178 protein-coding genes (1 of these 178 running past the window's edge) are annotated in these 230,686 nt (G+C 41.1%); 129 read left to right on the forward strand and 49 right to left on the reverse strand.

The features are described 5' to 3' along the window. Positions 1–34 precede the first annotated feature (34 nt). From GR929_RS00250 to GR929_RS00300, 11 genes are all read left to right on the forward strand, one after another. On the forward strand, positions 35–403 hold the full coding sequence (locus tag GR929_RS00250) for a plasmid mobilization protein (RefSeq protein ID WP_159516911.1): 369 nt from the start codon (positions 35–37) through the stop codon (positions 401–403). 33 nt (positions 404–436) lie between these two features. Then, the gene (locus GR929_RS00255) at positions 437–1,351 is read left to right on the forward strand and encodes a relaxase/mobilization nuclease domain-containing protein (RefSeq protein ID WP_159516912.1); all 915 of its coding nucleotides are present in this window, start codon (positions 437–439) and stop codon (positions 1,349–1,351) included. Between the two features lie 775 nt (positions 1,352–2,126). Then, on the forward strand, positions 2,127–3,026 hold the full coding sequence (locus GR929_RS21830; protein WP_235933988.1) for a hypothetical protein: 900 nt from the start codon (positions 2,127–2,129) through the stop codon (positions 3,024–3,026). Positions 3,027–3,129: 103 nt separating this feature from the next. After that, a complete protein-coding gene (locus tag GR929_RS00265; protein ID WP_159516914.1) occupies positions 3,130–3,414 on the forward strand; it encodes a helix-turn-helix domain-containing protein in 285 nt (94 codons plus the stop codon). 8 nt (positions 3,415–3,422) lie between these two features. Then, positions 3,423–4,961 (forward strand): class I SAM-dependent DNA methyltransferase, encoded by a 1,539-nt coding sequence (locus GR929_RS00270; RefSeq protein WP_159516915.1) that lies wholly within the window; start codon positions 3,423–3,425, stop codon positions 4,959–4,961. Beyond that, the gene (locus GR929_RS00275; protein ID WP_159516916.1) at positions 4,958–6,379 is read left to right on the forward strand and encodes an RNA-binding domain-containing protein; all 1,422 of its coding nucleotides are present in this window, start codon (positions 4,958–4,960) and stop codon (positions 6,377–6,379) included. Before GR929_RS00270 ends, GR929_RS00275 begins: the two co-directional genes overlap by 4 nt. Further along, a complete protein-coding gene (locus GR929_RS00280) occupies positions 6,376–7,617 on the forward strand; it encodes a restriction endonuclease subunit S (protein ID WP_159516917.1) in 1,242 nt (413 codons plus the stop codon). The genes GR929_RS00275 and GR929_RS00280 overlap by 4 nt, the downstream gene beginning before the upstream one ends. A gap of 663 nt (positions 7,618–8,280) precedes the next feature. Further along, positions 8,281–9,636 carry an SIR2 family protein gene (locus GR929_RS00285; protein ID WP_201300858.1) on the forward strand — a complete coding sequence of 452 codons (1,356 nt, stop codon included), beginning with the start codon at positions 8,281–8,283 and terminating at the stop codon, positions 9,634–9,636. After that, on the forward strand, positions 9,620–11,740 hold the full coding sequence (locus GR929_RS00290) for an ATP-binding protein (RefSeq protein WP_159516918.1): 2,121 nt from the start codon (positions 9,620–9,622) through the stop codon (positions 11,738–11,740). The genes GR929_RS00285 and GR929_RS00290 overlap by 17 nt, the downstream gene beginning before the upstream one ends. Then, positions 11,724–14,945, forward strand: a complete 3,222-nt coding sequence (locus tag GR929_RS00295; RefSeq protein WP_159516919.1) for a type I restriction endonuclease subunit R — start codon at positions 11,724–11,726, stop codon at positions 14,943–14,945. Before GR929_RS00290 ends, GR929_RS00295 begins: the two co-directional genes overlap by 17 nt. An 11-nt stretch (positions 14,946–14,956) precedes the next feature. Beyond that, entirely contained in the window at positions 14,957–15,673 is a 717-nt protein-coding gene (locus tag GR929_RS00300) for a hypothetical protein (protein WP_159516920.1), read from the forward strand. 111 nt (positions 15,674–15,784) lie between these two features. On the opposite strand, the gene GR929_RS00305 is transcribed toward GR929_RS00300, so the two are convergent. Then, complete coding sequence (locus GR929_RS00305; protein WP_159516921.1) at positions 15,785–19,930, reverse strand: hypothetical protein; 4,146 nt, start codon at positions 19,928–19,930, stop codon at positions 15,785–15,787. 14 nt (positions 19,931–19,944) lie between these two features. Between GR929_RS00305 and GR929_RS00310 the strand changes: the two genes are divergently transcribed. The 7 genes from GR929_RS00310 (at position 19,945) to GR929_RS00340 (ending at position 26,187) form a co-directional block, all read left to right on the forward strand. Further along, positions 19,945–20,517, forward strand: a complete 573-nt coding sequence (locus GR929_RS00310) for an ArdC-like ssDNA-binding domain-containing protein (RefSeq protein ID WP_159516922.1) — start codon at positions 19,945–19,947, stop codon at positions 20,515–20,517. A 342-nt stretch (positions 20,518–20,859) separates the two neighbouring features. Further along, complete coding sequence (locus tag GR929_RS00315) at positions 20,860–21,882, forward strand: tyrosine-type recombinase/integrase (RefSeq protein WP_159516923.1); 1,023 nt, start codon at positions 20,860–20,862, stop codon at positions 21,880–21,882. Further along, positions 21,879–23,192, forward strand: a complete 1,314-nt coding sequence (locus tag GR929_RS00320) for a tyrosine-type recombinase/integrase (RefSeq protein WP_159516924.1) — start codon at positions 21,879–21,881, stop codon at positions 23,190–23,192. Before GR929_RS00315 ends, GR929_RS00320 begins: the two co-directional genes overlap by 4 nt. Continuing rightward, positions 23,176–24,219, forward strand: coding sequence for a tyrosine-type recombinase/integrase (locus GR929_RS00325; RefSeq protein ID WP_159516925.1), 1,044 nt, complete (start codon positions 23,176–23,178; stop codon positions 24,217–24,219). Before GR929_RS00320 ends, GR929_RS00325 begins: the two co-directional genes overlap by 17 nt. A gap of 107 nt (positions 24,220–24,326) precedes the next feature. Further along, positions 24,327–24,668 carry a zincin-like metallopeptidase domain-containing protein gene (locus tag GR929_RS00330; protein ID WP_201300859.1) on the forward strand — a complete coding sequence of 114 codons (342 nt, stop codon included), beginning with the start codon at positions 24,327–24,329 and terminating at the stop codon, positions 24,666–24,668. A gap of 55 nt (positions 24,669–24,723) precedes the next feature. After that, positions 24,724–25,410: an N-6 DNA methylase gene (locus GR929_RS00335; protein WP_159516926.1), complete on the forward strand. Its 687-nt coding sequence runs from the start codon at positions 24,724–24,726 to the stop codon at positions 25,408–25,410. 414 nt (positions 25,411–25,824) lie between these two features. Beyond that, positions 25,825–26,187 (forward strand): hypothetical protein, encoded by a 363-nt coding sequence (locus GR929_RS00340; protein WP_159516927.1) that lies wholly within the window; start codon positions 25,825–25,827, stop codon positions 26,185–26,187. Between the two features lie 341 nt (positions 26,188–26,528). Here GR929_RS00340 and GR929_RS00345 read toward each other — a convergent pair whose 3' ends face one another. Both GR929_RS00345 and GR929_RS00350 read right to left on the reverse strand, forming a co-directional pair. After that, a complete protein-coding gene (locus GR929_RS00345) occupies positions 26,529–27,041 on the reverse strand; it encodes a hypothetical protein (RefSeq protein WP_159516928.1) in 513 nt (170 codons plus the stop codon). A gap of 33 nt (positions 27,042–27,074) precedes the next feature. Then, positions 27,075–28,139: a helix-turn-helix domain-containing protein gene (locus tag GR929_RS00350; RefSeq protein WP_159516929.1), complete on the reverse strand. Its 1,065-nt coding sequence runs from the start codon at positions 28,137–28,139 to the stop codon at positions 27,075–27,077. A 248-nt stretch (positions 28,140–28,387) separates the two neighbouring features. Here GR929_RS00350 and GR929_RS00355 point away from each other — a divergent pair, with 248 nt between their 5' ends. From GR929_RS00355 to GR929_RS00370, 5 genes are all read left to right on the forward strand, one after another. Beyond that, entirely contained in the window at positions 28,388–28,618 is a 231-nt protein-coding gene (locus GR929_RS00355; RefSeq protein WP_159516930.1) for a DUF2188 domain-containing protein, read from the forward strand. Positions 28,619–28,641: 23 nt separating this feature from the next. Then, positions 28,642–28,914 carry a multiubiquitin domain-containing protein gene (locus tag GR929_RS00360; protein WP_159516931.1) on the forward strand — a complete coding sequence of 91 codons (273 nt, stop codon included), beginning with the start codon at positions 28,642–28,644 and terminating at the stop codon, positions 28,912–28,914. Continuing rightward, on the forward strand, positions 28,889–30,079 hold the full coding sequence (locus GR929_RS00365; protein ID WP_159516932.1) for a ThiF family adenylyltransferase: 1,191 nt from the start codon (positions 28,889–28,891) through the stop codon (positions 30,077–30,079). The genes GR929_RS00360 and GR929_RS00365 overlap by 26 nt, the downstream gene beginning before the upstream one ends. A gap of 52 nt (positions 30,080–30,131) precedes the next feature. After that, positions 30,132–30,458, forward strand: a complete 327-nt coding sequence (locus GR929_RS22105) for a DUF6527 family protein (protein WP_394366228.1) — start codon at positions 30,132–30,134, stop codon at positions 30,456–30,458. 692 nt (positions 30,459–31,150) lie between these two features. Beyond that, positions 31,151–31,729: a phage integrase SAM-like domain-containing protein gene (locus tag GR929_RS00370; protein WP_159516933.1), complete on the forward strand. Its 579-nt coding sequence runs from the start codon at positions 31,151–31,153 to the stop codon at positions 31,727–31,729. Between the two features lie 952 nt (positions 31,730–32,681). Here GR929_RS00370 and GR929_RS21835 read toward each other — a convergent pair. Beyond that, complete coding sequence (locus GR929_RS21835) at positions 32,682–32,831, reverse strand: hypothetical protein (RefSeq protein WP_235933991.1); 150 nt, start codon at positions 32,829–32,831, stop codon at positions 32,682–32,684. Positions 32,832–32,844: 13 nt separating this feature from the next. On the opposite strand from GR929_RS21835, the gene GR929_RS21735 reads away from it, so the two are divergent. Together GR929_RS21735 and GR929_RS00380 are read left to right on the forward strand one after the other, a co-directional pair. Then, on the forward strand, positions 32,845–33,387 hold the full coding sequence (locus GR929_RS21735) for an ATP-binding protein (protein ID WP_201300860.1): 543 nt from the start codon (positions 32,845–32,847) through the stop codon (positions 33,385–33,387). A gap of 3 nt (positions 33,388–33,390) precedes the next feature. Next, entirely contained in the window at positions 33,391–33,660 is a 270-nt protein-coding gene (locus GR929_RS00380) for a hypothetical protein (RefSeq protein ID WP_159516934.1), read from the forward strand. On the opposite strand, the gene GR929_RS00385 is transcribed toward GR929_RS00380, so the two are convergent. Next, positions 33,661–34,242 (reverse strand): RNA polymerase sigma-70 factor, encoded by a 582-nt coding sequence (locus GR929_RS00385; RefSeq protein ID WP_159516935.1) that lies wholly within the window; start codon positions 34,240–34,242, stop codon positions 33,661–33,663. It lies immediately after the preceding gene. A gap of 127 nt (positions 34,243–34,369) precedes the next feature. Here GR929_RS00385 and GR929_RS00390 point away from each other — a divergent pair, with 127 nt between their 5' ends. The 6 genes from GR929_RS00390 (at position 34,370) to GR929_RS00415 (ending at position 45,850) form a co-directional block, all read left to right on the forward strand. Further along, complete coding sequence (locus GR929_RS00390) at positions 34,370–35,515, forward strand: FecR family protein (protein ID WP_159516936.1); 1,146 nt, start codon at positions 34,370–34,372, stop codon at positions 35,513–35,515. A 119-nt stretch (positions 35,516–35,634) separates the two neighbouring features. Next, on the forward strand, positions 35,635–39,162 hold the full coding sequence (locus tag GR929_RS00395; protein ID WP_159516937.1) for a SusC/RagA family TonB-linked outer membrane protein: 3,528 nt from the start codon (positions 35,635–35,637) through the stop codon (positions 39,160–39,162). Between the two features lie 25 nt (positions 39,163–39,187). Further along, the gene (locus tag GR929_RS00400) at positions 39,188–40,540 is read left to right on the forward strand and encodes a RagB/SusD family nutrient uptake outer membrane protein (protein ID WP_159516938.1); all 1,353 of its coding nucleotides are present in this window, start codon (positions 39,188–39,190) and stop codon (positions 40,538–40,540) included. Between the two features lie 67 nt (positions 40,541–40,607). Beyond that, positions 40,608–42,626 carry a TlpA family protein disulfide reductase gene (locus GR929_RS00405; protein WP_159516939.1) on the forward strand — a complete coding sequence of 673 codons (2,019 nt, stop codon included), beginning with the start codon at positions 40,608–40,610 and terminating at the stop codon, positions 42,624–42,626. Positions 42,627–42,641: 15 nt separating this feature from the next. Continuing rightward, entirely contained in the window at positions 42,642–45,266 is a 2,625-nt protein-coding gene (locus tag GR929_RS00410) for an alpha/beta hydrolase family protein (protein WP_159516940.1), read from the forward strand. A gap of 326 nt (positions 45,267–45,592) precedes the next feature. After that, positions 45,593–45,850, forward strand: a complete 258-nt coding sequence (locus GR929_RS00415; RefSeq protein ID WP_159517489.1) for an insulinase family protein — start codon at positions 45,593–45,595, stop codon at positions 45,848–45,850. 66 nt (positions 45,851–45,916) lie between these two features. On the opposite strand, the gene GR929_RS00420 is transcribed toward GR929_RS00415, so the two are convergent. Next, positions 45,917–46,090 (reverse strand): hypothetical protein, encoded by a 174-nt coding sequence (locus tag GR929_RS00420; protein WP_159516941.1) that lies wholly within the window; start codon positions 46,088–46,090, stop codon positions 45,917–45,919. A 30-nt stretch (positions 46,091–46,120) separates the two neighbouring features. On the opposite strand from GR929_RS00420, the gene GR929_RS00425 reads away from it, so the two are divergent. Further along, positions 46,121–46,459, forward strand: a complete 339-nt coding sequence (locus GR929_RS00425; RefSeq protein ID WP_159516942.1) for a hypothetical protein — start codon at positions 46,121–46,123, stop codon at positions 46,457–46,459. A 77-nt stretch (positions 46,460–46,536) separates the two neighbouring features. On the opposite strand, the gene GR929_RS00430 is transcribed toward GR929_RS00425, so the two are convergent. Continuing rightward, positions 46,537–47,406 (reverse strand): AraC family transcriptional regulator, encoded by an 870-nt coding sequence (locus tag GR929_RS00430; protein WP_159516943.1) that lies wholly within the window; start codon positions 47,404–47,406, stop codon positions 46,537–46,539. 216 nt (positions 47,407–47,622) lie between these two features. Here GR929_RS00430 and GR929_RS00435 point away from each other — a divergent pair, with 216 nt between their 5' ends. The 5 genes from GR929_RS00435 to GR929_RS00455 all read left to right on the forward strand — a co-directional run bounded on the left by GR929_RS00435 (position 47,623) and on the right by GR929_RS00455 (position 55,253). Further along, positions 47,623–49,008, forward strand: a complete 1,386-nt coding sequence (locus tag GR929_RS00435; protein WP_159516944.1) for a sugar porter family MFS transporter — start codon at positions 47,623–47,625, stop codon at positions 49,006–49,008. 13 nt (positions 49,009–49,021) lie between these two features. Next, positions 49,022–49,390 (forward strand): hypothetical protein, encoded by a 369-nt coding sequence (locus GR929_RS00440; RefSeq protein WP_159516945.1) that lies wholly within the window; start codon positions 49,022–49,024, stop codon positions 49,388–49,390. Continuing rightward, positions 49,383–49,604 (forward strand): hypothetical protein, encoded by a 222-nt coding sequence (locus GR929_RS00445; RefSeq protein WP_159516946.1) that lies wholly within the window; start codon positions 49,383–49,385, stop codon positions 49,602–49,604. Before GR929_RS00440 ends, GR929_RS00445 begins: the two co-directional genes overlap by 8 nt. A gap of 65 nt (positions 49,605–49,669) precedes the next feature. Then, on the forward strand, positions 49,670–51,745 hold the full coding sequence (locus GR929_RS00450) for a glycoside hydrolase family 2 protein (RefSeq protein WP_159516947.1): 2,076 nt from the start codon (positions 49,670–49,672) through the stop codon (positions 51,743–51,745). A 166-nt stretch (positions 51,746–51,911) separates the two neighbouring features. After that, positions 51,912–55,253 carry a tetratricopeptide repeat protein gene (locus GR929_RS00455; protein ID WP_159516948.1) on the forward strand — a complete coding sequence of 1,114 codons (3,342 nt, stop codon included), beginning with the start codon at positions 51,912–51,914 and terminating at the stop codon, positions 55,251–55,253. Between the two features lie 404 nt (positions 55,254–55,657). On the opposite strand, the gene GR929_RS00460 is transcribed toward GR929_RS00455, so the two are convergent. Genes GR929_RS00460 through GR929_RS00470 form a run of 3 tightly spaced genes read right to left on the reverse strand, consistent with a single transcriptional unit; the run spans position 55,658 to position 57,142 of the window. Next, positions 55,658–56,599, reverse strand: coding sequence for a HipA domain-containing protein (locus GR929_RS00460; RefSeq protein ID WP_159516949.1), 942 nt, complete (start codon positions 56,597–56,599; stop codon positions 55,658–55,660). 4 nt (positions 56,600–56,603) lie between these two features. Then, positions 56,604–56,942 (reverse strand): HipA N-terminal domain-containing protein, encoded by a 339-nt coding sequence (locus GR929_RS00465; protein WP_235933997.1) that lies wholly within the window; start codon positions 56,940–56,942, stop codon positions 56,604–56,606. Then, a complete protein-coding gene (locus GR929_RS00470) occupies positions 56,939–57,142 on the reverse strand; it encodes a helix-turn-helix transcriptional regulator (RefSeq protein WP_159516950.1) in 204 nt (67 codons plus the stop codon). The genes GR929_RS00465 and GR929_RS00470 overlap by 4 nt, the downstream gene beginning before the upstream one ends. Positions 57,143–57,996: 854 nt before the next feature. On the opposite strand from GR929_RS00470, the gene GR929_RS00475 reads away from it, so the two are divergent. After that, entirely contained in the window at positions 57,997–58,659 is a 663-nt protein-coding gene (locus tag GR929_RS00475) for an IS6 family transposase (protein ID WP_159516951.1), read from the forward strand. Positions 58,660–58,713: 54 nt separating this feature from the next. On the opposite strand, the gene GR929_RS00480 is transcribed toward GR929_RS00475, so the two are convergent. From GR929_RS00480 to GR929_RS00490, 3 genes are read right to left on the reverse strand one after another with little or no spacing between them, the layout of a single operon-like run. Then, entirely contained in the window at positions 58,714–59,439 is a 726-nt protein-coding gene (locus tag GR929_RS00480; protein WP_159516952.1) for a tRNA threonylcarbamoyladenosine dehydratase, read from the reverse strand. After that, positions 59,420–60,088 (reverse strand): TatD family hydrolase, encoded by a 669-nt coding sequence (locus GR929_RS00485; RefSeq protein ID WP_159516953.1) that lies wholly within the window; start codon positions 60,086–60,088, stop codon positions 59,420–59,422. The genes GR929_RS00480 and GR929_RS00485 overlap by 20 nt, the downstream gene beginning before the upstream one ends. Position 60,089: 1 nt before the next feature. Next, positions 60,090–60,503, reverse strand: coding sequence for a threonyl-tRNA synthetase editing domain-containing protein (locus tag GR929_RS00490; protein ID WP_159516954.1), 414 nt, complete (start codon positions 60,501–60,503; stop codon positions 60,090–60,092). 146 nt (positions 60,504–60,649) lie between these two features. Between GR929_RS00490 and GR929_RS00495 the strand changes: the two genes are divergently transcribed. Beyond that, a complete protein-coding gene (locus GR929_RS00495) occupies positions 60,650–62,806 on the forward strand; it encodes a trypsin-like peptidase domain-containing protein (RefSeq protein ID WP_159516955.1) in 2,157 nt (718 codons plus the stop codon). On the opposite strand, the gene GR929_RS00500 is transcribed toward GR929_RS00495, so the two are convergent. The 5 genes from GR929_RS00500 to GR929_RS00520 form a co-directional block, all read right to left on the reverse strand. Continuing rightward, positions 62,803–64,218: a TlpA family protein disulfide reductase gene (locus tag GR929_RS00500; protein WP_159516956.1), complete on the reverse strand. Its 1,416-nt coding sequence runs from the start codon at positions 64,216–64,218 to the stop codon at positions 62,803–62,805. The genes GR929_RS00495 and GR929_RS00500 overlap by 4 nt on opposite strands. Continuing rightward, the gene (locus tag GR929_RS00505; protein WP_159516957.1) at positions 64,190–65,302 is read right to left on the reverse strand and encodes a glycosyltransferase; all 1,113 of its coding nucleotides are present in this window, start codon (positions 65,300–65,302) and stop codon (positions 64,190–64,192) included. The genes GR929_RS00500 and GR929_RS00505 overlap by 29 nt, the downstream gene beginning before the upstream one ends. A gap of 72 nt (positions 65,303–65,374) precedes the next feature. Next, positions 65,375–66,409, reverse strand: a complete 1,035-nt coding sequence (locus GR929_RS00510) for a hypothetical protein (RefSeq protein ID WP_159516958.1) — start codon at positions 66,407–66,409, stop codon at positions 65,375–65,377. Continuing rightward, positions 66,393–66,947 carry a hypothetical protein gene (locus tag GR929_RS00515; protein WP_159516959.1) on the reverse strand — a complete coding sequence of 185 codons (555 nt, stop codon included), beginning with the start codon at positions 66,945–66,947 and terminating at the stop codon, positions 66,393–66,395. Before GR929_RS00515 ends, GR929_RS00510 begins: the two co-directional genes overlap by 17 nt. An 11-nt stretch (positions 66,948–66,958) precedes the next feature. Continuing rightward, positions 66,959–67,519 (reverse strand): RNA polymerase sigma factor, encoded by a 561-nt coding sequence (locus tag GR929_RS00520; RefSeq protein WP_201300861.1) that lies wholly within the window; start codon positions 67,517–67,519, stop codon positions 66,959–66,961. Between the two features lie 158 nt (positions 67,520–67,677). On the opposite strand from GR929_RS00520, the gene GR929_RS00525 reads away from it, so the two are divergent. Both GR929_RS00525 and dinB read left to right on the forward strand, forming a co-directional pair. Further along, positions 67,678–68,538: a cation diffusion facilitator family transporter gene (locus GR929_RS00525; RefSeq protein WP_159516960.1), complete on the forward strand. Its 861-nt coding sequence runs from the start codon at positions 67,678–67,680 to the stop codon at positions 68,536–68,538. 494 nt (positions 68,539–69,032) lie between these two features. After that, positions 69,033–70,106: a DNA polymerase IV gene (gene dinB, locus GR929_RS00530; protein WP_159516961.1), complete on the forward strand. Its 1,074-nt coding sequence runs from the start codon at positions 69,033–69,035 to the stop codon at positions 70,104–70,106. A 92-nt stretch (positions 70,107–70,198) separates the two neighbouring features. Here dinB and GR929_RS00535 read toward each other — a convergent pair whose 3' ends face one another. From GR929_RS00535 to GR929_RS00565, 7 genes are all read right to left on the reverse strand, one after another. Beyond that, positions 70,199–73,489: a PAS domain S-box protein gene (locus tag GR929_RS00535; RefSeq protein ID WP_159516962.1), complete on the reverse strand. Its 3,291-nt coding sequence runs from the start codon at positions 73,487–73,489 to the stop codon at positions 70,199–70,201. A 140-nt stretch (positions 73,490–73,629) separates the two neighbouring features. Then, on the reverse strand, positions 73,630–74,802 hold the full coding sequence (locus tag GR929_RS00540; protein ID WP_159516963.1) for a TolC family protein: 1,173 nt from the start codon (positions 74,800–74,802) through the stop codon (positions 73,630–73,632). Positions 74,803–74,913: 111 nt separating this feature from the next. Then, entirely contained in the window at positions 74,914–78,003 is a 3,090-nt protein-coding gene (locus tag GR929_RS00545; protein ID WP_159516964.1) for an efflux RND transporter permease subunit, read from the reverse strand. Positions 78,004–78,020: 17 nt separating this feature from the next. Further along, positions 78,021–79,346: an efflux RND transporter periplasmic adaptor subunit gene (locus GR929_RS00550; protein WP_159516965.1), complete on the reverse strand. Its 1,326-nt coding sequence runs from the start codon at positions 79,344–79,346 to the stop codon at positions 78,021–78,023. 73 nt (positions 79,347–79,419) lie between these two features. Continuing rightward, the gene (locus tag GR929_RS00555; RefSeq protein WP_159516966.1) at positions 79,420–79,881 is read right to left on the reverse strand and encodes a DUF6769 family protein; all 462 of its coding nucleotides are present in this window, start codon (positions 79,879–79,881) and stop codon (positions 79,420–79,422) included. Between the two features lie 122 nt (positions 79,882–80,003). Then, positions 80,004–80,954, reverse strand: coding sequence for an aldolase catalytic domain-containing protein (locus GR929_RS00560; protein WP_159516967.1), 951 nt, complete (start codon positions 80,952–80,954; stop codon positions 80,004–80,006). A gap of 17 nt (positions 80,955–80,971) precedes the next feature. Next, a complete protein-coding gene (locus tag GR929_RS00565; protein ID WP_159516968.1) occupies positions 80,972–81,262 on the reverse strand; it encodes a chorismate mutase in 291 nt (96 codons plus the stop codon). Between the two features lie 394 nt (positions 81,263–81,656). Between GR929_RS00565 and GR929_RS00570 the strand changes: the two genes are divergently transcribed. The 9 genes from GR929_RS00570 to GR929_RS00610 all read left to right on the forward strand — a co-directional run bounded on the left by GR929_RS00570 (position 81,657) and on the right by GR929_RS00610 (position 91,937). Beyond that, positions 81,657–81,887, forward strand: coding sequence for a DUF2061 domain-containing protein (locus GR929_RS00570; RefSeq protein WP_159516969.1), 231 nt, complete (start codon positions 81,657–81,659; stop codon positions 81,885–81,887). Between the two features lie 5 nt (positions 81,888–81,892). Further along, positions 81,893–82,360: a precorrin-2 dehydrogenase/sirohydrochlorin ferrochelatase family protein gene (locus GR929_RS00575; protein WP_159516970.1), complete on the forward strand. Its 468-nt coding sequence runs from the start codon at positions 81,893–81,895 to the stop codon at positions 82,358–82,360. Then, a complete protein-coding gene (locus GR929_RS00580; RefSeq protein WP_159516971.1) occupies positions 82,357–84,150 on the forward strand; it encodes an assimilatory sulfite reductase (NADPH) flavoprotein subunit in 1,794 nt (597 codons plus the stop codon). The genes GR929_RS00575 and GR929_RS00580 overlap by 4 nt, the downstream gene beginning before the upstream one ends. Positions 84,151–84,234: 84 nt before the next feature. Next, positions 84,235–85,932, forward strand: a complete 1,698-nt coding sequence (gene cysI, locus GR929_RS00585) for an assimilatory sulfite reductase (NADPH) hemoprotein subunit (RefSeq protein WP_159516972.1) — start codon at positions 84,235–84,237, stop codon at positions 85,930–85,932. Between the two features lie 4 nt (positions 85,933–85,936). Then, on the forward strand, positions 85,937–86,677 hold the full coding sequence (locus GR929_RS00590) for a uroporphyrinogen-III synthase (protein WP_159516973.1): 741 nt from the start codon (positions 85,937–85,939) through the stop codon (positions 86,675–86,677). Positions 86,678–86,687: 10 nt separating this feature from the next. Continuing rightward, positions 86,688–87,518, forward strand: a complete 831-nt coding sequence (locus tag GR929_RS00595) for an NAD(P)H-binding protein (RefSeq protein ID WP_159516974.1) — start codon at positions 86,688–86,690, stop codon at positions 87,516–87,518. A gap of 60 nt (positions 87,519–87,578) precedes the next feature. Then, positions 87,579–88,376 carry a uroporphyrinogen-III C-methyltransferase gene (gene cobA / locus GR929_RS00600; RefSeq protein WP_159516975.1) on the forward strand — a complete coding sequence of 266 codons (798 nt, stop codon included), beginning with the start codon at positions 87,579–87,581 and terminating at the stop codon, positions 88,374–88,376. An 85-nt stretch (positions 88,377–88,461) separates the two neighbouring features. Continuing rightward, positions 88,462–91,233: a phosphoenolpyruvate carboxylase gene (locus GR929_RS00605; protein WP_159516976.1), complete on the forward strand. Its 2,772-nt coding sequence runs from the start codon at positions 88,462–88,464 to the stop codon at positions 91,231–91,233. An 11-nt stretch (positions 91,234–91,244) separates the two neighbouring features. Further along, on the forward strand, positions 91,245–91,937 hold the full coding sequence (locus GR929_RS00610; RefSeq protein WP_159516977.1) for a hypothetical protein: 693 nt from the start codon (positions 91,245–91,247) through the stop codon (positions 91,935–91,937). Positions 91,938–91,955: 18 nt separating this feature from the next. Here GR929_RS00610 and GR929_RS00615 read toward each other — a convergent pair whose 3' ends face one another. Beyond that, the gene (locus GR929_RS00615; RefSeq protein WP_159516978.1) at positions 91,956–93,059 is read right to left on the reverse strand and encodes a lipid II:glycine glycyltransferase FemX; all 1,104 of its coding nucleotides are present in this window, start codon (positions 93,057–93,059) and stop codon (positions 91,956–91,958) included. Between the two features lie 506 nt (positions 93,060–93,565). On the opposite strand from GR929_RS00615, the gene GR929_RS00620 reads away from it, so the two are divergent. The 34 genes from GR929_RS00620 to GR929_RS00785 all read left to right on the forward strand — a co-directional run bounded on the left by GR929_RS00620 (position 93,566) and on the right by GR929_RS00785 (position 145,568). Continuing rightward, complete coding sequence (locus GR929_RS00620) at positions 93,566–93,808, forward strand: FeoA family protein (protein WP_201300862.1); 243 nt, start codon at positions 93,566–93,568, stop codon at positions 93,806–93,808. Positions 93,809–93,814: 6 nt separating this feature from the next. Continuing rightward, complete coding sequence (gene feoB / locus GR929_RS00625) at positions 93,815–95,911, forward strand: ferrous iron transport protein B (RefSeq protein ID WP_159516979.1); 2,097 nt, start codon at positions 93,815–93,817, stop codon at positions 95,909–95,911. An 18-nt stretch (positions 95,912–95,929) separates the two neighbouring features. Then, on the forward strand, positions 95,930–96,058 hold the full coding sequence (locus tag GR929_RS22110; RefSeq protein ID WP_159516980.1) for a FeoB-associated Cys-rich membrane protein: 129 nt from the start codon (positions 95,930–95,932) through the stop codon (positions 96,056–96,058). A 183-nt stretch (positions 96,059–96,241) separates the two neighbouring features. Beyond that, positions 96,242–96,832: an RNA polymerase sigma-70 factor gene (locus GR929_RS00635; protein ID WP_159516981.1), complete on the forward strand. Its 591-nt coding sequence runs from the start codon at positions 96,242–96,244 to the stop codon at positions 96,830–96,832. Positions 96,833–96,925: 93 nt separating this feature from the next. Further along, the gene (locus GR929_RS00640; protein WP_159516982.1) at positions 96,926–97,918 is read left to right on the forward strand and encodes a FecR family protein; all 993 of its coding nucleotides are present in this window, start codon (positions 96,926–96,928) and stop codon (positions 97,916–97,918) included. A 195-nt stretch (positions 97,919–98,113) separates the two neighbouring features. Continuing rightward, a complete protein-coding gene (locus GR929_RS00645; RefSeq protein ID WP_159517493.1) occupies positions 98,114–101,683 on the forward strand; it encodes a TonB-dependent receptor in 3,570 nt (1,189 codons plus the stop codon). A gap of 36 nt (positions 101,684–101,719) precedes the next feature. After that, a complete protein-coding gene (locus GR929_RS00650; RefSeq protein WP_201300864.1) occupies positions 101,720–103,783 on the forward strand; it encodes a RagB/SusD family nutrient uptake outer membrane protein in 2,064 nt (687 codons plus the stop codon). A 175-nt stretch (positions 103,784–103,958) separates the two neighbouring features. Then, positions 103,959–104,594, forward strand: a complete 636-nt coding sequence (locus tag GR929_RS00655) for a LamG domain-containing protein (RefSeq protein WP_159516983.1) — start codon at positions 103,959–103,961, stop codon at positions 104,592–104,594. Positions 104,595–104,639: 45 nt separating this feature from the next. Continuing rightward, the gene (locus tag GR929_RS00660) at positions 104,640–106,229 is read left to right on the forward strand and encodes a pectate lyase (RefSeq protein ID WP_159516984.1); all 1,590 of its coding nucleotides are present in this window, start codon (positions 104,640–104,642) and stop codon (positions 106,227–106,229) included. Beyond that, entirely contained in the window at positions 106,229–108,793 is a 2,565-nt protein-coding gene (locus tag GR929_RS00665; protein WP_159516985.1) for a hypothetical protein, read from the forward strand. Before GR929_RS00660 ends, GR929_RS00665 begins: the two co-directional genes overlap by 1 nt. A 31-nt stretch (positions 108,794–108,824) precedes the next feature. Continuing rightward, a complete protein-coding gene (locus GR929_RS00670; RefSeq protein ID WP_201300865.1) occupies positions 108,825–111,971 on the forward strand; it encodes a DUF6298 domain-containing protein in 3,147 nt (1,048 codons plus the stop codon). Positions 111,972–111,990: 19 nt separating this feature from the next. Then, on the forward strand, positions 111,991–113,988 hold the full coding sequence (locus GR929_RS00675) for an alpha/beta hydrolase family protein (RefSeq protein WP_159516986.1): 1,998 nt from the start codon (positions 111,991–111,993) through the stop codon (positions 113,986–113,988). Positions 113,989–114,058: 70 nt separating this feature from the next. After that, the gene (locus GR929_RS00680) at positions 114,059–115,582 is read left to right on the forward strand and encodes a family 43 glycosylhydrolase (protein ID WP_201300866.1); all 1,524 of its coding nucleotides are present in this window, start codon (positions 114,059–114,061) and stop codon (positions 115,580–115,582) included. Between the two features lie 12 nt (positions 115,583–115,594). Then, positions 115,595–116,767: a pectate lyase gene (pelA, locus tag GR929_RS00685; protein ID WP_159516987.1), complete on the forward strand. Its 1,173-nt coding sequence runs from the start codon at positions 115,595–115,597 to the stop codon at positions 116,765–116,767. Positions 116,768–117,031: 264 nt separating this feature from the next. Next, positions 117,032–118,240, forward strand: a complete 1,209-nt coding sequence (locus GR929_RS00690; RefSeq protein WP_159516988.1) for an outer membrane protein assembly factor BamB family protein — start codon at positions 117,032–117,034, stop codon at positions 118,238–118,240. A 50-nt stretch (positions 118,241–118,290) separates the two neighbouring features. Next, the gene (locus tag GR929_RS00695; RefSeq protein ID WP_159516989.1) at positions 118,291–119,532 is read left to right on the forward strand and encodes a PQQ-binding-like beta-propeller repeat protein; all 1,242 of its coding nucleotides are present in this window, start codon (positions 118,291–118,293) and stop codon (positions 119,530–119,532) included. 2 nt (positions 119,533–119,534) lie between these two features. Next, a complete protein-coding gene (locus tag GR929_RS00700; protein ID WP_159516990.1) occupies positions 119,535–120,956 on the forward strand; it encodes an outer membrane protein assembly factor BamB family protein in 1,422 nt (473 codons plus the stop codon). A 68-nt stretch (positions 120,957–121,024) separates the two neighbouring features. Continuing rightward, complete coding sequence (locus GR929_RS00705; protein WP_159516991.1) at positions 121,025–121,960, forward strand: NHL repeat-containing protein; 936 nt, start codon at positions 121,025–121,027, stop codon at positions 121,958–121,960. Beyond that, the gene (locus tag GR929_RS00710) at positions 121,960–122,154 is read left to right on the forward strand and encodes a hypothetical protein (RefSeq protein WP_159516992.1); all 195 of its coding nucleotides are present in this window, start codon (positions 121,960–121,962) and stop codon (positions 122,152–122,154) included. The genes GR929_RS00705 and GR929_RS00710 overlap by 1 nt, the downstream gene beginning before the upstream one ends. Beyond that, positions 122,144–122,740, forward strand: coding sequence for a 4Fe-4S dicluster domain-containing protein (locus tag GR929_RS00715; protein WP_159516993.1), 597 nt, complete (start codon positions 122,144–122,146; stop codon positions 122,738–122,740). Before GR929_RS00710 ends, GR929_RS00715 begins: the two co-directional genes overlap by 11 nt. Positions 122,741–122,750: 10 nt before the next feature. Further along, positions 122,751–124,004 carry a 4Fe-4S binding protein gene (locus GR929_RS00720; protein ID WP_159516994.1) on the forward strand — a complete coding sequence of 418 codons (1,254 nt, stop codon included), beginning with the start codon at positions 122,751–122,753 and terminating at the stop codon, positions 124,002–124,004. 4 nt (positions 124,005–124,008) lie between these two features. Beyond that, on the forward strand, positions 124,009–125,913 hold the full coding sequence (locus GR929_RS00725) for an outer membrane protein assembly factor BamB family protein (RefSeq protein WP_159516995.1): 1,905 nt from the start codon (positions 124,009–124,011) through the stop codon (positions 125,911–125,913). 4 nt (positions 125,914–125,917) lie between these two features. Further along, positions 125,918–128,272, forward strand: coding sequence for an NAD(P)H-dependent oxidoreductase subunit E (locus tag GR929_RS00730; RefSeq protein ID WP_159516996.1), 2,355 nt, complete (start codon positions 125,918–125,920; stop codon positions 128,270–128,272). A 77-nt stretch (positions 128,273–128,349) separates the two neighbouring features. After that, positions 128,350–128,730 carry a four helix bundle protein gene (locus GR929_RS00735; RefSeq protein ID WP_159516997.1) on the forward strand — a complete coding sequence of 127 codons (381 nt, stop codon included), beginning with the start codon at positions 128,350–128,352 and terminating at the stop codon, positions 128,728–128,730. A gap of 37 nt (positions 128,731–128,767) precedes the next feature. After that, positions 128,768–130,342, forward strand: coding sequence for an FAD-dependent oxidoreductase (locus GR929_RS00740; protein ID WP_159516998.1), 1,575 nt, complete (start codon positions 128,768–128,770; stop codon positions 130,340–130,342). Beyond that, on the forward strand, positions 130,339–131,766 hold the full coding sequence (locus tag GR929_RS00745; RefSeq protein ID WP_159516999.1) for an outer membrane protein assembly factor BamB family protein: 1,428 nt from the start codon (positions 130,339–130,341) through the stop codon (positions 131,764–131,766). Before GR929_RS00740 ends, GR929_RS00745 begins: the two co-directional genes overlap by 4 nt. A gap of 22 nt (positions 131,767–131,788) precedes the next feature. Then, positions 131,789–133,075: a glycosyltransferase family 4 protein gene (locus GR929_RS00750; protein WP_159517000.1), complete on the forward strand. Its 1,287-nt coding sequence runs from the start codon at positions 131,789–131,791 to the stop codon at positions 133,073–133,075. A 151-nt stretch (positions 133,076–133,226) separates the two neighbouring features. Further along, the gene (locus GR929_RS00755) at positions 133,227–133,802 is read left to right on the forward strand and encodes an RNA polymerase sigma factor (RefSeq protein ID WP_159517001.1); all 576 of its coding nucleotides are present in this window, start codon (positions 133,227–133,229) and stop codon (positions 133,800–133,802) included. Between the two features lie 99 nt (positions 133,803–133,901). Next, positions 133,902–135,092 (forward strand): FecR family protein, encoded by a 1,191-nt coding sequence (locus tag GR929_RS00760; protein WP_159517002.1) that lies wholly within the window; start codon positions 133,902–133,904, stop codon positions 135,090–135,092. A gap of 121 nt (positions 135,093–135,213) precedes the next feature. Further along, entirely contained in the window at positions 135,214–138,513 is a 3,300-nt protein-coding gene (locus GR929_RS00765) for a TonB-dependent receptor (RefSeq protein ID WP_159517003.1), read from the forward strand. Between the two features lie 79 nt (positions 138,514–138,592). Beyond that, positions 138,593–140,305, forward strand: a complete 1,713-nt coding sequence (locus GR929_RS00770) for a RagB/SusD family nutrient uptake outer membrane protein (RefSeq protein ID WP_201300867.1) — start codon at positions 138,593–138,595, stop codon at positions 140,303–140,305. A 104-nt stretch (positions 140,306–140,409) separates the two neighbouring features. Further along, positions 140,410–141,486: an alkaline phosphatase gene (locus tag GR929_RS00775; protein WP_159517004.1), complete on the forward strand. Its 1,077-nt coding sequence runs from the start codon at positions 140,410–140,412 to the stop codon at positions 141,484–141,486. A 171-nt stretch (positions 141,487–141,657) separates the two neighbouring features. Continuing rightward, positions 141,658–142,338 (forward strand): ABC transporter ATP-binding protein, encoded by a 681-nt coding sequence (locus GR929_RS00780; protein ID WP_159517005.1) that lies wholly within the window; start codon positions 141,658–141,660, stop codon positions 142,336–142,338. Further along, positions 142,335–145,568: an ABC transporter permease gene (locus GR929_RS00785; protein WP_159517006.1), complete on the forward strand. Its 3,234-nt coding sequence runs from the start codon at positions 142,335–142,337 to the stop codon at positions 145,566–145,568. The genes GR929_RS00780 and GR929_RS00785 overlap by 4 nt, the downstream gene beginning before the upstream one ends. A 184-nt stretch (positions 145,569–145,752) precedes the next feature. Here GR929_RS00785 and GR929_RS00790 read toward each other — a convergent pair whose 3' ends face one another. Continuing rightward, positions 145,753–148,029, reverse strand: a complete 2,277-nt coding sequence (locus GR929_RS00790; RefSeq protein WP_201300868.1) for an FAD-dependent oxidoreductase — start codon at positions 148,027–148,029, stop codon at positions 145,753–145,755. A gap of 37 nt (positions 148,030–148,066) precedes the next feature. Then, entirely contained in the window at positions 148,067–148,489 is a 423-nt protein-coding gene (trxA, locus tag GR929_RS00795; RefSeq protein WP_201300869.1) for a thioredoxin, read from the reverse strand. A gap of 155 nt (positions 148,490–148,644) precedes the next feature. On the opposite strand from trxA, the gene GR929_RS00800 reads away from it, so the two are divergent. Further along, on the forward strand, positions 148,645–149,340 hold the full coding sequence (locus GR929_RS00800) for a Crp/Fnr family transcriptional regulator (protein ID WP_159517007.1): 696 nt from the start codon (positions 148,645–148,647) through the stop codon (positions 149,338–149,340). A gap of 1,049 nt (positions 149,341–150,389) precedes the next feature. On the opposite strand, the gene GR929_RS00805 is transcribed toward GR929_RS00800, so the two are convergent. The 3 genes from GR929_RS00805 to GR929_RS00815 form a co-directional block, all read right to left on the reverse strand. Then, positions 150,390–151,709 carry a citrate (Si)-synthase gene (locus GR929_RS00805; protein WP_159517008.1) on the reverse strand — a complete coding sequence of 440 codons (1,320 nt, stop codon included), beginning with the start codon at positions 151,707–151,709 and terminating at the stop codon, positions 150,390–150,392. A gap of 86 nt (positions 151,710–151,795) precedes the next feature. Further along, positions 151,796–153,028, reverse strand: a complete 1,233-nt coding sequence (locus GR929_RS00810) for an isocitrate dehydrogenase (NADP(+)) (protein ID WP_159517009.1) — start codon at positions 153,026–153,028, stop codon at positions 151,796–151,798. 23 nt (positions 153,029–153,051) lie between these two features. Beyond that, a complete protein-coding gene (locus tag GR929_RS00815; protein ID WP_159517010.1) occupies positions 153,052–155,313 on the reverse strand; it encodes an aconitate hydratase in 2,262 nt (753 codons plus the stop codon). Between the two features lie 697 nt (positions 155,314–156,010). Between GR929_RS00815 and GR929_RS00820 the strand changes: the two genes are divergently transcribed. The 7 genes from GR929_RS00820 to GR929_RS00850 all read left to right on the forward strand — a co-directional run bounded on the left by GR929_RS00820 (position 156,011) and on the right by GR929_RS00850 (position 164,312). Further along, positions 156,011–157,642 carry a substrate-binding domain-containing protein gene (locus tag GR929_RS00820; RefSeq protein WP_159517011.1) on the forward strand — a complete coding sequence of 544 codons (1,632 nt, stop codon included), beginning with the start codon at positions 156,011–156,013 and terminating at the stop codon, positions 157,640–157,642. A gap of 33 nt (positions 157,643–157,675) precedes the next feature. Continuing rightward, positions 157,676–158,536: a 4Fe-4S dicluster domain-containing protein gene (locus tag GR929_RS00825; RefSeq protein ID WP_159517012.1), complete on the forward strand. Its 861-nt coding sequence runs from the start codon at positions 157,676–157,678 to the stop codon at positions 158,534–158,536. Beyond that, entirely contained in the window at positions 158,520–159,755 is a 1,236-nt protein-coding gene (gene nrfD / locus GR929_RS00830; protein WP_159517013.1) for an NrfD/PsrC family molybdoenzyme membrane anchor subunit, read from the forward strand. Before GR929_RS00825 ends, nrfD begins: the two co-directional genes overlap by 17 nt. A 43-nt stretch (positions 159,756–159,798) precedes the next feature. After that, positions 159,799–160,509 (forward strand): glycine cleavage system protein H, encoded by a 711-nt coding sequence (locus tag GR929_RS00835; RefSeq protein WP_159517014.1) that lies wholly within the window; start codon positions 159,799–159,801, stop codon positions 160,507–160,509. 233 nt (positions 160,510–160,742) lie between these two features. After that, complete coding sequence (locus GR929_RS00840; protein ID WP_159517015.1) at positions 160,743–162,395, forward strand: sensor histidine kinase; 1,653 nt, start codon at positions 160,743–160,745, stop codon at positions 162,393–162,395. An 11-nt stretch (positions 162,396–162,406) separates the two neighbouring features. Next, positions 162,407–163,747, forward strand: coding sequence for a sigma-54-dependent transcriptional regulator (locus GR929_RS00845; protein WP_159517016.1), 1,341 nt, complete (start codon positions 162,407–162,409; stop codon positions 163,745–163,747). 13 nt (positions 163,748–163,760) lie between these two features. Further along, complete coding sequence (locus GR929_RS00850) at positions 163,761–164,312, forward strand: archaemetzincin family Zn-dependent metalloprotease (protein ID WP_159517017.1); 552 nt, start codon at positions 163,761–163,763, stop codon at positions 164,310–164,312. A gap of 98 nt (positions 164,313–164,410) precedes the next feature. Here GR929_RS00850 and GR929_RS00855 read toward each other — a convergent pair whose 3' ends face one another. The 3 genes from GR929_RS00855 to GR929_RS00865 are packed head-to-tail and all read right to left on the reverse strand — an operon-like array spanning position 164,411 to position 168,174. Beyond that, positions 164,411–165,169, reverse strand: a complete 759-nt coding sequence (locus tag GR929_RS00855; RefSeq protein ID WP_159517018.1) for a phosphosulfolactate synthase — start codon at positions 165,167–165,169, stop codon at positions 164,411–164,413. Positions 165,170–165,171: 2 nt separating this feature from the next. Continuing rightward, a complete protein-coding gene (locus tag GR929_RS00860; RefSeq protein ID WP_159517019.1) occupies positions 165,172–166,590 on the reverse strand; it encodes a tetratricopeptide repeat protein in 1,419 nt (472 codons plus the stop codon). A gap of 51 nt (positions 166,591–166,641) precedes the next feature. After that, positions 166,642–168,174 (reverse strand): DUF4301 family protein, encoded by a 1,533-nt coding sequence (locus GR929_RS00865; protein ID WP_159517020.1) that lies wholly within the window; start codon positions 168,172–168,174, stop codon positions 166,642–166,644. Positions 168,175–168,414: 240 nt separating this feature from the next. Here GR929_RS00865 and GR929_RS00870 point away from each other — a divergent pair, with 240 nt between their 5' ends. Further along, positions 168,415–169,359, forward strand: coding sequence for a TIGR01212 family radical SAM protein (locus GR929_RS00870; protein ID WP_159517021.1), 945 nt, complete (start codon positions 168,415–168,417; stop codon positions 169,357–169,359). A 50-nt stretch (positions 169,360–169,409) separates the two neighbouring features. On the opposite strand, the gene GR929_RS00875 is transcribed toward GR929_RS00870, so the two are convergent. Both GR929_RS00875 and GR929_RS00880 read right to left on the reverse strand, forming a co-directional pair. Next, entirely contained in the window at positions 169,410–170,159 is a 750-nt protein-coding gene (locus GR929_RS00875) for a DUF4197 domain-containing protein (protein WP_159517022.1), read from the reverse strand. Between the two features lie 57 nt (positions 170,160–170,216). Next, entirely contained in the window at positions 170,217–172,058 is a 1,842-nt protein-coding gene (locus GR929_RS00880) for a YgiQ family radical SAM protein (protein WP_235934000.1), read from the reverse strand. A gap of 274 nt (positions 172,059–172,332) precedes the next feature. Here GR929_RS00880 and GR929_RS00885 point away from each other — a divergent pair, with 274 nt between their 5' ends. Both GR929_RS00885 and GR929_RS00890 read left to right on the forward strand, forming a co-directional pair. Next, the gene (locus tag GR929_RS00885) at positions 172,333–173,049 is read left to right on the forward strand and encodes a GW dipeptide domain-containing protein (RefSeq protein WP_159517024.1); all 717 of its coding nucleotides are present in this window, start codon (positions 172,333–172,335) and stop codon (positions 173,047–173,049) included. A 182-nt stretch (positions 173,050–173,231) separates the two neighbouring features. Beyond that, complete coding sequence (locus tag GR929_RS00890; protein WP_159517025.1) at positions 173,232–174,476, forward strand: Nramp family divalent metal transporter; 1,245 nt, start codon at positions 173,232–173,234, stop codon at positions 174,474–174,476. Between the two features lie 82 nt (positions 174,477–174,558). On the opposite strand, the gene GR929_RS00895 is transcribed toward GR929_RS00890, so the two are convergent. After that, positions 174,559–175,854: a DUF6340 family protein gene (locus GR929_RS00895; protein WP_159517026.1), complete on the reverse strand. Its 1,296-nt coding sequence runs from the start codon at positions 175,852–175,854 to the stop codon at positions 174,559–174,561. Between the two features lie 224 nt (positions 175,855–176,078). On the opposite strand from GR929_RS00895, the gene GR929_RS00900 reads away from it, so the two are divergent. Next, positions 176,079–176,831 (forward strand): sulfite exporter TauE/SafE family protein, encoded by a 753-nt coding sequence (locus tag GR929_RS00900; RefSeq protein WP_159517027.1) that lies wholly within the window; start codon positions 176,079–176,081, stop codon positions 176,829–176,831. A 45-nt stretch (positions 176,832–176,876) separates the two neighbouring features. Here the strand turns inward: GR929_RS00900 and GR929_RS00905 are convergent, their stop codons facing one another. Then, positions 176,877–178,034: a serine hydrolase domain-containing protein gene (locus tag GR929_RS00905; RefSeq protein WP_159517028.1), complete on the reverse strand. Its 1,158-nt coding sequence runs from the start codon at positions 178,032–178,034 to the stop codon at positions 176,877–176,879. Positions 178,035–178,367: 333 nt separating this feature from the next. Continuing rightward, positions 178,368–179,618: a C1 family peptidase gene (locus GR929_RS00910; RefSeq protein WP_201300870.1), complete on the reverse strand. Its 1,251-nt coding sequence runs from the start codon at positions 179,616–179,618 to the stop codon at positions 178,368–178,370. Positions 179,619–180,059: 441 nt separating this feature from the next. On the opposite strand from GR929_RS00910, the gene hemN reads away from it, so the two are divergent. The 12 genes from hemN to GR929_RS00970 all read left to right on the forward strand — a co-directional run bounded on the left by hemN (position 180,060) and on the right by GR929_RS00970 (position 200,492). Next, positions 180,060–181,436 carry an oxygen-independent coproporphyrinogen III oxidase gene (gene hemN, locus GR929_RS00915; RefSeq protein WP_159517029.1) on the forward strand — a complete coding sequence of 459 codons (1,377 nt, stop codon included), beginning with the start codon at positions 180,060–180,062 and terminating at the stop codon, positions 181,434–181,436. Between the two features lie 3 nt (positions 181,437–181,439). Next, a complete protein-coding gene (gene hemG, locus GR929_RS00920) occupies positions 181,440–182,789 on the forward strand; it encodes a protoporphyrinogen oxidase (protein WP_159517030.1) in 1,350 nt (449 codons plus the stop codon). An 18-nt stretch (positions 182,790–182,807) separates the two neighbouring features. Beyond that, complete coding sequence (gene hemF, locus GR929_RS00925; protein WP_159517031.1) at positions 182,808–183,707, forward strand: oxygen-dependent coproporphyrinogen oxidase; 900 nt, start codon at positions 182,808–182,810, stop codon at positions 183,705–183,707. A 36-nt stretch (positions 183,708–183,743) separates the two neighbouring features. Continuing rightward, complete coding sequence (gene hemH, locus GR929_RS00930; RefSeq protein ID WP_159517032.1) at positions 183,744–184,757, forward strand: ferrochelatase; 1,014 nt, start codon at positions 183,744–183,746, stop codon at positions 184,755–184,757. A gap of 93 nt (positions 184,758–184,850) precedes the next feature. Beyond that, positions 184,851–185,531 (forward strand): L-rhamnose mutarotase, encoded by a 681-nt coding sequence (locus GR929_RS00935; protein WP_159517033.1) that lies wholly within the window; start codon positions 184,851–184,853, stop codon positions 185,529–185,531. Between the two features lie 99 nt (positions 185,532–185,630). Then, positions 185,631–186,185 carry an RNA polymerase sigma factor gene (locus GR929_RS00940; RefSeq protein WP_159517034.1) on the forward strand — a complete coding sequence of 185 codons (555 nt, stop codon included), beginning with the start codon at positions 185,631–185,633 and terminating at the stop codon, positions 186,183–186,185. A gap of 131 nt (positions 186,186–186,316) precedes the next feature. Beyond that, a complete protein-coding gene (locus tag GR929_RS00945) occupies positions 186,317–187,312 on the forward strand; it encodes a FecR family protein (RefSeq protein WP_159517035.1) in 996 nt (331 codons plus the stop codon). Positions 187,313–187,414: 102 nt separating this feature from the next. Then, positions 187,415–190,696 carry a TonB-dependent receptor gene (locus tag GR929_RS00950; protein WP_159517036.1) on the forward strand — a complete coding sequence of 1,094 codons (3,282 nt, stop codon included), beginning with the start codon at positions 187,415–187,417 and terminating at the stop codon, positions 190,694–190,696. A 20-nt stretch (positions 190,697–190,716) separates the two neighbouring features. Continuing rightward, on the forward strand, positions 190,717–192,207 hold the full coding sequence (locus GR929_RS00955) for a RagB/SusD family nutrient uptake outer membrane protein (protein ID WP_159517037.1): 1,491 nt from the start codon (positions 190,717–190,719) through the stop codon (positions 192,205–192,207). 376 nt (positions 192,208–192,583) lie between these two features. Beyond that, complete coding sequence (locus GR929_RS00960; protein WP_159517038.1) at positions 192,584–195,415, forward strand: glycoside hydrolase family 2 TIM barrel-domain containing protein; 2,832 nt, start codon at positions 192,584–192,586, stop codon at positions 195,413–195,415. 12 nt (positions 195,416–195,427) lie between these two features. Next, positions 195,428–198,160, forward strand: coding sequence for an alpha-d-galacturonidase (locus tag GR929_RS00965; RefSeq protein WP_159517039.1), 2,733 nt, complete (start codon positions 195,428–195,430; stop codon positions 198,158–198,160). A 124-nt stretch (positions 198,161–198,284) separates the two neighbouring features. Beyond that, entirely contained in the window at positions 198,285–200,492 is a 2,208-nt protein-coding gene (locus GR929_RS00970; protein WP_159517040.1) for a right-handed parallel beta-helix repeat-containing protein, read from the forward strand. Positions 200,493–200,616: 124 nt separating this feature from the next. On the opposite strand, the gene GR929_RS00975 is transcribed toward GR929_RS00970, so the two are convergent. Then, the gene (locus tag GR929_RS00975; RefSeq protein ID WP_159517041.1) at positions 200,617–201,567 is read right to left on the reverse strand and encodes an AraC family transcriptional regulator; all 951 of its coding nucleotides are present in this window, start codon (positions 201,565–201,567) and stop codon (positions 200,617–200,619) included. A gap of 305 nt (positions 201,568–201,872) precedes the next feature. Here GR929_RS00975 and GR929_RS00980 point away from each other — a divergent pair, with 305 nt between their 5' ends. From GR929_RS00980 to GR929_RS01065, 18 genes are all read left to right on the forward strand, one after another. Then, entirely contained in the window at positions 201,873–204,137 is a 2,265-nt protein-coding gene (locus tag GR929_RS00980; RefSeq protein ID WP_159517042.1) for a glycoside hydrolase family 31 protein, read from the forward strand. 107 nt (positions 204,138–204,244) lie between these two features. Next, the gene (locus tag GR929_RS00985; RefSeq protein ID WP_159517043.1) at positions 204,245–205,309 is read left to right on the forward strand and encodes a uroporphyrinogen decarboxylase/cobalamine-independent methonine synthase family protein; all 1,065 of its coding nucleotides are present in this window, start codon (positions 204,245–204,247) and stop codon (positions 205,307–205,309) included. 10 nt (positions 205,310–205,319) lie between these two features. After that, the gene (locus GR929_RS00990; protein ID WP_159517044.1) at positions 205,320–205,985 is read left to right on the forward strand and encodes a DUF1349 domain-containing protein; all 666 of its coding nucleotides are present in this window, start codon (positions 205,320–205,322) and stop codon (positions 205,983–205,985) included. Between the two features lie 31 nt (positions 205,986–206,016). Next, positions 206,017–207,096: a Gfo/Idh/MocA family protein gene (locus tag GR929_RS00995; protein WP_159517045.1), complete on the forward strand. Its 1,080-nt coding sequence runs from the start codon at positions 206,017–206,019 to the stop codon at positions 207,094–207,096. Between the two features lie 31 nt (positions 207,097–207,127). Beyond that, positions 207,128–207,871, forward strand: coding sequence for a phytanoyl-CoA dioxygenase family protein (locus tag GR929_RS01000; RefSeq protein WP_159517046.1), 744 nt, complete (start codon positions 207,128–207,130; stop codon positions 207,869–207,871). Positions 207,872–207,875: 4 nt separating this feature from the next. Further along, on the forward strand, positions 207,876–208,751 hold the full coding sequence (locus GR929_RS01005) for a hypothetical protein (protein WP_159517047.1): 876 nt from the start codon (positions 207,876–207,878) through the stop codon (positions 208,749–208,751). 51 nt (positions 208,752–208,802) lie between these two features. Next, the gene (locus GR929_RS01010) at positions 208,803–210,392 is read left to right on the forward strand and encodes a sodium:solute symporter (RefSeq protein WP_159517048.1); all 1,590 of its coding nucleotides are present in this window, start codon (positions 208,803–208,805) and stop codon (positions 210,390–210,392) included. Positions 210,393–210,406: 14 nt separating this feature from the next. After that, a complete protein-coding gene (locus GR929_RS01015; protein ID WP_201300871.1) occupies positions 210,407–211,315 on the forward strand; it encodes a sugar phosphate isomerase/epimerase family protein in 909 nt (302 codons plus the stop codon). A gap of 36 nt (positions 211,316–211,351) precedes the next feature. Beyond that, entirely contained in the window at positions 211,352–212,014 is a 663-nt protein-coding gene (locus GR929_RS01020) for a DUF3826 domain-containing protein (protein ID WP_159517049.1), read from the forward strand. A 55-nt stretch (positions 212,015–212,069) separates the two neighbouring features. After that, positions 212,070–212,738, forward strand: a complete 669-nt coding sequence (locus GR929_RS01025; RefSeq protein ID WP_159517050.1) for a corrinoid protein — start codon at positions 212,070–212,072, stop codon at positions 212,736–212,738. A gap of 2 nt (positions 212,739–212,740) precedes the next feature. Further along, entirely contained in the window at positions 212,741–214,087 is a 1,347-nt protein-coding gene (locus GR929_RS01030; RefSeq protein ID WP_159517051.1) for a uroporphyrinogen decarboxylase family protein, read from the forward strand. Continuing rightward, positions 214,087–214,992, forward strand: coding sequence for a CobW family GTP-binding protein (locus GR929_RS01035; protein WP_159517052.1), 906 nt, complete (start codon positions 214,087–214,089; stop codon positions 214,990–214,992). Before GR929_RS01030 ends, GR929_RS01035 begins: the two co-directional genes overlap by 1 nt. Then, positions 214,982–215,668 carry a vitamin B12 dependent-methionine synthase activation domain-containing protein gene (locus GR929_RS01040; protein WP_159517053.1) on the forward strand — a complete coding sequence of 229 codons (687 nt, stop codon included), beginning with the start codon at positions 214,982–214,984 and terminating at the stop codon, positions 215,666–215,668. The genes GR929_RS01035 and GR929_RS01040 overlap by 11 nt, the downstream gene beginning before the upstream one ends. A 51-nt stretch (positions 215,669–215,719) precedes the next feature. Further along, positions 215,720–216,655, forward strand: a complete 936-nt coding sequence (locus GR929_RS01045; RefSeq protein ID WP_159517054.1) for a glycoside hydrolase family 43 protein — start codon at positions 215,720–215,722, stop codon at positions 216,653–216,655. A gap of 12 nt (positions 216,656–216,667) precedes the next feature. Continuing rightward, entirely contained in the window at positions 216,668–217,069 is a 402-nt protein-coding gene (locus tag GR929_RS01050; RefSeq protein WP_159517055.1) for an L-rhamnose mutarotase, read from the forward strand. Then, positions 217,062–218,105 (forward strand): aldo/keto reductase, encoded by a 1,044-nt coding sequence (locus GR929_RS01055; protein WP_159517056.1) that lies wholly within the window; start codon positions 217,062–217,064, stop codon positions 218,103–218,105. Before GR929_RS01050 ends, GR929_RS01055 begins: the two co-directional genes overlap by 8 nt. An 11-nt stretch (positions 218,106–218,116) precedes the next feature. Next, positions 218,117–218,944, forward strand: coding sequence for an amidohydrolase family protein (locus GR929_RS01060; RefSeq protein ID WP_159517057.1), 828 nt, complete (start codon positions 218,117–218,119; stop codon positions 218,942–218,944). 90 nt (positions 218,945–219,034) lie between these two features. Continuing rightward, complete coding sequence (locus GR929_RS01065) at positions 219,035–220,051, forward strand: zinc-binding alcohol dehydrogenase family protein (protein ID WP_159517058.1); 1,017 nt, start codon at positions 219,035–219,037, stop codon at positions 220,049–220,051. A 32-nt stretch (positions 220,052–220,083) separates the two neighbouring features. Here the strand turns inward: GR929_RS01065 and GR929_RS01070 are convergent, their stop codons facing one another. The 4 genes from GR929_RS01070 to GR929_RS01085 all read right to left on the reverse strand — a co-directional run bounded on the left by GR929_RS01070 (position 220,084) and on the right by GR929_RS01085 (position 223,148). Next, on the reverse strand, positions 220,084–220,833 hold the full coding sequence (locus GR929_RS01070) for a shikimate dehydrogenase family protein (protein WP_159517059.1): 750 nt from the start codon (positions 220,831–220,833) through the stop codon (positions 220,084–220,086). Next, positions 220,830–221,765 carry a DUF368 domain-containing protein gene (locus tag GR929_RS01075; RefSeq protein ID WP_159517060.1) on the reverse strand — a complete coding sequence of 312 codons (936 nt, stop codon included), beginning with the start codon at positions 221,763–221,765 and terminating at the stop codon, positions 220,830–220,832. The genes GR929_RS01070 and GR929_RS01075 overlap by 4 nt, the downstream gene beginning before the upstream one ends. A 111-nt stretch (positions 221,766–221,876) precedes the next feature. Then, positions 221,877–222,578, reverse strand: a complete 702-nt coding sequence (locus GR929_RS01080; RefSeq protein WP_159517061.1) for a 16S rRNA (uracil(1498)-N(3))-methyltransferase — start codon at positions 222,576–222,578, stop codon at positions 221,877–221,879. 75 nt (positions 222,579–222,653) lie between these two features. Beyond that, a complete protein-coding gene (locus GR929_RS01085; protein ID WP_159517062.1) occupies positions 222,654–223,148 on the reverse strand; it encodes a SixA phosphatase family protein in 495 nt (164 codons plus the stop codon). A gap of 106 nt (positions 223,149–223,254) precedes the next feature. Here GR929_RS01085 and GR929_RS01090 point away from each other — a divergent pair, with 106 nt between their 5' ends. From GR929_RS01090 to GR929_RS01100, 3 genes are all read left to right on the forward strand, one after another. Then, positions 223,255–223,755 (forward strand): metallophosphoesterase family protein, encoded by a 501-nt coding sequence (locus tag GR929_RS01090; RefSeq protein WP_159517063.1) that lies wholly within the window; start codon positions 223,255–223,257, stop codon positions 223,753–223,755. An 87-nt stretch (positions 223,756–223,842) separates the two neighbouring features. Then, on the forward strand, positions 223,843–224,493 hold the full coding sequence (locus tag GR929_RS01095) for a hypothetical protein (RefSeq protein WP_159517064.1): 651 nt from the start codon (positions 223,843–223,845) through the stop codon (positions 224,491–224,493). 6 nt (positions 224,494–224,499) lie between these two features. After that, the gene (locus tag GR929_RS01100) at positions 224,500–225,222 is read left to right on the forward strand and encodes a DUF3307 domain-containing protein (protein WP_159517065.1); all 723 of its coding nucleotides are present in this window, start codon (positions 224,500–224,502) and stop codon (positions 225,220–225,222) included. A gap of 7 nt (positions 225,223–225,229) precedes the next feature. On the opposite strand, the gene prmA is transcribed toward GR929_RS01100, so the two are convergent. The 5 genes from prmA to GR929_RS01125 all read right to left on the reverse strand — a co-directional run. Beyond that, the gene (prmA, locus tag GR929_RS01105) at positions 225,230–226,060 is read right to left on the reverse strand and encodes a 50S ribosomal protein L11 methyltransferase (RefSeq protein ID WP_159517066.1); all 831 of its coding nucleotides are present in this window, start codon (positions 226,058–226,060) and stop codon (positions 225,230–225,232) included. A gap of 103 nt (positions 226,061–226,163) precedes the next feature. After that, positions 226,164–226,634, reverse strand: a complete 471-nt coding sequence (locus GR929_RS01110) for a hypothetical protein (RefSeq protein ID WP_159517067.1) — start codon at positions 226,632–226,634, stop codon at positions 226,164–226,166. 132 nt (positions 226,635–226,766) lie between these two features. Next, positions 226,767–227,525: a triose-phosphate isomerase gene (tpiA, locus tag GR929_RS01115; RefSeq protein ID WP_159517068.1), complete on the reverse strand. Its 759-nt coding sequence runs from the start codon at positions 227,523–227,525 to the stop codon at positions 226,767–226,769. Between the two features lie 128 nt (positions 227,526–227,653). Beyond that, complete coding sequence (locus GR929_RS01120) at positions 227,654–228,001, reverse strand: DsrE family protein (RefSeq protein ID WP_159517069.1); 348 nt, start codon at positions 227,999–228,001, stop codon at positions 227,654–227,656. Between the two features lie 297 nt (positions 228,002–228,298). Then, positions 228,299–230,686: the 3' portion of a glycoside hydrolase family 2 TIM barrel-domain containing protein gene (locus GR929_RS01125; RefSeq protein ID WP_159517070.1), read on the reverse strand. 369 nt of this gene lie beyond the right edge of the window; 2,388 of the gene's 2,757 nt are visible here — the last part of the coding sequence; the start codon falls outside the window, past its right edge; it ends in the stop codon at positions 228,299–228,301.

A 230,686-nucleotide genomic window follows, 5' to 3' on the forward strand; every position in this document is an offset into this window, starting at 1 on the left:
TTTGAACCATTGATATCAGTTACCAAAACAAGCCATGCGACCAAAATTGTCCGATACAGATAAACGAAGTGCAAAGCTTATCATCCGGGTTTCCCGCGAAGAGAAGATTCGTTTAAAAGCTTTGACTAAAAAAGGGAAATATGGCTGCATGAGTGACTTGATCCGAACAAAGGTTTTTGGTAAGTCAAAAAGGAAAGCCATTTCGTTGGATGAAGAAGCCACGAGCCAGTTAAAGGGCCTGGATTACGAGTTAAACAAGATTGGTGTAAACCTGAACCAGCTTTCCAAGCGAATGAATTCGTTTGCAGGTTACAGGGTTGATGACAATGACCGGCAGCTGTTGAAACAGGCTTTTGAGATGATGCGAAATTGTTTGACCCTGCTCCAGAAATATCTGCGCTAAACTGAATCTCGAACCCAGAGAGAAGCTGAGATCATGATCATCAAAATCCACCAGGCTTGCAGTACAAAAAACGCTTTATTTTACAACGAACGGAAAGTGGAAAGGCACAAAGCGAGTTTTTATCACAGCCAGAATATGCCCGTCTTAAACCCGTTTCTGGGGGACAAAAATGACCGGTACCGAGTTTTTCAGGAGATTGAGGATCGGAATACCCGGGTTAAAAAGCCGGGATTACACATATCCGTTAATCCAACAGTCAGCGATTTGGTCCGGTTGGGTGATGCCGGTATCAGAACTGATATTGGTAACCTGATGGAACACTTGGGTTATGGCAACCAACCTTATTTGGTTTATAAGCACGCCGATTTGGAACGGGTGCATTTTCATATCGTTTCCACCCGTATCGATTGTGATACTGGTAAAAAGATCAAAGACAGTTACGAAAAAGAAAAGACCCAGCGGTTCATCAAAGAGCTGGAACAGAAATACCAGTTGACAAAAGACGAACATACGGAAAAGTTAAACTATCGCTTTTCCGGCTCCAGCAAAAACCTGAAGCAAAATCTGGAAAGCCTGTTTGGACAACTCAACCGGATGGAGTTCATCACCTCCAAAGAAATGTATGATCAGGCTTTAAAGCTGTTCAATGTGGAGATTAGAAAGGCTGGACGAGGTTATTCGGTTTTTGTGACGGATGAGAATGGGAAGCCGATCCGGCACCCGATAAGGATGAGTGAGTTCGAAGAAAGGCCGAAACTATATTTAGAGAAAAGTGTAAGTCCTGTTGAAAAAGTGAAAATAAATTACAAAGTCGGATTCCCGGAGAATTTAAAAACTGAATTATTAAAAGCGTTACTTTATCAGTACAAAACAGATATAAACAGTCCAACCAGGAAAGTCAGAAAAGGAATTTCTACCGTTCGCAAAAAGAAAGGAAGAAAATATTAATAACATTCATAACTATCTTTTTTGATGATTATTATGCATCTTTAAGCTAATATCTGTGATACCATGATTCGTAAGTGTCTTTTGATCTTAACACATACTTTTACCAGCATTTTTGCTGTTGGTAACTTTGTATAAAGTTATGGAAACCATGTTCTTGAATTTATTGAACTTTCATAAATTGTGTACCGCTGAAAGCACAATCGATTGACAACCCTGAAAACTAGATTTTTTAATGCTTATAGCTGTTAATAATGAAAATATCAGAATCCTACCACAAAAAGGCAAAAGAGGCTTTTGCCCATATTGTGGAAACGAAGTCTTAGCTGTTTGCGGAGAGATCAATGTTTGGCACTGGAGGCATGACGTAACCTCAAATTGTGACCTTTGGAAGGAACATGAAACAGAATGGCATCGGAAATGGAAAGATAAATTTCCGGAAGCATGGAGAGAGTTTATCATTACAAAAAATGGAGAAAAACATATTGCAGATATAAGAACAGATTCAGGACTGATTGTAGAATTTCAAAACTCATCTATTTCAAGTGAAACGATCAGGGTCAGAGAATTCTTTTATGGAAAGATGATATGGATGATTAATGCCGATTATTTCAAAGACAATTTTTCAATAAGAAGCCTGGTTAAAACAAGACTCCGCGAGAATGAATTTCTATACAAAGGATATTTCTCTTACAACAAAACAGATGAGAAAAGCATAAAAGAATTTGAAGATAGGGAACGGGAAATCGAAAGGGATATCAAAGCCTTGGAGAAAAGGATGGATTGGTTTTCAAGCAAAAAAGAAAGTTTTGAAGGACATCTGGAAAATATAGAAAAATCAATTAATTACATTGTCAATCGAGATCGGATTTACAGCGATTTTAGGGAGTTTTATTCGGAGAATATTGACCTTGTACAGCAATGCCAGTTAGAAATGGATAAGCTGGATAAAGCGATCACTCAACTCTCCAGACAGATTGACCAGGTTAATGGGTTATCAAATTCAAAGACACCTGGTTATGAGGATTTAAAGATTGTAGATTTCAATCTGGTTTCTGCCAAAAGCTATGCAAAATGTAAATTGATAAAGAAAGATACTTTAAATACTTTTTTCCCTGAGGTAATCGATGTAAAATCAGAAAGTGAATTTCGTTGGTATTCAAATCAAGCAAACAAATATTTATTGTTAATTGATTTAGGTGAAAATATAAAGGAACTAACTCAAAGAACACAGGATATCTCTCAAGAGAAAAAAGATTTGGAGGTCAAAAACATTCATTCAATCAATGCATTGAGAAAAGATTTACAGAAGTGGCTGGAAAAACAAACAAAAGAGAATGAGGATGAAATCGAGTTGCTTGATTTAAAAATTGACAATCTTCAAAGTATAGCGATAAAGCTTCCAATCGCAAAAGAGAAACGATTAAGAGAGATGGAAGAGGAAAATTTACTATTGGAACAAGAGCTGAACGAAGATCAAAAGAAAAAGGAAATTGAAATAAAAAAAGGCTGTAAAGGAAAATATCTATACGATTGGAAACATCGCAGGAAATCATGGGATTATGCTGAACGCCCATTATTATTAGATTTTGGGCCACATATTTTTAAAGTTGAACCTGATGGTATTTTAATAAAAATGAGTATCGAAGATTTTATCGAATGGATTAAAAATCATTAAAGATATTGCCCCAGCCATTTCCTGAAAATTAATTGAGTTTGTAGGAAAGTAAACACCTTATATTTTGTTATATTTGACAATATTGTCTAAACATACATTTCTAATGAAAAATACTGCGTTTGGGGCATATCTGAAAGCGTTAAGGGAAGAAAAGAAAATTCCGCAACGAAAGGTGGCTCATGCAATTGACGTTGACACGAGTACACTCTCCAAAATGGAATTAGGCGAAAGACAAATTACGATTGGAATGATAAAACCCTGGGCTGAAGCTTTGTCTGTAGATTTCAAAGAGGTTCAAATCAAATATATCTCCGGAAAAATAATTCATGATTTTGACGGTCAACCTTTCCTGAAAGAGGCATTGCAATCAGTTATTAAAGAGCTTTAAAATATTATATGGCGAAAAAGAACGGAAACGGAGCTGAAGAAAAGCTCGAACAGAAGCTGTGGAAAACAGCCGACAAACTGCGAAAAAACATTGATGCCGCGGAATACAAGCATATCGTATTGGGTTTAATTTTTTTGAAATACATCTCGGATGCTTTTGAGGAACTTTACCTGAAGCTGAAAGCCGGCGAAGGAGAATATGCCGGTGCCGATCCTGAAGATCCGGATGAATATGGCGCCGAAAATGTTTTCTATGTTCCACCCTCCGCACGTTGGGGTACAATCCAGTCGCACGCCAAACAGCCCACCATCGGTAAAGAACTGGATGACGCGATGGACGCTATTGAAAGGGACAATAGCACCTTAAAAGGCATTTTGCCCAAAGTTTATGGACGACAGAATCTCGACATTCAGTCCCTGGGCGGATTGATTGACACTATTGGAACCATTGCACTTGGCGATAAAAAATCAAAAAGCCAGGATGTACTGGGACGTGTTTATGAATATTTCTTAGGACAATTTGCTTTGGCTGAAGGGCAAAAGGGCGGACAATTCTACACGCCAGAAAGTATTGTACGACTTTTGGTTGAAATGCTCCAACCATACAAAGGGCGGGTTTATGACCCCTGTTGTGGGTCCGGAGGAATGTTCGTTCAGTCTGAAAAATTTATTGAAAGCCACCAGGGACGGCTGGACGATATTTCTGTTTACGGACAGGAAAGCAACCAAACCACTTACCGCCTGTGCCGGATGAATCTTGCCATTCGCGGTATTGATGGCTCCAACATCAAATGGAATACCGAAGGTTCGTTTCTGAATAATGCCCACAAAGACCTGAAAGCTGATTACATCATCGCCAATCCTCCTTTTAATGTAAGCGATTGGAGTGGCGAGTTGTTGCGTGATGACGCTCGCTGGCAATATGGTGTACCGCCATCCGGAAATGCAAACTTTGCCTGGGTGCAGCATTTCCTGTACCATCTGAAACCCGGAGGTGGTCATGCAGGGTTTGTTTTGGCCAACGGCTCTTTGAGTTCCAATACTGGCGGTGAAGGCGAAATCCGGCAAAAACTGGTTGAAAACGATCTGGTGGAATGTATTGTCATGCTTCCGAAAGCCTTGTTTTTTAACACTGGCATTCCGGCTTGCTTGTGGTTTTTGCGACGGGGGAAGAAACAACGCCATGGAGAAGTGCTGTTTATCGATGCTTCGGAATTTGGCTATATGATTGACCGAAAAAACAGAGCTTTTACTGCGAATGATATCAGCCGGGTGGCGGATACCTATCACCATTGGCTTAACAAAGCAGAAGCCTATCTCGATGAAAAAGGTTTTTGCAAATCGGCCAACCTTGCCGATATACGGAAACACAAATTTGTATTGACTCCCGGCCGTTATGTAGGAATACCTGATGAAGAAGATGATGGTATTCCGTTTGAGGAAAAGGTTTCAGAATTAACGTCCAGGTTAAGAAAGCAAATGAATGAAGCACAAAATCTGGATGTGGAAATAAAAACGCAACTAGCGAAGATTGGCATAGAATTATGAAACTGATTGAACAAATACAAAAAGGCGAAAGCAAAACGCTCGAATTAAAAGAAACTTTACCTAAAAACGAGAATATTGCTAAAACAGTTATTGCCTTCTCAAATACCAGCGGAGGGAAACTGATTATCGGCGTAAATGACAATCGGGAAATCACAGGTATAAACGACAATGAGCTGTTTGATACGCAGGATAAAATTGCCTCTGTTATTGCAGACAACTGTTCTCCGGGAATCATGCCCGAAATTTACAACGTGAATGTCGAAGGCAAACTGGTATTGGTGATTGAAATCGTGCGGGGCAATTTGAAACCTTACTTTTTGAAAAACCAGGGTAAAGCCGACGGTACTTATATTCGTATTGGTGCAACCAATCGTCTTGCCGATTTGGATACGATTGCGGAACTGGAACGGCAGAAACGGCACATTAGCTTTGACGAAGAAATCTGCTATGATGTGACGTTTGACCAACTCGACATTTCTCCGATTCTGCAACGGTTTGAAAATATTGGGAAACCGATAAATGAGGACAAACTAAGAAATCTGAAGCTGATTAAATCAGAAAACGGCAAAGATTATCCCACCTATGCACTGATGATCCTACTTGGTAAATTTCCGCATTGTACGGTAAAGTGTGCCCGGTTTAAAGGTACTACCATGGATGTTTTTATCGACAAAAAAGAGTACGGAGGTGACATTTTTTCCATCCTTGAAAATACCCAAAGTTTTGTATTGAACCACATTAACCTGAAAGCAGAAATAAAAGGATTATATCGTGAGGAAACTTACGAAATCCCGGTGGTGGCCCTTCGCGAAACTTTGACCAATGCTCTAATTCACAGAAATTACGTGAATCAAGGACGGGATATCAAGGTGGGGGTTTACGATGATATTGTAAACATCGTGTCTCCGGGGAGTTTACCCAGCAACATTACTATTGAAGATATTTTTAACGGACGCAGTGAAGCACGAAACCGGGTAATTGCCCACATTTTTAAGGAACTGGGCCTGATTGAACAATGGGGAAGCGGAATAAACCGGATTATTAATGCCTGCAAGGAACAAGGTTTACCAGCTCCTAAAATTGAAGAGAAGAATGATTTTTTTGACGTAGAACTCATTCGTCCACGTCCGGTTACAGCCGATTACGACCGATTGGCGGACGATAAACCGTCGGACACCGTCGGAAAACCGTCGGAAAACCGTCGGATACCGTCGGATAGCAATGAGCAAGAACGGACAATACTGGAATACATCTTCGAAAATGGCTCAATAAAGTCGAAACAAGTTGAAGAAATCCTGAATATTAAAGAGAGCCGGACCAGGGAGTTGCTTAGGGAAATGGTTGAGAAAGGTTTCATCGAAAAATATGGTCAAGGCAGAAGTACATTCTACACTATCGCAAAGGAGGGCAAGGAATGAGTGAATGGAAAGAATTTCAATTAGGGGAACTGTACAACGTTTCTTCCGGGCTCTCAAAGGCCGCAGATCAATTTGGTTTTGGGAATACATTTATCAGTTTCAAAGATGTTTTCAATAGTTACTTTTTACCTGAAAATCCCGAAGGATTGGTTAACTCAAATGAAAAGGAACAGATAAGTTGTTCCGTTAAGGCTGGAGATATACTCTTAACACGAACAAGCGAAACAAACGATGAAGTTGGAATGTCTTCAGTAGCCTTGAAAGATTATGAGAAATCAACCTTCAATGGTTTCTGTAAACGACTTCGGATTAAAAAAGATGCTCCAATAAAAGTATCATCATTGTACATTGGTTATTTACTAAGAACCAGGTTCTTCAGAAAGACAGTGGCAAATTTTGCAACGATGACAACCAGGGCGAGTTTAAATTCCGAATCTATAAAAGGCATACCGTTATTATTTCCGTCTTTTTCACTCCAGAAAGAAATTGGCAAAACATTGCATTGTCTGGATAAAAAGATTAATCTTTTAAAGCAGCAAAACCAAACCATGGAAGAGTTGGCGCAAACCCTGTTTAAGCGCTGGTTTGTCGAATTTGAATTTCCCAATAAAAATGGCGAGCCCTACAAAAGCTCTGGCGGCAAAATGGTTGAAAGTGAATTGGGCGAAATTCCGGATGGGTGGAGAGTTGTCGCATATGAAAACATTGTAAATATTAACTCAGGTAAAGGATTGAAGAAAGATCAGTTTGTTGAGAATGGTCAGTTCGAAGTTATAGGTGCCAATGGACCACTTGGCTTTACCGATAAGTATTTAACAGAGGAAAGACTGATAATAACCGGGCGGGTTGGAACACTTGGAACTGTTTACATTATAACAAAACCTGTTTGGTTATCTGATAATGTATTGGTTTCAAAACCGATTACAGAAAGTCATTTCTACTTCTCTTACTTTACTCTGAAGAGATTCAATTTTAGTGCACTGAATAGTGGAAGTACTCAACCACTTATAACTCAGGGTGATTTGAAACGTGTAGCGGTTACTCTTCCAATATCCGAATTGTTGGAAAAATTTCATAAATCAGTAAAAGACCTATTTGAGAAATCGTTCATTAATAATATGGAGATCCAAACCCTTACTCAATTACGGGACACCTTATTGCCGAAGTTAATGAGAGGGGAGTTGAAGGTGATAATGAATAAAAAGCAAGAAGCCAGTGAACGAACTCGAGTATTTTAAAAGCCTGTTTGATCGGGAGCAAATTCGAAAGGTCGAATTGAATAACGAGGTCAATATCCCCATCGGGATCATTACGTTAATATCAGGAGGAGTGATTTTAGTTTTCAAAGAAACTGTGAGTTCTTTTTGTTCTTTCGACTTCATCTTAATTGTAGTTATCGGTCTGCTACTTATGGTAAGTGTTCTGTATATAGCCAAATCATACAACAATCTTTTCAAGGGTTTTAATTACAGTTATTTACCCGATTCAAAAGAACTATATAATCATAGGAAGGAACTCAAAGAATATAACCGGAAGATAAAAAAGGGAGAGCGGGAAAGCTTCAAGAAATACTTGATTGAAAATTACGCCGAACTAAATTCCGCAAACATGAAAATAAATCGAAGTCGTTTGGATGATTTGTATGTGGCCAAAACTTTGGTTTTAATAGCGTTAATTTTGACGATAATTTTGATTTTTTCATTTATGATTATAAACTTAAATCAATAAAAATGAGCAACGAACAAAGTAAAAAACCGGCATCAACGCCGCAACCAAAACCAGTAAAGCCACAGCGGCCAACGAACACAATCGAGAAAGGAATAAAAACCGGGGAAATTTCAGCTAAAAGGGATAAGTGAAATTTATATGATTAACATCGCAAGAGCTTATTGTCTAAGGCGATGAGTGTAGTTGCAGGTAAAATTTTTAAGGTTATGAGTGAGGGAAAAGACATTTATTTCTACAAGGGTACTGATAATGTATTGGAAAAGTCGGATAAATCTGATTTACCTCCAATTGAAAGGATTCAAAAATCCTTTGAGAAGGTATTGGATGGTAAAAACCTTTCATTTCTTCTTGGATCCGGGTGTTCTTCATACTATGAAGGTGAAATGGAGGTCGGAGTTTCCACCATGAAACCCTTAGCCAAGAAATTTTATGATGATATTTTAAGTGAAGAGGAAAGGGACAAACTCAAAACCACTTTAGGTATAGATGTCTCCTTATCCAAATTCAAGGAAAATCTTGAATATTTCCTTGGCTCGCTGCATAGCATACAGTTTTTTGAAGAAAGCATTCAAGCAGAACAAATTCAGGAAACAACACATGAAGCTGATGAACCTAAACAAGAAGAGCAAGAAGAATCTGACCCAAAAGATAGACTTTCATTGATTATAAAAACCGTAAAAAAGGTCAAAGAGTTTTTAATTGATGAAATGCTCAATGAGCCAAACAAAAAGGATGGAAAAGATGAACCTGTAAATAAGTTATATGAGAGATTCTACCGGAAACTACTTTATCGAAATTCAAATCTGCCTAAGCCAAATATTTTTACTACAAACTATGATCTTTATTCCGAAACCGCATTGGATAAGCTTGGAATCCACTATGTAAATGGATTTTCAGGTGGAATCAAAAAATATTTCAATCCTACTATTTTTAATTATGCGCTTGCAGAACGTATGGATCTTTCCCAAAACAAATGGGGAGTAATTGACAACTTCTTCTACCTCTACAAAATTCATGGCTCTATAAATTGGATACAAGATGTTGAAGGAGCAAAATTATTTAACGTCAGAGAAATTCAAGAAACTACTGCCGCAGTTTTAAAGAGTATGGAAACTGTAATGATACATCCAACTCCTCTAAAACACAATGCAAGTTTGGGCAGCCCTTATTCCGATCTATTTAGGGAATTTCAGAAAAAGCTCATGCAAAACAACAACGTCCTTGTCACCATTGGATACAGTTTTAGCGATGAACACATTAACAATCTTATTTATCAGGCATTTACCATCCCATCATTTAGATTGATTGTGTTGGGCAGTCCGGCAACCGGAACAGAAATAGAAAAATTGAGATCACTCAATGATCCAAGAATCTGGATAATTGGCGGTGAATTAGAAGACGAGAAGAAGCTTCACTATTTTGAAGGATTTGTTGATGCGATACTTCCGGATTTAACCAATGATGAGATCGATGATAAAATTGAAAATGCAATAAGAACATTATTCAAGAGAAATGAACAAGGAAGATAAGCAGAGAGTAATAGGCAAGGTTGTTGCCATCAATTCTGATAGGTTCACTATTGAATTGCTTACTGGCATTGATAATTTCAACATCAGTGGCTTTGATGATATTCACTACTTTGCTCAACTTAATAGCTACGTCATCCTTCCGTATCAAAACTATTATATCGTTGCAGAAGTAGCAGGTGTTAGAGAAAAAGATCTGAATGTTCCATTTAGTGACCCTAAAGAACAGTTCCTTAACAAGGTAAAATCTGGGAAATTTTTAGAAGTAATTCCTATTGGAGCCTTAAAACAAAAAACAGCTCCTTCCATATCATTTGATTTTGAATTTGGAGTGAGTGTCTATCCAGCACTTTACACCGATACCCTTTACATCAAAGAGTCTGAACTGGACGCTATATTCAATGTAAATGATCAGGAAGAAAAAATTTGTGATTCTGATCACTGGAAAACAACGGAGGATGAATGCCCACATGGAGAAAATAAGAGATTCAAAACCCTTTCCATAGGCAAGTCTACTATATTCCCAGATTATGATGTCAAAATTGATATTGATAAGTTCTTTGGCGGTCATTCTGCGGTTCTGGGTAATACCGGGAGCGGTAAGTCCTGTACGATCAGTTCAATGATTCAGGGATTGTATAACTTTAAGGATTATGCTGCAACCGGCAGTACATTCATTTTTTTTGATGTCAACGGAGAGTATAAGCAAGCATTCTCTGAATTAAGCATTAAAAATGATTCAATAGCTGTCAAATACTTAACAATTGATGACTCTTCAACACCCGTACAAGAAGAAATTTTTTCACTACCTAGCTGGTTTTTGAATATTGATGAATGGGCATTGTTGTTACAGGCAAGTGAAAAAACGCAAATTCCTATATTAAGAAATGCCCTTGGTTTAGCATCTTTATTTTCATTGGATGATTCTGCTAACACTATAAGAGAAACAAAGAATCATATTCTCGCAACATGCATAACGCAAATTTTAAGGGATGAAACAAGTAGTCCTTCTAAAAGTGACCGCATTCATTCCATTTTGAGAAAATTCAATACTCAAGACATCAATTTGGATATTTCTTTTACATATGCTGATTCACAAGGTAGAGACTCGAACAGGATACTTTTTGACAATAATAAACAGCAGAAGGCATGTACAATTGAAAATACTTTGTTTGTTCACTTTGGCGGTCTGATTGGTAAAGAACATCTTCACTTTTTCCTAGAACAAACAAATGAAGATGGAGACCATATTTTTTTCTCGTCCTCTTTTAAAATGCCCATTTACGAGAAAGAGAGGAAATTTAATTTTAAATACCTAGAAGAAGCCATTGATTTAGCCATACTTTATGAAGAAGCACATGGTAACAGACATATCCGTGATTATTGCTCTTCATTGATTACCCGTATCAAAAGCTTACAAGATCGACCTGATTATAGTTTTATGAGAGCTGGTAATGGATCAATTAATGAATACAAAAAGAAATTGTTAGGTGTCACCAATGTAGAGAGCAAACCGATCAAGCAAAGCCAGGTTATGATACTTGATCTAAGCAGTGTTGAAGATGAAGTGGTTGAAGTAATTTCATGTGTCCTTTCCAGAATCGTTTATGAAACCATTAAATCATTTGAACCACGAAACACATTTCCAGTCAATTTAGTCCTTGAAGAAGCTCACAGGTATATCAGTCACGATCCACAGCGCTCATTCTTAAAAGCAAATAGGATTTTTGAGACGATAGCTAAGGAAGGACGGAAATTTGGTATGTTTCTATTAATCTCTTCCCAACGGCCAAGCGAATTATCCAGAACTGTCCTTTCTCAATGCAGCAACTTCATTGTACATCGGATTCAGAATCCAGAAGATTTGTCTCATATTCGCCAAATAACCCCACACATTTCTGAGACAATTTTAAAAAGGATGCCTTCAATCCCAACACAACACGCTTTAATCTTTGGTCATGCGGTAAATTTGCCTACGACCTTTAAAGTGAACAATGCTGATCCACTACCACTGAGTGATAATAATAAGATAAGTGAAAACTGGTTTAAACCCAAAGACCATTCACCATCTGTAGACTTAAATTTTAAAAATGACCAAACTAACTGAAAATGACATCGAACATTGGGCTATCGAAGAACTCGAAAATCTGGGATGGAAATACCTGAATGGTGCAGTAATTGCCGCCGACGGTGAACATCCTGAGCGCAATTCTTTTAGTGATGTTGTATTAAAAGGACGTTTGCAGGAAGCCATTGTCCGGAATAATCCGAATATTCCGTTTGAAGCTCAGCAAGAAGCGGTAAAAATTGTTGAGCGCGTGACTTCGTCTGAGTTAATGGACAACAACCTCAGGTTCCATGAGTTGCTTACCGAGGGGGTTCCGGTCGAATATCGTAAAAATGGCATTCAGCGTGGCGACCGGGTACGGTTGGTCAATTTCGAAAATCCAGGTCAAAACGATTTCCTGGTAGTCAACCAGTTTACGATCATTGAAAACAACAATAACAAACGCCCCGATCTCATCCTGTTTGTCAACGGGTTGCCCTTAGTCATTTTTGAACTAAAAAATGCGGTGGACGAAAATGCCACCTTGAATTCAGCCTACAAACAAATTCAAACCTACAAGGATACCATTCCAACCTTGTTTACCTACAATAGCTTTTGTGTTTTGTCGGATGGCGCCGATGCCAAAGCCGGTTCCTTGTCCGCTGGATTTTCGCGGTACCTGGCCTGGAAAACCAGCGATGGCATGAAAGAAGCCTCACCGCTCTCCAGCCAATTGGAGGTGCTGATTAAAGGACTGCTCAATCCGGCGATCCTGCTGGATTATATTCGTCATTTTATAGTTTTTGAAGAATCCAAGCATGTTGATGCCAAAGGGATTGCAACTATTCAAACCGAAAAAAAAGTAGCCGCTTATCATCAATATTATGCAGTAAATAAAGCGATTGAATCGGTAAAAAGAGCCTCCGGAACAAAAGGAGACCGTAAAGGCGGCGTGGTTTGGCATACGCAAGGAAGCGGCAAGTCGCTGTCGATGGTATTTTTCAGTGGCAAACTGGTGCTTCAGCTCAATAATCCAACCGTCTTGGTCATTACCGACCGCAACGACTTGGACGACCAGTTATTCGAGACCTTTGCCTCTTCAAAACAACTACTCCGCCAGGTTCCGGTGCAAGCCAACAGTCGGGAACACCTAAAAGAACTACTGAGAGTAGCTTCCGGTGGAATAGTGTTTGCAACCATCCAGAAATTTCAGACGGAAAATGGAACAAACGTGTACGAGCAACTGTCCGACCGTACCAATATAGTGGTGTTGGCCGATGAAGCCCATCGTACCCAATACGGTTTCAAGCCCAAGAGTATCGAGGTAAAAGATGACCAGGGAGAAGTAATTGGCCAGCGTTTGGTGTATGGTTTTGCCAAATACATGCGCGATGCCTTGCCTAACGCGACCTACCTGGGTTTTACAGGCACTCCGGTAGAATCAACCGATGTCAACACTCCGGCAGTGTTTGGTCACTATGTCGATATTTACGACATCGCACAGGCCGTTGAAGACGGTGCCACAGTGCCTATTTATTACGAAAGCCGCTTGGTGAAGATCAACCTTTCGGAAGAAGGCAAGCAGTTGATTGAGGAACTGGATGAGGAACTGGAGAGCGATGAGCTGAGCGATACCCAGAAGGCCAAGGCCAAATGGACCAAAGTCCAGGCTATTGTTGGAAGCCCGGCAAGGTTAAAGAAAATTGCTGAAGATATTATCTTTCACTACGAAGAACGGACCAACAGCGGAATTGAAGGCAAAGCGATGATTGTGACCATGAGCCGCCAAATTGCAGTTGATCTCTACAACGAGATCACTGCGATTCGTCCGCATTGGCACGGCGACAATTTAGACCAGGGAGTGATTAAGGTGGTGATGACAGCAGCTTCATCTGATGGCCCGGAGATGATGAAGCACCACACCACAAAAGAACAACGTCGGACTTTGGCCGACCGCATGAAAGACAACTCTGATCCATTAAAACTGGTGATTGTAAGGGATATGTGGCTCACCGGCTTTGACGCGCCGAGCATGCACACCTTGTACATCGACAAGCCGATGAAAGGCCATAACCTAATGCAGGCCATTGCCCGGGTGAACCGCGTGTACAAAGATAAGCCTGGCGGTTTGGTAGTCGATTATTTGGGTATTGCTTCTGATTTAAAGAAAGCCCTTTCCTTTTATGCAGATAGCGGGGGTAACGGTGATCCGGCCAGGGCACAGGAAGAAGCAGTCCAATTGATGCTGGAGAAACTGGAAGTGGTGGCTCAAATGTTTTCAGAAAAAACAAGCCAACGTGAACCGGAATTTGCAATGGCTGCCGAACCCCAAATACTTTACGGCAAGGGTTTCGCCTATGAGGATTATTTTGATGCCACAGTCAAACAAAAGCTGGAAATCATACTTTCGGCTGTTGAGTATATCCTCAGCCTGAATGATGGCAAAAACCGATATGTGCGCGAAGTGACGGCGCTTTCGAAAGCCTTTGCGATTGCTTTGCCCCACGAGGAGGCGATGGACGTTAAGGATGAAATCGCATTCTTTCAGGCGGTTAAAGCGCGCTTGATGAAATTTGATTCCGGCAGTTCCCGGAATGGCGGCAAAAGCGATTACGAAATTGAAACTGCCATCAAGCAAGTGGTTGATCAGGCCATCGTTTCGGAACAGGTCGTTGATATTTTCGATGCCGCAGGCATCCGGAGACCCGAATTGTCGGTTCTCGATGATGAGTTTCTGGAAGAGATGCGTGACATGAAGCACAAGAACCTCGCCCTGGAAGTGCTTAAAAAATTACTTAATGATGAAATTAAGATCAGAGCAAAGTATAATATTGTGCAAAGCCGCAGCCTGATGGAAATGCTGGAATCGTCGATTAAACGCTATCAGAACAACCTGATTACGGCAGCCGAGATTATTCAGGAGATGATCGAACTGGCCAAAGAAATTAAGGAAGCCGATAAACGTGGTGAGAAAATGGGCTTAAGTAAGGATGAACTTGCATTTTACGATGCAGTCGCTCAAAATCAAAGCGCCAAAGACCTTTTAGGAGACGAGGTTCTCCTGAAATTAGCCCGGGTTTTAGTTGAACGGGTAAAAGCCAATGTTTCCATCGATTGGACCGTGAAAGAATCAGTGAGAAAGAAACTAAAGGTTATCGTTAAACGCACCCTGCGCCAATACGGCTACCCACCCGACATGCAAAAACTGGCAATGGATACGGTGTTACAGCAAGCTGAAGCTTTAGCTGAGTTTTGGAACATTTGAGAAATGATGGCATGGAACAGTATTTTAAAGGTGGCGTATTAATTATTGGTTCTTTATATTGGCAAGATCATCAAGAGAGAGAAGGAGACGAAATTCGAAAAAAATGGAGAGATACATTTTTGGAAATAAGTCATTCCGTGGATGTCACCATTCCTATAAGATATGGTCGGTTTTCAACCAAAGAACAGACTTACACAATGGTATTTGACTACAGACTTCCAAAAGAAAAATTTGGAAGAGGAAAAGCCGTGCCTCTTAAGAAGCAAATACAGTCAATTGAGGATGTTATCATTTGTGCTCGAGAATTATCACTCGCAGAAGGGAAATATGACAATATGCTAATAAAGGGAAGAAAGTCGCCTGCATGGGGAGTATGTGGGCTCAGCTTTAATCCGAAAATTTCAGTCATCTTAAAAAAGGAATTTTTAGCTAATTGGGAACTTACTCTTAAAGAAAACAAAATAGGATATGAAACATTTTTGAAAAAATCGAACGATTTTAGTTTATCACAAAATGGAGAATTTTTATTTGACTTCCCATCTGAAGCTATTGAATTCGATTTTTTAATTGCTGTCTCAACAGAACCAATATTGAGAAATGGAATTGCTGAATTAACTCCAGCTGAGATAGCTCAATATGTCGTAAACAGAGAGTATTTCTATCCAAATCAGGAACATGGCATCATAACTTACCAAGATGGAGAAATAAAAAGAGTCTTGATAAATTAAGTAAGATTATTAAACTACAGTAGCCAAATACTTTGCGATAAAGAAAATGTGATAACATGATCTGAGAAGTTTTAGAATTGAGGCTCTTGCTTTGAAATGTAAAATTGTTAGCTAGTACTCCAATTCTCTTTGTGTCTCATCAATATCCAGATGTCTTCCCCAACTCTCATAGTGACTTGCAACCTCGTTTAGTAACGATGAAACAATTGGAAATTGATGGCATATTCCTTGAGATAGATTTCTGTATTTTTGCGCGGTAACCCGCTCCGGAGAGCCATTACTTACAGGTCGGATGTGAGCCTCTGTACCCTTGCCATTTATTACTCCAAGTACAAAGCCTTTGTTAATTTCTTCCTGATCAAGTTTTTCAATAATTTCACACAACTCAGGATGAGGCCAATGCTTACAACAAACTGATAACCTTCCCAATAGTTTCCCTATTTCATAAAAACCTCGTTTCTCTCTATCACGTTTTTTACATTCGCCTATAGCAGAATAAATCCAGTTCAATAAATATTCGGAATTGATTTCTTCAGAATCGTTCATTCCGGGGAGAATACACCAACTTTCAATCAGTTCATGAGCATTCTTTGCCCTTGATGCAATATCTTCTTTTCCAATCTTGACCATTTCTTCTTTTGGATTCTTGTTTTCTGGGATATAAATCCAAGAAATAAGTTCTGCAAAAAATGAAGGATCATTTTCAATATATTTAAAAAGATACTTGATTGGGCGATCACTATGAGAACCATTTAATATTGGTAAATAGTACCATTCCAATAATTGCATTTTTTTTTCATCAATAGCTTCTTTATCCAAACGTTTAAATAGCTCTGAAATATGCCATGCTCCATTGTCTATTTTCAATTCTTCAGTGTGTATCCCAGTTGCAATTCCCTCAAGTATTTCAATAATTAATTCAGGAGGAATGTTCTTTCGCTCATATCGAATTAGCTTTAAACTTGTCAGGTACCGATTATACTTATTTAACGTTTTTATCCCTAATTGTAAATCATCTCCTCTCAGCCTGTAGCCATAGGGACTTTTGAATATGTTCTGCCAGTAATGATCTTGTACTTCAGGTAGTTGATCATTTAAAATATTCCATAGACTTGAGGAGGGATTAATGGAAAGGAAAAATTCGGATATCTTTTGTGTTGATCTGGAAATTAAAGAGAAAGCCAATTTTTCAAATATCCAATCAGATCCTTTTAGGTCAGATTTTCTGTTAATATATCCCATAGTCATGGAATAGGGTTTCCCCTCCTCACTTAGAAATAGATGGAAAATATCGTCGTCAATATTATCCATCACATCGGCCAAATGATATCCGATCTCCCAGGATTTTGTAGTTCTGGAAACTAATTCTAATATTCCGTTTATCCCATATTCATTAAAAACAGCATTGACGGCATCTTGCCTTTTCGATTCTAATAACTCAATTCTTTCATCATGCGAAAGGGAATGATGACTACTTTTTTCAATATAATCTACGTTGAAATACCAATAGTATTTATCTATTGTAGTAGTAACTAAGGACGGGAAAAAGTCTTTAAGTAGGGTTAACTCTTCACCTTTCAATGCCCATTTTTGATTTGAGTACATTTCGTGCCTTTGAATAAACTCTCGCAAAGCATCCCTCAATAGGTCAATCTCTCCTTCAAATTCCGCAATACCGGTCAGGGTATTTATCATTATAAGCCTACGTTCTCCATAGAAATTATTAATAAAATCAATAATCTCAGCCCATTTGCTTGCATCATTTTTTGCTAATTCAATTAGCTTTTTTTGAACAAACCCGGAATTCTCATATACCTCTTTCCTTGAAATAACGAGATTATTTAAGTCCCTCATTCGATAAATTGGCTTTTGATTATAATGACCTGTATCTTGCGTCTTTGGAACGAGTAATTTAAGCAATTCAAAGGCAACTTCAGGCTCTTTCATTATTAAAGTCTCAATTACTTCCTGGCGGCTTTTTAAATCAGCGTATGTTTGGGGTAGCCAGTTCAAAAAGATAGATCGTAATGAATTGATCGGTCTGTTTGATAGCGCACTGCCTTTGTCTAGCTTAAAAAGTTTAGCTAATATTATGACCACTCTAGACAGATAAGTGGGATTCCAGGCTAAAAGTTCCAAAGCCCAAAGAATGTGAGTATGATATGAGGGACTAAATAAACTATACTCTTTGTCGTCAAATAACTCAGTAAAAATCTCAGGTGATTTTTTGATTGAATTTTCAAAGGAAGTAAAAAATGATTCAGGTGATGCTTCTGCAAGTACTACCAATTTATTTTCGACTGATTGCCAAAAAGAGATTTCATTCCTTGATAACAATCTCCTGACAATCTTGTCAGTCCACGCTTGAATGTCAATATTAACATTAATACCCGAGGACTCACCATAGACTGCCAATAATAATAACGAATGGGAAATGCCATCTCGTAGTCGCGAAGAAAATTTTCTCTTTTTATCAAATAATGCGGCTGCGTATCTCATATTTGGCTCAAGATCAAGTGCAGGGTCTGTTTCTCCTAACATCTCAAAAACAACGTTTTCAAATTGCCGTAAATGTTCTTCAGTAATGTATTTTGCAAGTACATGCATCAAATCATAAGATGATACTATTCTCCAATGATTGGCGACCTGATAAATTGGGGCATCATTTATTACTGACCATCTTTTTAGCTTTTCTTTATAAATTCCATAATCGCATCGGGAGAACTTTTCGATGACATCCTTGTCACCTTGAACAGCGTCATCAAATTTTTGTATCAAAAATATTGGAATGAGCTCCATGCAATCATTCCCGGAATTCCAACCAACACGCCCCGGAGCATTTGAGAGGATTCTCTTTAATACAGAAAAGCTTCTGCCACATTGTCGCGAAAGTGCTTCTGCTTTGGTACGTTCAATTCCAATACTTTTTAACGATTCAGTGAAGCTTTCCCATTTGGGAATTGGAATATTGATCCCCCTACATTTCACTTCGAAAGTCACAGGCTTGATGAGAAGGTTTGATTTTGCATCGAAGTTGTTAAGTGCATCATTTTCATTAGAGTCGTAGATAATAATTAGCTCATTATGGATTGACAAGATTTCTTTTAAATCTTCCTTATTTGAGACGACTAAAGCTTTCGTGAAAAACTTTTCAGAAGTACTGTTATCAACACTAATCGCGGATGCAATGAAAAAGCAGATACTTTCAGATATAGAGGAAGATTGTATCTCCGTCGATTGGCCGAAATCAAAAATTATTTTTTGTATTTGGCTTTTTTCAAATTCTCTGCCTGAGATTAATAATTCTGGTGTAAAGACAAATGTTTCGTTACTAATAAATCGCTGCCAATATTCCAATGCAGATTCAACATGGTTCGTAAAAAGGTTTAGTTTTCTTGCTAGCCAATGCGCAACGACTGGCTGCTGCTCAAGCCAAAGTTCCAAATCATCAGCATCATATATCTTAAGATCTTTCCATTCATTTGTTTCTTTCTTCGCTTCAATCCATTTCGTTTTTAATGGTGTTATCCACCTTCTTGGAGTTATAAAAACAAAGGTGGAATTAAGACGGTCAATCTCGTTTGTCTGTTGGCTTCTTTTGTTATATTCCCGATCACATTTTCTTTTATAATCTTTATCCCGACCAAATTCCCATAAAGAAGTTCCTTTGGGGACAAACCCATATTTTGAATCTGTAAAACATTGTCCGTCCCATCCTGGTTTGTAAATACTACTCCCGATAGGAACAGTAAGCTCAGGACATGAAGGGCACGATGAGATGATTAGCTTTCTGATTAGTTCGGGTAAAATCCCCTCGCAATCTTTTTCATCAGCCAATTGAACGAGATTTGAAGATTGAATCCATCTCATTTTATTGTATTTGGTTAAATGAATTGTGAATATAAGAAGTTTTTGCCATTGTTTTTTTATCATCAAATATTGTTGTCCTTTTGCACTCAAATTTCCGACAAAGTTATTGATCGCTTCCCGGAACGGTAAAGGGGAACTCGCTTTTCGTGGCTCGTTTCCTTCGGATGCGTTCAGTTTTTTGCCTTCTTCACTAAATGTGAACAGGTTGAATTTGTGAAAATCCAGAAAGGCAAAAACTGACATGCACCCCATTGACCTGATCCGCAACAGCTCAATGGAGGTACGCCAAAAATTTAAGTTTAATGGCGTGCCAGAGATCCCCTTGGTTTCCACGAGGGTGCCAAAACAAGTCCGAAAGGCATCGGCAGTTTCCCATGAATAATTCATTTGACATTTATGAAATGGTTACCAACCTGATTATCGAGCGCCTTGAAAAAGGGGTTGTCCCGTGGCAGATGCCCTGGAAAGCTGAAACTGGTCTACCTCAAAACATGGTCTACAGGAAAACCTACCGTGGTTTTAACTTCTGGTTATTGCTTACCGTGATCGATCAATACGGTTCGCCGTTCTTCCTGACCTTCAAACAGGTCAAGGAGCTGGGTGGGCATGTCCAGAAAGGCGAAAAAGGCTTTCCCGTAGTTTTCTGGAAAATCCTTGAAAAGGAAGAAAAAGATGGTAGCCTTGAGCAGGTACCGTTCCTCAGGTACTATACCGTTTTCAACCTGAAACAGACCGAAGGGATTGATGAAAGCAAAATCCCGTCCACGGAAGCCCACGATCACGATTTTGACCCCATCGGCCAGGCCGAACAGTTGATCGAGTACTGGTCTGATTGTCCAGAGATCAAACTTGATCAATCCCACGCCTTCTATTCGCCTTCAAGGGATTTTATCGGGATGCCAAACCCAAGGACTTTTTTCAAGGACGAACAATTTTACTCCGTCTTGTACCATGAAAGCGTTTATCCCAACTAATTTATTATCCCAACTTTTCCTATAAAGCTCTTATATACACATATTTTCAGCGCGGAAAGTTCGGATAATAATTCAATTCATTCCTTATATTATTAGCAACTGTCACTAAAGTCAGTTGTTAGAAATATGAACATAGCACAATTAAGAAAATCCCACCCGATGTTGCTGAATTACCTGATTCAGCATGGTTACAGCACCCAGTACATTAGGGGCATCACAAAAACCCTTAATCTTCTCTTTGAGAACGAGAACCGTTTTCAGACCTACGCGGAATTTTACAGGAACTGCATATCGAAGGAAGGATTGTATTCAGGTAAAAGTTCTTTGAAATTTAGTCGGATTATGACACGTGCAATTCAAGGGTATGACGAATTTGGGCATTATCCGAATAAGATTCTATTTCGTCCTACTCTTTATCGTAAATGTGGGTACACGCAACTCAACGATAATTTCAAAACTGTTGTAGACAACTACAAATTAGCTGCGTCAAAAACAGAAAAGCGTCCGACGACAATTCATGCAGAGGCAGTTAATTGCTCTTCATTTCTGTTTGCCATGCAGAAACGGGGGGCCAATGAATTGTCCGAGATAACAGAAACTCATATACTATCATTCTTTTACGACGGAAAAGGCCTGATAAGATCAAGATCTTACAGAGACAATATAAAAGCCGTGCTTAAGGCGAACAAGGGCTTTGAGTCATGGGAAGAATGCAACCGTATTATTGGTTCATTGCCGGAAATTAAAGCGAGAAGAAAGAATTTTCAGTTTTTAGAAGACACTGAGATTGCAAAGATAAAGAGTTGCCTGACAGATGATGATAGCGAAAAGATCACCCTACGGGACAAAGCCATTATATCGGTAGCTATGTACACCGGTATGCGCGGTAGTGATATTGCCAGCATGTGCGTCTCTGATATCGATTGGCGTAGAGACCAAATAACACTAACCCAATCAAAAACAGGAGCTCCCCTGACCTTGCCTTTGCGTGCGGTTGTAGGCAATGCTATATTCGATTACATTAAACATGAACGGATTAACAACGGAACAATCAGCAATTTATTTGTAAACGCCCATTGCCCAGACAAAATGCTTGAAATCAGAAGCGTTGGATGTATTGCGACTCGTTTCTTAGCGAAGCTAGATATTAGGGCTAATGGTGGCGAGCGGGGAATTAGGCTCTTTCGTCATTACATCGCGTCTAAATTATTAGAGAATGGAGCACAGGTGCGGGTCATTAGTGATATACTTGGACACCTTTCTCCTGAATCAATCAACCCATATATTGATGCAGACCTGAAACATTTAAGAGAATGCAGTTTAAGTATTGAAATGTTTCCATTGGGGAGGGAGGTGTTACCATGAAAAAGTGTTCTTCTGTAGTATCCGGTTTGTTGGATAAGTATATATCATACAGAAAGGCAGATAGCGGTATTGGAATAGCGTCATCTGCATATTTGAGTTCATTCAATAGCTTCTGTCATAAATATTATCCGCATGCTAAAGAGTTAAGTAATGAAATGGTGACCAGGTGGTGTGCCAAACGGGAAACGGAAACGGCAACGTCACGTAACTCACGCATTGCAGTCATTCGTTCATTTCTGAAGTATACGAATAAACACAATTTGACAGCTCTCAAACCCCCGACATCCTTGTTAAGCAAAAGAGTTGTTCGTGTTTCTGTACTAGACAAAGAATTGCCTCCGTCAGTAGTGTCCGATCTATTAAACAGGTATATTATCTATAAGAAAGCATCTAATGCAATGGGGAACAGTACTCTAGAGTGCCTCTTTTTTTTCAATGATTACTGCGCAACATATCACCCGGAAGCAACGACCCTAACTGAAAAAATCATTAACCAGTGGTGTGATAAACGTATTACTGAATCGTCAGAATCCCACAATAAGCGGATATCACCGATACGAACCTTTTTAAGGTATGCAAATGGCCGTGGCTGGATAAACGTACGATTGCCGGAATTCTTGCCCTGGTCAAAGAAGCAATACACACCCTATCCTTTTAGTCCTCAGCAATTACAGGCATTCTTCAAAATAACGGACTCCTTTGTGGATGCTAAATATCTGAGTGATAAAGTGTCTGGGATCAGGAAGATAGAAATCCCTGTTTTCTTCCGGTTACTTTATAGTACGGGAATGCGTACTGTGGAAGTCAGATTGTTGAGATGTAGTGATGTTGACCTAAAGAATGGCGTTATCAATATCGATCAGTCAAAAGGTTTAGACCAACATCGTATAGCACTGCACCGAACGATGTGGGATCTATTGATCCGATATGATGAAGCGATGTCGGCACTGATGCCTGATCGTAATTACTTTTTCCCAAATGAATATGATGAGCCATACAACAGGATGTGGGAGTCATACAATTTTGTCCGTATGTGGCGTCTGGTCTCCAATGACCATGCAAGATGCTATGACTTCCGCAGTCACTATGCTGTCAGGAATATCAATAGCTGGAAGTACACCGGCCCCGAATGGTTTGACAAGCTGTTATACTTAAGCCGCAGTATGGGGCATCGTGAAATTAGAAGTACTTGCTACTATTATCAGCTGGTACCGTTGTTTGCAGAACAATTGGAAACGCTGACTGCCGAGGAATATCACAAGTTATTACCTGATTTAACAAACTATCTTTCTGATGAAAACACAATCTGAACCCTTAATAATAGCCGCAGCCATGCATGATTGGCTTAGCTCATACTTGCCTGAAGTAAGGGCGAATAGTACCAATACGCTAAAAGCCTACCGGGAAGCGTTGACTTTATACGTCCGGTTCCTGGAAGACGAGAAATCTGTCAAACCCAACAACCTGTCATCGGGTTGTTTTTCAAGCTCATACATACAATCCTGGATGATATGGCTAAAAGACAAGCGCCATAGCAGCAACTCAACCTGTAATCACCGATTGGTGTGCCTGAGAAATTTTCTTAAATACCTGAGCCGAAGAAATATAATGTTTGTACAAATCGAAGCTGAAGCATATGAAATAAAGGCAATGAGAAGCCCGAAGAAAGGCATGGATGAAATCACCAAAGATGCGATGAAGGCTTTGTTTGCGGCCCCTAACCTCAATACATCTATCGGGAAACGCGATTTTGCACTGTTTAACCTTATTTACAACACAGCAACCAGGATAGATGAAATACTTTCATTAACAATATCTTCCCTGCATCTTGATGGGAAAAGCAAAGATTGTATTACCGTTTGGGGCAAGGGTACAAAACGTAGGACCATATTTATCCTGCCCGAAGTAGCAAAAATTATAAAGGCTTATATAAAAGCCTTTCACGGCCCTACACCTAGCCCTACGGATTTTTTGTTTTTCTCTCATTATGGAGGAGGGAAAAAGAAACTTACGCAGGAGGCTATTGATAAAAGACTGAAACTATATGCATCAATAGCAAATAAAAAATGTGCAGATCTCCCAAAGAACCTGCATTCCCACAGCCTGAGACATGCACGCGCAACCCATTGGTTAGAAGATGGTTTGAATATCGTCATGATACAAAAATTGTTAGGCCATGAAGATATAAACACCACAATGGGATATGTTGGCGTATCTACAGAACAAAAAGCAAAGGCCCTGGAGGCCATAGAAGATGACCTTGCCAAAAAGATGGCCAAAAAGTGGAAAAGCGTCAAAAAGACGGACTCACTTGTAGATTTTTTAGGACTGAAGTAAGAATTTATTATCCCAACTTTTTTGCATATAAGTGTTTTGTATTCAATTATCTAAATCGCGATATTGGGATAATAATTTAGTTGGGATAAACACATTTATCCAAAATTTTGGATAAAAGTGTCCATGCTACCGGCCACATCAACAGGACAGGCAGGCATGAAAAACTCCCAGACCACAAGTTCGGCTCACAGGACTACAGCCAGGAGGAATTGGTAGCGGAATTAGGTGCTGCATACTTGTGCCATATCACCGGTATCCAGAATACCACAATTGATAACAGCGCCGCATACATCAAAAGCTGGATCGGGAAGTTTAAGGAAGATAAAAAGATGTTGCTGACAGCTTCTTCCCAGGCACAAAAAGCCGTGGACTATATCCTGGAGCACCAATCCAGCCCGAACCGGCCTGCAAACGCGAGCCAGGCCGGACAATTGGCGGAGGCAGTTTAGCCTTCGCCTTTTTTATTTCAGAAAAAACATAGTTGAACAATTAAAATCAAATATTATGAACCAGTTAAAGAGTTTTCCCCAATATATTCTACAAATCGGCCATAAGTACGGTGTGTATTCAGTGTTTGAAGATTTTCTTGAAATGGTGGTCTGTGCCTTGTCGTTAGGTGCAAAAGAAGACCGTTACCTTGAGATTGTACGGAACTACGAAAAGGAGGATGCTTACCTGTTGTCCGAAGCTTTTGGCGCTTTGGTGCTGGAAATGGATAACGACGGAAAAGGGTTGAAAGATTGCTTCGGTGACTTTTACATGGAGTACTTGAGTTTCGGGCACAACGGACAGTTCTTTACCCCAGAACCGGTATGCGATATAATGGCCAGGATTTCGAACCCGGCCGGGTTTGGCGAGCGTGTGGCAGATTGTTGCTGTGGCTCGGGAAGGATGTTGTTGGCAGCAGCAAAAATCAGTCGGGATTCACTGTTCTTTGGGGCAGATATTGACCTGACGTGTGCCATGATGTGCCTGATCAACCTATGTCTGAACGGGCTTCTGGGTGAAGTCTGCTGGATGGACACACTGATGAATAAATTCTATGCAGGTTGGAGAATCGAACTTCACCCAGAACATGGTGTCCCATACATCAGGGAAATATCAGAAACCGAAAGTTATATGATTTTGAAACTACCTGAGAAGAAGCAGGAAATCATTGATAAACAGGTGGCAAAAGCAGGAGTATCCTAGCAATTGTTGTTTGAATTCTAGGGGCAATGCCCCTTTTTTGTTCGTTTCGATATTGAAATATCTGTATTTTGATAAAAATTCGAAGTTAGTGGCTCTTTAAAAATATCCCGATATTAGTACTTGAAGTACAAAGAGCAGCATCTAAATAAAGAAATCCTGTTTTTTGATTAGGTAAAACCACTCCATTTAAAATTCCCGCAAAGTTATTGATCGCTTCACGGAAAAGTCAAGGGCGGCCCCGCCTATTGACCCCAACGCTTTGCCGCACTCCGTGTTCGGTCAGTTTTTTGTCCCGGCAAAAACCAGACGTTCACCCTTGACAAGAATCCGTGATAGCTCAATGACCGATTACGCCGAAATTTTAACCGGCGTGCCAGATGCCAAAATAAGACCGTAGGGCAACGGCAAATTACTATGAATAATACAGCTAAAAAAATCAATGCTGAAAGTAAGGAACAACAAAACAAAACTTCTTTGGAAGTTGTGAAAAAAGAAGAGAAGGCAACCACAGAAGTTCCTTCCTTGGAAAAACGCATCCAGAAAGTGGAAGATTTGAGTATGCTCATCGAAAAGTGGAGGAAGCTGACGGAAACCCGCAGGAACCTTCAGACCTTTTCGTTGGGTGCTGACGGTATGGGGGCAACAATTTTCCTACGCGACGCTTCCGGTAAAGAGTTCAAGACTTCCAATACCCCGGTTGTTTCAGCCGTGATGGAGGAAATCAAATCAACCTTGGATGAAAAAGTCAAAGAGGTTGAAGAACAGATCAAGTTCTGAAAATGGGGAGGCATTGCCTCCCCATTTTTTTGGTCGTTTGACTTATTTGAAATGATTCTGAATGGTTATGCTGAAAATTTGATAAATTATAGTTCAATTTATGTGAAAGGGTTCTTGGGGAAGAAACTCCATTCTATAGATTGAACTTGTTTGACAGACTTTGTAGCTATTGATTTTGAAACGGCAGAGGGGAAAAGTTACTTTGGCTGCGCTGTTGGAATTGTTGTTGTTAAGAATGATGAAATTGTAGACAGGTATCACAAATTATTTCAACCACAAGGGAATTTCTATCAATTAGGTGCTATTAGGGGCATCATGTTGCATTGGATAAGACTGTTAATTTATTCCCAAAGATTAAAACGCCTTTTAATTTCGTCCTTTAATGTTTGGTTGTTCTGGAAAACAAAATTCATGGTAACCAGCTGTTTTAGTTTTATGCTAGCTTCGTGACGAGACAGCGTTTTACTGTACACGAGGTTGTCAAAAATCCATATCATCCCGTGGATTTTTATTGCTTTGTTTATCGCACAATCTATAACCACCTTATTGCTGCTTAATACAGATGCATTAAGATTATTTGCAATATATATGACTGATTTATCTGTTTCTGACAATGAGTTGGGATATGGTTCTGAGTGAATTACAATGAAATCGTTCTCTGCAAGGTTATGAACGATTAGCTTTTTTACTGATTGATATGCATTAAGTACTTGTCGATGTTCCTCTTTTAAATCAAAATAAACTGATGAAGTTGTATGTATTTCTACATCAAGATTAAAAAACATTGATGCAAGACCTAAGTCATAAAGGTCAATAAAGATACAAGCATCGGTTACGGCAATCTTGGTTTTCATAAAGAGGTAAAAAGGATTAACAATTTTTGAAAATTATATCATGGTCCGATGCTCTTTTTTAAATTCTGCTAAAGGTTTATTGGAGAGGGAGGCTGCCTTGGACATTGAAATCTGGTCCTCAATTAACGCTCTAAATAAGAGTTGTTCAAAACGGTTACTCTCTTCTACACCCTTATATTCTACTGGCTCGTCTATTCTCCAATTCATCTGTCTCATAAAAAAGAAAAATTGTTTGGTATAATGCTCATTGATTATTCCACATACTTTAGCTCTCATAACTATGGCCTGCATTGAAATTCCATATTGTTTTTTGATGTTTCCTAATTCCAGGGTTGACAGTTTGTTCCGATGTTCACCTAATTCAGCTTTGATTGTTTCTTCTGGCAATAACATTGATCCTGCGAATTGGTGGCACAAAGTTTCTTTTTCTCTTTCTGTTATATTTCCAAACTTTAATAAGAGATGAGCTAACTCATGAAGTAATGTAAAACGTATTCTGTCTGGTTTATTTGCTTTTCTGATATTGAATGCAACGACAGGGATTGTATCATTTACAAAAGTTTGTAGTCCATCAAAGTCTTCATCAACGTCCAGTTTTACAACTTTGATATTTTTGTCTTCAAGCAATTCAACGATGTTAAATAGTGGTCCTCTGCCCAGAGACCATTTATCTCTTAACATGTCGGCTGCGTCATTTACTTGCTTGTAATCAACTATTGTATCCGAATTTTCAAATGGATTCTCAAATTTGTTCTGGACTCCAATGATTTCTTCTAATTCTAAATACCTCGATAGGTATTCTTTTGTCTTTTCATTGATTATAGCCGCTTCCTTTTTAGGCATTTTGTTTAGCTTCCGATATTCGACATCGGTTAATTCTATCTTGGTGGACCTAAAAAAATAATCTGAGCTAACGTTGAGGGCTTTACTTAGCCAGTGGATTTTCTCTGCATCAGGAATTACTTCCCCTTTTTCATAGCGATGAAGTGCTTGACGAGACAGCTTATTGTCCATGGCGTCTGCTAAATCCTGCAACGAAAATCCATTCATCAAACGTGCTGATTTGATGCGTTCAGCAAAGAGAGCTTTTGTTTCCATTGTTGATTTTATTTTATGGCGCAAAGTTACAAAAATTAGTTGACAATGTCAATATGTGAGCTTTGATATATGTGGATATCATTAGGGATATGACAATTTTTCATGACAATACTTGTTTGTTAAATATGACATTGTGTCTTATTTTATTTGAAATTGTAATGGTTGACAAAATGTGGTTGACAAAAATATATTTTGGTATGTTATTTGTAACTTTTGTGCGAAGAAATAACAGTTAAAAATTAATCATCATGAAAAAGAATCAGCACGTTGTTCCCCAAGGTAAAGACTGGGCGGTAAAGGGAGCCGGTAATGAAAAAGCAACAAGGTTGGTGTCAACGCAGAAAGAGGCTATTGGAATAGCGAGAGAGATTGCCAAAAACCAGCAATCAGAAGTTGTAATACATCGTAAAGATGGCCGCATTCGGGATAAGGACTCATATGGTAATGACCCATGTCCTCCGAGAGACACAAAGAATTAATTAACATTTAAACATATTAGAAAATGGAAAATTTAAACAAGAAAGACCATGAAAATCATGGCAAGGACACAAAAAAGATTCTGATTGAAGGAACTCTTTATGAATGGGGAGAAGAGAAAATTTCTTTTGCGCAAGTAATTACATTTCGTTATGGGAGTTATGACCCATCTAAAACTTATTCCGTCAGCTACGAGGATGGCCCAAAAGACAACAGGGAAGGAATACTTAAAGCAGGACAATCGGTTTACATTAAAAATAAAATGATATTCCATGCAACAGGCGGATATAAGTCTTAGTGCTGACTTGAAAAAGCTTGAAGATGAGGGCTTCTTTATAGAAGTAAGAGGCTCTTATCTTCTTGTTCATGAAATCCCATACGTTAATTCTGAAAAGCAAGTTAAGTATGGGACGATAGTGACAGTTTTGTCTTTTATACGGCCTGGCGTTATAGGTGGTAGGCCTAATAATCATACTGCGCATTTCATTGGGGATGCCCCATGTGATGAAAATGGAAATAAACTAACGTCAATTATAAACGACAGGGGAACTGCATTAGTTACTTCTGATTTTGAAGCACGATATTATTTTTCCTATAAACCAATAGGAGGGCATTATTTGGATTTTTACGAAAAAATATCTGCTTACGCACATTTGTTGTCGTCGTATGCGAAACTGATAAATCCTGATGTAACAGAGAAGGCTGGGGAACGGGAGGCGCTTTTAAGTGGGAGTGATGTTTTCAAATATCCAGATACAAATTCTGCAAGAGCAAACATCGATTATGAGAATTTGAAATTTCGCAATTTGAAGATTGGTATTATTGGGGTCGGTGGCACTGGGTCATATATTTTAGATTTAGTGTCTAAAACACGAGTAAAGGAAATTCATATTTATGACGATGATGAGCTACAGTTGCACAATACCTTTAGGTCTCCGGGAACTTTGACTGATGAACAAATCCTTTATCTTGATAGGTTAAAGAAAGTTGATTATTATGATTCTGTTTATTCGAGAATGCATCTTGGAATAAAAGTACATCCTTATCGAATAACAAAGGAGAATATCGGGGAGCTTAATGACCTTGATTATGTCTTTTTGTGTGTGGATGAAGCTGATGTTCGTTATATGATTGTTGATGAGCTGGTGAAGATGAATATGGCTTTCTCAGATGTCGGTTTATGTGTAATAAGAAGAAGTGGAGGATTGTTGGGGACAATTAGAGTTACGTCTGGGGACGTTGAAAATAATGAACATCTAAGCGAAATAATTGGGAAGGAGGAGGTGGATGAAAATGAATATAATTCCAATATTCAGATTGCTGAATTAAACTGCTTAAATGCTGCATTTGCAGTAATTAAATGGAAGAGATATGTTGGTTTTTATATGGATTTACGAAAGGAGCATCACTCGCTTTATCATATCGAAACAAATAAAATAATCAATGACTACTTTGCATCCTGAATTTGTTGAATATATTCCAAGAGAACTGGAAGAAGGGATATTGTACATTAGTATGAAGTATAAAACTGCTGGGCACAAGTGTCCTTGTGGCTGTGGAAATTTGGTTTTCACTCCATTATCGCCTGCTGATTGGCAACTGTCCTACGACGGATATGGTGTTACGTTGACACCATCTATAGGGAATTGGAATTATGACTGTAAGTCACACTATTGGATAGTAAATAATAAGGTTCGTTATGCGAGTAGGTGGAATGATTTTGAAATTGATATGGTCAAGAAGAAGGAACTGCGTGATAAAAAACAATATTTCAAGAAACGAAGAAAGAGAAATTTTAGAAATTGGATATACAAGATACTGAGTTTGTCATGTTTTGTCTGAATAGATAGCCAATCACTCTTTTCTTTCATTTTTTAGTCTTTGGATCCAGCTATGTCTTTTGATTTTCGATATGTAAAAATAAAAAGCGGGAGTATAAAGACAAATCATACAACTGTGTAGCCAAATTGACCAAGTGAGCCTGAAGGGAGATATTAGTACTGCAGGAAAGATTGTTGTTGGAATTGGATTGGCAGCAGAATTAGGAAAGGGAATCTGCGAGAATGTAACAAAAGATAATGATTCTCAAAGAACCGGTATTGATAGTTTAATGAAATTTGTCTATATTTGCATTGTAATGTATTGATTATCAATCGAGACTATATCGAGACCTATCAAGATAAGCGCTCCGGAAAATATTGATAATCAGCTGGAAGCAAAGAGAGGTTCAAACCCCAGCTGAGTCACTCTTCAAGACAACAAAGAATAGTAAAAGCGCTTAAATTGAATGGTTAAGCGCTTTTTTATTTTGCGGAAGACACCAAAATATGCATGAAATCGCAAAGTAAACGAGACTATATCGAGACCTATTCTTTAAAAACCTTCAATAGGTCTCGGTAGTCGATGTAATTTTCTGACGATCAATTCGTTTTGGGCTATTGGGTTTCGTTTTGGTACTTGTAATTATGACCCCGTGTGGCTAACTTTAAGTATGGAAGCGAGACCATTTTTTAACCTGAAAAATGAGTTGAGCAATGAGACTAATTGTCAATTTTTCTTTAAAGAGATCGAAATCCCGTGCTAACGGGAAATGCCCGGTCTATGTCCGGTGCACCATGAATCATCAACGCTTTGAATTATCTACTGGCGTTTTTGTTATTCCTGAATATTGGGATGACCAAAAGCAGAGGGTAAACAGAAGAACGGAAGAAGCTAAAGTTCTAAACAACCGATTGGTGAAAGTTGATACACGGATACAAGATGTATACAACCAGCTGGAATCACAGGGAGAGCCATTCTCTGTCATAAATGTAAAAACTAAGTTGCTTGGTATAAGTAACAATAAAGGAGTTTTGGAAGTGCTGGACGGAATTATCAAAAGTATCGACTCAAGGATCGGGAATGATTATTCAGAGGGAACATTAAAACATTACAAAACATCCAGGAAACGACTTGCCGGATTCTTCAAATCCAAATTTGGTAGAACTGACCTGGCTTTGACGGCGGTCGATTACAACTTTCTGAGCTCATTCGATCTTTACCTGAAAGCTGAACTTCGGTTAAGGCCTAATCATCAGCGTTCCAGAAAAGTAAACCACAAAGAGAATTTTTAAAATCAATAAAAGATACTATTGACAATTATTTGAAATCGGAGATTGCTAAACAGAAAATCCAATTTAGCGAAATAGATTGCTTTGAAGATTATCAATTGATTTTTAATGTAAATGGCAAATTGGAAAAAGTTAAAGTATCAGAATACGATAAACCAAAAATATCAAACGGACTTGACTTCTATTTTGAAGACAAAAGAGAAATTCGGAAATGTAAAAAAATGATAAAACAGATTTTTAAAGAAATAGACCTAAGTTCTTTCAATCTGAAATACAAGATAAATAGGACATTAAGTTTTGGATATGAGAAAGAAATACAATTGAGAGATAATACGATATATTAAAAATAAAAAACTACCGCCAATAATTAATCGTTCGAGCCGCGCGCAGCGCAGAGCTTGAACGCGGTGTTGACGTAAACCGGGATTAATAGCCGAAACAAGTATTATGGGTTTTCCGATCGGGAATAATCTATTTTGCCTGACCACGATGGTCGGGTTTTTTATTTCTGGAGGATGCCAGCTCCTGTATTTTCCTGATTCAGCGAAGGATTTACGTTCCCGCTTTGTATTCATGAAGCCGGTTTTCGGTTTTTATTTGGCTAAAGGGCAAAGCTCCGCCAGTCCCTTTTCAGGGCATTTTTACCAGTTTTTTCATAAGGCTTAGGATGGCTGAACCAACCGGTGTTGGCCCGCGTGAGTTAAATCGCCGGATGGTCACCAGCTTTCCTATGCGGCAGACCGGACATTGCGGTTCTGTGTTAAATATTAAAACCACAGCATCTTGTGATTTTAATCCATATAAGAAGTCTATTTCTTAAAATCATCTTAATATCGTATCAAGATGTGGTATTGAAGTCTAACAAACGTTCACCGGATCTTTTGATTTAAAATTCTTATCATTCTGAAGTCCCTAGTGATTGAAATTGTCCTTTTATTGTTTTTCGTGCCAATGATCACCCCCAATAAATAAGACCTGAACTTTGAACAAAGACATTTGGATTTGATGCTACGACCATCCAACCAGCCAGTTGGTTGATACTCCTTTTCATCCAATCATTTTGTTGTAAATGATTGGATTCTTTTTCCCGTTTAATTTGATTCATCGTTTTTTTTAGTATGGAACAGTATTCCCATGTTATCATTGAGTTAGAAGATGATTTGCACCAAATTGCGACGACTTCTGATCGTCTGCTGAACACGGCCAAGATGGCTATAAAGAGATGCCAGGTTTCCCTGACTGAATTAAGAAGGATGGTAATCAGTGAAGGCTTTCCCGACAGGCAGTCCGAAATCCGCTTTTTCAAAAAAATTAAACCAGAAGCCTATAGTCGCCTTTTATTTTACCAGGTCCTGTTTGAGCTGGAAAGCTTCCGGTTCAAATATGATTCCGAAAGGATCATACAATGCCTGAAAGCTAAGCTTCCAAAACCAACCAATAACGAAATAATTGAGCTTCTAAAAATATCTTTTTCCGCCCTTAAGCTAAATCAATCCATTAATTTAGAGCACTACTCAGAAAAAATGGCTGGGATGTCTTATGCTATTGTCGTTAAAATTGCGAATGATGCTGCTAAGAAAGCGGTGATCAATTCCAATAGAGAGATTTCAATAACTGATTTGGATATGGCATTGGAGGAGAACGAAGCCATAAACAAATAACCCATGGAACAATTTCCTCATTTAAAGTTCGTTCAAAAAGTTATTGGTAAACCCCGTTTTTTTGGGGGAGGTAACCTAAATAGTAGAACTCAAGAGAATAAACAAAATCGCAGAAGATACAGCTCCTATCTTTCCAATATAACAAGCCACATTAATCAGGAGTGGGAAAAAGAACTTTCCGAGCGGGAAGGCATAGAACTTCCACCACTGGATAGCAATATAATCCCTGTTTTTCTTCAGATTAACCCAGATTTAATTACAAATAAATGTTGATTATTTATGTCTGACCTCGAAATCTGAATTTATAAGACAAAATAAATTGATATTAACCTGCTTGAATTGCCCCCGCAATTTGATCATCGCGATTCGCATTTGTGCCTCCACTGTTTTTAAAGAGATGTCGAGTTGCTCAGCAATCTGTTTATATGGAATTTGCTGTTTCTTGTGCATTAAAAAAATCTCTCGGCATTTGTCTGGCAGTTCTTCAATGGCATTCTCCAGCAATTTTAGCTTCATCGCAAGTGAATCATCCGGTTCGGCAGCCAGCTCGTCCAAACCTTCTTTTTTCACTTGCTCTACAAAAATCTCGTGTTTTTGCCGGGTGCGTACCGAATCGACAAATAAGTTGTAACCGACACTAAAAAGGTAACTTTTAAAAGAAGTCGAGATCTTTAATTTTTCGCGCTTATCCCAGATCGTCGTGAAACTGGCCTGCGCCAGGTCTTCTGCTTCAGTTTGATCTTTTGTGAATTGCAAGAGGTAGGCAACCAGCGCGGTATAATGAGCCACGTACATTTCCGTAAAAAAAGTACGATTCATTTTATACTCCTTTTGGTTGTCATTTCCCTCTTCCATTCAGCACTCTTGTTAAAATCTAATCACAACGAAATTACTTTTTTCACAAAAGAAGTAAAAAAAAACGATCAACTTTTAAGGGTTGTCAAATAAAACCCCGTCTCTATAACACATTAACCAGAAAAATATGGAAACTGAAGATAATTTGATACAAAAACATTTGCGTAACGAATTAAATGACAGCGAGCTCGAGGAGCTATCCCGAAAACTTCAGGAGGACGAGCAGTTTAGACTAGAGTTTCAGGCACAGGTAAAGCAGGAGTTTCTGGTTGACCAATGGCGTTTGCAGGAAAGTCGCGACGCGAAGCTCCACCGGGTTGAGCAATCGGGCTTGTTCCACGAAGAAAGGGTTCGAAGCATTTACAGTGGCTGGAAGAAATATGCTGCTGCTGTTGTGTTCGTGTTGTTGTGTGGCTATGCTGTTCTACAGCTAACGCCAAAACGTTCTGAAATTTATGAAGACGAAATCGTCTTGACATTGAGTGACGGTACAATGAAAACCATCAGCGAAGATTCACAGGAGACGTTCAGCGAACAAAGAGGTAAGCAAGTCATTGAAGTGCAGAATAACACTTTGACTTACCAGGAATCGGTGGACGGGGAGACAGAAGTAATTGCTTTCAATGAACTTGAGGTTCCGGCCGGCAAGCGCTACCATATTCGTTTGTCCGATGGAACGCTGGTTTTTGTAAACTCAGGTAGCCATTTGCGTTACCCTGTTAATATTCACCGCCAAAATAGTCGTGAGGTGTTTTTAAGTGGTGAAGCTTATTTCGAGGTTGTCAAGGATTCGTTGCATCCTTTTGTGGTGCATGCCAACAGCGAGTTGGATGTTCGCGTTTTGGGAACCCATTTCGATGTTCGCGCTTACGCTGATGATGCAACAATTAAGACGACCCTGGCTGAAGGTAAGGTGGAAGTTTCGCTGACAGCAATGCCCGATATAAAAGCCATTCTAGCTCCGGGGGAAGCTGCAAGCTGGGCAAAGGACGATCAAAAGCTGGAAGTTGCAGCAGCTAATATGGATAACGAGATGGCCTGGATTCAGAACAAGCTACTGTTTATTGATGAGCCTTTTGCTGAAGTTCGGAAGAAAATAGAGCGCAGCTACGGCGTACAAATTCAGAATGAGCTGCCCGAACTTGATTCGGTTCGGTTTAATGGCGATTTCGATATTGAAACAGAGACAATTGAAGATGTGTTGAGCGCATTCTCGGCTACTGGCTATTTCAATTATACCAAACAAAATAATGTAATAACCATCAGAAAATAATTGCCTATGTAGAACCCAAAATTCAACCCCAAAAGCAAAAAAGGGAAATGCGCGAACACTTCCCTCCAAAGGCTTTAACATCAAAACATGTAAAACCATTTTAAATTCACTTCAAAATTATGAAAATTTACAAAACACTGCTGCTCATTTTTGCATTTCATTGCTTCTTTGCAGCAGCTGCCTTTGCACAGGGAGCGATTTACATCAAGCTTGTCGATACCCCGATCCGCGAAGCCCTGACAATGATCAAGAAGGAAACCGGCTACAAGTTCTTCTTCGAGAAAGATTTGCTGGATCCGAAACAGTCTGTTTCTGTTGATGTGACGGACGGCACCATCCAAGATGTATTGAATCAGGTATTGAAAGGACTGCCGATTGAGTATATTGTTCAAAAGAAGCAAGTTCTTCTGAAAAAGAAAGTTAGTCTGGAAGATGGAGCGCAAGAGCAAAAAACAACGAAAATCAAGTTGAAACCGGTTGCCGGTCATGTGACGAACGCCAAAGGGGAAGCTCTCCCCGGCTTGACCATTTGGCTGAAAGGTACCAACATTGGAGCTGCAACCGATGCGAATGGCGACTTCACCATGAAAGCTGCCGAAGGCTACACCTTGGTTTTTAGTTTTATCGGCTACAAAACACAAGAGCTGCCGGTTACAGGCGAGACTTTCTATTCTGTTTCGATGGAGGAGAACATCAATAGTCTGAATGAAGTACAGGTTGTTTCTTCCGGTTACCAGGAAATCCCGAAAGAACGGGCGACAGGTTCGTATGAAACGATTTCACCACGCGAAATTGAATCAGTTCCAACCATAAATATGATGGAACGCCTGGAAGGTCGCGTTGCCGGGGTAAACTTTGATGTGGCCAACAACCAGATCACCGTTCGCGGAACAAACAGCTACTCGATAACAAAGCCATTGATCGTGGTTGATGGTTTCCCGATGCCGCAGGAAGATTACAGTTTCAACGAAGGTAAACGCTTTCAAGGAGGTGCTGAGTTGAGCTACCTGAATCCAGATGACATTGCAAATATCACCATTTTGAAAGATGCGGCAGCCTCTTCAATTTGGGGATCGAGAGCAGCCAATGGTGTGATTGTAATTACGACCAAGAAAGGACAGGCGAGTGCTGAGCCAAAAGTTAATTTCAGCACGGCTATTACGGTAAGTGATAAACCTTACCTGGAAAAGCTGAAACAAATGAACAGTGCTCAATACATCGATTTTGAGCAGGAAATGTTTGATCTTGGCTATTTGCAGGATAATGTCAATGACTGGACCGCAAAAAACTTAAGCGAAGCACAGGAATGGATGTTTCGGCTACAGCGTGGAACGGCAACAGAGGCTGAGCGCGATGGCGCACTTGTCGAAATGGCAACGCGCGATAACAAGCAACAAATTAAAGACTACCTGCTACGCAATGCGATGAGCCAGCAATACAACCTGTCGATCAGCGGCGGAAGTCCGAAAAGCAGCTATTTCATTTCCGGAAACTATAACGACGATAAAGCGGTGATGAAAGCAAACGAGGGTCAAAGCTATAATGTGACAGCCAGTAACACCATGAGTTTATTTGATGACGTGATTAAGCTGACGACCGGGATCAACTACATGGGATCAACTTATACCATCAATAATACGGTGCAGGAAGCATTGTCAATTGTTTCTATTTCGGGGCTTCGTCCGTACGATATGATTGTTGACGAGAAGGGAAACAGCATCGATAACTATTTGGCGTTCCGTCCCGAAGTTATTCAGGGCTTTGAAGATCAGGGGTATCTCGACTGGACATATAACTACCTGGATGAACTGAATTACTCCAGCGTTATTCAAAAATCGAACGCTATTCGTCTGAATGCAGAAATTAGCTCAGACATTACTAGCTGGTTGAACGCGAGTGTATCGGGGATGTATTACAAATTAAGTCAGGAACAGAATACAACAAACGAGTTAAATAGTTATGAAACCCGCAGTGTGTTCAATGTGGCAACTTCAGTTGACAGTTCTAGTGGTGATTTGGTGTACGGAATTCCTATTGGAGCGAAAGTAATCTTGGGAAACATGACAAACGAAAATTATAACCTGCGTGGTCAGCTCGCCTTTAATAAAGAGTTTAATGGGATTCACCGGTTGAACATGTTGGCGAGTGCAGAGATCAGACAAGAACAGCGTTCTTTTTATAGCCACACTTTCTATGGTTATAATGAAGATACCAACACCGGACAAACGGTAAATCCGATGGAGTACTACACTACTGTTTACGGATGGAGCACATTCATCGGTAGCGAAAATAATTCTTACTTGAAATACAAAAACCGTTACTTATCTTACGTTGGGAGCGGTACCTATTCGTTATACAATCGTTATTTTCTGTCGGGAAGTATCCGCTTTGACGATTATAACATGTTAGGAGCGAGTCGTCGCGATCGGGCAATTCCTCTGTGGTCGGGAGGTATGCGCTGGAAAATTTTGGACGAACCGTTCTTCAACGCGCCGGGATTTCTGAGCAAGTTGGATGCTCGCGTGACCTATGGCAAGGGCGGAAGTACGCCGACGGGCGGCTTAGGAAATAACAATGCGATAATTAACTTATCATCCGATGATTATACCGATCTGCCAGTGGCATACCTCAGTTTTCCTGCAAATTCGAACTTGAAATGGGAAACGACAAAGACTTGGAACTTTGGGCTGGATTATGGTTTCCTGAAGGATCGGGTTCGTGGATCGCTTGAATATTATTGGAAGAAATCGGACGATATCCTTGCTCCCATGCCTTTTAACGGAACTTATGGTTTTACTCATTTGAGATATAATGCCGGAACGTTGGAGGGGCATGGTGTCGATTTTGATATTTCAGCACTGATTCTGAATAAGGATGTGAAATGGACCAGTAGTTTCAATCTTTCCTATAATACCAACGAGGTAACTCATGCCAATTACGAATTGAAAACACTGAATGATTATTTCAGAAGTGAACCAATGAAAGGCAATGCCTTGACAAGCTTATACGCTTATCGATGGGCCGGCCTGGATAGTAACGGTCAATCTCTTATTCATGGAAACAAGGAAGAAGTTATTGGTAGTGATGTTAATAGTACCGAATTGGAGCCTTCTATCCTAAAGTATATGGGAACTACCACAGCGCCCTATTTTGGAGGCTTTTTCAATACTGTGAGCTGGAAAGGCTTTGAATTAAGCGCACAAATTACTTATTACATGGGGCATGTTTTTCGAAAACCATTCTTGAGCAATTATCCTACTTGGGCAGGTACGTTCTACGGTAAGCCAGGAAAAGATATTGATATTGCCAGCCGATGGAGAGAAGCCGGCGACGAAGCCAATACAAACGTTCCCGGATTGGCAAGTGTTAATTACTACAGTATTTCGCGCTATAACTATGCCGATATTAATGTACTGCCGGCTGATCATATTCGTTTACAACAGGTTTCCCTGGCGTATCAGGTTCCTATTGAATGGCTGAAGAAATCGGTGGTGAAATCGCTGTCGTTGTCGTTCTATGCACGCAACCTGGGAATTCTGTGGCGTAAAAATAAAGAAGGTTACGACCCTCAGTATTTGTCAACAACAAATTATAGTACGTTAACGCCAGCTCGTAACTATACGATTCGTTTGAGTGCAAACTTTTAAGCTGAATTTATCAAAGTAAAAACACATGAAAAAAAGAATATTCACATACTTTATCCTTTTGATCGTATTGCTTGCTGGATGCAGGGATTATGTAGACATTGATCCGGTTGGAAACAACCGGGAGCTGATTTACACGGAAGACTATCGGTCGTTAATGAACGGCTACTCGAATATGGAATATGGCTGGAGCTACCCGATGGTGAGCTGCGACGATGCTGCTTTTTCCGAAACTTACGCGGGATCGGTTTCCGACCTTGTTGGGCGAGTTTATACATGGCAGGATTTTTTCTATGTTGAAGGAAATCAAGATTCTGACTGGAATAACTTATACAAAACAATCTACTATGCTAACGTGGTGTCGGACGGTGTAATGGATAGTAAAGACGGAACAGAAATGAAAAAGAAGGAAATTCTGGCTGAAGCCAAAGTGCATCGTGCATACTCGTACCTGTGTTTGGTGAACATGTATGCACCACACTACAACCCGGCAACTGCCACTACCGATAAGTCGGTTCCTTTGCTTTTGACCTCCAATTTGTTTGCTAAGTTGAATCGTGCTTCAGTAGAAAATGTTTACAAGCAAATTTTGATTGATTTGACTGAGGCATTGGAGTACTTACCTGATGAAGCTCAATTCAACGTATTGCCCTCCAAAGCCGCAGCTTATGCATTGTTGGCTCGTGCCGACCTGTACATGGGCGAGTACGAGCAGGCGTTGACGGATGCACAGGCGTCACTCGACCTGAATAGCAGACTGAATGACCTGAACTTGTATGCGTCGAACCCTTGGGCCTACCCGGTTTTGTTGCAAAACGAGGAAGTGCTGTTGAGTAAAAAAGCAACTTATTCATTCATTGGCACGCCGCTGAGCAGCGATGTATTGAGCTTGCTTGGCCCGGACGATTTACGTTACAGCGTTTACACCGCACCGGGCTACTCTTTCTCGCCCAGTCACGACAGCCGTGCGTATGCCATTCAGTATTACAGCTACACCAATGGTTTGAACGTAGGTCCAACTGTTCCGGAAGTGATGCTGATTAAAGCGGAAAGCCAGGCACGCACCGGCAACGATGAGGGTGCAATTGCGACCATCAACAGCCTGCGCGAAAAACGTTTTACCTCCGGCTCCGACTATGAAATTTCGCTAGCTGCCGGCGAGAGTGCTTTGGATTACGTGTTGACAGAACGCCGTATTGAATTGATGGGACGTGGTTTCCGTTGGTTCGATCAAAAACGTTTCAACCTTGAAGAAGGTCGTCGCCAAAATTACACACGCGCCTACAGAGGTGAGACTTTCACTTTGGAGCCACACTCCGAAGCTTACGTTTATCCGATTTTTGAAGATCTTATTCAGAAAAATCCCGAATTGGGAGAATAATCCACAGTCCACATCTTAACAGCTCCTATCCTCATGTGATAGGGGGCTGTTCCTTAAATCATGAAACATGTCTAGAAAATTTTCATTCAGCTTTACGCTAAATTTGATTGTGTTCGTATGTCTTATTTGTTCTATTACGAATGCTAATGCTCAGGAAACCAGGGCGACTCGTTTAAGTGGATTGGAATCGCCGGAGGCTGGTGCTACACTCCACCTGATTTATAGTCCGCAGGGAGGACCGCTGGAAACTTATGATGATATTTACGCCATCGTGTACCTGTTTCAGGACTACGATTGGAAAATGCAATGTCTGCATCCGACTTTGAAAAATGGTGTTTTTAATATCGACTTTCAGATGCCGGAAAATTGTGGATTTGTGGCGCTTAAATTTTTGCATGTTGTGGAAGGAGGAGACCCGATAGCTGATAACAATAATGATCGAGGCTTTGTGACTACTGTTCTAAAAAACGGATCTGTTGTTGCCGGAGGTAATTTGGCATGGGGTATATTCCGTATGCCGGCTTTAGGAAAAGCTCCCTACGGTTATTTCAAGGAGTTCACCATTTCGAACGATGCGCTTGAGTTCTGGACAAAAAAAGAAGTGCAGGATCACAGCGAAGAACTGCCCAAATTTTTAGATATTTTCCTGGCTGTGGCCAAAGAATGTACCGGTGACAAATACCCAGCTATCGCAAATTCGATCATTGACCAGTTTTTATCAGAAACAGCAGAACCTTTGGAAGAAAACTATATGCAAATCAGAAACTGCTATCGTTTTGAATTGAAGGATACTGTAAGGGCTGACGCTATGGATCAGTTGATTGCTGAAAAATTCCCGAATGGACAGGACGCGCGCTTCAATGCTTATGCTGACGCGTACATGAACCCGGGAGCAGATCAACAGGCCAAGCTGGAAGACTTTCTTGCAAAATTTCCATTTGCTGATTGGAAAGTAGATTGGGGAGCAGGCCAGCAAGGCTATATGTACGATAAAGTATACCAAGCGTTGGCAACAGCCTATTTCGAGAGCGACGAAACCGATAAGCTTTTGGCGTTGTTGCCCGATATGAATTTCAGCACCATCATCGATACCTGGCACTGGACTGTGGATCGCAGTTACAAAATGAAGTTGAAATCGCTGCCTCAAATTTACCAGGCTTCTACAGCCATGCTTAATGAACTTGAAGCTAAATTGAATGACAATTCGTACGCACAGGCTTTCAGCGCAACACCCTGGGTATTGGAAAACCACACCCGCGATTTGCTTGACAAAAAGTTGGGACGTCAGATCGAGATTCTGAATGATTTAGAAAAGTACGAACTGGCTCCGGCTTATTTAGCCAAGATCTCTTCGGCCAACAAATATACCAACACGTCACTGAACGATGCCTATGTGCACGTGCTGCAACAAGTGGGAACCGAGGCCGAATTGAGCCACTTTTTAGAGAATACCGTTCGCGTGAATGCAGTGTCGCCGGAAATGGATGAAACGCTAAAGATGCTTTACTTGAAAAGAAACTCCAACGGAGACTACAATGCTTATATCGCGTCGCTGAAGGATACTAAAGCGCAAAAAGCCTTTGTGGAAGAGCTGAAGAATAGCCTAGTGAAAATTCCTTACGAAGCCTTTGAATTGAGCGGGCCGAACGGCATCCACGTGAACTCGAAAGATTTTAAGGATAAAATTGTAGTCATCGATTTTTGGGCGACCTGGTGTACACCTTGTAAAAAGGCGTTCCCAGGTATGCAATTGGCAGTTAACGAATATGCCAACGACAACCATGTTGATTTCTATTTCATGTCGACACTCGAAGTAACGCCTGATTTTAAAGAGAAATCAGAAGCCTACCTGAAAGAAAATGGCTTCAAGTTTCAACAGTTATTTGATGAACCCAATGATCGCAATGGTAAATTAAATAAGGTGTTCTTCACCTTTTCTACAATCTTTAATTCAAGCGGTATTCCGCGCAAAGTGATTTTGAAGGACGGCTATATTCGCTACACAGCCGAAGGCTACTTGGGAAGCCCCAGCAAACTTTACGATGAGTTGAAAACCGTGATTGATCTACTGAAAGCAGAAAATTAATTGGAGGCAACAGATATGCAGAAGAAATTAATTTACACAGGGCTTTTATCCCTTTTGGTCGGGTTTGGTTCGGTGCATGCACAGCGCCGGCCGATCAACGATGAGGCTTATAAAAACTGGACCATGCTCCGGGAGTCGAAGCTCTCGGAAGATGGTCGTTGGGTAGCTTATTCCTACAGGTACCTGGAAAGCAATGAAACGCCGGCCGAAGGCACGCCGGTTATCCTGTTAGATACCCAAACAGGCAAGGAAACCCGTTTACCCGGAGCAAGTCAGTTCCGTTTTTTCGACCATGGGAAGTGGGCACGTTACGATCGAACGGTCGATCAAAAATCGGTGACCGTCATGCGTAATCTGAAAACGGGAGACGAGCGGGAATGGAGCCGGCCTGAATATTTCCAGGATAGCTCAGCATCTTCAAAAATTGTCTATTCCTATGTTCCCGGGCGTGAGGGCTACAATGGACGTCGCTTGGTTCTTTATGATGTCGACAAACAGGATAGCCTATGGTATGAAAACCTGCAGAGCTATCAGTTATTTCGTGATAACACCGGTATCGTTTATTCAAAAGATATTGAAGACATAACTTGTCTGGTAGCGGAGCAAAGCTTGGGAGGAAAACCATCGATTCTGTTTAAAGCAGCAAAAGGAACGCTGAGCCAGTTCAGTTTCGATGCGGTAACACTGCAAGGTACATTTCTGATTAGCGATCAAAACTACCAGGCGCAGCAACTGTATGAATTTTCACTTTCGGGTGCCGAGCCGCGTTTGCGCATCAACTACAACAACGTTCCGGCCCCGATGGACGGTTACTCCATGGAGCGTTCGAACTACAACACGAACGGATCAGCCGTTATTTTTCCGTACCTGAAGAGTGATGTTCCTTTTCGTCCAAGTCCGCCGGTGGTAGATGAATCGGGCGTTGACATCTGGAAATGGGACGAAGGAACCATGGCGCGTCGCCAGCAGAAACTCAGAGGTGGCAACCAGCGACCAACCGCGCCTGATTTTGTCTACCTGATTGATGAAAATCGCTTTACGCAATTAACCCAAAATTCGGGAGAGCGCGTACTGAAACCCGAGACGGGCGATTGCTGCTATGTGTTTGTTACTGATTCAAATCCGTATGCGGTTGCGCAGGACTGGAACTTTGAAGATATCTATGATTTGTATTTAGTTGATTTGAAGACCGGCGAAAGGACGCTCTTGCGGAAAGAAACAACCGACTTGCCGATCTGGAGTCCGAACGGCAAAATGGCTGTCATTTTTAACAGACGCGCGAAAGTCTGGGAGAAAATAGATCTATCCGGCAAGGAGCCTGTTTTCGTCGACTTATGCGATCAATTAAGCGTTCCAGTATACAAAGAAGATAATGACGTGCCTTTGTCGATTCCTGCCTACGGAATTGCTGGTTGGATGGACGATGCCCAAACATTGGTCATTTACGATCGCTACGATTTATGGGCTTTGGATGTGAAGGCTGAAAAAGCGCCTCGTTCGCTCACAAACGGATTTGGCCGGAAAAATAAGATTCAACTGCGTTTCCCGAATAACTTTTCGGCTTGGATTAAGACAGACGGAATGGTTTTGCTTCGTAGTTTCAATGAAGAAACAATGTCGGAAGGTGTGTATCAACTGGTGAATGGGAAAGTGAGCCCGGTTCTGGAAGGTGAATACAAAGCACATATCGTTGAATCGGCTGATGATCAGTCGGTAGTGTTGTGGACCAAAGAAAGCTACGGACAAAGTCCTGACTTGTGGTGGACGAATTTGAAAAACGGGAAGACGACACGCATTTCGAGGGTAAACCCGCACCAGGATGAGCTGGCCTTTGGAAAAACGCAGGTGGTGAAGTGGGAGAGTGCCGATGGCGAGCATAACCAAGGCTTACTTTTCGTTCCGGATGATTACGACCCGTTGAAGTCGTATCCGACCATTGTCTACCTCTATGAGAATGCTACCGGCGAACGCTTCAATTTCTTGTATCCAACTTATTCCGAAAGCTCGCTCAACATCCCAACTTATACGAGTCAAGGCTATGTAATCTTTAAGCCCGACATGCACTTCAAGATTGGGCACACCGGAGAGAGCGCAGCTGATATTGTCATTAGTGGTGCGAAGACGTTGATTGAACGCGGCATTGCCGATCCGAAGCACATGGCCATTCACGGACATAGTTTTGGTGGTTACCAAACGGCTTTTATCACCACGCAAACAAACATGTTCACCTGCTCGGTACCTGCTTCGGTGGTTGCCAATCTTACTTCAAACTACACCGCACTGCGCAGCAACGGGCTGGCAACGATGTTTATGTACGAATCGGGCCAAATGCGTATGGGGGAGTCGATGTTTGACGATATGGATGATTACCTAAAGAATTCGACCATCTTCCAAGTGAAAAATATTGAAACGCCCATGTTGATTTTCCACTGCGACGACGATAGCACTGTTCCGTTTTACGAAGGGCTTGGTCTATTCCTGTCACTTCGCCGGTTGGGCAAACCGGCCTGGCTTATCAACTACAAAGGGCAAGCTCACGACCTTTATAAAATGGCTGCGCGCGTTGATTGGACGCATCGTTTGCAGTCGTTTTTTGACTACTATCTAAAAGAAGGCTCCCGTCCAGATTGGATGAATTAAGTCTCTATTTTCCCCTAATAATTATTCAGAAATGTTCCGGTGGTCTCTTTGAGGCCGCCGGAATTGAAAACTATTCTTTTATCCGGTCAGTTCACCTGATCCTGTAAAATTAGATTCCTGATTATGAGATTGAAATTAAGTATGATATTTTTCGTACTCCTTTGTGCGGCAGCTACTCAATGTTTTGCTCAGTTCAAAACTACCATCCCGCTTAACGAGCATGTTGTTGCCGGAGAGTTGGAGAATGGTATGCATTACTATACTTTACATAATGAAGCTGACCTCGTGAACGGGCCAGCTTCTATTTTGTTCAAAACGTAACTTCTATCCTCGAAGATGATTCGCAAAACGGTCTGGCTCATTTCCAGAAACATATGGCGTTCAACGGAACCCAGCATTTCAAAGGAAAGGGAATCATTAACATGTTGGAAAAGCACGGCGTGCAGTTTGGTGCCGATATCAATGCATACACAGCCCCGGATGAAACCGTATATAACCTGAGTAATGTGCCATCAAAGGATGAGCAACTTTTAGATTCGTGTTTGTATGTATTGCACGATTGGTCTTCTTTTGATACAAATTGAAGTCTTTTAATCGCACCATACTGGAATTGATTTTCTGGCATTTTGTTTGTCGATCCTTAGGTGCTTTTATTTTTCCTTTTCCAAAGCTTCCAAAATATCCAGTTTGATCACCTCCCAATATTTACCTTTTAAACAAATCGGGTCAAAATCAACATCTGCTTGTTCAAAGTTGGAAAAATTAGATCGGATTTCCTTTTCACTATGACCATACGGGTAGCGTTCCTCATGGAGTTTTAACATTTGATCTATGCTATAATCTTCCAGAAGCTCATGCAAATCCCAAAAGTTATTTTGGAGGCTGACCGACCGACTATTGATGCAGACGGTCAGGATATCAGCTTTGTAACTGTCCCGGTGGTTGACAAAAACGGGATTCCTTGTCCAACAGCAACGAATCAGCTTTTCTTTGAGGTGCAGGGAGCCGGAACATACCGTGCAGCCTGTAATGGCGATGCTACATCGCTGGAACTGTTTCACCTGCCAACGATGAGGCTGTTTAGCGGGAAGCTCGTGGTATTGGTACAAAGCACAGAACAAACAGGAGACATCACTCTTCTGGTGACAGGAAAAGGATTAAAAAGCGGAAAAGTTACAATCGAATCAAAATAAGTCGTCAACCCCCATTTTCCGAAAGGAATGCCAATTGTTATTAGGGTGTTGAAGATGAACTGCGCGACAACGGTATGCTAACGTTTGCGATATTCAGTAGGTGACATATTCATTACTTTTCGAAATTGACGAGAGAAATAGAATTGGTCTTCAAAACCAGCTTCTCTGGCTACATCAGCTATCGACAAATCATTATTGTCAAGCAACCGGCAAGAGCGCTGTATTTTAAGCTGGATAAAATAATCAATAGGGGAATGTCCGGTGCGAGTCAGAAACAATCGGGAATAATGGGATTTTGAAAGGCCTACAGCTTTGGCGAGCTTTTCAAGTTTGAATTTTTGGTTGATATTTTCAAGCATAAAATTGATGCTTTGGCTTACCGGATCGTGGGTGAATAGTTCATTAACCGATCGGTATTGCGGCAAATGAGTAAATGTGGCAATTAGCCGGGGAAGGCAAAGGTTGACATACTCAAGGATTTCAATACTAAATCCTCGCCTCAGGTTATGGAAGATTTCGTTAAAAAGGTTAAGTCGTTCATTTATTCTTGACGTGTTAGTGCGGATCACTGGCATTGGCTGAAGAACTGGCTGAGCCAGATGTCTGGCTTTTGGCCCAGAAAAGTGAATCCAGTATATGGACCAGGGATCTCTCTCGTTAGCTGAATACGTGTGTGGTATTCCTTCTGGAATAATAATGAAATGGTCTTTTAAAAGCGTTATTTGATTTTTTTCAGTCACAATTTCCCCAATTCCGTCCACATTATAAATCAAGATGGTTTGATTGATCCCTGTTTGACGTTTTCGAAAATGATGACGAGCCTGAGGATAATAGCCAATGTCTGTCACATACATGTCATTACAGATTAGAGATTGTCTGGTGAGTTCCAGTATACGATCTGGTATCACATAGCTTTGTTGTCCTGGAAAACCATCTTGCTTTTTCATTTCTATTATGTTTTTATTGTGAAGGAGATGATTTCTATTTTTTGGTCTTTTCTGTCTAAAACGATCTTAAATATAGTTGTTTAATCTGTTTAGTAACAGATCAGGTTATGGTATTTTTGAATTTAATAAATGATAATATCGTCCATGACATAATAATATCGTTCATTTCTGAGACGATGAAGTCAGCTTATTTTTGAATTGCTAAATTAATTTCCAATGAACCAATACAAATTTAATCAACCATTCATCATAGGAATTACAGTGGTTTCAGCTATGGGGGGACTGCTCTTCGGTTACGACTGGGTGGTTATTGGTGGAGCCAAACCTTTTTATGAACGGTTTTTCGATATTGCCAATTCACCACACTTGCAGGGATGGGCGATGAGCAGCGCATTGATTGGTTGTCTTTTTGGAGCCGTTTCTTCAGGTTATTTAGCCGAGCGCTTTGGCCGCAAAATCCCTTTGCTGGTTGCTGCAGCTTTGTTTACTCTTTCCGCTTTCGGAACCGGAATAGCAGATCAATTTACCTCTTTTGTTATTTTTCGTTTGATCGGAGGTTTGGGGATTGGTCTGGCTTCTGCCATTTCGCCTATGTACATTGCCGAAATTTCGCCGGCAGCTATTCGTGGTCGCCTGGTATCGGTTAACCAGCTGACTATCGTAATTGGTATTTTGGCAGCCCAGTCCGTTAACTACCTCATCGCCGACGCTATTGCTCCCGATGCCACTGATGTGGAAATCCTACAGTCTTGGAACGGGCAGATGGGGTGGCGCTGGATGTTCTGGGCAGAACTGGTCCCGGCATCCCTGTTTTTCATATTAGCTTTCCTGATTCCGGAAAGTCCCCGCTATTTGGTCAAGGAAGGAAAACTTGCCAAGGCGAAGTCGATTTTGAGCCGAATTGGGGGAGATGTATATGCCGATGTTGAAGAAAAAAATATCGAGAAAAACTTAGAAGATGCTTCTACCAAAGTAGATTCCAAAGAATTACTTTCACCGAAAATCAAACCGATTCTGGTGTTGGGAATTGTTCTTGCTGTTTTTCAGCAATGGTGTGGAATTAATGTCATCTTTAATTATGCAGAAGAAATTTTCACGGCGGCGGGCTATTCCGTTGGTGATATGCTTTTCAATATTATTATAACTGGCGCTGTTAATCTGATTTTCACCTTGTTGGCGATGAGAGTAGTTGATAGTTGGGGACGACGGAAACTGATGATCCTTGGTTCAAGTGGCCTGGCCGTAATCTATTTTATTTTAGGCGGGAGTTACATCCTTGAATTGCAGGGTTTTGTTGTACTAATTATGGTTTTGTTGGCTATCGCGACTTATGCGATGACTCTGGCTCCAGTTACCTGGGTGGTGCTTTCCGAGATCTTTCCGAATCGGTTGCGTGGAGCGGCCATGGCAGTTGCGACAACTGCGTTGTGGAGTGCCTGTTTTGTGCTCACCTATACCTTCCCGATTTTGAATGACCTGCTAGAAGCCGGTGGAACTTTCTGGCTGTATGCCCTCATTTGTCTGTCAGGATTCATGTTTATTCTAAAAAAATTGCCTGAAACTAAAGGCAAATCACTCGAAGAAATTGAATCTAACTTTTAAACTATTCGACTTTATGAAACGATCTATTCTGGTCTGGTTGTTCCTTTTATTGGTGCTGGCAGCTTGTTCCCAAAATTCAGAGGACTGTATCAACTTGTCTGGTGTGTGGGAGTTATGTCTTGATTCGACCAATGCAAAGCAAATTGATCAACTGAGTTTTGATCATTCAGTAAAACTTCCCGGCACGTTGGATGACGCCGGAATTGGAAAAACTCTGGATCTGAAGCCAAAACTAAAACGAGAGGTGATGCTCCACCTCTACCGCAAACACGAGTATATAGGGAAAGCCTGGTATAAGAAAACCATCACATTTGTGCAAAAGATCGAAAACACTGGAGTTTGGAGATATTCCCGTCAAGCCAATTATTCGGGTCGTGGATAATTTCTTTAAAAACAGGAATCTAGCGAACCTATTCGAAGCTAAAGTCGGTGAAGGTAAGTTGTTGTTCAGCTCCATGGACTTGAGTGAAAATCTTGATGTTCGTCTGGCAGCAAAACAACTGCGGTATAGTTTGGAGAAGTACATGGAGAGTGATGCTTTTAATCCCCAAAATACAATAACCTTAAAGCAATTGGAGGAGTTAAAAAGAGACTAATTATTTGAGACTAATGTGGAAGGTAGTTAAAGTGATATTTGTTAAATAAAATAATACCTAAAAAAATGAAATGTAATCGAATTGATGTTTCCATGGGAGGATGTTGGTCTGGAATTTCTAGATTTAACAGTGATGCTAGTAATAATGATTGGAGTGTTAAAATGGTCAAAAATTTATTGTTGATTATTATGCTTGTTACCATATCATTTACGGGAAGAGCTCAAGGTCGTCAGGTTCTTTCGCTTGATGGAGAGTGGGAATTTGCAATAGACTCCTTAAACAAAGGGGTGGAAGAAAACTGGCAAACCGGGATTTCAGATGAGTCGTTGAAAATCGTTACCGTGCCTCACACCTGGAACATTGAGGATGGAACCGAAGATTATGCGGGATGGGCATGGTATCAAAAAGAAATAGAAATTCCGCAGGACTGGAAAAATAAAAACATACGACTGAAATTCGGAGCAGTTTATCACGATGCCGTTATCTATATTAACGGAGAAAAGGCAGGGGAAAACTTGGATGCTGGCTACACCCCTTTTACAATTGATATTTCGGAGTTAGTTGTTTTAGGCAGTAAGAATACGATCGTTGTGGCCGTAAATAATGAGTTTTCGGAAACGAATTTCCCTTACAAGAGATCGTTTGATTGGGTGAACGATGGCGGAATAACCCGCTCGGTTTCTCTGGAAGTAACCGGAAAACCTTCGTTGAGATACGTTCATGTTACTCCAGAGCTAAATCTGCAGGATAGCACCGGTACAGCGAAAATAGCCTGTAAATTATGGGAGGACGGCATAAAACGGGTAAAATTGTCCTTTGTCTTTAAAAACAAGATATCCAATGAAATTATTCATTCGGAAGAGAAAGAGCTGAAAGTGAATAATGGCGTGTTTGTCAACTCAGTTGACGCAGGCAAGATTCAACCATGGCATTTTGATTCGCCTAATTTGTACGAACTGAAAACGTCTATTATCAGTAAAGACAAGATTACTGACTCTGAAACTTCAGTTTTTGGATTTAAGAAAGTTGAAATTAAGGGCGAGTCACTGTTACTGAATGGAGAAGTCGTACGTTTACCCGGAATCGAGTATATGCCAGGCAGCAGTCCTGTGTATGGGATTGCCGAACCCAAAAGCTATATGGATTCGATTGTTCGGACCATGAAGGATCTGAATATTTGTATTACGCGCTTCCATTGGCAGCAGGATGACTATATGTTGAGCCTGATGGATCAGTACGGAATCCTGGTCCAGGAAGAATTGCCCTGGTGGCAAAACCCTGCAGGTCTCACTCCCGAGTTAATGAATACAGCAAAAAAACAGTTAGGTGATATGATCGAAGCTCACTATAACCACCCAAGTGTTTTCTCATGGGGGATTAGCAATGAAGTTAATGGAGAAACTGATCGGGAAAAATATATACAACTTCGCGACTTTGTGAGAGGACTTGATTCATCGAGGTTTGTTACAATCGTCTCGAATCGGATTTGGCAGAAGAAAGAAAATGATGAAACCTTACTATGTGATATTCCAACCTGGAATGAGTACATCGGAACATGGCATGGAAAAGATCGTAATAAATTGCCCGGCAAGCTTGATACGGTAAAAATGGCTATCGGTGATCGGCCACTGCTGATTACTGAAAATGGATTATGCGAACCGGCTATCACTGGCGGGGACGCACGTAGAATTGATGATATGTTGTTCCATACCAAAGAATGGAGAAGCCAACCTTATATTATTGGATACATCTATTTCTGTTTGAGCGATTACCGGACACAAATGGGAGAAGAAGGATTTGGGAAATATAGGATTCGCAGGCATGGAATTACCGATGTTTTCCTGAATCCTAAACCATCATATTCGGTTTTGAAACAGATTGCTTCACCGATCGAGATCACGAAGGTAGAACGGGTTGATAATTCAACCGCAGCAATTGAAATTGCAATTAAAGATGATATACCGTCTTATGCTTTGAGGGGGTACAGCCTGGAATACAAAAGCATTGAGGGAGATTTATGTCAAATTGATCTGCCCGTATTGATGCCCGGAGATACTTTTTCAACAGATTTAGAAATGGTAAATGCTAGCTTCTCGTTTCGGATTTTGCGGCCTAATGGATTTTGTGTAATCGAATATTAAACCAAATAGAACAGGAAGCAACTACATTGCTTTAAAACTAAAGACGTAAATCAGCCATTATTCAACACAATTTTTTCAATACTACCGCTGCTATTATTAGTTAACAATGGCTAGGGGAGGAGGTTGTTTTTGGGAAAATTCGATAATTAACTAGAATCATAATCATATGGAAGCAAAAGCGTCGCTCGAAAAGTTGATTATTCCAACTTATGAGTTAGGGCAATCAGAAATTAACCCGGTCTTTTTTGAAAAAAGGGTTTACCAGGGCTCATCCGGGAAAGTGTACCCGGTGCCTTTTATTGACAAGGTATATGATCACAAAGTGGATAAAGAATACCAGGCCGCCATTCTGGAGAATGGGTTTGTGAAAATGGTCATGCTGCCGGAAATTGGGGGGCGTATTTTCGAAGCTCAGGATAAAGCCAATAACAACTACAACTTTTTCTACCAGCAAAAGGTGATCAAGCCGGCTTTGGTTGGTTTGGCAGGGCCATGGATCAGTGGGGGAGTCGAATTTAACTGGCCGCAGCACCACCGTCCGGGAACTTACTTGCCTACCGATGTTTACATCGAAGAGGAGGCCGATGGCGCCAAAACAATCTGGATGTCGGAATACGACCCGATGTACCGTTTGAAAGGGATGCATGGTATTCGAATTCGTCCGAATAGTGCTTTGATTGAATTGCGTGGGCGCTTGTTTAACCGCACACCTTTGACCCAAACGTTTCTGTGGTGGGCCAATGTAGCGGTGGAGGTGCATGGCGATTATCAAAGTTTCTTTCCGCCTGATGTGCATTACGTGGCCGATCACGCCGTTCGTGCTCAAAGCAGTTTTCCGTATGCCGAAAACGATTACTACGGCATTCCTTATCACAAAAGATCTGGAAGAAATGATTTGCGTAATTACAACAATATCCCGGTGCCAACCAGCTACATGGTTTGCGATACCAAATACGATTTCTTTGGTGGCTATGATTTTAAAGAAGATGGCGGATTCATTCATGTTGCTAACCGCCATATTGCTCCAGGGAAAAAGCAATGGACCTGGGGAAATGAAGCCTTCGGGCGTGCATGGGACCGTGAGTTAACCGATGAAGGTGGTCCTTATTTCGAGTTGATGGCCGGTGTTTATACCGATAACCAGCCCGACTTTACCTATTTGCTTCCTTACGAAACCAAAACTTTCTCACAATTCTGGTGGAGTTATAAAAATCTGGGGCCGGTTCAAAATGCGAACAAAGATTTGGCCATTCGTTTCGAAATTCAGCAAGGCAATAAACTGGATCTGGGAGTTGCCGGTAGCCGGAAGTTTGAGAACCTGCAGATTCTGGTGCTGATCGGAAACGATAAAAAGCTGTTTGATAAGCAAACCGTAACACCGGAGAAACCATGGAAAGACAATTCGATCCAAATTGAAGCCGGACAGGAGAATTCCATTTCCTTGATCGTGTTGGATGAGCAAGGAAAAGAATTAATTGCTTATCATCACCGCGAAGTGAGCAAAGAGCGGAACCGCAAGTTGGCATTCGAACCGAAACAACCCCAAGCGGTTGAAAGTGCCAACGAACTGGAATTGATTGGTGAACACCTGGAACTGTATCGCCACCCGACCCGCTATCCGGAACCTTACTGGAGAGAAGCGATCAAAAAAGATCCGAAGAGTTACAAGTCGTACATTGCCTTGGGACGTGTTGAATTGAAGAATGGCAAGTTTGCCGAGGCCGAGAAAAACTTCCGTACTGGCATTGAGATCATGACCACTTATCACCCCAACCCGGCATCGGGCGAGGCGCATTATTTCTGTGGCTTAGCCTGTTCGTTCCAAGGTCGGAAAGATGAAGCCTATGCTTTATTCTACAAATCAACCTGGAACTTCGAATGGCGCGCATCTGCCTATTACCAATTGGCTGCGATCGATTGCCTGAAAGCTGATTACGAAACAGCCTTGGAGCATTTGGAAGCATCGCTGGATACCAACCGTCAGAATAACAAAGCCGCGATTCTGAAGGCTGTTGTGTTGAAACGCCAGGGTAAGAAGGAAGCAGCGCAAAGCGTGTTGGCAGATTTGTTCAAAATGGATGCGCTGGATCAATGGGCTAAATTTGAAATGGCGAATTTGTCAGGTGATTATGCTGACTTTATTCAATCGTCACGCAATGATGCACAAACGATCCTGGACATTGCCTTTGATTATGCTGAAGCCGGATTTTACGATGAAGCGATTGCCGTTATCGAATTGCATCACAAAAATGAAATTCCGGAATGCGCTGTGCCAAACCCAATGGCAAAATCGATTATGACCGGGTTTACTTTAGCCTGGTTGTATGAAATGAATGGCGATCAGACAAAAGCTGCTGAACTCCTGCAGTTGGCGAAAACAGCATCTTGTGATTATGTGTTCCCATCCCGTATCTACGAACAATTGGTGTTGGAGTGGGCTTTGCAAATCGACCCAAAGAATACAGTTGCAGCTTTCGGGTTGGGTAACTATTACTTCAACCTGAAACGCCACAAAGATGCCATTCGCGTTTGGGAAATGGCAGTGGCTGCTAGCAGTAACTACGGAACGTTATACCGCAACCTGGGAATCGCTTATTGGAATACGTTTGAGGACGGAGACAAAGCCAGGCAAGCTTTTCTAAAGGCTGTTGAGCTGGCTCCGAACGATATGCGTGTTCGCTACGAATTCGACCAGCTACGAAAAAAATTAAACGATGATCCGAAGGAAAGATTGGGAAGTTTGCTGCCAATCCTGGATCAGATTACAACTCGCGATGATTTTTCGGTTGAATTGGCTGCCCTTTACAATTTTAACGGTGAATACGAAAAAGCCTTACACTTGTTGGAAAACCGGAACTTTCACCCATGGGAAGGCGGCGAAGGACAGGTGCTGCGACAATTTACCTACGCGTGCTTGAAATTGGGCCAATTGGCACTACAAGCAGGCAATGCAGAAGCAGCTTTGGCCTTTTTTGAAAAATCAATGAACACACCGGATAACCTGGGGGAAAAATACCATCCATTGCAGGCCGTTGCTCATATTAACTACTGGAAGGGAATGGCCTTGAAAGCTTTGGGCAAAACAGAAGAAGCCAATGCTCATTTTACTGCTAGCACCAACGAGGAGGGCGACTTTATTGATATGGCCGTCAGTGCTTATTCGGAATTGTCATACTACAAAGCACTTTCGTTAAAAGAACTGGGCAAGACAGACGAAGCCAACGGTTTACTGGCAAGCATTAAAGAATTTGCAGAAGCAAAATTAAAGGAGAAAGTACAGATTGATTATTTCGCAACCTCTTTGCCGTTGTTGCTGGTATTTGAGGATAATATTCAGAAACGAAATACAATCGATGCTAAGTTTTTGATTGCACTGGCTGAGGTAGGTCTCGGTAACAACGATGAGGCCCGACGGCTGACTGAAGAGATACTCGGGTTAAATTCAATGCACGTTGGAGCTCATGATCATTTATCGAGGGCCGAATTATCAAACGCATTAAGAAAATGACAAGATGAAACGGAGTACGTGATCGCTTTTAGGAAGAGGTAGAATGCGGTAAACCTGCCAACGAGCTTTATCCACCAAGGTAGGGAAATGGAGGGTTGGTTCAGATACGGTTCGTGATCTTGGTAGTTCCTTATGAAATGAATGGACCAAATATTCAGGTGGTTTGCAATGAGGATTCAAAACAATCGCTTCTTAGTCTCCGCATATTGGAAAATAGCGAAGTAAGAGACATTAAATTTTGAGGATATTAGCCATCGAAAATAGTGACTTTGATATCTCTTTCTCGGTAAAAATTAACTTGCTATTGATGAGTTAGTTGTAATGTGTGGACTGTGAGATGAATTGGTTTTTTAGCAGTCTTGTAACCTTGTAACAGACAGTTTATACCAAGACTACATTCTCAATTACGATGAGATTCTGCCAAATCTTTCTTCAATGAGATTTTTATACTCTTTCTTAAAATTGTTTGTTAAAAAGCTGCTTTCGACCAAATCCATCCATTTAGCTTTACTTTTCCCCATTTTTTTGAAGATATTTTCCTGCTGCTTCTCATCAAGGCGAAGAGTTGTAAATGCTGTTTTAAAATCATTTTTTTTGATTCTTTTCTTTTTTCCATTCAGGGTCAAAGCCAGATCCTCGTCATCTGCGACATTGACCAACGCTGTTGCCAGAAGGTCATAAGCAGGAGCAAGTACAGTGCCTGCTCCCGGATGATGGATCAGTGAAAAGTTCTTTAGGTGCATATCGGCATTTCCGGTTAAGAAAGAGAACAGGACCAGTTCACAAAAGTTAACGACATCCAGACCGGGATGGGATGAGTATTTCATGATCGCTTTACCGATTTGTTCATAGCTACCGTTGTATTTTTCTTCGGTCAGCCGTTCGGTTAACTGGCACATATCTTCCATATGAAGCTTGCTTTTTTTTATCCGGTCGATCCGTTTGGTAATATAAGCCAGGTTCCCTGAATGCATGCGTATCAAACAGTGTGGGACTACATTGATTTTAGCCAGGCTTGCCAGGTGCATGGTCAGGTCTTCCACTTCCGGCAGTTGGGGATAGTTGGGGCTTGGAGGTTTCAATATGTAACCGCCCCATAGCCCAACAATGGTAAACCGTTTGGGTACGTCCCGGTGGCCTCCGGGAGCCAGGTGAAGCGAAAGCTTGGCCTGTACCCCGGTTACAGTGGTCTGGCTTTCCAAAACTTGTGCCGCCAGCTTTTCCAGTTCATTTTCCTGATAGGGCAAAACCGGGGGAACGGTCTGTCCAAACATCTTTTTGCTGCACGCTGCATGGAAATCCTGTTCATCTTTGGCCAATGGCTTATAACAATAAAGACAGTTCATGTTTTTACGCATTTTCTTCGTTTGCAGGGATAACACTCACAGCCCCGATACAATCTTTGCAACAGGCCATCAAAAGCCCCATCCGGTCTCGGGGGTTCAACTTCCAGTTTCTTTCGGCAATGTCCAGCAACCATCCTTCAGGGATCAGGCCATCAAAAAAGGGGAACATGATCCTGGAAGTAAATTCGGCCTCCTGTAAAGGTAAAGTAAGGCTTATGGCTTGAGGGGAATCAGAATTTAGGTAATTTTTGTTATATTGAAAATGGTAGCCCTCCTCGTCCTGTACGAGCCAGCCAGCCGTCCGGTCGTGCATCTTTATTTCAGCTTTCCTTCTTGCCATCATTCATCCTTTCTAATTTCAACCGGGCCAACTTCATAACCAAACAATTTAAGTACTTGATTCACTTTGTCCAGGCGCAGGGTTTCTTTTCCTTGTTCCAGCTCGCGGATAAACCGTAAACCTACCCCTGCCTTTTCCGCCAGTTCGGGTTGGGTCAGCCTGACGGTCCCTCGCTTCTCCTTTATAAAATCATTTAACTTCATAACTTATACCTTAACGGGTATAAATTTAATAAATTATTTTGAAATTATACCAGATCGGGTATAGAATATTTTATCTGAATTTGATTATACCCCATCGGGTATAGTATTTATTTACACTAACCTGTTTATACCCTAATAGGTATAAGGTTTGGAGTAGAAATATGCGCCTTACTATGGTTGACAACCCGGATGTTCACGGTTTTCACCTGTTCACGCAAGCGTGAACGCGGATTTCCCAAGAAATCATCTCTATTTGACAAAACAATGAAGATTTTGATGGGTAAATCATTGTCAAAAAAGCCCATGTTTGCATCAAAATATCCCGCTGAAAATTAAGGCCTAATTTCCTTTCATTTTTGCCAAAAAATGCTTTAATTTTGTCATAATAATAAATGCATTCTAATGCATGTGAACTATAAGGTGACCTGGTTTTTATTCGGTCTTGTAACTTGTTGATATACAGTTTGAAGTAAAAATACATTAGAGTCCAGTCATCCCGACAAAAAACAAAACACCGCTGATAATCAGCTACTTTTGTGGCGAAAGTAGACAAAAACTGAAAGCGGTAGACAATGGTAGACAGTTTGATTTGAGGAAATCAAATCAAACGAGATGAAAAGAAAGAAAATAGCGATCTTGCCGGAAATCAATGATTGTGGCAAAGATCTTTCCAAGAAGTGGTTTGTGTACTACTCGTATAGAGACCCTCGAAACGAAAAAATGAAGCGTTTCAAGATGTACCATGGTTTGCATAAATCAAGGATTACGAGGGTAGGATGCAAGCGGTTCTGTCGCATTAATTAGCCACAATTCAACAATTTCTAATTTTGCCATTCAACTAAAACAATTATTCGATGTTCAAGCGCCACAGATATCCCAAAGCGATAATTCTTCAAGCCGTTTATTTAAAATTGAGATTCACTTTAAGTTATAGGGATGTAGAAGAACTGCTTTTAATAAGAGGAGTAAAGATTGATCATTCTACAATTCAAAGGTGGGTTGATAAATTTACCTCTTTGATCGAAGCGAATATGCATAAGAGGAAGCAGCAAGTTTGCGACAGTTGGAGGATGGATGAGACCTACATCAAAGTTGGTGGTAAAGATCGTTACCTATACAGAGCTGTGGATAAGTATGGGAATACGATCGACTTCTTGTTAACCAAGCGAAGGATGAAAGGATCTGCTCAGAAGTTTCTGAATAAAGCCATAGGTAAAAATGGTAAACCACGTATAATCAACATTGATAAGAGTGGTGCCAATAAGCAAGGAATTAAAACCTACAACAAGCGAAATTTTAAGAACGTGAAATGGAGGCAATGCAAGTATTTAAATAATATTGTGGAGCAGGATCATCGTACCATCAAAAGAAGAATAGCAATCACCACCGGATTCAAAAGTTTTGAGTCAGCGCAACGAACACTAGCAGGAATTGAAATAATAAATATCATAAGAAAGAATCAAATTATTGATTCCAAATCCACTAGCTACAAAACTTTCAATTCTTTAGCTGTATAATTCTGAACAATGGAAATAGATTAAGTTGGATTAACGCGACAGAACCTCGGAGCATCAGTTAATCGTTTTCCCCAATAGATCTTGAATTACCACAGAGGCACAATAACAACCAAAAATAGGTGGCATGTAGGATATTGTACCAACTGCTGATTTTTTATTGCGTCCCTCTTCAATTCGAACTCTTTTTGGATCGACTTCCTCTGGCGAAAAAACCACTTTAACTCCTTTTCGAATATCAATTTTATGCAGGCGCTTTCGAATCATTTTGGCCAATCTGCAATTGTAGCTTTTCGAAATATCGCTGCTTTGTACTTGCGATGGATCGAATTTTCCACCAGCCCCCATCGAACTAACAATTGGCAGCTTGGATTGCAGACTGTGAGAAATTAAGAAGACTTTAGGAGTCAGTGTGTCAATCGCATCAACCACGTAGTCGTAGACCGATTCGTTGAGGATTTCCACCATTCGATCTTCTTTCAGGTATTCATTGACGATTTTGATTTTTAAGTCGGGGTTGATATCTAAGAAACGTTTTCCGAGGAATTCAGCTTTTGATTCGCCCTCATTACTAACCAACGCAGGAAGTTGCCGGTTTCTATTGGTCTGTTCTACCACGTCGCCGTCAACAATGGTAAGTTGACCGACTCCTGCCCGGCATAATTGTTCGGCTGCATAAGCTCCGACACCGCCCAGTCCGATTACTAACACGTGTGCTTTTGCTAACTTCTCTAATCCCTCTTCTCCCAGCATTAATGCTGTTCTATCTTGCCACTTCGCCATGTTCAAAAATTCTCTGATAGTTTTTCCAAATCGTTTCTTTTAAATCCCGGCTGTCTATTTCCAGAATTTGGGCTGCAAAAGTATAAATTGTTTCTATTTTTTCAGAACTTTCGTCGGTTTCGAAGAATAATTTGTCGAATGGGATTTCTTTTAGTGATTGAACGAGCTTGTTTTCATTTTTCAGGATTCGGGCTCCAAACGAAAAGTGAAAATTATGATTGAGCAATTGCTTTGTGGTTTGTAAATTACCTTGATAACCGTGCAAGATCCATGGAATTTCTACCTTTCTGTCCTTTTTGATTTTTATGATGTCGGGATACGTTTTTACGGCATGAATGACAAGCGGTTTTTGGTGTTTTTCTGCCAATTCTATTTGGCGAATGAACACCTGCTCTTGGAGCTCTACTGAGGTGTCTATTGCCCGATCAAGTCCACATTCGCCAATGGCTAAAACATTTTTATACTGAGCCACTTTTGCTAGCTTTTCAATCATCTGGTCCTGCTCAAATGCTTTAATATCCCACGGGTGAAATCCAACCGAATAGTTTTGTTCCTGTCTTTCAGGGAATTCGAACTGAATTTGATGATTAACCAGTTGAATGCCGGCAACAGCTGCTTGATGATGAGTATGTATATTTACAAATTCCATATTACAAGCTAGCCCAAATTCGAGCCAATGAAAAACCCGGAGCATCAATTTTTAAATCCAGAAAATAACCAAATGGAGTTTGCGCCGTTTCAAAGTCAGCATTTTGTAAACGTTTTTCAGCCAGATCAAATAACTCTTTTGTAAACTCTACGCTGGCTTTTGATTCAGATAAATGTGCAAAGGAATGCAGAATAACCCGTTTGCACTCATTTTTTCGGGCTGTCCATTTGATATGATTTACGAGTTTTTTCTCGCGGCTTTTTACATCTTTTTCTTCGTCCTGCTCTTCAACCTGTATGAAGGCCAAAATACTGTCGTTATAGGAATTTGCCTCGGTCACTGTTTCTGCATCCTCCAAATTCTTTTCAGAAGGAACATAGCTGAATTCGTTGACATACATGACTAATACTTTCATAAATTCTGTTTTTATTCGACTGATCGGTTTTCAAAATTAGCTTCTTTGTTTCGAAAACCCTTAACTTGGGATGGCTGTTATTTAATTTTTTCTACATTTGGGTAGTCGTGAGATTTATGCAAGTATATCGGATAATATTCGCTTTGATGCTAATTGGGGTTTCAATTCCCGGTAGGGCACAACTTTCTGATGGCGGAAAACCACTGGACATTTCCTATTCACTTTCGTTCAAAAGTAATTCGGTTGTAAGTCTGCCGCCGGTGAATAATGATTTGCTGCTGAAAAATAGTATTGCAAAATCGAATGAGAACAGATTAAAACCTTTTCGTTTTGCAGAATCATTAGCGGTTAATCTGACTTCTCAGAACTCGGGGCAGTGGTTTGTATTAGATGATCACAAAGTATGGCAACTCATTATTACGTCTTCAGGAGCAAAATCCTTGAACCTTATTTTTGATCACTACCGATTGCCTGAAGATGGGCGGTTGTTTTTGTTCTCAGCTGACAGAAGAGATCTGATTGGAGCTTTTACGGCAAGAAATAATAAACCGAGCGGTACTTTTGCTACTTCTCCGGTAGTTGGTGATCAATTAGTTGTTCAGTACGAAGAACCACTTGATGCTTCATTTAGCGCAGAGTTATCTATTTCACAAGTAAATCATGATTTCGTAGGCGTAAAATCCTTAAAGTCTGATCGTCGGCCGCTCGGAGTTTCCGGATCGTGTAACATCAATGTAAACTGTGATTTAGTTGAGGCTTATGAAAATGAAAGTAATGCCGCTTGCCGGATTATTGTAAGTGGAGTAGACTTGTGCACAGGCGCTTTAGTTAATAACACGAATAATGATGGAACTCCATACGTTTACACAGCAGGGCACTGTATCGATTCAAATAAAAAGGCATCAGAATCAATTTTCTTATTCAACTATGAATCGCCGTACTGTGGAGATATTGATGGTGATGCCAGCCATTCGTTAAGTGGAAGTATTTTGAGAGCTGAATCGGATCAGTTGGATTTCAGTTTGGTTGAGTTAGGCACGATTCCTCCGGCCAACTACCGACCGTATTTTCTTGGGTGGGAGCGGGGAGATACCCCTCCAGACTCAACGGTTTGTATTCATCACCCACTGGGGGATGTGAAAAAGATGACTGTTGACAGGCATTCTCCGCAAATTAAAACCTACAGTTCTGATTATATTGATAATGCCCATTGGTTTATTGGCAATTGGGAGGAAGGGACAACCGAAGGTGGTTCTTCCGGTGCACCTCTAATCAATGATGAGCGACGTTTGGTCGGTTCGTTGACCGGTGGAGCGGCAACATGTGATGCTCCGAATCGTGATTATTTTGCACGCCTTGGAGTTGCTTGGGATTATTATTCTCAAGACAGTCAACAGCTCAAAAAATGGCTTGATCCATCCAATTCCAATTCAAGCTCGATTGATGGATTAAACCCCTATTCAACAGATAAAGCATGCGGTGCCTTTACCAATTTTAGAGATGAGGATACGCATGGGAATATTGAAATTGTAGAGCAAGGAGTATCAAAAGGTTACTGGAGTGGGAATAACGGGTACGGTTTTCAGGAATTTGCCGAGAAGTATACACTGACAAATCGTTCCGAAATTTCAGGAGTATCGGTTGGTGTAGGAAAAGCATCCTTGGGGCATCTCAGTTCTGACGGTAAAATTCGTGTGTCCATATACGAAGGAACAGACTATCCAACGGATTTGATTTATGATCAGGCTTTTAGCCTGGATGCCATCGATGAAGGAGTGATGAACTACCTTGAGTTTAGCCAACGTGTAGTGACTGAAGGTAACTTTTTTGTGGCCTATTCGCTGGATTTGTTGCAGCAAGAAGATACGTTTGCCGTTTATTTGGCAGAAAGAGAGGTTGATCCCTTGAATTCATTCTACATAAAAGATGGAACTGATTGGTATACTTATCAGGAAAAAACCAACACATCAGAGGGCTCGGCACTTTTAATGGAGGTGGTGCTTTGCAATATTGATGCAGCAAGGGAAAGGGACACATTGAAAAATGCGAATCTTGAATTTGAAGTCTTCCCAAATCCTTTTCATGCTCATCAAAAATTAAGAGTAAAATTCAAACAAGAGGTTAATCCTTTTATCGTGCAGGTTTTTGATTTAACGGGCAGACAAGTTAATGTGCAATATGAAAAGCCAGGAGATAAATGGCTTAGTTTTGATTTTTCGGGGCAGGCTCCCGGTAATTATTTTCTTAAGATTGTTGAGCGGAAGAAGCGATATTCCGCAAAAGTCGTATTTCTGGGTGACTAACGATTCGTGGTTGTCTTTTCCAAAATGATTTTCCTGGCCTGATCAACGGTTAGTTTTTTAGCAATTATTTTTTTGTCTTTGTCGAGCAAGTAGATCATTGGGGTTGTTCGTGTGTTGTAGTTGATTTGAAAATTACTTACTCTGTTCGGATCCCAGACATTGATCCATCCATTGAGTTCGTGTTCTTCAATAAAATCGAGCCATTCTTCTTTGTTATCCTGTGTGTTTACAGCCATGATTGTTAAAGCCGACGGATCGATTTCCAGAAATACTTTTTCGAACAACTCAGGAATTTGCTTTTTACAGTGACCGCAATTGGGCTCCCAAAAAGCGAGTAGGGTGTATGGCGTGCTGATTTGGTGCAAACTATGGTATTCTCCATCCGGATCTTCCAGGAGTAGCTCGCGGGCCGTTTCTCCAATCAAATTATTTTTTCGAAGGTAGACTTCCCGGCGTATAGTTTCCAGCGTTTTATCTGATGCCCAAAAGGCATCGCCGCTCAAATAATATTTTTCTGCCAAGGCAACAAATACGCTTTCCATGCCCATGTAATGTGATTGTACGCTGTTGTTTAAAATATAAGCCGTTAGGTTTTGAAAGATTTCGGGCTCAATTTTGCTTTGTTCAATCAGCTCAATAGCTACAGGTAAAACCGAATCAGGATGTTGAATGAGTATCTGGTTGAAATAGTGATCTAAACGGTTGTGAATGGTCGGTGTTCGCCACATTCGCTTGTCAAACAAATCAAAATGATCCCAGTAGTGATTTTTATTGAATTGATAGCGATTGAGCCATAATAAGCTATCGTTTGCTTGTATTTCTTTTGGCAGTTCAGATTCATTCAACTGTAGCCGAATGTTGGATGCAACAAACTTACCATAGAACGTACCATCATACTTCTTAGCTTCCTTTTTCCAGTATGCCTGAACACCATTGTCAAGTTCAGTCAGCTTTTTGTTAAGTATTTGTGCTGAGTCTGGTGACGAGGGAAGCTCTTGGAGTTTTTCTTTCAAAATCTTAGCTTGTGCCTTCTGGTCTTTCAAGTAGTCCACGTATGTTTGAAATTGCTGACTCTCCTTCGCTTTGCTAACCTTTATTTTTTCAGCTTCTTTACTAATGCCCAAGGATTGGTCGTTCCCCAGTAAAAAATCATGCAGGTGGTTAGCATCAAAATAGAGCGTGTAAATACCCTCCGGGAGAAGTTCGTTTCCTGAGAACTGACCTTCGCCGTTTTCGTTGAGTACTGTGGTATCGTTGGCAAAAATTTTCCCATTGTAATAATGAGCTAGCACCACGGTGTCATTTCTCTGTTCAGGGAAAACGAGTTTGATTGACAGGGGTTGGGCGCAAAGTGATTTTGTAAATAAAGCAAGAATAAGAAGACTATATAAGCTCGTATATTTTTTGTGCATTGTAAGTGTTCGAAAATTGAGTTTCTAATATCGTTTTCCGCTGTTCTATTTCGTCGGGGGTGATTTCTTCTTCAAACTTTTGCTGGATGAGCTGAATCATGTCTTTTATATTGTCAGCCACGTAACACAAATGGGCAAGTCCGGTATTTTCTACCATCGGCGAATTTGTAATACAATGGCGGCCAAGAAACAAGGAAGCCAACAGCTTTAGTTTCAATCCGGTTGCCTGAAAAGTTGGAATCAGGCTTATTTGGGCATTCTGAATAAGCTGATCCATGACTTTTATTTCGGGGTCAGCTACCAATGAAACATGTGGTAGGTCGTTGATCCTTTTAATCATGCTTTCCGGCGGATTTTTACCCGCGATTACCACCGACAAAGTTAATTCAGAAAAAATGCGATCCAATAAATAGTTCACCGCTTTTTGGTTTTCGCTAACGCTTAGATTTCCATGAAATAAAATGTAATCGCCTTGCCCTGTTTTTACGTTTACCTTATCAAACGGATGAAAAGCCGGTATGAATTTACCCATCCGATATTTTGTTTTGAAATATTTCGTATCGTCGGGTGAGATACTAAGAATGTCGGAAGCTAGTTTCAATTTTTTCTCGAAACACCTAAGTTTAATTGCTTCTTGCTTAAAATAGTATTGTTTGAAAACATTTTTCTCTGCCAGGCTTAAATACCTGTAATAGTGATGCTCGATGTTGTGGGTGCGTACAATTTTTTGATAGGCACCCATTAGCGGATGATTGATATAGTAACAAGAATGAAGTCCTTCAAACAGGATGGGGACAATTTCTTCTTGCAAATTTTTAAGCAACCGCTTAGACTGGCGGGTTCCCACAATGTAGGGTAGCGATGAAAATAAATAAAGAGGTCCCGATTTGCGCTCGTAATAATAAACTTTGTAGCAATATTTCTCAAGTTCTTTTGATTCTTCCCGACCGTAATGAAAGCAGTGCAAAATAATCTCGATATCGGCAGCTGCCAGATGCTTTATTTTATAGAAAACGTCAATAATGCCACCATAGTTGGGGGGATAAGGAATATTAAAGCTAACTATGTGCAGTCGTTTCTTCATGTAAAGACTAAAAGTAAAAAAAAACCGCAAGTATAGTACTTCCGGTTTCTATTTTTACAACAGGTCTTTTGGTTAGTTTTCGAGTTTGATGCCACCATAACGGCTTTTTATGGTCACTTTGGCTTTTGTTGCATTACCAATATTGCCTAGCACGCTAAAGCGGTGGTCTTCTTTTTCGCGATTGCCGACAAATTTCTCTTCCGGATATTTGACATCGCAATAGTCGCAGCTGGCATTCAGATAATACTCGGCTTCATCCAGTCCAATTTCAATTCCTCCATAGTTATTGGTAATATCAATATTCTCAAACGTGTCAGCCACTTTATCTATTTGTACTGACCCGTATTGAGTGTCGAGAACCAATGATTTTCCCAGTTTTTCAATGTCGTAATTGGTGTATTTTGAGTCTGCTTTTAAACTGTTGATTTCCTCAATGGAAACACCATCGTATTTCGACTCAAGGGTTAACGCATCAATTTCTTCAATATTTAAACCTGAGTATTTGGAATCGGCATACATCGACAGAGCTTGACCAATAAAGAGCTTGGAGTAGCGAATTTCAGTTTGCAAGTGGTTGACCGATTCAATATCGGCTTTGCCATAGGCAATCTCCATGTTAATCTTGCTGTTTTCAGGAGCCAGCAAATCGCCGGTGCTGATGTTTCCGTAGCTGATGTTAAATTTACCGTTCGCATTCAGCTTGTTGATAACGACATCGCCAAATTTATTGGCAACTGTTAAATTACGATCAGCGGGAATATTGATGGTATAATCGATTGAGAAATTGCGCTTGGTTTTAAAATCGTCCTTAATTTCCGTTTCAACCTTGAGTAAACTCCCAACCCGGTTGATCTTTATTTCGATTTGATCGAGCAAGTACTCGGCTTTCCCTTCATTTGAATTTTCAACCGTTATCAGTGCATCCACAATAATCGAATCGCCACCAAAGTCATTAATCGTAATGGTTCCAAATTTATTGGTAATGTCCAATGAGTTGATGACCGATTTTAGGTAAGCACTGTGTTCTTCTCGCGTATATTCATCAGCTTGTGCCGATAGATACAGCAGCCCAAAAAACAGGAATAATAGTTTAAATTTCAGTTTCATTATGTGTCAGTTTTTGTTGTTTTACTTCCTCTAGCTTGTTAATAATTATCTTGATCACGCTAAGCTTTGCCTGGTAATACTCCAGCATCGCCTTAATCACCCGTTCATCATCAGGATTTGCTTTTAGTTCTTTTTGAAGTTGGTTTTGCATCTGATCGAACTCTTGCATTTCATTTTCCATCATTTGCTGGTCAGCTTCCGAAATAAATCCTTCCTGGTTCAGCTTGTCCCATTCGTTCAAACTCTGGTCGATTGATGAAGTGTAATAAAACTCTACTTCTCCATATTCTTCTGAAACCGACGCTAACGTGGCTTTCTGATGTTGCCCTGGTGTAAAATACATTCGAAGCTGATTGCCTAAAAGTAGCGCAAAGATAACAGCAGCGGCTATTTGTAAGAACAATTTTCTATTCCATTTTTTCTGATGCCTGAACTTCTGATCCAATTTGGCTTCAAACCGATCAAAATGTCCTTGCGGCGCATCATCCTCAAATGCTTCTCTGTTTTCCCGAAATATCTTTTCCAGTCTGTCACTCATTGTCTTCGGTATTAATTAATTGAAAATACTTCATCCTTTTTTATATAATCACGCAACTTTCTTTTGGCCCGCAACAATTGGGAACGCGACGATGAACTACTAATATTTAGTATTTCCGAAATTTCATCATGATCGTAACCTTCCAATAAGTACAAGCTGAGCACAACACGATATCCATCCGGAAGTTGGAAAATAGCTTGCTTTATTTTTTGCACATCCACTTCTTTGATCTCCATCAGTGGATTTTCAACCATTTCCCCGGTAATGCGTTCGTCCAATTCTTCGAGCTGTACTTTTCTTTTTTTTAGATGATCCAACGAACGGTTTACAACAATCCTTTTCAGCCAGGCTCCAAAACTTACCTGCCCCGAGTAAGTTTTAATTTTTCTGAAGGCATTTAAAAACGCTTCCTGCATGATGTCTTCAGCCTCGGCTTCGTTGCCCACAATTCGCAAGCTGGTGTTGTACATCGATTTATAGTACAACTTATAAAGCTGAAACTGCGCATCACGTTCTTCTGCTTTGCAACGGTCAATCACATCTTGATGAATATTTTTATAAAGAGATTCCAAGTGCTTTGTCGTTTCTGGTTGAAAGACGATCAGTAAAACAGCTTTGTTGCATTTGAGTGAATATTTTTCTGTATTCTTTGAACCAGACAACAAAATTATGAATTATAATAGTTTTACTGACTGTAAGAAATTAGTTTTGTAATAAATCACAACCAACTATGGGACACGACCACACACATACACACAAGCGATTGAAGATTACGATCATCCTCAATGTTGTCATTACGTTGGCACAAATAGTCGGAGGAATAATTTCAGGAAGTTTAGCTTTAATATCTGACGCGCTCCATAATTTGAGCGACGGTTTTGCTGTTGCTCTTGCTTATATTGCCGACCGGTTAGGCAATAAAGAAAAGACATCTAAAAGTACTTTTGGGTACAAACGTGCTGAGATTCTGGCTGCCTTTATCAACGCCTTGATTCTGATTGCTATTTCATTTTACCTGATGGTTGAAGCTGTAAAACGTTATATCGATCCACAAGTGATTGACTTTAGATGGATGCTGTGGCTTGGACTTTTGGGTGTTGTTGCAAATGGATTTTCGGTTTTTTTATTGCATGGAGATCAGCACCATAGCTTGAATATAAAAGCAGCTTACCTGCATCTGATGGGCGATGCCTTAACTTCCTTGGCAGTTATCGCAGGAGCCATATGTATTTGGCAATGGGACTGGTATTGGATTGATCCTACCGTGACCCTGCTAATCAGCTTTTACCTGTTGTTTCACACCTATAAGCTACTCAAGGAATCGACCGAAATACTGATGCAGTTTGCGCCACCCAATATTCTTCCCGACGAAGTTGCTAAAAGACTTTCGAAGCATCAACTGGTCAGCAAAACATACCATGTTCATATTTGGCGGTTGACCGACAAAACGGTTCACTTTGAAGCGCATGTGGTTTTAACTAACGATCAGAAAATATCGGAAACAAAACTGCTGAATGAAGATCTTGTTAAAATTCTCAAAGAGGAATTTAATATTCAGCATATTACCTTGCAGTTTGAATGTGACGGATAGAGAAACGTACTTCCATTTTTCAATATCACTTTCCGTATTTCTTTCGTGTTGAAAGTCTTGCTTATTTTACATCAAACCACAACTATAGGACTGTTAGCGGTAATTGAAATCAGGTTGAAAGTCTTGCTTATTTTACATCTTATCACAATAAGGCTATATGCCGAAGGTGCTAAAACCTGTACTCCCGCTTCGGTGGGAGTTTTTTATTTTATCGCGTTTTTCCTGTCTCTCCAACCTTGTTATTTTTTTGTGTATCCGGTTCTTACGTTTTGCGCCTATTAAAGTAGTATTTTGCTCATTACTTTAACCAAATTATGGCCTTAAGTTCATGAGTTAAGCGTTTTTCAGGATAAACCCTGCTATTTTTCACAGGAATGAGAGAGTTATGATTAGTAGTAGCTGCGAAAAATAGATGCATATGACAACTTTTAACGAATTTATCTACATTTGAACTACAGAAAATTGCTTTTCATTGGTTCGCTTATCGTTTAGTAATGGAAACCTCTCAACGAAAAATTATACATATCGATATGGATGCTTTTTATGCATCGGTAGAGCAACGGGATGATCCTGACTTAAAAGGAAAGCCGGTTGTTGTAGGCGGCGATAGTACGCGGGGTGTTGTTGCTGCTGCCAGTTATGAAGCGCGACGCTATGGGGTGCGCTCGGCGATGTCGTCGGTTTTAGCAAAGCGTAAATGTCCGGATTTGATTTTTGTGCGGGGCAATTTCGACAAGTACAAAGCGGTGAGCCAGCAAATTCGCGATATCTTTTTTGAATATACTGATCTGGTTGAGCCCTTGTCATTAGATGAGGCTTTTTTAGATGTCACTTTTGCGAAGAAAGGAAAACCATCGGCGACACTTATTGCCCGGGAGATTAAAAAGCGAATTAAAGAGGAAACGAATTTGACAGCTTCGGCTGGAGTTTCCTATTGCAAATTTTTGGCTAAGATAGCTTCTGACGAAAACAAGCCGGATGGGATCTTTGTGATTACACCTGAGGAGGCGGTGCCTTTTATTGAACAGTTGGAGGTTCGTAAGTTTTTTGGAGTTGGCAAGGTTACAGCCGAAAAAATGAATAACCAGGGCATTTATTTTGGTGCTGACTTAAAGCAGTTTGAGCTTCAGGAGCTGATTCGTCAGTTTGGTAAATCGGGTGCCTACTATTATCACATTGTACGGGGAATTGACGAGCGACCGGTGGTGGCCACCCGTGAGCGAAAGTCCTTAGGTGCTGAGCGCACTTTTGGGCACGATTATTATTTGTTGAGGGATCTGGAAGAGCAGCTCGAAAAAATAGAAACTGAGGTTTGGAATCGGCTTCAGCGAGCTAATATGCGAGGAAGAACGTTAACCTTGAAAGTGAAATTTGCAGATTTCGAACAAATTACTCGGAGCAAAACGCTTGATAAGAATATTGATTCTTTAACACTGTTGCACCAACATGCTTTTCAACTGCTCAAGCAAGAAGAGCCTTTTATCAAAGCAGTCAGGTTGCTTGGAGTAACCATTTCGAACTTTGAAGAACCCAAAAGGGAGGCCGTTCAACTCACAATCAATTTCTAGCTTTATTTTCGGTTGAAACGAGCATGTAAAGGCCATCCATGCAGGAGAATCATTATAAACGAGTTCCATCGAATACCGTTGAAAATTTTAATTTATAATGAGTTGAAAATTGCATTCGGAAGCTTAAAATAAAAAGCCGAACCTTTTGTCGGCTCCGATTCGATCCAGATTTTTCCTTTTAGCAAATCGCAAATTTCCTGACAAATTGCTAATCCTAATCCTACACCTCCATATTTTCGAGTACTGGTGTCATCAATCTGCCTAAACCGTTCAAATATGATCTCTTGCTTTTCTTTTGGAATTCCAATTCCGGTATCCTTCACATAAAAGGTAAGGTCTTTTCCTTCAACATGACAGCCAAGAGTAATACTTCCGTCTTCGGTATATTTAACGGCATTACTCAGTAGATTGGTCAGTAACTGGGTTAGCTTTGTCTTGTCAGCTTGAATTTGCAGGTTGGGATACTTGTTTACGCAGTCGTCAAACTGAGCTTCAATATGATTTTTATTTTTCTTGCTTAGTTCACTCTCCAGATAAAATCGTAGTGATTTATATAAGTCGCCCAGCATAAACAACTCAATTCGAATTGGAGTTTGATTAGACTGGAGCATTGTTAAATGAAAAATGGACTCAATAATTGAAAGCAGGTGGTTGCCACTATCAAAAATGATCTTTGCCATTTCAATCATCTCGCTCTTCGCTATATTTTCATCCATCAACTGGCTAAATCCGATGATGGCATTAAGCGGGGTGCGTAATTCATGAGACATGGTAGCCAAAAAAGCAGACTTTAAATAATCAGCCTGTTCTGCCTTTTCTTTGGCATTAATCAGCTGGATTTCCGTTTGTTTTTGTTCCGTTATATTAATGCCGATCCCTCTGGCTCCGATTATTTCTTGGTTTTCATCGTAAATCGGGCGGGCAGAATTGCGTATCCAAACCAAATCGTTGTTTTTGGTTTTTAATCGAAATTCGAAAGACGGAATCGCCTGATCGTTAATCAGGTCGTTAAAGTTTATGTTAATATTCGGCAGATCTTCGGGCAAAATAACATCGGTAAACGGTTGCCCGATGAATGAATTTACGGAATAGCCGCTTAAGGTTTCAAAGCTTGGACTTAAATAACTGAAATCCCAGTTGCTATCAATTTCAAAAAAGATATCGTTGATGTTTTCAACCAGATTCTGGTATTTTTCGTGGCTACGTTTTAATTCATTGAGCGCATTAATCCTGACCGTGATATCCAAAAGCGAAGCGACAGACATCGTTGTTCCATCAATGATATCAATGTTCAGAAGGACATGGTGTTTTTTGTTTTTTCGGTCAATCAGAGTGAACTCGTATTGTCTGGGGGCCTTTTCTCCTTTTTCCCTTCTTGCGTCATGAAAACGTTGCATGCGGTGCAAATCTTCAGAAGAGACAAAGTCTGTCCACTTCATGTTATTTTCAAGTTCGTCTTTGGAATAGCCCGTTAGCTCTTCCAGTTTTTCGTTACTCAGAAGTAGTGTTTTATCTTCACGAATAATACAGGTTGCAGTGCCGGTATTTTTAAAAATAGCTTTGTAAAGAACTTCGCTTTGCTTGAGTGCATCCTCATTTTTTTTCTTCTCAGTAATGTCACGGGCAATACCCAGTACGCCAATCAGTTTTCCGGTGCAATCCCGCATAGGGGTCTTTATTGTTTCTAACAGTACTTGGTGGTTGTCACTAGCGAAAGTGACCCATTCCAAATTTGTTTTTGGTTGATCAGCCGTTATTGCAGCTTGGTCGTTCCTTCTGAAAAAGTCAGCCAGTTCTCTATCAACAAAGTCATAATCTGTTTTGCCCACAATATCTTCTTCCCTGGCACCAAAAAATTGTTCGAATTGACAGTTACAATTCAAATATACGCCATCGACATCCTTTAGCCAGACGAGGTCAGGAATGGTTTCAATTACCGTTCGAAGGTGAATCCGCTCATTATTTATGGCTCGGCGAGTTTCCTTTTGTAGAGTGATGTCCGTAAAAACACCAAGGATAACGGTATCTTTTCTTAGCTTGAGCACATGACCCGAGACAAGTGCATTTCGTACTTCTCCGCTTTTCAGACAAAAGTCGTATTCTTTATTTTTAACCGATCCGTCTCGCATTAATAGCCGGATATATTCATCTCTGTTTCTTAGATCAGCCCATAACCCAATTTCTATTGTTGTTTTGTTTAAATATTCCTCTTGTTTCCATCCTGTAATCTCTTCGAAGCTATCGTTTGCCTCAATAATTCTTCCGTCATGAGCCGAGGTTAACATGATTACGGTGGGGCTTGATTGAAAAGCTTTCTTAAATTTTTCTTCGCTTTCCAGTAGCGCTTGTTCCGCCTTTTTCCGCTCTGTAATATCTATAATGTAACCTTCCAGAAATTCGATCTCCTTATTTTTGTTTTCAACTCCGGTTCCTTGTTCCCAAAACCACCGTTTTTTTCCGTCTTTTGTAATGATCCGATATTCGATTGTAAAACGTGTTCTATTCGCGATGGCTTTGTTTATTTCGACTTCAACATGTTCTCTATCTGCGGGATGAATAAGATTTGCGTAGGAAATTTTTTGATTGTTTATTAGTTCGTCTGATCGGTATCCTGTCATTTCAAAAACAGCATCACTAATAAAAGACATCGTCCAGTTCTCATCAGCCAAGCACCGGTAGGCAATTCCTTTCAGGTTGCTGATTAAAGTTGATAACTTCCGGTTGGCTTCCTTCAGTTCTTTTCCCATAATTCGGCGATCAGAATGATCAATCAACGAAATCAATACCCGGTTATAATTGTGGTGACCTGTTGTGCTAATCCATTTTAGGATATAATATCTCTTCTCACCATCGGGCAGTCTAAATGATATTTCGGTTCGGAAACGAGTTGCTCTTATCTGTATCGCTGAAAGTAAATCAATTATACTTTTAAAATTCCGAGCCTGATATAGTTCAAACAAACAGCTTAATTCTTCTTGCTTTTCACCAAATATTTCCCGGCTGAAATTTGACGATTCGCGATTAAAGTTTAAAATCTTTATACTTTTTAATAACTGGATGAAGTCTGCCTGAGAATTACTAAAATGGTTGTGCAGATCAGTAATACCTTTTAAATTTAATTCTTGAGTTTTTAAATATGCCGGGCTAAAGTCAATTTCCCATACTGGAATTGCTAAATCATTAAAACTATTGGAATTGCTTGATGCAAAAGTATCGTTTTTCTTTTGCGCTGCGGAGGGTATCTGCGTTTCTTTTTTCAATTGCTCGAGCTGCTCTTTTAGTTGTGCACTTTTCGCTTGCTCTTCTTTCAACTGATTCTTCAGATTCTCTATTTCATCTCTTTTCGCAACCAATATTGTATGCTGTGGGTGGTTATACTTCATAATCCGTCTCCTCTATCCTTCTGTCCCCATTCTTTTACTTTGCGGAAGCCAAATTAGCAAATAATTATTTAATTATCTATAAATGTATGATATGTTATTAGCTTATTGATACTTATTGGGATGATATCTAAATGATTGGATTATAATTTATAAGATGTGAGTCTTGCGAGTGCCTCTTTATGAGCCTTTTCTATCTCCAGATAGCTGTCAATCGTTTCATAGTAAAAGGCCAATTCATTGAAATACTCAATCACCGACATTTGTCCCAATCGAAGTGCTTTATCCAAAAAAGTAACATTGGCAGCATCTTCTAAAGTCAGCTGGTATTCTTTTCGAATCTGATCTAACTCCTGTACCTGGAAATATAACTTTTCCTTTTCGTTGATCAGAACGGCGATTCTCGATTTCAATTGCTGGGTTTTGAAATCGGCCTGAGCTCTGGCGTGTTGTACCGTGTTTTTATTTTTCCATAAGGGAAGGGATAATCCTGCGTGCAATCCTTTGTAAGTGCCATCCGGCTCTTTTTCTGCTTCGTAGCCAATTTCAAATTCCGGAAGCCAGTTTTGCTTCGCCAATTGGATGTTCATTTTAGCGACTTGCTGTGCCTGGCTCAAATACCGAATCTCTGGTTTTAGCTGTTGGAACTCTGCTAAAATGGTTTCCAGGCTCTGTAGCGCTACCTCAGGGGCATTCCGTATTTTTTGGTCAATGGTGTCGGTTCCTGCAAAAAGCGTCAGGTCTTTCAGGGCATTGTCAATTTTTTTTAAAAGGATTTGGTAACTGCTTTTGATCTTCAGATTCTGAATTTTTGCTTTGTTTAAATCCAGAATAGAGGTATTCCCTTTATCGAAATTTGTTTGGTATGATTGCAGTAGTTGCGTAGAATGTTCCAAACGTTTTTGGTACTCTTGCTTCTTTTTGAGCAGAAAAGCGTAGTTGTAAAACGATAGTTTGGCTTCCAGTAGTTTATTCTGCCGGAAGACCTGGTAATCCAGTTCGCTCAACTGACTTTGATTATTGGCCAGCTTTTTCTTAACAGAATACACGGTTGGAAATTCAAAAGCCTGACTAATACCATAGGTTGTTTTGGTGCCCATCTCGTCTTTACTTCCCGGAAAATATCCGTATTCAATCGAAGGGTTGTCAGGTGTTAATCCCGTTTGGAAGCCAGCTTTTTCAGCTTCCAAAAACTGGCGGGCGGCGATCAGTTCTTGATTGTTTTGTTCAACTAAATCCAGAAATTCATCCAGTTTAGTTTGAGAAAAGCCTGTCAATGAAAGACAGGTTAGTAGTATGATATATGTGATTTTCATATGACTAAAATTGTTTATTTGGAAGGTATCATATGGAACTCTCGATGAAATTTAATCCTGTTTGTTCGTGAAGAATTGCAGATTAGATTTCATGTTCGTTTCATGTGTGTGTTATTTTGCTTCCTGTTTTTTCTGAAATAGATAGTAAATTATTGGAACAACATAAATGTTTAATAGGGTTGAACTAAGCAATCCTCCAAGAATTACAATAGCCATTGGGCTCTGAATTTCGTTTCCCGGTTTTTCCCCGGCCAGTGCAAGTGGAATTAATGCCAAAGCAGCTGTCAAAGCAGTCATCAGGATCGGATTAAGTCGATCAGCCGATCCATGCACAATCCGTTCTTTCAAGCTTACAACCTGATCGGATAAGGATTGATATCTCGAAATCAGTAAAATACCATTGCGTGTTGCAATTCCGAAGAGCGTGATAAACCCGATGATTGATGGAATGCTAATAACACCAGAGGTCATCCAAATAGCAACCACGCCTCCAATTAATGCGAGCGGAAGGTTGATCAGAATAATCATGGCCAGCCTTGTGTTTTTGAATTCGACATATAACAGGATAAAAATGATGAGCAGGGCACCAATCGATGCGATCATCAAAGTACGCGAAGCATCAGCTTCACTTTCAAATTGTCCGCCATACTCGAGATGGTAATTTTCAGGCAGCTGGATGTTTTCATTAATTTCCTTTTGGATATCATTGACAACACTTCGAACATCACGGTCGGCAACATTGACAGCCACGACAATTTTGCGCATCACATTTTCGCGACCAATGGTGTTTGGTCCAAAAGTAGACTCAATGTCGGCCACATAATAAAGGGGTACTTTTTGTCCGTCCGGCGTATCTATCAGCGCATTTCTGATAGCTTCGATATTATCCCGGCTTTCGTCTTCAAACCTTAGAATTAAGTTGAACGCTTTTTCGTTGACAAAGACATCAGAGATTTTTTCTCCACCAAATGCAGATTCCACAAATTCAAGAAACTCATTTACAGAAATGCCGTAGCGAGCAAGCATTTCGCGGTTTGGTTTGATTTGCAACTGCGGAATTTCAATTTGCTGCTCCACCGATAAATCACCAATTCCCTCCACGTCCGAAATTGTCTCTTTGATTTGGTTTGCCAATCGGAACATGCCGCTTAAGTCGGTGCCAAAAAGCTTAATGGCAATGTTGGTTTTTGAGCCTGAAAGCATGGCATCAATCCGGTGGCTAATTGGCTGTCCAACTTCAACTGTAATCCCTTCAATCCGGTTTAGCTTCTGACGTACTTCGCTCAAAAAATCAACTCTCGAACGATCGTCCAACTCATAAGGGGCATCAATTTCCGAAACATTAACCCCAAAAGCGTGCTCAGCCATCTCTGCGCGTCCTGTTCGTCGGGCAACCGAAGTGATTTCGGGAATCGATAACAAGGCTTGTTCGGCCTGGACGCCCAGTTTGTTGCTTTCTTCCAGGTTGATTCCGGGCATGGTTGTCGTATTAATTGTAAGGGACCCTTCGTTGAATGGCGGCAGAAAACTCCGGCCAAAGCTGGTAACCAATAAGATTGAAAGAACAAACAATACTCCGGAAATGCTGATGACTGCTTTGCGGTAGCGAATGGCCTGGCTTAATGTTTTGGTGTAGTAATTTTGTAAGAAGCGTTCCACCCGGCTTCCTTTTGCTTGCTTCTGAAGTCGTTTTTCGTTGGTCAGTAAAAAGCTGCTTAAAACAGGGATGACGGTTACAGCAACAAACAAGGACGCAAACAGCGAAACAATGTAAGCAATCCCCAGTGGTTTAAGCATGCGGCCTTCCATACCCGAAAGAAAAAACAGGGGTACAAAAGCGATGATGATAATCAAAGTGGCATTGAGAATGGATGCACGAATTTCGACGGACGCTTCGTAGATCACGTTAAAGAGCGGTCGCTTTTCTGTGTTGGGCAAACAACTGTTTTCGCGCAGGCGCTTGTAAACATTTTCAACATCAATAATCGCATCGTCAACCAATGAACCAATGGCAATGGTCATTCCACCCAAAGTCATCGTATTGATGGAAATTCCGAGCCATTTCATGACCAAAACAGCTACCAGCAAAGAGAGAGGAATAGCCAGTACTGAAATGATTGTGGTGCGGTAGTTCATCAAAAAGACAAACAAAATGATCACAACAAATAATCCCCCTTCAAGCAGAGCTTTTTGAACATTATTTACGGATGTTTGGATAAACTTAGCCTGCTCAAAAATATCAGTATGGATCTTCACATCTTCGGGAAGCGTTTCTTTTAAATCATCCAGTGATGTTGTGATTTTTTCGGTTAAGTCCAGTGTGTTAATATTGGGCTGTTTGGTAACAGTCAGGATAACCGCTTTTTCTCCGCGATAAGATCCATCTCCAATTTTAGGCGCAGTGCCGATCTTTACGGTAGCTACATCATTTACCTTAATGGGATGACCGTCCTGCATTTTGATCAAAGTATTGCCAATGTCTTCCAGAATGTTGGTACGGGCTAATCCCCGGATCAGGTATTCCTGGCCGTGTTCATTTAGAAATCCTCCCGATACATTTTCATTGGATGCCTGGCATGCTGCGATTAACTCGTGAAAAGAAACATCATAAAATTTCAGCTTGAGCGGGTCGGCCAGAATTTGAAATTCTTTTAGATCGCCTCCAATAATGGCTACCTGAGCCACTCCGCCCACGGAAAGCAGGCGAGGGCGAATATTCCAGTCTGCCAGGGTTCGCAAATCCATTGCCGAGGTTTCATCAGCGGTCAGGGCGATCATCATAATTTCACCCATGATGGATGATTGTGGGGCCAGGGTAGGAGAGCCCACCCCGACTGGCATGGCATCGGCAACGGTGGCTAGTTTTTCGCTTACAATCTGGCGGGCATCGTAAATGTCCATATCCCAGTCAAATTCAACCCAAACGATCGAAAACCCCATGGCAGAGGAACTTCGGACCCTGCGGATATTTGTTGCTCCATTCACTGCTGTTTCAATGGGGAAGGTAACCAGCCGCTCAACCTCTTCCGGCGCCATTCCATGCGCTTCGGTTAGCACGACAACGGTTGGTGCGTTTAAATCAGGAAAAACATCCACCTCCATGTCGGTGGTTACATAAATTCCGGCACCAAGAATAAGGGTCGCCATGATCAGAACTACCAGCTTATTCTTCAGCGAATATTCGATGATTTTATTCAGCATAACTATTTTTTGAAGAATTAGTGTTGGTGACTATGTGCCGGCAGTGCGCTCGACATAGAAGCCAATTTGATTAAGTACGGATTTTTGGTCGCTACATGATCGCCTGCGTGAAGACCATCGATAATGTGGTAATTTTCTCCGTCGTTGCAGTCAATCGTGACGTAGTGCTTTTCAAAACTTTCACCTTCTTCAGCAAAAACATAGTAACGGCCAGCTTCTTCTAGCAAAGCAGACCTGGGAACCACAATCGCATTCGGAATCTCCACTGTTTTCAGGTAAACTTCCACAAATGAGCCAGCCAAGAGGTTTCCCACATTATCGATTTCAAAATAGATCGGGGTGAACAGCGAATTGTCTCCGGTTGACTTGCCGTACGAAATTAACTTACCGTTCAGCTCATTGGTTTTATGAAGTTTCTTGTCGTAGGTTGTGACGAAGTTGGCTGTTTTTATTCTGCTCAGCATCGGAAAGTAGCGTTGTGGAACATCGGCTTTAACAACCAGGCGCTTGTTTTTTGTGATCTTCAAAAGCGGTTGTCCGGTGGTGACGAACTGCCCCTCTGTTACAAAAACATTTTTGATAAAACCGCTGTTTGAAGCGGCCACCTTTTGTCCGCCAGCTGAATAATTTTTGCGAACAATTTCGTAACTATTCTTTGCTTTTTCGTAGGCCATTTTTATCTCGGCGAGTTCTCTGTCCGAGGTTATTTTATCTTCATTCAACAACTTGGCGCGTTCATAATTGGCTTTAGCTGTCTCAAAGGCTGATTTCGAGTCCATAAAGGTTGTCTCAATATTGTCGTGGATTAGACCTTTGCCGGAAATCGTTATGAGCTTTTCACCTTCTCTGATTTTTTCTCCGGACATCAGTGCTTTTTTGCCAAAAACAACAACCCCATCGTGAACTGCTGTTAAGGTAATCTCATCGCCTTGAGCAGGCATAATTTTCCCGCTGGTGTGAATTACTTCTCTAAACGTTTTTGGCTGTAATTCAACGATGCCGTATTGTAAGTCATGAGCATATTCTCCTTCATTGTCTTGATGTGGTTCTGCATCATGCTGGTGAGTTCCTTCATCGTGCTGGTGAGCTCCTTCATCATGCTGGTGAGCTCCTTCATCGTGCTGGTGCTCTGCTTCAGGATATTGTTCTTCTCCTTCGTGTTCGTGGTCTTCATCGTCATGGTCGTGCCCTTCCGCTAAACGGCTGTGCTCTTGCTCTTCGTGACTGTGTTCTGAATCTCCGGTATGTGCGTGATCGTGTTCAGCTTCATGATGGTTATGTGTGCAGGCGATACCCCAAAACAGGTAGCCAGCCATTAAAAATGGTAGAATAATCTTCTTCATGATTAACATGTTAACTGGTTTTCAGCACTAGCTGAAAACGATTAAAAATTAAATTAGAAAACTAAGGTTGGAATTAAGCTAAGGCTGGAGGGCCACGAAGTGAAGCGTGAGAATAAAAATCAAATTGGTAATGATTAATCCAGTAATCTACATGCGTTATTTTTTCTTTGGGGGGAAGCAAATTCGCTACAAAGCTGTATATGTAGACGGCATTGCTAATTGTCAGTTTTGATAGGTTGGTGGTTGCTTCGGTGGAGAAATGACAAGCATGGCAATGTGCATTGTCGTGAGTTTCCTGGCACTGGGTTGTCGCCAATGTTTGATGCAAGTCAACTGATTGTTGAGTAACGCTTGTTGCCGTATTGTCGTGAGTGCATTCATGTTCGCAGGTTGCAACACGAGCATGATGGTGATGAGGGATAACAGCATGTGCGATGATTACCACCATGGCTATCCACATAAAAAATGCTCCGATATATTTAAGCTTTTGAATCATTTCGACAATCCGGATAGCAAAAATACAATTTTCTATCAAACTTGAAACTTTTAGATAGTCATCGGGTGTTAATATTTTTAAATAAAAAAACCTTCACCAAATAAATGATGAAGGTTGATGAATTTAGGGTTTGATTCGCGGACAGGCCACGTAATATTGTATTACTCTAATAATTCGTAGTCGTGCATTTCTTTCATAAACGAAACAAAATCATCTTTCTTTTCCGAATCCATCCAGCCCATTGCACTGCGCGGATGTTCGTTTAAAGCCCCTGTAATCAGGTAGGGAACATGGTATCCCCAGTCAATCTTGTTATTCCAGGGCAATACTTGTTCCTGAATTACCTTTAATAATGGCAACAACCGGTATTTGGGATTTTTCAAGAAAGCAACTAAGATTTCAATCGGGCAGTTTCCGGCACCACGTCCCATACCAAGCAAGGTAGCGTCCAGCATAGTCGCACCTTTCATGAGCGAGGTAATGGTGTTGCTCATAGCGAGCTGCATATTGTTATGCGCATGAATTCCGATTACTTTCCCTGGCAAGGCTTTGGTGTATTTGTCCATCAATTTCTCAATCGACTCGCAGTACATGCTTCCGAAGCTGTCCACCAAATAGAACACAGGAACTCTTGATGCGGCAAAATCAGCCAATGCTTCATCCAGATCATGTTCACTGACTTTAGAAACAGCCATTAAATTGATCGTTGTTTCATAACCTTTATCCATGCAGTGGTGCGCAAGTTCAATTGCTTTATCCATTTGGTGCGCATAACAAGCAACACGAATTAAATCGATCAGGCTTTCGCTGGCTTGTGGGATGTCGTCAAAGTCAATCCGGCCAACATCAGCCATTGCCGATAATTTCAGATTTGTATTATTATCACCGACAATGCGTCGTAAGTCTTTGTCTGCACAAAATTTCCATGGCCCAACTTCTTTGCGGTCAAAGGCTTTTTCGCTGCTCAGGTAACCAATTTCCATGTAATCAACACCTGCTTCAACGCATGCGTCATATACTCCTTTTACAAAGGCGTCATCAAATTGCCACTTGTTCATCAGTCCGCCATCACGAACGGTGCAGTCCAGTACTTTAATATCTTTTTTGTACATTTTTAAGTCTTTATGGTTTATTTTTTCAAAAGTTTGAGTTCTCTTTCAATATTGTGCTGTACTAATTGCTTGAAAATATTTTCGATAAAATCAGCATTCAATTGCAGATCGTTCGCCCATTCGCGTCGCTGGGCATAAACCTCGTTTTGGCGGTCTTGTGCAATTACTGAATCCTGGTCGGTTTTGTATTTGACAATTTCTTCAACAAACTCCTGGCGGTTGGCTAGTAGTTTGAGGATGGAGAGGTCAATGTGATCAATCTCATTTCTAATCTCTTCTATTGTATTACACGCACTTGGTTTTTTCATTTTGTAGAATATTTCGCCACAAAAGTAATAAATTGAAGTTTTTAAGAAATAATTTACATTAATTTATAATCAGAACAAATTAGAAATTAGTCATTTATCTATCCTTATTTAGATTCAATAAAAAAAAAGAAAGTATTTTTTTTGCTTTTTTCAAATATGTATCTACATTTGAGGCGTTAAACAAACGCAAAATTGAATCGATGAATTTTAGAACTTCTGTATATAAAATGATGTGTGTAACATGTAACATGATGATGTGTATGTGTTGTGGATTTCTTATGCAGAAGGGAATAAAGAGATGAAAATATAGTGTGATATAACAATCATAGTAAAGCCCTTCTGGAACCCAGAAGGGCTTTTTTTATGGTTTTAGATAAAATAACATCAATTGAGTATGAGAGAAAAAGCATATCGCAGTGTCGTAAAAACAATTTCGTGGAGAATGGTTGGAACCATAGATACGATAATGATTGCATGGTTGGTTGTTGGAAAATTGGAGTATGCTGTGACCATTGGAGGTGTTGAGTTGTTTACAAAGATGATCTTGTATTATTTCCACGAACGCACGTGGAATAAGGTCAAGTTTGGAAAAATTGATGACTCCGACATCGAATATCAAATTTAAAAGGCATGGAAAAGAATTACTTACCTATTGCAGTTAATATTGCCGGCGAGAAGATCCTGATCATTGGGGGAGATCAGTCGGCCTGGAACAAGATTAAGATTCTGAAGCGTTTTAATGCTTATCTGGAAGTAATTGCGCTGCAAGTGTGTGACGATATTAAAAACAGCGATGTGCCTTATCGCGAAAAAGCTTACGAAAAAGGTGATTTGAATGGCTACCTGATGTTTTATTCATGTACAAACAACCCTGAGCTGGATGCACAAATTGCGAAAGATGGACGCGAAGCAGGAGTACTTGTCAACATTCATGATAATCCGGCACTTTGCCAGTTTGTTTCACCTGCCATCTACCAAAACGGGAACATTCGGGTGGCCGTCAGCTCAAATGCGAAAGATGTTTATTCATCAATCAGAATCAGAAATGAGATCAAAGAATTTTTAGAAACTAAAACAGATAAAGACCAGAAGAAATGAGTATTAAATTATCCCCATTGAATGAAGCTCAGCTGAAAGCCTTGCAGAACCTGACACAAGGTATTCAACCCGATCAGGTTACTTGGTTGAGTGGTTATTTTCAAGGATTAGCAGGAGCAGTCTCCGCCGGCGTAACGCCTCAGGCAGTGGCCGTTGACGCAGCAATCGAATCAGTAGACAAATTACCTTTGACCATTTTGTATGGTACACATACCGGAAGAAGTGAAGCTTTGGCTAAAACGCTTTGCGAAAAAGCAGTGACCCAAAATATTGAATGTGTTACCAAACCCATGGACGACTATAAACCAAAGCAATTGAAAGACGAAAAAAATGTGCTGGTTATTGTTAGTACACATGGAGAGGGAGAACCACCGGAAATGGCTGAAGATTTTTACGAGTTTGTTACCGGGAAAAGAGTTCCAAAGCTCGAGGGTTTAAATTATTCAGTTTTGGCTCTGGGTGATAAGAGTTATAAACTTTTTTGCCAAACCGGAGTTGATATTGACGAGGCCTTCAAAAAAGCAGGAGCAAACGAACTGGTTTCAATTGTAAAATGTGACGTAGACTATGAGGAAGATGCCGCAAAATGGACTGATGATGTGTTGATCGAATTAGGTAAATTACAGCCAAAAGCTTCCTCGCAATCTCTTCAACCTGCGGAAACGAAATCCGAAGAGAATGTCTATTCAAAGAAGAACCCATTTAAATCAACCGTACTTGATAAAGTTCGCATAACCGGACGTGATTCTGATAAAGAAGTGTACCACCTGGAATTGTCGCTTGAAGGTTCCGGTATAAAATATGAGCCGGGTGACGCTTTAGGCGTAATTGCACAAAATCCACCGCAATTGGTGAAAGACATCATCAAATCGTTAGGCGTAATCAACAACGAAGTGGTGGAAACCCGAATCGGTAAATTACAGTTCAATGAGGCGTTGGAACATCATTACGAAATTACACTATTAACCCGGGATGTCATTGAAAAGTATGCTGAGAAAACCGGACTGAAAGAAGTTCAGGAGATTGTAGAGCATGAAGATAAGCTGGATCACTATTTATACGGACACGATGTGCTGGATTTATTACATGAGTTTCCGGCAAAGCTGACCGCGACCGAATTTTTAGAAACTCTTCGGCCGCTTCCACCACGCTTGTATAGTATTTCATCAAGTCAGGAGTCGGTTGAAGATGAAGTGCACATTACCGTTTCGCGTGTGCGTTACGAAAACAAGGGCCGCCAGCGTTATGGTGCTTGCTCAACGTTTTTAGCCGATCGGTTAGAGGTAGATGAAACTGCCCTTATTTACATTGATAAAAATCCAAACTTCAGACTTGCTGAAAATGGAAATCCGATCATTATGGTTGGTGCAGGAACCGGTATTGCTCCTTATCGTGCGTTTTTGCAACAACGTGAGGCTGCCAACCAAAAAGGTAAAAGCTGGTTGTTCTTTGGTGAGCGGCGCTTTTCGTCCGACTTCTTATACCAGGTTGAATGGCAGAAGTACTTGAAGAAAGGTTATCTGGAGAAAATTGATTTGGCTTTTTCGCGCGATCAGGAAGAAAAAGTTTACGTTCAGGACAGGCTGAAACAACAACAGGAGGAAGTGTTTAAATGGCTTGAAAACGGAGCGAGCTTTTACCTCTGTGGTGATATGAAATACATGGCTCGCGATGTTCAGGTTACCCTGTTAGACATTATTAAAACACAAGGTGGAATGACTGATAAAAAGGCTCGTGCCTATTTCAAAAAGCTGAAGAAAGAAAAACGCTTTATGGCTGATGTGTATTAGAATGACTGGATTCAAGAAAACAGAATCAAGAACAAAGAGTCAAGAATTGAGAAGGAAGAATAAGGAACAAAGAATTTAAAAGATATGAGCGAAGTAATAGATTGGAGCACATTAAGTGAGGTTGAAAAAATAAAATACAACAGCAACTACCTAAGGGGAACGCTGGAAGAAAGCCTGGCAGATCCGGTAACCGGAGCAATTGCTGATGATGATACACAGGTTTCAAAATTTCATGGTATTTACCAACAGCATGATCGGGATCTGGAGAAAGAGCGAAAGCGTCAAAAACTGGAACCGGCATATTCATTTTTGATTCGTGTTCGGCTTCCGGGAGGGGTTACCACGGGCAAACAATGGTTGCAAATGGACAAGTTGGCTGACACGCATGCCAATGGAACGTTAAAGTTGACCACACGTCAGGCGTTTCAGTTGCACGGTGTTATTAAAACCAAGTTGAAGGCAACTATTCAGGGAATAAACGAAGGCTTGTTGGACACCATTGCCGCTTGTGGCGATGTGAATAGAAATGTGATGTCGCACGCCAATCCGGGTGAGTCGGACCTGCATGCAACGGTTTACAAATTAGCCGACGATATTTCGGCACATTTAACACCACGCACGAGAGCCTATCACGAAATTTGGCTCGACCAAAAAAAGGTAGCCGACAGTAAGAAGGAAGTTGAGCCGATTTACGGTGTTCGTTACCTGCCACGTAAGTTTAAAATTGGTGTGGCTATTCCGCCTTATAACGACATTGATATTTTTTCACAGGATCTGGGATTTATTGCTATCGAAGAAAAAGGAAAACTAGTAGGTTATAACGTAACTGCCGGCGGTGGTTTTGGATCAACCTTTGGCATGCCGGAAGCCTATCCTCGCTTGGCTGATGTAATTGGTTTTTGTACTCCCGAACAAGCTGTTGATGTGGCTGAGAAAGTTGTTTTAGTACAAAAAGACAATGGTAATCGCGAAAATCGCAAGCAAGCTCGTTTAAAATATACAATTGATCGCCTGGGATTAGATTGGTTTAAAGCCGAAGTCAACAAGTACCTGGGTTACGATCTTCAACCGGCCAAACCTTTTACGTTCACCCGTAATGGCGACCGTTATGGATGGAAAAAAGGAACTGATGACAAATGGAGTCTGAACCTGTTTATCGAAGGCGGACGCGTAAAAGACACCGATTCGTTAAAATTGAAAACAGCTTTACGCGAAGTCGCTGAAAAAGTAGAAGATGCTCAGTTCATCTTAACCGGAAACCAAAACCTGGTAATTGGCAACACCACCGAAAAAGATAAGGTCAGCCGTATTCTGAAAAAGTACGGTGTGTGGCCGGTTCAACTATCGGGACTGCGTCAGAACACAATTGCTTGTGTTGCGCTAAATACATGTGGTTTGGCTTTTGCCGAAGCAGAACGCTACTTACCAACAATGGTTGGCAAAATCGAATCTATTTTAGAAGAGCACGATCTTTTAAAACAAGAGATTGTTATAAGAATGACAGGCTGCCCCAATGGTTGTGGACGCCCTTACCTGGCCGAGATTGGTTTTATCGGAAAATCGCTCGGGCATTACAACCTCTATTTGGGAGGGAATTTCAACGGAACAAGATTGAATACCCTTTACAAAGAAACTCTTTCGGAAGAAGAAATACTGAACGAACTGCGCCCCATTATTGCAGACTATGCTAAGAACAGGAATAAAGGAGAAGGTTTTGGCGATTTCGTTATCCGGAAAGAATACGTGAAAGAAACAAAAGAAGGAAGAGATTTTAGACATTGAAAATATGGAATTACCGGCAATATTTGTAGGAAAAAAATTATCAGTCTTAACTCGCAAATGGCTGATTAGCGAACAAATTCGTTTTATTGAGCAACCACTGGTTCGAATTAATTACCGTAAACCCGACATTCGTTTTTTTGAACATTTGCGGGATGTCGATAAAAAATGGGTGGTAACCAGCTCGTACGCTGCGCATTGGCTTTCGCGTTTTGCTGATAAAATAGGAATGAAAAAGGATGATGTGGTGTATTGCCTTTCGGAAAAGCAGGAAGGCATTTTGTCCAGGTGTGGTGTAAAAGTATTGCGTCCTGTATCATCCAATGCTTATTCGTTGGCCGAACTGATTATTGCACAAAGCGATGGAACAAAAGTGATTTATCTGAGAGGGAACAAATCGCTTAATCAATTGCCTGAATTGCTTGATGGAGAGAATATTAATTGGCAGTCGGTTGAGGTTTATAAAAATACGTCCGTGGAAATTTTATTGAACGAAGTGTTTGACGGGTACTTGTTTTTTAACGAAAGCGATATTAAAAGCTATAAAGCATCGGGGAATTTTCCTGCACCTAAGGCACCGGTTTTAGCGAATGGAGACCGCACGGCACAGGCTGCCTGGGCCGAATTTCCTAACTTGGTACTGGAATCTTCGGAACAAGAAGAACTTTCGTTTGTGAAATATGCGATTAAGCGAATCACCGAAAAGTTGAACGAGCCGAAGCCCAAACACAATATTATCATAGAGTAATACAATTAAGATGAAACGAATTTCCATACTCGGATGTGGTTGGCTTGGGTTTCCCTTAGCCGAAAAACTTTTGGCGAAAGGTTTTCAGGTGAAAGGATCGGTAACGACCCGATCGAAACTGAAAAAAATGGCGTCTGCCGGAATTGAGCCTTATCGACTGGTTTTAGATGCTGATAAGGTTCAATTAAAGAATCCTTCGTTTTTTGATACTGATCTGGTTATTGTTGCTATTCCTCCACGGCGGGTAGAATTTATTGAGACGATTTTTCCGGCTCAAATCAAACAGTTAGTGGGTTTTTTAGAGGAGTACAAAGTTCCACGAGTACTGTTTATTTCGTCTACTTCGGTTTATAATGAATTGGATGGGAGAGTGGCTGAAGAGGACGTTTTACTGCCGGATAAGCCATCGGGTAAAGCCTTGGTTTTGTCCGAATATCTGTTAACCCAAAATCCGAACTTTGAAGCTACCGTTTTGCGTTTTGGCGGGCTGATTGGAGCCGACCGGAATCCGGCTCGATTTTTAAGCCGAAAGAAAAAGGCAATTAGCGGAACCAAGCCTGTCAACCTGATTCATTTGGATGATTGCTTACAGATTATCATTAAAATTATTGATGATGAAGTTTGGGGCGAAACGTTCAATGCCTGTAGCCCGAATCACCCTACTCGACAGGAGTTTTACGAACGGGCGTCAGCTATTTCCGGAATTCCAGCTCCACCATTTAATAATGAAAAGTCGCCTTTTAAGTTGGTTGATAGCAGTAAATTAATTCGGATGTTGAATTATCAATTCAAATTTCCCAGCCCTATGGATTATCTCGGAACGGTTAATCATGAATTTTAAGATCAGCGTATTAAAAATCAATTAGCGAATTGTTATAACCCAATCAGTACAACATAGTAGATGCCAAGATCCACCGAACATATAAAGGGCTCCCAGCCCGTAAATAAACACACTCACCTTATTTCGATTGTTGGTGCCGGGCCGGGTGATCCTGAATTACTCACGGTGCGTGCTGTTCGCCGATTGGAGCAGGCAGACGTAATTTTGTATGATGCGCTGCATGGCACCGAAATATTAGAGGCAGCCAATCCAAATGCCGAACGAATTTATGCCGGCAAACATTACCAGGATGGGCAGCATCAAACCGAGAGGCAGGATCATATTCACAGGCGGCTCAAACAATTTGCCAGCGAAGGTAAACGGGTGGTGCGGCTAAAGGCTGGCGATCCATTTATTTTTGGTCGTGGGGCCGAGGAGCTGGCTTTTTGTTTGCAGGAGAATCTGAATGTTGAAGTAGTTCCGGGAATTACAGCCGGACTGGCTGCCGCCACTTGTTTCCATATTCCGGTAACCTTGCGCAATGCGAATAGCATGGCCATGTTTTATACCGGACACAAACGGAGAGGTGGTTTTGATAATATTGACGAGGTGGCTTCGGTGATTAAAGCAAATGCTCCTGTTATGGTTTATATGGGACTGAAAAACCTCACTCTTCTTTCTAAAGAATTACTAACTCGGGGCGTCGCGGCTGAAACTCCAATGCAAATTGTAAGTCGGGTTGGTCATCCCGATCAGCAACTGTTTACATCGTCACTGGGCGAGATTGAAACCCACCTAACGACTGTCGATCCACCCATGCCGTCTGTTATTATTATCGGTACGCAAGCTCATCAGGTGAGTTCGCGTACTCGGGTTTGACTTTTTTTTGAGACTCCTTCGTCCTTTTTTTGAACTGTTCAATGGTCCAGTCTGTTTAACTGCATGAAAATAAAATAGTCAAAATATGGAGTCTGTTTTCGAACAAGTAAAACAAGCACTTGGAAAACCTTACAAAGATCTTAATTTTTTGCTGCAAAGCTTTGCCGAGGTTCTTACGGAAAGTGGAGCGCAGAAAATAGTTCCTCATATCCCCTGGATCAATTCAAATCAAAAGCCACCGAAAGATGTATTGCTGAGTAATGATTATATTCATATGTTGTCAATGTGTTTTCAGTTACTGAATCTCGTTGAGGTGAATGGAGCAGTGCAAAGTCGTCGGGCAAAAGAAGAAGAAGACATGAGCAAGGTAAATGGCTTGTGGGCTACTAATTTCAAGATGCTTAAGGAAAAAGGAATCGACGAAAAGCAGATTTTAGCCGTACTTCCCACTATCATGATTGAGCCTGTGTTAACAGCGCATCCCACCGAAGCAAAACGTTCGGTTGTTTTACAGGAATACCGGAAGCTATACTTGCTTTTGGTGAAGCGCGAAAATCAGATGTACACTCGCATTGAACAGGGAGATATTCGCGATGAAATTAAGCAGATATTGCATCGGTTGTGGAATATTGGCGAGATTTATATTGAAAAACCGCACATTGAATCAGAGCTGGACAACATCTTACACTATCTGACGAATGTACTGCCCGAGGTTGTTGTACTGTTGGATAAACGTCTGAGACAAGCCTGGAAGGAATCAGAATTCGATGAGCGTTTGTTAAATGATATTGAAGATTTTCCGGGGTTATCATTTGGTAACTGGGTTGGCGGAGACCGCGACGGACATCCACTGGTTAGCGCCGAAACAACAAAGATGACGCTTAATAAACTGCGCTCTCATGCTTTTATCATTGTTCGTCAGGAATTGCTTCTTTTAGCTCAAAAACTGAGCATCTATATCGATAGTAAGGAGGTTTCTGCATCGTTTGTCGATCGGGTACAACAGATGGCGAAAGAGTTGGGACGCTCGGGTGAGTTGGTTTTGGAAGAGCATAGAAGTGAAATATTTAAAGCCTATGTGTTACTTTTATTGAACAAAATACCAATCAACCAAAGTCAGGAATACACACTAGAACTTGAAAATAGACCAACGAGCTACCAAAATTCTGATCAGTTAATACAAGATTTGGATGTCTTGTTTTTTGAGCTACAAAATCGTGGATTACTTGAAATTGCTCAGGTTGATGTTGGGCGATGTAAGCGACTATTAATGGTTTTTGGTTTTCATTTGGCCCAATTGGATATCCGGCAGAATAGCGAATATCACGAGAAGGCATTGTCACAACTTGTTCTATCCTCGTTGGGGCCGGATGAAGGTAGCCAGCTAACTGCTTCGCAGGTTGCTAAACGCTCTTTTCTGGATGCCGAATTAAAGGTTAATCGTCCGTTTTTGGTCGATCATTCTGAGGCTGGCGAAGAAGCTCGAAATGTGATTGAAAGCATGCAGGTGGTGAGCAACCACATTGACAAATACAGCACCCGCTCATTGGGCAAACTTATTATAAGTATGACTCGCAATGCTGAGGATTTGTTAACTGTTTACCTGTTTATGCGAGAAGCTGGAATGACCCTGAAATATGGTGATTTATTGGCAGCCAAATTGCCTGTTGTGCCTTTATTCGAAACCATTGAAGATTTATTAGCCAGTCCCGAAATTCTGGATGACTATCTCAGCCATCCGGTGGTCGTTAACAGTTTGAAATATCAACAGAAGCGGGATCAGGCGGATAATCTCTATCAGGATGTGATGATTGGTTACAGCGATAGCAATAAGGATGGTGGAATACTGGCAAGCTCCTGGTTTTTACATGAAGCGCAGCAACGACTTTCCGAAATTGGGAAAAAGCATGGTGTTCTCATTCGCTTTTTTCATGGAACAGGAGGAAGTATCAGCCGTGGAGCGGGCCCGTCGCATTGGTTTGTGAAAACATTGCCACATGGGGCAATTAACGGAAAACTGCGGATTACTGAGCAGGGGGAAACCATCGAGCGTAAATATGCCAATAAAATGAATGCTGCATATAATTTGGAGTTGATGTTGGCAAGTGTTACTGCTCAAACCATATTGCATGCGAATCAGTCCAAAGAAAATGAGGAAGTTGCAGGATTGTTTCATCAGCTGGGAATTCGAGGTCGGGAGTTTTATAGCGATTTAATTAGTGACCCCGATTTTATACATTTTTTTGCTGAAGCGACACCAATTGATGTGATCGAATCCAGCAAGATTGGCTCACGCCCGGCGCGGCGAACCGGAAAGCGGACAATGGATGATCTTCGTGCTATTCCCTGGGTTTTTAGTTGGGCGCAATCTCGGTTCAATATTACCAGTTGGTATGGTGTAGGTTCAACGTTAAATGAGCTTAAAACCCAAAAGACGGATGAGTATGAGAAGTTGCTGAAACTGGTCAAGTATGATCCATTTGTACGATATGTGATAACAAATCTCGATTCGAGTATTGCAGCAACTGACGAACAAATTATGAATAAGTATGCTGCTTTAGTTGAAGATGAAGCGATTCGGGAGCGGATGATGACCAAGATTCGCAAAGAGTTCGATTTAACAAAGGCCATGTTGGCCGATATGCTTCAAAAACCATTTAAGGAAAGACGTAAAAATCATTATTATTCGACAATTTTGCGTGCCGAGGCGATGAATAATTTGCATGACGCTCAAATTGATTTATTGAAAAAATGGCGGAGTAGCAGAAAAGAACAAACCAAAGATGAGTCTGAACATTTATTTGTATTGCTTCAGTGTGTGAATGCCATTGCAAACGCTTTAGGAACAACCGGATAAAAAAAATAATTATGAGTATAGTTGAAGAAAGGATCAGAGCACTTTTTCCTGAGGCCGCACCTTACCATCAGGTGTTGGACGAATACTACCAGCGAATGATTCATGAGTTCGGATTGGAAATCGAAAACACCATTGCCGCAGTGTCGTTGTGCCCTGATGAATTGAATAACGTAGTCATTGAAAAAGTACGCAGCTATTTTAATAATGTGTTTTTGATTGGTGGATTGGCCGGATATCCGTTTACCGGAATTACCGGCTTCAATGCTTTTGGAGATCATATCCCCGATGATGGAACTGCTTTTGTTTTTTTCGGACCGCACTTAGCTATCGATGAAAAGAGCCTTGGATTTGTTCATCGGCACGGGCAAAAGCGCGATACCCTGTCGTGTGGAGCTGCTTTCGGAGCATACCGAAGTTTGTTGCAGCACAATGGCATGCCAGATCAAATTGACCCCAATGATTTTCAGCAGGGACGAATACAGCAAATGTTGGCTCCCAAACTTGATGTTATTCCCAAAGAACAGCCAGAACCTAAAGTGATGGATATTCTGTTTGATGAGAGCCATGATTTTATTGTGACCCAGTCGAAGAGGATTAAAGAGCTTTTTAAAGCTGATAAAGTTATTTTAATGGGGGCGTTCGTAATTAATACACCGCTGGATATGTCTGATTATTTGTGGGTGAAGTATTTCGAAAAACTATAAGTAAGATCATAGCAAGTATCAGTTGCTGGCTTCTTTCATTTTAATCATTTCATATTCTTCGGAAAGGTAGGGATAGTCCCAGCACCCCATTCGATGGTATAAGTAGCCACCAAATCCTTTTTTGTAAATATGTACGCCGTGTAAGGGATGCATTCGATCTAAATTGGGAGCCGATCCAAACATATCATATTCTGTACAGCCCCATTTTTTAGCTATCCGTATTGCCTCCCATTGAAGAGCGTAACTTGCCATGAGGTTGTTTTTGTCGGTCGATGAAGCTCCGTACAGGTAGGTGCCCCGGTTTTTAGACAATACTAAAAACATCGACGCTAAAAATTCACCATCGAAGTCAGCCATCAACATCTTAATGTTAACCCCATTTTCACGATTGTCCTGATTTCTGAAAATATTGGCAAAGTATTCTTCGCTCTGTAGCGGGATATTGTGCCGCATCGCTGTGTCGGAGTATAGTTTGTACCAATCGCAAATATGCTCGATACCATATTCTTTTATCGAAATACCCTGTTTATTGGCTCGCCTGATGTTATAGCGGGTATTGTATCTCATATTACTCAGTAACTCAGCTTCAGTTTTATTCAAATTTAAAAGAAAGGTATTTTTGGGTAATATATCGACCGGACTTTTGCGTAAGTTCCACGTATTTGTTTTGTAGTTTATCCTGAATTCCTGAATGTTGCTTTCTGGCGGTCCTTGCCAAAAATCAGGATTGCTGAAGTAGTCTGATTCCTGTGACCACTGGTTCTGCCACATTAAATCATAGCGGATAAAGATGCAATTTGCAGGTAAATGATTTTTCATTAATTCAGATAATTTCTCAAGAAATACACCTTGGTTTTCAAAGGTGGGTTCCAACTTGGGACCATACGGAACGTAGGCAAAACAATGAGTGTCATTGATGTACTTGATCAGAACCAATACATCTTCCTTTATTCTTTCATCCGCACTTTTTGCCGGATTTAATAACTTCTTTGACACATTTATTTCGAAACCTTTGGGTTGAAATCCCTGATCCCCTTTTACTCGCCCCCAAAATGGTGTTTGTGGGAGTATGTTAGTTGGTTTTATGGCTTCAATCTCTTTTCTCGCTAGCCTGCAACTCATTTGTTTTCTTTTTTTTGCAAAAGTATGAAAAGGTGATAGCTGTGCAAATTTCTATGCAGAGGAGTTTAAACTACGTTTTTTTGAATCGATAAAGTCGGTTATCCAAAATACACTGACAGTAAAATAGGGGAAGAAGTTCTTTGATTATTTTGTCAAAGGTTTGTTAATGATTGTATTGCTGGATTGTAGCTGTCACATTTTAAAATTAATCAGCAAAGAAGAATTTGAGGAAGTGATAACGAAATACCTGCTTATTGTAACCGCAAAGCACGAATTATATGGCATACCAATTGGTTTTTGTGTAATCACAACAAAAAGGGATAGGAGAAAAATATACGACTGCAATTAGATCAAATATCACCATTAAAGGGGATTGTCTGTAGACATGTGAAAACCTATTTTTGTGTTAATTGTCAGAAGGAAAAGTACAGCTATACTTAATCGTGTAAGTCTGGAAGTTACATTTGGAATATATAAAGAAGGGAAATCGCAAGATGTTAAAAGAGTTGAAAACCAATATCATTAATACAATTGTTAATCTCAAGCCGGGAGAAATAGGTATTATAACTAATTTTTCGGTTGATCAGATTCCCGTAAAGTTACAGGAAATGGGGTGTTTGCCGGGTAATGAAGTGCGGCTCATTCAGGTTGCCCCGTTTAACGATCCGTTGTTTTTAAGTGTAAACGGCAATTTTTTAGCTATCCGTAAAGAGACCGCTGAGTTGATCGAAATTTCAAAAGTTGCATAAAAGTGCATGAGCAAAACAATCAATGTTGCATTAATTGGAAATCCGAACACCGGTAAAACGTCAATTTTCAATTTACTCACTGGCTTAAAACAGAAGGTCGGCAATTATCCCGGTATTACCGTTGAGAAAAAAGAGGGATTCTGCAAACTTCCTAACGGTGATAAGGCTCACGTTATAGATTTGCCTGGGACGTACAGTTTAAACGCCTCTTCGGCTGATGAACAGTTGGTCGTTGAATTACTCCTAAATCCGCAAAGCCAGGATTATCCTGAATTAGCAGTGGTGGTGACCGATGTAGAGAATCTGAAACGAAACCTGTTACTTTTCACTCAAATTAAAGATTTAAATGTTCCGACAGTTCTTGTTATCAATATGGCCGATCAGATTGAAAGGCGCGGAATCTCGCTCGATATTGATTTGTTGGAAAAGAATTTGAATACAAAAGTTGTACTTGTTAGCTCAAGAAAGAACGTTGGCATTGAGCAACTCAAAGAAACAGTCGCAAATTATAAGCAATTGAATACCACTGGGTGTGTTGATCTTCGAAAGATTGATCCAGGCTATTTTGCGAAACTGGAAGATGCTTACCGGGGAGAAGACTTGTATCAACTTTGGTTGGTAGTTTCGCAGGGGGAGCCTTTGCTGAAAATTAATAAAAATCTACTTCCGGTTAACGAGTATTCAGAGAGAAATACGTCAGAGATAAAACGCTTACAGCAAAAGGAAACCATTGAACGGTACTTGTTTATCAATAAAATTCTGAAGAAAGCCTACAATGTTGATATCACAAAAGCAAAAGATTGGAGAGGAGTCCTGGATCGTATTTTAACCCATAAATTCTGGGGCTATATTGTTTTTTTCATGATCATGTTGTTGATGTTTCAGGCCATCTACAATTGGAGCAGCATCCCGATGGATTTTATCGATCAGTCGTTTTCTCGTTTTAGCGAATGGACAAAAAATACATTGCCTGCCGGAGCATTGACTGATCTATTGTCAGAAGGAGTGATTCCAGGAGTCGGGGGAATTGTCATTTTTGTACCGCAGATCGCTTTTCTATTTCTGTTTATTTCAATTTTGGAAGAAAGTGGCTACATGAGCCGGATCGTCTTTTTAATGGATCGGGTAATGCGCCGTTTTGGATTAAGTGGAAAAAGTGTTGTCCCCCTGATTTCCGGCACCGCGTGCGCAATTCCAGCCGTCATGGCGTCTCGTAATATTGAAAATTGGAAAGAACGCCTGATTACCATTCTGGTTACTCCGTTTACCACTTGCTCGGCACGTCTTCCGGTTTATCTGATCATTATCGCATTAGTAATTCCCGACCAAACCGTTCTCGGGTTCAACGTACAAGGGCTGACTCTGATGGGGTTGTATGTGTTAGGATTCGGCATGGCTGTTTTTGCGGCATTTATTCTTAACAAGGTGATTAAAAACCGCTCACGTACTTTCTTTGTGGTTGAGATGCCGGGATACAAATTGCCCTTATTGAAGAATGTGCTCTATACGGTTATCGAAAAAACGAAAAGCTTTGTGCTTGTCGCCGGAAAGATAATTTTAGCCATTTCAATTGTGCTGTGGTTTTTAGCTTCCAACGGCTATTCTGATGAATTTCATCATGCCGAGGAAATTGTGCGTAGTCAATCACAAAGTGGCCAACTCTCGGAGTCTGATATCGAGACCGCTATTGCTTCGTATCAGTTAAGGCACTCGTATATTGGCACTGTTGGCCGAGCTATTGAACCGGCGATTCGCCCCTTGGGGTACGATTGGAAAATTGGTATTGCCTTGATCAGTTCTTTCGCTGCACGCGAGGTTTTTGTAGGGACTTTAGCAACGATTTACAGCGTTGGAAACGACGAAGAGGCTACCATCAAACAACGCATGTCGGAAGATGTTAACCAGAGAACCGGGCGTAAGCTATTTAATTTCCCAACGGGAATTTCATTGCTTCTTTTTTATGCTTTTGCACTACAATGCATGAGTACAATTGCTATCGTGAAAAAAGAAACCAATGGCTGGAAGTGGCCTCTTATTCAGCTCGGATTTATGAGTGGCTTTGCCTATATCGTTGCCATGCTTGCATATCAACTGTTGGCATAATTGTTGGAGGATTTAAACATGACACTATTTCAGGACATATTGGTTTATCTCATAGTTGCAGCAGCCCTTTTTTTCCTGGTTAAAAAGTATTTTTTCAAGAATAAGAGTAGTTCATGTAGCGACGACAAATGTGGCGGGTGCGGCTGATTTTGAAAAAAGACGAACCGATCTGTGTATTTATCTGCTTCTTTCATAAGTTCCTAACGCGAAACAAACGAAGTGACTTTTTGGCGATATCGAATGAGGAAAAATAGCTTTCTGTTTGAGTGCGGTGTTAGCCTTTTGCAATTCAGTTAAATTAGCCTATTTTCGAACTCTTATTTTTGGTGGATGCAGAAAATTGAAAATATTAATGAACGTACTTTGATTGAGCGTTTTAAGGTTGGTGATGAGACCGCCTTTGAGTTGCTGTTTCGTTTTTATTACGCTGGATTGGTTTTATATGCGAATCAAATTATTTTAAATAGACCTGATTCCGAGGAGATTGTTCAGGACTTTTTTGTTCAATTATGGGAAGACCGATTGAAGATCAACTCTGCTGATTCGTTAAAGCCCTACCTGTTCACATGTATTAAAAACAGAGCTTTTAACTATCTGAAAAGTGAGGGTATCAAGGAAAAGGTTCATCAATATATCAAGGCACAGGTGGAAGAGGATATTCTTTATGATCCCGATATTTATATTTCAGAAGAACTTCAGGGAGAAATAAAGAGAGCAATAGACAAATTGCCTGATCGCTGTCGCGAAATATTTATAAAAAGTCGTTTTAAGGGAGATTCTAACGATGAAATCGCTAATGAGCTTGATATTTCGAAGAGAACCGTTGAAACTCAGATCAGTAAGGCTTTACGAATTCTTCGAGTAGAGTTGAAAGATTATGTTGGATTGCTATTTTTACTCGGAATTCTAAAAAACTTTTAATAAAAAATAACATTTGCGTACGTGTGCGCGCCTTTTCATTTGTATTAATTAATGGAACAGTAAATAGTTGTTTGCTTGAAACCTAACTGATCAATGAAAAAGAAGAATTCGATACCAACGAATCAAAAATATGAACGTTCTGTTCAGGAGCATTCCAAACTTTCAGATGAAGATAAACTCATTAAAGCTCATTTGTTGTATTTACAGAAAGACGAAATAGATACCGATGGAGCATATTCCTTTGTGAAAAAACAGATTCAAAAAGGCCGAAAAGTTTTCCGACTATATGAGCAGTTCAGTCGTGTTGCTGCGATTTTAATTTTACCGCTACTATTAGTTACCGTCTGGAGTATTTCTAAAATCAGCAATCGCCCGGAGCCTTTAAACGCGAAACAGCAATTTGTACAATCGGTACAAGAGGTTGTTTGTCCCGTAGGAACCCGATCAAAGGTTCAGTTACCTGATGGCAGCAACGTTTGGCTTAATGCAGGAACAACACTTAAATATAACTTACCGTTTTCATCAGCCAACCGAAATATTGAGCTTCACGGAGAAGCATTTTTGGATGTCGCAAAAGTGGCTAATTCGGAGTTTAAAGTTTATTCTAATAATGTTGAAGTAGTCGTTCGTGGAACTCAGTTTAATTTCCGATCGTATAATCGCGATGACCGGGTAGAAGTTTGCTTGGTCGAAGGAAGTATTGATTTGAATATTGGCGGAGAAAATAAGAATATAAAGCGAGCTAAGCTAAAACCTGGAGACCATTTGAGCTATAGTAAAGAGAAAAAATCGACTGAACTGATCAATGAAAACCTGAGCAAGTTTATTGCTTGGCGAAAAGGTTTGTTGGTATTTGATGATGCTCCATTACTAGAAGTTGCAAGAGAGTTGGAACGTTGGTACGGAGTGGAAGTAGAAATTACTGATGAAAATCTTTTGGCTTATCGCTATACGACGACTTTTGAAAATGAATCGATCCAACAAGTTGTCGACTTGCTTGAGTTAAGTTCATCAATGAAAGTTGAGTATTTACCAAAATCAGAAATAGATTCAGCCAAATCAAAGGTCATATTTAAAAAAAGATAATTGATTTCTATAGATGAGATAAATTTGTGAGTTGAGAAAAGAAGAATGAAAAAGGGAAGTGCTGCAACACTTCCCCCCGATTTAAATAAAAACTTAATGTTCAAATGTTAAATTTAAAATCAGTGCTAATTTATGAAAAAAAACATTGCTAATTTATATCCCGTTTTTCGGAGATATAAAAAAACCTTATCAATTATGCGTAATGTACTATTGATTGTATTGGTGACAGCTTTCCAAACGTTTGCGGTAGGAACCTACTCGCAAACTTCAAAGTTGAACCTTGAACTTAAAAATATATCTTTAAAAGATGTATTAGCGAAAATTGAAGAACAGTCTAACTATTATTTTTTATATAATAGCGAGTTAATTGATGTTGATCGCAAGGTTGATTTATCAATTCAAAATCAAGATGTTGAAGCTGTTCTTTCTGAGATTTTTGATGATTCAAAAGTAACAGTTCTTGTAAAAGAACGCCATATTGTTTTAACTCCTGTAAACACAGTTAGTCAACAAGAAGTATCCGTATCTGGTGTTGTTACTGACGACGGAGGCGTGTCGCTTCCTGGAGTAACAGTAGTTGTAAAAGGCACAGCCACCGGAACCGTAACAGATTTTGACGGGCGATTCAGCTTAAGTAATGTACCTTCGGATGCAACGCTTCAATTTTCATTTGTTGGAATGAAAACAGCGGAAGTTTTAGTTAACGGACGTACAGAAATCAACGTTACCTTGCAAGAAGAAACCATTGGACTGGAAGAAGTGGTCGCTATTGGATATGGAACCATGAGGAAGCGGGATGTGACTGGGTCAGTTGCATCAGTCACAGGGGAACAACTCGCTGCTGTACCTGTTTCCAACGTGGCGCAAGCTATTCAGGGGCGACTCTCTGGCGTGAATGTAATTTCTCAGGACGGACGTCCCGGTGCAGATATTTCGATTCGCGTACGTGGTGGAGGTTCTATTTCTCAAAGTAACGACCCCCTTGTGTTGATTGATGGAATACCAGGCAATATTAGTGATATTCCTGCCGATTTAGTAGAAAGCGTTGATGTACTTAAAGATGCATCTTCTACTGCTATTTTCGGTGCGCGCGGTGCGAATGGTGTTATCCTCGTGACAACAAAAAGGGGCGAGGCCGGTGAGGCTTCAGTGAGCTATAGCGGTTATGCCAAATTCAATACTCCCATAGGATATCTTGACGCTCTTAGTCCGTACAATTACTTGGAACAGAAATGGGGGCTTCTCGATGTGTATTTCGGAGAAACGTATACAACACCGTTTCAAAAATTATGGGGAATTGGAGCCCATAAGGGCGGCAACGCTGGTGGCATTGATGCTTATAAAGATGTGCAGCGATACAACCTTCAAAAGGACGTATATAACAGTTCATTCTCCCAAAACCATGACCTGACCATTACTGGCGGAACAGAGAAAACCAAAGTTATTTTCACTGTTAACTACATGGACGAAGATGGTATGAAGCTGAACTCCTATGCAAAAAGAGCTACGGCATCGTTCAAGTTAGATCAAGAAATAAGCGAAAAACTAGACTTTAACCTGGATGTACGTTATACGGATAGAAAAACGCTGGGAAATGAAGGTACAACCAACGGTTTTGGTTCTGCCCTCTCTGGGTCTTACCGTTTCCGTCCTATCGCTATGGAAGATATAAAAGGTGATCTGGCTATTTTAGATGATTCTTCTTTGGGTGAAGAGAATTTTGTGATGGAAGACTTGTACAGTCCTGTCAATGTGATCAAAGACCGTGAGAACCTGAATTTGAGACAATCACTACGTGCTACAACCGGTGTGGATTGGAACATTATTGAAGGCTTGAACTACCGTACTGAATTGACTCTGGCTCGTGATTATTCGCAAACCAAAAACTGGAGAGGTCCCACACCCGCCAGCGCCAATGAGCAAAGCTATCTGAATAGTGATGGAACGAATATATATTCCGGCGATGCAGATTACAGAAAAGCAAACAGTTGGAGCCTGCGCTGGACTAACACCTTGGGTTATGAAATGGTACTGAATGACATTCATCGGATTAATGCTTTGGTTGGTCAGGAAATAACGGACTCAGGCGGCGAAAACATGCGCATCTCAGGCGAAAAATTTCCGAACAATTTCACCAAGGAGAATGCTTTTGCCAGTATGTCGCAATACGGGTCAGACCTCCAGATTTCTTCGGGAGTTTCTACTCCAAGCCGTATTCAATCTTATTTCGGCCGGGCAAACTACTCGCTGCGCGATAAATACATGATTACCGCTACTTTCCGTGCTGATGGCTCTTCGAACTTCTCTCCCGAGCATCGTTGGGGATACTTCCCTGCAGGCTCTTTTGCATGGCGCGTTTCGCAAGAATCGTTTATGGATAACACGAAAAACTGGCTTGATGATCTGAAACTTCGTGTATCATATGGTGCGGTAGGTAACGATGCTATTAGCGCCGACCAGTGGTCGCAATTGTGGGCCGCCGAAACTGATCCACGTTATCAGATAGGCTTAGATAATGAACATCAGCCTTCTTATGACTTGGCTTCTGACCAATTTGCAAACCGGGATTTAAAATGGGAAACGACCATTACACGCAACATTGGTCTCGACTTTACGCTTTATAACAATCGTTTGTGGGGTAGTATCGAAGTTTACAAAAATACCACAAAAGATTTGTTGATGCTAACCGACATTCCATCTATCACCGGATTTACAACCAGCTACGCCAACATTGGGCAAACCAGCAATAAAGGGGTCGAAATCTCCCTTACCGGCGTGCTATATAAGAATCAGGACTGGAATATTTCGGGAGGCGCTAACATCAACTTTAACAGAGGTAATATTGACGAACTTGCTGAAGGAGTTCAAAGTGCTTACGGAACGCAATTCCTGCAATCAGGAATTCCGAATTCTGATTATATCTTGCAGGAAGGAAAACCAGTTGGAATCGTAATGGGCTACCAAATGGACGGAAACGGATATTATACTCCGGCCGATTTCAATTACGACTCTGCAACAGGGATGTATACCTTAAAAGATGGAATTGCTGATCTTTCAAGTGCTTTTGTTGCCTATCAGGGAGGTTTGGTTCCCGGTGGTCAACAGGCTTATCCAGGTTTACCGAAATTTGTTGATGTTGTAGAAGACGGTGTGATTGATGTTAAAGACTACGTTGAAATCGGCGATATGACTCCGATACATACAGGTGGGTTCAATATCAACGTTACATATAAAAAATTCGACCTTGGCATGAACTTCAACTGGAGTTATGGAAATGATGTCTATAACGCAAACAAATTAGCAACACTTTATAACGGTAACAAGGGTGGCGGCCTTTATGGGAACAAGTTGGCTATCGTGAATAACTCCTATTCCCTTTTTGAAATTCAGAATGGAAACTTGGTAGAGCTTACCACTCCTGAAGAGTTGAACGCTGCTAACGCAGGAGCAAGCTTGCCATCTACTTATCTGCAACAAGGCTATGTATCTGACATCGGTATCGAAGATGGCTCATACCTTCGTCTCAATACGCTGACTTTAGGTTACACGTTGCCAAAACTGTTGTTAAGCAAGATTAAAGCAAACAACCTCCGTGTATACGGATCTGTCTACAATGTATTTACCTTAACCGGTTATTCGGGACTTGACCCTGAAGTGAATGCGAATGCAAACTTGAATAACGCCCGTTATCCGACTCCCGGACTTGACTGGGGAACCTATCCTCGTGCTCGTCAGTTTGTGTTAGGGTTAAATGTTACTTTCTAAATCGTGTAAAGGGATAATAATTTTTAAACAATAATAATGATGAAAAATATAGTTCTATATATATGCTTAGCAATGCTGCCGTTCATGTTTACCGGATGCAGTAGCGACTATTTGGATGTATCGAATGCAGGGCAGTCCGATGATGCCTTTGTGATGTCGAGCCCAGATGAAGCCTTTAAAACCTTATCGTGGGCTTACGCTGAATATCGTCAGGGTGCAGTACACGGTGGAAACTACAACTGGCAAGATCCCCTGGGATCGGACGCTGGATATATGAGTGAATTTCCTACGGCAAACAATGTCATTGCCCGATTGCAACCTGAAGCAACTGCTGTAAACTCCGCAATGGGTTTGTATAACAGTTTGAACGTTGTTGTGGCACGTGCTGCCCGTATTGCCGACTTAATATCAGAAAAAGAAGAGTATCAGGCAGATGCTGAAGGTAACGTGCCTACTGAGTGGACTCAAGTTTATGGCGAAGCCAGAACTCTGTCGGCATATTGCGCCTGGGAACTGGTCCGCCATTTTGGTGATGTTCCATTTGGCTATGATAACCAAATAGTGGAAGAGTACGAGTTGACTTCGCGCTTCGCTATTATGGATTCCATTATTAACGTACTCAAAGCGGCTGAAAGCCAAATGTACGTATTGGGACAAGGAGGAATCACGGCTGAACGTCTTAGCCGGACTTTTGCCAATGCACTAATTGGCGAGATTGCGCTTCATGCCGGTGGGTGGCAAACCATTCGCACTGATGTACCCGGATTGTATGGCGACGTGCAATTTGAGACGAAGGGTACAGATGACGGTGCAAGCGTTTATGCGCGTCGTACCGATTATATGACTTACATCACAATGGCGGAGCAATACCTGAGCGCAGCTGTAAATACCCATAGTGGATCAGCAACGCTTGTTACATCAGATAGCAGAGAGGCCAATAATCCTTTTCAAAAGGTTTGGCAAGAGATTAACTCCAGACGAATAAGTCCCGAGTCGCTTTTTGAAATTGGTACTGTTCCGGGAACAGGAAATGCTGAACTGGGATACAGTCAGGGACGTGCTGGTGGTAGACATAATAATTTGGCTTACCTAAATACCTTTGCTGCGATCCGTATTATTCCATCGTTCCTTTATAATGCTTTCGAACCCGGCGACAAACGACGTGACGTAAGCATGGTTGTAACTGGAAGCGATGCAGCAACCGGACGAGAAGCGTTGGTGCCACTTGGCGTAGGTACGCGTATCGGCGGCGGAGGTCCAAGTATCAATAAGTGGGATAAAAACCGAGGAGATGACCCTGACTACCCGAACGTATCATTCCGTGCGACAGGTATCAACTACGTCATCATGAGAATGGCTGATGCCATGCTGATGCTTGCTGAAGCTAAAGCAATATCAGGAAGCGATAACGGAGGTGCGGTAGCATTGGTAAACCAAATTCGCGAAAGAGCTTTTGGAGATGCAAACCACAATATTGCGGGACTTTCGGGCGATGCGCTATTGGATGCGATTTATAATGAACGCAAATTAGAATTAGTGGGAGAAGGAGATGTTCGTTGGGATATGATTCGTTCAGGTAAATTCAACGAAAGAGCAATCGCAGTGCGTCAGGAAATGAGTGATATGATTGCTGGCCTTGAAGCTAACGGATTTTACACATTCCCAAGCGGTAGAACCATTTCCAATTATGTTTGGACTAAATATGTTCAGGTAGATGGAAACAGTGAGGCTGTTGTTACACAAAGTCCCGACCCAAGTAATCCGGCACTTTATCCCGGTTGGCGAGGTATTTACGAATGGGGTGCTGAAGCTCATGAAGAATATCCTGCCAAAAACCTGGCCATCAAAGGCCTCTATGAGTATATTGATCCTGATGGAGCTGAAGCTGCTGCCTTGGAAGCAGACGGATATCAAAAAGTGGATTGGGGCATTAGGGTTTGGAATGATCCAAACGCCAAAGCGATGTTAAATGCAGCTATTCTGGACGGTGTCGTCGGCCGTGAAACAGCTGCGCCTCGTTACTTTCACCCGATGCCATTGACGTTAATTGACCAGTCGAAAGGAAATGTAACGAATGGCTACGGATTGCCCAATCAGTAAAAATAAGATCTGATTATTGACAAAAAGAATTATGCAACAGCTTGAGACGTTTTCATGAATCAGGTACTGTTTAAATAGAAAAGTAAAAGAAAGAGGTCATCCATCAGGACGGCCTCTTTTTTGGTTTTTAAGCCATCTTTTTCAAAATGTTTTTTTTTACTACTTATAAAAACCAATGCATTACTACTACTACTTGCTAATTTTTTCGATGATTAGCTATTCGCAAATAACAGATTTGTGTCCTGCAACGATTCTGGAATCGAAATCTTTTTCCGAAATTATTGGGACTCCCAAACTGGTCGATTCTCCGTATGGACAAGCCGTTTATTTCGACGGAATCGACGATGCCCTATTTGTCGACTCAATGCCCCTGACAGGCTTAAGTCAATTCACCATTGAAGCCATTTTCAGACCTGATCATGGTGGAAGTTTCGAACAACGATTCTTGCATTTTGGCGAACCAAACCAAGCTCGCTTGTTATTCGAAATCAGAACCACAGAAACTGACTGGTATTTTGATGCCTACCTGAATAGTGGCAAAGACAATATTGCATTAATTGACCCAAATATATTACATCCACTCGATCAGTGGTATCATGTGGCCTTGGTGGTGAACAAGGGCCAGCTGACCACCTACGTCAATCATGAAAAAGAATTGGAAGGTGAAATCGAATTGGTGCCTATAATCTCAGGACAAACCTCCATCGGAGTTCGACAAAATAAAGTTTCTTGGTTTAAGGGAGCTATTTACAACGTAAAAATTACACCAAGGCAACTAACCCCGAAAGATTTTTTATCAATCGAAATGTGACTATAACGAAAATGAACTAAACTTGACAACTTAAACTAACCCGATATGAAAGCTAAAAGAGTAAATGTGATCCTTGCATTATTTTTACTGACTTCATTTCAATTGTTATCAGCTCAAAACAAACGTTTAGTAAATGAAATTAAATCAACCATGCTAAAAGCGACCCGATTTATGGTTGAAGAAGTAAGTTATAATGGTGGATATGTTTGGTACTATCTCCCCGATTTTTCTCGCCAATGGGGAGAAATGGAAGCTTACAAAACCATGATCTGGGTCCAAAGTCCTGGAACCGTCACGATGGGGAATTCCTTTCTGGATGCCTACGAAATAACAGGCGATCCGTATTATTATGAAGCCGCAAAGAAAGCTGCAGCAGCTCTTATTTGGGGACAAAGCCATCAAGGTGGATGGAATTACATGATTGATTTTGGGGGCGACCGTTCGCTGAAAAAATGGTATAACACCATTGGTAAAAATGGCTGGCGGCTCGAAGAATTCCAACATTACTACGGCAACAGTACATTCGACGATGGAGTGACCTCCGGAGCAGCCCGATATTTACTTCGTATGTACATGACCAAACTCGACCCCACCTATAAGCGAGCTCTCGACAAGGCGATCGATTTTATCCTTGAAAGCCAATATCCGCTGGGGGGCTGGCCGCAAAGATATCCTTTGAAATTTGATTACAGTAAAAATGAAACCCCGGATTATTCATCCTATTATACGCTGAACGATGATGTGACCTGGGACAATATTCAGTTTCTGATACAATGTTATGTACTGCTGGGAGAACAACGATTTTTAGATCCGATCAGGCGAGCAATGAATTTTTATCTTGTTGCCCAGGATGGCAGCGGTGGTTGGAGTCAACAACTCAACATGGAGCTAAAAGCTGCAAGCGCAAGGACCTATGAGCCGGCAGGCCTTTTGCCTTCGGCGACGTTTAAAAACTGCATGCTTCTTCTCAGGTTTTATGAATTTTCCGGCGAAAGAAAATTTTTACTTGCAATTCCACCAGCTATTGAGTGGCTCGAACAGAACCAACTTACTGAAGATCAGACGCAGGACGGAAAATATACACATCCTGCTTTTATCAATCCCGAAACTGGTGATCCTATTTATGTGCATCGCACAGGTTCCAATGTAAAATACGGGCACTATTATACTGACCAGAATGATGAAAAGCTGCTGCGCCATTATGGTGGAAAAACCTACATTCCTCTTAATTTTTTAAAAAAGGAATACAAAAGAATAGCTTCCTTATTGCCTGATGAAGCCGTTGCAAACTCGCCACTGAATGACTCTGGAGAATATGGGATTGATATTTTGAAAGGCTTAACAGATCAAAGGAAGTTTCGAGATCGCAATGATTCATTGAAAAAACGCGTTGATGAAATTGTTCGGTCGTTGGATGATGAAGGCAGATGGTTAGTCGAACACGCAATGGTAAGCAATCCGTATATTGGAGAAGGTCAGAAGATGGAGCAAACAGATGAATTTGGATCCACGATGGTTGGCGATGACTCGGATACTTCACCATTTAGCGATGAGACAGAGCAATTGTATGTTTCAACGCGCCAATACGTTCGGAATATGGAATTGTTAATGGAGTACCTTAAAAAAGAGAACTGATGAAACGAGTATATAAAATTTCGTGTGCCTTTTTAAAGAGCTTAATAACAATAGCTTTGATGGGTATTGTTTTTATGTCTTACGCTAAGGAAAAGGTGAACTCGCTAAATGCTAAATTGCATTTTTGCGGCGATTATATCGTCTACAAAGGCGATAAAATACAACTGAATGAGCATGCTTTTTACGTTGATGGACAACTTAGTGAAAAAGATGCCGGGCAATTCCCCTTCGTTTTTAATTCGTTTGCCGAAGCTGTAAAACACCTGTCTGATGGGACTGAAGATGAATCAATGACTTTATATATTGCTCCTTGGGTGTACTGGATTGATGATCCTGATGATCCTGAAATTCGACTTCCAGAGGAAGGACAAAACACGCCGTTTGGAATGGAATTGTCGTGCGAATGGCTGACGTTTTTTGGTTTGTCTGATAATCCTTACGATGTGATTCTGGCTTGCAACCGGGGGCAAACGATGGGTGCAAAGGGAAATTTCACCATGTTCAATATTAAAGGAGACGGGCTCTACGTTGAAAACATCACCTTTGGAAATTATTGTAATATCGATTTGGTTTATCCGCTCAATCCGGAATTGAACCGAGAGAAACGGGGCTCCGCCATTGTGCAGGCACAACTTGTTTTTTCTGATGGTGACAAAGTTGTCGCCCGGAATACAAATTTCATCAGCCGACTGAATCTTGGGCCGTTTTGGGGAAGCAAGCGCACGTTGTTTGATCGTTGCCATTTTGAGTCAACCGACGATGCATTGAATGGAAGAGCGGTTTATCTGAACTGTACGTTTGATTTTTACAGCTCTAAACCATTTTGGGGAACTTCCGGTACCGGTGCTGTTTTTCTGAATTGCGATATGAGGTCTTTTACTCGTGGCAGTCAATATTTTACGAAAAGTGGAGGACAGCTTGCTGCAGTTGATACCCGTTTCCACTCCGAAACGCTCTCATCTTTGGGCTGGCGAGATCATCCTGCCTTGGAAGCTCGCAATTATCAATACAATATTCGTCTAAATGATGCACCAGTTCTACTGAGTCAGCAGCATGCCTACGCAACAGTTGATATGGCGAACAAGCCTGTTTTGAATGCCTATCGTTTTGTACGTGATGAAAAAGTCATTTACAATACCTACAACTTGCTTCGTGGAAATGATGATTGGGATCCGATGGGTTTGAAAGAATTGGTCGAAAAAGCGGAGAAAGAAAATGGTCAGGATTATACTGATTTACCAACTCAACTTTTAATCAAGCCAACAAGAGATACACTGGAAACAGGGAGAGATAGCTTGATTTTAACCGTCACGATCAATAAATTTGGAAACTACGAATTGGAGGAAGAGGTTAATGTAAACTGGTCAGTGGCTTCTGTTTTCAGAGAGCTTGTTAAATTGAAGGATAAGGGCGACGGCACCTGTTTGGTAATCCCCAAAAATGAAAGTGATGAAACCCGCGAAGTGATTGTAACAGCGTCAACAAACTCCGGTCTCGAGGCAGCGTCAGTGTTATACATTACTCCGTCGTTTCTTCCACCTCCGGGGTTTACTAAACGACCGCAGATTCAGAATTCTGGAAAAGGACAGTTAAACGTGAATTACGAACTGGACATGAGCTATGACGATCAGTCTTTGGTGAGTTGGTATCGATGTGCTGATTCCAATGGTTCGAATCCGATTGAAGTTGCGGTTTCGCGTTTTAGCACGCCGCTAAAAACTTACACCCTCACTGCGGGAGACGTGGGGTACTTTATTATGGCCGTTGTTTCGCCCAAACATTTGCGTTGCCACCCGGGTGACCCCGTGGGAACAGTCTTTCCGAAAGCCATTACAGCTGCCGATGTCAAACAGAATCCAAAAGTGTTGATTCCGGATCTTGAACACATGTCGACAGCCTATCAACCCAAAGTAATTCCAGGTTTTTGGGCGCTCGATAGTTACGCGCCTGCCGACACACACGACTTTAATTGGGAAGCTGACAACAGCAAAAATCCATGGTATTATGGCCCCGGAGTAAATGGTGCTGCTAACGATACTGGCTTTGTGCAAGCTACAAAGGGGGCACGGATGCGTTATCAACCGGTTGGTGAATTTTTTGGTGATATGAAGGTTCGGTTTCTTGCTGTTCCGGCAAAAACAGCTGGTCAGGGATTTAGCAGTGCCAGGGCACAATACATGGATATTGGCTTAAAAATGGATCTGAAAAGGATGAACGGTTATGCGCTGCGACTGATCAGAACGACGAAATACAGCGATGCCACCGATTTTATTTTAATGAAATACGAAGATGGTGTTGCCAAAGCGATTAGCGAGCCTGTATCGGTATCATGTTACCGACCAAAATGCCTGATAAGTGCAGAAATAAAGGGCAATAAATTAGTTGTGCATGCTGAAAACACCGGGGAGTATTTTACTGCTCATGATGGCGATCAGGTCAAACGAGTAGTTGATATGGAAGCCGAAATTGAACCATCACCGTTTGGTGGATTTAGTATTCAACATACCGGTAGCATTGGCAGTGGAGCAACTCTGATTAAAGATTTAAAAATTGAATGGTTTTAGTTTATCCAACCTGACGTAAAATTCGAATAAAATGAAACAAAAAACCGTAAAACTCCTATTGCTGATTCTATTTTTGATGCATATCATTGATCAATCAGGATTTGCTCATTTTAAAACAACTTCTGATTCTCCGATTCATATTACTTCGGATGGAAAGTTGGAGTATAAGTTAAATGAAAACGGAGATCGGGTGCCTGACTTTTCTTATTGTGGATTTAATGCTTCGGAAAGTTCCATTCCTAATGTGCCTGTAAAGGTTATCGTGCCGCCATCTGAACACGACGCTACGGTATTAATTCAGTCTGCCATTGATTACGTCTCCGATTTACCGATTGACGAAAACGGTTTTCGCGGAACAGTTCTTTTGGAAAAAGGAACTTACCGAATCGAAGGGAGTCTGAAAATTAGAACTTCAGGTGTTGTGTTAAGAGGCAGTGGTTCTCAGGAGGATGGAACAACCTTGTTAGGAGCAGGAGTTGGTCGCGAAACCTTAATCCAGGTTGCTGGGATAGATAACAAGCAAGGGCTTGACACAACGGAACTGGCAAATCGCTATTTCCCGGTTAATACCAGCGAGTTGTCTTTTGAAGATGGCCATTCTTTTAAAGTTGGAGACCATGTTGTTGTTAACAGACCTTCAACCCAAAAATGGATTGAAAGTATTGGTGCTGATAAAATTGGGATTTATGTGGATTACCCGCTGACCAACTGGGATGTAGGCGATTTCGATTTCAATTGGGATCGAACGGTTGTCGCTGTTACTTCAACCTCAATCCAGCTAGATGCTCCGTTAACCAATTCGATTGATCCTCAGTTTGGTGGCGGAAAAGTAATCAAATATAAATGGGAAGGCCGAATCAGTCATGTCGGAATTGAAAATTTGCGATGCGTTTCAGCGTTTGACGAATCCAATAAAAAAGATGAGAATCATCGTTGGATGGCCATCACAATGGAGAGTATTCAGGATGGATGGGTGCGCAGAGTCGTGGCTGAGAATTTTGTGAGCTCGGCGGTGGCAATTTGGGAAACAGCCGGCCGTATTACGGTTGAAGACTGCAAGTCGCTTTCTCCGGTTGGTGAGATTGGTAACTACAGACGTTATGCATTTCAAACCTTAGGACAGCAAATTCTTTTTCAGCGTTGTTATGCTGAATATGCCTATCATGCTTTTTCAGTAGGGTTTACCACCCCCGGACCAAATGCTTTTGTACAATGTTATTCCTACCTACCCTACAATTTTAGCGGAGCTGTTGGTGGCTGGTCATCGGGTATTTTGTTCGATAAAATGACGATTGACGGAGGCAACATCAATTTTGCCTTTCGCGATGTCGATGGGCAGGGCGGTGGATGGTCCGCTGCGAACTCACTTTGCTGGCAATGCCGGGCAGCTCAAATTCATTTAGATACTCCTCCGCAAGCTCAAAACTGGGCTTTCGCAAGCTGGGCACAGGGTTATGGCAGCGGGCATCATGAGTTACAGCATACTTTTGTGAAACCGGAAAGCATTTATTATGCGCAACTGGAAGCCCGAACCGGCAAAAAGTCGGAAGAGGAGCAAAAGATATTGGTTTATGATTCCGGAGAAACAACAGCCCCAGGTCCCGAATTATCTGCAAGAAACAGTGAACGATCGAAAACTCCTGATCTGACGATGGAGGGGTGGATTGATCAAATGATAGAAGAGTATCCAATTCAAAACGATGTTTCAACGGCTAAACCTTGGACACAAAGCCGCAGCGAAGAATGGGATGATTCCGACAAGTCGGTAATTCCCGCATCAATTACAAATGGATGGATTACCATTGCGGGCGAAGTTGCAACAGGAGGGAGAGACCGCACGTCGCTTTGGCGCGGGTCAACACGTCCGAGCTACGTAAAAAAAGCTATTCCAAATTTAACTCGTTTTGTTCCTGGTCGATATGGGCGAGGATTAACTGATCAGATCGACACGTTGGTTATGGATATGCAAAGGGCCGGGACGCTCGTTCTGATGCATTATCCGAGCTTATGGTACGAACGTCGTCGCGATGATCATGCCCGCACGCGAAGAGCCGATGCAGATGTCTGGGCTCCGTTTTTTGAACAACCTTTTAGCCGAAGTGGCGTTGGCGAAGCTTTCGATCGGCTGAGTAAATACGACTTAGACAAATGGAATCCCTGGTACTGGATGCGACTCAAAAGATTTGCTGATCTGGCTGATCAAAATGGCTTGCTGTTTATTCAGGAACATTATCTACAGCACAACATTATTGAAGAAGGGGCTCATTGGGTTGATTACCCATGGCGATCGGCAAATAATATCAATGAACTGGGCTTTGCTGAAAATCCGCATTATGCAGGCGATAAACGTGTTTATATGGCCGAGGAGTTTTACGATACAACGCACGTGGTTCGTAAAAAATATCATAAGCAATACATCCGAAAAAGCCTCGATGAATTTAAAGACAACACGAACGTGATTCATCATTTAGGATTGGAATACACCGGTCCTTTGCATTTTGTTGAGTTTTGGCTGGATGTTATTGCGGAGTGGGAAAATGAGAACAGCCAAGATGTGCTCGTTATGCTTCCAGGGACAAAGGATGTACAGGATGCGATTTTAGCAGATTCGAAACGCTCAAAAATTGTCGATATTGTTGATGTCATTCAATGGCAATATCGGGATGATGGCAGTTTGTATGCACCAATGGGAGGTGTAAGTTTGGCGCCCCGTCAATACCTGAGGATTATGGATGTCGGTGAAACTTCATTTGATCAGATCTACCGTGCTGTAAGTGAATTCCGACGGTTGTATCCGTCCAAAGCGATGGTGTATTCGCGAAGACATAATAAACTGGAGAATTGGGCCGTATTTATGGGAGGCGGTTCTTTAGAGACGCTCCCTGTGACCGATGATTCTCTTTTGCAAAACGCCATCGAAATGAGCCCTTTGGCAAACAAAAAAGATGATGTTGCTCAATATGCACTAGGCAAGAAAGGTGCAGGCTATATTGTTTATAGTAAGTCTACAGATCTGCAAATTGATTTAACTCATGACTCAACGACTTATCTCGTTAATTGGGTCAATCCTCTGACAGGTGAATTACTGAAAAGTAAAACGGAGATTACAGGCGGAAAGATAATCACCTTAAAAGCTCCTTTTAAAGGGGACGCTGTTTGTTGGCTGAAAATAAAATAACACATACTAAATCATCATCATGAATAGAGGAATTCAGCTTGAAAAACTAATTGTTGTTTTGATCATTATAGGTGGGTTTGCCTTAAATGTAAAAGGGCAAGCGAGATTCAATTCGCTTCCATGGCGAATGAGTACAGCATACAATAAATATCTGATGCGTGAAGTGCATCGTCAATATTCAGGTCGGGAACTCCATTTTAGAGAGGCATCTGCATCAAAGGCTTCTATGATTAAATATCGGGATGAATGTATTGAACGATACAAAAAGATTATTGGTAATTTTCCGGAGGGAGCAGATTTAAATGCCCAAATTATAGGAAGCTCACAGTATGATGGCTTTCGTATTGAAAAAATCATCTTTGAAAGTATTCCCAATCGATTTGTAACCGCCAACATGTACTTGCCGGACGGCGACGGTCCATTTGCGGCGGTGGTTAAACTTTGTGGTCATGGATTGGGTGGTAAAATACCTGCATCGCAAGCAGCGATCCTTTGTGCTAAAAATGGAATAGCCACCTTGGTTGTCGATCCGATTGGGCAGGGCGAACGAATACAGTTTGTGGATGCAGACAGCAAGGCACAAACGCGTGGTGCAACGACCGAACATACCTTGCTGAACAGTGGTGCCAATTTGCTGGGTGCCAGCCTGGCAGCCTATGAGTTTTGGGATAATCACAGGGCTGTGGACTACTTGGTTAGCCGCACGGATATTGATAGAACACGGATTGGTGCGTTTGGTAGTTCGGGCGGCGGTACTCAGGCCAGTTACCTGATTGGGCTGGACGACCGTATACAGGTGGCCACCGTTTGTAGTTACTTCTCAGAAAGGGAAAGGGTGTTGGAATTGGATGGCCCATCCGACGGATGTCAGCACATTCCATACGAAGGAAGGGAACAACTGGAAATCGCTGACTTTGTGTTGATGATGGCTCCAAAGCCGGTGCTCATTATGTCGGGGAAATATGACTTTGTTGACTACTGGGGAGCAACTCAGGCATTTGATGAACTCAAAATGGCCTATACTGCGCTGGGCGTGCCTGAACAAGTTAGTTTATTTACAATTGAAGGCGGGCACGGTATGCCAAAACCTAAACGTGAAGCAATGGTTAGCTGGTTTCGCCGATGGATGTTTCAGGATACGGTAGCGGTGAAAGAGAATGATCAGCCCAATATTCCTGCCGCTGATTTACAATGCACGCCGACAGGGCAAGTTATCACTTCCATCTCTGGCAATGTTTCCATCCCTGAATATCATTTAAAGTTGGCCAAAGGATATGAGTCTGACCGAGACGATTTTCTTTTGAAAGATAAAGCGGAAGTCAGTCAAGAGGTAATGGAAATACTCGGCATCAGTTTGCCCAATGAAGAAATTGAGGTGGAACAAACCGGCTTGATTAAAAGTCGAAATTACAATCTGATCAAGTATCAGATTGTGCGTAGAGGGCAAATGCCCATACCTTGCATCATTGTAAAACCCGAAACAATTGATCCGGAAAGTCCGGTTGTTCTTTATTTGAACGAAGGGGGTAAAAATGAAATTTTGAGCGATGAAACCACCCTCAGTTCATTTGTCAATCAACATCAGATATTGATAGGTGCTGATTTGCGTGGATTTGGCGAAACTGCTGATCCTCTTTCTTTAAACGATACAAAATACTGGAATCGCGAATATCGAAATGCGATGATTAGCATGCATATTGGCAAGCCAATTGTCGGTCAGCGGGTAATTGACATCTTCTCATTGCTTGATTTTTGCAAATCCAACTCTTTGTTGGCCAGTCATCCGGTTCAGCTAAAAGCAAATGGAAGCTACGGGCCTGCTGCTATTCACGCAACGTTTCTTGATTCGCGAATTGAAAATACTGAGGTGTTTAGATCGGTGAAATCATATGTTGAATATCTTGAAAATCCAATGCAACGCGATGTTTATTCAAATGTTTTATATGGTGTTTTGAAGTACTATGATTTAGCTGATTTGATTAAGCTTTCGGATGGACGAACCCGGTTTATTGATTGAAAGACATAAACTCCAAATCGTTATCACGACTATTAAATGATAAAATAAAGCAAAACTAAACGTATACAAAATGAAATGGAATACACTTTTACTTCTGGTAGCTTTGATGGGAACTTGCATTTCTTGCAGCCACTCAAATCAAAAGGAAAAGAATGATCAAATGGAAGAGAGGAGTTATTACGAAAATCCGGTTTTAGGAGGTGATTATCCTGATCCGTCAGTTGTTCGGGCGGGCGATGATTTTTACATGACTCATTCATCATTTGATTATTATCCGGGATTGTTAGTCTGGCATTCAACAGATCTGGTCCATTGGAAAAGAATCAGTCATGCGCTGACAGAATATGTCGGCTCGGTTTGGGCGCCGGATCTGATTAAACATGGTGATTTGTATTACATCTACTTCCCGGCAGGTGGCACGAATTGGGTAGTCACAGCCGAAAATCCAGAAGGTACATGGTCAGATCCAGTCGATTTGAAATTGCCTGGCTTTATCGATCCTGGTCATGTGGTTGATGAAGACGGTAATCGTTATTTATACTTGTCAAAGGGCTACATTGTAAAGCTCACCGATGATGGTTTAGCCACTGATGGTGATCCGGTTCATAATTACGATGGCTGGGAGTTTCCCAAAAGCTGGAGTACCGAGTGCTTTTGCCTGGAGTCCCCAAAGTCAACCGTGCGCAATGGCTACTATTACCTGACAGTTGCCGAGGGCGGTACAGCAGGACCTGCAACATCTCATATGGTTGTTTCTGCTCGTTCAAAATCGCCCTATGGTCCATTTGAAAATTCACCTTATAACCCCATTGTACATACCGAAAGCCGGAATGAACGCTGGTGGAGCCAGGGACATGGCACGTTAGTTGATGATGTGGACGGAAACTGGTGGATCATGTATCACGGTTACGAAAAGCATTTTCATACGTTAGGACGCCAAACACTGATGCTCCCAATTGATTGGACGGAAGATGACTGGTTCCGGGTTCCAGAAGGAATTCACAGCAGCGATTCGATCGCAGTTCCCGCAGGCAAAGAGTCGGTGAATGAGATTGGTCTTTCAGATGATTTCTCAGGCGACGAACTCGGTTTGCAATGGCAGTTCTTCAAATTTTATGAGCCCAACCGAGTAACAGTAAAAGAAGGTGAGTTAATACTGCGAGCCGAGGGAAACTCGTTTGATGAAAGTTCCCCTTTACTTGTCAATTCATCCGATCGTAAATATGAAGTTCAAGTTGAATATACAATCGATGATGGCGTGACAGCAGGCCTGTGCTTGTTTTATAATGAAAAAGGGAATATGCGTATTGCTGTAAATTCAGAAGAATTCACTGTGTATAATCAGAAAGCAAGAAAAATTAGGGAACAAAATGAGTTAGGAGACCATGGTTATTTGCGTATTCTTAATGATGGTAACGAAGTGAGCTTTTATTTCAGTGCCGACGGAAAAGATTGGAGGAGGGTTGAGCGCACCATTGAAGCCAGTGGTTTTAATCACAACGTATTTGGTGAGTTTCTTAGTCTTCGTGCAGGAGTATATGCATTTGGAGAAGGTCTGGTGCGGTTTGACAATTTTGTCTATCAAAAACTTTAGGAGGAGAAATACATGAAAAATTTAGTGTTTATTTTATTAATAATTGCAAGTGCGTCTTGTGCTACAGGGCAAGCTAAGGAAGAGAAAGTTGCTTTTGATCTGAGACCTTTCCGAAGTAGCTCAGGCCATTGGCATGGGATAAAGGATGATGGAAACATCATCAATCCATTGCCTGACCAGAAACGCTATGAAGAAACAAAAATTACGGAAATTGCGGACAATATGCTGCTTTATCAGCGAAATAACGGAGGTTGGCCTAAAAACTATGACATGCAGGCTATTTTGACTCTGGAGCAAAAAGAACGCTTGTTGGAGACCAAAGATGAATTACATACCACGTTTGATAATGGAACATCGTATACGCAAGTAGATTACCTGGCAAAAGTTTACACTAAAACGGGGATTGAAAAGTACAAAGAGGCCAGTTTGAAAGGTTTTCAGTTTATTCTGGACGCTCAATATGAAAACGGAGGCTGGCCCCAGTATTATCCTTTGCAGGATAATTACAGCCGACGTATTACATTTAATGATGGCGCTTATCTTGGGATTATGAACCTGCTAAAAAAAGTAAAGAATCATGACTCGGATTTTGAATTTATTGATGATTCTACGAGAGATAAAATCGAAATGGCCTATCAAAAAGGAATCGACTGCATTCTGGGTTGTCAAATTGTAGATCAAGGCAGGCTGACCGCCTGGTGCCAACAACACGACGAGGTGACTTTGAAGCCAGCCTGGGCCCGTGCTTTTGAACCACCTTCTATCTGCAATGGCGAAAGTGTTTCGATTGTGCTTTTATTGATGAATATTGAAAATCCTGATCAGGAGGTTATTGATGCAATTCAGGGAGCTATAAAATGGTTCGAAGATTCAAAGATCTATAATACGCGCATCGAAACATTTGATGCACCCAAGATGGAGTCAAAGTATAAGACCATCACAAAAGATCGCAGGGTCGTGCACGATCCAACTGCTCCACCTGTTTGGACGCGCTATTATGAGCTGGAAACAGAGCGACCCTTGTTTTGCGACAGAAATAGTGAGTTCCTTTATTCCATGGCTGAAGTAAGTCGCGAACGACGTGTTGGATACGGGTGGTATACCGATGCACCACAACGTGCTTTAAACAAGTATCCGAAATGGCTTGAGCGAATCGGAAATTCCGAAAATGTGCTAGCGGAATAAATCTAGGGTGTTATTTTTAAAATAATGCCATTTATTGAGAGGGCTTCATCATTGACATATCTCAATAGTGAATAATTAAAGTTCATCCGATCCAGGGTGAACTTTTTTTGTGTGTTGATAATAAGGTAGATAGTTGATTTCAAGAAACATAATACTTGTTAACAAGTGTAACTATTTAGAACCTTGTTAAATTCACTCTATGTATGTGTAATCTGGCTTTTCCTTAATAAATTTGGAATCAATTGAAAAACCAACTTTTAAGCAATGAAAAATCAACTAACTCTATTTCTTATTCTGTTTCTTTTTAGTGTTTCAAGTTTTGCTCAGCAGCCAACTCGTTGGAGAGGTGAAAATTCAGAAGCGAAGTATCCTGTACCTGATTTATTAGCAGAATGGCCTGCTGAAGGTTCCGAAATTCTTTGGCACTACGATGAACTGGGCGACGGTTTTTCCAGTCCGGCTTTTGCTAATGGCAAAATCTACTGTACCGGAATGGAGGATGAAACAGGCTATTTGAACATTTTTGATGAGAATGGAACTTTTGAAAAGAAAATCAAATATGGTAAAGAGTTTGACGTAAACTATCCCGGAACACGTCCAACACCGACAATTGTTGGTGATTTGGCATATATATCCACAGGATATGGAGAGTTGGTATGCCTGAACCTAACATCAGGAACCGTAAAGTGGAGTAAAAAGATCGATGATGATTTTGGTTCTGAAAATCTTCGTTTTGGATTTACGGAGTCGGTTATTATTGACGGAGATAAAGTTTATTTCACTCCGGGAGGGAAAGAGTTTAATTTTGTCGCTCTTAATCGAATGACCGGAGATTTGATCTGGAAAAGCGCGGGTAAAGGTAAGCTTTCTGCATATTGTTCCCCAAAATTAGTACAACTGCCTGAACGTAAAATATTAGTTAATCACACTGCTGATTTTATTGTTGCGGTGGATGCGAAAGACGGAAAGCTACTTTGGAGCTATCCACATCCGAACCAATATAATATTCATCCCAACACGCCAATTTACCAAGATGGAGCACTTTTTTGTTTTAGCGGTTACGGGCAGGGTTGTGTTAAACTGGATTTAAGTGAGGACGGAACATCCGTGACGAAAGCATGGAGTACTGAAAAAATGGACAACCAAATGGGAGGTGCCATGATTGTAGATGGCCATGTCTATGGTTCAGGGCATAAGTCACGTGGATGGTATTGTTTGGATTACCAAACAGGTGAAGAAAAATGGAATTCAACAGAAATTGGGAATGGCGTAATAATTATGGCTGCCGATAAATTCATTTTATATTCTGATCGCGGCCAACTGGCATTGGTTAATCCAAGTACTGAAAAACTGGATCTAATTTCTGAAACTAAAGTTGAGCTTGGCTCGGCACAACATTGGGCTCATCCGGTGGTGCACAACGGCATTTTGTATGTTCGTCATGGAAAATCATTGATCGCATATAAGATATAAAGCCGATCTCCTGGAATTTGGGGAGACTGACAAAAACTTAAAAAACAGACATGAGGAAAATACTTGTCATTCAAATGGCGCTGTTGCTTAGTTTGGTTGTGAATGCCCAGATCTACCAATTCCGCGGGCCAACCCGGGATGGTAAATTCCCCGAAAATTCGCTACTCAAAGAGTGGCCGGAAACTGGACCCGAGCTATTGCTCGAATTTGAGGGCATTGGGAAAGGGTTTTCTTCGGTCATTTCTAATGGGGACTACATTTATGTCTCGGGTATGATTGATACGCTGGACTACCTGACGTGTATCGATTTTGAAGGCAATCAGAAATGGCAGGTAGCCTATGGCGAATCCTGGAAAAAGTCATTCTCTGACACTAGAAGTACACCAACCAATGAAGACGATCGTATTTATGTTATCAGTGGTGTTGGAGAGCTGGTTTGTCTGGATGCAGAAACGGGTGAAATCAACTGGAAAGTAAATGTTGATCGCGACTACCATGCCGAATGGCACATTTGGGGCGTTGCTGAATCTCCCCTGATTGTTGATGATAAAGTGATTTGTATGCCGGGAGGAAACGAAACTTCGGTCGTTGCTTTTGATAAGATGACCGGAGAGGAAGTCTGGAAAACAGAGAGTGTTGGTGGACAACGTGCTTATGCTTCAGCAACAACGATCGATTACAACGGACAACGATACGTGCTGGCTGTTACCGCTACTCATCTCATTGCCCTCGATCCGTCAAATGGTGAAGTGAAAATGACGTATAAATACTACGAGCATGATAAATGGTCGGATCAACCAGGTTTGATTTGGACGAACATCCCTTTAGTTAAAGGCGACGAGATATTCCTGTCAATGGGATATGATTATCCAGCTAAAATGTTGAGGGTAAATGCGGATTTCTCAGCTTTTGAAGAAGTTTATACCGATACGATTTTTGATAATCATCACCACGGGATGATTGAACTGGATGGTTACATTTACGGATCGAATTGGGAAAATAACCGAAAGGGGAATTGGTTGTGCAAAAATTGGAAAACGGGTGACATCGTATATGATACTTCCTGGAATACGAAAGGTAGCATGATATATTCTGATGGCCTGCTTTATATTTATGAAGAACAGCGGGGAAATGTTGCCTTGGTAGAACCTGCCCCATCTGGTTTTAAGGTTATCAGTTCCTTTCGAATAGAGAAAGGAGCAGGTCCGCATTGGGCGCATCCCTTTATCAATAATGGTAAACTTTTTCTTCGGCATGGCGACGTGCTGATGGTATATAATATTAAAGCTTAAAGGTGAAGAGAATTCTTATCAATTCTTTGGTCGGATTAGTGGCAATAGTTGGATTGGGAGCTTTTGTCTTTTGGTTGTCGAAAAACCCGACTGATGATTTTCAGGCTAGCTTGCCCGGAGCAGACAACCGCCAAGCCGGAAATTTGATCCAGGAGATTATCCGCATAGGAGAAAATTTTAACTTTTTTGGAAACGATGCTCCTGATATGAACGGCACCTGGTCAAGATTTCGGGGAGAAAATTTTGATAATATTGTTTCGGAAGAACAAAATCTGAAAAACTCATGGTCTGCTGAAGAACCTGAAATTTTATGGTCTGTCGAACTGGGAGAGGGGCATGCAGGACCGGCCATTTATAAAGGTAAGGTCTACTTGCTTGATTACGACGAGGAAGCGCGGGAAGATGCGCTTCGTTGCTTTTCTCTGGCTGATGGTCAGGAAATCTGGCGCCGTTCCTACGGCGTACATGTTAAACGAAATCACGGAATGTCCCGAACCGTTCCAACAGTAACTGAAGATCATGTGGTCACAATTGGACCAAGATGTCACGTGATGTGCGTTGAGCGAGAGTCTGGTGATTTTTTATGGGGCCTCGACTTGGTGACGGAATACGGAACGGAGATTCCGCAATGGTACACCGCTCAGTGTCCGCTGGTTGACGGTGATAAAGTTATCCTGGCTCCGGGAGGAAGTACCATCATGATGGCAGTTGATATTCATACCGGTGAAAAGCTGTGGGAATGTCCGAATACGATGCGTTGGAAAATGTCCCATTCTTCGATCGTTCCCATGAATTTTAATGGCCGGAAGATGTATGTGTACAGCGCTGATGGCGGCGTTTGTGGTATTGCTGCAGATGGCGAAGACGAAGGAACAGTTTTATGGCAATCCAATGCATGGAACCATTCAGTAGTTGCTCCTTCTCCCGTTATTTTTGAAGATGGACGTATTTTCCTGACAGCTGGTTATGGAGCCGGTGGGATGATGATTCGGATCGTTCCTCAGGGCGACCGGTTCGAAGTCGAAGTGCTGGCCGAATATCAACCGAAGGAAGGGCTGGCTTGTGAGCAGCAAACGCCAATTGTTTGGCAGGGGCATCTATTTGGTATCCTGCCCAAAGATGGCGGAGCCAACCGGAACCAGTTAGTCTGTGTCAGTCCTGACGATGTTCAGACGATGGTTTGGACTTCAGGTAAGGAAGCGCGCTTTGGATTGGGACCATATATCATTGCTGATGAGAAAATGTACATTCTGGATGACGATGGAACATTAACGATGATTAGGCCTGATACATCACGATACATTCAACTGGCCAAGAAAAAGATTTTAGACGGACATGATGCTTGGGGGCCCCTGGCAATTGCGGATGGAAGGCTGTTGATGCGCGATTCAAAAACAATGGTGTGTTTAGATATTAGTGAGTAAATAAAATGCTGGTTAAAATTAGAATGATATAACAAATGAAACACCGCAGGTTCATAAATACTATCCTGATGATAATGGCAATTGGTATTGCCATTATCATTGTTCGTGATTTCGTTATCAATCGCGGTGGAAAGAATATCGATAATCCATATGCGTTCGACGTCAGTGAATACACAAAAGTTGATCCTTCTGAAATTATTTACAGGGAAGAGAAGGTGTTGCAATTAAAGGTTGATGAACCAAAAGGAATTGACTTTTACGGCGGTGATATTTACGTTGTTGCGGATAGTAGCTTGCTTAAAATGAACGTTAACGGACAACTTCTTCAGGAAATTAAATTGGGCGATACCCCAACGGCAATCAATGTTAATGGACAAATTTGGCTAGCCTTTAAAAACCAAATTGCCTGTTTGGATGAAAATGGCAAGGAATTGCAGCGCTGGCCCGATTTCGGCCCTCGCTCAGTCATTACTTCACTTGCTGTGTCGCCCGAATTTGTGTATGTGGCCGATGCAGGGAATCGGTTGGTTTATCAATATACATATGAAGGGAAATTGATTCGTGAGATTGGCGCTAAGGACGAGCAAAAAGCAGTTCCCGGTTTCATCATTCCCAGCCCTTACTTTGATATCGATTTAAATGAAGAAGGCTATTTATGGGCTGTTGACCCTGGTCGACATAGCTTGGAAAATTTCAATGCCGATGGTTCGTTGAGAACTTCCTGGACGATTTCTTCGGTGAAAACTGAAGGCTTTAGTGGTTGTTGTAATCCGGCGCACATGGCTATTATGGCCGAAGATAAATTTATAACCAGCGAAAAAGGAATTGTCCGGGTGAAAATCTACGATCAACATGGAGAATATATTGGTGTGGTGGCTGCACCAAACCAATTTAATGAGGTTTCGCATGCGCCGGATGTTTGTGTATCTGATGATGGGAAAGTGATTCTACTGGACTTTAGCAGGAAACAGGTGCGTATGTTTACACCAAAAGAAAACAACTGATGAAACGAAAAGAGTTTATACAAAAAAGCTTGCGGTTGGGCGTTCTTACCGGACTTGTTGGAGGATCGGTTTTTTTAATCAAGCGCAACAACATTGACTTTACTTGTTCGGTAGATGGTGTTTGTAAATCATGCTCGGTATACAGCGGGTGTGATTTGGATAAAGCAAAAGAAAGCAGAAAAGATGAGCGATAAGAAAAAGGGAAAACAACCCAGCCGACGTGAATTCATCCAGAAAGGAATGCGAATGACTTTGGGAGCATCGCTGGCCGGGGTGGCTGGTTTTGCCGCATTGAAAGTTAGCGCTGACGATTATGTGTGGCAGCTCGATCCGTTTAAATGCGTGTACTGTGGTCGTTGTGCAGACTATTGTGTGGTGACTCCATCGGCAGTGAAATGCGTGCATGCTTTCGATTTGTGCGGTTATTGTGATTTGTGTGGTGGTTACCTCAAACCCGATGCGAATGCCCGGTCAACAGCGGCGGAGAATCAGCTTTGCCCAACTGCTGCCATCCAGCGTAAATTTGTTGAGGATCCTTATTTTGAGTATCAGATTGATGAAGAATTGTGCATTGGCTGTGCCAAGTGCGTCGAAGGTTGTACATCATTCGGTAATGGATCGCTCCATTTGCAGGTGCGTCATGATCTGTGTGTGAATTGCAACGAATGTTCCATAGCCCGTGTTTGTCCGGCTGATGCTTTCGAGCGGGTGCCAGCCAGTAGCCCCTATAAAATCAAAGGTGACTTTGCAACTGGAAGTGATAAAAATAAGCCCGCCTAAACGAAGAAACATGAACCGAATTTCTAAGATACTTTTCACTCTCTCAGCTTTCTTAATCAGCTTGCCGGTATGGGCGCAGCAGCGTTTCCCGAAACCGGAATTTGAAACGGGCTACACGCAGCCGTCAACGACACAGCCCTTGCCTAGGGCACTTTTTCTTGAATACCTGGATGTGTTTGTATTGGTTGCTGCCTTGGTCATCGCAACATGGTTTGTTGTTAAAAAACGATCAAGGCTCGGAGTGATGTGGACTTCCGTTTTTGCTTTGCTTTATTTTGGCTTTTTTCGCGAAGGGTGCATTTGTGCCATTGGAGCGATTCAAAATGTGACCTTGGCCATATTTGATCCGACCTATGTGCTGCCGTTTACGGCTCTGGCTTTTTTCGTTATTCCGTTGGTGGTAACGCTTTTTTATGGAAGAACCTTTTGTGCTGGCGTTTGTCCGCTGGGTGCTATTCAGGATTTGGTCGCGTTTCGGCCGATAGAAATTCCTAAATGGTTACAAAAAATATTGGGGATGATTCCCTATCTGTACTTAGGATTAGCCATATTATATGCTGCTACCCGGTCTGAGTTTCTGATTTGCCGCTATGATCCGTTTATCGGCATCTTCCGTTTCGATGCTGAATTTCAAATGTTGCTGCTTGGCGGATTATTTCTGCTTGTTGGAATTTTCATTGCCCGTCCCTATTGCCGTTTTTTCTGTCCGTATGGCGTTTTGCTGGGATGGATGTCGACTTTCTCAAAAAAGCACATGACCATTACACCATCAAATTGCATTCAATGTAAGTTGTGTGCTAATTCGTGCCCCTATGGAGTGATTGAAGAACCGGTTGAAGAACAGGGAAGCCGCCGTTCAAATGTGCAAAGGCTGATGACCTACCTGTTTTTTATTCCTCTATGGATCGGAATCGGAGGATTAGCCGGATCAATGTTGCATGGGCCTTTATCCAAATTCAATACAAAAGTGTATTTGGCTGAGCAGTTGGTGGAAAACCCGGAGTTAAAGCAAGATCCTGACTATTTGGATGCCCGTGCGTTTGTGCAATCAGGGGAATCAATGGATGAGCTTGTAAAAGAAGCCCGCGAAATCAGAAGTCAATTTTACTGGGGGGGCTGGATTTTAGGAGGATTTATGGGGCTGGTAGTTGGACTAACATTGCTGAAATTAGCCTCGCATCGAAACCGTCATGATTACGAACCCGATAAAACCAATTGTTTAAGCTGTGGACGATGCATGGATTATTGTCCGGTGAAGAACTAAAACCATGGAAAACAAAATGAATTGGACGATAAAAGATAAAATGAACCTGGCGAAAGGCATTGCCTGGATTGCCGCTCTTTTTAGTTTGGTTGTGAGCGTAATGCTAATTGCTAATTACTTGCAACTGAAGTCGGTTGATCCATTGGAAAGCCCTGCTTTGCAAGCGTTAGTAGAGCAATTGCATGATAACCCGAACGATGATGTGCTGAAGGAGAATATACGCGCGCTGGATTTGCTGATACGCAAAGCTTACTTTTCGAGCCAATGGCAGATTCGAACAGGTGCCTACCTGTTAATCTTTAGCGTGTTGGTTTTTGTGTTAGCTGTCCGGTATCAGAAATCGCTTCGGTCTGAACTGGAAGAGCTGGAGAGCATTGAAAAGGATGCTTTTCTTGATAAGCAGTTAGCTCGAAAATGGTTGGTTTATTCTGGCTTGGGACTTTTCGTTCTGGCCCTGTTATCCGGCTTCCTGTCGGATGATCTGTTGAGTTCGTATGAACCGACGGGAGCTTTAGCCGAGAATCAGGCGGCATCTGGTGTCGAAGTCATCGATGTGCAACCTGTCGCAGTGGTTAACCAAACTGAAAAGGAAACGGGAGGCGAAGAAAAAGAGGTTGAAGCGGACGCAGAAGATACCAACAATCAGGCTGCAGAACCTTCAGTGGACGCGAAAGCCACGACGGAAGACGCAGGCGCAAAGGGTGAAATGAAGGAAAAGCCTGTTTTAGCAACGGCAAAGGCTGCCATCCCGACTAAAGAACAATTTCGACAAAACTATCCATTTTTCCGCGGGCCAGACGGAGATGGTATCACCTATAAAACGAATGTCCCTGAAAAGTTTGATGCCGCATCTGGCGAGAACGTGCTTTGGAAAGTTCAGGTGCCTAAACACGGGTACAATTCACCTATCGTTTGGGGTGATAAGTTATTTGTCAGTGGAGCTGACAAGGAGTCTCGAGAGGTGTATTGTTACAATACCGCAACCGGTCAATTGCTGTGGCAGACCAAAGCCGACCAAATACCAGGATCACCGGCTAAAACTCCGAATGTGACGGAAGATACCGGTTTAGCTGCTCCAACCCTGGCTACAAATGGAAATGCTGTTTTTGCCATTTTTGGAACAGGCGACCTGATAGCGCTGGACATGGAAGGCAAACGTCGTTGGGCAAAAAACCTGGGTGTGCCGGATAACCACTACGGTCATTCATCTTCGCTCATTATATACAAAGACAAATTGATCGTTCAGTATGATACCAATCGGGGTTCCAAAGTGATGGCGTTAAGCACTGCTGACGGTTCTTCTCAATGGGAAACGGTTCGCGATGTCAATATCTCATGGGCTTCCCCGGTATTGGCTGAAGTAGATGGGAAAGATCAGCTGATTTTAAATGCAGAACCGTTGGTTGCCGGTTACGATCCGGAAACCGGAAAAGAACTATGGACGGTGGAATGTATGATGGGAGAAGTTGGCCCGTCGGTAGGCTATTCAAATGGAATGGTCTATGCGGCCAATGAATATGCCACTCTGGCTGCGATCAAGGTGGGAGCCTCGGCTGAAATTGTTTGGGAAGACAGCGAATACTTGCCGGAAGTAGCCAGCCCGCTGGCTGTTGATGGCTTCCTGATTATTGCCACAAGCTATGGGGTAGTAGCATGCTACGACGCGAAAGAAGGCACCAAATATTGGGAACAGGAATATGGAGATGGGATTTATGCGTCACCTGTTTATGCTGATGGAAAAGTGTACCTGATGGATATGGGAGGTAATCTGCATGTGTTTAAATTAGGAAAAGAATTCCAATTGGTTGCCGAGTCTTCTTTGGGTGAGAAATCAGTATGCCCACCGGTTTTTGCGCAAGGCAAAATGTTTTTACGCGGATTTGATCATTTGTATTGCATCGGAAAATAACGAAATGACAGAAGAACTTCAAAATATTATCACTCAGGTTGACCAGATTGTTCAGCAAAAAGGGAAAACGAAAGGCGCGTTAATTCCAATTTTGCAGGCTATCCAAGATGAATTCAACTATTTACCGGAAGAAGCCTTGCGGCATGTTTGTGAAACCACAGAAATCACTCCGGAAAATATAACGGGAGTGGCCAGTTTTTATTCGCAATTTCGGATGCAGCCAGCAGGTCAGCACATGATAAAGGTGTGCGTGGGTACGGCTTGCCACGTTAAAGGGGCCATGCAGGTATATGATGCTTTCAAAAGGCATTTTAACCTGAAAGGCCAGGAGGAAACGGATGCGGAAGGGAAATATACGTTGGAAAAAGTTTCTTGCCTGGGATGCTGTACACTGGCGCCAGTGGTTCAGGTTGATGATGTCACTTATGGACATGTAACGACTGATCAGGTTACCTCAGTTATTCACGACTTTGAAAGCCAGGTGGGAAAAGTTGGCAAGAAAGGTAAATTCAGAAATGCTGATGGCAGTGAGTTCCAGGGAGAAATTAGAATCGGACTGGGCTCGTGTTGTGTCGCTAGTGGGAGCGAAGATGTCAAAAAAGAGATTGAACAAACCATAGAAGGCACGGGCATCAATCTGCAATTGAAAAACGTGGGCTGCGTGGGCATGTGTCACCAGGTTCCGTTGGTGGAAATCATTGATGAACAAAAACAAAGTAAGTTATACGCGAAAGTCAAACCGAATGAGATTTCGGATATTATCAATACTCATTTCAAACCGAAAGGTCTGTTTGATCAGCTAAAAGCAAAAGCATACAATTTCCTCGAAAAAGTACAAACCGATGAAGTTTGGGAAGGGGTGGACCGTTACGCCATTGATGTGCGCGATGAAATGGTGTCCAGCTTTTTGGATCGCCAGCTGCCAATAGCCACCGAGCATCGTGGGGTGATCAATCCGCTGGATATGGATGAGTACCGTCAGTTTGGTGGCTTTGAAGCCCTGAAAAAGGCGCTGCAAACAGACCGACATGAGGTGATTCAGACAGTTAAAGACAGTGGTTTGCGCGGACGTGGAGGTGCTGGCTTCTTAACCGGGTTAAAATGGGAACTGGTGGAGAAGGAAAATGGAGATAAGAAATTCCTGATTTGCAATGGTGACGAGGGCGATCCGGGAGCATTCATGGATCGGATGTTGCTGGAATCATACCCATACCGGGTAATTGAGGGGATGTTGATTGCCGCTTACGCCGTAAAAGCGACAGATGGCTATTTCTATATTCGAGCTGAGTATCCGTTGGCGGTGACCCGCATTCGGCAGGCATTGATCAATTGCCGGGAGCAAAATTTGCTTGGTGAGAATATTCTGAATTCTTATTTCAGTTTCGATATTCAGATTTACGAAGGAGCCGGAGCTTTTGTGTGTGGCGAAGAAACCGCCTTGATGGCCTCCATTGAGGGTAATCGTGGTTTCCCAACGATTCGCCCGCCATTTCCTGCGCAAAAAGGATTGTGGGGACAGCCCACGCTAATCAACAATACCGAGACTTTTGCACAGGTTTCTTATATCATCCGAAAAGGCAAGGAGAATTTTAGTGGAATTGGCACCGATCGTTCGAAAGGAACAAAAGTATTTTCACTGGCCGGAAAGGTAAACCGCGGAGGGTTGATTGAAGTGCCCATGGGAATAACGATTCGTCAGATTGTGGAAGAGATTGGTGGTGGCGTGCAAAATGGAAAACAGTTTAAAGCAGTGCAAGTCGGTGGCCCGTCCGGCGGCTGTATTCCGGCCTCCTTATACGATACGCCAATCGATTACCAGTCGCTGATTGAGGTCGGAGCCATGATGGGATCCGGAGGATTGGTGGTACTGGATGAAGATGATTGCATGGTGGACATCGCCCGTTATTTTCTTTCGTTTACTCAGGAAGAATCGTGTGGAAAATGTACTTTTTGCCGGGTTGGAACCAAACGGATGTTGGACATTCTGAATAGAATTACCACGGGAAAGGGAACAAAAAAAGATTTGGAGGAATTGAAGTATTTGGCCGACTGGACCAAAAAAGGAAGTTTGTGTAACCTGGGAAAATCGGCACCAAACCCAATTATCACCACCTTGCGCTATTTTTCCGAAGAATATGAAGCTCATATTGAAGGTCGTTGTCCGTCGGGCAAATGCACCGAGATGATTACCTATTCCATTAATGATGAATGTATCGGTTGTACGAAATGTGCCCAGAAATGTCCGGTGGAAGCCATCAAATTTGAACCACACAAAAAGCACTCGGTCAATATGGAACTGTGCATCAAGTGTGATGCCTGCCGCCAGGTATGCCCGGTCGATGCAGTGGTTGTTGAGTAAATGTTTCGTGTTGTGGGTTTCGGGTTATGAGTTATGGGTTTCGTGTTACGAGTTGTTGATGAAAAATAACAGCATATATGAAAAGTTTTAAGGATCTGGAAATTTATCAACAAGCCTATACTTTGGCGATCAGAGTTCATAAAATGAGTTTAGATCTACCTAAATACGAGCTCTATGAACAAGGCAGTCAGGTGCGTCGGTCAACAAAGAGTATAAAAGATAATATCGCAGAAGGTTATGGCAGACGGAGATATAAAGATGAATTCATTCGATTTCTTGTTTTTGCACATTCTTCATGCGATGAAGCAATTTCTCAATTGATGATGATTAGCGATCTCTATTTTGAAAAAGAAGGATTAAAGGATTTATTAGAAGAATATGACGTACTAGGAGCCAGAATCAACAAGTTTATTCAATATGTCGAAAAGAACTGGCAAACCCCAACTCGCAACCCATAACTCGCAACTCGCAACTCGAAACTCATAACGCAACACAATGATCAAGCTAAAGATAAATAACCAATCCATTGAAGTGCCCGAAGGCACGACGCTTTTGGAAGCAGCGAAGCAGTTGCAGATCGATATTCCAACGATGTGCCACCTGGAAGGGACGGAGCATTTTACCTCGTGTCTGGTGTGTTTGGTAAAGGATGAGCGGAATGGCAGATTAATGGCTTCGTGCTCTATGCCGGCAATGGACGGAATGGAAATTATTACCGACGATGATGAATGCCGCGAATCACGAAAAGCGTCACTCGAACTTTTGTTGAGCGAACATGTGGGCGACTGCGAAGCGCCTTGTCAGCTGGTTTGTCCGGCGCATATGAATATCCCATTGATGAACCGTTTGATTGCCGCTGGTAATCACGCCAAAGCCATTGAAGTGGTGAAGCGAGATATTGCCTTGCCTGCCATTTTGGGGCGCATTTGTCCGGCTCCCTGCGAAGCCGGATGCCGTCGCAAACAGGTCGACGATCCGGTTTCTATTTGCCTGTTGAAAGGGTTTACCGCCGATCAGGAATTGGAAAAAGGTGTCGCACCGGTTCAGCCGAAAGAGAAATCGGGTAAAGAAGTGGCGATCGTAGGCGCTGGACCTGCGGGATTGGCTGCCGCCTTTTATTTGAATAAAGCAGGTCACCAGGTCGTTCTGTTTGAAAAGAACACAAAGGCCGGCGGAGAGATCCTGCAAATTGACGAAACTGTTTTACCGGCCAAGGTCAGGGAGGCCGAGATCGGCGCCATTTTAGATTCCGATATTCAGATCAACTACGGTTCGACCATTGACCAGCTTGAATTTGAAAAACTGCAGCAGCGCTACGATGCCGTCGTGCTGGCTGTGGGGGCGTCCACTGATCAATGGAAAGGCTATGGGCTGAACCTATCCAAGACAGGGATTGAAATTGATAAGGCGACCTACCAAACCTCCATCGAAGGGGTATCTGCTATCGGTAACGCGTTGCGCCCATCCAAGTTGGCAGTGCGTTCGGTCGGGCAGGGCAAGGAGCTGGCTTTCATTTTGGATCAGCTCTTCAAAACCGCCCGGCTAAGCGCTTATCCCAGCCGGTTTAACTCGAAGTTTGGAAAACTGCAGGAGCCTGAGTTTGCTGAATATTTAAAAGAATCGAATGACTCCGAACGCCTGGAAGCGAGTCGGGGAAAAGCGGTTGGCTTTACCATGGAAGAGGCTGTCGCCGAGGCGAAGCGTTGCTTGCATTGCGACTGCCGCAACCCGGAAAGCTGCAAATTGCGGGAGCTGTCAGATGTCTATGGAGCCGAACAGCGACGCTTTCAATACGACGACCGGTTTGTCATTCAAAAGGAATTTGCCCCGCAAAATATTGTGTATGAATCATCGAAATGCATCAAATGCGGCATTTGCGTACGTCTTACCAAACAATACCAGGAAGCTTTCGGTTTTTCATTTATCGGGCGTGGCTTTGATGTAAAAGTGGGCGTGCCGTTTTCTGAATCGGTCGGAAAAGCACTGGAGAAAACCGCTGCGTTGGTTGCCGAGAAATGCCCGACCGGGGCGTTGGCAAAAACCGATGCGGAAGAACAATTTAACGAATGAGAGAAAAGCAGATGATGAAGTCAAACGAAAGAGCAGATACAGAGAATTTGTTACCAACCGGTAGGGCAATAACTGGCCAATGGGCTGCAACAAGCTCTTATAGGCTCGCAATAGCTGACAATTGTCCTGCAACAAGCCTTTATCAGCTTGCAAGAACTGCTCGTCGACTTGTAGTAATTGCTCGTCAGCTTGTAGTAATTGCTCGTCAGCTTGTAATAACTGCTCGTCAGCTTGCAATAAACGCTCGTTGGTCTGTAACAATTGCTCGTTGGCCTGTAACAACCGCTCATCGGGCAACACCGAGTGTTGGATGGCTTGCCATTGTCATGTTGCTTGTTTCACTGAGTCAGTTGGCATTCGCACAGTCTGAGTGGCCCATATTCCGCGGAAATCAGCAACTTACGGCTTCCGTTTCGGGCGAATTGCCCAATCAACTGCGGTTGGTCGCTTCCTTTCAAACCGAAGATGATATCAAAGCTTCGCCGGTTATTAAAGACGATGTTGTTTATTGCGGATCAACCGATGGCTTTTTCTACGCTTTCAACCTAAAAGGCGAATTGAAATGGAAGTTTAATGCCGAAAATGCCATTGAAGCGCCTGCCGTTCTGTTGGAAGGAAAAGTGTTGTTTGGATCGTTGGACGGATGGCTTTTTTGTTTGAATCAGCCGGATGGAGCGCTGGTTTGGAAATACAAGACGGATAACCAGATCATCGGCTCAGCCAACTGGCATACCGGGGCAGATCAAACAGTGGTGGCTGTTGGCAGCTATGACTATTTCCTGCATGGTGTCGACCTGAAGAACGGGGAAAACCTGTGGAAATACGAGTCGGATAATTTCATTAACGGCGCGCCTGCCTTGTATCAGAACAAGGTGATTTTTGGAGGATGCGATGGCTTTTTGCACGTGGTCAACCTGCAAACCGGCAAAGCAACCAGCAAAATTGAATTGGCCACTTATGTCGCGTCATCTCCGGCGATTGTAGGACAGGTAGCTTATGTAGGCGACTACGAAGGACGTTTTTTTGCGGTTGATCTGGAAGAAGGGCAAGTGCTATGGACCTATGATAACCCGGATAAAAACTTGCCTTTTGTTGCTTCACCGGCGGTCTCCGTGGATTATATTGTCGTTGGAAATGAAGACCGGAACCTGTACTGTTTCAATCGAAAAAATGGTCAGCGAATCTGGGCAAAACGATTGTCAAACCGGGTGAACTCGTCTTCAGTAATTGCCGGAAACAAAGTTGTTAGCGCTACAATGGATGGTATGCTTTTTATTCATGAGCTGGCAACAGGAGAGGAACTCGGAAGTTATGAAGTCGGAAGCCAGATGGTGAGTTCTCCGGCGGTTTATCAGCAAAAAATTATTATTGGCGCCAACGACGGGCGAATTTATATTTTGGGACAATCGGATGGAAATCGATAACTTGTCAAAAAAAACGTAAGCTATGAAAATCGCACACATCATTCCGGGATCAGGCGGTAGTTTTTACTGCGGAAATTGCTTGCGCGACAGTAAATACATGAGGGCACTGCAAGACTTGGGACAGGAGGTCGTTAAAGTGCCGCTTTACCTGCCATTGTTTGAAGACGCCCATGATTTAAACGAAGTGCCTGTTTTTTATGGTGCGGTTGATATCTACCTGAAGCAACGTTTCCCGGTTTTTCGTCATATGCCCGGCTTTGTGGATAACATGCTGAACTCTAGGCGGGTTTTGCACCTTGCCGCTCAAAATGCGGGATCAACACGTGCAAAAGGACTCGAAGAAATGACCGTTTCCATGTTGTTGGGAGAAGAAGGCCTGCAAAAAGATGAGTTGGAGAAGCTGGTGCATTGGTTGCGCGATGAAGCCAAGCCCGACGTGGTGCATCTTTCGAATGCGCTACTTCTAGGATTGGCCCGCCGCATTAAACAGGAAATGAATATTCCGGTGGTGTGCTCCCTGCAGGACGAAGATGTGTGGGTGGATGTGATGAGCGATAAGCACCGTGAAGAAGTTTGGCAATTAATGACCGAGCGTGGAAAGGAAGTGGATGCCTTTGTTGCGGTGAGCCACTTTTATGCCAAAGAGATGTTGAAAAGATTGCACCTTCGCCGTGATCAGCTACACATTAATCATATTGGAGTGGATGCAGCTGATTACAAGGTTAAGCCAGTTGGGGAAAAGGAGCCGGTAATCGGGTTTATCTCCCGAATGTGCGAAGAAAGTGGCTTGGGAATACTGGTTGATGCCTTCCTTCTTTTAAAGGAAGATGAGGCTTACCAATCGGTCAAACTGAAGATCACGGGTGGCAAGACCAATGATGATACGCAATTCATTAAAGAACAAAAGAAAAAAATTGCCGCGGCCGGATTGGAAGAGGACGTGTTGTGGGTGGAAGAATTCGAAAACCCTTCGCGCCAGAATTTCTTTGATACCGTGACTTTATTGACGGTGCCAGTATTGAATGGCGAAGCGTTTGGCTTGTATCAATTGGAAGCATTGGCCTCCGGAATTCCCTTGGTTCAGCCGCAGTTGGGCGCTTTCCCCGAAGTGGCAGAGATGTCAGGCGGAGGATTGACTTATCACCCCAATAGCGCCAAAAAATTAGCCAAGGCCTGGAAAAGCGTCATCCTTGATCAGGATAAATTAGCTCAGCTAAGCCAAAAAGGCCTGGAAGGCGTGAAGGCTCATTTCGATGTTCTTAAACAATCTGAAAAGCTGGTGGAGATATACAAGAAAGTAGTGAAATGATCTTTTGTTAGCTAACTGTGGCATCGTTGTGCTTACCCATAGTGATTTTGCGAGGTAGTCGATTATTGATAGAAGTTAAACAATAATTATTCGATTCTTAATAATCTAAAGAAGAGTTCATTTTACTTTTGCTGATTCAAGAACGTGAAAAATGGATTTACAAACTGACTCAGCAATCTTTGCCCAAATAAGTCAAGGTGATCAAAAAGCATTGGAATTGTTGTATGAAAGGTACTATCATCCGCTTTGTAACTTCGCTTTTTCCTTTCTAAAAAGTGTGGACTATACGGAAGAAGTCGTTTCTGATGTTTTTCTTGCTGTTTGGTTAAAACGGGATACCTTATCGATCAAATCAAGTATCAAATCATATTTATTTGCTGCTGTAAGAAATCACTCGGTCAATTTTCTAAAGACTCAAAAAAAATATTTTGAAGAAATAGAACGATATGAGTTCCGCAACAATTACAACGAAGATGCTGACGCGCATTTAACTTACGCGGAGACCTTGCAACAGGTTGAAATGATCATTGATAAATTACCTCCCCAGCGTCGAGCCATCTTTATTCTCAATCGGATGGAAGGGATGAAGTATAAAGAAATTGCTGACTTGCTGGCTATTTCAGTGAATACCGTGCAAAAGCAAATGACCGAAGCCGTAAAACATGTCACACAGTATTCTTCAGCTAGTTGTGTGGTCTTGTTCTCTTATTTCAGTCAGCATAAATAGACCCATCTTTTTATTTAACGTTTAGTTGATGATCTGTTAAGGTGTTTCGATGGTAGCTTGAATGACGAATTCTTGTCTCATGAGTGTAAAACAAAGAAAATGGACAAGAGTAAGTTTTTTGAGATCGCCATTAAGGTGTTGGCTAACGAAGCAGATAAAAACGAAAAAGATCAGCTGACCTCTTTTCTGAAAGTTGAAAACTACAATCATCTGTACAGGCAGTTGGAAGAAGAATGGGATAAGAGCTATCGCTATTCTGAAAAACGGTTTGATTATCAACGAGGGCTACAGAAATTAAAGGATAAGGTCAAGCAGCAAGAAGAGATTCAGAGTAAAAAACTGATTTTATATCGATCAAATGCCAGCATACTTCAAGCAGCGGCAATTATTGTATTTGCACTTTTAATTTTCTCACTTTTCAATGTTGTTGATTCAGAACATGAGGAAATTAGTCGTTTTGCCCAATCAATACAATGTGATAACTCCTCGGCGAATACGCATTTAATTTTAGCCGGAAAACGCGAATATGAGATCGATAGTAAAGAGTCAGAGATTAATTACGTCAAGAGCAGCGGCAAAGTAATTATTGACGAAAAAAGAGCAATTGACCGACTCGCTGATGAAAATACCGCAGCCTACAATACAATCTTTGTTCCTTTTGGCCGACGGAGTAAAGTAATACTGGCCGATGGAAGTATTGTATGGGTAAACTCCGGCTCTAAATTTATTTACCCTGCCAATTTCACACAAGAAAAACGGGAAGTATACCTCGAGGGTGAGGCAATGTTTGACGTGAGTCACCAAGAAGATTCCCCATTTGTAGTAGTTACTCCAGATCTTAACATTGAAGTGCTGGGAACAGTATTCAATGTTTGTGCATATAAGGATAATGGTTACACAAGCGCAGTTTTGGAACGAGGAAGTATTGAAATAAATTATGATTCCCAAAATCTCTTTCAACCAGGCAAACTAAAAATTACACCGGGAACACTCGTCCAGTATGATCCTGTCGATCAGGAAATCACTCAGCAAAAGGTAAATACGAAATATTATACGGCCTGGAGGGACGGAATGCTGATTTATAAGAACGAGTATTTAGCTGAGATTGTAAAACAGCTTAAAAGGTATTACAACTGTGATATCAACATTGCGGATGAAACTTTAACCAGCCGGAGTTTTACCGGAAAACTGGATCTAAAAGATGATGTAGCAGATGTGTTGGCTACCCTTGCTTTTGTATCCTCAATAAAAATCAATCAATCGGGTAATCACTTTATAATAAAACAATAGTGCGTATGGTATAAGATTCAGAATCAAAAAAAAAACCGGGAGATGTCTGGACTACATTTCCCGGCAAATGTCAAATTCTAACAAGCTCTAATTCAGTTATTAAAAATTAACATTCAAATGTATGAAAAATAATTTTGAAACAGACTCTTTTATGAGTCCCAAAAAACTTTTGTTGATAATGAAGCTCGTGGTTGTTTTCATTTTTGCTTTCATTGTTACAGCAAGTGCTGGCAGTTATGCACAGCATATTAAGCTTTCGGTAAACCTTCAGGAAAAATCAATTAAGGAAGTTCTAGAGGATATTGAACGACAAAGTGAGTATATCTTTTTTTATGAGGATAGCAAAGTTAGCCTGACAGACAAAGTTACCGTTCAACTGTCAGATAAATCAATTCATGAAATTTTAGATCAGCTCTTTGACGGAACCAACTATGTATATCAGGTGGATGACCGGCAGGTGATGATTGCCCAGAGTACTGCAGAGACTCTGGATGAGAAGGAAATAAGCCCGGTAAAGACACAGACTGGCCAGACAAATAGAAGGACGATAACGGGAAAAGTGGTTGACGAAGCCGGAATGCCTCTTCCGGGAGTATCTATCATCGTAGAAGGAACAAGCATCGGTGTCGTGTCTGGCATAGACGGTTCCTACACGTTGAAGCTTCCTTCCGATGCCAATGCATTGTTGTTTTCGTTTGTTGGAATGGTAGGTAAGAGAGTAGAGATTGGCGCACAGGATACAATTAATGTTACCCTGGAGGAGGAAACTGTTGGCCTGGGGGAAGTGGTCGCAATCGGGTATGGAAAGCTCCAAAAAGAAGACGTAACCGGAGCGGTAAGTTCTGTTAAGAGCAAAAATTTTAATAAGGGAGTAGTCAGTTCTCCCGGACAATTGCTTCAAGGCAAAGTGTCAGGAGTAAACATCACCTCATCGAGTGGGGCTCCCGGAAGCGGACAACGGATAATCATCCGTGGACAGGGAACCATTCGTCAAGGGTCAGGCCCCCTCTTTGTAGTCGATGGATTTCCCATCGGTATGGCAGGGACCGGCTCGAGTTCGAGTCCGCTAAATTTTATCAACGCCGAAGATATCGAAACCATTGATGTTTTGAAAGATGCTTCTGCAACTGCTATTTACGGTTCGCGAGGAGCAAACGGGGTAATCATTATTACCACTAAAAAAGGAAAGTCAGGAACCTCGCAAGTTGCGATCACTTCAAATGTAGGAATATCGAAAATTGCCAAGAAGTTACCGGTTTATAGCGCAGATGAGTTCCGCGAAAAAGTGGAAGAAATAGGTGGTGTTTTGGAAGATAGAGGAGGGGATACAGATTGGCAGGATGAATTATCACGAACAGCCCTTACACAAGACTACAACCTCATCATGTCCGGAGGAAAAGATAACCTGACCTATCGTGCGTCTTTGGGGTATCTTGATCAGGAAGGAATCGTGATCAATACAGGAATTAAAAGGTATAGCGGACGAGTAAACGCAACACAGCAATTACTGGATGGAAGACTAAACATTGATTTTAATTTGAATTCTACGATTGAAACAGGCGAGAATGCACACATGGGAACTGTTGTTTCCAACATGCTTAGTTTTAATCCTACTTATCCTGCCTATAATGATCAGGGAGAACCAACAAAGTATCGGGATTTAATTAACCCTTTGATCCAGGCCGAACTATTCAAAAATTTTGATGAAACACGCAATATGATTGTCAATATTGCTCCATCATTGGAAATTATCGATGGGTTGGTTTACAAGTTGAATTTCGGGTACGAAAATCGCTCGAGTGAGACGGATGCACAGGAAATGCCAAGTATTGATCCTTATGTTGAAGGACGTTTGGCACAAACCTTTTTTAACGGTAAAAATACATTGATTGAAAATTACCTAACCTACGAAGTGGATTTTAACGATCAGCATTTAACCTTACTCGCCGGTCATTCCTTTCAAAAAACAAAAGAAAAATCAAGAAGCTGGAATATTGTGGAATTTGAAGCTAATGGCATTGAGCCTCGCTACAATCCAGGACTGGGACAACGGTTGGATCTGGCAGAAAACAGGCCTTCGGGTTGGGCTCAGATCAACGAGCTGCAATCGTATTTTGGACGGGCAACTTATAATTATCAGGGACGGTACATGCTAACAGCTACCGTGAGGGTAGATGGCTCTTCGAAATTTGGCGGAAATAATAAGTATGGGACTTTCCCTTCGTTTGCTGCTGGTTGGCGGATTTCAGAAGAATCATTTATGGAATCAACTCCTTTCAATAATCTGAAACTTCGTGCAGGGTGGGGACAAACCGGGAATCAGGAAATCCCTGCGAAAATCACAAAAGAGTCATTTCAGTCGTCCAACAGCGGAGATTATAGTTATCCACTAAGTGAAACAGGCCCTTATCCGGTAGGAACCGTTTATACGCGCTTGGCTAATCCTGACATTCAGTGGGAAGTTTCCACGCAAACCAATGTTGGAGTAGATTTTGGACTGTTTGACGGGGCGCTTTCCGGAACGGTGGACTATTTTTACAAAGTGTCGACTAACATTTTGGTGGAGGTACCTTCATTTGACCCTGTCTCACCGGCACCTACTTACTGGACCAATGTGGATGATATGAAAATCACGAACAAAGGATTGGAGATTGCTTTGGATTATCAGCATCAAAACCTGAACAGTTTTTCATACGCTATTGGCGCAAATGCTACGTTTATTGACAATGTGGTGGAGGATTCGCCATTTACTGTACTAACCACAGGGGCAGCTTCAGGATCGGGACAAACCGGAGCAACAATTAACGGGATGATTAATGGGTATCCGATTGGTTCGTTCTACATGAAAAAGTTTACCGGAATAGGCAATGATGGACTTTCAACTTACGAAGATCCGGCAGTTCCTGATGGAGATGACCGCTATGTTGTGGGCAGCGCTTTACCCGATCTGATGTATAATTTCTATGTGGATTTAAGCTATAAACGGTTTGATTTAAACCTAAATTTCAATGGCGTAACGGGAAACAAAATATACAACCACACGGCGATGAACAAGTTCTATAAAGGACAGCTTGCCACTTCAAACAATGTAGTTCCTAAAGCAATTGAATATCCGGAAGAAGCAATTACTAATACAGCACTTGTTTCAACCCGCTACCTTGAAGACGGATCGTTCCTCCGGTTAAATAACATGACGCTGGCCTATAATTTTAATACGAAGTCGATGGGCATCGCAAGCTGGATTAAGGAATTACGTGTAACTGTTACGGGACAGAATTTATTTGTTATAACGGATTATAGTGGATTTGATCCTGAAGTCAATCAGGATAAATCTCAGGGAGGAATACAATCTTTTGGAATTGATGATAACGGCTATCCAAAAGCCAGAACATTTGTAGCAGGAATAAACGTCAAGTTTTAATTGCATGCAACAATATGAGAATGTTCCCTTGGAGGAAGGACCAAATTCCACCGCACAATCGAAAACAAACAATTTTAACATGATGAAAAATCAAATAAAAAATACAATCAAATTAGCAGCCGCATCATTGGCGTTGCTGTTCAGCACAAGTTGTACCGATTTGGACGAGCAAGTATTGGACGAATCGCTCACTGGAAGTGTTTCGGAAGATGAATTGGTAACAAGTGCTGTTGCTCCGGTTTATTCAAACCTTTCTACGTTGTTTTTGCATACGCATTTATTTTGTCTTCAGGAAATTACAACCGATGAAGGAATTTTGCCCGCTCGTGGAGGAAAAGATTGGTACGATGGTGGCGTTTTTATACAGTTGCACACGCACGAATATCTGCCCACAAATAATAAGATCAAAGATACCTGGAATGATTTGACTCAGATGCTTTCGCGGGCGGCCAGTGCCATTGTGGCATTGGAACCGTTGGCTGAAACCGATGATGTTGCCAAAACATACCTGGCCGAAGTACGCGGAATGCGCGCTTACTACAACATGCTGATGCTTGATTTGTGGGGAATTGCTTTTCAGAAAGATGAGCCGGATGAGTTGTCGACCATTTTGAGGGGAAATGAAGCGGTGGAATATATTCGTACCGAACTGGAAGATGTGCTTAGCGATTTAAGAACCGACGTTGGCCCAGGACGTTTGACGCAGGGTGGAGCCTATGCATTGCTTGCTCGTCTGTACATTAATGCTGCCGTTTGGCGCGATCCGTATGCAACAAACTTCGATTTTCAGGATGCCGATATGGATAAGGTAATTGAATACGCAACTAAGGTGATCAACGACTACGACTATTCCTTATCGCCTGAGTTTTTTGCCTGTTTCAATAACGATAATCATATGAACAAAGAGCTGATTATGGCAATTGATCAACGTCCGGACCTGAGTAGTTCGCACAACCGGATGTGTTACTGGTCTATGTCCGGTAGTTTTTATGGCAACCCGCTGTATCCTGATGGTGACGGAACCGACGGTGGCGCCATCACACAGGAGTTTTATGAAAGCTGGGTTGAGGCCTACGGTGATGTTGATCCGGCAGATGCCGATTGTCGCTTCTTTTGGAAACGTTTGATTGTTCCGGAAGATTCCACAATTGCTGCCGAAGATTTCAACCTTAACCGGGGTATTTATCGCGGATTACAAATCGGGTTGCAGAATGCCGGACATAAACAACCATTTTTTGTTGATGACGAAGGTGAATATTACCTGGGACCGGTGAAAGACGTACGTAGAGCCGCCGAAGATGCTTACGTTGATTATCTTTTAGAAATTGATTTTACGGCGGAAGGCAGTGATTACAACAGAGGTTATCGTGTTGAGAAATATGAATGGAGCTCGGTGTCGACCAATGGAACTAACAAGGGCGAGCACGATTTGGTTATTGTGCGCCTGGCTAACATGTACTTGTTGCGAGCCGAAGCCAAATTGCATAAAAACGATGCTGATGGAGCACTCGTCGATGTAAATTTTGTAAGAGCATCACGAACTTCAAGGCCTGATGTTACGCCACCAGCACTTGATGAACTTGATCTGGATCTTCTTTTCCGCGAGCGTGGATTTGAGTTTTACTGGGAACATCAGCGGAGAACTGATATGATTCGTTTTGGAAAATATGAAGATCCTTTGATTGAGAAAACCAATAGTGATGTAACCAAGCGCCTGTTTCCGATACCACAAACAGCGATTGATGGAACATCGGTGGCTGAAGGCTACCTGGTTCAAAATGAAGGCTATTAAACTGCTTAATTTTAATTCGGAGGGGAGACAATTCTCCTCCTTTTTTTTCGAAGGATTTTTGCTGAGAAAATGAATCATTCATTCATAAAAAAGAAAAATTTTAAATGATGAAAATTAAATTGTGGGCTTTATTTTTTTTGCTTCTCACGCTTGCTTGTACAGATGGAACTAAAAATAAAAGCCAAACGAAGAAACCTTTGAATATTATTTTGCTCATTGGCGATGGGATGGGACTATCGCAGGTTTCGTCAGCATATTATTTTAAAGAAGGAAAAGTAAACTTCAGTCGCTTTTCAAAAATTGGTTTAATCAATACATCGGCTGCTGTGCAAAAGATTACCGATTCGGCTGCCAGTGCAACAGCTTACAGTTGTGGGCAACGCACATTTAAAAAAGTGATTGGTATGTCGGTTGATATGGTGCCAATGCAGAGCATGACCGATACGCTTTCGGCACTAAATTACCGAACTGGAATTGTGGTTACTTCGGCGGTTACCGATGCAACACCAGCAGCATTTTACGGACACGTTCCGTCCCGCTATCAATATGAGGAGCTAGCGAGCCAATTGGCTGTTTCTTCTATCGATTTCGTTGCGGGCGGAGGACTGGAAAACTTTACTCAGCGTGAGGATGGAACTAATCAACTGGCAACGATGGAAGAAAATGGTTTTATTGTTGATACGGTTTCTTTAGATCGTTTTGAGGCTGATCCTGAAAAGAAATATGCGTTTTTCCTGTCTCACGAAAATATGCCTAAAATGCCTGAGAAGAGAGGCGACTATCTTCCCCAAGCCACGCAAATGGCAATTGATTATCTAAGTAAAAGTGAGGATGGTTTTTTCCTGATGGTGGAAGGTTCACAAATTGATTGGGCCGGGCACCGCAACAATGCAGAGCATTTAATTACCGAAGTGATTGATTTTGATGAGACGATTGGCAAGGCGCTGGACTTTGCCGAAAAGGATGGAAACACCTTGGTGATTGTAACTGCAGATCATGAAACCGGCGGATTTGCATTAGCCGGAGATCAGTACGAAGATATTCGGTTTGCGACAACACAGCATACCGCTGCGCTTGTTCCGGTTTTTGCTTTTGGACCGGGAGCCGAACACTTTACAGGAACATTTAATAATAATGAAGTGCGTAATAAAATATTTCAAGCGATGCACGAAATTGAATAGTTCTTACCAGGAGTAGGTGTGGATGTAAAAAATGGATGAGGCTGTTCTTTTGTAGAGCAGCTTTTTTCATTTTAAATTGAAGGATTGATGTTTCGTGATGAACACGAGATCAACTACCTTTGTGGGGAAAGGAAGATCCTACTCCGAACGAATAAAAAAACTCAAAACAACATGCTTGAAATCAAATCGCTAACCAAAAGTTTTCAATCCGGATCCGGTGAAAAGCGGGTTATTCTGGATGGACTGGATTTAACCGTTGAAGAAGGTGAAAGTGTAGCTATCGTTGGCCCTTCGGGGTCAGGCAAAACCACCTTGCTGAATATGCTTGGAGCACTGGATCAACCCGACAGTGGCGATGTTCAGCTAGATGGCGAATCCGTCTTCAATAAGAATGAAAAAGAGTTGGCTGCTTTCCGAAACCAGTCGATTGGTTTTGTTTTTCAGCAGCACCATTTATTACCACAATTAACCTTACTCGAAAACGTATTGCTTCCGGTTATCGCAGAAAAGAAACAAGCAGATGAACCAGCGAAAAACCGTGCGGAGCAGTTAACGGAAAAACTTGGAATCAACGCTTTGTTGTTGCAGAAACCCGGCCAGTTGTCGGGTGGGGAATGCCAGCGAACAGCGGTAGCCCGGGCGTTGATCAATCAACCCAAAATCTTATTGGCAGATGAACCCACCGGTGCGTTGGATCAGCATTCGTCCGATCAATTGGCTGATTTACTTCTACAACTCAATAAAGAGCAAAAGACGAGCCTGATTGTCGTTACCCACTCGATGAACCTTGCCTCAAAAATGGATAAAATCTATCAGCTGAAAGAAGGAAAACTACAACTGAACAAGGTATGAATGGATTGAAATACGCAATAAAATCCTGGCTTCATTATTGGAAACTCAACCTGACCATCGTATTGGGTGTGGCATTAAGTACCGCTATTTTGTTCGGGGCGTTTATCATTGGCGACACGGTGAAGCACAGTCTGCAACAAATTACACAGCAACGGCTGGGCCAAACCAATTGGGTGGTTACGGGGGGCGAACGCTTGTTTCGTGCTGCTTTGGCCAACGAAATAGCCGACGATGAAGCAGCGACGACACCCCTGTTATTTGCCAATGGGATGGCTGTGTTGAATGGCGGCGAGGCGCGGGTAGGGCAGTTGCAGGTTTGGGGAATTGAAGACGAATTTAACGCTTTTGCAGGAACAGACAGCCTATATTCGCTTACCGGAAGTGAAGCTGTGATTAACAGTCAACTGGCCGAGATCATGGGAGTAACAGCAGGAGAAGAAGTATTACTTCGGGTGAACAAACTGAGCACTTTCCCGGCCAATACGCCTTTTGTGTCGGCAGACGAGAATACGGTGTCGTTTCGTGTGACGATAAAAGCAATTGCAGAGCAGGAAAATACAGGCAATTTCAATCTTCAAAATATCCAGTCAGCCCCAAAGAATGTGTTTCTGTCGTTGGGGTTTCTAAATCAGCAGATGGAGCTGGGCAAAAAGGCCAATGTTATTTTAGTGGATGCTCCCGGGATTGAGGAACCATTGTTATATGAGCGAATTTCTGCCCATTGGCAACTGGAAGATGTGAATCTATCCATCCGTGAGAATTCAGATTTGGGCTATACCGAATTGATTTCAGACCGTGTTTTCATTGAGCCTTCTATTCTTGATAAAATTCAACAGGCCGAAGGAAAAGCTTACCCGGTATTTTCCTATTTCGTTAATGAATTCCGGTTGGGTGATCACCAAACACCCTATTCGTTTGTCGCTGGTTTGCCTGGTCAACTAGCGACCATTGCAGACGGTGAAATAATCATCAACCGCTGGTTGGCCGAGGATTTGCAGGCGAAGGTTGGCGACTCGCTTCGGATTTCGTATTTTGAAGTTGGTCCGCTTCGGCAGTTGGAAGAGAAATCGGCTTGGTTTCAGGTTGCCGAGATTGTTGAAATGAATGGTCAATGGGGTGATGTCAACCTCATGCCGGATATTCCGGGCTTGTCGGATGCCGGACATTGCAGCGATTGGGAAACAGGTGTGCCGGTTGATTTATCGGAAATTCGGCAGAAGGATGAAGACTACTGGAACAAGTTTAAAGGAACACCCAAAGCATTTGTAAATCTAGAAACAGCACAACAGTTATGGAGTAATCGGTTTGGGAAAGCTACTGCTATTCGTGCAGATGATTTGGAGGCCGCTGATTTTAAAAATCTGGTACTGGCTACGCTTCAACCACAGGATGTCGGTTTTCAGGCAAAAGCAGCTAAAGAAAATGGCTTGCAAGCTGCATCGCAAGGGAGCGATTTCAGCGGTCTGTTTATCGGGTTAAGCTTTTTTGTGTTGTTTGCCGCCTTGTTACTGGCCTACCTGATGTTCCAACTGTACCTGAACTTCCGCCGCCGGGAAATTGGTACGCTACACGCCATGGGGTTCCTGCCCGCAAGGATTCGCCAGTTTTTCTTTTCCGAAGCTTTACTAATAGTATTCACGGGAATTCTGGTGGGGGCGCCGCTTGGCTTGGCCTACAACAGCTTGATTATGGATGCGATTAACACCATTTGGCGAGACATTGTCCGTACATCAATATTGCATGTTTTAGTTACACCAACAGCCGTGGTGAAAACGTTTTTGATTGTGTTGATCATCAGTTTGGCAACCGTCTGGTTTGTTTTAAGGCGATTCGCTAAGCAGGTTATCGTGTCGGTACAACAACAGCAAACTTCCAAATCCAAATCGGGCAAAACATCCTTCTGGATTGGCATAAGCTTGATTGTCCTGTCCGTCTTGCTGATGGTTTGGCAGGGAATTGGTAAGGAACTGAATGCTGAAATTTTCTTCATCAGTGGGTTTGGCTTACTTCCCGGTTTACTTTTACTGGTCAATAAATGGTTCATCCGGAAGGAAAACAACCCTTCTCAAAAGCTGTCAAGAGGCTATTTGTCGTACAAACTAATTTTAGCCAATCGTCGGCGAAATATGCTGATCATCAGTTTCCTTTCGGTTGGAGTGTTTTTGGTTCTCTCTACCGGGCTTAATCGTAAGGATTTGACGAGTCATGCTGATCAAGCCTCCTCAGGAACTGGTGGTTACACCTTTTTTGCGCAAACCAGCTATCCGGTTTTGTATGATTTAAATTCACCGGAAGGTCGCTTCGAATTAGGATTAGACGATTCCCCTGCAGAATTCGTTCAGTTTCATGCACTATCCGGAGACGATGCCAGCTGTTTGAATTTGAACCGGGTGAAACGGCCGCGGGTCTTAGGTTTTGATGTAACGAAATTTGATCAACGGCAGGCTTTTACTTTTGCCAGCCAGTCTGAAGAGTTGGACCCGCAACATCCGTGGCTGAGTTTGGAGAAGCCGTTGCCAAACGGGCAGATTCCCGCTGTGGCTGATCAAACGGTGATCAAATGGGGACTGGGCAAATCGGTTGGCGATACACTAGTCTACCAAAATGAAGCAGGAGAACAAGTCGTTTTAAAACTGGTTGGGGGTTTGGCTAATTCCGTTTTCCAGGGAAATATTCTGGTAGCTGACAGTTTGTTTTCCGAACACTTCCCATCGGTGAGTGGGGCATCTGTTTTTTTGGTTGAAGCTCCCGGGGAAGAGCAGGAAAACCTTCAGGCAGCTTTCCGTAATTATGGATTGGAAATTTCTACAACCAAAGAACGACTATTACTTTTTTACCAGGTTGAAAATACCTATTTGAACATCTTTTTAATGCTGGGCGCGTTGGGCTTGTTGATTGGAACTGCCGGGCTTGGCATTATTATTTTCAGGAGTATTTATGAGAGCCGAACCCAGTTTGCTTTATTGGAGGCCACCGGTTTTCGAAAACGCAACGTTCGACAGTTTGTTTTACGTGGCCATATAGTGTTGGTGCTCGTGTCGCTTGTTTTGGGCCTCATTCCTGCGATTCTTTCTGCCTTGCCCAGTTTGCTTTCTTCGTTATATGCAGGCTTGCTTTATTGGAGTTTACTGATCTTTGTGATCGTTTTTCTGAGTGCCTGGTTATGGGTATTGATCGGCAATCGGCTGGCCATGCGAGGAAATCTATATGAAACGCTTCGAAATGAATAACACATAAAAAATGGGAACAATTCGCGAAGAAAGGTTCCCATTGGTTATTTTTTAAACTTTTTAAGGCGATTGAAGACTATGGAAAACCATTGTTTTAATGTCTTCAATAGTTTCGTATTGTCTTCCTGAGGCACTTCGAATTTGGAGACGAAGAGTTAAAAAAGCTTTATCTTGATATCTTATTCTACCTCCGCATCATCATATGCATGATTCCACCACCATTGCTCACATTTTTAAATCCGGCTTGTTCCAATATGCGCTGTCCGTAGGCCGAACGCGCGCCAGATGCGCAATAAAGCGTAATTTCTCTTGACTTGCTTCCCAACTTATCCAGTTGACTTGTTAGCTCATCTAATGGAATATTGATGGCATCTGGATACGCACCTCCCTGAAATTCCTGGGGCGTTCGAACATCGATTACAATTGGTTCGTTGGATTCGGTGGGCGTCGTTTCTTTCGGTTCCCTGTTAGCCATCATAGCTGTCAGCCCTCCACCGTTTTTTACATTATTGAAGCCCACCTGCATTAAAATACGCTGAGCATACGCTGATCGTGCTCCGGTAGCGCAGTAAACCACAATTTCGCGTGAGGCATTTTCTCCCAATTCCTCGAATCGGTACATCAGTTCATCCAACGGAATGTTGATGGCATCAGGAAAAGCACCGGCCTGGAATTCCTCCACAGTTCGCACATCCACAACAATCGGCGAATGATCGTCAACGAGCTTGCTTGTTGCTTGCTGCTCTTGTTCTTCCTCTTCATTTTCCATCGATTTGTTTTCGATCGGAAGTAGGTTGATTTCGATGTTTTCAAATCCAACTGTTCGGGCCTGACGTTGCAATGAAGTATGGCCACCTGAAATATTGGTGACATCGCTGAAGCCTGCTCCCAGCAGAGTTCTTAATGCCTGATGTCCTTTCTTTCCCGTTTCATCATAAACAATCACCGGACGATCTGAAGGAATTGAATTTATCTCCTGTGGTAATAATTCTAACGGAAGATGAACAGCTCCTTCGATATGACTTTTTTCGAATGCAAAGACGTCGCGTACATCTATAAAAACAGGACTTTTATCAGCTACAAAATCATCCAGCTCGGAAACAGTAATCGATGGACTAAATCCATTTTGGCGGTTTTCAGCCGTATAGGCCGCCATGTTGATGGCATCATTAGCTGTTCCAATTGGTGGGGAATAGGCAAAATCAATGTCAGCCAAATCATGAATGGTGAGCTTGGCTGCAGCAGCGGTTGCAATCACATCCAATCTTTTATCTGCGCCTTTATATCCAGCGGTTTGTCCACCTAAAATAACACCTGAGTTTCGGTCATAGACTAAAAGGCTGGTCACCGTTTCTGCTCCCGGATAGTAAGCCGTGTGATGTTCTTTATGAACGACTACGGCATCGGCGTCAATGCCTAATGAGCGAGCCTGTTTTAGCGATAAACCCGTGATTCCGGCGACTGCGTCAAACACACGAACTACTGAAGTTCCGATGGCACCCTTGTACTGATGATTGCCGCCAAGTGCATTTTCGGCAGCAATCCGCCCCTGCCGATTTGCCGGTCCTGCCAGTGGGATGCGCACTTTTTTATTGCTTACGCGATGTTCAATTTCAACCATGTCACCTGCAGCGTAAATATCAGGATCAGAGGTTTGCAATTGTGTATTAACCAGCAATCCTCCTGCCTCGCCCAATTTTAATTCGGCATCTTTTGCAAGTTGCAGGGTAGGGCGCACGCCAATCGACATGATTACGATATCGGCGTCTAACGTTTTTCCGTTACTGAGCGAAACGGAGTTGGATTTTATTGCTGTTACTCCGGTGTTCGTGTGAATTCCCACTCCGAATGAAAGCAATTCATTTTCAATAAATCCGGCAGTTTCACCTTCCATAATGCCCATTACATGCGGCATCATTTCAACTACGTTCACGTTTAACCCTTGCTTTGCCAGGGCTTCAACCATTTCCAGCCCAATAAATCCACCACCAACAACTACGGCATTCTTTGGCTTTTTCTGTTCCAGATGATCTGAAATTTGATCCATGTCATTCAACGTCCACAAGCTGAAAACATGATCCAGATCGGCACCTGGCAATGTTGGATTGATTGGTTTCCCTCCCTGAGCCAAAATCAGCTTTGTGTATTCATAGGCTTTTTCTTCGCCGGTAATCGCATGAGAAGTCAACACTTGATGTGCAGCTCTATCTATTTTAACGACAGCGGTATTCGTATGCACATCTACATCATACTGTTCCTTAAAGCTTTCAGGACTCTGTAAAATCAGTTTTGAACGGCTTTTGATGTCGCCGCCAATGTAATAGGGTAATCCGCAGTTTGCAAATGAGATGTCTGGTCCTGCTTCGAGCATAATTATTTGAGCGGATGGGGAAATGCGTCTCGCTTTCGCTGCAGCGGTTGCTCCGGCTGCAACTCCCCCTATAATTACAATTTTTTCCATGTTTTTTGTATTTTAATTTGGGTGAAAAGGCTGCTTTTTAGCTGGCCTTTGCAATTTCATTCAATAAATATTTTTTGCTTTTGATTCCCACAAAGCGTTTGATTTCTTTTCCATTCTTGAAAAGAATTAGAGTAGGAATATTTCGAACTTGGAATTTTTGAGCCAATACCTGGTATTGCTCGATATTTACTTTTCCGATGTAGGAATTTCCATTTAATTCTTCAGATACGTCATTTAAAATAGGGGCCATCATTTTGCATGGTGCACACCAACTGGCCCAGAAGTCAACCAAAACCAATTTGTTTTTTGTTTTTATCTGAAAGTTTTTGTCTGTAAGTGTTATAATATTTTTGTGATCATCAACCATCGGCGTATTTTTCATTTTGTTTTTGGCAACTTTAGCCAGAATGAAAAAACCGACAATGACGAGAGCAAGTATTCCAATAATTATTTGGGCCATTTTTTTTGTTTAATTGTTTTCGTGACAAAAGTATTTCGAATGTGCAAGGTGGGAAAGACTATTGACTGAAGGCTTTCCAACTTTCGGGTTGAAATACATCAACTTTTTTATTGATTTATTCCTAACTTCACAACTTCATAAATTATTAGGATTTCATGAAGACGATTTCAGAAAACGATAAGGGTTTTATTTGCGACATACAAGCGCCTTGTTTCCAGGTGCTTGAGCCGGATGAGGTAGATCTGGTGCGATCAAGCCGTGCTCAGGTACATTTTAGGAAAGGGGATAATTTAACCAAACAGGGGGCTTTTGCTTCATATATTCTATTTATTATCAGTGGTTTGTCAAGACAGTATTTGGAGGGTGATAACAATAGAGTATATAATTTGAAAATAATTCAGCAAGGTGAGTTTGTTGGGCTATCATCTGCATTCGTAAATAATACCTTTGATTATTCGGCTGTGGCATTAACCGATTGCATGGCGTTTTTAATCGAAAAACAGGCGATTGCAAAAGTTGTTAATCAAAATGGTTTGTTTGCTTCCACTTTTATTCAGCGGTTTTGCGAGCAGGAATCCGGATTGTATGAAACAATTCGGCAGGTACTCTACAAGCAAATGAATGGAAGGTTGGCCGATACTTTGATCTATTTGAATGGTTTTAAGGCTAGTAATCCTGAAATCTTTCAGTTGCTTACCCGAAAGGATTTGGCTGATTTTGCCGGCATATCTATGGAAAGTACGGTTAAACTTTTGAAAGGATATGAAAAAGATGGATTGATCGAACTGAAAGATAAAGATATTACCATTTTGAAAAGAGAAACACTTCAGGAGATCAGCCTGCGCGGCTAGTAATAGTAGAGGTATAAAAACAACAATGGGAACCACTCGGTATGAATAGCTCCCATTCACTACTTAACAACCGGAGTTGTTGTTCGTGTCAGGCTACTGTTAGTATGACTGGCTGATCCTTGAATCGAGGATTCTGGTTTTCAACCCCTGGCTTTCCGGTAGTGCCTTTTACAGCAAAACTTTCCAGCTGTCCTTTCAACAAACCCGAAGGTTGTTTTCCGGGACGAAGTTTTCGATAGCTTTTGAGAATTTCGGGTCTTTCGATCTTCCATTTCCCAAATTTTGATGTCTAATGAACGTGAGTTCTTTCGATCTCTTGTTTTCGTTTGGGAACAAATTCCTTTCAGAAAACAGCCATCGATCTTAAAATTAATTTCGGCTTACCGAAGTAAGTTGATTTCGTTTTAATCAAGCTTTTAAAGAACTGGTCTTCGGTTGCTTAAACTTCGGCTCTTACGATGTGCAAACCTTGGGGTTTGAATGAGTTGACGCTGGTTCAACTAAGTACTTTTGTCGCCTCCACATCTTCGGAGCAGTCTTTTATCGCTCACCTGATACAATCAAAATTACGACACAAAAGCTATATGAGACAACTATTTTAAGATTTTTAAATTAACGCTGTTTCAACCAGAGAAATTAACAATTGTTAGTAAGCTGCACTTCTCTTTATTGACGGGTGTTTGTCAAGATTTTTGATTTGACGAATTGGTTGTTATTAACAGTCTGTAGCGAGTTTTTGGATTGTTTTTTTTTGACGATTGCTCGATCTTTAACAAGAGTAACCATCAATTTGATAGGAAAGTTTTAATAGAAAGACGCTGTAGGGTTTTTCATTAGAGCTTGTCAATATTTCTTCCAAAGTTAGCATCGTATTCAGCTACTAATGAGTCGCTGTTTTGCGACTAAACAATAAATAGAGATGATCCGGGCAAGTATTCCCAGATAAGTCTCCTGACGGATCAAAGCTTACTTTGGAGGACGCAATTTTTGATCAAAAAAAAATGCTCTTTTTTCAAAGAGCATTTCAAGTCAGTTATTTTAAATGTCAATTAACATCCACCATTTTTTTCGCCGGCTTTTTCATGATACCATTTGAGTGGGAATGAAGAAGGACGTTCGATTGGCAGACCGTATAAACGATCCATCACTAAACTTGCCAATACGCCAAGTGCTCTTGAAACACCAAACAAGACGGTGTAGAATGAGTGTTCTTTCAATCCGTAGTGGTAAAGCAGTGCTCCTGAGTAAGCATCGACATTTGGCCATGGATTTTTAACTTTTCCGGTAGCTTCCAAAATTGGAGGAACAACGCGGTGAAGTGTATTTACAATATTGATTAATTTATCATCCTTCACATATTTTTTAGCAAACTCTTGTTGTGCAGTAAAGCGTGGATCCGTTTGACGTAACACCGCATGACCGTATCCCGGAATTACACGCCCTTCACCCAAGGTTTTCTTTGTGTAAGCGATAATGTCCTCTTCTGTTGGGTTGTCTTTATCCAATTCCTGAATCATGTCGAAAATCCAGTTAATTACTTCCTGATTTGCGTAACCATGAAGCGGACCGGCTAATCCCAGCATTCCGGCAGCATATGAGTAATACGGATTACTCAATGCAGAACCGACCAGATGCGTGGTATGTGCCGAAACATTTCCGCCTTCATGATCAGAATGAATTACCATATACAAACGCATTAAGCGCTTTACTTCCTCCGAGTCATGACCCATCATGTGTGCCAGGTTTCCAGCCCAGTCTAAGCGAGGATCCGGCTCAATATGTTCGTCGTTGAAGAACTGACGACGGTAAATGTATGCTGCGATTCTCGGCAAGCGGGCAATAAGGTTCATCACGTCTTCATAAGTCGTATCCCAATAGTGCTTTTTATGAACACCTGCGCGATATGCTTTTTGGAAGATAGAGTCAGTAGCCATACTTAAGATGGCGGCACTAAACTGTGTCATCGGACGCGAAGTTTTCGGTAGCGCATCGATGACATCAAAAACGTGCTGAGGTACATAAGCACGAGTTGCCCAGTCCTTACTAATGTTTAAAACATCATCTCTTTCAGGAATTTCACCAATTAGCATTAAGTAAAAAAGTCCCTCGGGTAGTGGTTCTCCCTCAGGGTTTAGCCGTGGCAATTTATCACGGAGTTCGGGAATTGTGTAACCACGAAAGCGAATACCAGTTGTTGGGTCTAACTTTGACGTGTCAGTAATTAAGCTCGGAACTCCTTTCATTCCGGTCATAACCTGCCCGATAGTAACATTTGCAATCACTTTGTCGCCATGCTCATTTTTTAACTTTTGGTATTCACCAATGCATTTGCTGGCTTTTTGATAAAACTTATTCTTAATGTATTCCATTCTTATTTTATTTTAGTTTTGATTTTTCTCATAAGTTAATAAATATTTCAGACTATATAATTCAAACCTATCGATTCTACTAATGTTTAGTTTGCAGCTAAACTATTTTTCAGGTTTTCATCAATGGCATTTAAAAACTCCTGGGTTGTCAAGTAGTGTTCTTCTTTTAAATCTTTTCCATGAATAATTAAAGCCAAATCTTTGGTCATCTTTCCACTTTCAACGGTGCTGATACAAACCTGTTCAATTGTGTTGGCGAAATTAATCAATGCTTGGTTCTCGTCCAGTTTTCCACGGAAAGCCAGTCCTCTTGTCCATGCAAAAATTGAAGCAATTGGGTTGGTCGATGTCGGATTTCCTTTCTGATGCTGACGGAAGTGTCTGGTAACTGTTCCGTGAGCAGCTTCAGCCTCCATTGTTTTTCCATCGGGCGTCACTAATGTTGATGTCATTAATCCGAGTGATCCAAAGCCTTGAGCAACGGTGTCTGACTGAACATCACCATCATAATTTTTACAGGCCCAAACAAAGCCACCTTCCCATTTCATAGCTGCAGCTACCATGTCATCAATTAAACGATGTTCATAGGTGATGCCGGCTTCTTCGAATTTTTCTTTGAACTCATCATTAAAGACTTTCTCAAATATGTCTTTGAAGCGCCCATCGTATTTTTTGAGAATGGTATTTTTTGTGGACATATACAGTGGCCATTTTTTCGCAAGAGCTTGGTTCATGCATGCGCGGGCAAAACCAAAAATAGATTCATCGGTATTGTACATTGCCATTGCGATACCATCACCTTCGAAATCATATACGTCGTATGACTGCACTTCACCACCGTCTTCAGGTGTGAATGTAATGGTTAGTTTTCCTTTTCCTTTTGTTAGGAAATCGGTTGCACGGTATTGGTCACCAAAAGCGTGACGTCCGATACAGATCGGTTTTTTCCAACCGGGCACCAATCGGGGGATATTATTAATGATAATGGGTTCTCTGAATACAGTACCACCTAAGATATTCCGGATGGTGCCGTTTGGAGATCTCCACATGCTTTTCAAATTAAATTCAGAAACGCGCAACTCGTCGGGAGTGATGGTTGCACATTTGATGCCTACTCCGTATTTTTTTATTGCATTGGCTGCATCAACTGTAATCTGATCATCAGTTTCGTCACGTTTTTCCATGCCCAAATCGTAATACTTGATGTCAAGATCAAGATATGGGAAGACTAATTTTTCTTTAATGAATGACCAAATAACCCGGGTCATTTCATCTCCGTCTAGCTCTACTACTGGATTTGCTACTTTGATTTTTTCCATTTTCGGGTGTCTAAAAAATTTTATTAGTTATTTTGTTGTCTGATTAAATTTAACGCTGAACCGGCTTTAAACCAACCAATTTGTTGGCTGTTAAATGTGTGGTTTAATTCGATTACCTCCTTATTGCCATCATCGTGAACCAATTCCACATGAAGTGTTTTACCCGGTGCAAAATCCTCAAGATCGATAAAGTTGAATGTGTCGTTTTCCTGGATTTTATCGTAATCAGCTTCGTTCATAAAAGTCAAGCCCAGCATGCCTTGCTTTTTCAGATTGGTTTCATGAATTCGGGCAAATGATTTTACAATGACAGCTTTTACACCTAAATGACGTGGTTCCATGGCAGCATGCTCGCGAGATGAGCCTTCTCCATAATTGTGATCACCCACAACAACTGTTGGAATATTAGCTGCTTTGTATGCTCTTTGAACCTTCGGAACTTCATCGTATTCACCATTCAATTGGTTTTTTACTTTGTTGGTTTCACCATTAAAGGCATTTACTGCACCAATCAACATGTTATTCGAAATATTGTCCAAATGCCCACGAAAGCGTAGCCATGGCCCAGCCATGGAAATATGGTCGGTTGTACATTTCCCTTCAGCTTTAATCAAAAGCTTAGCTCCTGTCATGTTTTTCCCATCCCAGGGTTCAAAAGCCTCAAGCAATTGGAGCCGTTTTGACTCAGGAGAAACTGCGATTTTTACTGAAGAACCATCTTTTGCCGGACTTTGATATCCTGCATCTTCGACTGCAAAACCTTTGCTTGGTAATTCTTCGCCTGTTGGCGGATCAAGTTTCACCTTTTCTCCCGATTCATTAACCAATGAATCAGTTAGCGGATTAAAGGTTAAATCTCCGGCAATTGCCAATGCTGTAACTAGTTCAGGCGATGCTACAAAAGCATGTGTATTCGGGTTCCCATCGGCACGTTTGGAGAAGTTCCTGTTAAAGGAGTGAACAATGGTGTTTTTTTCGCCTTTGTCTGCTCCCGCACGATTCCACTGACCAATGCAAGGTCCACAGGCATTGGCAAAGACACTGGCTCCAATCTTATCAAAAATATCAATAAATCCATCGCGCTCGATGGTGTAGCGTACTTGTTCTGAACCCGGTGTTATTGTGAATTCTGATTTCGTTTTTAACTTTTTATCCACGGCCTGTTGTGCCAAAGACGCTGCTCTCGAGATATCCTCGTACGAGGAGTTTGTACAAGAGCCGATTAGGCCGACTTCAATTTTTGTTGGCCAGCCATTTTTTTCAGCAGCTTCGGCAACTTTTGAGATTGGAGTTGCCAAGTCCGGAGTAAATGGTCCGTTCAAATGAGGCTCTAATTCATCAAGATTGATTTCAATAAGCTCATCAAAATATTTTTCAGGATTAGCATATACTTCATCGTCAGCAGTTAAATGTTCTTTAATCTTATTTGCTTCATCTGCAACTTCTGATCTGCCAGTCGCACGCAGATAGCGTTCGATCGATTCATCGTATCCGAAGGTGGAAGTTGTTGCACCAATTTCAGCACCCATGTTACAAATTGTTCCTTTTCCGGTGGCTGAAAGCGATTTTGCACCTTCGCCAAAGTACTCAACGATGGCCCCGGTTCCACCCTTTACAGTTAAAATCCCTGCAACTTTCAGGATAATATCCTTAGGAGCAGTCCATCCACTCAGTTTTCCTGTTAGTTTTACACCGATCAGTTTTGGAAATTTAAGTTCCCAGGCCATTCCCGCCATGACGTCAACAGCATCGGCACCGCCAACTCCGATAGCGACCATACCAAGTCCACCAGCGTTAACCGTATGTGAGTCAGTGCCAATCATCATTCCTCCGGGAAATGCATAATTCTCGAGCACCACCTGGTGGATAATTCCCGCTCCGGGTTTCCAAAATCCAATTCCGTATTTATTTGATACCGACTCTAAAAAGTCAAATACTTCTTTATTGTTGTTGAGGGCAAACTTCAAGTCTGCTCGTCCACCCACGCTAGCTTGAATCAGGTGATCACAATGAACGGTTGAAGGAACAGCTGTTTGTTCTTTCCCGGAATTCATAAACTGAAGTAACGCCATTTGTGCCGTCGCATCCTGCATAGCTACTCGATCAGGAGCAAAATCAACATAGTCAACTCCACGCTGGAACGCCTCTACTTTTTCGGGATCAAAAAGGTGGGTATACAATATTTTTTCGGCCAAAGTAAGGGGCCTTTTTAGTACGTTTCTGGCCGATTTTATACGAGGGCCAAAATTCTCATAGGTTTTTTTTATTAAATCCAGATCAAACATATTATGGTTTTTTAATCAATTGTATCTTTTGAGGTAAAATAAATTCATCTTCCTTAACAAAAACAGGGCATAAAGGTTTGTTGCAACGGCATTAAGATATCAAAAAATATGAGATTTGGCAGGTTTATACTCTCATGTTGTAGAAGCGTATTCTTTTATTTAGAATTAATAAAAAGAAGCGGATTGCTTTTTTTCTTGATGAAATGAGTTGGTGGAAAGTTGAAATCAGGAATTTATTGATTAGTAGTGCTGATATTCGTGAAAGAGAGAAAAGCTGATTTTTGATTGTCGCAGACTTCAAACTTGCAGAAATTATAGAGTTTCTCGCGCATCCTTGTAAAATGTATATTCCATTTTAACTGAATGTGTTGCATAAATCTACAGTGTTGAAAAAATAAACAAATATCTTAAAAGGTAGAAATACAGGTAGATAGGTGAGTTCGGGATGTTTACTGTTTAAAAAGTCAACAATCCTTTCTGTTGAATCATTTAGATGTTTTGCTTTCAATTGGCTGAAATAGAGATTGTTGAGACCTGTGTTTTTTTTGGCACTCTATTTGGCTAATGACTAATCAGATGAATTATTGATCAGAATATCAGAGTGTTAGTCATCTGTTAGTAAATGAAACCAATTAATATCAACACAATGAAAACCTTTTTATTATTTTTTTCTCTGTTATCATTGATTATTTGCAGCATGACAGGTTTTTGCAATGAGGTCAGTGATACCCAGACAGGAAATGAGCCCACGTTTGGCGAAGTAAAATCTTTGCAGCTGATGAGTTCTCCTGAGTTATCTGAACTGACATTGAATTGGGTGGCCGACTTCGGTAAAACAAAGCCGGATCTAAAAATTGCTTTCTCACAAATAGACGATGGGGCAGTGATTGAACCGGAAACCCTCTATTTTATTGATACCGATCAACAGGCAATGGTTCAAAACGAGCTTGCGTGGAAGATGGTTATCGCCCACGATGTGATTGTACCAATCATCAATTCCAAAAATCCATTTTTTGAGGAAATCTACCGGATTGGGATTACTGCAGAAGACTTAGGAAAGATTCTGTCTGAAGATTCAGGTTGGTCTTTGGTCGTTGATGGCGCACCCGAAAAGCCTATTAATTGTTTTATGCTGGATAATCAGCAGGTAGCTTCAACGATTACCAATTATACGAAAGCAGAGGTGCCAGCGTTTCAGACGACGACAACTGTTTCCGCACAGGACTTAATTTCATCCGTTCAGAGAGATCCATATGCGATTGGCTTTTGCAAACTTGTCGACGTTCTTCAACCGGAACCAAATGCTTTTACTGATCAAATCAGTATTCTTCCGGTTGACAAAAATAGAAACGGACGTCTTGATAATTTTGAAAACATATATGACAGTCCCGATCAATTGACCAGGGGAGCCTGGGTTGGAAAGTATCCACGGAGTTTATCAGGGAATATTTATGCGTTGGCAACTTCCGAACCATCCAATCAAACAGCTTTAGACTTTTTGGTGTGGTTGAACAAAAATGGACAGAACTATCTAAATAACTCTGGCTATAGCATTCTTTCGGGTAGAGAAAAGACCGAAAACCTTCTGGCGCTGGTCAAGCCGGAGGAACAGCCTACGTTGGCAGACACTCCTTTAATTCCTTTGGGTTGGAAACTGGCGATTGGTACAATGATTTTACTTTTACTTATCGTTCTGATCCGGTCCAGACGTAAACAACAGAATGGTATCCTAAGTGAAGATATTGCCACTACAAATTCGCTGAACGAGAAGTCTATTCATGCACCCGCTGGTTTGTATTACGGAAAATCACACACCTGGGCTTATATGGAACCGGATGGAATGGTAATTGTCGGGATTGATGATTTTATGCAACACCTGACCGGATCCCTCACTCAGGTTATAATGAGGGAATCAGGTGAAAAAATCCGCAAAGGTGAAAAAATTATAACTCTGGTTCGCGAAGGAAAACAACTGGATCTTTATTCGCCGGTTTCAGGAGTGATCAAACTACAAAATCAGCGATTGCATGATCATCCTGCCGGTATCAATGCAGCGCCATACACTGATGGATGGACCTATTTAATTGAGCCGGCAAACTGGCATCGGGAAACCCGCTTTTTATTAGTGGCTGAAAAGTACAAGGAGTGGCTCGAAGATGAATTCATCCGGCTGAAGGATTTTCTGGCCAATTCAGCCAATGCCAACGATAAGGTTTTTAATCAACTCATCATGCAGGACGGTGGCGAACTGACTGACCATGTTCTGGCCAACCTTTCACCGGAAGTTTGGCAAGACTTTCAAACCGAGTTTATTGATCATGCCCGCTAACGAATTTGAGAATCCTCACTAAATATTGAAACTATGGGATTAAATCGACGAGGTTTTTTTAATGTGCTGGCTGTCACAGGAGCATCTCTGGCAGTTGGTAAAAAAACGGTAGCCTCACCAAAAAGTGAAAAAGAGATTGAATTCTACGGGATACTATACGATTCTACCCGTTGCGTGGCTTGTCGCACCTGCGAGTATGAATGTGCTGCTGCACACGGGTTGCCTGAACCTCAGCCGGAGGTAGAAGCTATTCGAAAAACGGACGAAACCTGCAACACTGTGGTCAATACCTTTCAAACTGAAAATGGAGAAGTGTATACGAAACGGCAGTGTATGCATTGTAATGAACCAGCCTGTGCAGCCGCCTGTCTCACTCAGGCGATGCATAAAAGCAAAACCGGCCCGGTTACCTGGAATGGCGATAAATGTATGGGATGCCGCTACTGCATGGTTTCCTGTCCGTTTGACATGCCAAAGTTTGAATACCAGAGTACCAACCCCAAAATTCAGAAATGTGACATGTGCATGGAGAGGCAACAAGCGGGAGAGGTACCAATCTGTGTTGCAAATTGCCCTGCCGAAGCCGTTCTTTTTGGAAAACGCCGGGATTTGATTAACGAGGCCCGAAGGCGAATTTATGAAAATCCAGATCAGTATGTTGATCATATTTATGGCGAACACGAAGCTGGAGGAACCGGATGGCTCTACTTATCTTCTGTACCATTCGAGGAACTAGGAATGAATACGCACCTGCGACACTCTTCTTATCCCGAGCTTACGAAAGGGTTCCTGTACAGTGTGCCATCAGTATTTGTGCTGGTGCCAACTTTATTATTGGGCATTCATCAGGCAACAGTAAACAATCACCTAAAAGTAGATGATAACGATGAATAAAGAAATTCAACTAGCAGCCGACCGTGGTGGAAAATCCATCTGGAAATTTCTTCTAAGTGAGCTAAAACCCAGAGGCAAATGGCTCACACCTTTTAACCTGATCTCCATACCTATTATTCTGGTGGGGCTGGCTTTAATTTTGCTTCGCTTCGCAGAAGGGCTCGGTGCCGTTTCAAACATCAACCAGGAAATTCCCTGGGGCTTGTGGAAAGGCTTTAATGTGGTAACTGGTGTGGCTTTTGCCGGAGGAGCTTATGTGCTGACTTTCATTGTTTATATTCTGAAAGTAGATAAGTATCACTCCATTGTCCGGGTAACGGTGCTGAACGGCTTTTTGGCCTATATGTTCTACGCCGGGGCGCTGGTGCTTGACCTGGGCAAACCCTGGAACATCTTCAACCCGATTATAGGCAATAGTTTTGGAGCCAGCTCGGTGTTGTTTCTGGTTGCCTGGCACTTTTTGCTGTATATTGTTGCCCAGCTTATTGAGTTCTCGCCGGCAGTAGCCGAGTGGTTGGGAGCAAAGCGGGCTCACAAAATTTTATCGGGACTGACTTTGGGAGCCGTTATTTTTGGTATCACCTTGTCAACCTTGCACCAGTCAGGTTTGGGGGCGCTGTTCCTCATGGCCAGCGAGAAAATTCACCCCCTGTGGTACAATGAATTTATTCCACTTCTTTTTCTGGTGTCCAGCGTTTTTGCTGGCTTGTCGATGGTCATTTTTGAAGGCTCAATCAGCCAGCGCGTGTTCTTCCGGAAGATCAGCTCAAAGAATCGTGAAGCACGCAACAACATGGTTCAGAGCTTGTCGAAGATTTGTGCCTTTGGTATGTTCGCCTACCTGTTCATGCATTTTCTGGTGTTCATTCACGGACAGCACTGGAATTTGCTGAACACCCCCATGGGTTACTGGTTTTTGATTGAAATGATTGGTTTCGTGGCTGTTCCTATGGGGGTGTTTTTCTATGCCTCCCGCACATCCAGCTTATTGCTGAGCCGGGTGGCCGCCATCATCACCATTGTGGGAATTATTGTGAACCGGCTCAATGTGTCAATTATCGCTTTTCGCTGGGATGCAGCCGTGCGCTACGTTCCTTCCTGGATGGAGATCGTGGTAAGCATCACCATCATATTGATTCAAATTTGGATTTTCAGGTGGGTTATCAGCCGCATGCCGGTACTGGACGAACCCCCTAAATGGGCTAATAACAGTCATTAAACCTCGTTGTAGCCAAGAAAGAACAACCTAGAAATAAATTGTTATGGACGGATTTACATACACTAATATTTTTGAAACCAAAGGAATCGAATACCTGGCTATCATTGCCTTTTTTCTGATTATGGTTCCTTTCTGGATGTTATTGACCCAAAAGTCGAAACAATCCATGCAAAGCCAAGTGGCCGACGGATTCATCACGGCCAAATCACTGCGTATTCCCCAAGGAATCTTTTTCAGCAAGTTTCACAGTTGGGCCTACCTTGAGAAAACCGGTAAAGCCCGGGTTGGACTCGATGACCTGCTGCTTCATCTGACTGGTGAGGTAAGTATCAGCCATTTGCGGGAGCCGGGTGAGCAAGTGCTAAAGGGGGAGTTATTAACCCGAATTAATCACGATGGAAAAAGTTTGAAAATTTTCGCTCCCATCTCCGGCGAAGTTCTGCGAACCAATGAACAGTTGGTGGACGATCCCGGTCTGATGAAGGCCGATCCGTACCAGCAAGGATGGATGTACGTGATTAAGCCATCGAACTGGAAAGTTGACACTGATACCCATTATCTGGCCGAATATGCCAGCGCTTGGGCTGCCCGTGAGCTGGATCGCTTCAAGGACTTTTTGTCGGTTTCGGTGATGAAGCATTTGGCCAAGGCAAATCAGGTGGTGTTGCAGGATGGTGGTGAACTGATTGACCAGCCGCTGGCTGAACTTCCGAAAGAAGTCTGGGAAGATTTTCAGCACACTTTTCTGAGCTAAGAGATTGAGCAAAACACTTGATTCCGACTGGTAGCACTTTAGCATGACTAAAGTGAGCCAGTCGGATTTTATCGTTTCAGGACGCAGGCTCTTTTGTGGTATCTTTTTTACTTCGAATAATGAACAGGTGCTGTAAAACAAGATCACGGATCGAATCTGGTTTCAATTATAAAAATTAACTTCGTCCGTAGTAACTAACTTTTTGCCTTAACCTTATGCCTTGGTATAAAAGAATGAAAAACAAAAACCATATCGGAACACCTCTTGTCAAAGGGTATGTCAAGTTCCGGTCGTCCATCTACGGACGTGTTGTATTTATTATCACAATCGCTTCGCTCGTGCTGTTTGTTTCTTTCGGGGTTATTTTTCGCTCGGTCAATGAAAATTACATGAAATCGGTGATCAGCGAAAACGGCAATAATATTGGTTATCTGGTTGAAGGTGCTTTGTACGATGCCATGTTAAAAAATGACCAGGCTTCGCTCCAAAGGACCTTGGATCTGATCAACTCCATGTCGGGCATTGACAATGTGAGTATGTATGATAACAGCAACAACCTGGCCTATACGTCAATTTCGCCCAACTCGTCCAATCATAGCGATCCGGACTGTGTCAGCTGCCACGAGGATTTTGAGCAGATGTTTTCGCGCGACGAAAAATCTTACCGCATTATCGAAGCGAAAAGCGAATGCATCATGAACCCGGACAATGACAGCATTCGTAACCTGATGATCAAGTCGCCCATTCTGAATAATCCATCTTGCTTCACTGCGGCATGTCATGCTCACAGCGCAGACGAAAAAGTGCTTGGATCGTTAATCATTAAAATGCCGCTGGAAAAGTTGGACAGCGCATTACAAGAATCAACCACTGATTTTTTTTTGATGGCCGCACTGATGACTGTCATACTTATTGTGTTTTTAATTCTGTTCACGAATAAGAAAATTAAAAATCCACTCAACAAGATTATTTTGGCCTCAGAGGCAGTAACCAAAGGCGATAAAAATACACGACTGGAAATCAGATCAAACCAGCTTTCGGACATGCGCATGGTTTCCTATGCATTCAACGAAATGCTGGATAACCTGCAAACGGCAACAACGGAGCTTCAAAATTGGTCACAACAACTGGAATACAAAGTCCAAAAGAAATCGGAAGAACTGGGACAAGCGCAGAATGAGTTAATTAATATTGAGCGGATTTCGTCACTAGGGAAATTATCCCTTTCGGTTGCCCATGAAATCAACAACCCACTTTCGGGCATTTTGGTGTACACAAAGTTGATCCACAAACAGCTAAGCAATCCAAATCTGGATCAGGATAAAGTTGGCACGATGCTAAAACATTTAAAATTTATTGAAAGCGAAACGAAGCGTTGTGGAGACATTGTGAAAGGATTGCTGGACTTTTCAAGAAAAGACCAAGAAGGTTTTGAGCCACGCCACTTGCATGAAATCCTGAAGGACACAGTGGAACTGATGACTCACCCTATGAAAATTGCCAACATCCACTTCCTATCCGATTTTTCTGCCAAAAAAGATTTGATTTCGTGTAGCCCCAATCAAATTAAACAAGCCTGCATTGCGATTTTGGTTAATTCCTCGGAAGCCGTTTCTGAGAATGGTGAAATTGTCGTTTGTTCCCATAACCCAGACAACGAACAGATCAGGATCGAATTTACTGATAATGGAATTGGAATTACAGAAGAAGATCTTCCCCACGTTTTTGAACCCTTCTTTTCAACTAAGGAGAAAGCTAGCGGTATTGGCCTTGGCTTGTCGGTAGTACATGGCATTGTGCAAAACCACCAGGGAAAAATAGAAGTGAAATCAGAACGTGGGAAAGAAACGACTATAGCTATCACCTTACCTTTAATAAAGACTTAAAAAAACGAACCATGGCGAAGAAAATATCCATATTGATTGTTGATGATGAAAGGTCTGTCAGGGAGTCCCTGTGCAGTTGGTTTATCGAAGACGGTTACCGTGTTGTCTCTGCCGAAGATGCAAAAAAAGCATTGTCGCTAATTGAATCCGAAACTTTCGATATTGTGCTGGCCGATATTAAAATGCCTGGAATGGACGGGCTGGAGATGTTGAAGCGGATCAAAACCATACGAAAAGAGGCTATTGTCATTATGATGACGGCTTTTGCGACGGTTGATACCGCGGTGCAGGCGTTAAAAGATGGCGCATTCGATTATGTGACTAAGCCTTTTGATCCGGACGACCTGTCTCATTTGATTCGCAATGCCTCCAGGCAGATCAGTTTGATGGAGGAAAATGAGGTGTTAAGAGATAAAGTGGTTTCGCTTGAAAATGTGGAAGACCTGATTGGCGAAAGTAAGGCTATGCAGCAAGTACTTCTTGAAATTGAGAGTGTTGCACAATCCTCTGCTTCGGTTATTATTACGGGGGAAAGCGGAACCGGAAAGGAACTGGTTGCCCGTGCCATTCATGTCAATTCGCCTCGTAAGTTTTTCCCTTTAGTGAGTGTGCATTGCGGAGCTTTGTCCGAAAGTTTGCTCGAAAGTGAATTGTTCGGCCACGAAAAAGGAGCTTTCACGGGAGCTGTTTATAACCGGAAAGGTCGGTTTGAAATGGCTGACAATGGAACAATCTTTCTGGATGAGATTGCCACCATCTCAACAAAAATGCAGGTAGAATTATTGCGAGTGCTGGAAACCAAAAGCTTTGTTCGGGTTGGTGGAAACAAGGAGATTAAGTCCGATTTTCGGGTTATTTGTGCGACTAACCGCGACCTAAAAACGATGGTGGACAATGGAGCATTCAGAGAAGATTTATTTTACAGGCTCAATGTGGTCAATATTCGTGTTCCGCCGTTGCGCGAGCGAACGGAAGACATTCCTTTGTTGACCGAGTATTTCATCAAAAAGTACTGCTCTACAATGAACAGACCAGTTATGTCAATCGAACCAGCAGCATTGTCACGGTTAGCGGAGTTTCCGTTTCCAGGCAATATCCGCGAACTGGAGAATATGATAGAAAGGGCAATTGTGGTTGGAAACGGCAAAAAAATCTGCTTGAAAGATTTGCCAATCGAAAAAAACAAATCGATGCCGTCCTTTGAGAGTCTCAATGAGTTGGAGAAACATCACGTCCTTCAAATTCTGGACAAATACAATTGGAATATTTCCGTATCAGCAAAGGCCCTGAAAATTGACCGGGTAACTTTGTACAATAAAATTAAGAAGTACAATTTAAAACAAAGCAATTAGATTGGTATTGAGAATGAAGCCGGAAAGCATCAAATTAATTTCATTTGGATATTTTGGGAGAGATTTTCTCGCCGAAATCATTCATGATGTGGAACGCGAATTCTCGGTACCGGTAAAAACACAGGAAGGATACCTTGATTTAAGCGAATATTTTGAGCCTGCCCGCAAACAATATGACGGTAATAAATTGTTGGAAGAAATTGGAAGGCGTTTTGCTTCGGACAAATCAAAAACCTTAGGGATTTTAAATGTTGATCTTTACATCCCTATTTTAACGTTCATTTTTGGTCAGGCTTATTTAAACGGAAGATGTGGCATCGCATCAGCTTACCGGTTGAAAAATGAACGCTATGGGCTTGAAGCCGATGAAAAGGTTTTCGTTGACCGGTTGCGCAAAGAAGTGATTCACGAACTCGGTCACACCTTCGGACTGATCCACTGCCAGAATCCAGTCTGTGTGATGCGTTCAAGCACTTACGTTGAAGATATCGATCAGAAAAACTGGTCATTCTGTTCCAAATGCAGAAAGAAACTGGATATTTCATTTGTTGCAGAATCGCTGTAGAAAAAGAAAAACCTGTCGGCTCTATCTCTCTTAATTAATCAAAAAAAACCACCGTTGAGTGCGGTGGTTTCAAATATCTTTAGGTGAAAATTGTTTTTTTATGGAAGAAAGCTAAGTAGGGTATCTCCCCGAAGCCCCCTGCGAAGTGTTTCTAGTGGAATCACTTCGGTGTTTGAAATATTACCGAGGTTTACATTGGCTCCTAATAGTTTGATAAACCAAACTTGTTGACTTTTAAGTGGTGCTTCCCACAAAATATCTTCCGTATTAATTTCTTTTTTGATATCCATTACCAAATTGCAATTGGCTGATCCATCTTCATTGTAGATGCCCATGTTGCCACTCTCGCGTGCTTCGGCAATTACTTTCCAGGCTCCCGCTTCCAGCTCGCTTTTCATCCACGAAACCCACTCGATGTTGCTAATCTCTTTTCCTTTCAATTTTGTGCCTACTTCTGAAAAGGTTTGAAAATCTTTTGACAGCACACGAATATATTCGCATTTTTTATCGTGGTTGATCGGCAAAACACCATCGGAAACTTCAGCGGCTTCAACGCCACTATCATCAATGAATCGACGGTAGTCATCAAACATATTCCGGGCGATAAAGGCTTCGAAAAGTGTACCGCCAAAATAAGGCGTGATTCCGGCCTGCTTGTAAACGTTTATTTTTTCCTTCAGTCCCGGAGTTAATAACCCGGTGCCAAATCCAAGCTTTACAAAATCAGAATAATCCGATGCGACTTCACATAAACTTTCGGCTTCTTTAAGGCTTAATCCCTTATCCATTACCATGGTTAAGCCAGAAGATCTTGGTTTTTCCGGACGCTCAGGAATAAACGGTAAGTTGAAATTCATTATTAAAATTTGGTTGATTGGTATTCTTTTATCAATTGTTTAATGGACTCGTTTTGTAGGGCTTTCGGGTAATAATCAAATAAGGTGTCGTATCCGTTAAAATCAGCTTTAAGTGCGATTTTAAAATAGTCAGTAGCTGATCGCTCATCGTCGTTTTCAAGCAGGTAAGCTGTCAAACGATAGTTAATGCTCGAATCATCAGCAATCATATCATGAGCTTTCTTCAGTATGGTTATCGACTCTTGAAGCATGCCTCGTTCGTACTGCATTTCGGCATAAGCAATCCAGCTTTCACGGTTATCAGGATCAAGATTGGTTGCTCTTTCAAATGCTGTTTCTGCCAGATCGTAAAGACTCAGTTCGTGGTTTATTTTACCGTACATCAGCCAGAATTCAGGATTTTCATCTTCCAGCTTAATGGCTTTTTTAATGAGAATTTGACTTTCATCTACTTGGTTTTCAATCCACATCACCAGGCCTGATCCATACCATGCATTCGCGTTGTTCTTATTAATCCGAATAGCTTTTTGATAATATACCAAGGCTTCATTGTAACGATCCAGATTCAGATAACATTCGCCTAAATAACAATAAGCGTCATCGTTCTCTTTGTCGATTTCAATGTAATCCTGATAGCACTTGATGGCCTCTTCGTATTGGTTGTTGTTGGAGAAGGCATTGGCTTTATTAAAAAGCGCCTGTTCGAACTCATCGTTAAGCGCGATTGAAAAGTCATACGCTTCGATCGCTTTATCGTGCTTTCCTAATCGGTTTAATGAAATGCCCAGATTGTACCAAACCGACGAATTAAATGGATCAATGTCGAGGTATTTGTTGTAGTAATGAATACTCTTTTCATCCAGACCTTCTTTGTCGCAATAGTAAGCCAATTCGTATAAAACCTGTTCATTGCGAGGGTTTGCGTGGTAAGCACGTTCCAGGAATGAAATCGCTTTTTTAAACTCATCGGCTTGCCCAAGCGTGATGCCGATGTTGTAAAGCAACTCATCTTCTTCATCGTAATTGTGAAAAACAGATTGCTCGTAGGCGACAATTGCTTCGTCAACCATACCCATCATAATCAAGGCTGAACCTTTAATCAGATAGATGTCCGAATTGCTGTTTTCGACCATTTCGACTAAGTGAATTAAATCAAGTGATTTTTCCACTTTCCCATCAACCAGAAGTAGTTGTGCTTTCTTAATTTGAAGGGCTATTGAAGAAGGATGAATTTTGATGCCATTATCGATGGCTAAATTGGCCATGCTAATTTTACCTTCATCCAAAAAATAATCAACAATACCTTCCACCTCAAAAACATCAAAGTAGTCTGTTTGATCGGAATTCATCATCCTCTTGAAGCGTCTGACCGCTTCATCAATTTCCTCATTTTCGTAAAAGTCCCTTGAGTCTTCTTCCATAGAATCCAAAAAAATAGCAGGTGCAAATTTAATAATACTTTTTAGAATTACTTAATCTGGCTGGTGCTCTTTTCGTAATAAGTCGTTCACCGTTTTTACCGGATTGAAAGTCAGGATTGGAACTTCCACAAAAAGTGTGTTCCAATCAGCCATAGCTCCATTCCATAGTCCAGGCAATTCCTGGGCTTTTAGTTCTTTTCCATCTTTTGACTTATAAGAAATAAATCCTGTTTTAGGATCTCTGTATTCTAGTAAATTATACGATTTTCCTTTGTAATTTTTTACCCCGCAAACCAGGTCTACCGGATTGAAGTGGCTGGCTTGTTGCGCAATTAATTTTTGTTGTTCAATTTGCATGTCAACCTGACTGCTTTCAACAACCTGAAGCGAGACTGAATCATCGGCATTTTTTGCCCAAAACGGACCACCACCGGGTTCCCCTTCATTTTTCACCATTCCACAAACCCGGATTGGGCGATTGAATTTTGATTTCAAGTAGTGATATAATTCTTCTTTTTCGGTGTAATATTGATTGGATGGCGGTTTTACATTTAAAACATTTTCGAGAAAGCTAGATGCTTCAGAATAAAACTTACTATCTAGTGCTGAGTAGTGACGCTCGTCCAAAATTTGCTGGTAGCTGAAAATTCGCTTTTGGTAGTTAAGCAGTAACCCAGCCAATGCCTTTTTATACTTGACCGTTTCGTCTTTCAAATAGTCAGGAACAACATTGTCAATGTTTTTTATAAAGATTAAATCCGCATCTAAATCATTCAGATTGTCCAGCAAAGCTCCATGTCCGCCGGGTCGGAAAAGTAAACTGTCATCTTCATTGCGGAAAGGCTCGTTTTTCATGTCTACCGCTATCGTGTCAGTCGATGGTTTTTGCTGGCTGAATGTAATGTCGTAAGTTAGTCCGAACTGATCTTCGTAAGTTGATTGTATTTCTTTCAGGTGTGCTTGAAAAGCTTCCTGATGTTCGGGCGATACCGTAAAATGAATTTTTACTTTGCCTGATGTGTCTTTTGAATAGAGCGCTCCCTCAACACAATGTTCTTCAAAAGGGGTACGCGATTTTTTTCCGTATTGATGGAATTGTAACAGGCCTTTGGGAAGATTGCCATAATTCAAACCATCGTCGGTGAGCAAAAGGTTTAGAACTTCGAGTGCGGAGAGTTGGTCAACCGGTTTGCCGGCTGCTTTCTCCAGATCTGAATAAAAGGCAAAATCTTTTAAGCGATCGAAAAAAGTTTTGATGTCCTTGTCGTTACAAACTTCGTCCTCGCTTACTCCGCTTTCCAACTTCGACTTCGCTTCAAACAGGCTTTTAAACATCCGGCTGGCGGCACCTGAGGCAGGAACAAACTTCAAGATTGAGATTCCCTTTTCAAGGTTTTTGTCAAAAAAATTGATGAATTCTTCGGCGTGTTCAGCATTAAGTTGGATGATGCCTTTTCCAATATTGGCTGCTTGTATGATTTCCATAAATGGAAACCCTTTTTCGAAATTTTTGACTTGTTCTTTTACGGTGGATAAGTTACTCCCTCTCTTTTCGATAAAATCTAAATCTTCAGCTGTAAACATAGATTGATGTATTATTGAGTTACTATAAAATTAGAAAATAGGCGATACAATAAGAACGTTATCATACCTGAAGGAGTTTAAAGTTTTCAACATTTGTTGATAAGAAGCAGCTTGTTTTTTCATTTTCAAGTGAATAAGCAGATACGATTCAGTTGAATGTTCGATTTAATACGTGGTTTTCAGATTGAATTAATCTTTATTGAATCGCATTTATTTTATTTTCGCGTAATATTTTAAGCTATGACTGATCAAATTTTCCCTTGGGGACATCATAAACGTTACAACGACTTTTCGACACATTTTCGAACGCTGTTTAGCGAACGCGTACAGAAAATTTCGATTGATGCCGGTTTTACCTGTCCGAATCGGGATGGAACAAAGGCTTCAAGTGGTTGCTCGTATTGCAATAACCAAACATTTAAGCCAGACTATTGTCGATTTGATAAAAACATCGCCGAGCAGGTAACTGAAGGGATTGATTTTTTCTCGAAGAAGTATCAGGCGATGAAGTTTCTGGCCTATTTTCAGGCTTATTCAAATACCTATGCTGATCTTACCGTTTTAAAGGAACGATACGAAGAAGCTTTGGCTCATCCTAAAATTATTGGATTGGTGCTTGGCACCCGCCCTGATTGCGTCGATGATGAGATACTGAATTACCTGGCCGATCTTTCGAAAGATTATTATGTGATGGTTGAATATGGCGTGGAGTCGGTAAACGATGAAACATTGGAGAGAATAAACCGGGGACATACTTTTGAGCAGGCTTGTTGGGCTATTCGCGAAACAGCTTCCCGGGGCATTCATACCTGTGCTCATGTAATTCTTGGTCTGCCGGGCGAAAGCAGGGAGCAACTATTATCCCAAGCTACAATAATCAGTCAGCTACCGGTTGAAAATATAAAATTGCACCAGCTTCAAATTCATAAAGGGACCCGGATGGCAGTCGAGTTTAAAGAGCATCCGGAGGATTTTCAGTTGCTTACTGCCGACGAGTATATCGATCTGGTGATTGAATATCTGGAGTTACTCAGTCCTGAAATTATTGTAGAACGGTTTATTAGTCAGGCGCCCAAAGAGTTGTTGATTGCCCCTAAATGGGGATTAAAGAATTTTGAGTTTGTGGCTAAAGTTGAAAAACGCCTGAAAGAAAGAAATACCTGGCAAGGACGACTTCATTCTTGAAGTTTCAGGTTTCAAACTCCAAATTCAGAAAATAGAAATGGGTGTCATTTTTATTGTTTTGAAAAAACCCGTTTCAGAAGGTCTGTAACCCTGGCGGCAGGATCTTGGCGAATGTTTTTCTCTGTTTCTCCAATCTTTAGGAAAAGACCATCCATTGCCCGTTTGGTAAGGTATGCGCTTAAGTCAGTTTCAACTTTATCCAAATCGGCCAGCTGGCCGACAAACGATCCGGCTACCTTATTCCATTGCCCGGTCATTTCGTCCCACGATTGTTGAGCCGAAAGATTACCGACCAACTTTTTATCGAGAGAAGTCTCAATTTTAGGCTGATAGAGGTTGACTAGCGCATCGTAGTTGGTACGTTTCAGGTATTCAGTGGCAGCATTGTCACCTCCGGTCAAAATGCCGGCGGCATCTTGTATGGTCATTTGCTTGATGCTATTCAATAAAATTGGAGCAGCGTCCTTTGCCGCATCCGATGCTGCCTGATTGATGTTGGTAATCACTTTATCAACCAAGTCTTGTCCGCCCGGAAGTTTACTCAGGTTTTTGGTAATGGCATCAGCTTCGGGAGGAAGTAGGATTTTTACTGCCTCATCCTTTAAATAGCCATTCAATCCGGAGAGTTCTGCGACCGAACTGTCGGTTCCAACAATCAGGGCTTGTTTTAAACCTGCAATTATTTCAGACTGGGACAATGGTGCTTCCTCGTCGTAAATCGTTTTTGCGATTTGTTGCATCTCCGCGCACCCGGCAAGCACGATCATCAAAATTCCGATAAAGGCAAATTTTATTTTCATGGTAAAAAGTTTCAAATTCTAAATTAAACCAGTGACTAATTGTTCAATTACGAATGACTAATTCATAATTTTCTTCAATAAATCTTTGCGGTTCAATTTAGTTAATTCTTGTCGAATTTGTTGCTGATATTCTCGTTTATACCAGAAAAAGAATTTCCGTTGCGATAGTTTTTCTTTTTTCGACTTAGCTGTGTAAACTTTTTCCATAGTGTATGGATGATAGCCGGTATAATAAATAACAGTGGCTAAAGTCATCGGAGTAGGAGTGAAATCCTGAACTTGCTCCAGCTTGAAATCCAATTGCTTGGTTTCGGCTGCCAGGTTGGCCATATCGGTGTTTTGGCATCCGGGGTGGCTCGAAATGAAGTAGGGAACTAATTGTTGGTTTAGCCCTTCCTTTTTATTGATTTCGTTAAAAGCCTTATTCAATTTATAAAATAGACTGAATGAAGGTTTTCGCATGATTTTCAATACATCGTCTGAAGTGTGCTCAGGAGCAACTTTTAACCGACCTGATACGTGGTGTTTGACCACTTCGCGCAAATAGGTCATGTTATTTTTGTTGACCTGTTTATCTTTGGTTTCATGCAAAATCATATCGTAACGAATGCCGCTTCCAACAAAAGCTTTCTTTATTTTCGGGTGCTGACGGACTTTTCGGTACAAATCGAGCATGGGCTTGTGATCGACATCCAGATTTTTACAAACATCAGGAAAAATACAGGAAGGACGTTTGCATTTACGGCAGATTTCCTCATGAATCCCCTTCATTTTATACATGTTGGCTGAAGGCCCGCCAAGGTCGGAAATATAGCCTTTAAAGTCGGGCATCTGGGTAACTTGCTCCAGCTCCTTCAAAATGGATTTTTCGGAACGGCTGGCAATAAATTTCCCCTGATGTGCCGAAATGGTGCAAAACGTACAGCCGCCAAAACAACCCCGGTGAATGTTGATCGAGTGGCGAATCATTTCGTAGGCCGGAATGGTTTCCTTGCTTTTATATTTTGGATGTGGAAGCCGCGTAAAGGGCAAATCATAAAAACGGTCAATTTCCTTTTCTTCCAGCGGCGGCCATGGGGGATTTACAACCACCTGTTTGTTGCCAATTTGCTGGGTAATTTTGTTGGCTTCCGATTTGTTTGACTCTTCCTCGATGTGCATGAAGTTTTTGGCAAACTTTTTCTTGTCACCCAAACACTCGTCGTGCGAAAATAAATCGATGTTGTTCCACTTTTTATTGGTGGCATATTTTTCTCCTTGCTCCGCCAAAAAGGCGGTTTGTGGCAAGTTGGTAATGGTTCGGGCATCGACGCCTCGTTTGACTAAATTGGTAAAATCGATAATTGATTTTTCGCCCATTCCATAGAAAAGCAGATCGGCTTTTGAATCAACCAAAATGGAGGGCTTCAATTTATTTTGCCAATAATCGTAATGAGTAACACGACGCAGCGAAGCTTCAATACCGCCCAACATAATTGGAGTTTCAGGATACAAATCTTTCAGAATGTTGCAATATACCGTTGCAGCATAGTCGGGACGTTTATTTTGTTGTCCCCCCGGTGTGTAGGCATCATTAGATCGCTTGCGTTTGTTGGCGGTGTAGTGGTTCACCATCGAGTCCATATTGCCCGAGGTTACCGCGAAATAAAGCCGTGGAGCACCTAGTTTTTTAAAATCTCGCAAATCATCCTGCCAGTTGGGTTGCGGCACAATCGCAATTCGCAATCCTTCTGCCTCCAATATCCTCCCAATCACAGCAGCTCCAAACGATGGATGATCAACATAGGCATCTCCGGTAAATAAAATGACATCCAATTCATCCCATCCTCGCTGTTCAATTTCTTTTTTGGTTGTTGGTAACCAATCGCTTGGTTTGTATTTTGCGTATAATTGATTCACGTTATTTCGTTTTGAAATTTGCAACTGCAAAGATACCATGCTTTTGCTGATTAAAAAGACTTTAAGCTCTTTTTTTTGACGTGGTAAGTTTAAAAATAGCCGCTTTAAGGTTTAGGTGCTTTCAGACCTGTTTTGTATTTTGGGAAAACTAATTGTTTGTTTTCAAGAGAAAGAAATTGCTAAATATCAATTTTCGATCTAACTTTATTTTAAACGTTTTGTTTACTTTTAGCGAATAACTGAATTTATTGATGAATAATTTAAAATACAATTTATGAGATTTTTAATTGCATTATTTCTTGTTAGTAGCTTCGCGCTATCTTCTTGTGTACAGAAAAAGAAAGAACCTGTAAAACCTATAGATACCAATACTTTAATGCATCAGGTGACTGTGAATGAAATCATTCAAACGGATAGTTATACTTATTTGAAGGTTGAAGAAAATGGAAAAGAATTTTGGATGGCGGTCAACAGTCAGGAGGTTAGTGAAGGTGAAAAATATTATTACGATTCGCCATTAGAAATGAAAGACTTTAATAGTAAGGCATTGGATCGTACGTTTGAGACTATTTTCTTTGTCCAAAACTTCAGTACAGAACCTATTAAGGCGACTACGAGTAATCCAATGGCCGGAAAAACTTCGCCTCAGGGAAAAGCGATTGAAGATTATAATTCTGATATTGACATTCAACCGGTTGATGGAGGATTGACAATTGCTCAATTGTATGAATCAAAAGCTGATTATTCAAACAAAACGGTAAAAGTTAAGGGCAAGGTTGTAAAAGTTAACTCAAATATCATGGGGCGCAACTGGCTGCACATTCAGGATGGTACCAAGTTTGGCGAGATTTATGATTTAACGTTTACATCGGATGAAACAGCTCAGGTTGGCGATGTGATTACAGTTGAAGGTGTTGTTGTTTTAGATAAGGACTTTGGAGCCGGCTATTTTTACGATTTGATTTTGGAACAAGGAAAGATTACAAATTAAGGTATTGGATTATACACAATAGAAGACTCCTTTGGATTTTAGTGTCAAAGGAGTCTTTGTTTTTTGACGTAATTTCGGATGGGTGAATTGTTGTTTGTAAATGGATGAGTACTATTAAGAGCTTGTAATTCCCTTCTTTTCAGTATTTTTGATGTTCAATAATATTGAGTTAATTCAGGTTTATGCAAAAACAATGGTGGAAGGCAATCGGTCCGGGATTGATTTGGGCAGCAGCTGCAATTGGAGTATCACATCTTGTTCAATCAACCAGGGCAGGAGCCAATTACGGATTTCAACTGATTATTGTCGTTCTGCTCGCGAATCTGTTTAAATATCCATTTTTTCAATTCGGGCCACGGTATGCAATTGCATCCGGCGAAAGTTTGATTGCTGGTTACCGAAGAATGGGGAAGTGGGTGGTTTATTTATTTCTAATTCTCACCATTGCAACGATGTTCACCATACTGGCCGCTGTAACATCGGTTACGGTCGGCATTATTGGTTCTGTATTGCCCTTTTCGTTGAGTTATTTACAATTCACAATCATCTTATTACTGATCTGTGCTTTAATCATTCTGATTGGTCACTATAAAACATTGGATCGGCTAATCAAATTTGTTATTATAGTTTTGTCGCTTTCCACTATTACAGCTTTGGTCGCTTCTTTTACAACTACTGGAACTATGGTTGTTCGGGAAGATGTCCCGTTTGTATGGAATACAACGAATATCTCGTTTTTAGTTGCTTTAGTTGGGTGGATGCCAAGTGCTATTGATATTTCGGTATGGAATTCATTATGGACAATTGCCAAGATCAAGGAATCGGGTTACAAACCCAGCTTGAAGGAGTCGATGCTCGATTTTAATATTGGTTATTTTACTACTGTGTTTTTTGCATTGGCTTTTCTTGGCTTGGGGGCCATGGTCATGTATAATTCCGGCGAAATATTCGCAACAGGCGGGGTTGCTTTTTCAAAGCAGTTGTTGTCATTATACACCAAAACAATAGGAGGTTGGTCGTATTGGATTATCGCCGTTGCAGCTATTGCCACCATGTTTAGCACAACCCTTACTGTTTTGGATGCCTATCCGCGGGTGCTTAATTCAGTTGTGGATACCTTAAAACCCGAGAACACAAAAAGTACGAGTTACACAAAATTGAACCTTTTGTGGATGATTGTTTTGGCTGCGGGCGCAGTACTATTGATTTTTCAATTCTCCGATAAGATGAAATTGTTGGTTGATATTGCGACAACTTTATCATTCATTACAGCACCAGTAATCGGCTTTTTAAACTTAAAAGCGATTACGGCTAAACATGTGCCGGATAAATACAAACCAGGACGTTTTTTGATGGTATTATCGTGGGTTGGATTGATTGTACTAACAACTTTTGCTTTGTACTTTTTGTGGATTCGATTTGTGTAGATATTCGGAGTTTGCAAAAAAAAATCAGCTACTCAATTCAAATAGCTGATTTTTTGTAACCTACAAGATCGACGAATAATTTCTATTCTTCTCTTACGTCTGATTTATGTACGAACCCTGATTTCCCACCCAGAAGTTCAATTTCATACCAGTCCTTCAATCGGTTTTTGATTTTGAATTCCAGGTCTCCCGGTACACGAGCAACAATCTGTTCTCCATTAACTGGTTTAATTCTTACAGGAATACGATCATTGCGATTTCCCTTGGTTTTTATTTTGTCTGCAAGAACACTTGCTCCACCTTCACGAAACTCATATTTTTTGATATCCAATCCCATTTCATTTAGGTAGCTTACTAATGCTAGTTCACTTTCGGCCTGTTGGTATGCTTTGTGGTATTTATTTTTGTCTTCATCAAGTTGGTATGCAACTCCGTAAAGACTATAAGCTTGTTCAAAGTCACCGGTCGCTTCATACAAGATCCCCAAATTATAAGCGAGTTCAGGATTATAACTATCCTCATCGTACATGGCTTTGTATAATTTATAGGCTCGATCTATTTCACCCTTTTTCATGTAATCTTCGGCATCTTTAGCACGGTCTTTAAATTCTTTCACGCGAACACGTTCAATGTCGAATGATTCGTATCGGTAGTAGGGTGAGCAATAGTTGGCACATTCAGATGCCAGAAAACGGAAGCAATCATCAGCCATTTGATTGACGGTTTGAACGGCAGAATGACTGGGATAGCCTTTGTCTGAATAAGCGACATCTTCGAGTGCTTGCTTGGGGGTGAAACTTCCAATGATTTCAGCAGTTTCTACTTTAATAATCTTCATTCGTGCTTCAGAAGTTACCTGGCGGGCAAGTTTATAATGTGTTTTCTTCGAGCCATCTTTTTCTTTTGTTTGGTAGGTTGTTCGTTCATCTTTTACATCGAATGACAGACTTCCCATGATGATGGCATCAACTCCTAGTATCTTCCCAATGCTCACAGCAGTTTGATCATCAATTCGATCGCTGCTTTGAAGATTCTGCTCACGCATGACGGTATTGAGCTGTTCCCTTTCAATGAGCTTGTAGATATTGGTAACAGCACCTTGTATGTATATTTTGTCAGGTTCTCCTCCTCGATATTCCTGTAGCAGATTATCAGTCAGGAAATCGACCATCCTGGTACCAAAATCAACTCCGGCATCTTTATAAAAATAAGGACCAAGATTTTTAAAATTAAGCACGGCTACCCGGTAAATATCAGGGAATGTTTTTTCAGGAGCCGTATAAACATAGGTTTTTAACTGAGGCCCGAACTGAGCCTTGGAGAGTACTGGAGTTAATACAAACAATAAAACAATAAATCTGCGAATCAACTGCTTCATAATACATAGGGGGTTAAAGAGTGAATTTTTTTGGTTTTCCAATAAAGAAAATAAAATTTGATTTGACTCGCAAGTTTTTTCGATGCTTGATCCGAACAATTGTTTGTTATGCTAAAGGGGTTTGTATATGGAGTAGAGTCTTCTATTTAGTTGATGTTATTTCGAGCTTAATGCAAAGTTATCTATATTCGTGCATCTCAAATTATTGAACTAAGCTCATCGCAATGGAGTGGTACTATTATTTTGCTCTCGTGGGTGTCGGGCTTGTCGCTGGTATTATTAATGCAATGGCAGCTGGCGGATCGATGTTGTCTTTACCTTTCCTGATATTTTTAGGTTTGCCGGCTAATATTGCCAATGCAACCAATCGAGTAGCCATTTTATTCCAAAATATTGTTGGTGTTAATTCATTCCGGCAAGAAAAAATATTTGATTTAAAGACGGATTATAGATTGGCTCTGCCAGCGGTTGTCGGTGCAATAATCGGAGCATTGTTTGCGGTTGAAATTGATCCTCAACTTCTGGAGAAGATTATTGGTTTTGTTATGTTTTTCATGCTGCTGGTTATCATTTTCAAGCCGGATGCCTGGTTGAAAAAACAGGTTGGCGTAGTGAATTCCAAACCGAGCCTCATTCAATATATTGTCTTTTTCTTTATCGGAATGTACGGTGGTTTTATTCAGTTAGGTGTGGGTTTTCTTTTGCTGGGTGGATTGGTTTTAGGTTGTGGCTATGATTTGGTAAAGGCTAATGCTATTAAGCTTTTCATTGTATTGGTGTATACCATATTTGCCATCGTGATCTTTATTTTTCACGATCAGATTGATTGGCTAAGTGGTTTAATGTTAGCTTGCGGAAATATGCTTGGTGCGTGGATTGGAGTAAAGTTTACGATGAAAGGTGGCGCAAAATTGGTTCGCTATGTGCTAATTGTTGTCCTTGCGCTGATAACCGTAAAATTGCTTGTCGGCTTATAAAAAATAAGACCGGAAATGACTCCGGTCTTATCACTATTTATCGAGTTATTTTTCTTCTTTCGTTTCCTTTATCGGGTCTAGTTTTTCTAAAAACTTCTCAGCAATTTTCGCAATAGGCAATTCTCCTATATCGTCACCGAGGTTCGAGCATAGGGTAATCACCAGTTTCTGATCGGGGAAAACTCCAACTGCTGAGCTGCCACCAATTGTTGTCCCTAATTTGGCAATTAATTTCCGGTTGAACCGGTCTGCTGTTGAAATCCAACCAAAACTTCTCAAAACTTCCTGGCCCTCGCTTAGTTTGTGTTTGTTGTAAAAAAGATCCAGTGTTGCCTGGTTGAAAAAGCCGGGTTTAAGTATTTGCTGAGCCAGCTGATTTAAATCATCGGCAGTTGATAGATACCCCAAGGTAGGAGCAAATGGCAACAGGTTTACTTCTGGCGCTTTAATCAATCGTGCAATGAAATCACGATAATAGGTGTCACTTCTGTTGGGAATAATTACATGTTGATAATCGACAAGTGTATTTTCTATATTCAAGGTGTCAAGAATCTGCTTTTTAACTAATTTGCTAAATTTGTCCTTACCAACATTCTCCGCCAAAATACCTAATAGCGCGTAATTGTACTCCGAATCGTTAAAGTAGGTGTCTGGCTCGTATACAAGTGTATCATTCTCCAATTTTTGAACATACTCTTTGAGGTTTTTTAGATCTTTATATTTCACGAGATCTTCCATTTTCATATCTCTGAAACCGGAAACACTTGAACCTAGTTCGAGCAGGGTAAAATCATATTTCTTTTTCGGAAAGTTAGGAACATATTCATAAAAACTATGGTTCAGATCCAGTTTGCCTTGTTCGTGGAATTTAGCAATGAGGTAGCTGGTCAGTAGTTCAGACGTGTTTCCAATTCGAAATTTGGTTTCCCGGGTTGCCGGGGCTTTCAACTCTTTGCTGGCAACTCCAATCCCTTCAGACCATACAATTTCACCATCAATCGATACACAAACCGACATACCCGGAACCGAGCTGCTTATTAGGTAGCTTCTTAAGTCATCTCTGGATTTAAGAATCTCTTCTTTGTACTTTTTCTTATAAATTGGAGCATTTTCTGTTTCCTTATTTGGTTTTTGACACGAAGTAAATACCATTAGAAATGCAACCAGGGGGAGGAACGTTTTCAACACTATTTTCTTTTTCATGTTTATATTTTTTTGATTTAAATTTATGCAATTTCCATACTCCAATGTTGTGTTTTTATGTAGTGCGCAAATGTGTTTAACTTTCAGACAATCAATTTTCTGTGTTGGCAAAGTTAGATCATAGTCGTTTTATTATTCTGAGATTTTAGACTGTTAATGTTGATGTTTTGATGCGTTAAATGATGTTGCAAAGGTGCATTTCATTTTCGGGGGCATGAAATTAAAAAAATCAGGAATAAAAGCGCATTTTTCGATCTGAAAAAAGGTTAATAAATGCAAAAAGGCTTTCAAATGAATGAAAGCCTCCTTGTATTTGTTGTCGTGTTAAATAAGCTAAAATTCCTCTAAAATGTCTTTTACTGCATCTTTATGAATTGTAAATCCCATCATTTTTAGTTTAATATAGTCTTCATGGAAAAAATAGTAACCAAATTTCGGATCATCTTCACCTACATTTCGCGAGCCTGAACTGGAGTCTTTAATCAAGTACCAATCGTCACCACTGCCTTTGTAATTTTCCAGAATGCCAATCAGGTGCATGCCATGATCATCAGTGGTTGTTTCATTTGAAAAGCGGAATTGTCGGGCATCTTCATTAATATATGCTGATGGAATATCATAATCAGGAACCATGGCACAATTGGTTTCACGGCTAAAGCCTGTTTCCGAAACATCGCCTCCAATACTCATCGTATATCCCTTTTTCACGGCCTTTTTCACAACATCCATAAATATGTTGAGCGGAACATTGTAATAGTCTTCGCTGTGCCACCAGTTATCCGGCACTTTGTATTCCACTTGTTGCCAGTATGGTTCTTGTTTGTACGAAAGTATTTCAACAAAATCAGTCGGGTTTAAGTGAAGATAATCGGTCATGTATGTTTGGGGCGTGTATGTTTTTCCTTGTACAGTAAATTCTACCGGAGGCTCACCAATGTGGTGGTTCATGATGGCTTTTATTGTTTCCAGTCCATATTCAATATTCCAGGCATTGTTCTCCTTCATTGACTCCAGAAATCCGCGCATTTCTTCCATCATTTTTGCATGTGTGTGAAATTTGCGTTCATCCAATAAACCAGTATAAACTTCTTCGGGGACAACTCCATAACGGTTCATGATTCGAGCTACCGCATTGCCTTCCGATCCTTCGTCAAACAATGATTCCCCTCGTTTCTCAATATAACGGCGGGCTTTTTCAACATATTCCCAATACACGGTGTATATTTCCGAAAGTTCTACTTTCTTTCCGGTTTGCCTGAATACTTCAGACTCGTAAAAAGAAGTGGTTGAGAATGACCAGCAAGTTCCTGCATTTCCCTGAGATTCAGTTTGGTTGCACCAGACCGTTTCATATAAATCCGGATTGTTCGGTAGATCGAGGTCAGACTGATCCATCTTGAATCGTACAAAAGGTTCCTTCTCTTCGAGCTTTTCGTTTATTGCGTTTACGTCTTTCAGGATTGATTCGTAGTAATAACCTTCTCCTTTTTCGTAAACTTCAACTTTCCCTTTGCTGGTGTTTTTTTGTGCATAGCCATTCATCGCAAGACAAATGGCAATTAGGGGTAATAATTTCTTATACATTATATTATCATTTAAAAGTGACAAAATACTGTTTCTAAGTGAATCGGTCGCTGAGTAATGTCAGGAATTACAAATGTTGAGAATAATTTTGCAAAACTTTTTTTAGAACTGCAAGCTTTTAAAAAAGAGTTTTTTATGTCTTAAAATCGGTTATTCGTTGATAAAAAACAGATTTGTCTCATTGGGAGAGAACTTTTTTTCTTATACATTTAGATTTTGTTGAAAATCAGTATTGTAATAATTGATTTTGAGCGCTTTTAACCGAATAGATTGTTTTCATGGAAGCTGATAGTCAATTTATTCTGTTTTAACGTTCTGTTGTTTTCTGAAGTTTGAAATTTCTGATAGGAGAAGCGAGAACCTAAAAATTTCACACCGGGGAACATAGTTACTTTAAGCGAGTTTCAGTTGTTACATTTTAAAGCAAACAATTACAATCATATGAAAATACCTGTTGAGTTAATTGAAAAATATAATGTTCCGGTTCCTCGTTATACAAGTTATCCGCCAGCCAATTTTTTTGGTGGCGATTTTGAAACCGATGATTATCTGGTGGCAGTTGAAGAGTCGAATAAGAAAGAACCTCAAAATATCTCGATTTACCTACATATTCCTTTCTGTACACAATTGTGTTTGTACTGCGGATGTAATACCCATATTACCAAGGATCAGGATATGATGAAGCACTACATGGAAGCCCTGAAAACGGAAATCCATATGCTGAATAAATTGATCGATCATGATCGAAAAATTTCGCAGATACACTGGGGAGGAGGAACTCCAAATGTTTTACCTGCCGAACTGATTGGTGAGGTGATGGCTATTTTTAATTCAGAATATCAATTTATAGATAAACCGGAGATTGCCATTGAATGTAACCCCGCACTATTAAATCAAGCTTATATCGATCAATTGGTATCTTTCGGTTTTAATCGAATTAGCCTGGGAGTGCAGGATTTTCAGGAGAAAGTGTTAAATGCAGTACGTCGTGAAGTGCCTGAGATACCAATTAGCGAGTTGGTTCACATGATCCGGCAGCACGTGGGAGTATCGGTTAACCTCGACTTTATTTATGGATTACCCTATCAAACAGTCGAGTCGTTTGGTAAAGCCATTGAAAAAGCGATTGCTATTAACCCTGATCGTTTGGTGACCTTTTCATATGCCCACGTGCCTTGGGTGAAAAAGGCTCAAAAAAAGCTGGAAGATTATGGCTTGCCTGCTGCTGAAGATAAGGTGAAAATGTTTGAGGAAGCCTGGTCACTAATGACGAATGCTGGTTATGTCCCCATTGGTCTGGATCATTATGCCAAGCCGAATGATGACATGGCAATCGCCTTGAAAAATCGCTCGCTTCACCGAAATTTTCAGGGCTATTGTACCCGCGAAACGACGGGGCAAGTTTATGCTTTTGGAGTAACCGGAATTAGTCAGTTAGAAGATGTATATGCGCAAAATGCGAGAACAGTAAAAGAATATATTGATACCGTTGAAAGCGGATCAATCAAAATAGTGAAAGGTTATTCGCTTTCTGAAACTGATAAAATTATCAGGCAAATTATAAACGAGATCATGTGCAACCAGTATTTGTCGTGGGCACAAATAGCGGATCAATTTCAAACAACAGAAAAAAGCTTGAAGAAATTGCTTGATTTTAAGGAATCAAAACTAGATGATTTTGTCGCAGACGATTTGTTGACTTACACGAAAGATGAGATTTTTATAACAGACTTAGGCCGTTTCTTTTTACGAAATATTGCCGCCGTATTTGATATCCGATTGGAAGGAAGTGTGAAAAAGTTTTCAAAATCAGTTTAAACGATGAGGAAAAAAGTAGCTGTTATTGGAGCCGGATTGACTGGATTAACCACAGCCTATTACCTAAAAAAGAAAGGAATTGATGTTCAGGTTTTCGAAAAAGCTGATCGGGTAGGAGGAGTGATTCAAACGGTTGAGCAGGATGGGTTCATGTATGAAAATGGGCCAAGTACAGGCGTGTTGGGACATCCGGAGGCAGCTGCTTTAATTGAGGAATTGGGAGATGCTTGCGAATTAGAAATTGCTGATAAGGATGCCAAATTTCGATGGATATGGAAAGGTGACCGCTGGCATGCGTTGCCTTCGGGTTTGATGGGAGGAATTAAAACGCCTCTGTTTTCGTGGTACGACAAATTCCGAATCCTTGGCGAACCGTTTCGTAAGCCGGGGACTGATCCGAACGAGTCGTTGGCCGGTTTGGTGAGGCGACGCATGGGCGAAAGTTTTCTGAAGTATGCTGTTGATCCGTTTATTCTGGGGATTTATTCGGGCGATCCCGAAAAGCTGGTTACAAAATACGCATTGCCGAAATTGTATAATTTGGAGCAAAAGTATGGCAGTTTTATTGGTGGTTCCATTAAAAAATCGAAAGAACCCAAAACTGATTGGGATAAGAAAGCAACACGGGAAGTGTTTTCGATGAAAGGTGGTTTGAAATCACTAATCAATGCTTTGGCTGATTCCGTTGGTGAAGAACGTATAACGCTAAATCAAACCGATTTGCAGATTGCTCACTCAAATGGTAAATATCAGATTTCAAACAAATCAACTCAATTCGAGGAATTCGATCAGGTAATTTCTACCGTTGGTGGATATGCTCTACGCACGCTTTTTCCTTTTCTTCCTTCAGCTGAAATAGAAAAAATTGAAGCCATGCCTTACGCAAAAGTTGTGCAGGTTTCAGTTGGTTATAATAAGTGGAACGGAATTCCTATCAAAGCTTTTGGAGGACTGATCCCGTTTCATGAAAACCGCGATATTCTTGGTGTCTTGTTTTTATCCACATTTTTGAAGAACCGTGCTCCCAAAGGCGGAGCATTATTGTCAACTTTTTTGGGTGGTGTACGAAAACCTCAAATGGCTGACTTACCGGATGATGAAATTGTTGCATTGGTTGAAAAGGAAATGAAAAGCATGCTCGGGCTAACAAAATGGCAACCTGACTTGTTGGTTATTAATCGTTATCAGCATGCTATTCCGCAGTATGGTAAAGAATCAGCCGATCGCCTAAAAGCGATAGAGAAAATGGAGTCGACTTATGCCGGCTTGTTGTTGGGAGGAAATATTCGTGGCGGCATTGGCATGGCCGACCGGATTAAGCAAGGACGAATGCTGGCTGAGACCATCGAATAGCGCAAATTTTTGATTAATATGAGAAATGAGAGAGTTGCTTCTGCCTATCGTGAAAAACAACAACAAATCTGTTTCGAATTAGCTTCGGCTGATGGGAGTGCCATTTTTGAGACCGACCATTGGGAAAAGGAAATTGGACATGGCTACACCATGGTGCTTGAAAATGGCGATGCCATTGAAAAGGCTGCGGTTAACTTTTCGGCAGTTGGTGGTCAGGTTAGTGAGCGAATGCGTCAGGCGTTGAGCATTCAGGATGGCGAAGAGTATTTTGCTACGGGGATTTCGTCCATCATTCATCCACGCAATGTGCATGTACCTATTACCCATATGAATGTCCGTTTTTTTCAACTAAGTTCCGGAAAAGCATGGTTTGGAGGTGGAATTGATTTGACGCCTCACTATGTCAATAAAAAGGAAGCCAGTTGGTTTCATTTGCAGCTAAAAAAGGTTTGCGATCAGTTCGACATGGAGTTCTACCGGGACTATAAAAAGTGGGCTGACGACTATTTTTATCTACCTCATCGGGATGAAACAAGAGGCGTTGGTGGAATTTTCTTCGATCATCAGGATGGGACTTCGGAAGCAAATTTTGAAAAGTTTTTTGCCTTTACACAAGCGCTTGCTGAGGCTTATCCGAAGATATATGTTGAGTTATTGAATAACAATCGCAAGAAAGAGATCAGCGATGATGAAAGACAATGGCAACTACTGCGAAGGGGCCGTTACGTGGAGTTCAACCTGCTTTATGATCGGGGAACTAAATTCGGCTTGGAGTCGAATGGTCGTACCGAATCGATTTTTTTAAGCATGCCACCGCTGGCATCATGGACCTACGATTATCAGCCTGATGAAGGCTCGAAAGAAGAAGAAACACTACGATTATTAAAAAAAGAGATCGATTGGATTCACAATATTTAAATTTGTTTTGAAAATCATTGAGGAATACATAAGCTTATGGACAATTCAAAAAGAACAGCCGTTTTACTGGTTAATGTGGGAACACCTGATGAACCCAAAGTTTCTGCCGTTCGACGGTATTTATTCGAGTTTTTGAATGACCGTAGAGTGATTGATCTCCCTCTAATTCCACAAAAGTTGTTGGTGAACCTGATTATTGTGCCATTTAGAGCTCCCAAATCCACCAAGCTTTATGAGATGCTTTGGACCGATGAAGGTTCTCCACTATTGGTGAATGCCAATAAAAACAGAGATAAGCTGCAAGCATCATTGGGCAATGACTATCAGGTTTTCACCGCCATGCGCTATCAGAATCCGCATTTGAGAAAAGTGCTTCGTCAGGTTCGTGACCAGCGTTTTGGGAAGATGATCATTATTCCGGTGTTCCCGCAGTACGCATCGTCAACAACCGGAACGATCGGCCAATTCGTATCAAAAGAAGTGGCCAAATGGACAGTTATCCCGGAGATTCGATTCGTAAGCCAGTTTTACGATCATCCTGCTTTTATTAAAGCATTTACTGAACGCATTAAAGAGTTCAAGCCTGAAACATACGACCACATTGTTTTTTCATATCACGGTTTACCGAACCGACAAGTTGATAAGGTGCATCCGGAAATTGCGTCAACGGAATGTACCTGCGAACAAGCCATGCCTGAGCATGGAAAATATTGCTACAAGGCAACTTGTTACCAAACAACCCGCTTGTTGGCAAAGTCGCTGGGCCTGAAACCGGATGATTACACTTTATCATTTCAATCTCGGCTGACCAAAAACTGGCTCAAGCCATTCTCTGATGAATTGGTCATTCAAAAAGCGAAAGAGGGAGTAAAACGAATTTTGTTTGTAGCGCCCGCATTTGTTGCCGACTGTCTGGAAACAACCGTTGAAATTGGAGTCGAATATCAGGAATTATTTGAAGAACACGGAGGCGAAAAAATTCAATTGGTTGAAAGTTTGAACGATCATCCCTTGTGGATTGAGACCTTGAAAGAATTGATTAATTCATGAAAAGTCATTTCATTTGGACAACTAACTTTTAGAATCATTCAGATGATAGAACTGATTTTTGACAATAGCACCTTTTAATTAAACATTGAACTCATGACAAAGCAACTTCTTTTAGCCCTTGTACTTTCTTTATTTCTTTTCGCATGCAACAATGAAAGCCAAAAGCCTGACTATCCTTCAATAATAGAACTGATTGCTCATGATAATAATTCATTGTCGAAAGAGACTTTGAGGAACTTCTGTGCAGAAAATGGTATTGATAAGGACGCTGTGTATAATTGGGAAAACCACTGGGTTCTCTATTCTGAGTCTCAGAAACTGCAACAAATAAGCGAAAAGCTAAAAGCAAATTTTCCGAATGTTACCATTAAAACTTACGATCAGCCATTTTATCGTTTTGACCGAACAAGGTGTGATGATTCTTCTATTGCCGAGGAATGGGATAACATTTTGTTGACAGCAAATCTGGTTGAAGATACGGTGAAGCAAAATGAATATATGGAGTATCATCGCATTCAGTTTGAAGAGTGGCCCGAGGTTGCTCAAGGATTTTGTAATGCCAGTTTTCAGCAACTGTTGGTTTTTCGCGCCGGAAGGCAGTTGATGTTGGTTATCAGCATTCCGAAAGGAGAGAGCTTGGATGAGCTAAACCCTAAAACGACTGAAAATAATCCTCGCGTTGATGAGTGGAATGCTCAAATGAGTCAATATCAGGAAGGCCTTGAAGAAGCACCAGAAGGAGTTGTCTGGCTATTCCTGAATCCGGTTGAGTAAACTTTATTTTTCTATTCTGGCAGAGGAGAAGACTGAATATTCATCAACACAAAAATTTATTTTTCTTACTTTTGAGGAGCATTGCTTGTGCTAATCTACATGGAAGATCAAAACATTTGGAGAAATATTGTGGCTGACGATATGAATGCTTTAAAGAGGCTTCATGATAAATACTATTCTCAATTGTTTTTATGGGCTTGTAAATATCTTCAGCAGGAGACAGTTATTGAAGAATTGGTTTCCGACTGTTTTATAAAGCTTTGGAATCGGCGGAAGTACATTATTATAGAAAAGTCGCTGAAAGCCTATATATTTCTCGTGTTGCGCAATCAGATCGTAAGTTATATCAGGAAAGATAAAAACAAGTTTGAGGTAAAAGTAAAAGAGCTTCCAGAGGTTCCGACTGAAGAATCGATCAATGAGCAGGAATACTACGCAAATCTGTATAAAGCCATTCAACGAATTCCGGAACAGCGGCGAAAAATTTTGGAACTTGCTGTTTTCGAGTCGTTAACCTATCGTGAAATTGCCGACCGTTTAGATATCTCAATCAATACCGTTAAAACCCAGATTGCCCGATCTTATCAATTCTTAAAGGAAGAATTAGATCCGAAGGATTTTGTATTGCTACATTTTCATTGCATAAGAAAATAAATTAGTTGCTTGTAAGTGGTTGGTATATAACTGTTAGTGTCTGGGCGTTTAAGGAAATTTAAAAAAAGGAGAAAACTCTGTCACCCTCATATGAATCGGATTGCGTCTTACTAGTAGAAATCAATCATTCAATGAGTAATACAAATCAAGATAAGTGGGAGCTAATTTCTGGTAAACTTCATGATGAGTTAGGTGAAGAAGAAAAGGAGAAGTTTGAGGCATGGAGCAATACCCCGGAAAACCAGAAACTACTTCAGAAAGGCCAATCGATAAAGGATGGTTTGTTCGAATCGAGACAACTACAAAAGGCCGATAAGCAAAAGTCATGGAACAAGGTTGAGAAGCTCATTCGTAAACAAAAATTTACGATCTACTTTAAGCGGACTCTTCAGTATGCAGCTGTCCTTATTTTTGCATTTTTAGTTGGTAACTTTTTTTCACCAATCTTCGAAACTGCTAACAATAATCAATATGCACAAGTAGAGGTCATGTATGGCCAAACAAGCCATCTTTTTCTTTTTGATGGGACAGAGGTATGGCTAAATGCAGGAACGGTATTCAAATATCCCAAGAATTTTAACACGAACTCTCGCAACGTAACAATTGATGGAGAAGCATTTTTTAAAGTTGCACCAAACAAACATTTACCGTTCAAAGTCAAAACCAGCAAAATGGAAGTGGAGGTAGTAGGTACATCTTTTAATGTAGCGGCTTATCGTGGAGAAGAAAATCATTCGGTCGTATTGGTCGAAGGAAAGGTTCAGATCAATAATCTTAAAGGAGAAAAAATTGTAGAAATTGCTCCTGGCCAAATGGCAGTGCAATCAAGTAGAAAACCTCTAACAGTTGCAAACACTGATCCTTATTTTTATACCAGCTGGAAAGACGGTAAGGTTGCTTTTAGTGGAGAGAAGATCAGTGATATTGCCATGCGTCTGGAACGTTGGTATAATGTGGAAATTCAGTTTGAAAAGGAAAGTTTAAAAGAATATGATTTGACAGGAACCATCTTGTTGAATAAACCTATTGAGCAAACCATTATGGCCCTGGAGTTACTGGCGCCAATAAAATTTGAAACTAAAGAGAGAGCAAATGGCAAGAATTTAATAACCGTTATTTCAAAATAAAATAAATTAAACCAATAGTAAAGAGGGCGATGAAAGTGCTTGAGACCCATTTCATCGCCCGGAAAATAAAACAATTATTGTTTCATTAAACCTTACAAATTTATGAAAAAACAACGTGAATTCAGTGGACATACTGTGCTGCTGCTAAAATTATTGCGTATTATGAAACTAACGAGCTTTTTGATGTTGGTTTTTGCGTTGAGCGTAAGTGCATCTGGTTACTCACAATCAACAAAATTAAACCTGAATGTAAAAAACGGGACATTGGTTGACGCTCTTAAACAGATCGAGGATCAGTCTGAATTTTACTTTTACTACAACAACGATGAAATTTCGTCTCTTCAAGATGTTTCAATCAGTACTGAAAATAAACAAATTCAAGACGTTCTTGATGAGTTGCTAGCTGAAACAGACCTTGAATACAAAATGATTGACCGTTACATCGTTGTTAAACGCAAGCAAGGATCTGTATTTGATATGCGGTCAATGCAAACGCTGGATGTTTCCGGAGTAGTAACAAATACTTCAGGCGAAGGTATTCCAGGTGTAACCGTTGTAGTAAAAGGAACTACCAACGGAACAATTACCGATATCGATGGTAATTATGCTTTGAGAGAGGTTGCAAACGGCTCTTCTTTGGTTTTTTCTTTTATCGGGTTGAAAACAAAGGAAGTTGTTGTCGATGGCCAATCGAGATTAAATGTAACGATGGAAGAAGAAACCATAGGTTTGGATGAAGTAGTGGCGATCGGTTATGGAACAACTTCAATTAAAGATGCAACAGGCGCTGTTTCATCGGTTCGTGCCGACGATTTTAACAAGGGGATGGTTGCGTCTCCCGAACAGTTAATCCAAGGACGTTCTGCTGGTGTACAGATTACTTCTGCAAGTGGCGAACCAGGTGGAAGCATCAATATCAATATTCGCGGTACTTCATCAGTTCGAAGTGGAAATAATCCTCTTTACGTAATTGATGGTGTTGCATTGAGCGGCGATGCTGTTTCACCCGGAGGAGAAGATGTTAGTTTTGGCGGGAGTACTGCCCGAAACCCATTGAACTTTCTGAATCCCGATGATATTAAGGATATTAGTATATTGAAGGATGCTTCAGCGACGGCTATTTACGGTTCCCGCGGAGCCAATGGTGTTGTGATTATTACAACCAAAAGTGGTAAAGGTGCCGGTGGCGGTATTGAGTATTCTTCATCGGTTGGATTTAGTTCTATCACTAAAAAGTATGATGTACTAGGCCCCGATGAGTATTTAAGTGCTATTAATGGCTTGGGAGGAAACTCAAGTACGCTTGATGCCGGTGCAAATACAGATTGGCAAGACCAGATATTTAGAACTGGTGTTTCTCAATCTCATAATATTTCATATGGCACCGCAGATACAAAAGGAGACTACCGTGTTTCAATGAGCTATTTTGATCAGAATGGTATTGTTGAAGAAAGTAAATTAACAAGATACACGCTGCGTGTAAACGGAAACAGAAGCTTCTTTAATGATAAATTGAAATTATCCAGTCAATTAACGGTTTCTGATGTTGATGATCAGGGAGTTCCTATTGGAAATTCCCCCAACCATTTTGGTGATTTAATTGCATCTGCTCTTTATATGAATCCAACAGAACCGGTTTATTTAGCTGACGGCTCATACAATCAGCCATCGTTTGATCGGTTAAACCCCAAAGCCATGCTGGCATATAGTGCCGATAATACTAATACGCTTAGAGCACTCGCCAGTCTTTCTGCCGAATACCAAATCAGCAAGGACTTGAGCTTGAAGTCGATTTACGGCCGCGATCTTTCAAAGTCCGAAAGATATTATGCTTATTCTCCATTATTGTATGCCAATTATATTTTTGAAAACGGAAAAGCAGGTTTAAGTTCGGTAACGATGGATAACGGACTTTGGGAAAACTTTTTGAACTACAATAAGGAGTTTGGCGAAGTCGCTTTTACCGGTCTTTTAGGGTACTCATACCAGTATTTCGAAACAAAAACGGCATCCATGAATGCTGGTAAATTTCGCTTCGATGATCTGGATTTGATGATGAATAATTTAGCTGCCGGTGAATCAATTGTTGGAAATACAACGATGCAAAGGGATGAATTGCAATCGTATTTTGCAAGAGTAAACTTTGTAACCAAAGACAAATGGTTGTTTACAGCGACTGTTCGCGCTGATGGCTCTACCAAATTTGGAGGAAACAACCAGTATGGCTATTTCCCGTCAATGGCTTTAGGATATCGTATATCGGAAGAAGATTTTATCCCGGAGTCCATTTCAAACTTGAAGTTGAGACTAGGTTGGGGGATAACAGGTAATCAGGAAATTCCTCGCAACCTTTATTCGCAAAGACAACGCTACGGAAGTTCAACTATTGATGGTTCAGGAGACATTACTACCGGATCATTAGGAAACGTAACCTTCGCTAATCCTGATCTTAAGTGGGAAACAACAAGTCAATTTAATGCCGGTGTCGATTTCGGTTTCAATAATAATAGAATTCGCGGTTCACTGGATGTATATCAAAAAAAGACCACTGATTTATTACTTCAATTGAAAAGTGCCCAGCCGGCACCCCAAGCATACTATTGGACAAATTTGGACGGAAATATTGTCAACTCAGGTGTTGAACTGTCGCTTTCAGCAGATATCGTTGAAGCAAATGACTTTGACTGGGGAGTTACCGCAAACATGAGCTACAACAAAAATAAGGTTGAAGATTTGTCAACAACAATTGAAACAGGAGTTCTGGACGGGCAAGGACTTTCAGGTGTAACCATTCAACGAATTACCAATGACTATCCAATGTACACCTATTACATCCGGGTATTTGAGGGATTTGATGAAAACGGTATTGCTATTTACGATGGCGATAATCCTCAATTTACAGGCGATAGTCCGATCCCTAAATTTACAATGGGTTTGACCAATACGTTCAGATATAAAAACTTTGATTTCAATGTGTACTTGAATGGACAGTTCGGTCATAAGATATACAGTAACACGGCTAATGCATTTTTCTATGCCGGTAACTTGGCGATCGGACGTAACGTAACCAGCGACATCGTTGGGAACGGTGAGGCTGCTATAAATACAGCTGACCCTTCTACCCGCTTCCTCGAAGATGGTTCATTTGTTAGATTACAGGACGTGAGTTTAGGCTATAACGTTCCTTTCAAAAACTCAAAATACATCTCAAAACTAAGATTGTATGTAACCGGTCAAAACTTATTTGTTATTACAAATTATAGTGGACAAGACCCTGAGGTGAATGTTAACAAGGGTAGTGGTGGCGTACCTTCGATGGGTATTGACTATACGACATACCCTCGTGCAAGAACAATATTGATGGGACTTAAAGTACAATTTTAAAACCGAACAAATTGATTAAAATGAAAAAGAATTATAAATATATACTGATTGTTTGTGGTCTGGTGGCAGGATTTTTTATGCCAGGGTGCACTGACCTCGAAGTTGAATTTAACGATTCCTATTTTGTTGAACAATCGGATGACGGCTTTTCAGCTGTTGATGTGGCCGCCGTTTTGAACTCAGCTTACGGAAAGCTTGGAGATATCGTTGGGAGTTCGTACACCGGTGTCGCCGGGTTAAATGAACCCACTTCTGATGAAATGATCATCCCGACTCGTGCAACCGATTGGGGAAATGGTGGCGTATTTCGTTTGTTGCATACGCATACCTGGGACCCGGCTCATACGTACATTTTGGATACTTGGGATGATTTGAACGTTGGCGTCTATTATTGCACACAAATTTTAGCATCAAACCCATCAGCCCAACAGGCTGCAGAAGCAAAGACCTTAAGGGCTTATTTCATGTATCATATCATTGATTTGTTTGGGCAGGTGCCTTTTCGCGAAGTGACACAAGGAGTTGATGAATACCCGGCAGTATGGACTCGTTCTGCTGCTTTTGATTATGCCGTGAGTGAACTGGAATCTGTAATGGCAGATCTTCCTGACGGTGGTCCGGAATCTGCCGATCCAACTCAGGTTAGTAAAGCTTTTGCTCATGCACTGCTTGCAAAATTCTATCTAAATAAGGCTGTTTATAAGGCTGATAGTCCAGCAGGTCCATACAATTTTGATGCTGCTGACATGAATAAGGTCATTGAGCATTGTGATGCTGTTGAATCCTTTGGCTTCGAATTGGAAGCCAATTATTTCGACAACTTCAATCAAAACAGCAGGAAAGAGAAAATTTTGACCTACACCAGGTGGTGGAATGGCATGTGGATCTGGCCACAGTTGCACAATAGCCAGGGAGGTTGGAACGGTGCTACTACGATTGGTAGTTTCTATGATTTATTTGAAGAAGACGGTCAGCGTATTGGTACTAAGCAGGAATTTGGACGAGGATTTGGATTCTTAATAGGGCCTCAATACAAGGAAGATGGTACTCCTTATTTGAATCGTTCAGCTGAACCTTTGGTGTATACGCGTGAAATCAAGCTTTCGGGAAATACCGATTATGCTGGTATCCGGGTATTAAAGTATGATCCCAATAGCGACGATGGTTTTGTTCTGATGCGTTATGCTGATATCCGGTTGATGAAAGCTGAGGCGATTTTGCGTGGAGGGGCACCAACCGGAGGTGAAACCGCACAGAGTATCGTTGACGAATTAAGAACCATTCGTGGTGCCAGTAGTATCTCTGTAAGTATTGATATGATGCTGGATGAAAGAGGTCGTGAATTGTATTGGGAAGGAATGCGTAGGACGGATCAAGTTCGTTTCGAAACCTTTACAAAAACAACCTGGGAAAACAAATCGGTACTGGATGATAACATGGTGCTGTTCCCAATTCCACAGCGTGCGATGGATTCCAATCCGAACTTTACACAAAATGCAGGCTATAAGTAAACTATTATGTGACTAATTTAAACGAATATTAGATTTTGGGAACCTCTGATTAATTAGAGGTTCCCAATTCGTTTATTGCGGTCGACAAAAAAAAATAAGGAAGATAAATTTTCGGATGTTATTTTTTTAATTAGCACAGCATAGGTACAAAAGATGCTTATGAAAACGTTTTCATCTTTGGTTCTGGCTCTGTATCTTTACAGCTTGAGTTTGTCTAAAACCTATCATGAATCAGCAGGAGTGGTTCATTTTTAAGAAGTGCAATGCGATTTTAGCATAGGGGTAACTCAACTATAGTTGTTTATAGAATAAAGTATTCTATCAAATTAGTTAATCGATTTTTATCAACTTCGAAAACGGTAATATATCCATAGTTATGATTTTATTCCTCCGAAAAAAGTTAACGCTTACACTCTTCTCTCTCTTTAGTTTATGCGTTTCAGCTCAACAAACTGAAACAAAATACCTTTCAGGAACTGGTTGCGACCATACTGTTGATTGGCAGTTCTATTGTACCGATGGTATCCGGTCAGGTGAGTGGACAACCATACCCGTTCCGTCGAATTGGGAGCTTCAGGGATTTGGTGAATACAATTATGGGCACGTCAAAGAAAACGAACGTGCGAATGAAAAGGGATTATACAAGTATGAGTTTTCTGTTCCGTCAGACTGGAAGCAAAAACAGGTCAATATCGTTTTTCAAGGGTCGATGACTGATACAGAAGTGAAAATCAATGGAGAATTAGCCGGACCAATTCATCGGGGAGCTTATTATGAGTTTCGTTACGATATCAGTAAATTGCTGAAGTATGGGCAATCAAACTTATTGGAGGTTACAGTCGCTAAGCTTTCTGAGAATGAGTCGGTCAATAAAGCCGAACTGCATGGCGATTACTGGATTTTTGGAGGTATATTTCGTCCTGTATTTTTGGAAGCCAAACCCAAAGAAAATATCGAACGCATAGCCATTGATGCAAAAGCTGATGGCAGTTTTGCAGCTGATGTTTTTCTGAAAAACAGTCCGAAAGATGGAGAATTGCGAGCGCAAGTTTTCAGCCTTGACAATCAAAAGATCGGGGAACCTTTTCATGTACCGGTTTCGAAAGAGGTCGAAAAAGTTAGAGTTCAATCCAAATTTGAGAATATTGAAAGCTGGAACCCGGAAGATCCCAATTTGTACCGGGTAAAATTTGAGTTGGTTTCAAAAGGAAAAACGATTCACGAAACAACGACTCGTTTTGGATTCCGGACGGTTGAGGTTCGTCAGCGCGATGGCATTTATGTAAATGGTGTAAAAGTGAAATTCAAAGGCGTGAACCGCCACACATTTCGGTCAACATGCGGACGAGCGTCAAGTAAGGCATTGAGCATTGAAGATGTCGAACTGATCAAGTCGATGAATATGAATGCGGTGCGCATGTCGCATTATCCTCCCGACTCACACTTTCTTGACGTGTGTGATTCACTGGGCTTATTTGTATTGAATGAGCTTGCCGGGTGGCATGGTAGTTACGATGATGTAATAGGGCCAAAGCTTGTTAAGGCAATGGTAACGCGTGATGTGAATCATCCTTCGATTGTGATGTGGGATAACGGGAATGAAGGCGGCCATAATCCGAATTTTGATTCCTTGTTCGCACAGTACGATATTCAGAAGCGAGTGGTTATTTATCCGTGGATGGAGCACAATGGAATAGCAACGCAGCACTATCGTGGTTATAATTACGGTGCCGGAACATTTTGGAACGGCCCGCTAATTACATTGCCTACCGAATTTTTGCACGGAATGTATGATGGGGGGCTAGGCGCCAGCTTGTCCGATTACTGGAATTATATTTGGGATAAGCCGAAAGCTGCAGGTGGCTTCTTATGGGATTTGCTTGATCAGGGTGTTTTGCGAACCGACAAAGAGGGTGAAGTTTACGACACGGATGGTAGCCATGGTGCTGATGGTATTGTGGGGCCAAAGCTGGAGCGTGAAGGCAGCTATTTTGCCATTAAAGAAATATGGTCTCCGGTTCAACCGGAAGAGCTTGAAATTACAGCTCAATGGGATAAGAAAATAGAAATTGAAAATCGCTATATATACACGAATTTAAAAGCATGTTCTTTCAGCTATAAATTAAAGGAATTACGGCTACCTGGAGGAAAGGCAAAGCCCGACGAATTGAGCGGAAGCATTCCTGCTCCGGATATCGCACCAAGGGGAAAAGGGACACTTGAGATTCCCGTACCTTCTGATTGGAAAAAATACGATGTGCTGTACATCACTGCCACTGATCGTTTTGGAAAAGAATTGTACACCTGGGGTTATCCACTGGTGATTCCGGCTGACCTGGTTGGTAAGTTGATCCCTGCAGAGACCAATAAATCGACTCTGTCTTTAACTGAAACCGATAGCTTGTTTCATATCAATGCCGGAACAATTGAGTTTTTAATTGGAAAAAATGACGGCATGTTAAAGAAAGTAACTAATGCCAAAGGGGAAATTCCCTTTCACAGCGGACCTGAAATCAGTGCCGGAGTTACTGCTTTTAGAGGCCTCGAAACAAAGGCTTATAATGATAGTTTGACCATCACCAGTTTATTTGAAACTGAAAATTCAGATTCGTCGCGCATGAAAGAGTTCACCTGGACTTTCTACTCAAATGGCTGGGCAAAGTTGCATTTGTATTATACCTCACCGCTATATGACAAAGATTTTGACTACATGGGAGTAAATTTCAGCTACCCTGAAGAATTGGTAGAAGGCGTTGAATGGTTAGGAAATGGACCTTATCGCGTATGGAAAAATCGCTTGCAAGGAGTTGAGTTCGGCATCCATCAGAAAGACTATAACAATACAATCACGAGTGTTAGTCCTCTCGTTTACCCGGAATTTAAAGGTTACCATGCTAATCTGTACTGGGCGAAAATCCAGTCAAAAGAGCAATCCTTCACCCTTGCAACTTCAACTGACAATGTCTTCCTGAGGTTATATACCCCTGCGCAACCTGATCCTTTTGATCCACGAGTTGTTCCGGCTTTCCCGGGAGGTGATATTTCTTTTATGCAAGCCATTCCCGCAATCGGATCTAAGACTAACGAAGCCTGGAATTTGGGGCCTGCAGGGCGAAAGAACAAATTCTTTGATTACGGACCATTTGATGACTGGCGGATTCGCAGTCAGCAAATGACACTTTATTTCAACTTCTCTATAAACCAATAAGTTGCCAACACAATGAATCAGTCAGTTTCTCATTCTTTAGCGAACAAATATTTTCTCGTTATCACAATCGCTCTTCTATCTTTAGCATGTGGACAAAACAAAAAAGTTAGTCTTGTTTCAAAACAGCAAAATAGCCGGGAGGAGTATGCTGTTCAGAAATTGAACAGTGCACTTACTGCTGAAGGCTACCAGGTGCAGATTGTGTCAAGCCCGGTAAATGAAGAGGACACAAGACAAATCGTGGTGGGTAATTTAGGAGACGATATTTTTGAAACGAGTAATATTCAGCAGCCAGATTCACTATCGTCAGAAGGGTTTGTTATCAGTACTTCAGCTCAAAATATTTACGTGGCGGGAGCAGATGCCAGTGGAACGCTTTATGGTTGTATTGAGCTAATTGACCGACTAAAACCGACTGGTGAATTGCCTGAGAAATTGAACCTTGTAGATCAACCGGAAATGGTGATGCGAGGAACGTGTATTGGTCTTCAAAAGACAGAATACCTGCCGGGTCGCACGGTTTATGAATATCCATATACGGAAGAGAGTTTCCCCTGGTTTTACGACAAGGAGCTTTGGATTGAGTATTTAGACATGTTGGTCGAAAACCGCTACAATTCACTTTACTTGTGGAATGGCCATCCTTTTGCTTCATTGGTGAAACTGGAGGACTACCCATATGCTGTTGAGGTTGACGATGAAACGTTCAAAAAGAACGAAGAGGTATTTGCATTTTTAACCAAAGAGGCTGATAAACGCGGAATCTGGGTGATTCAAATGTTCTACAATATTATTGTTTCAAAACCTTTTGCTGAAAAGCATGATATAAAAACACAGGAACGCAGCCGACCAATTACTCCGGTTATTGCAGACTACACCCGAAAATCGATTGCTGCTTTCATAGAAAAATATCCGAATGTGGGCTTATTGGTGACTTTGGGAGAGGCAATGCACACCATCGATGATGATGTGGAATGGTTCACCAAAACCATCATTCCCGGGGTAAAAGACGGACTGGAAAAACTGGGGATTGAAAAAGAACCGCCTATTGTTTTGCGCGGCCACGATACGGATGCCAAACGCGTCATGGAAGCTTCCTTGCCGGTATACAAGAATCTGTACACAACATTCAAATACAATGGAGAGTCACTAACGACTTATGAGCCCCGCGATGCCTGGCAGTCTATCCCGACGGCACTTAGTGAGCTTGGCTCCGTGCATATCTCCAATGTTCATATTTTAGCTAACCTTGAACCTTTCCGCTACGGATCGCCCGATTTTATTCAGAAAAGTGTTCAGGCCATGCACGAAAAGCAAGGAGCTAACGGACTACATCTTTACCCACAGGCTTCATATTGGGACTGGCCTTATTCGGCTGATAAAACAGAGCCGCGCCTGTTGGAAATGGAACGAGACTGGATTTGGTATCAAACCTGGGCCAGGTATGCATGGAACTCGAAAAGAGAGCGTTTGGATGAAATTGACTACTGGAGTAACAAGCTGGACGACTTTTATGGAACGTCAAATGGAAAGGATATCCTGGAAGCTTATGAGCAAACCGGTGAGATCGCTCCCAAACTACTGCGAACTTTCGGAATTTCTGATGGTAATCGTCAAACGCTGCTTTTAGGCATGTTCATGGGACAACTAGTCAATCCATACAAATACCATGTTTATCAAAATTTCCTGACATCAAATGGACCGGTTGGCGAAATCCTTATTGAATATGCCGAGAAAGAGTGGAACGGAGAGCAACATGTGGGAGAAACACCGCCACAAATCAGAAAAGAGGTCGTTGAGCATGGCAGGCTGGCTGTTGAAGCCATTGAAGCGGCATCGGGCTCAGTGGGCAAAAACGAGGCCGAATTTGAACGACTGAAAAATGATGTGTATTGTTACAATGCCTTTGCCAATTTTTTTGCTGAAAAAGTAAAAGCAGCTGAACTGGCTTTACGTTTCAAATATTCCAATGACATAACTGATTTGGGAAAAGCCGTTCCGATGTTGGAAAAGAGTGTTGAGCACTTTAAACAGCTCGTTGAACTGACCGAGGATACTTACTTGTACGCCAATAGCATGCAAACAGCTCAACGACGGATTCCGATTACCGGGCGGGATGGAAAGAACAAAACATGGAAAGAGTTGCTTCCACATTACCAGGATGAATTGGAAAATTTCAAAAGAAACTTGAATATGCTGAAATCAGAAAGTGGACAAGTTTCAATGAATTTTGAAGCATACAAGCCGGCTGAAGTCACTGTTTTAAATAAAGATACTAAACGCTATTCTTTAACAAAGGGAGAGCAAGTATATACCGACAACTCAGCAAAAATCAAAGAAGTTGCCCCAGAGTTAAAGAATTTATCAGGTGTTCGTTTTTCCGATGAAGAACAACAAGAAAAAGGCACTGTGTTGCGGTTTAAAACCGAAGAACCTGTGAAGGTTTTAGTCGGGTATTTTAATACCAATTCATACACTACCTTGAAACCTCCAACATTGGAAACCAATGCGCAAGCCAATGATCGAGGGCAAGCAGATATAAAAATAGCTAATGCCATGCTGATCCCCGGCTTATATCCGGTCAATATTTATTCTTATCGCTATGAAGCCGGAGAACATGAGTTAGTTTTGGGAAAAGGACGTGTCCTCGTCCTTGGTTTTATCAATGGCGACACGAATATACCAATACATGATGCTGGCGTGGGAGTAGAAGGAGAGGCCTCTGTAGATTGGTTGTTTTATTAGAATTTGATGGCAATGAATTTAGAAATTGCATGTAGATTGTTAAGTGAAAAGAAGAAAGATATCGGGCAGAAAACGGAATAAAAACCAAATGAAAAGAATTAGAATTTATTAAAACCATAGAACGATGAGTCAAAAACAAAAACGTACAATTTTCTTGTCCCTCACTTTGCTAATTCTTTTTTCCATTGGAGGGCGGGCACAACACGTATTTCATGTATCGCCTAAGGCTGTTAAAGATGGCAGGGGAACACTTGAGTCACCCTTTAATTCGATTCAGTCGGCACAAAAAGCCGTAGCCAAAAAGAACAGTCGTATGTCGGAGGATATCGTTGTTTATTTACACGGAGGGACATATAATTTATCAGCTCCGCTTGTATTTAAAGAAAATGATTCCGGGATGAATGGCTTTCACGTTATCTACAAAGCATATGGCAATGAAACTCCTGTAATCAGTGGTGGAATTAGAGTGAGCGGATGGGAAAAAGTTAAAGGAGATATTTACAAAGCACATCTCGACCGGGATAGCAAACTTAGGACTCTGTTTGTTAATGGCAAAAGGATGCGAATGGCTGGAACTGATATACCAGTTGCTGGTCAGGGAGATTGGGGAACATTTAATGTTACCGGAGAGGAAAGCTGGGCATTTGGACCGGGAACTGCCATTGATGGAATAAAATTTAAGGCCAAAGATGTTGGTCTGTATGAACATCCGGAAGATATTGAATTAGTCCAATTTAACGTGTGGACAGAGAAAATCCTGTGTGCTCGTGAAATGGAAAGAATTGGTGATACAACCGTTGTTAAACTGCAACAGCCATACGGGGCTATAGCAACTTCGATGGCCTGGGCAGGAAAGATCAATTATGAGAAAAATTTCGTTGTCAGGAATGCTTATGAACTGTTGGATTCCCCGGGTGAGTTTTATTTTAACCGCCAAACAAAAACAATCTATTACTATAGCGATGGTGAAGATATGTCGGTTGCTGAAGTAGTCGCTCCGGTTACTGACGGATTAATGCAAATCAAAGGCTCATCAGTAGAATCAAGGGTTAAAAATATTCGTTTTGAAGGAATTACCTTCTCACACGACCACTGGCAGCTAATGGAAGTTGCAGGATCTCATGGTTTTGCCGGAATTCAATGTTTAGGGCTTGCGGTAAAATATATTCCCGATGGGAATTGGCATCCCAGTGAATATAACAGCACCGATATCCCAAGAGGTTCCATTCAGGTTCAAAATGCAGAACACATCACCTTCGAAAGAAACCAATTTAAAGGGCTTAGTTCAGCTACCGCAATCAACTTTGTTAATGATGTACAAAATAGTGTGGTGGAAGGTAATTACTTTAACGATCTTTTAGGTAATTCTGTAAATATCGGTCATTCACAACATTATAAAATTGGTGATGGCCCACGTGCTGGTAATTTGGCTCCCACGGAATATAATAACAGTGAAATCTCGGGGGCTGCTTTACAAATTAACCAGGCAAAATCACTTTCTATCAAGAAAAACCAACTGGCCGGTCCGGATTTAGCTGGAACGATAAGCCCTGCCGGCGATGTGCAAAATAGTGAACTGGCAAGCAATTCACTAGATCTCAGTCAACCGAAGTATTATAAAAAAGGTGACGGAGCCGTTTTTGCCGTTGGTATTGAAGGGCTTTGTGAATATAATAGAATTAGCAACAACTATGTTCGGAATGTGAGCCTGGATTTCAGACAGGTTGAGGGAATCACTTCCTTCTTTGTTGCCAATACAACCATTGAGCACAACGACATTGACGGAACACCATACGGGGCAATTACCTGCGGCTGGTGGTGGGGAAACGCAAGCATTCCTCCCTCAAAGGTCGCAAAGAATAACCTGATTCGCTACAATAAGGCCGGTAATACCCATCAGGTACTGGATGATGGCGGGATTATTTATATGCTTGGAGAGCAGCCTGAATCAAGAATTGAAGGGAATTATGTGTACAACGGCCCCCGGTGTATTTATCCTGATGATGGGTCTGCCTACCTGACAATCACCAGAAATGTGGTGGATAATCCAAGTTATAAGTGGATGTGGTTGCATTTTTGGACGAAAAGGTGTCATGATAATGTGGTTTACGAAAACTACGTAAAGAATAACCTGTTGATGGACAACGGCACCAATAACTTGATAAAAGATACCTATAACTTCAGAGATAGCAACGAGTTTTCAGGTGAAGCCCTAAAGATTATTGCTAATGCAGGGATTGAAGAAGAATTTAAGGATATCATTCCTGCAGAGGAACCGGAGAAGATCTTAATTCATCCGGCAGATTTTAAGGAAGGGGACGTGTTTCATTAATTCGGGTTCCTTAAAAGGGTAAAAGAATAAATTCATGTAGCGATAAAGCGACCTTGGGGAAGTCTTCCCCAAGGTCGTTCTTTTTTATAAGCACTAATAGCTGGTGTAATATTCGGCTAGAATATTAGGTGTGTTGTTGAGGGGGTCGCGTTTTTTTGTATTTGCCCGGACTTATACCAATGCGTTGTGAAAATATGGAGGTAAAATGTTGAAGCGAGGAAAATCCGCAGGCATATGCAATGTCCGATAGACTTGTTTGGTCATCTTTCATTAAGTCAATGGCTTTTTCAATTTTAAGATTTATAATGTAACTGTTTGGTGGGTAGCCCGATAGTTCTTTGACTTCTTTGGTGAATTTTGTTTTCCCCATTCCAAACTGATGTGCTAAATCGTCGATAACCCATTTTTTATTTAAGTCGGCATTGATTATTTGGTTCAGTTTCTCGATAAAACTATCCTCGTGCTCAATCTTTTGTTTTCTGAAAGAAAGGTTCCGGTGGAGCTCGATGAAAAGATTTTCAATAATATTACCAACCATAATCTCAAAACCACTTTGTTGGTTGGTCAATTCTTTTTTTAATTCCACAAAGTACTTTTTAAAAATTTTAGCCTTTTTAATGACAATCGCGCCTTCGTGAATCAATAGATTTCCCAAACTTTCCTGAAACTCTTTTGATAATCTTGTCCATGATCCGAGCTGAAGGGGAGTGTTTATAGCGTATTGTTCCGGCTTAATTACAATCCAGGTGATTTCGCCAATATCCATTTTCCCGCCAGGACTCCCGTTCAGCTGCCAGGGAGCTGTTATCGAAAGGTTATCCGGTAATAGTTCAATTTCGTTTCCTTCGACCACCCATTTGTATTTTCCGCTGTTTACAAAATGAATTTCAATACCGTCATTCAAGTGAGGGAACATGGTTTCATCCATTCTGACTTTGGAAAATTTCATGCTACCATACTGCCTGATATAAGGAGTTGTTTCTAATGGACCCGGATCGTTTTCGTGCCACCAAATACCATGGTTTCCACTTTTATTTTTCTGGTTGAGAGTACTGTGTGGTGTTAAATTTTCCATGTGAAGAATGCTTGGATTTGAATCCTGTCAGCCTCTTCTTTTCAGGCTGATTATTCAAAAATAAGAAAAAGAATTTATAGAATCGACCGCCGACTGAAAATAGCATTTTATTTTTATTAAAATGTAGATATTTGATTTAGACTTATAATTATTATTAATCTGGTATTTAGTGAAATAGGATTGATTGGGTTGTGAGTGTAGATTGAACGACAAAAACGAACTAATAACTAAAATGATAGGGCTTGAACTGAGCATGTTAATAATAACCAATCGCTATCATTTATTTCGAAAAAAAATGATTTTTAATGAAACAAACCAACTATCAGCTTTTTGATTTTCTGGATTTCGATCCGGCCATGACCGGGGAGGAATCTCTCTGGAAAGCTTGTGCTCCGATTTCGTTGGAGCTTGATGGATTCGACGTGGTTTTTGAAATTCCATTTCAAAAACAAAAAAACGCGAATGATATTGAACCAGATAAAGAAACCCCACGAAAGATCTATTCACTTCGCATGCGGGCTTACGGGGCAAAAATAATTCGCTTGGCCATCGGATTTGACGAGCACGCGATGACGGATTCGGTGATGCTGGACATTCATCCAGAACTTTCGGTAAATCCACTTCGCTTTGAGAAAACAGAGGATGAATGGTTGATCAAGGACAGCACCGGGATGACCAGAGCATCGTTAAACCGACGACCTGTTGCAATTGACTTTTGGAGTGATTTGGTTCCAGGACCAGAGGAGACCTTGGATTTGACCTTCTACCCTGATGGCGAGAAAGCTGTGAAAGTGAGTGCTTACGATCAGTTTTTTCCGGCCCGACATGATGCCTATGCATTAGCAGTCGTTGAAAAAGATGGTCAGCTGGATCGAACAACGATGTCCTTTCATGCCGATGCTGATGAAAAGTTTGTCGGTACCGGTGAACGGTTTACAAAAATGGATTTGTCAGGGCAAACCTTTCAGCTAAAAAATCAGGATGGACAAGGAGTCAACAATCGACGAGCCTACAAAAATGTGCCATTTTTAATGTCCAGTCGAATGTATGGAATATTCATGCATACGTCAGCACATGGGAAATTATCGATGGCCGATCATTCTACTCGCTCCGTACAACTGTTGGTTGAAGAGCCGGCGATGGATGTTTTTCTGATTGGGGGAGATGAGCCCGAAGAAATTTTAAAAGGCTATCGCCAGTTAACAGGTTTTCCGACCATGCTCCCTAAATGGAGTTTCGGGACCTGGATGAGCCGGATGACTTATTTTTCAGAAGAGGAAGTAAACGAGATTTGTAATCGACTGCGTAAGGAAGATTATCCTTGCGACGTTATCCATCTGGATACGGGGTGGTTTAGAACTGATTGGTTGTGTGAGTGGAAGTTTAATCCGGAACGTTTTCCTGATCCGAAACGATTTGTACAGAATTTGCGCAACGATGGTTACAAGGTAAGTTTGTGGCAAATGCCCTATATCGCCGCCGAAGCGGAGCAACTTGCCGAAGCACGCAACAAGAAGTACATGTGCAAAGTGAACGAAGTCAAGCAGCAGGGTGGCTCAAATTTCAGCGCATTAGATTATGCGGGCACCATCGATTTTACCTACCCTAAAGCTGTTGAATGGTATAAAGGATTGCTAAAAGAACTGCTGGACATGGGTGTGGTTTGCATTAAAACTGACTTTGGAGAAGACATCCATATGGATGCGGAATACCATGGCATGTCGCCCGATAAGTTAAACAACTTATATGCATTGCTTTATCAAAAAGCAGCCTATGAAATAACGAAAGAAGTAACCGGCGATGGCATTGTGTGGGCTCGTGCGGGTTGGGCTGGCTGTCAGCGGTATCCGTTACATTGGGGTGGCGACTCGGCTTGCTCGTGGGATGGCTTGGCTGGCTCGTTAAAAGGAGGCTTGCATATCGGGCTTTCCGGTTTTGGCTTTTGGAGTCATGATGTTCCGGGTTTTCATGGCGTACCTAATTTCATGAATTCGGTTATCCCTGATGATTTATATGTACGCTGGACGCAGTTTGGCGTGTTCTCATCACACCTGCGTTATCACGGAACATCCAAGCGCGAGCCATACGAATATCCGGCGATTTCCGGAATTGTGCGTAATTGGTTGAAACTACGTTATGCCCTCATTCCGTATTTGATGGAGCAAAGTGAAAAGACGACACAAACCGGATTTCCCGTGCTAAGAGCTTTAATTTTTCATCATCCAAAAGATAAAATGTGCTGGCATATTGATGATCAGTATTATTTCGGAGATGATTTTATGGTTGCTCCGGTTATGAATAGTGAGAACAGGAGAGATGTGTATTTGCCAGATGGAGAGTGGGTTAATCTGTTTTCGGGTAAACTTACTCAGGGCAATTGCTGGCTGAACAACTTCGAGTGCCCATTGGATGAAATGCCAGTGTGGGTGAAAAAAGGAGCACAGATTTCAGTTTATCCGCACCATGTATCCAACACCGATGAAATTGATTTAGCAAAGACCGAAAAACTCGTTTTTGCTGAAACTTACACCGGAATTGAGAATAGTATTCTCGCGGATTTGTTGAAATAGAATATGGATTACGAAGAAAAAAATAGAAATAAAAAAACAACCAATAACCAATTTCCAGAGGCACTTGAATTTTTAGATACATCTGGGAATTGAAACTTAAAACTAAAATGAATACCTGGAAAAAAAATATAGATGAATCAAAGCAGAATTTCCTCAATTGGTGGGATCAAAAGGGAATTATTCTGAATATGTGGGAACACTTGCCAAAAGATGGGGCACCACACGCGGATATCCCAAAACCGGCTGATGCCAAGGATTTGAAACAATACTGGTTCGATCCGGTTTGGCGTGCTGAAAACCTGGACTATCAGCTGTCGCGGAGTTCTTTTAAGGCTGATATAATGCCGATTGCCAATACCCATTTAGGTCCCGGTTCATTGGCTGCATTAATGGGGGCTGAGCTGGAAGGTGGAGAAGATACTATCTGGATCAGACACAAGGAGGGGATTGATATGAACCTGAAGTTTGATGAAGCTAATCCGGCTTGGAAACTGCACCTGGATCTGTTGAACGAATGTAAAAAGCGTTCAAACGGACACTACTATGTTGGGTGTCCCGACTTGGTTGAGGGGCTGGACGTGTTGGCCAGTATTAAAGGCACGCAGGACTTGTTGATGGATATGATTATGCAACCGGAAGAATTGGAGATGCAACTTCAACAGGTGAACGATGTCTACTTTAAGGCGTTCAATAAAATTTATGATGTCATTCAGGAAGGTGGCGAAATGGCTTATTGCTATTTCTCAATCTGGGCGCCGGGTACCGTTTCAAAGGTCCAATCTGATATCTCGATCATGATTTCGGAGGAGGATTACAATCGGTTTGTGCTGCCATACATTAAAGAACAATGTCAAAAGATTGATTACACGCTTTATCATCTTGATGGAGTAGGAGCACAGCGACACCTGGATGCAATTTTAAGTATTGATGAGTTGAATGCCATTCAATGGACTCCCGGTGTTGGAGAACCACAAGGCGGAGATCCTTGCTGGTACGATTTGTACAAACGAATTCTTGCCGGCGGAAAATCAATTATGGCGAACTGGGTGACTTTGGATGAACTGGAGCCTTTAATTGATAACATTGGAACAGACGGTTTGCATATTAATGTCGATTTTAAATCAGAAAAAGATATTGATGCAGCCCTGAAAATTGTAGATAAATACAGATAATCAATAACTCATGAAAATAAGATTTTCGTTTTTGTTTCTGATTCTGTTGGTAAGTGGTTCTTTGGTGAGTGCGCAAAGTACTAATTTAAAACTTCAAGCGATTCCTTTTAAGTTGGAAGTGCTTAATGAGCCAGTAGCTGTTTACACGGTCAAAGGAGATTCACTGCTTCTTTCTGCCAAAGGAAAAACAAATCTTTTTGCAAGTCCGAGTGGACATTACAATGTTCAGAATGCTCCCATGGTATTATTCCATCCAGATTCATCTTTTGTGTTTTGTGCGAAAGTGGGTGCTGATCTAAAAGCTGTTTATGACGTGGCAGCCTTGGTGTTTTATCAGGATTCAGATTATTGGGGGAAGTTTTGTTTCGAAAACTCGGTAAATAAGCAGACCTCGATCGTCTCAGTAATTAACCGTATTTATTCAGATGATTGTAATTCGATGCATATAGATGATGATTATGCTTATATGGCGATTATAAAAAAGGGGCTGGAGATGTCGTTTCATTATTCCCGAGATGGAAAGAATTGGGAGATGATACGAAATTTTAGATTAGAAACAGAAGAGAGTTTGAAAATTGGCTTTGCTGTTCATGGTTCTCGGGGAGATGGTACGCAGGGACAATTCTCGAATATTAGATATTCTTCGAGGGTTCCTGATGATCTCAGATCTTTCTAAATGAATATTCACTTTTTATTTAAATGTAAGTATGTTGAAAATAGGGATTTTAGGATTGGGTGAAGGACGGAGTACAATGTCTGCTGTCCTGAATAGTGCGAAATGGGAGTTGAAAACTGTTTGCGACTTGAATATTGATTTGTGTAAGCAGCGGGCAAAAGAGTTTGATTTTCACAACTATACGACTAATTATGAAGAGCTGTTGAGTGATCCGGAGATTGATGTTGTTGGTATTTACACGCCGGATCATTTACATGCTACTCACATAAAAATGGCGCTTTCACACGGGAAACATGTAGTGTGTACAAAACCACTGCTTGATGATCTGGCGGAAGCGGCAAGCTTGCTCGAGCTGAGTCATAAAGTTGGCAAGCGAGTATTTGTGGGGCAAAGCTCCCGTTTTTTCGAGCCGATGAAAAGGCAACGACTTGACTTCGAGAGAGGCGAAATAGGGGAGCTTGTTACTGTCGAAGCGCACTACAATGCCGATCACCGCTGGTTTTTAGGCAAAGGTTGGTCGTTGCAGGATAGTTTTAAGTGGCTGTTTGGTGGATTGAGCCATCCGGTGGATTTCATCCGTTGGTATTTGCCCGAAATTGAGGAAGTGATGGGCTACGGTATGTTAAGCCCGAATGGGGTAGCAGGAGGACTGAAAAACCAAGATACCATGCACTTTATCTTTAAGGCAAAAGATGGACGTATTGCACGGGTTAGCGGATCGTATTCCGGCCCGGTTCAACCGGCAATTCGCGAGAGCGAAATGAGCTGTATTCTCCGCGGAACCGAAGGTTGCAGCCAGGGTGATTACATGGATTTGCGATACACCATTGCCGATAAAAACGGCGAAGATAAGCAAATCACTTTTGACGATCAGTTGAAGTACTATTTCCGGTTTGAGGGAAAGAGTCATCACGCCGGAGAGTACAATAATTACCTGGAGCATTTTGCCGACAGCATCGAAAAAGGCTTCGTCGCTTATCCTGATTTAAAAGAAGGAATTGGAACGGTCGCTTTGTTGAAAACCATGGAAAAAACACTGACTTCGGGAAAACCGGAGAAAGTACAAGATACCATTGAAGAATATGGCCTTAGGTCAATTCTGAATCCATAATATTTCTAATAGTAACCTAAAAATAAACACAATGAGTACAATTATTACCAAAGAACAGGTCGAGCAATACGAGCGGGATGGTTTCGTAATTCTTCGTAACGTAATCTCACAGGAGATGATTGAAAAGATCCAGAATGAATGCGAACGCTTTATCAAGGAGAAAGATGCTGAGATGGATGCAAAAGGGGTGGAAGTTGATGAGATCAATCACAAAGGGAAAAGGTATTTCATTGCGATGAAAAACAAATCGAGCCAAGCCATGCAGGAGCTTTTGTTTGGGAAGGAAATGGAGGAGATTACCCGAAGTATTCTAGGCAACGATGTGTATTTATTTTTAGAACAATATGTGGTTAAAGCTGCCGATAAAGGAATGAAATTTTCCTGGCATCAGGATTCTGGCTATGTCAAAGAAAAGCATAATCCATATTTGTCATGCTGGTTGCCCTTGGATGATGTTGACGAGGAGAATGGAACAGTATATTTGCTGACTTATGATGAGGCAGGAACAAGAAAACGGATTGATCATTTTCTTGAGGATGGCACAAACGATATGGTTGGATATGCTGGTGATAACCCTGGAGTTCCGGCAGTTCTAAAAAAAGGAGATATCGCGCTTTTTTCAAGTGTTTGCTTTCACCGAAGTGGGTCAAATAACACGAATAAATCACGAAGGGTATTGCTAATGCAGTATTCAGACGAGCCTATTGTGAAAGATGATGGTAGTCCGCTATACTTGGCAGATCCATTCATTGTAAATGGACAATTAAAAAAATAGAAATATGGAGATTAAAAATACAAACGATGGAACTGATCGGCCACCCTATCTTCGGCTGGATATAAACTATGGAAATTGTAGCGATCTGCCTTCGTTTTCGGTAGGTCCTCGCGGCAACGATGAGGAAAAACACAATGCCATAAAAGCAGCCGGATACGCAGGTGTGCAAGATGGCAATCCTGATTTATGTAAGAAACTGGGACTGGAGCTAACTGCACATGCTCGCATTAACAAGGTGGGCGAGTTGGATGAACTGCTTCCCAAGTGGAAAAAGGATAACTTTAATTGTGCCACTCTGCATGTTGGTTGGGGAATGGAAAGTGATAAGGAGATGGATGAACTGGTTCAATATGTATTGGATATGTCAGTAAAAAACGATTTTCCAATTTATTTTGAAACCCATCGGTCGACTATTACGCAGGATATGCAGCGAACGGTTGAACTCATCAAGCGATTCCCCGAGATTCGCTTCAACGGGGATTTTTCGCATTGGTACACCGGGCAGGAAATGGTGTACGGCGGAATTGAAAATAAATGGGAGTTTATCGCTCCGGTTTTCGATCGCGTTCGATTTATGCATGGTCGTATTGGAAACCCTGGTAGTATTCAGGTTGATATTGCCGATGGTAAAAACCAGATTTATGTCGACCATTTTAAAGAGATGTGGACACGTGCTTTTGCCGGATTTCTGAAAACGGCGAAACCTGGCGACTACCTCTGCTTTACGGTTGAATTGTTGCAAGCTGATATCTTCTATGCTCGCCAAATTCAAAATGCGCAGGGAGAGCGGGTTGAAGAGGGTGATCGTTGGCAACAAGCTTTGCTTTACGGGCAAATTGCCAAAGAGTGCTGGAAAGAAGCCCAAAAAAGAATTGGATAATTAATTGAACGAATAAAATAACAACTAGCAGAAAAAACTAATCAAACTACTATGGACAATATCAATAGTTTCCTAAACCCTCTTGATTTTATCATTGTCGGCATTTATCTGGTCGTTTTAATCGGAATTGGGTATTGGGTAAGTTTTGTGAAAAAAGAAGAAGGTGGAAGTGACGAGAATTTGTTTTTGGCCGGTCACTCATTGGGTTGGCCAAGTATCGGTTTAACCATGTGGGGGACCAACGTTGGTCCTTCCATGTTGATTGCTTCTGCAAGTATTGGTTATACCACCGGTTTAGTTGCCGGTAATTTTGCATGGTACGCATTTGTTTTCATCTTTTTGCTGGCCACCGTTTTTGCACCACGCTATCTTGGTGCCAATGTGCAAACGCTCCCCGAATTTATGGGTCGGCGTTTTGGCCAGTCTACCCGAAGTATCCTGGCTTGGTACACGCTGGTTACTATCCTTATTTCCTGGCTGGCACTCACCTTGTTTGCCGGCGGAATTTTAGTAGGACAAATCTTAGCCCTCCCATTGTGGCTGTCGGTTATTATTTTAGTAGTAATTGCTGCTTTCTTCACAATTGCCGGTGGTTTGAAGGCCATTGCATACACTAATGTTTTTCAGATGATTTTGCTAATTGCCGTTTCGCTGATTTTGACAGTGGTTGGTGTTGTCAAAGCAGGTGGGCCGATGGAGATTTTTCATAGTACCCCGGGCAGCTATTGGAACTTGTTTCTGCCAATGGATGATAAAAACTACCCATGGCTCGCCATTGTGCTCGGATATCCCATTATGGGAGTTTGGTTTTGGTGTACCGACCAATCAATGGTGCAGTCGGTTCTTGGAGCTAAAAGCTTAAAACATGGACAGCTCGGTGCCAACTTTACAGGGTGGTTGAAAATATTGGATGTCGCACTGTTTATTATTCCCGGTATTACTTGTTTTGTGCTATTCCCCGGCTTGAAAAATCCGGATGAGGCTTATATGACAATGGTAACACGATTGCTGCCATCGGGAATGATCGGGATGGTAATGGCCGTGTTAATTGCTGCTTTGGTAAGTACCATCGACTCGGCATTGAATTCATTGAGTACTGTTTTCACCATGGATATTTATGTGAAAAATTACAAGCCTCAGGCAACACAAAAGGAGATTGTATCGATTGGACGTATCGTTACCGTTTTAGGTGCTTTTATAGCCGTCTTCCTGGCTGTAGCTATTGATAGCATAAAAGGATTGAACCTTTTTGATGTTTTCCAGGCCATATTAGGATTTATTGCACCTCCAATGTCAGTCGTGTTTTTATTCGGAGTACTTTGGAAGAAAGCCACCCGAAGAGCTGCAAACTTTACACTTTCAGTTGGTACCTTACTTAGTCTGGGGACTGGTGTTACGTATTTATGGATTTTCCCTAAAGACAAATATGATTTCTGGCCTCACTTTTTGTTATTGTCCTTCTTTATTTTTATTGTACTGGCCTTTCTGGCTTTCCTGATTTCGTACTTCGATAAAAAATCAGAAGATCAAAATGTGTTGGACTACGGTGAATTACACACACCTTCAAAGAAAGTATGGATTTTGTGGGGTGCCTTAATTATAGTGATGGTTGGTTTGTACATCTTATTCAACGGACATTAAAATTTAATGAACAGATGACTGAAGAACCTAAAAAAAGATTAAATAAATTTTCAATTTGGCTGATGGCAGGCATGCTGCTGAGTTCAACTATTGTACATTCATGCAAGCCCGTTCCGAAAGAAAAAAAGGAGATTCAATATAAAGTTGGGGTCGTGGATTTAATGATCCTGAAACGGCAAAAACTTAGTGCATTACCTTTGGCTAAAGAAATTGGAGCTGATGGTGTGGAAGTGGATATGGGTGGATTGGGAAATCGTCCGACCTTTAATAATAAACTGATTGATCCGGTGATTCGAAAACAATATTTGGACACCGCTCGTCAGTTGGGTATCGAGATTAGCTCACTAGCCATGACTGGCTTTTATTCACAGTCGCTTCCTGAAAGGGAAGGTGCTGTGGAAACGATTCAGGACTGCATCAATACAATGGTATTGATGGAGGTGAAGGTTGGATTTTTACCTCTAGGTGTTGAGGGGGATTTGATTCAATATCCTGAACGGAGGGCTGCAATTGTTGAACGGTTAAAAGAGGTTGGAAAAAAAGCTGAAGCCGCTGGAGTAGTTATTGGCATAGAAACTGCATTGGATGCAAAGGGAGAGGTGGAACTTCTGAATGATATTGGATCTCCCGCAATTCAGATATGCTTCAATTTTGCCAATCCTTTAAAAAACGGTAGAGATATTAATGAAGAATTGAAAATATTAGGTAAAAATAGAATCTGTGAGATTCATGCTACCAATAAAGATAGTGTGTGGTTGGAAAACGATCCGCAAATTGATATGCCTCAAATTAAAACCACCCTTGATGAATTGGGGTGGAGTGGCTGGTTGTTGGTAGAGAGATCGCGCGATGCGAATAACACTCGGGATGTTCGAGGTAATTTTGGAGCCAACGTAGCATATCTAAAATCTGTTTTTCAGTAAATTAAATGGGACGAAATATTTAAAAAAACATAAAAAATGAGACAAATTTCAATCGTTATTTTATTCGTATTTGGATTCGGAGCGTACGGAGCTGCTAATTTACCACAAAAGCACGAAGATGAAGCTTACTGGGAAGTTGTTAGCAAACGCGCCGAAAAGATTGTAGAAACACTGGACATCGATGTTGAAGAAAAATTCAATCGGGTACGCGATCTAATTGCTCAACAGTATTATGATTTAAATGGTGTTCACGATCAGTTAGATGCTACTGTAAAAACCTTGAAAGAAGAAGCAAAGGATGAGGAACAGGTGAAAGCAAAAATTGAAGAACTGACAGAAAAGGCTGATCAGAAATTGGACAGCTTGCACAACAGTTATTTGAAAAACCTGGCCAAAGATCTTAAACCTGATCAAATTGAGAAAGTGAAAGATGGAATGACTTACAGTGTTTTTCCTAAAACTTATCAAGCGTTTCAGGAAATGATTCCTCAGCTGACTGAAGATCAAAAGAAATTCATTTACCGGGCGCTTTATGATGCCCGGGAAAGAGCAATGGATGCCGGATCTTCAAAAGCGAAACATGCCTGGTTTGGGAAATATAAGGGGCGCATCAATAATTACCTTTCAAAAGAAGGTTACGACTTGAATAAAGAAAGTAAAGATTGGCATAAACGTATCGAAGATGCTAAAAAGAAGTAAGCTTATAGATCAAGATATCTGCTGATAAACCCAAAAAAATAAAATCAACTTAATTATGAACGAACTACTAAATAAACTGTCCAACTGCATCGAGTTTGGAAAAATAAACAAGGCTGCACCATTTCCTCCTCAAATGAAAGGAGAAGACGGTGCCGATGAAATTACCCGTCAGGCATTAGACGAGGGAGTGAACGCACAAGATGTGCTAACCGAAGGATTGATGCCCGGCATGGAACGAGTTGGTGTAAAGTTTCGCGAAAACAAAGTGTTTGTCCCTCAGGTATTAATGTCGGCGAAAGCCATGAGTACCGCGATGGTTCATTTGAAGCCCTATTTCGACTCAGGTGCGGCAAAGCAAAAAGGAACCTTTATTATTGGAACCGTTTTAGGCGATTTGCATGATATTGGCAAAAACCTGGTTGCCATGATGGTTGAAGGGAATGGCTATAAAGTAATTGATTTGGGAACCGATGTTGATACCGAAAAATACCTGAATGCTTTGAATGAAAATCCGGGAGCTGTAGTTGGTCTTTCGGCGTTATTGACAACAACTATGGCTAATATGGAACGGATTACAAAGGAAATAAAGGCAGCAGCTCCTAATACCTTAGTGGCTGTTGGTGGCGCTCCGGTAAACGAAGAGTTCAGTAAGAAAATTGGAGCCGATAATTATTCTTCGGATCCACAGGCAATTGTTGAGTTTTTAAATACTAAAACAGCTTAAGTATGAACGGATTAAAATTGTTGGAAAAAGCATTTCGGCTTGAAGAGGTAGAGAGAATCCCATGGGTTCCTTTTGTTGGGGTGCACGGTGGAAATTTAATTGGTGTTGATGCTGAAGCCTTCCTTCGCAGTTCGAAGCATATTGTTGATGGAATTGATAAGGCTATTGAATTGTATAAGCCCGATGGAATTCCGGTGGCTTTCGATTTACAAATTGAAGCCGAAATCCTTGGATGTAAATTGGCCTGGAGCAAAGAGAACCCTCCGGCAGTAATTTCACATCCGTTAAACGAAGGTGCTGAACTTAGTTCGTTAAAACTGCCAACCGAAAACGACGGACGAATACCAGTTGTTTTAGAGGCCACAAGAGAACTACGGAAAAAGCATCCTGAACTGGCTTTGTATGGTTTAATTACCGGACCTTTTACATTGGCGCTGCACTTGTTGGGAACCGATATTTTTATGAAGCTTTTCGAAGATCCTGACTATGTGAATGAACTGATGGAGTTTTGTGCTCAGGTTGGTACTAAACATGCCGAATTGTTGCTGGATGCCGGTTGCGATGTCATTGCTGTTGTCGATCCTATGACCAGCCAGATTGATCCGATGTCATTCGAGACTTTTGTAAGTCCATTTGTTACGAAAATATTTGATTTTGTTCGTTCAAAGAAAAAATACAGTTCATTCTTTGTTTGCGGTCATGCACAACAAAACATTGAAGTAATGTGCGACTGTAAACCAGATAATATTTCGATTGATGAAAATATTCCGTTAGATTTTGTAAAGGAAACAGCCTTGGCAAAAGGAATTAGTTTTGGTGGAAATATGAAGCTGACAAGCGTGCTTTTGCTTGGAAACGAAATGGACTCGAAAAAGGAAGCGGTTAATTGCTTGGATCTGGGTGGAAAGAAAGGTTTTATTTTGGCTCCTGGATGTGACTTGCCAATGGATACGCCGGTTGCCAACTTGCAAGCGGTTACAGAATTGGTCTATGACGATTATGCCCAGCAAGTGACCCGCGAAATGGAACACAGTTCCTCCTTGCAACCACTGAGCTTGGACGGTCACTTCGAAGAAGGCAAAGTAGTGGTTGACATTATCACACTCGACTCTGCTTCGTGCGCCCCATGCCAATATATGGTTGAGGCAGTAAAACAGGCTTCAATCGATTTTGGAGACAAGGTGATTGTCAACGAGCATAAAATAAAGGATGTAGAAGGAATTCAGATGATGATGGCCTTAGGTGTACAAAATGTGCCGACGACCTGTATCAATGGAAAAGTGGAATTTATCAGTCAAATTCCACGCAAAACTGAAATTGAAAAAGCAATTAAAAAGGCGATGAATTAATGAGCATTCCATTGCACTTAATAACCGGGTTTTTAGGAAGTGGCAAAACATCATTTCTCGATCATTTTCTAAAAAAGACCGGCACAAAAGAAAATATAGCGATTATTCAAAATGAATTTTCTCCTGTCAATATTGACGGGAGAAAGTTTTATGAAGAAGCAAATTTTCAGGTGCTGGAAATTAATAATGGTTCGGTGTTTTGTGTGTGCCTGCTTGGTTCATTTATTCAATCGTTAAATGAATTTATTGAAAAATATAAGCCGGATCTGTTGCTGATGGAAGCATCGGGTTTGTCTGATCCCATCGGTGTTGGGCAAATTTTTCAGTCATCGCAATTAAAGGGCAAAGTTTTTTTAGAACATGTTTGGTGTTTGGTTGATGTTTTCAACTTTAACCGGATACCCGCTCTAAAAGTACGAATGGAACACCAATTGCGGAGTGCAGACACCATTATCCTAAATAAAACAGATTTGCTCAAAGGAAGTACCGACGATCTTTTAAAGAAAATTAAGACGATCAATCCGTTTGCAAAGATAGTAGAAGGGCGTTACGGTCAGGTTGATGTTAGCGATTACAAAAGAGCACTCAATTTATTTCCTGAAGATCAAGCTTCGACTTTAGGGCGACCGGATATCGGATCTGTTGTAATTCGCTCAACCCGTTCTATCGCTCCCGAAAACTTAACTAAGTTCTTGAATCAGTTAAAGGCAGATTGTCTCCGATGCAAGGGTTTTGTCAAGTTGAAAACCGGCAAGTCAGCTTTTGTTCAGGGTGTTTTCGATTCGGTTACGATACACGAAGTCGAAGATTTCACAGGAGCTGGAGATCTTGTTTTAATTGGTAATTTTGAGGATGAAAAGAATCTTCAGCTTATGTTTGACGAATACTGCAAAGATGAACATTGAAAGAAGTTTTACATTTGAAGAACTGGAAATCGATCCGAAGGAAATTATAGCAACTTTAGGATACACCGAAGATTCATTTTTTGAACCATTCCCAACTTATTTGGCTCAGGCATTTGAGTGTTGTAAACAATTGAATGATATAAAAGGGGCATACCGAATTCTAAAGATGGATGAGTTTTGCTCTGATAAAAAAAAAATCTGCGTTCAGGATTTGCAATTTAACGTTGGACGAACGATTCGGAAAGAGTTAAACGGCGCAGAAAATATTGCCTTCTTTGTATGTACTGCCGGAGCGGAGATTAGTCAGCTTGCTGATAAGTTGCTGAAGGGCGAAGACCCCGTTCTTGGCTACGTGTACGATGTAATTGGAAGTGCCATTGCGGAGGCTGTTGGCGATAAAATACAAGCAACTATCAGCCTGAGTGAACAAAAAGCAGGGAGAAAAATTACAAACAGGTATAGTCCGGGATATTGTCACTGGAATGTGACCGACCAGCACAAACTGTTTTCCCTTTTCGGAGGAACTGCGTGCGGTGTAAAGCTCACACCATCGTCTTTAATGCACCCCGTGAAGTCAATTAGCGGACTAATTGGGATTGGTGAAAATGTTGAGTTTAACGATTATCAATGCAATCTTTGTCAACTCGAAAATTGTGTTTATCGAGATAAACATTAGCTTGTTCTAAAAAAGCAAGGTAAATTTTTTACAATCTAAAATTTGAAAAATATGAAAAAAGGATATTGGATATTGGCAATGCTGTTTATCGCATTAGTGGCCTGCAAACAAGAAAAAGAATATTACGTATTTAGCACCTTCAGAGAGCCGGCAACCGATGGCCTGTTTTTAGCTTACAGCGAAGATGGCTACCATTGGAATGATTTGGGAGGCCCATACCTGGCGCCAGAAGTTGGGACTCAAAAAGTCATGCGCGACCCTTCTATTGTGCAAGGGCCTGACGGTACTTTTCATTTTGTATGGACGTCATCATGGCGAGGTGACTATGGAATTGGTTACGCAAGCTCAAAAGACTTGATCAACTGGTCGGAGCAAGAACATATTTTGCTGATGGATCATGATACTTCCACTGTAAACGTTTGGGCTCCCGAGCTTTTTTACGACGACGAAAAGGAAGAGTATATAATTGTTTGGGCATCAACAGTGCCCTACAAATTCGAAAAGGGAATTGAAGATGAGAGAAATAATCATCGACAATACTATGTTACAACCAAAGATTTTAAAACGTTTTCAGAAACGAAACTATTTCTCGATCCCGGGTTTAGTGCAATTGACGCGACAATTGTAAAGCGCGCTACAAACGACTATGTGTTGGTGTTTAAAGATAATACGCGTCCTATGCGAAATATAAAGGTTGCCTTTGCTGATTCTCCGATTGGTCCGTTTCATGATATCTCCGGGCCATTTACCAAGTTTAAAACCGAAGGGCCAACTGTCGCAAAAGTTGGCGATCAGTACTTGATTTATTTCGATTCGTATGGCGACTATGAATATGGAGCGGTGAGTACAACCGATTTTGAAACGTTTAAGAATATTTCGGATCAAGTTTCACTTCCCGAAGGGCATAAGCATGGAACCATTTTTAAAGTAGAGCAGCAAATTATTGATCAGCTTCTGGCGAATCAGCCTAATTTGAAAAAGGAATAAAGAAGTAATAGAATGAAATTTAAGAGATACTGCAAAACATTGGCTTTAGAAGATAATCTTCGATTGATTGAAGACTATAAAAAGATTCATGCTCCGGGCGCTTGCTGGACTGAAATTACCGAAGGCATGAAAGAAGTGGGCATTCTGGATATGGAAATCTATATACACGGCAGCCAGTTGTTCATGATTATGGATACGATTGCTGATTTTGACCATGAGCAGGCGATGGCTGATTTAGCCCAAAAACCACGACAAGGTGAATGGGAGGCTTATGTTTCCCAATTTCAGCAAACATCAGAGGATGCCTCAGCTGATGAGAAGTGGCAATTGATGGAACGAATTTTTGAGATTGATCAGGAGAACAGTTATCCGGCAATCGAAGGACAGTTAAAAGAAACATATTCCAATGAGTAAAGATAAGCAACTAGGAAATACGGGAATTGAATGCCCGTCAATTATTTATGGTACCAGTTTTTTAGGAAATCTTTACCGAGAACTTTCGGATGATGAGAAACTTAGCTTGATGAAAGAGTGGTTTCGAGTTAGCGAGGGGAAGGTGATGATTGACAGCGCTGGTAAGTATGGTGCGGGGTTGGCTTTGGAAGTTATTGGAAAGGGACTTGAAAAACTAGGTGTTGATCCATCAACGATTACAATCAGTAATAAATTGGGTTGGTACCGCATTCCGTTAACGACTAACGAACCCACTTTTGAAAAGGGAGCCTGGGCGAACTTAAAATTTGATGCTGTGCAAAAAATAAGCTATTCCGGAATACTGGAGTGTTGGGAGCAGGGCTGCGAACTTTTAGGAGGAACTTATAAATCGGAAGTTGTTTCAGTACACGATCCTGACGAATATTTGGCAGCTGCGAGTAGCGACAGAGATCGTCAAGCCAGAGTAAACGATATTTTGGAAGCTTACAAAGCACTGTTCGAATTGAAAGAAAAAGGTGAGGTAAAAGCTGTTGGGATTGGCTCTAAAGATTGGTTGGTTATTAAAGAGCTTTACCAGAATGTGAAGTTTGATTGGGTCATGTTTGCCAATAAATTTACACTTTATCATCATCCAAAAGAGATTGTCGATTTCATTGAACAACTGGATCAGGATGGAGTTGGAATTATTAATTCGGCTATTTTTAATGCCGGGTTCATTACTGGTGGCGAATATTTTGACTATCGAGTTCTTGACCCCAACGATCCCGCAGATAAGCATCTGTTTGAATGGCGTGAGAAGTTCTTTGCAATTTGCGACAAACACAACATTCAGCCTGGCGATGCTTGTTTGAAGTTTGCTTTATCGGCGCCCCAAATTAGTGCCGTGGCACTTAATCCAAGCAAACCTAAGCGAATGGCCAATAACAAAGAAGTTTTGAAAAGAGAATTCCCCAATGAGTTTTGGGAGGAATTAAAGAAAGAAGGAATTATTGATTCAGATTATAAATATTTGTAAAAGATCTAATCATGATTATTGATACACATCATCATTTATGGAATTACGATCCGGTTGAATTTGACTGGATTGATGATGACATGGCAACAATTCGCCGGAGCTTTTTGCCTGAAGATTTGAAAGCTACAATAGATTCGACCGGAGTATGCGGCGTTGTAACAGTTCAAGCACGGCAAATTGTAGAGGAAACTGAATGGTTACTCTCGTTGGCTGCCCAAAATGATTTCATAAAAGGGATCGTTGGCTGGTTGCCACTGGCGGCTGATAGTGTTAATGAACTGCTTCAAAAGTATTCTGAAAATAAGTGGTTGAAAGGAGTTCGTCACGTGGTTCAGGGTGAGCCAGATCCGGAGTTTATTTTAGGGGAAGCATTCAACCGAGGAATTTCATTATTGAAGGATTACCAGTTGGTGTACGATATTTTGATATTGGAACATCAGTTGCCGAGCGCAATCAAGTTTGTTGATCAACATCCTGATCAGGTCTTTGTGTTAGATCACATTGCCAAGCCTAAAATCAAACTGAATGAGATTGAACCCTGGGCTAAAAATATGAAGGAGTTGGCAAAGCGGGAGAATGTTTCTTGCAAAATTAGTGGAATGGTTACCGAAGCTGATTTTAAGAAATGGACGCCAGAGCAACTGCAACCGTACTTTGATGTTGTATTGGATGCTTTCGGTCCCTCTCGATTAATGTATGGATCGGATTGGCCGGTTTGTTTGGTGGCTACAAAATATCCAGGCTGGCTGCAATTGGTCAAACAAGCTCTGTCGGCTCTGAGTGATTCAGAAAAAGAGCAGGTTTTTTATAAAAATGCAGTTGAAACATATCAACTTTAAATAGAAAGAATGACCGTGAAAAAAACTCATATGCTTTTAAAGAAAGCATATGAGGAAATACACGAGTCGCATAACATAAATAATAAGAGAATGAAAGCAATTGAAATAGTAAAACCCGGCGAAATGCAAGTGGTTGATCGCGATATGCCGCAGGTGGGTAACGAAGATATTTTGTTGAAAATAAAATATGTGGGATTTTGCGGATCAGATTTGAGCACCTATCTCGGAAAAAATCCGTTGGTTCAATATCCTCGAATTCCAGGGCACGAAATATCGGCCATTATTCAGGAAGTCGGAAAGGATGCTCCTGCAAAATTTAAAGCTGGTCAAAAGGTAACGGTTGTTCCTTATACCAATTGTGGGCAATGTTCTTCATGCAAGCAGAAACGTTTTAATGCATGTCGTTACAACGAAACGCTTGGCGTACAGCGCGATGGTGCGATGGCTGAGTATATTGCGGTGCCCTGGCAAAAAGTGTTGGTTGATGAGGAGTTGACTGATGTTCAGCTTGGCTTGGTTGAGCCAATGACAGTTGGGTTTCATGCTATTGACAATGCGCAGGTGACCGATATTGACACGGTAATGGTGTTTGGTTGTGGAATGATTGGAAGTGGTGCAATTGTTCGTGCACATTTGCGTGGCGCAACGGTTATTGCCGTTGATATTGATGACCAAAAATTGCAAGTTGCGAAAACACTTGGAGCTACTCATCTAGTCAATTCGATGAAACAAAACCTACACGATGAGCTCGTTGAAATCACAAATGACAATGGTCCTACGGTTGTTATTGAAGCAGCAGGTAGCCCAATTACTTATCGCTCGGCAATTGAAGAAGTCGGTTTTGCCGGACGTGTGGTTTGCATTGGTTATGCCAAAGAAGATGTGGCTTTCCCCACAAAATTATGGGTGCAAAAGGAACTACAGATTTTTGGCTCTCGAAATGCTAATCCGTCTGATTTTGAGGCTGTAATTAAGTACTTAAAGAATAGCCAGCTCGATAGTCAATTGCTAATTTCAAAAACAGTTCAGCCAGCCGAAGCTCCGCAGGCCATGAAACAGTGGTCGGAAGCTCCGGGTGAGATTCTGAAAATATTGGTGGAGTTTTAACTCAGAATAGATCGATCATCGGCGTGGGGAAATCAGGCATTCCAGATTTCCCATGCTTTTATTGCTTGCAAGTGAAGCATTTCCAATCCGTTTTTTGTTGAAGCTCCTTTTTCTTGTCCTTTTTTTAGGAATAAAGTCAATTCCGGATTGTACACCAAATCAAAAAGAACATGGTCTGATGTGATGTGCTCATATGGGATTGATGGACAATTATCAACTTTTGGGAAAGTGCCAAGTGGCGTTGCATGGATAATAATTAGGTGCTCTTTCAGTAAAGCCTCATCAATTTGTTCGTAGCGTATTTCTTTGTCGAACAATTCCTCTTCAATAGAAGCTGAAAGATAATCAATGTTGTTTTTATCCAGAATGTGTTTGATTGCTTTCGAAGCTCCACCAGTTCCTAAAATCAGAGCCTTTTTATGTTTTTTATTCAACATTGGCATCAGGGAATTTTCAAATCCATAAATGTCGGTATTGAAACCTTTTAGTTTTGTTTGATCCCCTGAGCGAATAATTTTTACGGTATTAATGGCTCCAACTTGCGCTGCCTCTTCATCAATTTCATCTAAATAAGGCATGATTTCCTGTTTGTAAGGAATGGTACAGTTCAGTCCGGCAATGTGATCATTCTTTTCAAAAATTGCAGGAAACTCACTAATCGTATCCAATTCAAAGTTGACATATTCGTGCTCTTTCAATCCTTCTTTTTCAAATTTGTCGGTAAAGAATCCTTTTGAGAAAGAGTAGCCCAGTCGATATCCTATTAATCCGTATGTCTTCATTTGTTTAATTTTTTTGATATTCCTTCGATTATAAAAATAAGAGCGAACCCCAATGCTGCAAGCCCAATTGCACCTGCTAACTGTGGTTGGAGTCCGGAGATGGCTTCGTAGCTTGTTGGAAGTATATTTTCTTCAACTAACGGTTTTACTTCTCCATGGCGGTCAATAAACGTTTCAACGGTTTCTTTCCACGGCCATACTTTGTTTAACGATCCGATCATGAAACCGGCTAACAGCGCAATTGTTAAATTATAATAGCGCTTTAATAACCAACTCAATAGGTTCGAAAATAAGATGATTCCCAGAGATGCTCCCACCATAAACACAGCTATTACCGGTAAATTAAAGCTCGAAACAGCGCCAAGTATAAACTTATACATGCCAAGTAGTACCAAGATGAAACTTCCGGAAATGCCTGGTAGTATCATGGCACAGATGGCAATGGAACCAGATAAAAATACAAATGCATAACTACTATGGGCTTCGGCTGGCGTTACAATGGTAATGAAATAGGCAATAACTGCTCCCGCGATCATCGATATAATAGTTCCAATTTTCCACTGTTTAATGTCTTTCCCAACGTAAATAGCCGAAGCGACGATCAATCCAAAAAAGAATGACCATATGAGGATGGGATGATTTTCAAGCAGGTATTTTAATCCTTTTGCCAGCGACAATACGCTGATGCCAATTCCGATGACAACTGCGAGTAGAAAATTGCCATTAATTTCGCTCCAGAATTCGTTGAACTTACCCGTGAAAAATAGTTTCAACGTGCGCAGGTTGACTGATTTTATAGAGTCGATTAGCTCCTGATAAATTCCGGTAATGAAAGCAATTGTTCCTCCTGAAACTCCGGGGACAACGTCAGCTGCTCCCATTCCCATGCCCTTTAAAGTAATTAAAAGGTATTCTTTTAGCGATCGGTTCATGTGTGTGTGTTTGATGACAAGCAAAAATAGGTGAGTAAATATGAAAAAGAAACACTTGGTGAAAAATTTTATGTGGATTTGACTTTAATAAAATATAATGAAGTCTGTTTTTTATGATTTTAGCAAGTTTACTGTGTGGCACGCAACAACTGCCGCAGTTTCTGTGCGGAGTCGACTTTCACCTAAACTAATCGGAATAAATTGTTTGTCGATTGCCAAAGTAACTTCATTTTCGGAGAAATCTCCTTCGGGGCCAATTAATATTAGGTTTGAGTCTCCGGATTCCAATTCATTCTTAAGAATACGTTTGTCCAGTTCGTAGCAATGTGCAATAAACTTCTTCGACTCGCTGCTTGAATTAATTAAATCGTTGATAGGAGTGAGGTGGTTCAATTTTGGCAAATAAGCTTTTAGCGACTGTTTCATAGCCGAAACAATTACCTTTTCCAATCGTTCATGCTTAACCACTTTGCGTTCTGAATGCTCACAAAGAATCGGCGTTATTTCATCGATTCCAATTTCTGTCGCTTTTTCGAGAAACCATTCGAATCGATCAATGTTTTTTGTAGGAGCTACTGCCAGATGCAGATAATTATTTCTTTTACCGAACTCACACACCTTTTTAATGACATGTACCTGGCATTTTTTAGGATGAGCATCAGTTATTCGTGCTTCGTAAAAGTTTCCTTTTCCGTCGATTAATTGAATGGAGTCACCTACATTTAGTCGAAGTACCCGAACGGCATGTTTCGATTCGGTTTCATTTAAACAGTAGTCATCTGCATTGATGTCTGGCGTATAAAAAAGCTGCATAGTTTTCTTTGTTGCAAAAATAGAGAAAGGAATTGTTTTTCAAAGTTAAATTGCTTTTTGGACTTTGTTATATCACTAACTGAACATTCTGGGCATAAGATGGAATGATACATTTCCATTTCTTGCATCTACTTCGCTCCATTTTTCTACTTCAAAATCGATCCCTACAGTTGAACAGGTTGGCATGTCGCTGTTAAAAGACTTGGATAAATTGTAACTCATTTGGTGCATCATCGGATTATGTCCGAATATATATACACACTGAATATCATCAGAAAGATCATTTATCAAATCTAGAAATTCCTGAGTCGTCAATCCGTGGTATAAATCATCAATTTTTATAATTATGTCGATTGGGTAGTGAAAGTTGTCGGCATAGATTTTAGCAGTTTTAAATGCCCTTTTGGCCGGACTGGAAATAATTAAGTCTGCTTTTTTTCCTTCAGCCATGAGAGTTGAGCTAATTTGGTTAGCATCTTTTTTTCCCCGGTCTCTAAGCTTTCGGTTAAAGTCATCTTCGTAACCATACGGAACTGCTTTTGCATGACGAACAATAACAACTCTTTTCATTTTATTGGATTTAAAATATTTGCAATTTGCTAAATCTGACTACTAAATTAATTGTTCTTTCAAAATTAGCTTAATTTTGCTTTCCATTAAAGTTTATAGCCCTTTTATGAAGAAGATAGGATTGATTTCTGATACTCACGGAGAATTAAGTAGAAGAGTGGTACGGTTTTTAGAAAACGTGGATGAGATATGGCATGCCGGAGACATCGGAAATGAACAACTGGCAGACAAGCTATCTGCATTAAAACCTTTACGAGCAGTGTATGGAAATATTGACGGACATGTTTTGCGTAGAATGTTTCCAGAGACCGTACGTTTTTTTTGTGAAGATGTTGATGTATTAATTACCCACATAGGAGGTTATCCAGGTCGGTATGATTCCAGAATTAGAAAGCAGATCTATACGAATCCGCCACAACTTTTTATAGCAGGCCATTCGCATATTTTGAAGGTGATAAATGATAAGAAAATTAATTGCTTGCACATGAATCCGGGAGCGGCTGGTAATAAAGGGTTTCATAAAGTTTGTACCGCCATTCGATTTACAGTTGACTGTAAAAATATTCAGGATCTGGAAGTACTTGAATTTGAAAGAACGAAGTTTTGATATATAGTCTTTTTAGTCTATAATTTAAAAATATAGATTAAATGATCTAATGTTTGTAAATATAGTATATTTTGTCTATATTTAAACATGCAAAGGATCGCAGTAATATCAGCAGATGTCATTAATTCTTCAAAGTTTGAAGAATCCGTATTTATGCAAACCATGGATGTACTGGAAGAACCAGCAAGTAATTACTTGGTTAAAGGTGACGAACCAATTCTTTCCAGTCGAGGAGATAGCTTCCAACTAATGACTGAAGAAACTCAACAAGCTTTTCGAAAGTGTATTTATTTAAAATCTTTCTTTAAACAGAAAGAAGTAGGGGTGAAGAACAAAAATACAAACGCAGCAATGGACGTCAGGATATCGTTGGCTGTTGGACAAGTTAATGAGGTTCCGAAGCATATTGGGAAGTCGATGGAACCCCCATTTGTGTTGTCAGGACGAGCTCTTGATGCTATGAAAAAGAAGAAGCAAACCTTAATTATTACAACTACGAATGAGGAATATAATAAGGAGTTTGAGTTAGCATGCGCATTTTTAGATCAGATTTTTGCAGGCTGGACATTGGCGCAAGCTGAAGTTATTTATTATCTTGTTCAAGGATATAAACAAACTGAAATTGCCAAGATATTAAATTTGTCTCAACCGTCGGTTAGTAATAGAATTCATCTAGCCAACTGGACTTTAATAGAAAAAATGAATGAACGGTATCTTGATATTTTAGAAAAAATATAAGTAGTAATGATTTTATTTCTTCGACTATTAATTGCACATCTAATTGCTGATTTTTTATTGCAGCCAAATTCGTGGGTAGAAGATAAAAACAAGAATGGAGTTAAGTCATTAAAGTTATTCTATCATATTCTTGTTGTAACCAGTATTTCTGTTTTATTTTCGCTGGATTATTTTACCTGGCAAATACCACTATTTCTATTTATTTTCCATTACCTGATCGATTTAGCAAAGATTTATTTAAAACCATCAAATACAGGGAGCTTGTTATGGTTTTTAATTGATCAGTTTTTCCATGTTGTGGCAATTGGTGCAGTTGTGTTTATTGTAAATGGTGTGCCTTCAAGTATAGCATCACAGTTTTCAGATTTAATATCGAACGAGAGAAACTTGATAGTAGTACTTGCCTATATTTTTGTCATCTGGCCTTCAATGATTATTATCAATCTGGCCACTAAACGCTGGCAGAATCAAATTCATCAGACGATGGGGGTAAGTTTGCAAAACGCAGGGAAATGGATCGGAATTTTGGAGCGCATTTTAGTATTGACATTTGTTTTGGGTGCACAATTTCAGGCTATTGGTTTTCTGATTGCTGCAAAATCAATTTTGCGTATCTCTGTTAAAAACGAAGATGGCACACGTCTGTTGTCTGAATACGTTTTGGTAGGTACTTTTATAAGTTTTACAATTGCAATAATGACCGGTTTATTGGCAAATTCAATGTTGTAGGTTGTTTCTATTTCTGAAATGAAACAGCTATCCAATCATTTTGCTCTTTGATGTCAACTTTATGCAGCGCTAGTTCGGCAGCTTTCCCAATAATATCTTCTAAATCATTTTTATAGAATCCACTTACAACAAGTAATCCATCTTCATTTAAAACTGAAACATACTTCTCAATATCCTGAAGGATGATGTTTTTCTGGATGTTTGCCAATACGATGTCAAATTTTTTCTCGCTTAGCAGTTGTGCATCGCCGATAAATGCTTGCAGATTGCTGACTTTGTTTAATCTTGAATTTTCTATTGTTGCTTCAAACGACCAGCTATCAATATCAATTGCCGTTACGTCTTTTGCTCCAAGCATCGATGCATAAATGCCAAGAATTCCTGTTCCGCAACCCATATCTAAAACGGCCTGACCTTTCAGGTTAATACCGGAAAGATGATTGATCATTAAACTGGTTGTTTCATGATTGCCGGTTCCAAAAGCCATATTCGGATCAATAATAATTTCGTATATTGCTTCCGGATATTCGGTATGAAAGGGAGCCCGTATTAATACTTTTTTATCAAGTAATAACGGTTCAAAATAGTTCTTTTCCCATTCTTCGTTCCAATTAATATCGGGCATTTCCTCGAGTTTAAAACTAGCTTTGAAGGGAACTGACTCCAGGCAATTTTCTATATCAGTAGAAGTAACTTTCCCGATTGGGGAAAAAGCATGAACCTCATCATCCACTTCATCAAAGCTTTCGAAATCAAGTTCAGATAGGTAGGCAATTAATATTTCGCGGTTGGTTTCACTGTCAGGATTAATTGCAAAACTAACTTTTGTGTATTTCATATTTGTCGGCTATCAATATTTTGGGCGAAGATAGAAAAGAATAGTTTACAAGTCGTCTTTTACCCCATTAGAATGATGCTTTCACAACAAAAGACGTTTGCACTTATTCTTTTTCAATTTTCATTTGCTGAAAGCCTGACCAAAACTGGTAACTGTGGTATTGAGCTTTTTTCTCGAGCAGTCGATAGCCAAACGAAGTGAACTCGTATATGGTAGGATAATGATTTATAACGACATCATTTAGCGTCTGTTTAATTTTTTTAATTTCTTCTTCATAGGATTCAAGTATTTGATGCTTGGCTAGTAAATCATCCATTGCTTTCAGTTCCTCTTCTTTTCTATATTCCGGAAATGATCGATCCTTTTCAATAATGGATTCCGTAAAGCTGATGGTTTGCTGAGCCATGATCATCAGCGCTTCATTCATCTTCTCATTTTTCTCTAATTGATATCGATTATGCAATAATGAAGTAAAAACTTCAATAAAATCATTCCTGAACTTATTCCGAAATTCATCCACCTTTTTGAATTCCTTAAGCAGTTCTTCCATCAATTTATCGGTATTTAATTTCATTGGTCCTCTGGTATTAAGATTTATTTTTTTAAAAGGAAGTATTATTTATACCATAATTACTGATAAAAATAAAAAAAAGCCATCTGTTTTTCCAGATGGCTTCATTATTTCGGTGTGTTTTTTCTCTTTTAATTAATAAGCATTGATAATGCCTAAGAAATCTTCAGCTTTCAAAGACGCTCCACCAATCAAACCTCCGTCTACATCTGGGTTGGCAAATAACTCAGGAGCATTGCTCGGTTTCGCGCTACCACCATAAAGAATTGAAATTTCATCAGCAACTTCCTGACTGTATTTGGCTGCAATTGCATCGCGAATATCTTTGTGCATTTCTTGTGCTTGCTCCGTTGTTGCAGTTTTTCCTGTTCCAATAGCCCAAATTGGTTCGTATGCGATAATTAACTTTTTGAAATCTTCAGCACTCAAGTTAAAGATAGTTTCTTCTAATTGATTGATCACATATGCTTTTTGAGTACCAGCTTCGCGAATATCCAAAGCTTCACCACAACAATAAATCGGTGTTAAGCCATTTTCTAAAGTCAATGCAACTTTTTTATTCAGAATATCACTGGTTTCACCATAATATTCACGTCTTTCAGAGTGACCTAGAATGACATATTCTGCACCAGTTGACTTTACCATAGCGGCAGAAACTTCACCGGTGTATGCACCGCTGGCTTCGGCAGCACAGTTTTGAGCAGATACTCCTACACGGTTGGTATCAACTGCATCAACTACACTTGTAATATGTGTGAATGGAGTTCCAAGAACAACAACAACGTCTTCAGCGCCTTCTTTGGCAACTAGTTCATTAACAGCTTTTGCTAATTCAACACCTTCTTGAACTGAAGTGTTACATTTCCAGTTACCGGCAACTACTTTTTTTCTCATGTTATTTTATTTTTCGGGATAGTGATTATTTTTTGAATAATATCGCCCAAAAATAGAAAAAGCGTCGATAACCACCTAACTATTACAAGACCACTTTCTTGATTTAACCTAAGATTAAACCCTGCAAATTAAAAGGTGAGTGTATGCCAACCTTCTTTCAAATAGTTGCTTAATGGAACGCCCATCCCTTTAACATCAATATCCATTTTCTTGAGGTCTTCCACCACGCCGTACATATCAGCACAGTAATAGCAGGCTTGCACTTTAACGCCATTATCCTGCATTGTTTTGATGTACTCCTGAAGCATTTTATTTTCAGCTAATAGTTTTGATGAAGGTCCCCACACAATCAAAACCACTTCATCGAACCATCCTTGCTTTTTTGCATTGTTGGTATACATAAAACACACCTTTTCAGCAACTTCAGGATCGCCGCTTGTCCAGAGTACCGCCAGTTTGTTATTGTTATCTTCCATTGTATTGTTTTTTGCGCCAAAGCTATTTACTATAAATAGCAGAACAGCGATTGCTATAAGAAAAAATGGTTTCATAGTTTGGATGGGTTTGAATTTGAAAAGAAAATTAAGATTATTCTTTCCAAAAACAAAATCAAGGAATGAACTCACCACTTTTTGCTGAAAATTAATTTGTTAGTTGGTGTCAAAATATTTTTTTATCAGATCAAAAAGGTTCTGAAATCAGATTAAAAAAAAGAAAAAGGGGTTTCTCTAAGCAAGAGAGGTATCCTTTTCTTAACCTTAAAGAGTGGCGGGTTAATTGAAATCGAAGGTCAATTTCATAAGTAATTTGGCACCATGAATTTTAGCCGCGTTAAACCGATATGTACTTGATTGTGGCCCAAAGCTCGTAGCATTTTTAAATTTAGAACCGATAGCATTTATCCCATGCAGAAATGAAATGTCTCCCGCAGGATAGTCAATTTCTGTTCTCGCTGGCGCAGTGGGGGCATTGGGCGTTAGCATTCGGAGAAAGATATCATTGCTTTCTACATAAACGGTAAATCCAGATGAATTTTTTCCTTGTATCTCGGCCCAATAGGTATTGGCATGATAGCCTTTAAATTCAGGATAAATGAAGCCAGATTCTCCGGTAATTGTATTGTTATATTCTTTTTCCCACAAACCAAAATTTACACCTTTCATGCGGTTTTTGTATACGCGATACGGGCCATCTCCGAGCCATTTCATCCCAGCGACATTTTTTTCAGGAAAATCAAAGGAGATTCCGGCAAACTGACAGTTATCTGCTGGTTGATATGCGACAGCAAGATCGACTAGCCCGTTACCGTTAATAGTCCATGTAAAATGATCATCGTTTTCAAAAGTAACAGCGATGATTAACTCGTTACCGTTAAAATAATGCTTAACATGTTTTACTTTCTTTTCCTTGCTCACAAAAACAGGCCCGTTGGAAAGTGGTATTTTTAGTCCATTGTTTTTTAATTCAGCAATCGTTCCATTATCTTTTTTAAATGAAATCTCCAATTGCCCGGCTTTCACTTTCAGTTCGCTCTGGGTTTCTTCGAGCTGAGGTTTTAAAACCGAATTTTTACTAAGTAGTTCCTCTGCCTTAATAGCAGCTTTCTTTACAGGCCAGCTCCACGTATTAATCGTTTTTCCATATTGATCAGTGGCGGTGATGCGAAGGGCGTCAAATTGTTGCCAGTTTTCAGGAAGTGACACTTGTATTTGACCATTTTGTCCGGGTGTCAGATTAATGTTGATATGCTCCGTTTTGCCGATTGTCTCTTTTACCTGTCCGGAAGGAGAAGAAAATTTTAGCCAATCTGCTTGTATACTACACTGGTCGAGATTGGTGTAAAGGTATCTGTTCTCAATGTTGAATTTACCGTTAAAATCGGGGGTAATGTAGCGTTTCTCAAAGAAGATTGGCGACCAAATTTCCTTAATGGTAAAAAAGCTTCCTTCTTTTTCGTTATAAGGTCCAACAATTCCGTCTGGAGCATGATTGCCATCGGTGTCAAATTCATTATTTCGATCGGTTCGTTCAATGGCTTCATCAGCAAAAACCCAGAGGAAAGCTCCTGCGCAAAGCGGATCACTCCACATTCTCAGCCAGAAATCGTCCAGGCCTGCGCCATGGCCACCGTCATAAAGTCCATGTATAATTTCGGTAGGAAATAATATTTTTCGTTTGCTAAATCCATCGTTTGACAAATAGTTATAGTCGAAATAGTGAAGGGTGTTTGTCATTTCATAATCTTGCCAAGGATGGATTACAATTCGTTTTTGAATATCCAGTTCAGCAAAGTCATCATTTAAACTATTGTTTTCACCACCTTCATTCCCATTGGCCCAAATAATAATGCTGGGATGATTAACGTCGTGCGCAATCATTTCCTCCAGTAATTTTCGGCCAACAACATCGTCATAAGATGGTTTCTGCCAGGCAGTAAGCTCATCCAGAACAAACAGTCCCAACGAGTCGCAAACATCCAGAAAGTGCTTGTCGGGCGGATAGTGTGACATCCGTACTGCGTTCATGTTCATGTCTTTCATTAAGTTGACAGCGGTAATACTAAGTTCTTTTGAAGATGTTCTGCCATATTTGGGGTGGAAAGTGTGGCGGTCAACACCTTTCATTTTGATACGGACACCATTTACATAAATACCATCACTTTCCCTGACTTCAACGGTTCTGAATCCAAATCGCTCTGTATATTGATGAATTGTTTTACCACTTTCGTCCAACAGCGAAAACACAGCGTAGTACAAATTTGGATACTCCGGATTCCACTTTAGTGGGTTTCTTAGATTTCCTTGAACTCGGGTGGTGTTGGCTGTTACCGGCTGCTTGACTGATGTTTGAACTTCACCATCCTGTGTTTGAATATCGACATGAATAATTGAGGCGGTTTTTGAATTTGTGAGGTGAACATCAGCCGTGAAATCACCAGTATGCTTTGCATCAATTGCAACGCGTTGGATATTGGTTTTAGGCTTGACTTCAAGAAAAACAGGTCGAAAAATTCCACCAAAAATCCAGAAGTCAGCTTTTCTTTCTGCTAGATTCACTGATGGATTGTCAGAATGTTTTTTTACCAGAACTTCCAGTTGATTTTCAATGCCGGCTTTTATCAATTTGCTAATGTCATATCTAAATTGGTAAAAAGCGCCCTG

It is taken from the genome of Sunxiuqinia indica (assembly GCF_009847015.1).
Classification (GTDB): domain Bacteria; phylum Bacteroidota; class Bacteroidia; order Bacteroidales; family Prolixibacteraceae; genus Sunxiuqinia; species Sunxiuqinia indica.

What these genes read in the sequence shown, in the direction of transcription:
- GR929_RS00640 (WP_159516982.1), top strand. Translation starts at nt 96,926, where the DNA reads ATGAAAAAGAAGAATTCGATACCAACGAATCAAAAATATGAACGTTCT.
- GR929_RS00475 (WP_159516951.1), top strand. Translation starts at nt 57,997, where the DNA reads ATGTTCAAGCGCCACAGATATCCCAAAGCGATAATTCTTCAAGCCGTT.
- GR929_RS00835 (WP_159517014.1), top strand. Translation starts at nt 159,799, where the DNA reads ATGGACGGATTTACATACACTAATATTTTTGAAACCAAAGGAATCGAA.
- GR929_RS00460 (WP_159516949.1), bottom strand. Translation starts at nt 56,599, where the DNA reads ATGAACTGTCTTTATTGTTATAAGCCATTGGCCAAAGATGAACAGGAT.
- GR929_RS00395 (WP_159516937.1), top strand. Translation starts at nt 35,635, where the DNA reads ATGAAAATTTACAAAACACTGCTGCTCATTTTTGCATTTCATTGCTTC.
- GR929_RS00570 (WP_159516969.1), top strand. Translation starts at nt 81,657, where the DNA reads ATGAGAGAAAAAGCATATCGCAGTGTCGTAAAAACAATTTCGTGGAGA.
- GR929_RS00945 (WP_159517035.1), top strand. Translation starts at nt 186,317, where the DNA reads ATGAGTAATACAAATCAAGATAAGTGGGAGCTAATTTCTGGTAAACTT.
- GR929_RS00300 (WP_159516920.1), top strand. Translation starts at nt 14,957, where the DNA reads ATGGAACAGTATTTTAAAGGTGGCGTATTAATTATTGGTTCTTTATAT.
- GR929_RS00995 (WP_159517045.1), top strand. Translation starts at nt 206,017, where the DNA reads ATGTTGAAAATAGGGATTTTAGGATTGGGTGAAGGACGGAGTACAATG.
- GR929_RS00975 (WP_159517041.1), bottom strand. Translation starts at nt 201,567, where the DNA reads ATGGAAAATTTAACACCACACAGTACTCTCAACCAGAAAAATAAAAGT.
- GR929_RS00270 (WP_159516915.1), top strand. Translation starts at nt 3,423, where the DNA reads ATGGCGAAAAAGAACGGAAACGGAGCTGAAGAAAAGCTCGAACAGAAG.
- GR929_RS22105 (WP_394366228.1), top strand. Translation starts at nt 30,132, where the DNA reads ATGAAGTATAAAACTGCTGGGCACAAGTGTCCTTGTGGCTGTGGAAAT.
- GR929_RS00845 (WP_159517016.1), top strand. Translation starts at nt 162,407, where the DNA reads ATGGCGAAGAAAATATCCATATTGATTGTTGATGATGAAAGGTCTGTC.
- GR929_RS00390 (WP_159516936.1), top strand. Translation starts at nt 34,370, where the DNA reads ATGGAAACTGAAGATAATTTGATACAAAAACATTTGCGTAACGAATTA.
- GR929_RS00550 (WP_159516965.1), bottom strand. Translation starts at nt 79,346, where the DNA reads ATGAAGAAGATTATTCTACCATTTTTAATGGCTGGCTACCTGTTTTGG.
- nrfD (WP_159517013.1), top strand. Translation starts at nt 158,520, where the DNA reads ATGATAACGATGAATAAAGAAATTCAACTAGCAGCCGACCGTGGTGGA.
- GR929_RS00385 (WP_159516935.1), bottom strand. Translation starts at nt 34,242, where the DNA reads ATGGAAGAGGGAAATGACAACCAAAAGGAGTATAAAATGAATCGTACT.
- GR929_RS00505 (WP_159516957.1), bottom strand. Translation starts at nt 65,302, where the DNA reads ATGAAGAAACGACTGCACATAGTTAGCTTTAATATTCCTTATCCCCCC.
- GR929_RS00810 (WP_159517009.1), bottom strand. Translation starts at nt 153,028, where the DNA reads ATGGAAAAAATCAAAGTAGCAAATCCAGTAGTAGAGCTAGACGGAGAT.
- hemN (WP_159517029.1), top strand. Translation starts at nt 180,060, where the DNA reads ATGAAAATACCTGTTGAGTTAATTGAAAAATATAATGTTCCGGTTCCT.
- GR929_RS00955 (WP_159517037.1), top strand. Translation starts at nt 190,717, where the DNA reads ATGAAAAAGAATTATAAATATATACTGATTGTTTGTGGTCTGGTGGCA.
- GR929_RS00560 (WP_159516967.1), bottom strand. Translation starts at nt 80,954, where the DNA reads ATGTACAAAAAAGATATTAAAGTACTGGACTGCACCGTTCGTGATGGC.
- GR929_RS00960 (WP_159517038.1), top strand. Translation starts at nt 192,584, where the DNA reads ATGATTTTATTCCTCCGAAAAAAGTTAACGCTTACACTCTTCTCTCTC.
- GR929_RS00400 (WP_159516938.1), top strand. Translation starts at nt 39,188, where the DNA reads ATGAAAAAAAGAATATTCACATACTTTATCCTTTTGATCGTATTGCTT.
- GR929_RS00280 (WP_159516917.1), top strand. Translation starts at nt 6,376, where the DNA reads ATGAGTGAATGGAAAGAATTTCAATTAGGGGAACTGTACAACGTTTCT.
- GR929_RS00855 (WP_159517018.1), bottom strand. Translation starts at nt 165,169, where the DNA reads ATGAATTTCAACTTACCGTTTATTCCTGAGCGTCCGGAAAAACCAAGA.
- GR929_RS00410 (WP_159516940.1), top strand. Translation starts at nt 42,642, where the DNA reads ATGCAGAAGAAATTAATTTACACAGGGCTTTTATCCCTTTTGGTCGGG.
- GR929_RS00440 (WP_159516945.1), top strand. Translation starts at nt 49,022, where the DNA reads ATGAAACGATCTATTCTGGTCTGGTTGTTCCTTTTATTGGTGCTGGCA.
- GR929_RS00665 (WP_159516985.1), top strand. Translation starts at nt 106,229, where the DNA reads ATGAAACGAGTATATAAAATTTCGTGTGCCTTTTTAAAGAGCTTAATA.
- GR929_RS00940 (WP_159517034.1), top strand. Translation starts at nt 185,631, where the DNA reads ATGGAAGATCAAAACATTTGGAGAAATATTGTGGCTGACGATATGAAT.
- GR929_RS00645 (WP_159517493.1), top strand. Translation starts at nt 98,114, where the DNA reads ATGCGTAATGTACTATTGATTGTATTGGTGACAGCTTTCCAAACGTTT.
- GR929_RS00775 (WP_159517004.1), top strand. Translation starts at nt 140,410, where the DNA reads ATGATGAAAATTAAATTGTGGGCTTTATTTTTTTTGCTTCTCACGCTT.
- GR929_RS22110 (WP_159516980.1), top strand. Translation starts at nt 95,930, where the DNA reads ATGACACTATTTCAGGACATATTGGTTTATCTCATAGTTGCAGCAGCC.
- GR929_RS01035 (WP_159517052.1), top strand. Translation starts at nt 214,087, where the DNA reads ATGAGCATTCCATTGCACTTAATAACCGGGTTTTTAGGAAGTGGCAAA.
- GR929_RS01040 (WP_159517053.1), top strand. Translation starts at nt 214,982, where the DNA reads ATGAACATTGAAAGAAGTTTTACATTTGAAGAACTGGAAATCGATCCG.
- GR929_RS00715 (WP_159516993.1), top strand. Translation starts at nt 122,144, where the DNA reads ATGAGCGATAAGAAAAAGGGAAAACAACCCAGCCGACGTGAATTCATC.
- GR929_RS00380 (WP_159516934.1), top strand. Translation starts at nt 33,391, where the DNA reads ATGGAACAATTTCCTCATTTAAAGTTCGTTCAAAAAGTTATTGGTAAA.
- GR929_RS00740 (WP_159516998.1), top strand. Translation starts at nt 128,768, where the DNA reads ATGATCAAGCTAAAGATAAATAACCAATCCATTGAAGTGCCCGAAGGC.
- GR929_RS01000 (WP_159517046.1), top strand. Translation starts at nt 207,128, where the DNA reads ATGAGTACAATTATTACCAAAGAACAGGTCGAGCAATACGAGCGGGAT.
- GR929_RS00590 (WP_159516973.1), top strand. Translation starts at nt 85,937, where the DNA reads ATGGAATTACCGGCAATATTTGTAGGAAAAAAATTATCAGTCTTAACT.
- GR929_RS01070 (WP_159517059.1), bottom strand. Translation starts at nt 220,833, where the DNA reads ATGAAGACATACGGATTAATAGGATATCGACTGGGCTACTCTTTCTCA.
- GR929_RS00840 (WP_159517015.1), top strand. Translation starts at nt 160,743, where the DNA reads ATGAAAAACAAAAACCATATCGGAACACCTCTTGTCAAAGGGTATGTC.
- hemG (WP_159517030.1), top strand. Translation starts at nt 181,440, where the DNA reads ATGAGGAAAAAAGTAGCTGTTATTGGAGCCGGATTGACTGGATTAACC.
- GR929_RS00480 (WP_159516952.1), bottom strand. Translation starts at nt 59,439, where the DNA reads ATGGCGAAGTGGCAAGATAGAACAGCATTAATGCTGGGAGAAGAGGGA.
- GR929_RS00340 (WP_159516927.1), top strand. Translation starts at nt 25,825, where the DNA reads ATGAATAATACAGCTAAAAAAATCAATGCTGAAAGTAAGGAACAACAA.
- GR929_RS00815 (WP_159517010.1), bottom strand. Translation starts at nt 155,313, where the DNA reads ATGTTTGATCTGGATTTAATAAAAAAAACCTATGAGAATTTTGGCCCT.
- GR929_RS00635 (WP_159516981.1), top strand. Translation starts at nt 96,242, where the DNA reads ATGCAGAAAATTGAAAATATTAATGAACGTACTTTGATTGAGCGTTTT.
- GR929_RS00780 (WP_159517005.1), top strand. Translation starts at nt 141,658, where the DNA reads ATGCTTGAAATCAAATCGCTAACCAAAAGTTTTCAATCCGGATCCGGT.
- GR929_RS01095 (WP_159517064.1), top strand. Translation starts at nt 223,843, where the DNA reads ATGCAAAGGATCGCAGTAATATCAGCAGATGTCATTAATTCTTCAAAG.
- GR929_RS00575 (WP_159516970.1), top strand. Translation starts at nt 81,893, where the DNA reads ATGGAAAAGAATTACTTACCTATTGCAGTTAATATTGCCGGCGAGAAG.
- GR929_RS00320 (WP_159516924.1), top strand. Translation starts at nt 21,879, where the DNA reads ATGAAAAAGTGTTCTTCTGTAGTATCCGGTTTGTTGGATAAGTATATA.
- GR929_RS00980 (WP_159517042.1), top strand. Translation starts at nt 201,873, where the DNA reads ATGAAACAAACCAACTATCAGCTTTTTGATTTTCTGGATTTCGATCCG.
- GR929_RS00495 (WP_159516955.1), top strand. Translation starts at nt 60,650, where the DNA reads ATGCTAATTGGGGTTTCAATTCCCGGTAGGGCACAACTTTCTGATGGC.
- GR929_RS00730 (WP_159516996.1), top strand. Translation starts at nt 125,918, where the DNA reads ATGACAGAAGAACTTCAAAATATTATCACTCAGGTTGACCAGATTGTT.
- feoB (WP_159516979.1), top strand. Translation starts at nt 93,815, where the DNA reads ATGAGCAAAACAATCAATGTTGCATTAATTGGAAATCCGAACACCGGT.
- GR929_RS01065 (WP_159517058.1), top strand. Translation starts at nt 219,035, where the DNA reads ATGAAAGCAATTGAAATAGTAAAACCCGGCGAAATGCAAGTGGTTGAT.
- GR929_RS00705 (WP_159516991.1), top strand. Translation starts at nt 121,025, where the DNA reads ATGATAATGGCAATTGGTATTGCCATTATCATTGTTCGTGATTTCGTT.
- GR929_RS01080 (WP_159517061.1), bottom strand. Translation starts at nt 222,578, where the DNA reads ATGCAGCTTTTTTATACGCCAGACATCAATGCAGATGACTACTGTTTA.
- cysI (WP_159516972.1), top strand. Translation starts at nt 84,235, where the DNA reads ATGAGCGAAGTAATAGATTGGAGCACATTAAGTGAGGTTGAAAAAATA.
- GR929_RS00745 (WP_159516999.1), top strand. Translation starts at nt 130,339, where the DNA reads ATGAGAGAAAAGCAGATGATGAAGTCAAACGAAAGAGCAGATACAGAG.
- GR929_RS00355 (WP_159516930.1), top strand. Translation starts at nt 28,388, where the DNA reads ATGAAAAAGAATCAGCACGTTGTTCCCCAAGGTAAAGACTGGGCGGTA.
- GR929_RS00950 (WP_159517036.1), top strand. Translation starts at nt 187,415, where the DNA reads ATGAAAAAACAACGTGAATTCAGTGGACATACTGTGCTGCTGCTAAAA.
- GR929_RS00435 (WP_159516944.1), top strand. Translation starts at nt 47,623, where the DNA reads ATGAACCAATACAAATTTAATCAACCATTCATCATAGGAATTACAGTG.
- GR929_RS01100 (WP_159517065.1), top strand. Translation starts at nt 224,500, where the DNA reads ATGATTTTATTTCTTCGACTATTAATTGCACATCTAATTGCTGATTTT.
- GR929_RS00540 (WP_159516963.1), bottom strand. Translation starts at nt 74,802, where the DNA reads ATGAAAATCACATATATCATACTACTAACCTGTCTTTCATTGACAGGC.
- GR929_RS00500 (WP_159516956.1), bottom strand. Translation starts at nt 64,218, where the DNA reads ATGCACAAAAAATATACGAGCTTATATAGTCTTCTTATTCTTGCTTTA.
- GR929_RS00985 (WP_159517043.1), top strand. Translation starts at nt 204,245, where the DNA reads ATGAATACCTGGAAAAAAAATATAGATGAATCAAAGCAGAATTTCCTC.
- GR929_RS00790 (WP_201300868.1), bottom strand. Translation starts at nt 148,029, where the DNA reads ATGGAAAAAATTGTAATTATAGGGGGAGTTGCAGCCGGAGCAACCGCT.
- hemF (WP_159517031.1), top strand. Translation starts at nt 182,808, where the DNA reads ATGAGAAATGAGAGAGTTGCTTCTGCCTATCGTGAAAAACAACAACAA.
- GR929_RS00865 (WP_159517020.1), bottom strand. Translation starts at nt 168,174, where the DNA reads ATGTTTACAGCTGAAGATTTAGATTTTATCGAAAAGAGAGGGAGTAAC.
- GR929_RS00510 (WP_159516958.1), bottom strand. Translation starts at nt 66,409, where the DNA reads ATGAAACTGAAATTTAAACTATTATTCCTGTTTTTTGGGCTGCTGTAT.
- GR929_RS00595 (WP_159516974.1), top strand. Translation starts at nt 86,688, where the DNA reads ATGAAACGAATTTCCATACTCGGATGTGGTTGGCTTGGGTTTCCCTTA.
- GR929_RS00485 (WP_159516953.1), bottom strand. Translation starts at nt 60,088, where the DNA reads ATGGAATTTGTAAATATACATACTCATCATCAAGCAGCTGTTGCCGGC.
- GR929_RS00670 (WP_201300865.1), top strand. Translation starts at nt 108,825, where the DNA reads ATGAAACAAAAAACCGTAAAACTCCTATTGCTGATTCTATTTTTGATG.
- GR929_RS00405 (WP_159516939.1), top strand. Translation starts at nt 40,608, where the DNA reads ATGTCTAGAAAATTTTCATTCAGCTTTACGCTAAATTTGATTGTGTTC.
- GR929_RS00315 (WP_159516923.1), top strand. Translation starts at nt 20,860, where the DNA reads ATGACACGTGCAATTCAAGGGTATGACGAATTTGGGCATTATCCGAAT.
- GR929_RS00710 (WP_159516992.1), top strand. Translation starts at nt 121,960, where the DNA reads ATGAAACGAAAAGAGTTTATACAAAAAAGCTTGCGGTTGGGCGTTCTT.
- GR929_RS00970 (WP_159517040.1), top strand. Translation starts at nt 198,285, where the DNA reads ATGAGTCAAAAACAAAAACGTACAATTTTCTTGTCCCTCACTTTGCTA.
- hemH (WP_159517032.1), top strand. Translation starts at nt 183,744, where the DNA reads ATGGACAATTCAAAAAGAACAGCCGTTTTACTGGTTAATGTGGGAACA.
- GR929_RS00370 (WP_159516933.1), top strand. Translation starts at nt 31,151, where the DNA reads ATGAGACTAATTGTCAATTTTTCTTTAAAGAGATCGAAATCCCGTGCT.
- GR929_RS00910 (WP_201300870.1), bottom strand. Translation starts at nt 179,618, where the DNA reads ATGTATAAGAAATTATTACCCCTAATTGCCATTTGTCTTGCGATGAAT.
- GR929_RS01015 (WP_201300871.1), top strand. Translation starts at nt 210,407, where the DNA reads ATGACTGAAGAACCTAAAAAAAGATTAAATAAATTTTCAATTTGGCTG.
- GR929_RS00690 (WP_159516988.1), top strand. Translation starts at nt 117,032, where the DNA reads ATGAAAAATCAACTAACTCTATTTCTTATTCTGTTTCTTTTTAGTGTT.
- GR929_RS00800 (WP_159517007.1), top strand. Translation starts at nt 148,645, where the DNA reads ATGAAGACGATTTCAGAAAACGATAAGGGTTTTATTTGCGACATACAA.
- GR929_RS01045 (WP_159517054.1), top strand. Translation starts at nt 215,720, where the DNA reads ATGAAAAAAGGATATTGGATATTGGCAATGCTGTTTATCGCATTAGTG.
- GR929_RS00860 (WP_159517019.1), bottom strand. Translation starts at nt 166,590, where the DNA reads ATGGAAGAAGACTCAAGGGACTTTTACGAAAATGAGGAAATTGATGAA.
- GR929_RS00455 (WP_159516948.1), top strand. Translation starts at nt 51,912, where the DNA reads ATGGAAGCAAAAGCGTCGCTCGAAAAGTTGATTATTCCAACTTATGAG.
- GR929_RS00470 (WP_159516950.1), bottom strand. Translation starts at nt 57,142, where the DNA reads ATGAAGTTAAATGATTTTATAAAGGAGAAGCGAGGGACCGTCAGGCTG.
- dinB (WP_159516961.1), top strand. Translation starts at nt 69,033, where the DNA reads ATGGAAACCTCTCAACGAAAAATTATACATATCGATATGGATGCTTTT.
- GR929_RS00325 (WP_159516925.1), top strand. Translation starts at nt 23,176, where the DNA reads ATGAAAACACAATCTGAACCCTTAATAATAGCCGCAGCCATGCATGAT.
- GR929_RS00755 (WP_159517001.1), top strand. Translation starts at nt 133,227, where the DNA reads ATGGATTTACAAACTGACTCAGCAATCTTTGCCCAAATAAGTCAAGGT.
- GR929_RS00525 (WP_159516960.1), top strand. Translation starts at nt 67,678, where the DNA reads ATGGGACACGACCACACACATACACACAAGCGATTGAAGATTACGATC.
- GR929_RS00365 (WP_159516932.1), top strand. Translation starts at nt 28,889, where the DNA reads ATGCAACAGGCGGATATAAGTCTTAGTGCTGACTTGAAAAAGCTTGAA.
- GR929_RS00720 (WP_159516994.1), top strand. Translation starts at nt 122,751, where the DNA reads ATGAACCGAATTTCTAAGATACTTTTCACTCTCTCAGCTTTCTTAATC.
- GR929_RS01010 (WP_159517048.1), top strand. Translation starts at nt 208,803, where the DNA reads ATGGACAATATCAATAGTTTCCTAAACCCTCTTGATTTTATCATTGTC.
- GR929_RS00900 (WP_159517027.1), top strand. Translation starts at nt 176,079, where the DNA reads ATGGAGTGGTACTATTATTTTGCTCTCGTGGGTGTCGGGCTTGTCGCT.
- GR929_RS00870 (WP_159517021.1), top strand. Translation starts at nt 168,415, where the DNA reads ATGACTGATCAAATTTTCCCTTGGGGACATCATAAACGTTACAACGAC.
- GR929_RS00680 (WP_201300866.1), top strand. Translation starts at nt 114,059, where the DNA reads ATGAAATGGAATACACTTTTACTTCTGGTAGCTTTGATGGGAACTTGC.
- GR929_RS00335 (WP_159516926.1), top strand. Translation starts at nt 24,724, where the DNA reads ATGAACCAGTTAAAGAGTTTTCCCCAATATATTCTACAAATCGGCCAT.
- GR929_RS21735 (WP_201300860.1), top strand. Translation starts at nt 32,845, where the DNA reads ATGGAACAGTATTCCCATGTTATCATTGAGTTAGAAGATGATTTGCAC.
- cobA (WP_159516975.1), top strand. Translation starts at nt 87,579, where the DNA reads ATGCCAAGATCCACCGAACATATAAAGGGCTCCCAGCCCGTAAATAAA.
- GR929_RS00660 (WP_159516984.1), top strand. Translation starts at nt 104,640, where the DNA reads ATGAAAGCTAAAAGAGTAAATGTGATCCTTGCATTATTTTTACTGACT.
- GR929_RS00965 (WP_159517039.1), top strand. Translation starts at nt 195,428, where the DNA reads ATGAATCAGTCAGTTTCTCATTCTTTAGCGAACAAATATTTTCTCGTT.
- GR929_RS00850 (WP_159517017.1), top strand. Translation starts at nt 163,761, where the DNA reads ATGAAGCCGGAAAGCATCAAATTAATTTCATTTGGATATTTTGGGAGA.
- GR929_RS00770 (WP_201300867.1), top strand. Translation starts at nt 138,593, where the DNA reads ATGATGAAAAATCAAATAAAAAATACAATCAAATTAGCAGCCGCATCA.
- GR929_RS00605 (WP_159516976.1), top strand. Translation starts at nt 88,462, where the DNA reads ATGGAGTCTGTTTTCGAACAAGTAAAACAAGCACTTGGAAAACCTTAC.
- GR929_RS01055 (WP_159517056.1), top strand. Translation starts at nt 217,062, where the DNA reads ATGAGTAAAGATAAGCAACTAGGAAATACGGGAATTGAATGCCCGTCA.
- GR929_RS01020 (WP_159517049.1), top strand. Translation starts at nt 211,352, where the DNA reads ATGAGACAAATTTCAATCGTTATTTTATTCGTATTTGGATTCGGAGCG.
- GR929_RS01060 (WP_159517057.1), top strand. Translation starts at nt 218,117, where the DNA reads ATGATTATTGATACACATCATCATTTATGGAATTACGATCCGGTTGAA.
- GR929_RS00765 (WP_159517003.1), top strand. Translation starts at nt 135,214, where the DNA reads ATGAAAAATAATTTTGAAACAGACTCTTTTATGAGTCCCAAAAAACTT.
- GR929_RS01005 (WP_159517047.1), top strand. Translation starts at nt 207,876, where the DNA reads ATGGAGATTAAAAATACAAACGATGGAACTGATCGGCCACCCTATCTT.
- GR929_RS00345 (WP_159516928.1), bottom strand. Translation starts at nt 27,041, where the DNA reads ATGAAAACCAAGATTGCCGTAACCGATGCTTGTATCTTTATTGACCTT.
- GR929_RS21830 (WP_235933988.1), top strand. Translation starts at nt 2,127, where the DNA reads ATGGATTGGTTTTCAAGCAAAAAAGAAAGTTTTGAAGGACATCTGGAA.
- GR929_RS00655 (WP_159516983.1), top strand. Translation starts at nt 103,959, where the DNA reads ATGCATTACTACTACTACTTGCTAATTTTTTCGATGATTAGCTATTCG.
- GR929_RS00735 (WP_159516997.1), top strand. Translation starts at nt 128,350, where the DNA reads ATGAAAAGTTTTAAGGATCTGGAAATTTATCAACAAGCCTATACTTTG.
- GR929_RS00890 (WP_159517025.1), top strand. Translation starts at nt 173,232, where the DNA reads ATGCAAAAACAATGGTGGAAGGCAATCGGTCCGGGATTGATTTGGGCA.
- GR929_RS00490 (WP_159516954.1), bottom strand. Translation starts at nt 60,503, where the DNA reads ATGAAAGTATTAGTCATGTATGTCAACGAATTCAGCTATGTTCCTTCT.
- GR929_RS01090 (WP_159517063.1), top strand. Translation starts at nt 223,255, where the DNA reads ATGAAGAAGATAGGATTGATTTCTGATACTCACGGAGAATTAAGTAGA.
- GR929_RS01025 (WP_159517050.1), top strand. Translation starts at nt 212,070, where the DNA reads ATGAACGAACTACTAAATAAACTGTCCAACTGCATCGAGTTTGGAAAA.
- GR929_RS00305 (WP_159516921.1), bottom strand. Translation starts at nt 19,930, where the DNA reads ATGAATTATTCATGGGAAACTGCCGATGCCTTTCGGACTTGTTTTGGC.
- GR929_RS01120 (WP_159517069.1), bottom strand. Translation starts at nt 228,001, where the DNA reads ATGGAAGATAACAATAACAAACTGGCGGTACTCTGGACAAGCGGCGAT.
- GR929_RS00350 (WP_159516929.1), bottom strand. Translation starts at nt 28,139, where the DNA reads ATGGAAACAAAAGCTCTCTTTGCTGAACGCATCAAATCAGCACGTTTG.
- GR929_RS00580 (WP_159516971.1), top strand. Translation starts at nt 82,357, where the DNA reads ATGAGTATTAAATTATCCCCATTGAATGAAGCTCAGCTGAAAGCCTTG.
- GR929_RS00310 (WP_159516922.1), top strand. Translation starts at nt 19,945, where the DNA reads ATGGTTACCAACCTGATTATCGAGCGCCTTGAAAAAGGGGTTGTCCCG.
- GR929_RS00935 (WP_159517033.1), top strand. Translation starts at nt 184,851, where the DNA reads ATGACAAAGCAACTTCTTTTAGCCCTTGTACTTTCTTTATTTCTTTTC.
- GR929_RS00990 (WP_159517044.1), top strand. Translation starts at nt 205,320, where the DNA reads ATGAAAATAAGATTTTCGTTTTTGTTTCTGATTCTGTTGGTAAGTGGT.
- trxA (WP_201300869.1), bottom strand. Translation starts at nt 148,489, where the DNA reads ATGGCCCAAATAATTATTGGAATACTTGCTCTCGTCATTGTCGGTTTT.
- GR929_RS00675 (WP_159516986.1), top strand. Translation starts at nt 111,991, where the DNA reads ATGAATAGAGGAATTCAGCTTGAAAAACTAATTGTTGTTTTGATCATT.
- GR929_RS00430 (WP_159516943.1), bottom strand. Translation starts at nt 47,406, where the DNA reads ATGAAAAAGCAAGATGGTTTTCCAGGACAACAAAGCTATGTGATACCA.
- GR929_RS00885 (WP_159517024.1), top strand. Translation starts at nt 172,333, where the DNA reads ATGAGATTTTTAATTGCATTATTTCTTGTTAGTAGCTTCGCGCTATCT.
- GR929_RS00750 (WP_159517000.1), top strand. Translation starts at nt 131,789, where the DNA reads ATGAAAATCGCACACATCATTCCGGGATCAGGCGGTAGTTTTTACTGC.
- tpiA (WP_159517068.1), bottom strand. Translation starts at nt 227,525, where the DNA reads ATGAGAAAAAAAGTAGTTGCCGGTAACTGGAAATGTAACACTTCAGTT.
- GR929_RS00450 (WP_159516947.1), top strand. Translation starts at nt 49,670, where the DNA reads ATGAAATGTAATCGAATTGATGTTTCCATGGGAGGATGTTGGTCTGGA.
- prmA (WP_159517066.1), bottom strand. Translation starts at nt 226,060, where the DNA reads ATGAAATACACAAAAGTTAGTTTTGCAATTAATCCTGACAGTGAAACC.
- GR929_RS00360 (WP_159516931.1), top strand. Translation starts at nt 28,642, where the DNA reads ATGGAAAATTTAAACAAGAAAGACCATGAAAATCATGGCAAGGACACA.
- GR929_RS00650 (WP_201300864.1), top strand. Translation starts at nt 101,720, where the DNA reads ATGATGAAAAATATAGTTCTATATATATGCTTAGCAATGCTGCCGTTC.
- GR929_RS00610 (WP_159516977.1), top strand. Translation starts at nt 91,245, where the DNA reads ATGAGTATAGTTGAAGAAAGGATCAGAGCACTTTTTCCTGAGGCCGCA.
- GR929_RS00420 (WP_159516941.1), bottom strand. Translation starts at nt 46,090, where the DNA reads ATGTTAAAACTCCATGAGGAACGCTACCCGTATGGTCATAGTGAAAAG.
- pelA (WP_159516987.1), top strand. Translation starts at nt 115,595, where the DNA reads ATGAAAAATTTAGTGTTTATTTTATTAATAATTGCAAGTGCGTCTTGT.
- GR929_RS00275 (WP_159516916.1), top strand. Translation starts at nt 4,958, where the DNA reads ATGAAACTGATTGAACAAATACAAAAAGGCGAAAGCAAAACGCTCGAA.
- GR929_RS00545 (WP_159516964.1), bottom strand. Translation starts at nt 78,003, where the DNA reads ATGCTGAATAAAATCATCGAATATTCGCTGAAGAATAAGCTGGTAGTT.
- GR929_RS00250 (WP_159516911.1), top strand. Translation starts at nt 35, where the DNA reads ATGCGACCAAAATTGTCCGATACAGATAAACGAAGTGCAAAGCTTATC.
- GR929_RS01050 (WP_159517055.1), top strand. Translation starts at nt 216,668, where the DNA reads ATGAAATTTAAGAGATACTGCAAAACATTGGCTTTAGAAGATAATCTT.
- GR929_RS00825 (WP_159517012.1), top strand. Translation starts at nt 157,676, where the DNA reads ATGGGATTAAATCGACGAGGTTTTTTTAATGTGCTGGCTGTCACAGGA.
- GR929_RS01110 (WP_159517067.1), bottom strand. Translation starts at nt 226,634, where the DNA reads ATGAAATTAAATACCGATAAATTGATGGAAGAACTGCTTAAGGAATTC.
- GR929_RS00285 (WP_201300858.1), top strand. Translation starts at nt 8,281, where the DNA reads ATGAGTGTAGTTGCAGGTAAAATTTTTAAGGTTATGAGTGAGGGAAAA.
- GR929_RS21835 (WP_235933991.1), bottom strand. Translation starts at nt 32,831, where the DNA reads ATGAATCAAATTAAACGGGAAAAAGAATCCAATCATTTACAACAAAAT.
- GR929_RS00290 (WP_159516918.1), top strand. Translation starts at nt 9,620, where the DNA reads ATGAACAAGGAAGATAAGCAGAGAGTAATAGGCAAGGTTGTTGCCATC.
- GR929_RS00820 (WP_159517011.1), top strand. Translation starts at nt 156,011, where the DNA reads ATGACAGGTTTTTGCAATGAGGTCAGTGATACCCAGACAGGAAATGAG.
- GR929_RS00725 (WP_159516995.1), top strand. Translation starts at nt 124,009, where the DNA reads ATGGAAAACAAAATGAATTGGACGATAAAAGATAAAATGAACCTGGCG.
- GR929_RS00565 (WP_159516968.1), bottom strand. Translation starts at nt 81,262, where the DNA reads ATGAAAAAACCAAGTGCGTGTAATACAATAGAAGAGATTAGAAATGAG.
- GR929_RS00805 (WP_159517008.1), bottom strand. Translation starts at nt 151,709, where the DNA reads ATGGAATACATTAAGAATAAGTTTTATCAAAAAGCCAGCAAATGCATT.
- GR929_RS01075 (WP_159517060.1), bottom strand. Translation starts at nt 221,765, where the DNA reads ATGAACCGATCGCTAAAAGAATACCTTTTAATTACTTTAAAGGGCATG.
- GR929_RS00515 (WP_159516959.1), bottom strand. Translation starts at nt 66,947, where the DNA reads ATGAGTGACAGACTGGAAAAGATATTTCGGGAAAACAGAGAAGCATTT.
- GR929_RS01085 (WP_159517062.1), bottom strand. Translation starts at nt 223,148, where the DNA reads ATGAAAAGAGTTGTTATTGTTCGTCATGCAAAAGCAGTTCCGTATGGT.
- GR929_RS00295 (WP_159516919.1), top strand. Translation starts at nt 11,724, where the DNA reads ATGACCAAACTAACTGAAAATGACATCGAACATTGGGCTATCGAAGAA.
- GR929_RS00615 (WP_159516978.1), bottom strand. Translation starts at nt 93,059, where the DNA reads ATGAGTTGCAGGCTAGCGAGAAAAGAGATTGAAGCCATAAAACCAACT.
- GR929_RS00255 (WP_159516912.1), top strand. Translation starts at nt 437, where the DNA reads ATGATCATCAAAATCCACCAGGCTTGCAGTACAAAAAACGCTTTATTT.
- GR929_RS00785 (WP_159517006.1), top strand. Translation starts at nt 142,335, where the DNA reads ATGAATGGATTGAAATACGCAATAAAATCCTGGCTTCATTATTGGAAA.
- GR929_RS00425 (WP_159516942.1), top strand. Translation starts at nt 46,121, where the DNA reads ATGCAAATCCCAAAAGTTATTTTGGAGGCTGACCGACCGACTATTGAT.
- GR929_RS00695 (WP_159516989.1), top strand. Translation starts at nt 118,291, where the DNA reads ATGAGGAAAATACTTGTCATTCAAATGGCGCTGTTGCTTAGTTTGGTT.
- GR929_RS00895 (WP_159517026.1), bottom strand. Translation starts at nt 175,854, where the DNA reads ATGAAGCAGTTGATTCGCAGATTTATTGTTTTATTGTTTGTATTAACT.
- GR929_RS00905 (WP_159517028.1), bottom strand. Translation starts at nt 178,034, where the DNA reads ATGAAAAAGAAAATAGTGTTGAAAACGTTCCTCCCCCTGGTTGCATTT.
- GR929_RS00465 (WP_235933997.1), bottom strand. Translation starts at nt 56,942, where the DNA reads ATGATGGCAAGAAGGAAAGCTGAAATAAAGATGCACGACCGGACGGCT.
- GR929_RS00265 (WP_159516914.1), top strand. Translation starts at nt 3,130, where the DNA reads ATGAAAAATACTGCGTTTGGGGCATATCTGAAAGCGTTAAGGGAAGAA.
- GR929_RS01030 (WP_159517051.1), top strand. Translation starts at nt 212,741, where the DNA reads ATGAACGGATTAAAATTGTTGGAAAAAGCATTTCGGCTTGAAGAGGTA.
- GR929_RS00535 (WP_159516962.1), bottom strand. Translation starts at nt 73,489, where the DNA reads ATGAAGTATAACCACCCACAGCATACAATATTGGTTGCGAAAAGAGAT.
- GR929_RS00875 (WP_159517022.1), bottom strand. Translation starts at nt 170,159, where the DNA reads ATGAAAATAAAATTTGCCTTTATCGGAATTTTGATGATCGTGCTTGCC.
- GR929_RS00760 (WP_159517002.1), top strand. Translation starts at nt 133,902, where the DNA reads ATGGACAAGAGTAAGTTTTTTGAGATCGCCATTAAGGTGTTGGCTAAC.